The 230,686-nt window shown below is 66.2% G+C and carries 207 protein-coding genes, 5 tRNA genes and 2 riboswitches (2 of these 214 cut by a window edge); of the genes, 91 read left to right on the top strand and 121 right to left on the bottom strand.

The window, feature by feature from the left end; translation table 11 throughout:
- The 3 genes from cobN to SOM18_RS06945 form a co-directional block, all read right to left on the bottom strand.
- Nucleotides 1–1,515 carry the beginning of a cobaltochelatase subunit CobN gene (gene cobN / locus SOM18_RS06955; RefSeq protein ID WP_320481474.1) on the bottom strand. Its footprint begins 1,779 nt before the window's first position, so the window shows 1,515 of its 3,294 coding nt (coding positions 1–1,515); it begins with the start codon at nt 1,513–1,515; its stop codon lies off the left edge, out of view.
- A 5-nt stretch (nt 1,516–1,520) separates the two neighbouring features.
- Nucleotides 1,521–2,570, bottom strand: a complete 1,050-nt coding sequence (gene cobW, locus SOM18_RS06950; protein ID WP_031440654.1) for a cobalamin biosynthesis protein CobW — start codon at nt 2,568–2,570, stop codon at nt 1,521–1,523.
- Between the two features lie 138 nt (nt 2,571–2,708).
- A riboswitch (cobalamin riboswitch) is annotated at nt 2,709–2,925 on the bottom strand.
- Between the two features lie 160 nt (nt 2,926–3,085).
- A complete protein-coding gene (locus SOM18_RS06945; protein ID WP_320481521.1) occupies nt 3,086–4,075 on the bottom strand; it encodes a HoxN/HupN/NixA family nickel/cobalt transporter in 990 nt (329 codons plus the stop codon).
- 227 nt (nt 4,076–4,302) lie between these two features.
- A riboswitch (cobalamin riboswitch) is annotated at nt 4,303–4,515 on the bottom strand.
- Nucleotides 4,516–4,752: 237 nt separating this feature from the next.
- Here SOM18_RS06945 and glp point away from each other — a divergent pair.
- Both glp and lexA read left to right on the top strand, forming a co-directional pair.
- Nucleotides 4,753–5,937 (top strand): gephyrin-like molybdotransferase Glp, encoded by a 1,185-nt coding sequence (gene glp, locus SOM18_RS06940; protein WP_320481473.1) that lies wholly within the window; start codon nt 4,753–4,755, stop codon nt 5,935–5,937.
- A gap of 68 nt (nt 5,938–6,005) precedes the next feature.
- A complete protein-coding gene (gene lexA / locus SOM18_RS06935; protein ID WP_031440935.1) occupies nt 6,006–6,731 on the top strand; it encodes a transcriptional repressor LexA in 726 nt (241 codons plus the stop codon).
- A gap of 162 nt (nt 6,732–6,893) precedes the next feature.
- Here lexA and SOM18_RS06930 read toward each other — a convergent pair whose 3' ends face one another.
- A complete protein-coding gene (locus SOM18_RS06930) occupies nt 6,894–9,101 on the bottom strand; it encodes a ComEC/Rec2 family competence protein (protein WP_235188391.1) in 2,208 nt (735 codons plus the stop codon).
- A 19-nt stretch (nt 9,102–9,120) separates the two neighbouring features.
- On the opposite strand from SOM18_RS06930, the gene gltX reads away from it, so the two are divergent.
- Genes gltX through SOM18_RS06915 form a run of 3 tightly spaced genes read left to right on the top strand, consistent with a single transcriptional unit; the run spans nt 9,121 to nt 12,137 of the window.
- Complete coding sequence (gltX, locus tag SOM18_RS06925) at nt 9,121–10,626, top strand: glutamate--tRNA ligase (RefSeq protein WP_081874311.1); 1,506 nt, start codon at nt 9,121–9,123, stop codon at nt 10,624–10,626.
- Nucleotides 10,627–10,651: 25 nt separating this feature from the next.
- The gene (locus SOM18_RS06920; protein WP_031395755.1) at nt 10,652–11,935 is read left to right on the top strand and encodes a citrate synthase; all 1,284 of its coding nucleotides are present in this window, start codon (nt 10,652–10,654) and stop codon (nt 11,933–11,935) included.
- Between the two features lies 1 nt (nt 11,936).
- The gene (locus tag SOM18_RS06915; protein ID WP_031440938.1) at nt 11,937–12,137 is read left to right on the top strand and encodes a hypothetical protein; all 201 of its coding nucleotides are present in this window, start codon (nt 11,937–11,939) and stop codon (nt 12,135–12,137) included.
- On the opposite strand, the gene SOM18_RS06910 is transcribed toward SOM18_RS06915, so the two are convergent.
- The 4 genes from SOM18_RS06910 to SOM18_RS06895 form a co-directional block, all read right to left on the bottom strand.
- Nucleotides 12,093–13,499: a sensor histidine kinase gene (locus SOM18_RS06910; RefSeq protein WP_192008320.1), complete on the bottom strand. Its 1,407-nt coding sequence runs from the start codon at nt 13,497–13,499 to the stop codon at nt 12,093–12,095. The two genes, SOM18_RS06915 and SOM18_RS06910, sit on opposite strands and share 45 nt — an antisense overlap.
- A gap of 8 nt (nt 13,500–13,507) precedes the next feature.
- A complete protein-coding gene (locus SOM18_RS06905; RefSeq protein WP_031394560.1) occupies nt 13,508–14,638 on the bottom strand; it encodes a DUF2336 domain-containing protein in 1,131 nt (376 codons plus the stop codon).
- Between the two features lie 34 nt (nt 14,639–14,672).
- Nucleotides 14,673–15,854 (bottom strand): hypothetical protein, encoded by a 1,182-nt coding sequence (locus SOM18_RS06900; RefSeq protein ID WP_031440941.1) that lies wholly within the window; start codon nt 15,852–15,854, stop codon nt 14,673–14,675.
- Nucleotides 15,855–15,934: 80 nt separating this feature from the next.
- A complete protein-coding gene (locus SOM18_RS06895) occupies nt 15,935–16,228 on the bottom strand; it encodes an Hpt domain-containing protein (protein WP_031440942.1) in 294 nt (97 codons plus the stop codon).
- Between the two features lie 182 nt (nt 16,229–16,410).
- Here SOM18_RS06895 and SOM18_RS06890 point away from each other — a divergent pair, with 182 nt between their 5' ends.
- Nucleotides 16,411–18,606, top strand: a complete 2,196-nt coding sequence (locus SOM18_RS06890; RefSeq protein ID WP_320481472.1) for a hypothetical protein — start codon at nt 16,411–16,413, stop codon at nt 18,604–18,606.
- Between the two features lie 23 nt (nt 18,607–18,629).
- Here SOM18_RS06890 and SOM18_RS06885 read toward each other — a convergent pair whose 3' ends face one another.
- The 26 genes from SOM18_RS06885 to relB all read right to left on the bottom strand — a co-directional run bounded on the left by SOM18_RS06885 (nt 18,630) and on the right by relB (nt 42,744).
- Nucleotides 18,630–18,911 carry a DUF1467 family protein gene (locus SOM18_RS06885; RefSeq protein WP_031393778.1) on the bottom strand — a complete coding sequence of 94 codons (282 nt, stop codon included), beginning with the start codon at nt 18,909–18,911 and terminating at the stop codon, nt 18,630–18,632.
- A 4-nt stretch (nt 18,912–18,915) separates the two neighbouring features.
- Complete coding sequence (locus SOM18_RS06880; RefSeq protein WP_031393779.1) at nt 18,916–20,553, bottom strand: ribonuclease J; 1,638 nt, start codon at nt 20,551–20,553, stop codon at nt 18,916–18,918.
- A gap of 63 nt (nt 20,554–20,616) precedes the next feature.
- Nucleotides 20,617–21,393: a type III pantothenate kinase gene (locus SOM18_RS06875; protein WP_031440944.1), complete on the bottom strand. Its 777-nt coding sequence runs from the start codon at nt 21,391–21,393 to the stop codon at nt 20,617–20,619.
- 72 nt (nt 21,394–21,465) lie between these two features.
- Nucleotides 21,466–22,233, bottom strand: coding sequence for a biotin--[acetyl-CoA-carboxylase] ligase (locus SOM18_RS06870; RefSeq protein WP_200874039.1), 768 nt, complete (start codon nt 22,231–22,233; stop codon nt 21,466–21,468).
- Nucleotides 22,200–23,645, bottom strand: coding sequence for an NADH-quinone oxidoreductase subunit NuoN (gene nuoN / locus SOM18_RS06865; RefSeq protein WP_031440946.1), 1,446 nt, complete (start codon nt 23,643–23,645; stop codon nt 22,200–22,202). The genes SOM18_RS06870 and nuoN overlap by 34 nt, the downstream gene beginning before the upstream one ends.
- Nucleotides 23,645–25,177 (bottom strand): NADH-quinone oxidoreductase subunit M, encoded by a 1,533-nt coding sequence (locus SOM18_RS06860; RefSeq protein ID WP_031440947.1) that lies wholly within the window; start codon nt 25,175–25,177, stop codon nt 23,645–23,647. The genes nuoN and SOM18_RS06860 overlap by 1 nt, the downstream gene beginning before the upstream one ends.
- The gene (gene nuoL, locus SOM18_RS06855) at nt 25,177–27,285 is read right to left on the bottom strand and encodes an NADH-quinone oxidoreductase subunit L (RefSeq protein ID WP_031440948.1); all 2,109 of its coding nucleotides are present in this window, start codon (nt 27,283–27,285) and stop codon (nt 25,177–25,179) included. The genes SOM18_RS06860 and nuoL overlap by 1 nt, the downstream gene beginning before the upstream one ends.
- Nucleotides 27,286–27,290: 5 nt before the next feature.
- Nucleotides 27,291–27,599 (bottom strand): NADH-quinone oxidoreductase subunit NuoK, encoded by a 309-nt coding sequence (gene nuoK / locus SOM18_RS06850; protein WP_031393835.1) that lies wholly within the window; start codon nt 27,597–27,599, stop codon nt 27,291–27,293.
- Nucleotides 27,596–28,207 (bottom strand): NADH-quinone oxidoreductase subunit J, encoded by a 612-nt coding sequence (locus tag SOM18_RS06845; RefSeq protein WP_031440949.1) that lies wholly within the window; start codon nt 28,205–28,207, stop codon nt 27,596–27,598. The genes nuoK and SOM18_RS06845 overlap by 4 nt, the downstream gene beginning before the upstream one ends.
- A gap of 119 nt (nt 28,208–28,326) precedes the next feature.
- Complete coding sequence (gene nuoI / locus SOM18_RS06840; protein ID WP_031393837.1) at nt 28,327–28,812, bottom strand: NADH-quinone oxidoreductase subunit NuoI; 486 nt, start codon at nt 28,810–28,812, stop codon at nt 28,327–28,329.
- On the bottom strand, nt 28,809–29,858 hold the full coding sequence (gene nuoH, locus SOM18_RS06835; RefSeq protein ID WP_031393838.1) for an NADH-quinone oxidoreductase subunit NuoH: 1,050 nt from the start codon (nt 29,856–29,858) through the stop codon (nt 28,809–28,811). The genes nuoI and nuoH overlap by 4 nt, the downstream gene beginning before the upstream one ends.
- Nucleotides 29,855–31,849: an NADH-quinone oxidoreductase subunit NuoG gene (gene nuoG / locus SOM18_RS06830; RefSeq protein WP_031440950.1), complete on the bottom strand. Its 1,995-nt coding sequence runs from the start codon at nt 31,847–31,849 to the stop codon at nt 29,855–29,857. Before nuoG ends, nuoH begins: the two co-directional genes overlap by 4 nt.
- Nucleotides 31,849–33,150, bottom strand: a complete 1,302-nt coding sequence (gene nuoF / locus SOM18_RS06825; protein WP_031393840.1) for an NADH-quinone oxidoreductase subunit NuoF — start codon at nt 33,148–33,150, stop codon at nt 31,849–31,851. The genes nuoG and nuoF overlap by 1 nt, the downstream gene beginning before the upstream one ends.
- On the bottom strand, nt 33,150–33,818 hold the full coding sequence (locus SOM18_RS06820) for a complex I 24 kDa subunit family protein (protein WP_031393841.1): 669 nt from the start codon (nt 33,816–33,818) through the stop codon (nt 33,150–33,152). Before SOM18_RS06820 ends, nuoF begins: the two co-directional genes overlap by 1 nt.
- The gene (locus SOM18_RS06815) at nt 33,818–35,029 is read right to left on the bottom strand and encodes an NADH-quinone oxidoreductase subunit D (protein ID WP_197975229.1); all 1,212 of its coding nucleotides are present in this window, start codon (nt 35,027–35,029) and stop codon (nt 33,818–33,820) included. The genes SOM18_RS06820 and SOM18_RS06815 overlap by 1 nt, the downstream gene beginning before the upstream one ends.
- A gap of 20 nt (nt 35,030–35,049) precedes the next feature.
- Entirely contained in the window at nt 35,050–35,898 is an 849-nt protein-coding gene (locus tag SOM18_RS06810; RefSeq protein ID WP_031440951.1) for an NADH-quinone oxidoreductase subunit C, read from the bottom strand.
- On the bottom strand, nt 35,895–36,464 hold the full coding sequence (locus tag SOM18_RS06805; RefSeq protein WP_037527518.1) for a NuoB/complex I 20 kDa subunit family protein: 570 nt from the start codon (nt 36,462–36,464) through the stop codon (nt 35,895–35,897). The genes SOM18_RS06810 and SOM18_RS06805 overlap by 4 nt, the downstream gene beginning before the upstream one ends.
- Nucleotides 36,455–36,829 (bottom strand): NADH-quinone oxidoreductase subunit A, encoded by a 375-nt coding sequence (locus SOM18_RS06800; RefSeq protein WP_031393845.1) that lies wholly within the window; start codon nt 36,827–36,829, stop codon nt 36,455–36,457. The genes SOM18_RS06805 and SOM18_RS06800 overlap by 10 nt, the downstream gene beginning before the upstream one ends.
- 251 nt (nt 36,830–37,080) lie before the next feature.
- On the bottom strand, nt 37,081–37,893 hold the full coding sequence (locus tag SOM18_RS06795) for an inositol monophosphatase family protein (protein ID WP_031393846.1): 813 nt from the start codon (nt 37,891–37,893) through the stop codon (nt 37,081–37,083).
- Between the two features lie 162 nt (nt 37,894–38,055).
- Complete coding sequence (gene efp, locus SOM18_RS06790) at nt 38,056–38,619, bottom strand: elongation factor P (protein ID WP_031440952.1); 564 nt, start codon at nt 38,617–38,619, stop codon at nt 38,056–38,058.
- Nucleotides 38,620–38,692: 73 nt separating this feature from the next.
- On the bottom strand, nt 38,693–39,304 hold the full coding sequence (locus tag SOM18_RS06785; protein ID WP_031440953.1) for a M23 family metallopeptidase: 612 nt from the start codon (nt 39,302–39,304) through the stop codon (nt 38,693–38,695).
- Nucleotides 39,305–39,308: 4 nt separating this feature from the next.
- Nucleotides 39,309–40,319 carry a L,D-transpeptidase family protein gene (locus tag SOM18_RS06780; RefSeq protein WP_031440954.1) on the bottom strand — a complete coding sequence of 337 codons (1,011 nt, stop codon included), beginning with the start codon at nt 40,317–40,319 and terminating at the stop codon, nt 39,309–39,311.
- Between the two features lie 172 nt (nt 40,320–40,491).
- Nucleotides 40,492–41,178 carry a thiamine phosphate synthase gene (gene thiE, locus SOM18_RS06775; protein WP_031440955.1) on the bottom strand — a complete coding sequence of 229 codons (687 nt, stop codon included), beginning with the start codon at nt 41,176–41,178 and terminating at the stop codon, nt 40,492–40,494.
- A 75-nt stretch (nt 41,179–41,253) separates the two neighbouring features.
- Nucleotides 41,254–42,174: a class I fructose-bisphosphate aldolase gene (locus SOM18_RS06770; RefSeq protein ID WP_031440956.1), complete on the bottom strand. Its 921-nt coding sequence runs from the start codon at nt 42,172–42,174 to the stop codon at nt 41,254–41,256.
- 13 nt (nt 42,175–42,187) lie between these two features.
- Nucleotides 42,188–42,517 carry a type II toxin-antitoxin system PemK/MazF family toxin gene (locus tag SOM18_RS06765; protein WP_152555489.1) on the bottom strand — a complete coding sequence of 110 codons (330 nt, stop codon included), beginning with the start codon at nt 42,515–42,517 and terminating at the stop codon, nt 42,188–42,190.
- Nucleotides 42,514–42,744 carry a type II toxin-antitoxin system RelB family antitoxin gene (gene relB / locus SOM18_RS06760; RefSeq protein ID WP_037527511.1) on the bottom strand — a complete coding sequence of 77 codons (231 nt, stop codon included), beginning with the start codon at nt 42,742–42,744 and terminating at the stop codon, nt 42,514–42,516. Before relB ends, SOM18_RS06765 begins: the two co-directional genes overlap by 4 nt.
- A 154-nt stretch (nt 42,745–42,898) precedes the next feature.
- Here relB and SOM18_RS06755 point away from each other — a divergent pair, with 154 nt between their 5' ends.
- Nucleotides 42,899–43,408: a TlpA family protein disulfide reductase gene (locus SOM18_RS06755; RefSeq protein WP_031440958.1), complete on the top strand. Its 510-nt coding sequence runs from the start codon at nt 42,899–42,901 to the stop codon at nt 43,406–43,408.
- Here the strand turns inward: SOM18_RS06755 and SOM18_RS06750 are convergent.
- The 3 genes from SOM18_RS06750 to gap all read right to left on the bottom strand — a co-directional run bounded on the left by SOM18_RS06750 (nt 43,405) and on the right by gap (nt 46,191).
- Nucleotides 43,405–44,595, bottom strand: coding sequence for a phosphoglycerate kinase (locus tag SOM18_RS06750; protein WP_320481471.1), 1,191 nt, complete (start codon nt 44,593–44,595; stop codon nt 43,405–43,407). The genes SOM18_RS06755 and SOM18_RS06750 overlap by 4 nt on opposite strands.
- On the bottom strand, nt 44,592–45,002 hold the full coding sequence (locus SOM18_RS06745; RefSeq protein ID WP_042467217.1) for an MOSC domain-containing protein: 411 nt from the start codon (nt 45,000–45,002) through the stop codon (nt 44,592–44,594). Before SOM18_RS06745 ends, SOM18_RS06750 begins: the two co-directional genes overlap by 4 nt.
- Nucleotides 45,003–45,180: 178 nt before the next feature.
- Nucleotides 45,181–46,191 (bottom strand): type I glyceraldehyde-3-phosphate dehydrogenase, encoded by a 1,011-nt coding sequence (gene gap / locus SOM18_RS06740; RefSeq protein ID WP_320481470.1) that lies wholly within the window; start codon nt 46,189–46,191, stop codon nt 45,181–45,183.
- 144 nt (nt 46,192–46,335) lie between these two features.
- Here gap and SOM18_RS06735 point away from each other — a divergent pair, with 144 nt between their 5' ends.
- The 4 genes from SOM18_RS06735 to SOM18_RS06720 all read left to right on the top strand — a co-directional run bounded on the left by SOM18_RS06735 (nt 46,336) and on the right by SOM18_RS06720 (nt 47,815).
- The gene (locus SOM18_RS06735; RefSeq protein ID WP_031396567.1) at nt 46,336–46,560 is read left to right on the top strand and encodes a hypothetical protein; all 225 of its coding nucleotides are present in this window, start codon (nt 46,336–46,338) and stop codon (nt 46,558–46,560) included.
- Nucleotides 46,560–46,868 (top strand): cell division protein ZapA, encoded by a 309-nt coding sequence (locus SOM18_RS06730; RefSeq protein ID WP_031440961.1) that lies wholly within the window; start codon nt 46,560–46,562, stop codon nt 46,866–46,868. The genes SOM18_RS06735 and SOM18_RS06730 overlap by 1 nt, the downstream gene beginning before the upstream one ends.
- Before the next feature lie 216 nt (nt 46,869–47,084).
- A complete protein-coding gene (locus SOM18_RS06725) occupies nt 47,085–47,618 on the top strand; it encodes a 5-formyltetrahydrofolate cyclo-ligase (protein ID WP_031440962.1) in 534 nt (177 codons plus the stop codon).
- Nucleotides 47,615–47,815: a DUF2842 domain-containing protein gene (locus SOM18_RS06720; protein ID WP_031396564.1), complete on the top strand. Its 201-nt coding sequence runs from the start codon at nt 47,615–47,617 to the stop codon at nt 47,813–47,815. The genes SOM18_RS06725 and SOM18_RS06720 overlap by 4 nt, the downstream gene beginning before the upstream one ends.
- Nucleotides 47,816–47,876: 61 nt before the next feature.
- Here the strand turns inward: SOM18_RS06720 and SOM18_RS06715 are convergent.
- The 4 genes from SOM18_RS06715 to SOM18_RS06700 form a co-directional block, all read right to left on the bottom strand.
- Nucleotides 47,877–47,953, bottom strand: a tRNA-Asp gene (locus tag SOM18_RS06715).
- A gap of 89 nt (nt 47,954–48,042) precedes the next feature.
- Nucleotides 48,043–48,119 (bottom strand) — tRNA-Asp (locus SOM18_RS06710).
- 55 nt (nt 48,120–48,174) lie between these two features.
- Nucleotides 48,175–49,323: an AI-2E family transporter gene (locus tag SOM18_RS06705; protein ID WP_081874318.1), complete on the bottom strand. Its 1,149-nt coding sequence runs from the start codon at nt 49,321–49,323 to the stop codon at nt 48,175–48,177.
- Nucleotides 49,324–49,566: 243 nt separating this feature from the next.
- Nucleotides 49,567–51,276 (bottom strand): class I adenylate-forming enzyme family protein, encoded by a 1,710-nt coding sequence (locus SOM18_RS06700; RefSeq protein WP_042467219.1) that lies wholly within the window; start codon nt 51,274–51,276, stop codon nt 49,567–49,569.
- A gap of 187 nt (nt 51,277–51,463) precedes the next feature.
- Here SOM18_RS06700 and SOM18_RS06695 point away from each other — a divergent pair, with 187 nt between their 5' ends.
- The 6 genes from SOM18_RS06695 (at nt 51,464) to SOM18_RS06670 (ending at nt 58,651) form a co-directional block, all read left to right on the top strand.
- Nucleotides 51,464–52,693: a serine hydrolase domain-containing protein gene (locus SOM18_RS06695; protein ID WP_031440965.1), complete on the top strand. Its 1,230-nt coding sequence runs from the start codon at nt 51,464–51,466 to the stop codon at nt 52,691–52,693.
- A 30-nt stretch (nt 52,694–52,723) separates the two neighbouring features.
- Nucleotides 52,724–54,754, top strand: a complete 2,031-nt coding sequence (locus tag SOM18_RS06690) for a 3-hydroxyacyl-CoA dehydrogenase NAD-binding domain-containing protein (RefSeq protein WP_031440966.1) — start codon at nt 52,724–52,726, stop codon at nt 54,752–54,754.
- A gap of 46 nt (nt 54,755–54,800) precedes the next feature.
- Nucleotides 54,801–55,982: an acyl-CoA dehydrogenase family protein gene (locus SOM18_RS06685; RefSeq protein ID WP_031440967.1), complete on the top strand. Its 1,182-nt coding sequence runs from the start codon at nt 54,801–54,803 to the stop codon at nt 55,980–55,982.
- A gap of 90 nt (nt 55,983–56,072) precedes the next feature.
- The gene (locus SOM18_RS06680; RefSeq protein ID WP_192141786.1) at nt 56,073–57,200 is read left to right on the top strand and encodes an acyl-CoA dehydrogenase family protein; all 1,128 of its coding nucleotides are present in this window, start codon (nt 56,073–56,075) and stop codon (nt 57,198–57,200) included.
- A 73-nt stretch (nt 57,201–57,273) separates the two neighbouring features.
- Nucleotides 57,274–58,161, top strand: a complete 888-nt coding sequence (locus SOM18_RS06675; protein WP_031440969.1) for an acyl-CoA thioesterase — start codon at nt 57,274–57,276, stop codon at nt 58,159–58,161.
- 76 nt (nt 58,162–58,237) lie between these two features.
- Nucleotides 58,238–58,651 carry a BLUF domain-containing protein gene (locus tag SOM18_RS06670; RefSeq protein ID WP_031440970.1) on the top strand — a complete coding sequence of 138 codons (414 nt, stop codon included), beginning with the start codon at nt 58,238–58,240 and terminating at the stop codon, nt 58,649–58,651.
- 10 nt (nt 58,652–58,661) lie between these two features.
- Here the strand turns inward: SOM18_RS06670 and SOM18_RS06665 are convergent, their stop codons facing one another.
- The 5 genes from SOM18_RS06665 to SOM18_RS06645 all read right to left on the bottom strand — a co-directional run bounded on the left by SOM18_RS06665 (nt 58,662) and on the right by SOM18_RS06645 (nt 63,853).
- Nucleotides 58,662–59,474: an SDR family NAD(P)-dependent oxidoreductase gene (locus SOM18_RS06665; RefSeq protein ID WP_031440971.1), complete on the bottom strand. Its 813-nt coding sequence runs from the start codon at nt 59,472–59,474 to the stop codon at nt 58,662–58,664.
- A 13-nt stretch (nt 59,475–59,487) separates the two neighbouring features.
- On the bottom strand, nt 59,488–60,252 hold the full coding sequence (locus tag SOM18_RS06660) for an SDR family oxidoreductase (protein ID WP_031440972.1): 765 nt from the start codon (nt 60,250–60,252) through the stop codon (nt 59,488–59,490).
- A gap of 35 nt (nt 60,253–60,287) precedes the next feature.
- Complete coding sequence (locus SOM18_RS06655; RefSeq protein ID WP_320481469.1) at nt 60,288–61,367, bottom strand: phosphotransferase family protein; 1,080 nt, start codon at nt 61,365–61,367, stop codon at nt 60,288–60,290.
- Nucleotides 61,364–62,446 carry a Zn-dependent alcohol dehydrogenase gene (locus SOM18_RS06650; protein ID WP_037527369.1) on the bottom strand — a complete coding sequence of 361 codons (1,083 nt, stop codon included), beginning with the start codon at nt 62,444–62,446 and terminating at the stop codon, nt 61,364–61,366. Before SOM18_RS06650 ends, SOM18_RS06655 begins: the two co-directional genes overlap by 4 nt.
- A gap of 123 nt (nt 62,447–62,569) precedes the next feature.
- Entirely contained in the window at nt 62,570–63,853 is a 1,284-nt protein-coding gene (locus SOM18_RS06645) for an acyl-CoA dehydrogenase family protein (RefSeq protein WP_031394444.1), read from the bottom strand.
- Nucleotides 63,854–64,009: 156 nt separating this feature from the next.
- On the opposite strand from SOM18_RS06645, the gene SOM18_RS06640 reads away from it, so the two are divergent.
- Entirely contained in the window at nt 64,010–65,239 is a 1,230-nt protein-coding gene (locus SOM18_RS06640; protein WP_031440974.1) for a TetR/AcrR family transcriptional regulator, read from the top strand.
- Between the two features lie 64 nt (nt 65,240–65,303).
- On the opposite strand, the gene SOM18_RS06635 is transcribed toward SOM18_RS06640, so the two are convergent.
- The 3 genes from SOM18_RS06635 to SOM18_RS06625 form a co-directional block, all read right to left on the bottom strand.
- Nucleotides 65,304–66,626 carry a spinster family MFS transporter gene (locus SOM18_RS06635; RefSeq protein WP_243845553.1) on the bottom strand — a complete coding sequence of 441 codons (1,323 nt, stop codon included), beginning with the start codon at nt 66,624–66,626 and terminating at the stop codon, nt 65,304–65,306.
- A gap of 79 nt (nt 66,627–66,705) precedes the next feature.
- Nucleotides 66,706–69,885 carry a TonB-dependent receptor domain-containing protein gene (locus SOM18_RS06630; RefSeq protein ID WP_052380934.1) on the bottom strand — a complete coding sequence of 1,060 codons (3,180 nt, stop codon included), beginning with the start codon at nt 69,883–69,885 and terminating at the stop codon, nt 66,706–66,708.
- A 682-nt stretch (nt 69,886–70,567) separates the two neighbouring features.
- Nucleotides 70,568–71,182, bottom strand: a complete 615-nt coding sequence (locus SOM18_RS06625) for a glutathione S-transferase family protein (protein ID WP_031440977.1) — start codon at nt 71,180–71,182, stop codon at nt 70,568–70,570.
- A 76-nt stretch (nt 71,183–71,258) separates the two neighbouring features.
- On the opposite strand from SOM18_RS06625, the gene SOM18_RS06620 reads away from it, so the two are divergent.
- The 5 genes from SOM18_RS06620 to SOM18_RS06600 all read left to right on the top strand — a co-directional run bounded on the left by SOM18_RS06620 (nt 71,259) and on the right by SOM18_RS06600 (nt 76,569).
- Nucleotides 71,259–72,824, top strand: coding sequence for a class I adenylate-forming enzyme family protein (locus SOM18_RS06620; RefSeq protein ID WP_031440978.1), 1,566 nt, complete (start codon nt 71,259–71,261; stop codon nt 72,822–72,824).
- Nucleotides 72,821–73,597 carry a thioesterase family protein gene (locus tag SOM18_RS06615; RefSeq protein ID WP_031440979.1) on the top strand — a complete coding sequence of 259 codons (777 nt, stop codon included), beginning with the start codon at nt 72,821–72,823 and terminating at the stop codon, nt 73,595–73,597. Before SOM18_RS06620 ends, SOM18_RS06615 begins: the two co-directional genes overlap by 4 nt.
- 148 nt (nt 73,598–73,745) lie before the next feature.
- The gene (locus SOM18_RS06610; protein ID WP_320481468.1) at nt 73,746–74,396 is read left to right on the top strand and encodes a hypothetical protein; all 651 of its coding nucleotides are present in this window, start codon (nt 73,746–73,748) and stop codon (nt 74,394–74,396) included.
- Between the two features lie 84 nt (nt 74,397–74,480).
- A complete protein-coding gene (locus SOM18_RS06605; protein WP_031395033.1) occupies nt 74,481–75,200 on the top strand; it encodes a response regulator in 720 nt (239 codons plus the stop codon).
- Nucleotides 75,201–75,252: 52 nt separating this feature from the next.
- Entirely contained in the window at nt 75,253–76,569 is a 1,317-nt protein-coding gene (locus tag SOM18_RS06600) for a sensor histidine kinase (RefSeq protein WP_081874133.1), read from the top strand.
- Nucleotides 76,570–76,714: 145 nt separating this feature from the next.
- Here the strand turns inward: SOM18_RS06600 and SOM18_RS06595 are convergent, their stop codons facing one another.
- From SOM18_RS06595 to SOM18_RS06580, 4 genes are all read right to left on the bottom strand, one after another.
- The gene (locus SOM18_RS06595) at nt 76,715–78,004 is read right to left on the bottom strand and encodes an MFS transporter (RefSeq protein ID WP_031395035.1); all 1,290 of its coding nucleotides are present in this window, start codon (nt 78,002–78,004) and stop codon (nt 76,715–76,717) included.
- Entirely contained in the window at nt 78,004–80,091 is a 2,088-nt protein-coding gene (locus tag SOM18_RS06590) for a M3 family metallopeptidase (RefSeq protein ID WP_320481467.1), read from the bottom strand. Before SOM18_RS06590 ends, SOM18_RS06595 begins: the two co-directional genes overlap by 1 nt.
- 177 nt (nt 80,092–80,268) lie before the next feature.
- Nucleotides 80,269–80,487, bottom strand: coding sequence for a hypothetical protein (locus tag SOM18_RS06585; protein ID WP_042466584.1), 219 nt, complete (start codon nt 80,485–80,487; stop codon nt 80,269–80,271).
- A complete protein-coding gene (locus SOM18_RS06580) occupies nt 80,484–81,218 on the bottom strand; it encodes a Crp/Fnr family transcriptional regulator (RefSeq protein ID WP_031439599.1) in 735 nt (244 codons plus the stop codon). The genes SOM18_RS06585 and SOM18_RS06580 overlap by 4 nt, the downstream gene beginning before the upstream one ends.
- A gap of 122 nt (nt 81,219–81,340) precedes the next feature.
- Between SOM18_RS06580 and gntA the strand changes: the two genes are divergently transcribed.
- Nucleotides 81,341–82,039, top strand: coding sequence for a guanitoxin biosynthesis heme-dependent pre-guanitoxin N-hydroxylase GntA (gene gntA / locus SOM18_RS06575; RefSeq protein ID WP_031439600.1), 699 nt, complete (start codon nt 81,341–81,343; stop codon nt 82,037–82,039).
- Nucleotides 82,032–82,613, top strand: a complete 582-nt coding sequence (locus tag SOM18_RS06570; protein ID WP_031439601.1) for a DUF1989 domain-containing protein — start codon at nt 82,032–82,034, stop codon at nt 82,611–82,613. The genes gntA and SOM18_RS06570 overlap by 8 nt, the downstream gene beginning before the upstream one ends.
- A gap of 39 nt (nt 82,614–82,652) precedes the next feature.
- Here the strand turns inward: SOM18_RS06570 and SOM18_RS06565 are convergent, their stop codons facing one another.
- A complete protein-coding gene (locus SOM18_RS06565) occupies nt 82,653–83,063 on the bottom strand; it encodes a (deoxy)nucleoside triphosphate pyrophosphohydrolase (RefSeq protein ID WP_031439602.1) in 411 nt (136 codons plus the stop codon).
- A 31-nt stretch (nt 83,064–83,094) separates the two neighbouring features.
- Between SOM18_RS06565 and SOM18_RS06560 the strand changes: the two genes are divergently transcribed.
- Together SOM18_RS06560 and SOM18_RS06555 are read left to right on the top strand one after the other, a co-directional pair.
- Nucleotides 83,095–83,310, top strand: a complete 216-nt coding sequence (locus SOM18_RS06560) for a Flp family type IVb pilin (protein WP_081874134.1) — start codon at nt 83,095–83,097, stop codon at nt 83,308–83,310.
- Nucleotides 83,311–83,430: 120 nt separating this feature from the next.
- Nucleotides 83,431–83,604, top strand: a complete 174-nt coding sequence (locus SOM18_RS06555) for a Flp family type IVb pilin (protein WP_031396231.1) — start codon at nt 83,431–83,433, stop codon at nt 83,602–83,604.
- A 76-nt stretch (nt 83,605–83,680) separates the two neighbouring features.
- Here SOM18_RS06555 and SOM18_RS06550 read toward each other — a convergent pair whose 3' ends face one another.
- Genes SOM18_RS06550 through SOM18_RS06535 form a run of 4 tightly spaced genes read right to left on the bottom strand, consistent with a single transcriptional unit; the run spans nt 83,681 to nt 87,640 of the window.
- Nucleotides 83,681–84,628 carry an acetyl-CoA carboxylase carboxyltransferase subunit alpha gene (locus tag SOM18_RS06550; RefSeq protein WP_031396232.1) on the bottom strand — a complete coding sequence of 316 codons (948 nt, stop codon included), beginning with the start codon at nt 84,626–84,628 and terminating at the stop codon, nt 83,681–83,683.
- A gap of 31 nt (nt 84,629–84,659) precedes the next feature.
- Entirely contained in the window at nt 84,660–85,610 is a 951-nt protein-coding gene (locus SOM18_RS06545; protein ID WP_042466585.1) for a tyrosine-type recombinase/integrase, read from the bottom strand.
- A 13-nt stretch (nt 85,611–85,623) separates the two neighbouring features.
- On the bottom strand, nt 85,624–87,522 hold the full coding sequence (locus SOM18_RS06540; RefSeq protein ID WP_031439605.1) for a hypothetical protein: 1,899 nt from the start codon (nt 87,520–87,522) through the stop codon (nt 85,624–85,626).
- The gene (locus SOM18_RS06535; RefSeq protein WP_260171443.1) at nt 87,506–87,640 is read right to left on the bottom strand and encodes a hypothetical protein; all 135 of its coding nucleotides are present in this window, start codon (nt 87,638–87,640) and stop codon (nt 87,506–87,508) included. Before SOM18_RS06535 ends, SOM18_RS06540 begins: the two co-directional genes overlap by 17 nt.
- Before the next feature lie 104 nt (nt 87,641–87,744).
- On the opposite strand from SOM18_RS06535, the gene SOM18_RS06530 reads away from it, so the two are divergent.
- The 3 genes from SOM18_RS06530 to SOM18_RS06520 are packed head-to-tail and all read left to right on the top strand — an operon-like array spanning nt 87,745 to nt 89,521.
- Nucleotides 87,745–88,284, top strand: a complete 540-nt coding sequence (locus SOM18_RS06530) for a shikimate kinase (RefSeq protein WP_031395245.1) — start codon at nt 87,745–87,747, stop codon at nt 88,282–88,284.
- On the top strand, nt 88,281–89,381 hold the full coding sequence (gene aroB / locus SOM18_RS06525; protein WP_320481466.1) for a 3-dehydroquinate synthase: 1,101 nt from the start codon (nt 88,281–88,283) through the stop codon (nt 89,379–89,381). The genes SOM18_RS06530 and aroB overlap by 4 nt, the downstream gene beginning before the upstream one ends.
- Complete coding sequence (locus SOM18_RS06520) at nt 89,381–89,521, top strand: DUF2256 domain-containing protein (RefSeq protein WP_081874135.1); 141 nt, start codon at nt 89,381–89,383, stop codon at nt 89,519–89,521. The genes aroB and SOM18_RS06520 overlap by 1 nt, the downstream gene beginning before the upstream one ends.
- A gap of 13 nt (nt 89,522–89,534) precedes the next feature.
- Here the strand turns inward: SOM18_RS06520 and SOM18_RS06515 are convergent, their stop codons facing one another.
- From SOM18_RS06515 to radA, 5 genes are all read right to left on the bottom strand, one after another.
- A complete protein-coding gene (locus SOM18_RS06515; protein ID WP_031439607.1) occupies nt 89,535–89,864 on the bottom strand; it encodes a DUF423 domain-containing protein in 330 nt (109 codons plus the stop codon).
- On the bottom strand, nt 89,861–91,624 hold the full coding sequence (locus tag SOM18_RS06510; RefSeq protein ID WP_320481465.1) for a cation:proton antiporter: 1,764 nt from the start codon (nt 91,622–91,624) through the stop codon (nt 89,861–89,863). Before SOM18_RS06510 ends, SOM18_RS06515 begins: the two co-directional genes overlap by 4 nt.
- Nucleotides 91,624–92,112 carry an iron-sulfur cluster assembly scaffold protein gene (locus tag SOM18_RS06505; protein ID WP_037529006.1) on the bottom strand — a complete coding sequence of 163 codons (489 nt, stop codon included), beginning with the start codon at nt 92,110–92,112 and terminating at the stop codon, nt 91,624–91,626. The genes SOM18_RS06510 and SOM18_RS06505 overlap by 1 nt, the downstream gene beginning before the upstream one ends.
- Nucleotides 92,109–92,675: a CvpA family protein gene (locus SOM18_RS06500; RefSeq protein WP_031439610.1), complete on the bottom strand. Its 567-nt coding sequence runs from the start codon at nt 92,673–92,675 to the stop codon at nt 92,109–92,111. Before SOM18_RS06500 ends, SOM18_RS06505 begins: the two co-directional genes overlap by 4 nt.
- A gap of 110 nt (nt 92,676–92,785) precedes the next feature.
- Nucleotides 92,786–94,156, bottom strand: coding sequence for a DNA repair protein RadA (radA, locus tag SOM18_RS06495; RefSeq protein ID WP_031439611.1), 1,371 nt, complete (start codon nt 94,154–94,156; stop codon nt 92,786–92,788).
- Nucleotides 94,157–94,280: 124 nt separating this feature from the next.
- Here radA and SOM18_RS06490 point away from each other — a divergent pair, with 124 nt between their 5' ends.
- The gene (locus tag SOM18_RS06490; RefSeq protein ID WP_031439612.1) at nt 94,281–95,432 is read left to right on the top strand and encodes a glycosyltransferase family 4 protein; all 1,152 of its coding nucleotides are present in this window, start codon (nt 94,281–94,283) and stop codon (nt 95,430–95,432) included.
- A gap of 25 nt (nt 95,433–95,457) precedes the next feature.
- On the opposite strand, the gene SOM18_RS06485 is transcribed toward SOM18_RS06490, so the two are convergent.
- Nucleotides 95,458–95,748 carry a DUF2218 domain-containing protein gene (locus SOM18_RS06485; RefSeq protein WP_031439613.1) on the bottom strand — a complete coding sequence of 97 codons (291 nt, stop codon included), beginning with the start codon at nt 95,746–95,748 and terminating at the stop codon, nt 95,458–95,460.
- Nucleotides 95,745–96,356 carry a PadR family transcriptional regulator gene (locus tag SOM18_RS06480; RefSeq protein ID WP_031439614.1) on the bottom strand — a complete coding sequence of 204 codons (612 nt, stop codon included), beginning with the start codon at nt 96,354–96,356 and terminating at the stop codon, nt 95,745–95,747. Before SOM18_RS06480 ends, SOM18_RS06485 begins: the two co-directional genes overlap by 4 nt.
- A gap of 176 nt (nt 96,357–96,532) precedes the next feature.
- On the opposite strand from SOM18_RS06480, the gene SOM18_RS06475 reads away from it, so the two are divergent.
- From SOM18_RS06475 to SOM18_RS06465, 3 genes are all read left to right on the top strand, one after another.
- On the top strand, nt 96,533–97,852 hold the full coding sequence (locus SOM18_RS06475) for a replication-associated recombination protein A (protein WP_320481464.1): 1,320 nt from the start codon (nt 96,533–96,535) through the stop codon (nt 97,850–97,852).
- Nucleotides 97,853–97,926: 74 nt separating this feature from the next.
- On the top strand, nt 97,927–98,781 hold the full coding sequence (locus SOM18_RS06470) for a hypothetical protein (RefSeq protein WP_031439616.1): 855 nt from the start codon (nt 97,927–97,929) through the stop codon (nt 98,779–98,781).
- Between the two features lie 17 nt (nt 98,782–98,798).
- Nucleotides 98,799–98,874, top strand: a tRNA-Thr gene (locus SOM18_RS06465).
- A gap of 33 nt (nt 98,875–98,907) precedes the next feature.
- On the opposite strand, the gene SOM18_RS06460 is transcribed toward SOM18_RS06465, so the two are convergent.
- The gene (locus SOM18_RS06460; RefSeq protein ID WP_152555397.1) at nt 98,908–101,904 is read right to left on the bottom strand and encodes a glycosyl hydrolase family 28-related protein; all 2,997 of its coding nucleotides are present in this window, start codon (nt 101,902–101,904) and stop codon (nt 98,908–98,910) included.
- A gap of 85 nt (nt 101,905–101,989) precedes the next feature.
- On the bottom strand, nt 101,990–102,202 hold the full coding sequence (locus tag SOM18_RS06455; RefSeq protein ID WP_037529849.1) for a helix-turn-helix domain-containing protein: 213 nt from the start codon (nt 102,200–102,202) through the stop codon (nt 101,990–101,992).
- A gap of 366 nt (nt 102,203–102,568) precedes the next feature.
- Here SOM18_RS06455 and SOM18_RS06450 point away from each other — a divergent pair, with 366 nt between their 5' ends.
- From SOM18_RS06450 to SOM18_RS06440, 3 genes are all read left to right on the top strand, one after another.
- Complete coding sequence (locus SOM18_RS06450; RefSeq protein WP_031439619.1) at nt 102,569–103,915, top strand: GntP family permease; 1,347 nt, start codon at nt 102,569–102,571, stop codon at nt 103,913–103,915.
- Nucleotides 103,916–103,954: 39 nt separating this feature from the next.
- Complete coding sequence (locus tag SOM18_RS06445) at nt 103,955–104,632, top strand: FadR/GntR family transcriptional regulator (protein ID WP_037529848.1); 678 nt, start codon at nt 103,955–103,957, stop codon at nt 104,630–104,632.
- A gap of 130 nt (nt 104,633–104,762) precedes the next feature.
- A complete protein-coding gene (locus SOM18_RS06440; protein ID WP_320481463.1) occupies nt 104,763–107,762 on the top strand; it encodes a TonB-dependent receptor plug domain-containing protein in 3,000 nt (999 codons plus the stop codon).
- A 33-nt stretch (nt 107,763–107,795) separates the two neighbouring features.
- Here the strand turns inward: SOM18_RS06440 and SOM18_RS06435 are convergent, their stop codons facing one another.
- From SOM18_RS06435 to SOM18_RS06425, 3 genes are all read right to left on the bottom strand, one after another.
- A complete protein-coding gene (locus SOM18_RS06435) occupies nt 107,796–109,196 on the bottom strand; it encodes a methyl-accepting chemotaxis protein (RefSeq protein WP_081874137.1) in 1,401 nt (466 codons plus the stop codon).
- Between the two features lie 5 nt (nt 109,197–109,201).
- Nucleotides 109,202–110,581, bottom strand: a complete 1,380-nt coding sequence (locus SOM18_RS06430) for a sensor domain-containing diguanylate cyclase (protein ID WP_052380847.1) — start codon at nt 110,579–110,581, stop codon at nt 109,202–109,204.
- 122 nt (nt 110,582–110,703) lie between these two features.
- A complete protein-coding gene (locus tag SOM18_RS06425) occupies nt 110,704–111,015 on the bottom strand; it encodes a hypothetical protein (RefSeq protein ID WP_152555395.1) in 312 nt (103 codons plus the stop codon).
- 525 nt (nt 111,016–111,540) lie between these two features.
- On the opposite strand from SOM18_RS06425, the gene rplK reads away from it, so the two are divergent.
- Together rplK and rplA are read left to right on the top strand one after the other, a co-directional pair.
- Nucleotides 111,541–111,972, top strand: coding sequence for a 50S ribosomal protein L11 (gene rplK, locus SOM18_RS06420; protein ID WP_031392847.1), 432 nt, complete (start codon nt 111,541–111,543; stop codon nt 111,970–111,972).
- A 4-nt stretch (nt 111,973–111,976) separates the two neighbouring features.
- Nucleotides 111,977–112,669, top strand: coding sequence for a 50S ribosomal protein L1 (rplA, locus tag SOM18_RS06415; protein ID WP_031439626.1), 693 nt, complete (start codon nt 111,977–111,979; stop codon nt 112,667–112,669).
- Nucleotides 112,670–112,753: 84 nt separating this feature from the next.
- Here rplA and SOM18_RS06410 read toward each other — a convergent pair whose 3' ends face one another.
- Complete coding sequence (locus tag SOM18_RS06410) at nt 112,754–113,608, bottom strand: oxidoreductase (RefSeq protein WP_320481462.1); 855 nt, start codon at nt 113,606–113,608, stop codon at nt 112,754–112,756.
- 95 nt (nt 113,609–113,703) lie between these two features.
- The gene (locus tag SOM18_RS06405; RefSeq protein ID WP_320481461.1) at nt 113,704–116,208 is read right to left on the bottom strand and encodes a PhoX family protein; all 2,505 of its coding nucleotides are present in this window, start codon (nt 116,206–116,208) and stop codon (nt 113,704–113,706) included.
- Between the two features lie 401 nt (nt 116,209–116,609).
- On the opposite strand from SOM18_RS06405, the gene rplJ reads away from it, so the two are divergent.
- On the top strand, nt 116,610–117,125 hold the full coding sequence (rplJ, locus tag SOM18_RS06400) for a 50S ribosomal protein L10 (RefSeq protein WP_031392843.1): 516 nt from the start codon (nt 116,610–116,612) through the stop codon (nt 117,123–117,125).
- Between the two features lie 64 nt (nt 117,126–117,189).
- Nucleotides 117,190–117,564, top strand: a complete 375-nt coding sequence (rplL, locus tag SOM18_RS06395) for a 50S ribosomal protein L7/L12 (protein ID WP_031392842.1) — start codon at nt 117,190–117,192, stop codon at nt 117,562–117,564.
- A gap of 209 nt (nt 117,565–117,773) precedes the next feature.
- On the opposite strand, the gene SOM18_RS06390 is transcribed toward rplL, so the two are convergent.
- Together SOM18_RS06390 and SOM18_RS06385 are read right to left on the bottom strand one after the other, a co-directional pair.
- Nucleotides 117,774–119,117 carry a hypothetical protein gene (locus SOM18_RS06390; protein WP_320481460.1) on the bottom strand — a complete coding sequence of 448 codons (1,344 nt, stop codon included), beginning with the start codon at nt 119,115–119,117 and terminating at the stop codon, nt 117,774–117,776.
- A 126-nt stretch (nt 119,118–119,243) separates the two neighbouring features.
- Nucleotides 119,244–120,521, bottom strand: a complete 1,278-nt coding sequence (locus tag SOM18_RS06385; protein ID WP_152555548.1) for an EAL domain-containing protein — start codon at nt 120,519–120,521, stop codon at nt 119,244–119,246.
- Nucleotides 120,522–121,071: 550 nt separating this feature from the next.
- On the opposite strand from SOM18_RS06385, the gene rpoB reads away from it, so the two are divergent.
- Together rpoB and rpoC are read left to right on the top strand one after the other, a co-directional pair.
- Nucleotides 121,072–125,253 (top strand): DNA-directed RNA polymerase subunit beta, encoded by a 4,182-nt coding sequence (gene rpoB, locus SOM18_RS06380; protein WP_031393738.1) that lies wholly within the window; start codon nt 121,072–121,074, stop codon nt 125,251–125,253.
- 169 nt (nt 125,254–125,422) lie between these two features.
- Complete coding sequence (gene rpoC, locus SOM18_RS06375; RefSeq protein WP_031393739.1) at nt 125,423–129,709, top strand: DNA-directed RNA polymerase subunit beta'; 4,287 nt, start codon at nt 125,423–125,425, stop codon at nt 129,707–129,709.
- A gap of 112 nt (nt 129,710–129,821) precedes the next feature.
- Here the strand turns inward: rpoC and SOM18_RS06370 are convergent, their stop codons facing one another.
- Together SOM18_RS06370 and SOM18_RS06365 are read right to left on the bottom strand one after the other, a co-directional pair.
- Nucleotides 129,822–130,586, bottom strand: a complete 765-nt coding sequence (locus SOM18_RS06370; RefSeq protein ID WP_031441760.1) for a metallophosphoesterase family protein — start codon at nt 130,584–130,586, stop codon at nt 129,822–129,824.
- Between the two features lies 1 nt (nt 130,587).
- Nucleotides 130,588–131,679, bottom strand: a complete 1,092-nt coding sequence (locus SOM18_RS06365; RefSeq protein ID WP_031441759.1) for a catalase family protein — start codon at nt 131,677–131,679, stop codon at nt 130,588–130,590.
- A 141-nt stretch (nt 131,680–131,820) separates the two neighbouring features.
- Here SOM18_RS06365 and SOM18_RS06360 point away from each other — a divergent pair, with 141 nt between their 5' ends.
- Both SOM18_RS06360 and SOM18_RS06355 read left to right on the top strand, forming a co-directional pair.
- Complete coding sequence (locus tag SOM18_RS06360) at nt 131,821–132,495, top strand: fumarylacetoacetate hydrolase family protein (RefSeq protein ID WP_031441758.1); 675 nt, start codon at nt 131,821–131,823, stop codon at nt 132,493–132,495.
- Between the two features lie 123 nt (nt 132,496–132,618).
- Nucleotides 132,619–134,241: an OFA family MFS transporter gene (locus SOM18_RS06355; protein ID WP_200874058.1), complete on the top strand. Its 1,623-nt coding sequence runs from the start codon at nt 132,619–132,621 to the stop codon at nt 134,239–134,241.
- Nucleotides 134,242–134,336: 95 nt separating this feature from the next.
- Here SOM18_RS06355 and SOM18_RS06350 read toward each other — a convergent pair.
- Nucleotides 134,337–134,410, bottom strand: a tRNA-Gly gene (locus SOM18_RS06350).
- A gap of 236 nt (nt 134,411–134,646) precedes the next feature.
- Here SOM18_RS06350 and SOM18_RS06345 point away from each other — a divergent pair.
- The 5 genes from SOM18_RS06345 to SOM18_RS06325 all read left to right on the top strand — a co-directional run bounded on the left by SOM18_RS06345 (nt 134,647) and on the right by SOM18_RS06325 (nt 140,054).
- Nucleotides 134,647–137,745: a TonB-dependent receptor gene (locus SOM18_RS06345; protein ID WP_081874413.1), complete on the top strand. Its 3,099-nt coding sequence runs from the start codon at nt 134,647–134,649 to the stop codon at nt 137,743–137,745.
- Nucleotides 137,745–138,764, top strand: coding sequence for a phytase (locus tag SOM18_RS06340; RefSeq protein ID WP_031441755.1), 1,020 nt, complete (start codon nt 137,745–137,747; stop codon nt 138,762–138,764). The genes SOM18_RS06345 and SOM18_RS06340 overlap by 1 nt, the downstream gene beginning before the upstream one ends.
- A gap of 94 nt (nt 138,765–138,858) precedes the next feature.
- Nucleotides 138,859–139,107, top strand: coding sequence for a glutaredoxin domain-containing protein (locus SOM18_RS06335; protein WP_031441754.1), 249 nt, complete (start codon nt 138,859–138,861; stop codon nt 139,105–139,107).
- A gap of 3 nt (nt 139,108–139,110) precedes the next feature.
- Nucleotides 139,111–139,686, top strand: a complete 576-nt coding sequence (locus SOM18_RS06330) for a TspO/MBR family protein (protein WP_081874412.1) — start codon at nt 139,111–139,113, stop codon at nt 139,684–139,686.
- Nucleotides 139,683–140,054 carry a thiol-disulfide oxidoreductase DCC family protein gene (locus tag SOM18_RS06325; protein ID WP_107045367.1) on the top strand — a complete coding sequence of 124 codons (372 nt, stop codon included), beginning with the start codon at nt 139,683–139,685 and terminating at the stop codon, nt 140,052–140,054. Before SOM18_RS06330 ends, SOM18_RS06325 begins: the two co-directional genes overlap by 4 nt.
- Here SOM18_RS06325 and SOM18_RS06320 read toward each other — a convergent pair.
- Nucleotides 140,051–141,004 carry an NAD(P)-dependent oxidoreductase gene (locus SOM18_RS06320; RefSeq protein ID WP_327195655.1) on the bottom strand — a complete coding sequence of 318 codons (954 nt, stop codon included), beginning with the start codon at nt 141,002–141,004 and terminating at the stop codon, nt 140,051–140,053. The genes SOM18_RS06325 and SOM18_RS06320 overlap by 4 nt on opposite strands.
- Before the next feature lie 70 nt (nt 141,005–141,074).
- Here SOM18_RS06320 and SOM18_RS06315 point away from each other — a divergent pair, with 70 nt between their 5' ends.
- Nucleotides 141,075–141,689: a TetR/AcrR family transcriptional regulator gene (locus SOM18_RS06315; protein ID WP_031441750.1), complete on the top strand. Its 615-nt coding sequence runs from the start codon at nt 141,075–141,077 to the stop codon at nt 141,687–141,689.
- Between the two features lie 50 nt (nt 141,690–141,739).
- On the opposite strand, the gene SOM18_RS06310 is transcribed toward SOM18_RS06315, so the two are convergent.
- On the bottom strand, nt 141,740–144,499 hold the full coding sequence (locus SOM18_RS06310; protein ID WP_081874410.1) for a response regulator: 2,760 nt from the start codon (nt 144,497–144,499) through the stop codon (nt 141,740–141,742).
- Nucleotides 144,500–144,824: 325 nt separating this feature from the next.
- Nucleotides 144,825–145,583: a competence/damage-inducible protein A gene (locus SOM18_RS06305; RefSeq protein WP_031441748.1), complete on the bottom strand. Its 759-nt coding sequence runs from the start codon at nt 145,581–145,583 to the stop codon at nt 144,825–144,827.
- Nucleotides 145,584–145,635: 52 nt separating this feature from the next.
- Here SOM18_RS06305 and map point away from each other — a divergent pair, with 52 nt between their 5' ends.
- Nucleotides 145,636–146,463, top strand: a complete 828-nt coding sequence (map, locus tag SOM18_RS06300) for a type I methionyl aminopeptidase (protein ID WP_031441747.1) — start codon at nt 145,636–145,638, stop codon at nt 146,461–146,463.
- A gap of 131 nt (nt 146,464–146,594) precedes the next feature.
- Here the strand turns inward: map and SOM18_RS06295 are convergent, their stop codons facing one another.
- On the bottom strand, nt 146,595–147,017 hold the full coding sequence (locus tag SOM18_RS06295) for a hypothetical protein (protein ID WP_031441746.1): 423 nt from the start codon (nt 147,015–147,017) through the stop codon (nt 146,595–146,597).
- Between the two features lie 160 nt (nt 147,018–147,177).
- On the opposite strand from SOM18_RS06295, the gene purL reads away from it, so the two are divergent.
- From purL to bfr, 3 genes are all read left to right on the top strand, one after another.
- A complete protein-coding gene (gene purL, locus SOM18_RS06290) occupies nt 147,178–149,397 on the top strand; it encodes a phosphoribosylformylglycinamidine synthase subunit PurL (protein WP_031441745.1) in 2,220 nt (739 codons plus the stop codon).
- 92 nt (nt 149,398–149,489) lie between these two features.
- Nucleotides 149,490–149,660: a (2Fe-2S)-binding protein gene (locus SOM18_RS06285; RefSeq protein ID WP_037527780.1), complete on the top strand. Its 171-nt coding sequence runs from the start codon at nt 149,490–149,492 to the stop codon at nt 149,658–149,660.
- 93 nt (nt 149,661–149,753) lie between these two features.
- Complete coding sequence (gene bfr / locus SOM18_RS06280) at nt 149,754–150,269, top strand: bacterioferritin (protein ID WP_042467738.1); 516 nt, start codon at nt 149,754–149,756, stop codon at nt 150,267–150,269.
- A gap of 54 nt (nt 150,270–150,323) precedes the next feature.
- Here bfr and SOM18_RS06275 read toward each other — a convergent pair whose 3' ends face one another.
- From SOM18_RS06275 to SOM18_RS06240, 8 genes are all read right to left on the bottom strand, one after another.
- Nucleotides 150,324–150,761 carry an Hpt domain-containing protein gene (locus SOM18_RS06275; RefSeq protein ID WP_031441744.1) on the bottom strand — a complete coding sequence of 146 codons (438 nt, stop codon included), beginning with the start codon at nt 150,759–150,761 and terminating at the stop codon, nt 150,324–150,326.
- 55 nt (nt 150,762–150,816) lie between these two features.
- A complete protein-coding gene (locus SOM18_RS06270) occupies nt 150,817–151,086 on the bottom strand; it encodes a sulfurtransferase TusA family protein (protein WP_268745777.1) in 270 nt (89 codons plus the stop codon).
- 15 nt (nt 151,087–151,101) lie between these two features.
- A complete protein-coding gene (gene der, locus SOM18_RS06265) occupies nt 151,102–152,490 on the bottom strand; it encodes a ribosome biogenesis GTPase Der (RefSeq protein ID WP_031395626.1) in 1,389 nt (462 codons plus the stop codon).
- Between the two features lie 71 nt (nt 152,491–152,561).
- The gene (locus tag SOM18_RS06260; protein WP_031441742.1) at nt 152,562–153,884 is read right to left on the bottom strand and encodes a PQQ-binding-like beta-propeller repeat protein; all 1,323 of its coding nucleotides are present in this window, start codon (nt 153,882–153,884) and stop codon (nt 152,562–152,564) included.
- Nucleotides 153,881–154,618, bottom strand: coding sequence for a tetratricopeptide repeat protein (locus SOM18_RS06255; RefSeq protein WP_031441741.1), 738 nt, complete (start codon nt 154,616–154,618; stop codon nt 153,881–153,883). Before SOM18_RS06255 ends, SOM18_RS06260 begins: the two co-directional genes overlap by 4 nt.
- A gap of 92 nt (nt 154,619–154,710) precedes the next feature.
- Nucleotides 154,711–155,583, bottom strand: a complete 873-nt coding sequence (gene panB / locus SOM18_RS06250) for a 3-methyl-2-oxobutanoate hydroxymethyltransferase (protein WP_037527782.1) — start codon at nt 155,581–155,583, stop codon at nt 154,711–154,713.
- Nucleotides 155,584–155,663: 80 nt separating this feature from the next.
- Complete coding sequence (locus SOM18_RS06245) at nt 155,664–155,945, bottom strand: DUF427 domain-containing protein (protein WP_320481459.1); 282 nt, start codon at nt 155,943–155,945, stop codon at nt 155,664–155,666.
- A gap of 11 nt (nt 155,946–155,956) precedes the next feature.
- On the bottom strand, nt 155,957–156,313 hold the full coding sequence (locus SOM18_RS06240) for an ArsC family reductase (protein ID WP_031441738.1): 357 nt from the start codon (nt 156,311–156,313) through the stop codon (nt 155,957–155,959).
- Between the two features lie 257 nt (nt 156,314–156,570).
- Here SOM18_RS06240 and SOM18_RS06235 point away from each other — a divergent pair, with 257 nt between their 5' ends.
- From SOM18_RS06235 to SOM18_RS06215, 5 genes are all read left to right on the top strand, one after another.
- The gene (locus SOM18_RS06235) at nt 156,571–156,801 is read left to right on the top strand and encodes a hypothetical protein (protein WP_152555547.1); all 231 of its coding nucleotides are present in this window, start codon (nt 156,571–156,573) and stop codon (nt 156,799–156,801) included.
- 69 nt (nt 156,802–156,870) lie between these two features.
- Entirely contained in the window at nt 156,871–158,946 is a 2,076-nt protein-coding gene (locus tag SOM18_RS06230) for an NAD(+) synthase (protein ID WP_320481458.1), read from the top strand.
- A gap of 120 nt (nt 158,947–159,066) precedes the next feature.
- Nucleotides 159,067–159,837, top strand: a complete 771-nt coding sequence (locus SOM18_RS06225; RefSeq protein ID WP_235188456.1) for a CDP-alcohol phosphatidyltransferase family protein — start codon at nt 159,067–159,069, stop codon at nt 159,835–159,837.
- Nucleotides 159,838–159,852: 15 nt separating this feature from the next.
- The gene (locus tag SOM18_RS06220; protein WP_031396675.1) at nt 159,853–160,944 is read left to right on the top strand and encodes an inositol-3-phosphate synthase; all 1,092 of its coding nucleotides are present in this window, start codon (nt 159,853–159,855) and stop codon (nt 160,942–160,944) included.
- A gap of 1 nt (nt 160,945) precedes the next feature.
- Nucleotides 160,946–161,647: an NTP transferase domain-containing protein gene (locus SOM18_RS06215; protein ID WP_031441735.1), complete on the top strand. Its 702-nt coding sequence runs from the start codon at nt 160,946–160,948 to the stop codon at nt 161,645–161,647.
- Nucleotides 161,648–161,663: 16 nt separating this feature from the next.
- Here SOM18_RS06215 and SOM18_RS06210 read toward each other — a convergent pair whose 3' ends face one another.
- Nucleotides 161,664–162,932 carry a M24 family metallopeptidase gene (locus SOM18_RS06210; RefSeq protein ID WP_031441734.1) on the bottom strand — a complete coding sequence of 423 codons (1,269 nt, stop codon included), beginning with the start codon at nt 162,930–162,932 and terminating at the stop codon, nt 161,664–161,666.
- A 72-nt stretch (nt 162,933–163,004) separates the two neighbouring features.
- Here SOM18_RS06210 and SOM18_RS06205 point away from each other — a divergent pair, with 72 nt between their 5' ends.
- On the top strand, nt 163,005–164,342 hold the full coding sequence (locus tag SOM18_RS06205) for a dicarboxylate/amino acid:cation symporter (RefSeq protein WP_031441733.1): 1,338 nt from the start codon (nt 163,005–163,007) through the stop codon (nt 164,340–164,342).
- A gap of 56 nt (nt 164,343–164,398) precedes the next feature.
- Here SOM18_RS06205 and SOM18_RS06200 read toward each other — a convergent pair whose 3' ends face one another.
- From SOM18_RS06200 to SOM18_RS06175, 6 genes are all read right to left on the bottom strand, one after another.
- Nucleotides 164,399–165,034, bottom strand: a complete 636-nt coding sequence (locus tag SOM18_RS06200; RefSeq protein WP_031441732.1) for a glutathione S-transferase family protein — start codon at nt 165,032–165,034, stop codon at nt 164,399–164,401.
- A complete protein-coding gene (locus tag SOM18_RS06195) occupies nt 165,031–165,888 on the bottom strand; it encodes a class I SAM-dependent methyltransferase (protein WP_042467728.1) in 858 nt (285 codons plus the stop codon). The genes SOM18_RS06200 and SOM18_RS06195 overlap by 4 nt, the downstream gene beginning before the upstream one ends.
- A gap of 259 nt (nt 165,889–166,147) precedes the next feature.
- Nucleotides 166,148–167,221, bottom strand: a complete 1,074-nt coding sequence (gene recA, locus SOM18_RS06190) for a recombinase RecA (protein WP_031396669.1) — start codon at nt 167,219–167,221, stop codon at nt 166,148–166,150.
- Nucleotides 167,222–167,534: 313 nt separating this feature from the next.
- Entirely contained in the window at nt 167,535–168,392 is an 858-nt protein-coding gene (locus SOM18_RS06185; RefSeq protein ID WP_031441730.1) for a 4-(cytidine 5'-diphospho)-2-C-methyl-D-erythritol kinase, read from the bottom strand.
- A gap of 20 nt (nt 168,393–168,412) precedes the next feature.
- Complete coding sequence (locus tag SOM18_RS06180) at nt 168,413–169,870, bottom strand: tetratricopeptide repeat protein (RefSeq protein ID WP_320481457.1); 1,458 nt, start codon at nt 169,868–169,870, stop codon at nt 168,413–168,415.
- Nucleotides 169,842–171,503, bottom strand: a complete 1,662-nt coding sequence (locus SOM18_RS06175) for an electron transfer flavoprotein-ubiquinone oxidoreductase (RefSeq protein ID WP_031438904.1) — start codon at nt 171,501–171,503, stop codon at nt 169,842–169,844. Before SOM18_RS06175 ends, SOM18_RS06180 begins: the two co-directional genes overlap by 29 nt.
- A gap of 150 nt (nt 171,504–171,653) precedes the next feature.
- Between SOM18_RS06175 and SOM18_RS06170 the strand changes: the two genes are divergently transcribed.
- From SOM18_RS06170 to SOM18_RS06155, 4 genes are all read left to right on the top strand, one after another.
- Complete coding sequence (locus tag SOM18_RS06170) at nt 171,654–172,421, top strand: uracil-DNA glycosylase (RefSeq protein ID WP_031438903.1); 768 nt, start codon at nt 171,654–171,656, stop codon at nt 172,419–172,421.
- Nucleotides 172,418–174,289 carry a lytic transglycosylase domain-containing protein gene (locus tag SOM18_RS06165; RefSeq protein ID WP_031438902.1) on the top strand — a complete coding sequence of 624 codons (1,872 nt, stop codon included), beginning with the start codon at nt 172,418–172,420 and terminating at the stop codon, nt 174,287–174,289. Before SOM18_RS06170 ends, SOM18_RS06165 begins: the two co-directional genes overlap by 4 nt.
- Nucleotides 174,290–174,295: 6 nt before the next feature.
- Complete coding sequence (moaB, locus tag SOM18_RS06160; RefSeq protein WP_031438901.1) at nt 174,296–174,823, top strand: molybdenum cofactor biosynthesis protein B; 528 nt, start codon at nt 174,296–174,298, stop codon at nt 174,821–174,823.
- 222 nt (nt 174,824–175,045) lie between these two features.
- Entirely contained in the window at nt 175,046–175,330 is a 285-nt protein-coding gene (locus tag SOM18_RS06155) for a hypothetical protein (protein ID WP_031438900.1), read from the top strand.
- 9 nt (nt 175,331–175,339) lie between these two features.
- Here SOM18_RS06155 and SOM18_RS06150 read toward each other — a convergent pair whose 3' ends face one another.
- A complete protein-coding gene (locus SOM18_RS06150; protein ID WP_031394581.1) occupies nt 175,340–175,522 on the bottom strand; it encodes a hypothetical protein in 183 nt (60 codons plus the stop codon).
- A 153-nt stretch (nt 175,523–175,675) separates the two neighbouring features.
- Here SOM18_RS06150 and SOM18_RS06145 point away from each other — a divergent pair, with 153 nt between their 5' ends.
- Both SOM18_RS06145 and SOM18_RS06140 read left to right on the top strand, forming a co-directional pair.
- A complete protein-coding gene (locus SOM18_RS06145) occupies nt 175,676–176,398 on the top strand; it encodes an outer membrane protein (protein WP_031438899.1) in 723 nt (240 codons plus the stop codon).
- Between the two features lie 82 nt (nt 176,399–176,480).
- On the top strand, nt 176,481–177,551 hold the full coding sequence (locus tag SOM18_RS06140) for a PA0069 family radical SAM protein (protein WP_031438898.1): 1,071 nt from the start codon (nt 176,481–176,483) through the stop codon (nt 177,549–177,551).
- A 32-nt stretch (nt 177,552–177,583) separates the two neighbouring features.
- Here the strand turns inward: SOM18_RS06140 and SOM18_RS06135 are convergent, their stop codons facing one another.
- From SOM18_RS06135 to thiS, 4 genes are all read right to left on the bottom strand, one after another.
- The gene (locus SOM18_RS06135) at nt 177,584–177,739 is read right to left on the bottom strand and encodes a hypothetical protein (RefSeq protein ID WP_156360324.1); all 156 of its coding nucleotides are present in this window, start codon (nt 177,737–177,739) and stop codon (nt 177,584–177,586) included.
- Between the two features lie 115 nt (nt 177,740–177,854).
- Nucleotides 177,855–178,517, bottom strand: coding sequence for an HAD-IA family hydrolase (locus SOM18_RS06130; RefSeq protein WP_320481456.1), 663 nt, complete (start codon nt 178,515–178,517; stop codon nt 177,855–177,857).
- Between the two features lie 141 nt (nt 178,518–178,658).
- Nucleotides 178,659–178,841, bottom strand: coding sequence for a CsbD family protein (locus SOM18_RS06125; protein WP_031394577.1), 183 nt, complete (start codon nt 178,839–178,841; stop codon nt 178,659–178,661).
- A 105-nt stretch (nt 178,842–178,946) separates the two neighbouring features.
- Complete coding sequence (thiS, locus tag SOM18_RS06120; protein WP_081874033.1) at nt 178,947–179,954, bottom strand: sulfur carrier protein ThiS; 1,008 nt, start codon at nt 179,952–179,954, stop codon at nt 178,947–178,949.
- Nucleotides 179,955–180,096: 142 nt separating this feature from the next.
- On the opposite strand from thiS, the gene aroQ reads away from it, so the two are divergent.
- The 6 genes from aroQ to glnA all read left to right on the top strand — a co-directional run bounded on the left by aroQ (nt 180,097) and on the right by glnA (nt 184,876).
- Nucleotides 180,097–180,555 carry a type II 3-dehydroquinate dehydratase gene (aroQ, locus tag SOM18_RS06115; protein WP_031438895.1) on the top strand — a complete coding sequence of 153 codons (459 nt, stop codon included), beginning with the start codon at nt 180,097–180,099 and terminating at the stop codon, nt 180,553–180,555.
- 14 nt (nt 180,556–180,569) lie between these two features.
- The gene (gene accB, locus SOM18_RS06110; protein WP_320481455.1) at nt 180,570–181,058 is read left to right on the top strand and encodes an acetyl-CoA carboxylase biotin carboxyl carrier protein; all 489 of its coding nucleotides are present in this window, start codon (nt 180,570–180,572) and stop codon (nt 181,056–181,058) included.
- Complete coding sequence (gene accC / locus SOM18_RS06105; protein WP_031438893.1) at nt 181,058–182,410, top strand: acetyl-CoA carboxylase biotin carboxylase subunit; 1,353 nt, start codon at nt 181,058–181,060, stop codon at nt 182,408–182,410. Before accB ends, accC begins: the two co-directional genes overlap by 1 nt.
- Before the next feature lie 102 nt (nt 182,411–182,512).
- On the top strand, nt 182,513–182,848 hold the full coding sequence (locus tag SOM18_RS06100; protein ID WP_031438892.1) for an arsenate reductase family protein: 336 nt from the start codon (nt 182,513–182,515) through the stop codon (nt 182,846–182,848).
- A gap of 156 nt (nt 182,849–183,004) precedes the next feature.
- Complete coding sequence (locus SOM18_RS06095) at nt 183,005–183,343, top strand: P-II family nitrogen regulator (protein WP_031394505.1); 339 nt, start codon at nt 183,005–183,007, stop codon at nt 183,341–183,343.
- Nucleotides 183,344–183,463: 120 nt separating this feature from the next.
- Complete coding sequence (gene glnA / locus SOM18_RS06090) at nt 183,464–184,876, top strand: type I glutamate--ammonia ligase (RefSeq protein ID WP_031394506.1); 1,413 nt, start codon at nt 183,464–183,466, stop codon at nt 184,874–184,876.
- Between the two features lie 273 nt (nt 184,877–185,149).
- Here the strand turns inward: glnA and SOM18_RS06085 are convergent, their stop codons facing one another.
- Nucleotides 185,150–186,115, bottom strand: a complete 966-nt coding sequence (locus SOM18_RS06085; RefSeq protein WP_031438891.1) for a quinone oxidoreductase family protein — start codon at nt 186,113–186,115, stop codon at nt 185,150–185,152.
- A 104-nt stretch (nt 186,116–186,219) separates the two neighbouring features.
- Here SOM18_RS06085 and SOM18_RS06080 point away from each other — a divergent pair, with 104 nt between their 5' ends.
- Nucleotides 186,220–187,644 carry an aldehyde dehydrogenase family protein gene (locus tag SOM18_RS06080; RefSeq protein ID WP_031438890.1) on the top strand — a complete coding sequence of 475 codons (1,425 nt, stop codon included), beginning with the start codon at nt 186,220–186,222 and terminating at the stop codon, nt 187,642–187,644.
- A 34-nt stretch (nt 187,645–187,678) separates the two neighbouring features.
- Here SOM18_RS06080 and SOM18_RS06075 read toward each other — a convergent pair whose 3' ends face one another.
- From SOM18_RS06075 to SOM18_RS06065, 3 genes are all read right to left on the bottom strand, one after another.
- A complete protein-coding gene (locus tag SOM18_RS06075) occupies nt 187,679–189,454 on the bottom strand; it encodes an SLC13 family permease (protein WP_031438889.1) in 1,776 nt (591 codons plus the stop codon).
- Nucleotides 189,455–189,539: 85 nt separating this feature from the next.
- Entirely contained in the window at nt 189,540–193,703 is a 4,164-nt protein-coding gene (locus tag SOM18_RS06070; RefSeq protein WP_200873996.1) for a translocation/assembly module TamB domain-containing protein, read from the bottom strand.
- Nucleotides 193,700–195,682 carry an autotransporter assembly complex protein TamA gene (locus SOM18_RS06065; protein ID WP_031438887.1) on the bottom strand — a complete coding sequence of 661 codons (1,983 nt, stop codon included), beginning with the start codon at nt 195,680–195,682 and terminating at the stop codon, nt 193,700–193,702. The genes SOM18_RS06070 and SOM18_RS06065 overlap by 4 nt, the downstream gene beginning before the upstream one ends.
- Nucleotides 195,683–195,855: 173 nt before the next feature.
- Between SOM18_RS06065 and SOM18_RS06060 the strand changes: the two genes are divergently transcribed.
- Nucleotides 195,856–196,023: a hypothetical protein gene (locus SOM18_RS06060; RefSeq protein WP_199848933.1), complete on the top strand. Its 168-nt coding sequence runs from the start codon at nt 195,856–195,858 to the stop codon at nt 196,021–196,023.
- On the opposite strand, the gene SOM18_RS06055 is transcribed toward SOM18_RS06060, so the two are convergent.
- The gene (locus SOM18_RS06055) at nt 196,020–196,652 is read right to left on the bottom strand and encodes a S24 family peptidase (protein ID WP_031438886.1); all 633 of its coding nucleotides are present in this window, start codon (nt 196,650–196,652) and stop codon (nt 196,020–196,022) included. The genes SOM18_RS06060 and SOM18_RS06055 overlap by 4 nt on opposite strands.
- Nucleotides 196,653–196,741: 89 nt before the next feature.
- On the opposite strand from SOM18_RS06055, the gene SOM18_RS06050 reads away from it, so the two are divergent.
- The 4 genes from SOM18_RS06050 to SOM18_RS06035 all read left to right on the top strand — a co-directional run bounded on the left by SOM18_RS06050 (nt 196,742) and on the right by SOM18_RS06035 (nt 199,798).
- Complete coding sequence (locus tag SOM18_RS06050) at nt 196,742–196,930, top strand: hypothetical protein (protein WP_031438885.1); 189 nt, start codon at nt 196,742–196,744, stop codon at nt 196,928–196,930.
- Complete coding sequence (locus SOM18_RS06045) at nt 196,927–197,253, top strand: hypothetical protein (RefSeq protein ID WP_414712102.1); 327 nt, start codon at nt 196,927–196,929, stop codon at nt 197,251–197,253. The genes SOM18_RS06050 and SOM18_RS06045 overlap by 4 nt, the downstream gene beginning before the upstream one ends.
- A 66-nt stretch (nt 197,254–197,319) precedes the next feature.
- Entirely contained in the window at nt 197,320–198,516 is a 1,197-nt protein-coding gene (locus tag SOM18_RS06040) for an acyl-CoA dehydrogenase (protein WP_031438883.1), read from the top strand.
- A 136-nt stretch (nt 198,517–198,652) separates the two neighbouring features.
- The gene (locus SOM18_RS06035) at nt 198,653–199,798 is read left to right on the top strand and encodes a CaiB/BaiF CoA transferase family protein (protein ID WP_031438882.1); all 1,146 of its coding nucleotides are present in this window, start codon (nt 198,653–198,655) and stop codon (nt 199,796–199,798) included.
- Nucleotides 199,799–199,877: 79 nt separating this feature from the next.
- Here the strand turns inward: SOM18_RS06035 and SOM18_RS06030 are convergent, their stop codons facing one another.
- Complete coding sequence (locus SOM18_RS06030) at nt 199,878–201,185, bottom strand: sugar MFS transporter (protein WP_031438881.1); 1,308 nt, start codon at nt 201,183–201,185, stop codon at nt 199,878–199,880.
- 171 nt (nt 201,186–201,356) lie between these two features.
- Here SOM18_RS06030 and SOM18_RS06025 point away from each other — a divergent pair, with 171 nt between their 5' ends.
- The 7 genes from SOM18_RS06025 to SOM18_RS05995 all read left to right on the top strand — a co-directional run bounded on the left by SOM18_RS06025 (nt 201,357) and on the right by SOM18_RS05995 (nt 207,145).
- On the top strand, nt 201,357–202,118 hold the full coding sequence (locus SOM18_RS06025) for a class II aldolase/adducin family protein (RefSeq protein WP_031438880.1): 762 nt from the start codon (nt 201,357–201,359) through the stop codon (nt 202,116–202,118).
- Nucleotides 202,119–202,158: 40 nt separating this feature from the next.
- Entirely contained in the window at nt 202,159–202,704 is a 546-nt protein-coding gene (locus tag SOM18_RS06020) for a (2Fe-2S)-binding protein (RefSeq protein WP_031438879.1), read from the top strand.
- 124 nt (nt 202,705–202,828) lie between these two features.
- Nucleotides 202,829–203,719, top strand: coding sequence for an RcnB family protein (locus SOM18_RS06015; RefSeq protein WP_320481453.1), 891 nt, complete (start codon nt 202,829–202,831; stop codon nt 203,717–203,719).
- A 90-nt stretch (nt 203,720–203,809) separates the two neighbouring features.
- The gene (locus SOM18_RS06010; protein ID WP_031438877.1) at nt 203,810–204,493 is read left to right on the top strand and encodes a prolyl hydroxylase family protein; all 684 of its coding nucleotides are present in this window, start codon (nt 203,810–203,812) and stop codon (nt 204,491–204,493) included.
- 82 nt (nt 204,494–204,575) lie between these two features.
- Entirely contained in the window at nt 204,576–206,327 is a 1,752-nt protein-coding gene (recJ, locus tag SOM18_RS06005) for a single-stranded-DNA-specific exonuclease RecJ (RefSeq protein ID WP_192008406.1), read from the top strand.
- 47 nt (nt 206,328–206,374) lie between these two features.
- Nucleotides 206,375–206,449 (top strand) — tRNA-Glu (locus SOM18_RS06000).
- A 243-nt stretch (nt 206,450–206,692) separates the two neighbouring features.
- Complete coding sequence (locus SOM18_RS05995; RefSeq protein ID WP_235188223.1) at nt 206,693–207,145, top strand: hypothetical protein; 453 nt, start codon at nt 206,693–206,695, stop codon at nt 207,143–207,145.
- On the opposite strand, the gene SOM18_RS05990 is transcribed toward SOM18_RS05995, so the two are convergent.
- From SOM18_RS05990 to xrtV, 9 genes are all read right to left on the bottom strand, one after another.
- Nucleotides 207,131–207,334 carry a hypothetical protein gene (locus SOM18_RS05990; protein WP_031438875.1) on the bottom strand — a complete coding sequence of 68 codons (204 nt, stop codon included), beginning with the start codon at nt 207,332–207,334 and terminating at the stop codon, nt 207,131–207,133. The two genes, SOM18_RS05995 and SOM18_RS05990, sit on opposite strands and share 15 nt — an antisense overlap.
- Nucleotides 207,335–207,376: 42 nt before the next feature.
- Complete coding sequence (locus SOM18_RS05985; protein WP_320481452.1) at nt 207,377–209,365, bottom strand: BCCT family transporter; 1,989 nt, start codon at nt 209,363–209,365, stop codon at nt 207,377–207,379.
- Nucleotides 209,366–209,373: 8 nt separating this feature from the next.
- Nucleotides 209,374–210,084 carry a glycoside hydrolase family 97 N-terminal domain-containing protein gene (locus tag SOM18_RS19415; RefSeq protein ID WP_152555328.1) on the bottom strand — a complete coding sequence of 237 codons (711 nt, stop codon included), beginning with the start codon at nt 210,082–210,084 and terminating at the stop codon, nt 209,374–209,376.
- Nucleotides 210,085–210,234: 150 nt separating this feature from the next.
- A complete protein-coding gene (locus SOM18_RS05975) occupies nt 210,235–211,257 on the bottom strand; it encodes a potassium channel family protein (RefSeq protein WP_320481451.1) in 1,023 nt (340 codons plus the stop codon).
- Between the two features lie 212 nt (nt 211,258–211,469).
- Entirely contained in the window at nt 211,470–212,777 is a 1,308-nt protein-coding gene (locus SOM18_RS05970) for a mechanosensitive ion channel family protein (RefSeq protein WP_152555327.1), read from the bottom strand.
- A gap of 301 nt (nt 212,778–213,078) precedes the next feature.
- Nucleotides 213,079–214,095, bottom strand: coding sequence for an endonuclease/exonuclease/phosphatase family protein (locus tag SOM18_RS05965; protein ID WP_052380783.1), 1,017 nt, complete (start codon nt 214,093–214,095; stop codon nt 213,079–213,081).
- 1,402 nt (nt 214,096–215,497) lie between these two features.
- A complete protein-coding gene (locus SOM18_RS05955; protein ID WP_031438869.1) occupies nt 215,498–216,358 on the bottom strand; it encodes a hypothetical protein in 861 nt (286 codons plus the stop codon).
- Between the two features lie 258 nt (nt 216,359–216,616).
- Nucleotides 216,617–217,306, bottom strand: a complete 690-nt coding sequence (gene epsI, locus SOM18_RS05950) for an exosortase-associated protein EpsI, V-type (protein ID WP_157840487.1) — start codon at nt 217,304–217,306, stop codon at nt 216,617–216,619.
- 4 nt (nt 217,307–217,310) lie between these two features.
- Nucleotides 217,311–218,204: an exosortase V gene (gene xrtV, locus SOM18_RS05945; RefSeq protein ID WP_084215035.1), complete on the bottom strand. Its 894-nt coding sequence runs from the start codon at nt 218,202–218,204 to the stop codon at nt 217,311–217,313.
- Between the two features lie 400 nt (nt 218,205–218,604).
- Here xrtV and SOM18_RS05940 point away from each other — a divergent pair, with 400 nt between their 5' ends.
- Both SOM18_RS05940 and SOM18_RS05935 read left to right on the top strand, forming a co-directional pair.
- Nucleotides 218,605–219,156, top strand: a complete 552-nt coding sequence (locus SOM18_RS05940; RefSeq protein ID WP_152555326.1) for an FxDxF family PEP-CTERM protein — start codon at nt 218,605–218,607, stop codon at nt 219,154–219,156.
- Between the two features lie 366 nt (nt 219,157–219,522).
- Nucleotides 219,523–219,948 carry a hypothetical protein gene (locus SOM18_RS05935; RefSeq protein WP_128082073.1) on the top strand — a complete coding sequence of 142 codons (426 nt, stop codon included), beginning with the start codon at nt 219,523–219,525 and terminating at the stop codon, nt 219,946–219,948.
- A 488-nt stretch (nt 219,949–220,436) separates the two neighbouring features.
- On the opposite strand, the gene SOM18_RS05930 is transcribed toward SOM18_RS05935, so the two are convergent.
- On the bottom strand, nt 220,437–221,315 hold the full coding sequence (locus SOM18_RS05930; RefSeq protein WP_051916353.1) for a hypothetical protein: 879 nt from the start codon (nt 221,313–221,315) through the stop codon (nt 220,437–220,439).
- Nucleotides 221,312–222,583 carry a PQQ-dependent sugar dehydrogenase gene (locus tag SOM18_RS05925; RefSeq protein ID WP_031438864.1) on the bottom strand — a complete coding sequence of 424 codons (1,272 nt, stop codon included), beginning with the start codon at nt 222,581–222,583 and terminating at the stop codon, nt 221,312–221,314. Before SOM18_RS05925 ends, SOM18_RS05930 begins: the two co-directional genes overlap by 4 nt.
- Nucleotides 222,584–222,829: 246 nt before the next feature.
- On the opposite strand from SOM18_RS05925, the gene SOM18_RS05920 reads away from it, so the two are divergent.
- The 3 genes from SOM18_RS05920 to SOM18_RS05910 all read left to right on the top strand — a co-directional run bounded on the left by SOM18_RS05920 (nt 222,830) and on the right by SOM18_RS05910 (nt 226,349).
- On the top strand, nt 222,830–224,323 hold the full coding sequence (locus tag SOM18_RS05920; RefSeq protein ID WP_152555325.1) for an FAD/NAD(P)-binding protein: 1,494 nt from the start codon (nt 222,830–222,832) through the stop codon (nt 224,321–224,323).
- On the top strand, nt 224,320–225,249 hold the full coding sequence (locus SOM18_RS05915) for a hypothetical protein (RefSeq protein WP_320481450.1): 930 nt from the start codon (nt 224,320–224,322) through the stop codon (nt 225,247–225,249). Before SOM18_RS05920 ends, SOM18_RS05915 begins: the two co-directional genes overlap by 4 nt.
- A 107-nt stretch (nt 225,250–225,356) precedes the next feature.
- Complete coding sequence (locus SOM18_RS05910) at nt 225,357–226,349, top strand: SDR family oxidoreductase (protein ID WP_245336836.1); 993 nt, start codon at nt 225,357–225,359, stop codon at nt 226,347–226,349.
- 58 nt (nt 226,350–226,407) lie between these two features.
- Here SOM18_RS05910 and SOM18_RS05905 read toward each other — a convergent pair whose 3' ends face one another.
- From SOM18_RS05905 to SOM18_RS05895, 3 genes are all read right to left on the bottom strand, one after another.
- Complete coding sequence (locus SOM18_RS05905; protein ID WP_320481449.1) at nt 226,408–228,456, bottom strand: beta-galactosidase; 2,049 nt, start codon at nt 228,454–228,456, stop codon at nt 226,408–226,410.
- A gap of 133 nt (nt 228,457–228,589) precedes the next feature.
- Complete coding sequence (locus tag SOM18_RS05900; RefSeq protein WP_031440644.1) at nt 228,590–230,146, bottom strand: alpha-L-fucosidase; 1,557 nt, start codon at nt 230,144–230,146, stop codon at nt 228,590–228,592.
- Nucleotides 230,147–230,167: 21 nt separating this feature from the next.
- Nucleotides 230,168–230,686, bottom strand: the end of a protein-coding gene (locus SOM18_RS05895; RefSeq protein WP_320481448.1) for a GH39 family glycosyl hydrolase. It continues 1,032 nt past the right edge of the window; only the last 519 of its 1,551 coding nucleotides appear in the window; its start codon lies beyond the right edge, outside the window; the stop codon is at nt 230,168–230,170.

The following is a 230,686-nucleotide window of genomic DNA, read 5'->3' as shown; positions in this document are numbered from 1 at the left end:
GACCCGCGCCGCACTGCGCCCGCGTTCGGGCTGGAGCGCGATCACCACGCGCCCCCGCTCGACGCCCGCGAACTGGAACGCGCCGTCGATACAGGCCGGATCGTCCTCGGGCGCGCCCCAGCTTTCCTCGAGTGCGTCGCGCAACACGGCCGGCAAGCCCCCAAGCGCCGCACGATACGCCGCGACCGGCCATGCGAGCCGCCCCGTCTCCAGCGCCCCGGCCAGCGCTTGCGGCGCCGCCCCTCCGGTCGCATAGCCCGCCGCCGCCAGGTCCTCGACGATCGCCTCGGCGGATGCCAGCGCGTCGAGCCCGACCGCATGCGCCATCTGATAGTCCTTGCCCGGATAGGTCGACAGCACGACCGCGGGCCGCTGCTCCGCGACCGACCGCTCCGCCAGCCGCACCCACGCGGTGACGCGCGCGACGATCGCCGCGATCCGCTCGGGATCGGCCCGGTGCTCGCGCCGCGCATAGCCGAGAGCGTCGTCGCGGACGCCGTCCTCCTTGAAACTCGCGACGCCTGCGAGCAGCCGTCCGTCGACCTCGGGCAGAACGACGTGCATCGCCAGGTCGGCGGGGGACAGCCCGCGCGTCGATCCCGCCCAGGCGGCGCGGTCCGACGTCGCCAGCGCGACCTGGAACACCGGCACCCCCGCTCCGTCGAGCGGCGAGCTGTTATCGGCGCCGCGGCCGGAAAAGGCGGTGGCGTTCACGATCGCCGCCGGGCGCAGTGCGACGACCCAGCGCCCGAGCCACCCCGCGACGCCCGGCGCCTTCAACGACGGCCCGAACAGCCCAACGACGTCGAACCCCGCCGCACCCAGCCCGGCATGCAGCGCCTCGATCGGGTCCAGATCCGCGGCGGTCAGATAGGAGCGGTAGAAGATCAGCAGGATTCGCGGCCGCGTCGCGGTCATCGCGAACGCCGCCGGGCACGTCACCCCGTCGCGCGGCTGCCAGCCACCGACCTCGGGAACCGTCTTCACCCCCGCGACCGGCCCGGCATAGAGCCCCGCCGCCAGCGCCATCTGCGCCAGCGCCGCCTGCGCCGCGACCGCGCCGCCATCGTCACACAGGGCGGCGAGCCGGCGCAGCGTCGACACCGGCACCGTCGACGCCGCATCGAGCCGCGCGTCGATCCGCCCGTCGGCCGGCAGCACCGCCAGCGCGATCCCCCGCGCCCGCGCCAGCGCCTCGACCTGCTGCAACCCATAGGACCAGTAGGACCGCCCGCCGATCAGCCGGATCACGATCCCCTTCGCGCTTTCACCCCCCGCCAGCGTCCGCTCGACATAGGTATCGACCGACAGCGGATGCGCGAGCGCGGACAGGTTGGCGAGCCGGAGCGACGGCAGCGGGCTCCCGTTCGCCGCCGCACGCCGCCACCCGGCCGCGAACGCGCCGAGATCCCCGTCCGAAAAGGACAGGACGACGAGATCCGCCGGAGTCTGCGCGAGGTCCTGCGGGACCGCACTCTCCTCCAGCCCGTGGCTTTCGCGGAAGACGACGTGCATCGCCGTCAGCCCTGAAGCGCGGCCCGGATCCTTGCGGGGTCGATCCGATCATGCTCGGCGATCACCACCAGCCGCGTCTGGCGCGCCTCGTCGCCGCGCCACGGCCGGTCATATTGCGTCCGCACCCGCGCCCCGACCGCCTGCACCAGCAGCCGCATCGGCTTGCCCGTCACCGCGGCATAACCCTTCACGCGCAGGATGTCGGCGTCGCGCGCGAGCGTCTCGATCCGCGCGGCGAGCGCCGCCGGGTCCGCGATCTCGCCGAGGTCGACGATCATGCTGTCGAAATCGTCATGCTCGTGATCGTCCGCGCCATCATGGTGCGACGGTCGCGCGGCGATGTCGTCCTCCGCCGCCGCGTTCAGCCCGAGCACGACGCGCGGATCGATCACCCCGTCGGTCAGCGCGATCACCGGCAACGCACGCGCGGACTCCGCCGCGATCACCGCGCGCGCCGCGGCCACCCCCGCCTCGCCCGCCAGATCCGCCTTGGTCAGCAGCACCAGATCGGCACAGGCGAGTTGGTCCTCGAACACCTCGGCGAGCGGAGTCTCGTGATCCACGCTCGGATCCGCGCGCCGCTGCGCCTCGATCGCGGCGAGGTCGGGCGCGAACCGTCCCGCGGCGACCGCTTCCGCATCGGCCAGCGCGATCACCCCGTCGACCGTGATCCGCGACCGGATCGCGGGCCAGTCAAACGCCTTGAGCAGCGGCTTGGGCAAAGCGAGCCCCGACGTCTCGATCAGGATATGGTCGGGCCGCGGGTCGAGCGCGAGCAAAGTCTCGACGGTCGGGATGAAGTCGTCCGCGACGGTGCAGCAGATGCAGCCATTGGCGAGCTCAACGACGTTCTCGGCCGGGCAATCGGGAATCGCGCACCCCTTCAAGATGTCGCCGTCGATACCGAGCGTGCCGAATTCATTGACGATCACCGCGAGCCGCCGGCCCCCGGCGTTACGGATCAGATGGCTGATCAGCGTGGTCTTGCCCGCGCCGAGGAATCCGGTGACGATGGTGACGGGAATCTTGGCCAGGGTCGGCTGGGGTTCGGTCATGCGATACTCTCCGGGCGTCGGAACGACAGCCACGGACGGACGCACATCCGCAGCCACACGCGCGCGCGACCAAGACGGCCACACGCGTTCGTCGCTCAGACGGAGTACCGTGCCGCGACCATCCCCTGGATCAAGGCAAGAGCGACCATGACGCTGGCAGGTCTCCTGGCTCGCGGGTCGAAGCTCGATGCACGCCTTCCCAGGTCCCGTGACCCAGTGGCTGCCCCCGCATCGGGGGCCTGTGCGTCTCGCTCACCGCTTACAGTTGCAGGGACAGCCGCGGCATTGGGAGGCAAAGCTCCCGCACCGCATTCCCATTCAAGCCCCGAAGGGCACCGGCGCGATCTGTTGAGGTTCGGTAGAACCAAACCTCGGGGTTGGGTTTAGAGGAGTTTGGCGATTGTGCCAATGCACATGACCGCCGTCATCCTGACGAAAGCCAGGACCCAGGGCCACGCATGATCCGGTGCCCGGCTCCAGGTTCCGGGTCGAGCCCGGGATGACGACGCTGCTCGTTACCCCCGCACCACCTCGATCTCGTCAAACCGCTTCCACCGGTAGATCGCGAAACTCAGCACCCAGCACGCCACGAACAGCGCGATGATCGCAAAGCCCAGCCCGTTGAAATTCTCGCCCAGCGCCAAAGCGACGTCCCACACGCCCCCGCTCAGGCCCAGCTTCGACGCCAGCAGCGCGAGCGTTTCGATCCCGCCGATCGCGATCGCGACGATCGCCGAGATCAGCGTGATCGTGATGTTGTAATACAGCTTGCGGATCGGCTTCACGAACGCCCATTCATACGCGCCGAGCATCACCACCCCGTCGGCACTGTCGACCAGCGCCATGCCCGTCGCGAACAGCACCGGCAGCACCAGCACCGTACCGATCGACAACCCGTCCGCCGCCTGGCTCGCCGACAGGCCGAGGATCGCGACTTCGGTCGCGGTGTCGAACCCCAGCCCGAACAGGAAGCCGAGCGGCGCCATGTGCCAGCTGCGCGTGACCAGCCGGAACATCGGCCGGAACAGCCGCGCGAGCAGCCCGCGATTGCCGAGCAGCAGGTCGAGATCCTCCTCGACATAGCGCCCGCCGCCGCGGACATGGCCGAAGGTCCGCCACACCGATCGCAGGATGATCAGGTTCATCGTCGCGATCGTGAACAGGAACAGCGCGGATATCAGCGTCGCGATCACCCCGCCCGCCTGCTTGAACGCCTCGAACTGCGCCAGCGCGCTCGCGGTCAGCGCGATCGCCACCGCGGCGATCAGGACGATCCCCGAATGGCCGATCGCGAACCAGAAGCCGACCCCGATCGGCCGCTGCCCATCCTGCATCAGCTTGCGCGTCACATTGTCGATTGCCGCGATATGATCCGCATCGACCGCGTGGCGCAGCCCCAGCCCCCAGGCGAGCATCGCGGTGCCCAGCATCAGCGGCTGCGCCTGGAACAGCGCGAACGCCCATCCCCAGGCGGCGATATTGGCCGCCACCAGCATCGCGAACATCCAGCCGATCCGGTGTCGCGTCGAACGACCGGCGGTCCGCCCGGTCATGATCTTGGTCATTGGCACATCCCCGGCGTCCGACGAGGACGGGGGCCTGCCGCGAACGACCGGGACGCGCGCCGACCGGACGCCCTGAGCGGCCGGCATGCGTCGCCGATGCGGCCCCCGCCGCATTGTCGTCGCTCAGACGGCGTTCACCGTGCCTCGGCCACCCCCTGGACCGGGACAAGAGCGACCAGACGCCGGCAGGTCTCCTGGCTCGCGGGTCAAGGCTCGACGCACACCTTCCCAGGCCATCGGCCCAGTGGCTGCCCCCGTCGCAGGGGGCGGGTGCGTGTCGCTCGCCGCTTACAGTTGCAGGGACAGCTGCGGTCTTGGGGCGAACCCCGCACCGCATTCCCATTCAAGCCCCGAGGGGCACCGACGCGATCTGTGCGGATCCGGCTTGCGTCGGACCTGCGCCACAGGGCTAGCGCGTTTTGCCTGCGCTGACGACAGGATTTGCGCGCGACGCAACGCAGGGCATGTCGTCCCATCTCACCGCAACGTCTGCCTTACCTCGTACGTTGATCGCATAACCGACCGGTGTCCTGCCGGTCGCGGCGTTGCCCGCTTTCCGCCCCGCGGCAATCGTGCGAGCAGCGCAGACCTTCATCGCCCCGCTGAACGGAGCCCGCATGCGCCCTCTCGTCCCCGTCGCCGACGCCCAGTCCCGCCTCTTCGCCATGGCCGCGCGCGTCCCCGCCGAAACCGTGCCGCTGCGCTCGGCGATGGGCCGCTGGGCCGCGGAGGACATTCTCGCCCGCCGCACCCAGCCAGCGACCGACCTCTCGGCGATGGACGGCTATGCGATCCGCTACGCAGATCTGCCCGGGCCGTGGACGGTCATCGGCGAAAGTGCGGCGGGGCGCCCCTTCACCGGTTCGGTCGGCGCGGGACAGGCGACGCGGATCTTCACCGGCGCGGCGATGCCGGCGGGCGCCGACACGGTGCTCGTCCAGGAGGAAGCCGCGCGCGACGGCGACCGGCTGATGCTCGACGGCGAAGGCCCCGCCTTCGAAGGGCGCAACACGCGCCGCAAGGGGCTCGACTTCGCGACCGGCACGCGGCTGATCGCGGCCGGCGACCGGCTGACGCCCGCGCGCATCGCGGTCGCGGCGACCGGCGGGCACGGCGCCTTATCGGTCGGCCGCCGCCTGCGCGTCGCGGTCGCCGCGACGGGCGACGAGCTCGTTCCACCCGGCTCGACCAGCGACCCCGTCCCGCTACCGGAATCAAACGGCATCATGCTCGCCGCGATGCTCGCCGACCTGCCCGTCGACATTATCGATCTCGGAATCCTCCCCGATCGGCTCGACACGCTGCGTGACGCCTTTGCCGGGGTCGATGCCGATCTGCTCGTGACCACGGGGGGCGCGTCGGTCGGCGATCACGATCTCGTCCGCCCCGCAATCGAGGCGGCGGGCGGCAGCATCGACTTTTGGCGGATCGCGCTGCGCCCGGGCAAGCCGATGATGGCGGGCGCGCTTGGCCGGACGATGCTGCTCGGCCTACCTGGCAACCCGGTCTCCGCCTTCGTCACCGCCATCCTCTTCGTCCGCCCCGTGGTCGCGCACATGCTCGGCGCGCGCGATCCCCTGCCGCAGACGACGCACGCGCTGCTCGGCGAGGATCTTCCGCCCAACCAGTCGCGGACCGACTATATGCGCGCCGAACTGCGCAAGGGTCGCGCCTATGCCTCGACCATCCAGGACAGCTCGATGCTGCTGACGCTCGCCCGTTCGTCCTGCCTGATCATCCGCGACGGCGACGCGCCGGCGGCAAGGGCGGGCGACTCGGCGGAAATCCTCGTCATCGCGTGACGTCACCGCTTGACGAAGCTGCAAGTGTTCCATAGAAGTTCCTCGTCTGTTCCGGACGGAGAACTGTTATGCTCACGCGCAAGCAGCACGAGCTTGTCTGCTTCATCAATGACCGCCTCGCCGAGACGGGCGTGTCGCCCTCGTTCGAGGAGATGAAGGACGCGCTCGACCTGAAATCGAAATCGGGCGTGCACCGTCTGATCAGCGCGCTTGAGGAGCGCAACTTCATCCGACGCCTGCCCAACCGGGCGCGCGCGCTCGAAGTGCTGAGGATGCCCGAGCGTCCCGAGGCTGCAACAGGGCAGACGGCGGCGAAGTCGGGGCCGAAGGTGGCGGCATCGGCCGACACCGTATCTGCGCCGAACACGGCCAGCGCCACGCCCGCGTCGCCCGCCCGCATCGCGGCGAACGACGTCGTCGAGATCCCGCTGCACGGCCGGATCGCCGCCGGCGTCCCGATCGAAGCCTTCGAGGGCAGCTCGATGCTTGCCGTCCCGGCCGCGTTGCTCGGCACTGGCGAGCATTATGCGCTGGAGGTTTCGGGGGACTCGATGGTCGAAGCCGGCATCCTCGACGGCGATTACGCGCTGATCCGCCGTACCGAGATCGCCCGCGACGGCGAGATCGTCGTCGCGCTGATCGAGGACAGCGAAGCGACGTTGAAATATTTCCGCCGCGAGGGCGCGATGGTCCGGCTCGACCCGGCCAACCGCGCCTATGACCCCCAGCGTTATGCGCCCGCACAGGTCCGGGTTCAGGGCAAGCTGTCGGGTATCCTGCGCCGCTACGACTGACGAATGCCGGGTGGCGCTGGCGGTCATCACCGCCAGCGCCACCCGGCAGTGGCGTTCGTGACCAACGGCCCCAGGCACCATCGTCCGCGTTTCGGAATTGCGGCCCTCCCAATCGGAGGCCCCACCTTCGCAGGATCATGACCCGACATACCCAGTCGCGACCTATCGCTCTGACCACCCCCGAGCCGGCACCCGAAACCGGACCGACGCCGCCCCCCCGGCCAGCCCATGCTGATCGCCCGCCGCCCCGAACCGTCGCATTGGCCGCGCCAGCGTCGGTGGATCGCGCCACGGGTGCCGGTCCCCCGGATTGAGCACCGTCACCATCCGCCCCGCGGTCAACGTCAACGCGATCCCCCCGGTCCGCGCGAGCACCGATCGATCGAGCTTCAGCCATCGCGGCGTACAACCACGCGGCAGCCCGCGCTCGCTGATGACGATGTCCGCGCGCCGGCAGGCGGCAAGCATCTCGGCGATCGGCACCCGGTAAACGCTGCGCGTTGCCAGCACACGCCACGCCCGCCCCCGCGCGACGACATCCGTCAAGCACAGCTCGCGGCTGCACCGCGCGTCGGGCTGATCCGCCAGCAGCAGCGGTTCTCCGTCGACCCCGCCATTCTCCGCCAGCGTATCGCGGACATAGTCCCCCGCCCGATCGCGAAGAAGTGCAAGCCCTGCGGCGGTCCGGACCGCGACGTGGCGGCCATCGCCCGTCACAAGGATATCGGGTGACGGCGTCGTCAGCGCCCAGATCGCGCCGACCGCCAAGGGCAGGATTCCGATCCGTCGCCACCGCGTCCGCCACAGCGCGATCCACACCCCGCCGACGACCATCAGCGCAAACGCCCCGTCGGGAACCGCCGGCAGCGCGCGGACCGCGCCCGGTGCATGCGCCACGCCGCGCGCGAGCCACAGCAGCGCGTCAAGCGCATGCTGCACCAGCCACCAGGCCGGCGCGCCGAGCCCGATCGTGTCGAGCAGCAGCGCCAGCGCCTCGAACGGCATGACGACGAACGTGGTCAGCGGGATCGCGACGATATTGGCGACCGCGCCGTACAGCCCGGCCTTGTGGAAATGATAGACCGCGATCGGCATCAGCGCCGCCTCGACGACGAGCCCGGTCAGCAGCAGCGACGCGGCGCCCCGCAACAGGCGTCTGCCGCGGCCCTCGTCATGCGGCGCGAACGTGGCACGGACGACGGGATGCTCGTGCAACGCGATGATCGCGGTGATCGCGGCAAACGACAATTGAAAGCTCGGTCCGGCGAGCGATTCGGGCAGCGCGAGCATCACCGCGATCGCCCCCGTCGCGACCAGCCGCAACGTCATCGCCTCGCGCCCCATCGCCAGCGCGACCAGCACCAGCAACGCCGCGACGCAGGAGCGGATCGTCGGCACCTGGCTGCCCGTCAGCACGGTGTAGCCGATCGCCGCTGCGGCACCGGCAAGCGCGGCGATCAACGGCAGTCGCGTGTGCAGCGCGAGCCATGGGCTGAGCGCCAGCAGCCGCATCACGATCAGCATCGTCGCGGCGACCGCCGCGGTGATGTGGAGGCCGCTTACCGAAAGGAGATGCGCCAGCCCGGCGCGGCGCATCGCCTCCGCATCCGCGTCGCTGATCGCGCCGACGTCGCCGGTCGCCAGCGCCGCCGCGATCCCGCCCGCGCTCCCGTCAAGCTGCGCGACGATATGCCGCGACAGCGCCACCCGGACGCCAGCGCCGCCGCGGCCCGGCTCTGCTACCACCACAGGCGAAAAGCCCCGCCCCGTCGCGCCGATCGCGCCGAACCAAGCGACGCGCGCAAAGTCATAGGCGCCGGGCACCGCCGGCAAGGGCGGCGGCATGAGTCGCGCGCGAAGCTTTATGGTCGCGCCGATCGCGAGCGTCGCCGGCGCATCCGCCTCTGCCAGGTTGACGCGGACGCGGCCGGGCAACTCAGCCGGCGCGCCATCGGCGTCCTGCCCCGGCCCGACCGGCCGCACCGTCAACCGCACCAGCCGACGCGCGACGAGCGGTTCGATCGTCTCGACCCGCGCGGACAGCTGCACGAATGTCGGCCCCGCGAGCACCGGTGCCGCCACCCGGTCCGATCGTACCCAGATCAGCCCGATGCCGAGCGCCGCCGCAATCGCGCCGATCGCGAGCATCCGCGCCGCGCGCCCGCCGCGCCCCGCCGCAAGTCCGGCCAACCCGCCAGCGACCAGCACCAGGATCGCGGTGCCCCATGCCGCGGGATCGGGCAGCACGAACCACAGTGCGATGCCGCCGCCAAGCCCGACCGGCAACCAGGTTATGAGCTGATCGCGCTCCGCCTCCAGCCAGCGTTCGATCGCCCGGCCCGGCTCCGCCATCCAGGGCGGCACGCCCATTTGTCGCCGCCGGGGACGCATGCTAGAGGCGGCGACGGCTGATCCGGCCATCGTTTCTACAGTCTGGGAGCACCCGCGGTTGGGCGCAATATCTGATACGGATGCCGTCGTTTCGGCCGCACCCGTGGTTACTCGTTTCGCTCCGTCGCCGACGGGGTTCCTGCATCTTGGCGGCGCACGCACGGCGTTGTTCAACTGGCTGTTCGCCAAGGCGAACGGCGGCAAATTCCTGCTGCGTATCGAGGATACCGACCGCGTGCGGTCGACCCAGCCGGCGATCGACGCGATCATCGACGGCATGCGCTGGCTGGGGATCGACTGGGACGGCGACGTCGTCATGCAGTTCGCCGGCGCCGATCGCCACGCCCGCGTCGCGCACCAGATGGTCGAGGCCGGCCACGCCTATCGCTGCTACATGACCAATGACGAGATCGCGGCGATGCGCGCGGAGGCGCAGGCGGCCAAGAAGCCGCTCCGCATCCGCAGCCCGTGGCGCGACCGTCCGGCAAGCGAGGCCCCCGATCTTCCCCATGTCGTCCGCCTGCGCGCGCCGCAGGAAGGTGCGGTCACGATCGAGGATCGCGTCCAGGGATCGGTGACGGTCCGCAACGAGGAAATCGACGATCTCGTCCTCCTCCGTTCGGACGGCACGCCGACATACATGCTCGCGGTCGTCGTCGACGATCACGACATGGGCGTTACCCACGTCATCCGCGGTGACGATCATCTCAACAACGCGTTCCGGCAGCTGCCGATCTACCGCGCGATGGACGCGATCGAGGGCGGCTGGCCCGATCCGATCTATGCGCACATCCCGCTGATCCACGGCCCCGATGGTGCCAAGCTGTCCAAGCGTCACGGCGCCGTCGGCATCGAGGCGTATCGCGACGAGATGGGCATCCTGCCCGAGGCGTTCGACAATTACCTGCTGCGGCTCGGCTGGGGGCACGGTGACGACGAGATCATCAGCCGCGAACAGGCGGTCGAGTGGTTCGACCTGTCGGGCGTCGGCAAGTCGCCCTCGCGCTTCGACCTGAAGAAGCTCGAGAATCTGAACGGCCACTATATTCGCGAGGCCGATGATGCGCGTCTGGCCCAGCTCGCCGCCGATCGGCTCGGCCATGCCCTGCCCGGTGGCGGACTCGACCTTCTGACTCGCGCCATGCCGGTCCTGAAGCCACGTGCAGCGAACCTGAACGAACTCGCCGAAGGTTCGAATTTCCTGTTCAGCCAGCGACCTTTGGCGATGGATGACGCCGCAGCGAGCCTTTTGCAGGGTGAAGCGAGTGCGATTCTGACGAACGCGCATGCTGAACTTGACGCGCTCGACAAGTGGGATACGGAAGCGCTCGAAGGCGCGGTACGGCGCGTGGCCGAAGCGCGAAGCCTAAAGCTCGGGCAGGTTGCACAACCCCTTCGCGCCGCGCTGACCGGTCGCAAGACGTCGCCGGGAATATTCGATGTGCTCGACCTGCTCGGGCGTGACGAGAGCCTCGGTCGGATCGCCGACCGGATGGCAGACTGATAAGATTTCGAGGAAGGATACAAGCATGAGCGAGACCGCAAACCTCAAGGTCGACGGCAAGGAATTCGATTATCCGGTCATGTCCGGTACGGTCGGCCCCGATGTCATCGATATCCGCAAGCTGTACGCGCAGACCGACAATTTCACCTATGATCCGGGCTTCACCTCGACCGCCTCGTGCCAGTCGAAGCTGACCTATATCGACGGCGATGCGGGCACGCTGCTCCACCGCGGCTACACGATCGGCGAGCTCGCCGAACAGTCGAACTTCATGGAAGTCGCCTATCTGCTGCTGAACGGCGAACTGCCCAGCGAAGAAGAGCTGTCGACCTTCTCGAACACGATCACGCGCCACACGATGGTGCATGAGCAGCTCGCGCAGTTCTTCCGCGGGTTCCGTCGCGACGCGCATCCGATGGCGATCCTGTGCGGCGTCGTCGGCGCGCTGTCGGCCTTCTATCACGATTCGACCGACATCCACGATCCGGCACAGCGCGTCATCGCGTCGCATCGCCTGATCGCCAAGATGCCGACGATCGCCGCGATGGCGTACAAGTACAGCGTCGGCCAGCCGTTCGTCTATCCGGACAACACGCTGAGCTACACCGGCAACTTCCTGAAGATGACGTTCGCCGTGCCAGCGGAGAAGTACGTCGTGAACCCGATCGTCGAAAAGGCGATGGACCGCATCTTCATCCTCCACGCCGATCACGAGCAGAATGCGTCGACCTCGACCGTCCGTCTCGCCGGCTCGTCGGGCGCCAACCCGTTCGCGTGCATCGCGGCCGGCATCGCCTGCCTGTGGGGCCCAGCACATGGCGGCGCCAACGAAGCCGCGCTCAACATGCTGCACGAGATCGGTACGGTTGACCGGATCCCCGAGTTCATCGCCCGCGCGAAGGACAAGAACGATCCGTTCCGCCTGATGGGCTTCGGCCACCGCGTCTACAAGAACTACGATCCGCGTGCGGCCGTCATGCAGACGACCGTCAAGGAAGTGCTCGGCGAGCTGGGTGTCACCGACCCCGTGTTCGACGTCGCGATCGAGCTCGAGCGTCTGGCGCTGAGCGATCCCTACTTCATCGAGAAGAAGTTGTTCCCGAACGTCGACTTCTATTCGGGCGTCATCCTCTCGGCGATCGGCTTCCCGACCTCGATGTTCACCGTTCTCTTCGCGCTTGCCCGCACCGTCGGCTGGGTCGCGCAGTGGAACGAGATGATCACCGATCCCGACCAGAAGATCGGCCGTCCGCGCCAGCTCTACAGCGGCCCGACGCAGCGCGACTATACGCCGATGGCGTCGCGCTGAGATGAAGCTCCGGCCGATCCTGATGGTCATCGGCGTGATGTGCGCGCTGATGGGGTTCCTGTGGATCGGCCAGGGGCTTGGATATGTCCATTGGCCGCGATCGAGCTTCATGCTCGATCAGCGGCCTTGGGCGGACCGCGGCGCCGCGCTCGCGGTATTAGGCCTGGTACTGATCCTGGCCGCGCGTCGCCTGCGTCGGTAACGACAACACGAACCGAGCCCCCTCGCCGATCGCGCTGTCGATCGTCAGGTCGCCGCCCATCGCGCGTGCCAGCCGCCGCGCGATATAGAGCCCGAGGCCGTTGCCGCCCGGCTCGGACGCGTCGACCCGCTCGAACTTCTCGAAAATTCGCGCATGATCCGCGGGCGCCACGCCCTTGCCGGTATCCGCGACGACGACGGTCACCTGATCGCTCCCCGTATGCGTCGTCACCTGCACCGCGCCACCCGACTGCGAATAGCGCACCGCGTTGCCGATCAAATTGACCAGGATCTGCAACACGCGCCGGAAATCACCGCGCGCGACGACGCGGGCTTCCGCGGCGGGCCGGGTGATCGTCACGTTTGCGTTGCCCGCCCGCACCGCCAGCAGCCCGGCAGCACGCCGCGCAATATCGGCCAGATCGATCGTCTCGAGAAGCAGCGCGAAGTCGGGCCGCTCGACCGCCTGAAGATCGACCAGATCGTCGACCAGCGCCAACAGATGGCGGCCGGCATTGGCGATATCTGCCGCATAATCGGCATAATCGGGCTGCACCAGGCCATCGGTCTGCGCATGGATACTGTCGGCGTTCGCAACGATGCGCGCCAGCGGCGTCCGCAGCGCACGGTCTAGCCCGGCGGTGAAGGTCGGCGACAGCTGGTCCGCCCCCGCCGGCCGCGGCTTGGCGGGCGGCGATGGTACGTCCGCGGGATCGTCGACCAGTTGCCCGCTGCCGATGAACCCCGCAAAGGCACGTTCCGCGTCACGGCGAACCACGGCGCTCAGCATGATCGCGCGGCCCGACCCCCGCAGCCGCGCGGGCTGTGCGTCGAGCGGCTGGCGGCGCGCGACCGCGTCGAGGATCGGCAGCGCGCCGTCATCGCCGCTGTCGAGCATGACGAGGCTCGTCAGCGGCTTGCCGAGCAGCGCGAGCGGGTCGACGCCCATGCGGGGCCCTGCGTCGGGCGATACGAATGTCAGGCGAAGTGCAGCGTCGGTCTCCCAGCGCCAGTCGGCACCACTCGACAGGAAATCGACGCCTGCACCGGGGTTTGGTGCCGCTGGACGCCACGGCTGGAGTTCGCGCCAGCCGCTCACCGCAAGGCCGACCGTATCGCCCTCGGGCTGCGCACGGACCCACAGATCGAGATCGACGTCGTCATCGGCGATCACCACGCTGCGCGAAACCGCGATTCCCAGCCGGCGCGCCAGGCGTGCGATCATTGCGAGCTGCGGCACCGCGATCGGCGCGCCGATCACCCCCCCGGCGCGGCTGTTGAGCGCAAGCAGGATCGGATCCGCCGACAGCAACACGCCGTCCCCTGCCACTTCCGCCAGTGCGACCGCAGTGTCGCCTGTCATATATCCCGTCATCGTCGGTCTGCCCCGGCCAGCGCCCGCAACGCCGCGCGAAACTCGCGGTGCATCGCCAGCGGTGCGATCGCCGCGCGCGCATCGTCGACCGCGACGCTCGCGATGCTGTCGAGCGCGTCGGCGAAACTTTCGATATCACGGCGCGGATCGGCATCGGCCAGCGCCAGTCCGATCCGCGCGATCGTCTCCCGGTCGAGATCCGCCGCCCGCAGTGCCAGCCACAGTTGCTCTCCGTCGGGATCGAGTACGATCACCCGGACCTGTTCGGCATCAATCCCGATCGCATGCGCCAGCACCGCGACGAACAGGGTCAGACGCCGGTCGCCGAGCGCCTCGACCAGCAGCGCCGGCAATTCGTCGCGACGGGCATCGATCGCTGCGGCGAGGCGGATCGCGACGGCTTCGGGGCGCTCCGCGTCATCATGCGCGGCAAGGCTGCGCAGCGCCGCTTCGGTGATCGCCTGATCGCTCTGCCCGCGGCCCTGCATCGCGACCATCTCGCCAGCGTCCTTCAAGGCATCGTCAAGCCCGTCGCGCACCGCCGCGGCTACCCACCAGACGAGGCGGCGATGCAGGTCGGCGGGCACGTCGCTTCCCGCGATCATTCCCGATTCATTGGCCGCGCGACGCCGGCTTTCCGCCGCGAGCAGCGCGCCGGCCGCGGTGGCGACGGTCGTATCCGACACCCCCGTCAGGCGGATCAACAGGCTCGGCTCCTCGGGACCGGCGATCGCGGCGGGAAGGGCATCGGCGATCAGGTCATGCCGGACGCGTGCGATCAGGTCCTTCATCAGATCGCGGTCGCGCAACACCCCCGACCGCGTCAGCCGCAGCAAGGCGCCGCCCTGCGTCAGGATCGCCTCCGCCCGCGTCGTCTCCCCCAGCCCGGCAAGAACGCGGGCGGCATGACGGCGGATATCCGCCTCGATCGCCCCGATGATGCCGCGCAGGACATGTGCCAGCATCAACCGCGTACGTTCCTCCAGCCGCGCATCGGCGGTCAGGAAAAAGTCGGTGATCGTGGTTTCCAGCCGGTCGTCGGCCCGCTGACGCGCACGCGCGGCGCGCGCGATCGCACTCGCGCGTGACAGCGCGGGATCAGGCAAGGGTTCAGAGCCAACCGACATGCGCCGTGCCTACCCCCTTATTATTAAGGCGGTACTAAGGCTGAAGACGAAGATGCTCGATTGCCGCAGCCAGCGTGACCGTCGCGTACAGCCCGGCGATCGCAAGGCCCAACAGCGGAAATCCGAGGATCGCGACGATCGTGACAATCAGCAGATAGGCCGGCGCACTGCCCCACCACATGCGACGCGCCCGCTCGACGATCGCGCGTTCGCCCAGCGCTGCGATCGCGAGCAGTGCGGCCGCCATGACCAGCGCGCTGTTGTCGGCCGAATAGCCCGCCCACAGAAAGGCAAACAGCAGAACGGCGAGCGCGCTGACGACGCCGATTCCGCGCGTCTGCATCGTCGCGACCGACTCATCGTCGCGCAGGCCACTCAGCACCGAGCCGATCGCCAGACCGACACAGGCCGTGCTGGCAAGCACCAGTCCGGTCGCCAGCCAGCCGAACAGCATGGCGCCAAGCCCGGCTGCGGCGATACCCAGCGACGTCGCGCCGACGGTCGTGCCAGCAACGCTCTTATCGACCAGGAACGGCAGGCCGAGCCTGGCGATCGGCGCGAGCACGAAACGGTCGAACCAGCCGCTGCGCCCCGACACGATCGTCGCCAGCACGGCACGGCCGCGTTCTTCCAGCGTCCGCGCCTCGCGCTCGATGCCGTGCCCGCTGCGAATTGCATCGGTCGGCAGCAGGATCTGCACCGCGCGCGCCTGCACCGCGATCCGCAGCAGCGTCGATTGAAGGTCGTAATCATTGGGCAGGCCCGCGACTTCGGCGATCCATGCGGGCTCCAGCCGGGCGACACCGGCCCATGCCATCTGGCCACCGACGCGCTCGAACCCGGGTCCCGCATCGTCCTCAGGCACGACGAGCAGCGCATCGCCGCCCTCGTTCGCCATCGCCGCGACGATGCTCTCGGTCGTCACCAGCCCATCGCCGAGCATCAAGACGCGCGCCAGCGGATGGAGCTTTTCCATCGCCTCGGCCGCAGTCCGGACGGTATCGACCGCGACACCACGGCGGTTGATGCGATTGATCGCGCCCAGCAACTCAGGCGTCAGCCGCGCGACGACCACGATGACCTGACGCACGCCGGCTGCAATCAGCAACCGCGCCTGATACTCGATCAGCGTGACGCCGCTGAACGGCAAAGTGGCAGCCAGGCGATCGGGGCGATCGTCGGCATCGTGAATAGCAAAGAGAAGCCCGGCAAGCATCTGCGGCTGTTAGGCGTCGAAACGACGGATGCAAAGCCCGTGCGTCAGAAGCACGCGCAGATCACCGCCCTGCATCCGGGTCAAAGCTGCTTTACCGCGTCGCGCAGCCGACGCAGCATGTCGTCGTCGCCGGGCGGGGTGTCGGCCGCCGCGCGCGCCAGCGTCATCAGCGGCATCGCGCCAAAGCTCGCCGCCAGCCCCTTCAGCCGCCATGCCGCGGCGCGCCATGCCTCGGCGTCGGATGCGTCCACCATAGCGTCCAGCGCGTCGGCGGCGCTGTGGGTGAAGGCGAGGTGCAGGTCGGCGATCAGCAGCGGATCGTCCCCGACCGCGGCTGCCAGGGCGGCGTCGATTGCTCCGGGATCATAGGCCATGAGATGGGGCGTACACGCGACCGACTTAACGGGAGGTTGCGCTATTCGCTTTGTCAAAGCCGATTTCATGGTAAAACCCGGACATGAACGGGGGTTCTTCCATCATCGGCCTGCGCGCGGACCCTGCCCGGGATCCGGACCTTGGCGACGTCCCACCACCGCCTTTGAAGGAACGCGCACCCGTGTTTATCGACGACTATATCCTGCCGGCGGACGACGACGGCGCCGATCGCGGGCGGATCTTCGCGGGTGCGGCGATCGCCGCGGTCCTGCTCTGGCTCGCCGTCATGCTCTGGCTCGTCCGCGGCGAGATCGGTGCGATCGGACCGGTCGCGCTGGTCCAGCTCCTCGCAGCGCTGTGCGTCGTGCCGGCGCTGATCGGCATCATCTGGTTGCTCGCGATGCGGACGAGCCGGGCCGAGGCGGCGCGGTTCGGGGTCACGGCGCGCGCGATGCAGGCGGAGTCCGCCCGGCTCGAACAGGCGGTCGCCGCGACCGCGCAGACGATCGACCGCAATCGCCGTCATCTGGCGGACCAGGTCGACACGCTGATGACGATGGGCGAGACCGCGCATCAGTTTCTCGGCGCGATCGGCGAAGGCTTCGCGACCGAGATCGAACGCGCCGACGCGCACACGCGCAGCCTCGTTGCCGCGGCCGACGCGACGCAGACGTCGCTCGGTGTCCTGCTTGCCTCGCTGCCGCGCGCGCATGCCGAGACCGAAGCGATGGCGGACCAGCTCGAACGCGCCGGCCTTTCCGCCAGCGAGCATGCCGGTGCCCTCGATGCGCAGATCGGCGCGCTGGCGGCCCGTGGGCGGGAGGCCGATGCGGTGGCGAGCGGCGCGGCGCAGCGGCTGGCCGCACATATTATCCGGATGGAGGCGACCAGTGAAACCGCCGGCGCCCGGCTCGAGGCGGTTACCGAGACGATGTCCGCGGAGGTTGACGCACTGCTCGGGCGTACAGCGGATGCGGTCGACGACGCACGCAAGGGCATTGCCGCGCAGGGTGACGCGGTGCTGGCGATGGTCCGCGCCAATCAGGTGGCGCTCGACGGCGCGACGCGCGCGAGCGCCGAGGCGATTGCCGACCGGATCGCCGGCGTCGATTCGGCGATCGCCCAGGTGGCGCGCCGCCTAGAGGAGCAGCGTACAGCCGGGGAGGATATCCTCGGCTCGCTCGGTTCAGGCCTCGACCAGGTCGAGACGCGGATCGACACGCTCCACCATCATGGTGTCGAACGAACCCAGCTGCTCGCTGCGTCGATCAGCGCACTGGGCGGCTCGGCGGACGCGATGACCGAGGCGCTCCGCTCGGGCGAGGCGATGGCGGGGCGGACGATCGGCACGACCGAATCGCTGCTGATCGCCCTCGACGCCGCGGCGCGCGAGATCGACGAAACCCTGCCTGACGCGCTGTCCCGGCTCGACCGGCGCGTCGCCGACAGCAAGGCGATCGTGGTCGCGGCAAAGCCCGAATTGCTCGCGCTCGTCACCGCGGCCGAAAGTACGCACGACGCGATTGAGGCGATTGCCGGTGTCATCGCCGAACAGCGTAGCGTGCTCGATCGCCTGTCGAACACGCTGCTCGACACGCTGGCCTCGGGTCGCGCCAAGGCGGACGCACTGGGCCAGATGGTCGACGAGACGATCGATCGCACCAACAGCTTCTCCGAAGAGGCCGCACCCCGTCTCGTCGAGGCGTTGCTGCGCGTCCGCGAGACCGCGACCGCGGCGGCGGATACAGCGCGCCACACGCTCGCTCAGGTCATTCCCGACGCCGCGCAGGCGCTCGAGCTCGCCAGCAGTGCTGCGCTGCGCCGCGCGACCGGCGACACCGTCGATCGGCAGATCCAGGCGATCGGCGACGCGACCGACGCCGCGGTCGACGCGACGACGCGCGCGACCGAGCGGCTGGCGGCACAGGTCGAGGCGATCGCACAGCAGACAGCGGTCGTCGAAACCCGACTCGAAGAGGCGCGCAACGACCGCGAAACCGCCGACCGCGACACGTTCGCGCGGCGGGTCTCGCTGCTCATTGAATCGCTAAATTCGGCCTCGATCGACATCGCCAAGGCGTTCGCGCCCGAAGTCGCCGACAGCGCCTGGGCCGCCTATCTCAAGGGCGATCGCGGCGTCTTCACCCGCCGTGCGGTGCGCATCCTCGATACGAACGACGCCCGGTCGATCGCGAACCTGTATGACGACGATGCGGGCTTCCGCGAAATGGTGAACCGCTACATCCACGACTTCGAATCGATGTTGCGCGCGATCCTGGCACAGCGCGACGGCTCACCGCTCGGTGTCACCCTGCTCTCGTCGGATATGGGCAAACTCTACGTGGCGCTCGCACAGGCGATCGAACGCCTCCGCTAAAGGGGGCGCCCGCCCCGGTCGCGCTAGCGGCGGACCATGTCGCGTGTGTCGAACAGGTCGAACATCTGCGGCGTGATCCAGCCGTAAGCGTAATTCAGCTGGAACAGCACGAACAGCGTCGTTGCGACGATCGTCACGCGCCAGGCGACCCGGCCGGCGTGGAAATCATGCGGCGCACTCTCGGACTGGCCGGGGACGGTTTCGCCCCCGACCTCACGCGTCGTCCGCACACCGAATGGCAGGACCAGGAACACCGAGAACGCCCAGAACAGGACGTAGATCGCGAGTGCCGAGGTCCAGCGCATCGGCTCAGCCTTCGATCAGCAGAACGTCGACGATCGGCTTCTTGCCGGTCCAGCGCGTCGAGACCTTGCGGACCGCAAGCCGGACCTGCTCACGCATCTTGTCGATATCGCGCTTGCCGCCCCGCACGGTGTCGGCAACCGCCTGGACCGCATCCGCGACGAACGCGGCACGATCTTCCTCCACCGGCACGCCCTGAACGCGGACCTGCGGCTGGCCGAGCATCCGCCCGTCCTTGCCGATCGCTACCGCGACCGAAATCTGGCCGTTGATCGCCAGCTTGCGACGCTCATTGAGCGTAGTGCCGTCCGCCGGCAGGATCACGTCACCGTCGAGGACCAGGCGGCCGACCGTCGCATTGCCGATCTTGACCGGCCCCTTGGGCGCCAGCCGGACGATGTCGCCGTTGCTCTGCACCAGCGCACGGGGAATCCCCTGCTCCAGCCCAAAGCGCGCATGTTCCATCATGTGGCGCATCTCGCCATGCGTCGGGATCAGCGTGTCGGGACGCAGCCACTCGTACATCTGCGCGAGTTCCGGCTGGCCGGGATGGCCCGAGACGTGGACGTGCGCCTGGCGCTCGGTCACCATCCGGATGCCCTTGGCGGCCAGCGTGTTCTGGATGCGGCCGATCTGAACCTCGTTGCCGGGGATCTGCTTCGACGAGAAGATCACCGTGTCATCGGCCTCGAGCGTGATCGTATGGCTGCCATTGGCGACCCGCGCGAGCGCAGCGCGCTCCTCGCCCTGCCCGCCGGTGGCGATGATCAGGACCTTGTTCTTGGGCAGCCGCATCGCGGTGTCGGGATCGATCGTCTCGGGGAAATCCTTCAGATACCCCGTCGCACGCGCGACCTTGATGATCCGGTCGAGCGAGCGTCCAGTGACGCACAGCTTGCGCCCGGTTTCCTTCGCCACTTCGCCGAACGTGTGGAGCCGAGCAGCATTCGACGCGAAGCTGGTGATCATCACCCGGCCCTTGGCCTTGCTGACCTCTTCGAACAGGCCCTTGCGGACTGTGCTCTCGCTCCCCGACGCGGTGGTGTTGAAGATGTTCGTCGAATCGCAGACCAGGACGTCGACGCCCTTGTCGCCGATCGCCATGAAGCCTTCGGGCTTGGTCGGATTGCCGATCACCGGGTTCTTGTCGAGCTTCCAGTCGCCGGTGTGGAACACGCGACCATAGGGCGTGTCTATCAGCAGCGCGTTCGCCTCGGGAATCGAATGCGACATTTCGACGAAGGTGAAGCCGAACGGCCCGAGCTGGAAGTTGCCGCCCATCGGGATCATCTTGAGCTTCACGCGGTTGGCGATCCCCTCTTCCTCGAGCTTGCCGCGGACCAGCCCCATCGTGAACGGCGTCGCATAGATCGGCACGCCCAGGTCTTCGGCAAGATAGGGCAGCGATCCGATATGGTCTTCATGGCCGTGCGTGATCACGATGCCGAGCAGATCGTCGATCCGCTCCTCGATGAAGGACAGGTCGGGCAGGATGACGTCGACGCCGGGATATTGCGGATCGGCAAAGGTGATGCCGAGATCGACCATCACCCATTTGCCCTGGCAGCCATACAGGTTGACGTTCATGCCGATTTCGCCGGAGCCGCCAAGGCCACAGAAAAGGAGTTCGTTCTTCGGAGTCATTGATTACTTTCAGGATTACAGGGGAATGTGGCCCGCAGGCCGGTTGGCGCGAGCCCAATGGCCCTAGATATGGTGACGGTCCCACATCATCGCCAGCCCCTGGATCGTCAGGTCGGCCTCGATGACGTCGAACACGTCGGTCTGTTTTTCGAAGAGGGTCGCAAGTCCGCCGGTCGCGATGACCTTGACCGGACGCCCGACCTCGGCCTTCATCCGCGCGACCAGCCCCTCGATCATCGCGACATAGCCCCAATAGATGCCGATGTGCATCTGCGAGACCGTGTTCAGCCCGATCACGCTGGTATCGGCGGGCGCCTCGATCGCGATCCGCGGCAATTTGGCGGCAGCGGTGACCAGCGCGTCGAGCGACAGGTTGATTCCCGGCGCGATGATGCCGCCCTTGTACGCGCCGCGATAGTCGACGAGGTCGAACGTGGTCGCGGTGCCGAAATCGATGACGATCAGGTCGCCGTCGTGCAGCGCATGCGCGGCGATCGTGTTGACCGCACGGTCAGCGCCGAGCGATGCCGGCTCGTCGACATCGATTGCGATCCCCCATTCGACCGGGGCACGACCGGCGATCAGCGCCTCGGTCGCGAAATATTTCGACGCCAGCACCTGCAAATTGTGCAGCGCGCGCGGCACCACCGTTGCGATAATCACGCCCTCGACCGCGCCTCGGTCATGCCCGCCAAGCTGCATCAGCTGGCTCAGCCACACCGCATACTCGTCCGCGGTACGACGCGGATCGGTCGCGATCCGCCACCGCGCGACGATGACGCCCTTCTCGACGAGCGCGAACACGACATTGGTATTGCCGGCATCGATGGCGAGCAGCATGCGGGGACCTTCAACCTTTCCGTGCGGATAGTGCATAGTCGAGACCCGCGGCGATGGCGATGACGCGCCGCATCACAGCAGGAATATGTCGGCGGCGTGGATGACACGACGCTCGCCCGTCGCGGTGCGCAGGATCAACGCGCCATCGCTATCGAGCCCCACGAACAGCCCCTCGACCGCGTCGCCGTCGGCGAGCCGAGCGGTCAGCGGGGTGCCCGCCGGATGCGCGCAATCGATCCAGCGCGCGCGGACCGGCGCCAGCCCCTCCGTCCGCCAGCGCGCGACCCAGCGCGCAAACCCGTCGGCAAGGATGTCGAGGAACGACGCGGGCTCAACGACGACGCCGTGCACCGTGAGATCAGTCGTCTTGCGATCGGCCAACTCGGGATGGTGCGCGATATTGACGCCGAAACCAACGACGACCGCATCGTCCGCGCGCTCGAGCAGGATGCCGGACAGCTTGGCATCGGCAAGTAACAGGTCGTTCGGCCATTTGAGCAGCAGCGTCGCGCTCGAGTCCGTGGTTCCCTGTCGGATACCGGCAACGACGAAGGTCGACACGGCCTCATACAACGCGACTGCCGCGACGAGCGCGAGGCTGGCGGCGGGCGGATCGCCCAGGCGCAACCGCACCAGCGTGCTCGCATAGAGATTGCCGTCGGGGGACGACCATTCCCGCCCCTGCCGGCCGCGTCCTGCAGTCTGCCGAACCGCCCTCAGCCAGAGGCCGTCATCGGCGCCGGTGCGAGCCAGCGCCAGCAGGTCGGCATTGGTCGATCCTGTCTCCGCAACGGTACGGATAATGCTCAGAACAACGCCCGCGCTGCCGCCATCGTCCATGCGCCGAGCACGGGGATGAGCAGATAGCCGGCCGGCGAGACGAATACCGCCGCCAGCGCGATCAACCCGCCCTCGACCTTGTTCTCCATCGGCGCAAAGGCGGGTGCCGGATCGTCGAAGTACATCGTCTTGACGACGCGCAGGTAATAATAGGCGCCGATCACCGATGCCGCGATGCCGACCACGGCGAGCGGGAAGAGGCCTGCATCGACTGCCGCACTGAACACCGCGAACTTCGCATAGAAGCCGAACAGCGGCGGAATACCGGCAAGGCTGAACATGAAGATCGCGAGTGCGGCGGCAAGCCCCGGCCGCGTCCGCGACATGCCCGCCAGGCTCGCGATCGTCTCGACCGGCTGCCCGTCATCGCCGCGCATCTGCAGCACGACCAGGAACGAGCCCAAGGTCATCGCGACATAGATCGTCAGATACATCAGCACGCCCGACACACCTTCCGGCGTCCCTGCAGCGAGACCGATCAGTGCGAAGCCGACATTGTTGATCGACGAATAGGCCAGCAGGCGCTTGACGTTGGTCTGGCCGATGGCGGCGACCGCGCCGAGGATGATCGAGGCGAGCGCCGCGAAGATCACGATCTGGCGCCACTGGTCCGTTGCCGGCCCCATTGCCTCGATCGCGACGCGCACCGCCATCGCCATTGCCGCGACCTTGGGAGCCGAGGCGAAGAAGGCGGTGACCGGGGTCGGTGCGCCTTCATAGACGTCGGGCGTCCACATGTGGAACGGCACTGCGCTGATCTTGAATGCAAGCCCTGCGAAGACGAACACCAGACCGAACAGCAAGCCAAGCGACTTGGTCCCGGCATAGGCGTCGGCGATGCCCGAGAACAATGTCGTGCCGCTGAAACCGTAGACCAGCGAGATGCCGTACAACAGGATGCCGCTGGCGAGCGCGCCGAGCACGAAATACTTCAGACCCGCCTCGGCCGAGCGCCCGTCGCGCCGCATGAAGCTGGCGAGGACGTACGCCGCAAGGCTCTGCAGCTCGAGACCGACATAGAGCGTCAGCATGTCGCTGGCCGAGACCATGATGCCCATGCCACAGGCCGACAGCAGGATCAGCACGGGGTATTCGGGACGAAGATCCTCGCCCTGTGACCGCGCGAAGAAGCTCGGCGCCATCATGATAGCGACCGCGGAGGCGATATAGATCAGCACCTTGGCAAAGGCACCGAACGCATCGGCACGGTAGAGGCCGTCGAACGCATAGCCGCCCGACGATGCCGGGCCGACCAACGCGATCCCGGCGCCGACCAAGACGAACACGGAGGCGATCGACACGGCGCGCGTCGACGTGTCCCCGCCCCAGGCCGAGACGAGCATCAGCGCGATCGCGCCCAGCGCCAGCACCAGCTCGGGCAGCGTCATTGCGATGTTAGCGGCGTATTCCATCAGTGTGCCTCCCCGTGCGCGGCTTCATGCACGGTGGCGGGCTTCCCCGCAGTTGGGTTCGAATCGCTGGCCGGCTTGGCGCGGTCGACGCGCGCGAGCAGGACGCTGACATCCTTGCGCATCGGCGCGAGGAAGCTCTCGGGATAGACGCCCATCCACAGCACGACGGCTGCGATCGGCGCGAGCAACCAGAATTCGCGCGCCGACAGGTCTACCATGCCGCGAACCTCGTCCGACTTGATCTCGCCAAAGACCACGCGACGGTAGAGATACAGCATGTACGCTGCGCCGAGGATGATGCTCGTCGTGCAGAGCAGCGCCGTCCAGGTCGAGACCTGATAGGTGCCCATCAGCGACAGGAACTCGGCGACGAAGCCGCTGGTGCCCGGCAAACCGATCGACGCCATGGTGAAGAACAGGAAGAAGATCGCATAGCGCGGCATGTTGATCGCCAGACCACCATAGCGGGAGATCTCGCGCGTATGGAGCTGGTCGTAGATCACGCCGACGCACAGGAACAATGCACCCGATACCAGCCCGTGGCTCAGCATCATGATCATCGCGCCTTCGATACCCTGGCGGTTGAACGCGAAGAGACCGATCGTGACGATCGCCATATGCGCGACCGACGAATAGGCGATCAGCTTCTTCATGTCCGACTGCACGAGCGCGACCAGCGACGTGTAGATCACCGCGACCGCCGACAGACCGAAGATCAGCCAGGTCAACTGGCCCGAGGCTTCGGGGAACATCGGCAGCAGGAAGCGCAGGAAGCCGTATCCGCCAAGCTTCAGCAGCACGCCGGCCAGGATCACCGACCCTGCGGTCGGCGCCTGCACGTGCGCGTCGGGCAACCAGGTATGGACCGGCCACATCGGCATTTTGACCGCGAACGACGCGAAGAACGCCAGCCACAGCCACGTCTGCACATGCGCCGGGAAGTCGTAGTTCAGCAGCGCCGGGATGCTGGTCGTACCGGCGGTCTTCGCCATGTACAGCATCGCGATGAACATCAGGACCGAGCCGAGCAGCGTGTACAGGAAGAACTTGTACGACGCGTAGATCCGGTTTGCGCCGCCCCAGATGCCGATGATCAGGTACATCGGGATCAGGCCGGCTTCGAAGAACACGTAGAACAGGAACAGGTCCTGCGCCGCGAACGTGCCGATCATCAGCACTTCGGTGAACAGGAACGCCGCCATATATTCCGGCACGCGCGTCGTGATCGAGCGCCAGCTGGCACCGATGCAGATCGGCATCAGGAACACGCTGAGCATGATCAGCATCAGCGCGAAGCCGTCGATACCGAGCGACCAGCCGAACGGCCCGAAGATGCCGGGGGCATGTTCGACGAACTGCCACTGCGCGCCGCCGATGTCGAAGTTCATCCACAGCATAATGCCGAGTACGAAGTCGATCAGCGTCGCCGCCAGCGCGAGCATCCGGGCCGTGTTCGCCGAGACGAACAGGCACGCGATAGCCGCGATCATCGGGACCGCGATCAGGACGGAGAGGATAGGAAAGCCGGTCATCAATAGAGTCCGATCGCCCAGGTTACGGCGGCTGTCAGGCCGATCAGCATGACGAAGGCATAGGTGTAGAGATATCCCGTCTGGAAGCGGCCGGCGACGCGCGCGCCGACCTGGACCAGCCAGGCCGACCCGTCGGGGCCGAACCGGTTGATCGTCTTCTCGTCACCGCGGTGCCACAGGAAGCGGCCGATCGCGAAGGCAGGGCGGACGAAGATCAGGTCGTATAGCTCGTCGAAATACCACTTATGCAGCAGGAAGTCGTAGAGCACGCCGAACTGTTCGATCACCTTGCCCGGGAAGGACGGGTTCTTGATATAGGCGTACCAGGCGGTCAGCAGGCCGAGCAGCATCGCGATCGTCGCCGACAGCTTGATGATGAGCGGCACGCCGTGCATCTCGTGCATCAGATGTTCGCGGAACGCGAGTGCGCCCTTCCAGAACTCTTCGCCCGCGCTCGGCTCGATGAAGTAACCGTGGAACACGAAGCCCGCGAGCACCGCGCCGATCGACAGGACGATCAGCGGGATGAGCATAGGCAGCGGGCTCTCATGTGGGTGATACCCGCCATCGCCCTCGGCCACCGCATGCGCGGCATCGTGATGATCGTGCGGCGCATGGCCTGCGTCCTCGGCCTTTGCCGGGTTCGCGTGGTGATCGTCGACATGATGCGCGTCGTGCGCATGGTCGTCGTGACCATGAGCGTCGTGGAGCGCATGCTGGATATGCTCCGAAGCGGCCCAGCGCGGCTTGCCCCAGAAGGTGAGGAACATCACGCGCCACGAATAGAAGCTGGTGAGCAATGCGACGAGCACGCCGACGAACCACACGCCCGGCTGACCCGCGGCCCAGCTCGCCTCGATGATCGCATCCTTCGAATGGAAGCCTGCGAACCCGAATGCGGTGTTGCCGAAGATGCCGGGGATGCCAACGCCGGTAATCGCGAGCGTACCCGCCATCATGCCCCAGAAGGTCACCGGGATCTTCTTACGCAGGCCGCCATAATAGCGCATGTCCTGCTCGTGGTGCATCGCATGGATCACCGAGCCGGCACCCAGGAACAGCAGCGCCTTGAAGAAGGCATGCGTAAACAGGTGGAACATCGCCGCGCCGTACGCGCCGACACCGGCTGCGAAGAACATGTAGCCGAGCTGCGAACAGGTCGAATAGGCGATGACGCGCTTGATGTCGGTCTGGACGAGGCCGCAAGTGGCGGCGAACAGGCAGGTCGCGGCTCCGACCGAGGTGACCACGGTCAGCGCGACCGGGCTCATCTCGAACATCGGCGACAGGCGGCACACCATGAACACGCCCGCGGTGACCATCGTCGCCGCGTGGATCAGCGCCGACACCGGGGTCGGGCCTTCCATCGCGTCCGGCAGCCAGGTGTGCAGGCCGAGCTGTGCCGACTTGCCCATCGCGCCGACGAACAGCAGCAGGCAGAGCACCGTCATCGTATCGAAGCGGTAGCCGAGGAAGCCGATCGTCGATCCGGCCATGCCGGGCGCCGCGGCCAGGATCTCGGGGATCGAGACCGTGCCGAACACCAGGAACGTGCCGAAGATGCCGAGCATGAAGCCAAGATCGCCGACGCGGTTGACGACGAACGCCTTGATCGCGGCAGCGCTGGCCGACGGCTTGCGGAACCAGAACCCGATCAGGAGGTAAGACGCGAGGCCCACCCCTTCCCAGCCGAAGAACATCTGGACGAGATTGTTCGCGGTCACGAGCATCAGCATCGCGAAGGTGAACAGCGACAGATACGCGAAGAAGCGCGGCTGGTCGGGATCCTCATCCATATAGCCCCAGCTATACAGATGGACGAGAGCCGACACCGACGTGACGACGACGAGCATCACCGCGGTCAGCGCATCGACGCGCAGCGACCACGCGACGTTCACGTCGCCCGACTGGATGAAGTTGAGCAACGGCTCGACGGTCGCGCTGCTGGTGCCCGCCATGAAGCCGAGGAAGATCGGCCATGACAACAGGCACGACGCGAACAACGCGGCCGTGGTGACGATTTTCGCCGGCACGTTGCCGATCGCGCGATTGCCGAACCCGGCAACGATCGCGGCCAGTAACGGCAGGAAGACGATAAGCTGGATCAACCGTATTACCCCTTCATCCGGTTGACGTCGTCGACCGCAATGGTGCCGCGACCGCGGAAATAGATGACCAGGATGGCCAGGCCGATCGCGGCCTCACCCGCCGCGACCGTCAGCACGAACATCGCGAACACCTGTCCGACGAGATCGTTGAGGAAGGCCGAGAAGGCGACGAGATTGATGTTCACCGCGAGCAGGATCAGCTCGATCGCCATCAGGATGACGATAAGGTTCTTGCGGTTCAGGAAGATGCCGAGCACCCCCATGGTGAACAGGATCGCCGCGACGACGAGGTAGTGGACGAGACCGATCGTCACAGTTCGACTCCCTGCCCGACGACCGGGCGCGTGTTGCGCGTTGCGTCCTGCGGACGGCGTGCGTTCTGACGGCTGATGTTCTGCGCCTTCACGCCGCCACGCTGGCGATGCGTCAGCACGATCGCACCGATCATCGCGACGAGCAGGACGAGCCCGGCCGCCTCGAACACGAACAGATAGCGCGTGTAGAGCAGATTGCCGATCGCCTGGATGTTGGGCACCCGCGCATCGATCGGCGCCGCGCGCCGCGCGAGCTGGATCGGCCCCGTGCTCCACGCGCCGATCGCGATCATCACCTCGGCTGCGAGTGCGACCGCGAGCGCCAGCCCGATACCGAAGTACCGTGCCACGCCGGCACGCATCTCGGCAAAGTCGATGTCGAGCATCATGACAACGAACAGGAACAGCACCGCGACCGCGCCGACATAGACGATGACGAGCAGCATCGCGATGAACTCGGCCCCGACGAGGATCATCAGACCCGCCGCGTTGAAGAAGGCGAGGATCAGCCACATCACCGAATGGACCGGATTGCGCGACGCGATCGTCATGGCGCCCGACAGGACGACGACGAAAGCGAAGAGATAAAAGGCTAAGGCCTGGATCATGAGGTCCTCGTCACCCCAGCGAACGCCGGGGTCTCACGCCGCGCGGGCGCGCTCGGAAACGGGGAGATCCCAGCCTGCGCTGGGATGACGGAGTTAATCTGTGTCATCGCGGCGCTCGCTTAACGGTACGGCGCATCGGCGGCAAGGTTCGCCGCGATCGCGCTTTCCCAGCGATCGCCGTTATCGAGCAGCTTCGACTTGTCGTAGATCAGCTCTTCGCGCGTCTCGGTCGAGAATTCGTAATTCGGACCCTCGACGATCGCATCGACCGGGCACGCCTCGGCGCACAGGCCGCAATAGATGCACTTGGTCATGTCGATGTCGTAGCGCGTCGTGCGGCGCGAGCCGTCGTCGCGCGGCTCGGCCTCGATCGTGATCGCCTGGGCGGGGCACACGGCCTCGCACAGCTTGCACGCGATGCACCGCTCTTCGCCATTGGGATAACGACGCAGCGCATGCTCACCGCGGAACCGCGGGGACACCGGGTTACGCTCGTACGGATAGTTGATCGTCGCCTTTTCCTTGAAGAAATAGCGAAGCGTCAACGCGTGCGCCTTCACGAATTCCCACAGGGTGAACGACTTGATGATCTGAGCAACGCTCATGAACCCACTCCAACGCGCGTCAGCATCAACACGCCCGACACGAGGAAAACCCAGAACAGCGAGACGGGCAGGAAAATCTTCCAGCCGAGCCGCATCAGCTGATCATAGCGATAACGCGGAACGGTCGCCTTCACCCAGCTGAACAGGAAGAAGAAGAACAGGATCTTGGCGAACAGCCAGATGATCCCGGGCACGTAATACAGCGGCGCCCAGTCGACCGGCGGCAGCCACCCACCCCAGAATAGCGTCGCGTTGAGCGCGCACATCAGGATGACGTTGGCGTACTCACCCAACCAGAACAGCGCGAACGCCATCGACGAATATTCGGTCTGGTAACCGGCGACGAGCTCGCTCTCCGCCTCGGTCAGATCGAACGGTGCACGCTGCGTTTCCGCGAGGCTCGAGATGAAGAACATCACCGCCATCGGGAACAGCAGCGGATTGACGATATAGCCGTTGATGTGCAGCCCGAACATGTTCTGCTGCGCGGTCACGATGCCGGACAGGTTGAACGTGCCCGACCACAGCACGACCGAGATCAGGATGAACCCGATCGCGACTTCGTAGCTGACCATCTGCGCGGCCGCACGCAGCGCCGAGTAGAACGGATATTTCGAGTTCGACGCCCAGCCCGCGAGGATGATCCCGTACACGCCGAGCGACGACGCCGCGAGCACGTAGAGCAAGCCGACATTGATGTCCGCGAGCACGACGCCGGGCTGGAACGGGATCACCGCCCAGACGATCAGCGCGACCGTGAAGGTGATGATCGGCGCCAGCAGGAACAGCGCGCGATTGGCGGCTGCCGGGACGATCGTCTCCTGCAGGAACACCTTCAGGCCGTCGGCAAAGCTCTGCAGCAGGCCGAACGGACCCACCACGTTTGGACCACGCCGAAGCGCCATCGCCGCCCAGATCTTGCGATCGGCATAGATGATCATCGCGACCGCCAGCATCACCGGCAGCGCGATTGCGAGAATGTCGATGATCGTCGCGAGGAAGAACGCCCAGTCGTAACCGAGCGAGGATTCGAACCAGGAGATCATTCGGCTGCCTCCGCAAAGTCTTCCCCGTGGAGAAGTTCAGCCGAGCAACGCTGCATCGTCGGCGATGCGCGGCAGATCGCGTTGGTCAGGTAGAAGTCCTTGATCGGATAGCCGGCCAGAACCCCTTCGCCCGCACCGCCGAGCGACGGCGGATTCCACTCGAACGTTGCGAGCGCCTGGTGACGCAGCGCAGGAACGGCAGCGAACATTTCTTCGCGCAGCCCCTCGAAGCTGTCGAACGGCAGCGTATGGCCGAGCGTGTCGGACAGCGCGCGGAAGATCGACCAGTCGTCGCGCGCATCGCCGGGCGCGAACACCGCACGCTCGCCGCGCTGGACGCGACCCTCGAGGTTGACCCAGGTTCCCGACTTCTCGGCATAGGTCACGCCCGGCAGGATGACGTCGGCAGCTGCCGCCCCCTTGTCGCCGTGATGACCCACGAACACCTTGAAGCCCGCGAACTGGCTGAAATCGACCTCGTCCGCGCCGAGGAAGAAGCCGAGCTTCGCCCCCATCACGTCGGCGATCCCGCCCGTCTGCGCATAGCCGAGCATCAGCCCGCCCATCCGCGACGCGGCCATATGGACGACGTTGAAGCCGTTCCAGCCGTCCTTGACGAGGCCCAGCGTGTCGACGAGCTTCAGTGCGGCGCCGTGGCCACCCTTCAGCGCCGCGCCACCGACGATCACCATCGGACGCTCGGCCTTGCCGAACGCCTCGGTCACCGCGTCGGGCAGATTGCCGAGCAGCGCCAGATCGTCGCCGAGCCACTCGACCTTGTAGGTCAGCTCGGTCTCGGGCCCGATCGCGTAGACCTTCGCGCCCTTCTTGATAGCCTTGCGGACCCGCGTGTTCACCAGCGGCGCTTCCCAGCGCAGGTTGGTGCCCACCAGCAGGATCGCATCGGCACGCTCGGTGCCGGCGATCGTCGTGTTGAAATTGACCGCAGCGATGCTCGACGCGTCATAGGCCATGCCGGTCTGGCGGCCCTCGAGCATCGTCGAGCCCATCTTCGCGAGCAGCGCCTTGGCGGCGTACATCGTCTCGCAGTCGACCAGATCGCCCGCGACCGCGGCCACGCTCGACCCGGCATCAACCGCCTTGATTGCCGCGAAGGCCTCGTCCCAGGTCGCGGGCTGGAGCTTGCCGTTCACGCGGACATAGGGCTTGTCGAGGCGACGACGCACGAGACCGTCGATCGCGTGGCGCGTCTTGTCGGTCGCCCACTCCTCGTTCACGTCCTCGTTGATCCGCGGCACGCAGCGCAGCACCTGGCGGCCACGGCTGTCGAGCCGGATGTTGGTGCCGACCGCGTCCATGACGTCGATCGTCAGCGTCTTGCGGAGTTCCCACGGACGCGCCTCGAACGCGTAAGGCTTCGAGGTCAGCGCGCCGACCGGGCACAGATCGACGACGTTGCCCGACAGCTCGCTCTTGACCGCATTCTCGAGATACGAGGTGATCTGCATGTCCTCGCCGCGGAAGATCGCACCGATCTCCTCGACGCCAGACACTTCCTCGGCAAAGCGGATGCAGCGCGTGCACTGGATGCAGCGGGTCATGACCGTCTTCACGATCGGCCCCATATATTTCTCGGTGACCGCGCGCTTGTTCTCGTCATAGCGCGAATGGCCGCGGCCATAGGCGACCGACTGATCCTGCAGATCGCACTCGCCGCCCTGATCGCAGATCGGGCAATCGAGCGGATGGTTGATCAGCAGGAATTCCATAATGCCCTCGCGGGCATTCTTGACCATCGGCGAGTTGGTGAAGATCTCCTGCTTGTCCGCCGCCGGCAGCGCGCACGACGCCTGCGGCTTGGGCGGACCGGGCTTCACCTCGACCAGGCACATCCGGCAATTGCCGGCGATGCTCAGGCGCTCGTGGTAACAGAAACGCGGGATCTCCTTGCCGGCAAGCTCGCACGCCTGCAGCACGGTGGCACCCTGCGGCACCTCAATCTCTACGCCATCGACTTTGACTAAGGGCATTACTCTGCGGCTTCCATCATCGGCGCGGTGTCACCACCACGTTCGCGGATACGGCGTTCCATCTCTGGGCGGAAATGCTTGATCAGGCCCTGGATCGGCCAGGCTGCGGCGTCGCCGAGCGCGCAGATCGAGTGACCCTCGACCTGCTTGGTGACCTGCTGGAGCATGTCGATCTCGGACAGCTCGGCGTCGCCGGTGCGCATCCGCTCCATCACGCGCCACATCCAGCCGGTGCCTTCGCGGCACGGCGTGCACTGGCCGCAGCTCTCATGCTTGTAGAAGTAGGAGATGCGGCTGATCGCGCGGACGATGTCGGTCGACTTGTCCATGACGATGATCGCCGCGGTGCCGAGGCCCGAGCCGACCGCCTTCAGGCCATCGAAATCCATCGCGCAGTCCATGATCTGCGCGGCGGGCACCAATGGCACCGATGAGCCGCCCGGGATCACCGCGAGCAGATTGTCCCAGCCGCCCCGAATACCGCCGCAATGCGTCTCGATCAGGTCGCGGAACGAGATGCTCATCTCTTCCTCGACGACGCAGGGCTTGTTCACATGCCCGCTGATCTGGAACAGCTTGGTGCCGCGGTTGTTCTCTGCGCCGAAGCTCGAGAACCAGGCCGCACCGCGCCGCAGGATCGTTGGTGCGACCGCGATCGACTCAACGTTGTTGACGGTCGTCGGGCAGCCATAGAGGCCTGCGCCCGCCGGGAATGGCGGCTTGAGGCGCGGCTGGCCCTTCTTGCCCTCGAGGCTTTCGAGCATCGCGGTCTCTTCGCCGCAGATGTACGCGCCCGCACCACGGTGAACGAACACGTCGAAGTCGTAGCCCGAACCGCACGCATTCTTGCCGACGAAGCCACGATCATATGCCTCGGCGACGGCTGCGAACAGCGTCTCCGCCTCGCGGATATATTCGCCGCGGATGTAGATGTAGGCGGCGCGCGCGCGCATCGCGAACCCGGCGATCAGCGCGCCCTCGATCAGCTTGTGCGGATCGTGACGGATGATCTCGCGATCCTTGCAGCTGCCCGGCTCGGATTCATCGGCGTTGATGACGAGGAAGTTCGGCCGGTCGGGCTTTGGCTCCTTGGGCATGAACGACCATTTCGTGCCGGTCGGGAACCCTGCCCCGCCACGGCCACGCAGACCCGACGCCTTCATCACATCGATGATCGCGTCCTGGCCGAGCGCCATCAGGTCCTTGGTATTGTCCCAATCGCCGCGCATGATCGCCGCGTCGATATTCCACGGCTGAAAACCGTAGACGTTGGTGAAGATGCGGTCCTTGTCGGCGAGCATCAGGCCCACTCCCCCCGGTAATCGTGGTTCGCGTCGACCATCGCCTTGAGCGAGGTCGGGCCGCCTTCGGGGCAACTCGCGCGGCGGCCGAATTGCGGCCCCGGCGTCGGCGTGCCGCCACTGGCAAGCGCCTCGAGGATTTCGGTCGTCTTGTCGTAGTCGAGATCTTCGAAGTTATCGTCGTTGATCTGAACCATCGGCGCGTTCGCGCAGGTGCCCAGGCACTCGACCTCGGTCAGCGTGAACATGCCGTCCGGCGTCGTACCGCCCTTGACGAGGCCCCGGTTCTTGCACGCGGCCAGCACGTCGTCCGACCCGCGCAGCATGCACGGCGTCGTGCCGCAGACCTGCACGTGATAGCGACCGACCGGCGCGAGGTTGAACATCGTGTAGAAGGTCACGACCTCATAGACGCGCATGTACGGCACGCCGATCTGACGCGCGACGAACTCGATCACCGGCACCGGCAACCAGCCCTGGGTCTGCGTTTCCGCACCGACCTGGCGCTGGGCAAGATCGAGGAACGGGATCGACGCCGACTGCTCGCGGCCCTTCGGGTAGCGCCCGAGGATCTCGTTCGCCTTCACCTGGTTCTCGTCCGTCCAGGCGAACGAGCCCCAGCGTGCGCGGGTCTCTGCCTCGTCGGGAATTTTCGGAGCTTCAGCCATCAGCGGTCACATTCACCAAAAACGATATCCATCGCGCCGAGGATCGCGGTCGTATCTGCCAGCATGTGACCCTTCGCCATGAAGTCGAAGGCCTGGAGATGCGAAAACGCGGTCGGGCGGATCTTGCAGCGGTACGGCTTGTTGCTGCCGTCGGCGACCAGATACACGCCGAATTCGCCCTTGGGGCTTTCGGTCGCGACATAGACGTCGCCGGCGGGCACATGGAAGCCCTCGGTATAGAGCTTGAAGTGATGGATCAGCGCTTCCATCGACTGCTTCATCTCAGCGCGCTTGGGCGGCACGACCTTGCGGTCGAGCGACGCGATCGGACCCTCGGGCATGTCGCGCAGGCACTGCTTCATGATCCGTGCCGACTGACGCACTTCCTCGACGCGCACCATGAACCGGTCATAGCAATCGCCACGCGTGCCGACCGGCACGTCGAAGTCCATCTTGGCATAGACGTCATAGGGCTGCGACTTGCGCAGATCCCAGGCGATGCCCGAGCCGCGGATCATCGGGCCCGAAAAGCCCCATTTGATCGCATCGTCACGGCTGACGATCGCGATGTCGACGTTGCGCTGCTTGAAGATGCGGTTGTCGGCGACGAGCGAAATCGCATCCTCGAACAGCCGCGGCAGGCGCGTGTCGAGCCAGTCGCCGATATCGGCGAGCAGCTTGAGCGGTGCATCCTGATGCACGCCACCCGGACGGAAATAGTTGGAATGCATGCGCGCGCCGCTGACGCGCTCGAAGAAGTTCATGCAGTCTTCGCGGATCTCGAACAGCCACAGGTTCGGCGTCATCGCGCCGACGTCCATGACGTGGCTGCCGAGGTTGAGCATGTGGTTCGAGATGCGCGTCAGCTCGGCGAAGAACACGCGCAGATACTGCGCCCGCTCAGGCACTTCGAGGTCGAGCAGCTTCTCGACCGCGAGCACCCAGCTATGCTCCATGCACAGCGGCGAGCAGTAATCGAGACGATCGAAATAGGGCAGCGCCTGCGTGTAGGTCTTGTACTCGATCAGCTTTTCGGTGCCGCGGTGAAGCAGCCCGACATGCGGATCGACACGCTCGACGATCTCGCCGTCGAGCTCCATGACCAGGCGGAGCACGCCGTGCGCCGCCGGATGCTGCGGACCGAAGTTGATCGTGTAGTTCTGGATCGTGACGTCGCCGGTCGTGGGATCGGCCGCATCGCCCTCGCCCAGAAGCTCCTCTACATAGAGACTCACTGGTTCTGTCCTCCGCCCTTGGTCGGGATCACGTCCGACTCCACGGGCTTGTCCTGCTTCTGGTTGCCCGGATCGGGCTCGCCCGCACCGCTCTGCGTGGTGTTCTGGACGTCCTTCTTCGCATAGGGCTCGCTCGGCGCGTCGGGCGCCTTGGTCGCGCTCTGCGCCGCATCCGCCTTGACGATCGTATCGGCCGACAGCGGGGTCTGCGCCCCCTTGGCCTGCGGCAGTGCGCCCTTCTCGTCACCCGGAAGGACGTATTCGGCGCCCTCCCACGGGCTCATGAAGTCGAACGTGCGGAAATCCTGCGCCAGCTGCACCGGCTCGTACACAACGCGCTTCGCCTCTTCCGAATAGCGCAGCTCGACATAGCCCGTCAGCGGGAAGTCCTTGCGCTGCGGGTGGCCGCGAAAGCCGTAATCGGTCAGGATGCGGCGCAGGTCCGGGTTGCCGCTGAACAGCACGCCATACATGTCGTACACTTCGCGCTCGAGCCAGCCGGCGACCGGCCAGATGTCGGTCACCGACGGTACCGGCTGGTCCTCGTCGGTCGCGACATGCACGCGCAGGCGGTGGTTCCGCGTCAGCGACAGCATGCAATAGACGACCTCGAACCGCTCGGCACGATCGGGATAGTCGACGCCGGCGATCTCCATGAGCTGCTGATAGGCAAGCCCCGGCGTGTCGCGCAGCGCGATCATGACGTCGTACAGGTCCTCGCGACGGACGTGCAGAGCGACCTCGCCGACCTTGTCGACCGCGTCGAGCAGCATGCCGCCGAGCGCGGCGCGGGCCGCGTCGATCACGCCGTCATTGGCGGCATAGGCTGGTGCGGGCGCCCTCACCGTTCGATGCTCCCGGACCGCCGGATCTTCCGCTGCAACTGCATGATGCCGTACAACAGCGCTTCCGCAGTCGGCGGGCACCCGGGGACGTAGATGTCGACGGGCACGATACGGTCGCAACCGCGCACGACGCTGTAGCTATAATGATAATAGCCGCCGCCGTTCGCGCATGATCCCATCGAGATCACGTATTTCGGCTCCGACATCTGGTCGTAGACCTTGCGAAGTGCGGGCGCCATCTTGTTGCACAGCGTGCCGGCGACGATCATCACGTCCGACTGGCGGGGCGATGCGCGCGGTGCGGCACCGAAGCGCTCGAGATCATAGCGCGGCATGTTGACGTGGATCATCTCGACCGCGCAGCAGGCGAGCCCGAACGTCATCCACCACAGCGAGCCGGTACGGGCCCACTGGAACAGCTCCTCGGTCGAGGTGACCAGGAAACCCTTGTCGGTCAATTCACCGTTCAGGCCATCGAAAAAACCCTGGTCGGGCGGCACGATCGCGCCACCGCCGGCGGGTGCCAGCAGACCGGAACCGGGCTGCGATGTGAGCTCTACTCCCAATCGAGTGCTCCCTTCTTCCATGCATAGGCGAGGCCGAGGGCCAGTTCGCCGATAAAGATCATCATCGAGATCCACGCGGTCCAGCCGAGCGTGAAGACCGAGACGGCCCAGGGAAACAGAAACGCCGCCTCGAGATCGAAGATGATAAAGAGGATGGCGATCAGGTAGAAGCGCACGTCGAACTGGCTGCGCGGATCCTCGAATGCGGGGAAGCCGCACTCATATTCGCTCAGCTTCTCGGGCGTAGGCTTGTGCGACCCGGTGAGCCTGGAGACAGCCATCGGCAGGAACACGAACGTGCTCGACAATGCGATGGCGACCCCGAGGAACAGGAGGATCGGAAGATAGTGCGACAGGTCGACCAAATGGCTTCTCGCAGATGCGAACAGATGGGGAGCCTTTAGGCCGATGGGCCCCGTGGGGCAAGGCTGGCGGCCCGTGAGAATCACTCGCAAGAGCTGTATGAGCGTCGCGGGAAACCTGCGTTACCTGCATGGTTCTGCAAGCGACAGCAGCCGCCGGGCGCCGGTCGGAGCCCCCAGCGAGACCGTCACCCCAGCAAACGCTGGGGTAACGGACAATTGGAAGGCCGGCCCGGCCTACCGACCCCAATGCATCAGCGCAGCGCGCCGGCCACCAGCTTATGCAGCCGCGAATGCAGCGCATCATTCGCCGCGAGGAACTCGTTGCGCTCCATCGCGCGGTCGCCACCGCGGAAGTCGGTCACGTAGCCGCCGGCTTCCTTGACCAGCAGCATCCCGGCCGCGACGTCCCACGGCTTCAGGTTCGATTCCCAGAAGCCGTCGAACCGCCCCGCTGCCAGCCAGGCGAGATCGAGCGCCGCCGCGCCGAGACGGCGGATCCCCGCCACCTCGGGTGCGACCGCACCGAAGATCCGGCTCCACTGCGCGAAATCGCCATGACCGAGGAACGGAATACCCGTCGCGATCAGCGAATCGGCTAGATCGCGCCGCGACGACACGCGCAGACGCTGGTCGGTCAGCCACGCGCCGCGGCCTCGCTCAGCCCAGAAGCTCTCGTCGGTGAGCGGCTGATACACCAGCGCGGTGGTGACCTCGCGCTTGCCGTTCGGCATCGGCTCCTCGACCGCGATCGAGATGCAGAAATGCGGGATGCCGTGGAGGAAGTTCGACGTGCCATCGAGCGGGTCGACGATGAAGCGCGGCTTGTTGGGATCACCCGCGACCTCGCCGCGCTCCTCCATCAACATGCCCCAGTCGGGGCGTGCGTGGCTCAGCTCTTCGAAGATCGTCTGCTCGGCGCGCTGGTCGGCCTGGCTGACAAAGTCGGCGGGACCCTTGCGGCTGACCTGCAGCTGCTGGACTTCGTTGAAATCGCGGCGCAGGCGCGGCGCGGCCTTGCGGGCGGCGCGCTCGATGACGGTCATGATGCCGGAATGGCTGGGCATTTCAATCCTTTCAGCCCCTCCCCTTCAGGGGAGGGGTTGGGGTGGGGCAGTGCCGCAGACCCAGGCCGCGGGCAAAGCCCGCGTCGTCGGCCGGGCCATGCCCGCCGGCCGGGCCGGCGGGTCGTGCGGATAGCTTAAGCTATCCGTCTCGGCCGCTCGGCCTTAATCAGCACGCCTTACATAGGCCTGCTCATAGACATCGACCACGATCCGCGTGCCGGCACCGATGTGCGGCGGCACCATCACGCGCACGCCGTTCTCGAGCACCGCAGGCTTGTACGACGACGAGGCGGTCTGCCCCTTCACGACGGCATCGGCTTCGACGATCAGCGCCTCGATCGTGTCGGGCAGCTGGACCGAGATCGGCCGCTCTTCCCAGAGCTCCATCACCACATCCATGCCGTCCTGCAGGAACGCTGCGGCGTCGCCCAGGATGTCGGCATCCAGCGTGATCTGCTCGTAATTGACCTTGTCCATGAAGGTCAGCGCGTCGCCGTCGCGGAACAGATACTGGAAGTCGACGGTGTCGAGCCGGACCTTCTCGACGCTCTCGGCGGAGCGGAAGCGCGTGTTGCTCTTTCGGCCGTCGATGAGGTTCTTCATCTCGACCTGCATATAGGCGCCGCCCTTACCGGGCTGGGTGTGCTGAATCTTCACGGCGCGCCAGATGCCGCCTTCATATTCAAGGATGTTGCCGGGACGAATCTCGACCGCGTTGATCTTCATGACCGATTCCTGCTGGAAAGAGCTAGGGGCCGTCCGCCAGGCAAGGCCGTGCGGAAACCCGAAGCCGCGCGCTTTAGCGGGATGGCCGCGCGCGGGCAAGCAGCGGGTAGGGATTGACCTCCTCGCCCTGCCACCAGCGCTGGCCCGGCTGCATCCGGCTCACCCCGAAATGCAGGTGATAATTGCCTGCGCCCGCGTCACCGGTGTCGCCGACATAGCCAAGTCGGTCCCCCGCCGCGACCGCCATCCCTTCGCGCACGCCCGGCGCATAGCCCGCGAGGTGCGCATAATAATAGGTCCAGCGCCGGTCGGGTGACCGGACATAGACGGTGATCCCGCCAAGCGCGCTCTGGAACAGCTTCTCGATTCGTCCTGGCGCCGCCGCGACGACCGGCGTGCCGCCCGCCGCCATGATGTCGGTGCCATGATGCCCGCGCAGCCCGCCGCCGCGCGGATCGTTCCAGCTGTTGCCGACCGCGGTGCGTGGGACACCCAGCACCGGCATCGTCAACGAACGGGGCGCGTCCGCAACCCCGTCCTCCGCGACCGCGACGTTCGACGCCGTCGGCGACGACGCGCGCCACGCCACCGACCGTCGCCCGCCATCCCCAAAAGACAGCATCGAAGCGAACGCGCCAACCACCAGGACGATCAGCGCGAGAATAACCCAGAACGTCCGCGTCATGCGATCAGGCCTGGAAGACCGCCTTGGTCCCCGGCTTGATCATCATCGATAGCCTTGCCGCGTCCCAGTTCGTCAGGCGGATACAGCCATGGCTTTCGGCGCGCCCGATCGTCTCGGGGTTGGGCGTGCCGTGAATGCCGTAATGATCCTTCGACAGGTCCATCCACACCACGCCGACTGGACCGTTCGGCCCCGGCGGCAGCATCTCCTTCTTCTGTCCCTTCTTCGCATCCCAGAACAGCGCCGGGTTGAAGTGGAATTTGGGGTTATAGTCGGAGCCCTTGATCGTCCATGTCCCCAGCGGCAGCGGGTCGTGGCTAGACCCCATCGTCGCGGAGAATTGCGCAATCAGCTTGTTGTTCGCGTCGAGCACCCGCAGCACGCCGTCGGACTTGTCGACGACGACGTGATCCGCCTGTGGCTGCTTCGCATCGACGTTCAGCATGTTGAGCGTCGCGCGCCAGTCGGGACGGAACTTCGGATCATAGTCGCGCGACGTCGGCAGAGCGTTGGGGAACACCACCTTTGTCCCCGCCGACAGCTTGGTCGACGGCGAGTTGAGGGCCATGATCACCGCGGGCGTGGTGTGGAACATCTCACCCAGCTTCTCCATGACCGTCCGGTAGCCGATCGTCTGAAGCTCGGCCTGCTTCGCCGGGTCCTTGGGCAGCGGATTGACGAACGGCCCCGCGAGCATCTCGGGCGTCAGCGCGACCGTGACGGTCGGCCGTGCCGCACGATAGGGATACAGCGCGCGCATCGTCTGCGTGTCGGGCTTGCCCGTAATCGGCAGCCCCTTGGCCTCTTGAAACCCTTTGAGCGCGGCCACGAGCGATTGCCCGCCGCGTCCGTCGAGTACGCCCGGACCGAAACCCAGATGATCGAGGATCACCTGGACGTGCAGTACGTTGCGGTCGATCGGTACCGGCTTGGCAGGGACAGGCTGCGCCACCGCCGGCAGGGCCGCGAGCAGGCAACCTGCAAGAACCGAAGCTTTCGTCACAAATGCCGTCATGCTCGTCATCCCAACCGTTACGCTACTGCATCAAACGGTTGGAACGACGGTTGTTTCCGTGACGCCAGCCAACGCGCCTCCATCACCCCAAACCGTCATCCTGACGAAAGTCAGGATCCAGAGCCGCAAGGCGCAGCGCGACAGTTGAGGTATCCGAGGGCGACGCAGGGTCTCAGCGCTTGGCGAGCACCTCGCCGAATGCCTTGACCGCAGCGACCTCGTCACCATTCCAGACGGCGCCCGACACCGCGATGAAGTCGGCCCCCGCCGCTGCCAGCGCCGCAGCATTGTCCGGCGTGATCCCGCCGATCGCCACACATGGCATTTCGAACAGTGTCGACCACCAGGACAGGAGCACGGGCTCGGCCAGATGCTCGACGGTCTTGGTCGTGGTCGGATGAAAGGCCCCGAACGCGACATAGTCCGCGCCGGCCTCGCCCGCTTCCATCGCCAGATGCCGGCTGCCGTGACAGGTGACGCCGATCTGCGCATTGGGGCCGAGCTGCGCGCGAGCCTCGCGCGGATCGCCATCGCTCTGCCCGAGATGCACGCCGTCCGCGTCGAGCCGCTTCGCCAGCCCGATATCGTCGTTGACGATGAACGCGACGTCGCGCTCGGCACAGATCGCACGCAGCGGCGCACCGAGCGCGGCGGCGGCGTGTTGGTCGATGTCCTTCACGCGGAACTGAAACGCGGCCACCGGCCCGGCGTCGAGCGCGCGCGCAAGCCGCTCGGGAAAGTCGCCGCCGACGTCGAGCGGCGAGACGAGATAGAGCTGACATGGCGGACGCCGCATGTCGCGACGGAAATTCTCGGCGAATGTCGGGTCGAGCGGGCCCAGCGGATCTTCTTCGGTCATTCCCCGCCCCTAGCGGGTCGCGCCGCGCCCGTCACCCCGGCGCAGAGCCGGGATGACGGACGGGCGAAGCCGCGCTTATTCCTCGTTCTTGTAGATCCGGATGATCCGGTCGAGCATCGCCAGTGCCTCGTCGCGCGGACGCTGGAAGGTGTTGCGGCCGATGATCGAGCCGTTGCCACCGCCGTCACGAATATCGCGTGCATCCTGGAAGACCGCATCGGCACCCTTGGACGCGCCGCCCGAGAACACGTTGATGCGACGCCCGGCAAAGCTCGACTGGACGACGTGGCGGACGCGATCGGCCTGCTTGGACCAGTCGGTGCCGGCATAAAGCGGCTTGGCTTCCTTCTGCTCGATATGATCGGTCGGCAGCTTGGTCTTGATGATGTGCGCGCCGAGCAGCGCCGCCATGTGCGCGGCATAGGCGCCGACGTCGAGCGCGAGCTCGCCGTCCTTGGTCAGCTCGCCGCCGCGCGGATAGGACCAGATGACGGTCGCGATGCCGACCGACTTGGCCTCTTCGCTCAGCTCGCGGATTTCCTCGACCAGGTCGAAGAACTGGTCCGCGCCCGGATAGATGGTGAAGCCGATCGCCGCCGAGCCGAGCCGCACCGCGTCCGCCACGGTCGCGGTCACCGCCTGGTCGATCGACGTCGCCCAGCTGTTCGAGCTGTTGCACTTCAGAATTGTCGGGATCTGCCCGGCGAACGTGTCCGCGCCCGCTTCGAGCATGCCGAGCGGCGCTGCATAGGCGCTGAGCCCGGCGTCGATCGCGAGCTGATAATGGTAATGCGGGTCATAGGCCGCCGGATTGACCGAGAAGCTGCGTGCCGGGCCGTGCTCGAAACCCTGGTCGACGGGCAGGATCACCAGCTTGCCGGTACCGCCGAGCTTGCCCTGCATCAGGATGCGCGCAAGGTTCGCCTTTACCGCCGAACTCGTGGCCTCATACTTGTCGAGGATAGTCTTGATTTGCGGTGTGATCGTCGAGGTCATGGTCATTCCTGTCTTAGAGTTCGAGCCAGCGGCGCAGCGCGTCGTCGACCCGGGTCATGGTGGTGATGGGTATCGTACCGATAATCCTGACGATGGCGTTGCGGTCGAGCGTGTCGAGCCTGTCGACCTGAATCTCGCTGTCGCAGAGAAGACCCGTCTCGGGCGACGCCTCGAGCGACACGCGAAAGAGGCTGGTGCCGGTGATGACGCTGGTGAGTGGGCACAGCGAGACCGTGCCATGATCAGCGAACAGGTCTGACTGAACGACGAGGAACGGTCGTGGCTTCCGGGAAGACTCCCCTTTGCCAGCCCCGATCACGACCATGCCCCGTGTAATTTTCACGTCAGGGACTCCGCGAACATGGCATCCCAGTCTTCGTCCTTCGCGTGTCGATCATGTGCGGCAGCGAGGAGCGATTGCCGCTTTGCCTCCGCAAGGAACGCTTCATCGTGGCGTTCGACGTAGCGGCGCACGGCTTCACGTGCGATATCGCTCTTGCTGCGCCCTTGCGTGCGGGCGACCGCCGCGAGTCGTTCTTCGAGGTCGCTATCGAGCCTGACGCCGAGCATCCGAGTCTCCGTTTAACATGTTAAACATAGGCAAGGGGCGGCGCTTGATCAACCCCTGCTCGACTGTACTCGAACGCGCGCCAGGGACGGATTGACGCACCATCCCCGGACGCCGAGGATGACGACGGGAAAACCTCCGGGGGGAGAGCGGGCGATGACGGTTTCGACAAAGGGCGTAGTCGCGAGCGCATTGGCGTTGGCAATCGCGATGACGCCGTCCCACGCGTCAGCGACGATCAAGGTCGGCGACCGGGCGCCAAAGTTCGAAATGACGCTGATCGACGGCAGCAGGATCAGCAGCACCGACCTGCACGGACAGGTCGTCATCCTCAATTTCTGGGCGACATGGTGCGGGCCGTGCAAGGCTGAATTGCCGCTGCTCGATACCTATTACCGGCTGCGCAAGGGCAATGGCCTGCGCGTCTTCGCGGTTGCAACCGAAGAATCGCTCCCGGCGTACAAGCTGAAACCGGTCTTCGCGGCGCTGGCGATACCATCGGCGCGGCGGATCAAGGGCGCGTTCGGCGTCATGGGCGCGCTGCCGACCAACTACATCATCGATCGCGCCGGGATCGTCCGCTATGCGAAACCCGGCGCGTTCGACCTGGCCGACCTGAACACGCCGCTCGTGCCCCTGCTCAACGAGCCGGCGCCGATACCTTAACGGGTCAGCGCGGCGACGCCGGGCAGGTTCTTGCCCTCCATCCATTCCAGGAACGCACCGCCGGCCGTCGATACGAAGGTAAACGCATCCGCGACCCCGGCATGGTTGAGCGCTGCGACCGTATCGCCACCGCCTGCGACCGAGACCAGCGAACCACCCTCGGTGAGTGCCGCCGCCGTCTTGGCGAGCGCGACCGTGGCGGTATCGAACGGCGGCGTCTCGAACGCGCCGAGCGGACCGTTCCAGACCAGGGTCCGGCAATTCTTCAGGACGTCGCCAAGCGATTCGACCGCGGCCGGGCCGACGTCGAGGATCATCTCGTCCGCTGCGACCTCGTGCACGTTGATCGTGCGCGTGGCGGGGTTCGGCTTGAACTCTTTCGCAACGACCACGTCGTACGGCAGATGGACGATGCAGTTCGCCTTGTCGGCAGCCTCCATAATTTGTTCGCAGGTGGCGGCGAGCTCATGCTCGCACAGGCTCTTGCCAACATCGACGCCGCGCGCCGCGAGAAAGGTGTTGGCCATGCCGCCGCCGATGATCAGGTGATCGACGCGCGTGACCAGGTGCCGCAGCACGTCGAGCTTCGACGATACCTTCGCGCCGCCCACGACCGCCGCGACGGGATGCTCCGGCGCTCCCAGCGCCTTCTGGAGCGCGTCGAGCTCGGCCTCCATCGCGCGGCCGGCAAAGGCGGGCAGGACATGTGCCAGCCCCTCGGTCGAGGCGTGCGCGCGGTGCGCGGCAGAGAAGGCGTCGTTGACGTAGAGATCGCCGAGGCTGGCGAAGCGCGCGACCACCGCCGGATCACTCGTCTCCTCGCCGCCGAAGAAGCGCGTGTTCTCCAGAACCGCGATATTGCCGGGTTCGAGCATCGCGACCGCGTCGTCCGCGCCCTCCCAGTCGACATAGCGAACCTCGCGGCCCAGCACGTCGCTATACGGCCGGACGACCTGCGAGAGCGAGAATTCCGGGCTCGGATTGCCCTTGGGGCGGCCGAAATGGGCGAGGATCAGGACGATCGCGCCCTTGTCGGCCAGCTCGCCGACCGTCGCGACGGTCGCCCGCAAGCGCGTGTCGTCGGTGACGGCCCCTTCGGCCATCGGCACGTTGAGGTCTTCGCGGACAAGCACGCGCTTGCCCTGCACATCGCCCATGTCGTCGAGTGTCTTGAATGGCTTGCTCATGATTCTTCGATCCTGATCTCGTCACCGACGGCGATTCTGCCGCCCATCAAAACGCGGGTACACGCCCCGCCCCGCCAGTCGGGCGTGAGCGCGGCGAACAATCCTGGCGCCAGGGCTTCCATCCGTTCGCACGGATCGGTGTGGCGCGTCACCTCCAGCACGACGTCCGCGCCGATGCGAAGCCGCGTGCCGGGTATCTGGGGAAGGTCGAAGCCGTCGACGAGAAGGTTCGCGCGGCGTTCGTACCAGGGAATATCACAGCCGACCTCGGCCATCGCGGCATCCCAGTCGCCGCGTTCGAGCAACGTGACCTGACGCCGCCCCCTGCCGCCGGGCTTCACATAGCCGCGAAAGTCACCATGCAGCCCGGCGTCGATGGTGATCTCGACATGGTCGATGACCTCCATCGGGGCTTTCGCGCGGGCGTGACGCGCGATGCCGGCGATCGTGCCTGCCCTATTCAAGGTCGAGGCCACCGCCCCCTGCCCGTTCGTGTCGAGCGCAGTCGAGACACCATCTGTCACGCGAAGCGGCTTCTCGACTGCGCTCGAAGCGAACGGAAGAGGGGGTACATGGATCGCAAGTTCAGATGAACTTCGCCATCGCCGTGGCCGTGTCGACCATGCGGTTCGAGAAGCCCCATTCATTGTCGTACCAGCTGACAACGCGGACCAGCTTGCCGTCGATCACCGCGGTCTCGAGGCTGTCGATCGTCGACGAGGCCGGGGTATGCTGGAGATCGATCGAGACGAGCGGCTCGTCCGACCAGTCGAGCACGCCGACCAGCGGGCCGCTCTCGGATGCCGCCTTCAGCACCGCGTTCACTTCTTCGCGCGTCGTGTCGCGCGACGGGGTGAAGGTCAGGTCGATCAGTGAGACGTCGGGCACGGGCACGCGAATTGCCGACCCGTCGAGCTTGCCCTTCAGTTCGGGCAGCACTTCGGACACGGCGCGCGCGGCGCCCGTCGTGGTCGGGATCATCGACATCGCCGCAGCGCGTGCGCGACGCAGGTCCGGGTGGATCTGGTCCAGGATCTTCTGGTCGTTGGTATAGGCATGGATCGTCGTCATCAGCCCGCGCTCGATTCCGATCGCGTCGTTCAGCACCTTGGCGACGGGAGCCAGGCAGTTGGTCGTGCACGACGCGTTCGACACGATCGTGTGCTCGGCCGTCAGCTTGTCGTGGTTGACGCCATAGACGACCGTCAGGTCGACATTCTTGCCCGGTGCCGAGATCAGCACCTTCTTGGCGCCGGCGTCGAGATGCTTCTGGCAGCTTGCCCTGTCGGTGAAGAAGCCGGTGCATTCGAGCACGATGTCGACGCCCAGTTCGGCGTGCGGCAGGTTCGCGGGGTCGCGCTCGGCGGTGACGCGGATGCGCTTGCCTTCGACGACGAGTTCATTGCCCTCGGCCGACACGTCGCCCGGATATTTGCCGTGAACGCTGTCGCGCTTGAACAGCCAGGCGTTCGACTTGGCGTCGCCGAGATCGTTGATCGCGACGAGTTCGAGTGCGCCGTTCGACTGCTCCAGAACCGCGCGGGCAACGAGCCGGCCGATCCGCCCGAAACCGTTGATCGCAACCTTGACCGTCATTGCTGTATCTCCGCTACGCCCGTGAGTCCGTTCCGGGCGCGCTGCCTTTGCGGGGCGGTGGGGCGCCCTGTCAACACCATGGACGGTGTACGGCACGGGCGAAAGCCGCTTGCCGCGCCCCCCGGCCATGCTATCTCGCAATCTATGCCAGATACTCTTCCCGACGCGCCGACGGCCGTCGACAGGCCTCCCGACGGTCCAACCGCGGTCGACAGGATCGACGCCGCTATCGGCCGGATCGAAGCCGCGATCCACGCACGCGCCGAAAGCGGCGACGCACTCGCCAGGCGGCATGCCGCACTCAAGGCGCGCATGGCGGAGGCGGTCGCCGCGCTCGACGACGTCATCACCCGCGGGAGCCCCAACTGATGGCACAGGTCATGCTCGATATCGGTGGCCGCCCGCATGCGGTGGCGTGTCGCGACGGCGAGGAATCGCGCGTGCGTCTGCTCGGCGCGATGCTCGCCGAACGCTGGCCGGTCGCGGACCGCGCCGCCGGGGGGCTCAGTGCCGAACGCGCGATGCTGTTCGTGGCACTGATGCTCGCCGATGATCTCGACGAAGCTGCGCATCGTCCGCCCGAAGGATCGGCGGTCAGCGAGATCGCGCTGACGCGCATCGCCGATCGTCTCGAAGGACTTGCACAGGCCCTTGAGCAAAGCCCGCCGAGCGCCTAGATTGGCCTTGGCGGGTTCTGCCCGGTACGAGCCTTTATTATCCCTGAGGCTATTCATCATCCATAGGGGGCTGTCCCTGTTAGGACCCTGGTCCGAAGCATATGGTCCCCACCTGACGTACCGTGCGTCAGTGGATAACCCGGCACACGGCCATGGTGGGCCCGCCACATCACCATTCCCGTCATCGGACGATACCCGCATGATCGATCCGCACCCGTGAGCGACAAGGCCGCGCTACGTACCGCATTGCGGGCCGCCCGTGCGGCCGCCGCGCCGGTCGAGATCCGCGTCCCGGACGCGTTCCTGGCCCGGCTTTCGCCCGGCCTGACCGTCGCCTCCTATGTTCCGATGGCTGGTGAGGCGGATCCCTTGCCGTTCGCACGCGCTGCTGTCGAGGCAGGGTGCGTCATCGCGCTTCCCCACGTCGTGCGCTGCGACCAGCCGATGCGGTTTCTCGCGTGGGAGACCGAGGCGGCGCTGATCGCAGGCCCCTTCGGGCTTCACCAGCCCCCGGCCGATGCCGCTGCGCTCGCCCCTGACATCATCCTCACCCCGCTGGTGGGGTTCGATCGTCACGGCAATCGCATCGGCCAGGGCGCAGGCTATTACGACCGCGCATTTCTCGCGCATCCCGACGCATGGCGAATCGGGATCGCGCTGGCGATCCAGGAGGTCGACGCGCTGACGCCCGACGCCTGGGACGTGCCGCTTCACGCCATCGCCACAGACAAGGACTGGATCACGCCATGACACCTAGCTGGCGCAAACCCGCCGGGATGCTCGGCATCCTGTTGCTGATTACCCTGTGGTGCGTCGCGATCGTCAGCCTGTCGACGATCGTCGGCAGCTGGCACTGGCTGGGCCAGCTGGCATTCTATCTCGTCACAGGGCTGATCTGGATAGCGCCGCTGAAACCCGTGCTGCGCTGGATGGAAACGGGGCGCTGATCCCGGTCACTGTCCGGACGGCGGCTAATATTTTAAAGGGGGGCTCGGCCACCCCTTAGGGTGGCGCGAGTGACGGGACTCGAACCCGCGACCTCCGGCGTGACAGGCCGGCGCTCTAACCAACTGAGCTACACCCGCATTCCCAATGACGACCTCTGCACAGCACCCGCAAACCGGTCTGACAGTCGTCACCGTCGTAGACACTATTTCACACCATCGACGAACGATGGCGCGAGTGACGGGACTCGAACCCGCGACCTCCGGCGTGACAGGCCGGCGCTCTAACCAACTGAGCTACACCCGCTGAAACAGCGTGGAGGCGGCAACTAGGCGAGGGTTGGGATAGCGTCAACCCCCATTCAGCCGCCTGTTTCACGTTGGTCGTCGGACGCGTCCCCCCGGCGCCGATTCCGCCCGCTTTTCTGCTGCACCAGCGTGCCATGCTCGAACAGGAACCCCGCGATATCGGGCTTCCCCGCTGCGCCCAGCACGGTCTGAATGATGATCAGCAGCGGCACCGCCAGCAACGCGCCGAGCGTGCCCCAGACCCAGCCCCAGAAGCTCAGAGAGATCAGGATCAGCAGCGGGCTGATCGTCAGCCGGTGGCCGACGATGAACGGCGTGATCGCGTTCGCCTCGACGAGATGCAGCCCGTACATCAATGCCGGGGGAAGCAGCGCCATCCAGATATCCGAAAAGGTCATCAACCCGCCCAGCCCGAGCAGGAACGCGCCGATCACGGGTCCGAAATAGGGGATGTAGTTCAGCAGGGCGACGATCCCGCCCCACATCGCCGGATAGGGCATGCCGATCGCCCACAAGGCGGTGCCGGTCACGATCCCGAGCAGGACATTGATGACGGTGATCGTGCCGAGATAGGCCGAGACATCGTCGACCACGTCCTGAATCACGCGGGCGGTCGCCATCGCCCCGTCGAAGCTCGTGCGGCCCGTGATCGTCTGCCGTCGCATGCCCGTCCAGCCGGACAGGAAGAAGAACACGATCAGGATCCCGAACAGCAGCTGGACGATGACCGCCGGCGCGGATGTCGCGGCGAATTCGAGGATCGAACTCGGTGCCGCGACGCCCGCGGTTGCAGGCTGCTTGATCGGCGTCGACGCGACCTGCCGCAGCGTCTTGTTCACATATTTCTCGAGGCTCGAATAAAGATCGAGCAGCGGCGCCAGATTGCTCTGGATCCGATCGAGCCGTGTCGGCAGCAGCCGAAAAAAGTCGGTTGCCGGCACGAGGATCGCGGCGATCGCGACATTGGCCGCGACCAAGAACACCAGAATGCACGCGAGCGCCGCGATCGGCGACGGCACGCCCCGCCGTTCGAGCCATTCGAGCACCGGAATCAGTGCGACGGCGATCACCAGCGCGGTCGTCAGCGGCAGGAAGAACTCCGCCCCTGCCTTCAACGCGAACGGCAATGCGATGACCAGCCCAATTCCGGCGGTCAGCGTCAGCGCGGCGAGCAGGCGATCGCGTCGCTGCGCGATCCGCATCGCATCCTCGACACCAACGCCGATCGGGGGTTCGAACACTCCTTCCGCGCTGGTTTCCGTGGTTGCCCCGCCCCTAGCGGGCGGCGGCCCTCCCTCATGGACGTCCGCCGTACCCGCCTGGGCCGTATAATCGTCGTTCGCCATGCCGTTACCCCTCGCTTGCCCTTCCCCTTGTCACAATCGGGGCGGCATTCAAGCGGTGTTGACGCTCCGCCTGCGAGATGCAGAACGAATCGCCCTAAACTATGATGCCGTGGTCGGAATCCGATCCGCAAAAAGCGATTGCAGGTCCTTTTTCAGGATCTTGCCGTTCGCGTTGCGGGGCAAGGTCTCGGGCACGAAGCGGATGGCGACGGGCGTCTTGAACGCCGCGAGCCGTTCGCGCACCCAGGCCTGCAGTTCCGCCTCGCTCGCCTGCGCACCGGGAGCGAGGTGGACGACGGCAACCGGCTCCTCGCCCAGCGTGCGGTGAGGCAGCCCGATCAGCGCGCAGTCGGTGACCGCGGGATGCGCATAGAGGACATTCTCAACCTCCGACGAATAGATGTTTTCGCCACCCCGAATGATCATGTCCTTGGCGCGGTCGACGATGTAGCAGAACCCCTCCTCGTCGAGCCGCGCGAGATCCCCCGTCCGCACCCAGCCGTCGATGAACGTCGTCGCGGTCGCCTCCGGCTTGTTCCAATAGCCCTTCACGATCATCGGCCCGCGCGCCCAGAGCTCGCCGACCTCGCCGACCGGAAGCTCGGTGACGCCGTCCTCCGCGACGATCTTCAGGTCGACGACCGGCGCGGGGGGGCCCGCGCTGCTCGGCCGGTTGAGATAATCCTCCGCGCCGTGATGCGTGACCGTCGCCATCGTCTCGGTCATGCCCCAGCCATTGCCGGGCAGCGCACCGAGCTCGCTATGGATGCGCCTGACCAGCTCGGGTGCCGAGGGCGCGCCACCATAGGCGATCGATTCGAGCGACGAGAGATCATAGTTGCCGCGGTCGGGATGCTCGATCAGCTGCCACGCGATCGTCGGCACGCCGCCGGTCACGTTCACCTTTTCGCGTTCGATGATCTCCATCGCACGGACGGTGTCCCACTTGCGCATGAAGATCATCGTGCTCCCCGTCGCGATCACCCCCATCATGCCCGCCGAGCAGGCGGTGACGTGGAAGAGCGGGATGACGGTCAGCGTCACGCGCGGGGTCGGCTCGGGCGGCATCTCGCCGCGCCGCAGGGCCGATCGCGCGCCCGAATAGCCCCCGGTCAGGATGTTCGACATCATGTTGCGATGCGTCCCCAGCGCCCCCTTGGGGGCACCGGTCGTGCCGCTGGTATAGAAAATCGTCGCATCGTCGTCGGGCGCGATCACCGCGTCGGGCAGCGGCTGGTCGGGCAGCGTCGCCCAGTGCGACGACGCCCCGATCACGTCCTCCAGCGGCGCTGCGATACCGGTCAGCGGCGCGACCGCGCGGCTGACCAGCACCTGCTCTAGCGACGGAATCGTCGCGTAGATATCCTCGAGCCGGTGATGGCGTTCATCGTCGGTGATCAGGACCCGGGCACCCGAATCGGCGAGACCATAGGCCATCTCCGCGCCCGTCCACCACGCGTTCAACGGCACCATCACCGCGCCGATCGCGGTCGCTGCGAAGAACGCGACCGGCCATTCGGGCAGGTTGCGCATCGCCAGCGCGACACGGTCGCCCGGCCCGATGCCCAGCGTACGCAGATGCGCCGCCAGCGTCGTCACCGCGCGCCACGTCGCTTCATAGGTCACGCGCTCGTCTTCATAGATGGTGAAGACGCGCTCGCCATGACCGCGCGCGGCCTCGATCAGGTAACGCAGCGACGGCGGCGCATTCTTCCACACGCGCGTCGCGACCCCGCCGATCGTCACGGTCTCCATCTCGAACTTGCCGCCGGGCGCAGTCAGACGCCGTTCGGTTTCCGCCATCGACATGACCGGCCAGTTGGGGTCCAGGGCGATGATTGGTTCATGAGCCAAGGCCAGCCTACTCCAAATATGAATTTCGGGTTTGGCTTATCCGCCAACCAGATGCACGTTTAGAGTTGATTTGCACGCCACTCAAGGCAATAGGAGTGCCCATGTTCGAACCGGGGGTATGGTGCATGCGGGGAAGCTGGCGATGACCGCCGCGTTCGCTGGGGCGGCTGAACGGCATGGCTTCGATCCGGCACGGCTCGCCGCGATCGATAGGCTGTTGAAAGACCGCTATATCGTCACCGGCAAGCTCCCCAATGCGCAGCTGCTGATCGCGCGCGACGGCGAAACTGTGCATTTCTCGCATCAGGGCCTCGCCCGCGAAGGCGGCGCGCCGATCGACGAGACCTCGCTGTTCCGGATCGCGTCGATGACCAAACCGATCACCTCGGTCGCGTTCATGATGCTGGTCGAACAGGGCCTCGTCGCACTCGACACGCCGGTCCATCACGTCCTGCCCGCGTTCAAGGGGATCGGCGTCTATAACGGCGGCGGTGCGGGGGTCCCCTTTGCGGTGAGACCAACGGCCGAGCCGATGCGGATGATCGACCTGCTCCGCCACACCTCGGGTCTGACCTACGGCTTCCAGAACCGGTCGAACGTCGACGCCGCCTATCGCGAAGGCAAGATCGAGAACTGGCACGGCAATCTCGATCTCGACGGGTTCGTCGCCGCGCTGGGCGCGCTGCCGCTCGAATTCTCGCCGGGGACCGCGTGGAATTATTCGGTGGCAACCGACGTGCTGGGTGCCGTCGTCGAGCGCGTCTCGGGCGTCACGCTCGACACCTTCTTCACGACACGCATCTTCGTGCCGCTGAAGATGGACGACACGGGATTCCAGGTTCCTGCCGACAAGACGGATCGCCTGACCGATTGCTACACGGTCGCGCCGGGCAAGGGGCGTACGATGCTCGACCGCGGCGAGAAGAGCGCGTGGAGCCGTCCGCCGACGCTGTTGTCGGGCGGGGGCGGGCTCGTCTCGACCGCGCTCGACTATCAGCGCTTCTGCCAGATGTGCCTCAACGGCGGCGAACTCGACGGTGCGCGGATCCTCGGCCGCAAGACGCTCGAACTCATGACGCAGAACCATCTGCCCGGCGGCGCCGATCTGACGACGATGTCCCGGTCGATGTTCAGCGAGGCGACCAATGCCGGCACCGGTTTCGGTCTCGGCTTTGCGGTGACGATCGACCCGGTGCGGTCGATGATGCCGGGGTCGAAGGGCGAATATTACTGGGGCGGGATGTTCTCGACCGCCTTCTTCATCGACCCGGTCGAACGCCTGTCGATGGTCTTCATGACCCAGGTCTCGCCCAGCAGCCTCTACCCCATCCGCCGCGAACTCAAGACGATGATCTACGCCGCCATGACCTGACCCGTCGGCGGCCGTTACCAGGAGAGAATAATGACCACCCCGATCCGCACCGAACGCCATGACGACGTTCTCGTCATCATCTCGAACAACCCGCCGGTCAACGCGCTCGGCGCCGCAGTTCGCCAAGGACTCGAAGCCGCGATCAAGGACGGCGTCGCCGACGCGAGCATCACCGCGATGGTGATCCGCTGCGACGGCCGTACCTTCTTCGCGGGCGCCGACATCACCGAATTCGGCAAGCCGATGGTCGAGCCCGGCCTGCCGACCGTCGTCGACATGATCGAGGCGTCGTCCAAGCCCGTCGTCGCCGCGATCCACGGCACCGCGCTGGGCGGCGGCTGCGAAGTCACGCTCGGCTGCCATTACCGCGTCGCCGTTCCCTCGGCCAAGATCGGCACGCCCGAGGTCAAGCTCGGCCTGCTACCCGGCGCGGGCGGCACGCAGCGCATCCCGCGCATCGCCGGCGTCAAGCTTGCGCTCGAGATGACTGCCAAGGGCGATCCGATCTCGGCGAAGAGGGCGCTCGACGCCGGTCTGATCGACAAGATCGTCGGCGAGGACAGCCTCGAGGCCGACGCCATCGCGTTCGCCCGCGAGATCGCGGCGAAGCGCCCCCTGCCCCGCGCGTCCGAGAAGACCGCACAGGCCGATCCCGACGCGGTCGCCGCATTCAAGAAGGAGAACGCCCGCCGCTTCCGCAACTTCGACGCCCCCGCCGCCAACATCGCCTGCGTCGAGAAGGCCGCCGACGGGTCGAGCTTCGCCGACGGCATCGCGTTCGAGCGCGAACAGTTCATGGCGCTCATGATGGGCGTCCAGTCCGCGGCCCAGCGCCATATTTTCTTCGCCGAGCGCCAGGCCGCCAAGATCGATGACGTCCCCGCGGAGACGAAACTGCGCGAGATCAAACGCGTCGGCGTGATCGGCGCGGGCACGATGGGCGGCGGCATCGCGATGAACTTCCTGTCCGCCGGCATCCCCGTCACGATCGTCGAGATGCAGCAGGAGGCGCTCGACCGCGGCACCGGCGTCGTCCGCAAGAATTACGAGGCGACCGCCGCCAAGGGCCGGATGAAGCCCGAACAGGTCGAACAGGCGATGGGCGCGCTGAAGCCCACGCTCGACTTCGCCGATCTCGCCGAATGCGACCTGATCATCGAGGCGGTGTACGAGACGATGGAGGTGAAGAAGGACATCTTCACGCGTCTCGACGCAATCGCCAAGCCAGGCGCGATCCTCGCCTCGAACACCTCCTATCTGAACATCGACGAGATCGCGGCGTGCACGAAGCGGCCCGAGGACGTCGTGGGCATGCACTTCTTCTCGCCTGCCAACGTGATGAAACTGCTCGAGGTGGTTCGCGGTGACAAGACCGCGAACGACGTGCTCGCGACCGTCATGGCGCTTGCCAAGAAGATCAGGAAGGTCGCCGTGGTGGCGGGCGTCACCTACGGCTTCATCGGCAACCGCATGCTGATGCCGCGCCAGGTCGAGGCGACCAAGCTGCTGCTCGAAGGCGCGAGCCCCGAGCAGATCGACCGCGTCCATGTCGCGTTCGGCATGCCGATGGGCCCGTTCCAGATGAGCGACCTCGCCGGCGTCGACATCGGCTGGCACCGCGACCCGAGCCGGATCGAAAATATCCGCGACGCGCTGGCGGCAGAAAACCGCTGGGGCCAGAAGACCAAGGCGGGCTTCTACGACTATGACGAGAAGCGCACGCCGTCCAACTCCCCCCGCGTCGCCGAGATCATCGACGATTTCCGCGCCAAGTCGGGCGTCACCCCGCGCGAGATCAGCGACGAGGAGATCGTCGCGCGCACGCTCTACACGATGGTCAACGAAGGCGCGCTGATCCTCGAAGAGGGCAAGGCGCAGCGTGCGTCTGACGTCGATGTGGTGTGGATCTACGGTTACGGCTGGCCGGTCTATCGCGGCGGCCCGATGTTCTGGGCGCAGTCGGAAGGCTTGCCAAAGGTCGTAGCCGGGCTCGAGAAATACGGCTTCCCCGTTGCCAAGTCGCTGAAGGATGCCGCCGCGAGCGGTGGAAAGATCAAGTAAATTCTACGCCCTCTCCCCTCGGGGGAGAGGGAGAAAGGAAGACCCGATGACCGACCTCGACACCTTCCGCACCGAAACCCGCGCCTGGCTCGCGGAAAACTGCCCGCCCGAGATGCGCAAGCCCGTCCGCTCGGAGGACGATGTCTGCTGGGGCGGTCGCCAGTTCAAGCCATCGAGCCCCGCGCAGAAGGACTGGCTCGACAGGATGGCCGCCAGGGGATGGACTGTCCCCGACTGGCCCAAGGCCTATGGCGGCGGTGGCCTGTCGCCTGCCGAGACCAAGATCCTCCGCGAGGAGATGGCAGCGATCAAGGCGCGCAACCCGCTCAACAGCTTCGGCATCTCGATGCTCGGGCCGGCGCTGCTCAAATATGGCACCGAGGAGCAGAAGCTCGATCACCTGACCAAGATCGCGCGCGGCGAGATTCGCTGGTGCCAGGGCTATTCGGAACCCAATGCGGGCTCCGATCTCGCCGGCCTTGCCACCTCCGCGGAGGACAAGGGCGACCATTATCTCGTCAACGGCCAGAAGGTCTGGACGTCCTACGCCGACAAGGCGGACTGGATCTTCTGCCTGGTCCGCACCGACAAGACCTCGAAGCAGGGTGGGATTAGCTTCGTGCTGTTCGACATGGCCACCCCCGGCGTCTCGACCAAGCCGATCCTGCTGATCAGCGGCAATTCCCCCTTCTGCGAGACCTTCTTCGACAATGTCGAGGTCCCCAAGGTCAACCGCGTGTACGAGGAGAACAAGGGCTGGGACGTCGCCAAATATCTGCTCGGTCACGAACGCGAGATGATCTCGGGCATGGGGCTCGCCTCGTCGGGTGGCAACCCGCTGATCGACGGCGCGATCGCCACCGTCGGGCTCGGCCATGACGGCCGCCTCGCCGACCCGCTGCTCCGCGCGTCGATCGCGCTGTTCGAGGTGCGCGCCAAGGCGTTCGGGGCGATGTCCGAACGCTTCATCGATGAACTCAAGGCAGGCAAGGCCCACCCCGCGCAGCCGAGCATGATGAAATATTACGGCACCGAGCTGAACAAGTCGCGCTACGAACTGATGATGGCGGCGGGCGGCTCGGACGCGCTCGAATGGGACAGCGAGCGCTCGCGCGGCGGTGCGATCCCGCGCTCGTGGCTCCGCACCAAGGCGAACTCGATCGAGGGCGGGACGAGCGAGATCCAGCTCAACATCATCGCCAAGCGAATCCTCGAACTGCCGGCCTGAGCTCTACCGTTCTCCCGCGGAAGCGGGAGCCCAAAATCACGAACGCTGCGCGCGGGGCTCCTGGGCCCCCGCCTCCGCGGGGGAACAGAAATGCCACTCTATCTCGACGACGACCAGACCGTCCTTCAGGACACGATCCGCGACTTTGTGGCGGAACACGCCCCCGTCAGCCACATGCGCGCGCTTCGCGACGCCGATGACGCCACCGGCTTCTCGCGCGATCTGTGGAAGCAGTTCGCCGAAATGGGCTTCACCGGCATTCTGATCGGCGAGGACCAGGGCGGACTCGGCCTTGGCCATGTCGAGGCGGGTGTCGTGCTCGAACAGATCGGTCGCAACCTGTCGCCCTCCCCCTTCCTGACCACCGCCGTCGCCGCGGTCGAAGCGCTCAAGGGCACCGGCCAGGCCGAACGCTGGTTCCCCGGCATCATCGCCGGCGAAACGGTAGCAGCGCTCGCGATCGACGAGGCCGCCAAGCATCGCGACAGCATCGCGATGACCGCCGAACGCGCGGGTAACGGCTTCAAACTGACCGGCGCCAAGCGCTTCGTCGCGCACGGCCACACCGCCGACCTGATCATCGTCGCCGCGCGTACCGCAGGCGGCGCGGACGATGCCGACGGCATCACCCTGTTCGCGGTGCCGAAGGACGCCGCCGGGCTCAGCGCGAACGCCGAACGCCTCGCCGATGCGAGCCTCGCGGCACGGCTCGACTTCGACGGGGTGGAGGTCGATGCCGATGCGGTGATCGGCGAGGTCGATGCCGGCCGCGCCCCGCTCGACCGCCTGCTCCGCGCGGGCCGCACCGGCGCGTCCGCCGAGCTGCTCGGCGTCGGCGGCGGCGCGATGGACATGACGATCGGCTATATGAAGCAGCGCAAGCAGTTCGGCACGCTGATCGGCAGCTTCCAGGCGCTCCAGCACCGCGCGGCGCATCTCTATTCGGAGATGGAGGTCGCGCGCGCCGCGGTCCTGAAGGCCCAGCAGCTGCTCGATCTGGGCCACGACAAGGCCGACGAGGCCGTTTCGGTCGCCAAGGCGATGACCGCGCTCGCGACGACGCTCAGCGTGCAGGAAAGCGTGCAGATGCACGGTGGCATCGGCATGACCGACGAATATGACATCGGCTTCTACATGAAGCGCGCGCGCGTGCTGGCCGAGCTGTTCGGCGACGCCAACTTCCACGCCGACAGGCTGGCCATCGCCGCGGGCTATTGACCCGAACTTGTACCCCCGCGAAGGCGGGGGCCCAGACTGGGCTCCCGCCGTCGCGGGAGACCAAGGAGGTCAAATGCCTGACGATACTGCCGAAGTAACACCCCAAGCCCTCGCCCAGGGCCTCGTCGACCTGCTCGAGATCGACGAGGTGGACACCGACCTCTATGTCGGCAAGCGCCAGCCCGGCGGCGTCGGTCGCGTGTTCGGTGGCCAGGTGATCGCGCAGGCGCTCCAGGCCGCGCAGCGCTCGACCGAGGCGCCCAAGGCGGCGCATTCGCTTCACGCCTATTTCATGCGGCCGGGCAACGAGGATTACCCGATCGTCTACCGCGTCGTCCGCGATTTCGAGGGCCGCAGCTTTGCCACGCGTCGCGTCATTGCGATGCAGAAGGGCCAGCCGATCCTCAACATGGCGGCATCGTTCCAGACCCCCGAGGACGGCCTCCATCACCAGGACGCGATGCCCGACGTCGCGCCGCCCGAGGACCTGCGCTCCGATCGCGACCTGCGGCTGGAGAATATCGACGGCATTCCCGAAAAATTCCGCGCGCACATGCTGCGCTGGCGTCCGATCGAGGTCCGCCCGGTCAACCCGCGCAGCTGGATCGATCCGCCCGCGCAGGCGCCGAACCATGCCAACTGGTTTCGGATCGTGGCGCCGATCGGCGATGACCCGGCGATGCACCGCGCGGTCCTGTCCTATGCCTCGGACATGGCGTTGCTGGGAACCGCGCTGCTGCCGCACGGGATCAACTGGATCACGCCGGGTCTGCAGACCGCCAGCCTCGATCATTCGCTCTGGCTGCACGAGGATTTCCGCGCGGACGACTGGCTGCTCTATGCCTGCGATGCCCCCTGGTCGGGCCATGCGCGCGGCTTCAACCGCGGCAAGATCTTCTCCCGCGACGGACGGCTCGTCGCGAGCGTCGCGCAGGAGGGGCTGATCCGGATGCGAAAATAACCTTAGTTTACGCGGGTTAACCCGGTCTTCGTAAATTCCGATTAGTCCCGCGCGATCATTCTCCGGGATCATCGGCATGCAGCGCCTTCTCTATATCAGCACGTCGCGTGGCCGTGTGACACAGCCGGTCATCGACGAGATCCTGCGGGTCTCGCGGCGCAACAATGCCGCCGCGGGCGTGACCGGTCTGCTCATCGCTGGCGGCAACAGGTTCTTGCAGGTGCTCGAAGGCGATGATCTCGCCGTGTCGCGCACCTTCGATCGCATCCAGCGCGACGACCGGCATTTCGCGATGGTGCAGCTCGCGAAACAGACGATCACCGAGCGCAGCTTCGGCAGCTGGGCGATGGGATTTGCCAGCGGCGCCGCGCCTGGTGGTGGCGCGGCGTCGCCGGCCGCCACGATCGCGGCGCTGATCGCGCCAATCGAGGATCCGACGCTACGCGGCTATTTCACCGGTTTCGCCGACCTCCATCTCTCAGCCGCCTGAGCGGACCGCCTCAGGCTGCGGTCTTGCCGTAATCCTGCCGCGTCACCGGATGGCTCGACGACAATCCGCCATCGACCACGATCGCCTGACCATTGACGTAGCTTGCGTCATCGGAGGCGAGGAACACCGCGACCCGGGCAAGCTCCTCGGGCTGCGCGCCGCGGTGGAGCGGGTTTAGGCGGCCGACGCGGTCCATCTTGTTGGCCTCGCGCGCATAGTCGAACACCGGCTTGGTCATCCCCGTCTCGGTCAGCCCGGGGCAGATCGCATTGACCCGGACATTCGCACCCGACAGCTGCTGCGCCGACACCGCCGCGAGGTTGATCACCCCCGCCTTGGACGCGGAATAGGCCGGCGACCCTGCGCCCGACCGTAACCCGGCGACACTCGCGGTCAGAACGATCGCGCCGCCCCTGCCCATCTCAGCCGCGTGCGCGACGATCCGTGGTGCCGCGTGCTTGATGGCGAGGAACGGACCGATCAGATTGACCCGCAGTACTTCGGTGATCAGCACGACGTCGGTGTCGAAGAGATTGGCCATGCCGCCCGAGATGCCGGCATTGGCGAACAGCACGTCGAGCCCGCCATATGTATCACAGGCGAGCGCGACCATGCGGATCACGTCCTCCTCCTCCCCCGCGTCGACACGGATCGGGGTGGCGATGCCGCCGGCCTGGCTGATCAGATGCGCGGTCTCGTCCGCACCCTCGGTACGGTCCGCGACAACGACGTGCCCGCCCTCTGCCGCGAACAGCAATGCCGCCGCGCGGCCGATGCCGGATCCTGCGCCGGTGACGATGATCGACCTGTTCTCGAACCGCATGATGCCCTCCCCTTTAGATCGTGACGCCGCCGTCGATGACCAGCGTCTGCCCGGTCATAAAACGGCTCGCGGATGCAGCGAGAAACACCACCGCGCCCGCGATTTCCTCGGGTTCGCCGATGCGTCGCAGCGGCACGCGGGTGTTCGCCGCGGCGATCCGCTCGGGATCCTCCCACAGCACGCGCGCGAAATCGGTGCGGATCAGTCCTGGCGCGATACAGTTCACGCGGACGCCCGACGGGCCGAACTCGACCGCGAGATTGCGCGCGAGCTGCATGTCGGCGGCCTTGCTGATGCAATAGGCGCCGATGACCGGCGATCCGCGAAGCCCGCCGATCGAGGAAATGATGATGATGCTGCCGTCGCGCTGCTCCGTCATGCCGGGGGCGACCATCTGGACCAGCCAGTGGTTGGAGACGATGTTGTTGTCGAGGATCTTGCGGAACTGGTCGTCGCCGATCCCCGCCTGGGGTCCGTAATAGGGGTTGGAGGCGGCGTTGCAGACCAGCACGTCGATACGGCCGAACGCGCTGCGGGTCGTGTCGACGAGATGCTGGAGCGCCGCCTTGTCGGCGATGTTCGCCGCGACCGCGATCGCGCGGCCCTCGCCGTAGCGCGCGTTGATCTCCGCCGCGACGGCATCGCACGCCTCCTGTTTCCGGCTGGAGATCACCACCCTCGCGCCATGTGCCGCCAGCTCGAAAGCGCTCGCCTTGCCGATCCCGCGCGACGATCCGGTGATGATCGCGACCTTCCCGCTCAGGTCGAACTGCGTCATGCCCTGCCTCTTCCCTTCCGCAACCGGAACGTGCGTCACGCGCCCGCCTTCACCGCAAACCCCCACGCCGCATCCGCCAGCGCGTGCACCTTGGCGACCGTCGCCTCGGCCTGCGCGCTCGACGCGGTGCCGTCGATGATTCGCTTCTTGATCCCCTGGACGATCCCGGTGAGCCGGAAGAGGTTATAGGCGAAATACCAGTTGAGATCGGGGACGCCGTCCCGCCCGGTCGCAGCGCAATAGCGCGCGACGACCTGCTCGATCGTGGGAATCCCGGTCTCCGGACCGGTCAGGCCGAGCACCCCAGACCGGCCTTCGGGCTCGGTCACCCAGCTCATCAGCATGTAGGAAAAGTCGGCGAGCGGATCGCCGAGCGTCGACAATTCCCAGTCGAGCACCGCGATCACCTTCGCCCCCGCGCCGTCCGTAGAGTGAGCGAAGATCATGTTGTCGATACGATAGTCGCCGTGGACGATCGACGTCCGCGTCTGGTCGGGCAAGGTGCGCGGCAACCAGTCGATCAGCCGTTCGACCGATTCCATCCGCTCGGTCTCCGCCGCGCGATATTGCTTGGTCCAGCGCCCCACCTGCCGCTCGAAATAATTGCCGGGCTTGCCATAGGATGCGAGCCCCGCCGCCGCGTAATCGGTGTTGTGGAGCGCGGCCAGCGCGTCGATCATCGCGTCATAATGCGCGCGGCGCTCGGCGGGCGTCGCACCCGGCATCGCGCCGTCCCAGATCGTCCGACCCTCGACCATCTCCATGACATAGAATGGCGCGCCGATGACGTCGGGATCCTCGCACAGCCCGTACGGCCGGGGCACCGGGAAACCCGTCGGATGAAGCCCGGCGATCACCGCATATTCGCGCTCGACCGCATGTGCGGAGGGCAGGATCGGCCCGAACGGCTTGCGTCGCAGGACATAGGCGCGCGCCGGCGTGTCGAGCCGATAGGTCGGGTTCGACTGGCCGCCGGCGAACTTGGCATAGGTGAGCGGCCCGGCAAAGCCTTCGACAGCCTCCGTCATCCATGCCGTCAACCGGTCGAGATCGAGCCGGTCCCGCTCGCCGACCGGGATCGTACCGACCATCGTACTAACTGCATCGCCGCTCATGCGAAGGTGATCACGCTGCGCGTCGTGTCGCCGCGGCGCAATTCGTCGAACGCATCGTTGATCCGTTCGAGCGGCATCCGGTCCGCGATGATCGTGTCGAGATCGAGCAGCCCGCGCATGTAGAAGTCGACGAGCCGCGGGATGTCGACCGGGAACCGGTTCGACCCCATGAACCCACCCTGGAGCCGCTTGCCCGACAACAGGTCCATCGCCGACAGCCCGACTTTCTCGCCCAGCGGCATCATCCCCAGGATCGTCGCTGTCCCACCGCGCCGCAGCACCTTGACCGCGGTCGCCGCCGACTGCGTCCGGCCGACCGCCTCGATCGCATGGTGGACGCCGCCCCTGGTCAGCGCGACGACCTCGTCCGCGGCGGTCTCGGACAGCGCGTCGAAGCTGTGCGTGGCCCCCAGCTTCTCCGCCATCGCGCGCTTCTCCGGCACCGGATCGAGCGCGATGATCTTTCCCGCACCCGCGATCTTCGCAGCGTTCACCGCCGCTAGCCCGATCCCGCCGCACCCGACCACGCACACCGTCTCGCCCGGCGTCACGTCGGTCGTGTTGAACACCGCGCCCGCCCCGGTCGTGATCGCGCAGCCGAGCAGCGCCGCACGGTCCATCGGCATGTCGCGGTCGATCGCGACACAGGCATGTTCGTGCACCAGCATCATCTCGGCATAGGCGCTCAGGTTCAGCATCTGCGCGATCGGTCGGTCACCCAGCATCAGCCGCGGCGGCGCGCCCTTCGGACGCCGCACCGAGCTGTCGACGCAGAGCGCCATGCGGCCGGTCACGCAGAATTCGCAGTGGCCGCAAAACGCCGACAGGCAGGTGACGACATGGTCGCCGACCTTGACCATGGCGACCTCGTCACCGACCGCCTCAACCACGCCGCACGCCTCGTGCCCCGGAATGGTCGGCATCGCATGCGGATAGGCGCCGTCGACGAAGTGCAGGTCGGAGCGACACACCCCGACCGCGACGGTACGGATCAACACCTCGCGCGGACCCGGCTTCGAGACGGTGACGTCCTCGATGCTGAGCGGCGTATTCGCTTCGAAAAGGACTGCGGCTTTCATGGGTGGTCTGGCTCCAGATTTGGCGGGCGCGCAATCAAAAATGCCGTTCGTCCTGAGCGAAGTCGAAGGACTGGCTCGTTCGGGGCATGTCCTTCGACTGCGCTCAGGACGAACGGGACAGGGTCAGCGGCTCACGCCGACATCCCCGCTCGACACGCCGCCTTTGCGAAAATCACCGTATTTGCCGAACTCGTTGCGTGCGATCGACCGGTTGTGGACCTCGTCGGGACCATCGGCGAAGCGCAGCGTCCGCATTGCCGCCCAGTCGTGCGCAAGCCGGAAATCGTCCGACACGCCGCCGCCGCCATGCGCCTGGATTGCATCGTCGAGGATCCTCAGCGCCATGTTCGGCGCGGCGACCTTGATCATCGAGATCTCGATCTGCGCGGATTTGTTGCCGGCCTTGTCCATCATGTCCGCGGCCTTCAGGCACAGCAGCCGCGTCATCTCGATATCGATCCGCGCGGTCGCGATCCGCTCCTCCCAGACCGAGAAGTCGGCGATCCGCTTGCCGAACGCGACACGGCTCAGCAGCCGCTTCGCCATCGCCTCGATCGCGGTCTCCGCGACGCCGATCGTCCGCATGCAATGGTGGATGCGGCCCGGCCCGAGCCGCCCCTGCGCGATCTCGAACCCGCGCCCTTCGCCCAGCAGCACGTTCTCGACCGGCACGCGGACATTCTCGAGCACGACCTCGCCATGCCCGTGCGGCGCGTGGTCATAGCCATAGACGGACAGCATCCGCTTGATCGTCACGCCGGGCGTGTCCATCGGCACCAGGATCTGGCTCTGCTGCTGATGCCGCGATCCCTCGAAGCTCGTCTTGCCCATGACGATCGCGATCTTGCAGCGCGGATCGCCGACCCCCGACGACCACCATTTCGTCCCGTTGATCACATAATGATCGCCGTCGCGGACCATCGACGTCTCGATATTGGTCGCATCCGACGACGCCACCGCAGGCTCGGTCATCAAAAAGGCGGACCGGACCTCACCGCGCATCAGCGGGCCGAGCCACGCCTCCTTCTGCTCGCGCGTGCCATAGCGGTGGAATACCTCCATATTGCCTGTATCGGGCGCCGAGCAGTTGAAACATTCGCTCGCCCAGCTGACCTTGCCCATCTCCTCGGCGCATAACGCATATTCAAGATTGGTCAGCTGCGTCCCCTCGAACACGAAGCTGTCATCGACGTGAGTCTGCCCGGAATGGGGGGGCATGAAGAAATTCCACAGCCCAGCGGCCTTGGCCTTTTCCTTCATCTCCTCGATCACCGGAATCACCTTCCAGCGCTCGCCATGGTGGGCCTGCGCGTCGTAATCGGCCTGACGCGGGCGGATATTCTGATCGATGAAGTCGCGCACGCGATCTCGGAAATAGGTCTCTCGGTCGCTGAAGCTGAAATCCATGCGGGCTCTCCATCGGTCCACGGTCTGGCGGTCGATTAGACCATACCGCGTATTCGGTAAAGCATCCCGGAGCGCGCCGAAAGCCGGTTTTCCGCTCGGCCACGAAAGCGCCTAAAAAGCACTGTAACTTCAAATCGAAGCTGTTAGAGTATTTTGATGAAGGTTCCGGCAGAGGCGATCGAAGACGGCGAACAGGGCACGAAGCGCTTCCGTGCCAAGCGTGACGCCATCCTCGCCGCAGCCGCAGAGGCGATCAACGAGCAAAGCGCCAAGGGCATGACCTTCGCGGACGTCGCGCGGCGGGTCGGGCTCAACACGACGAGCGTTACCTATTACTTCAAGCGCAAGGAAGACCTTGCCGCCGCCGCGTTCGAGAACACGCTCGATTATCTGCTGCGGATGCTCGACGAGGCGATGGTCGAGCCAACCCCGCAGGCGCGCGTCGCCCGCTATCTTGCGCTCAACATGGCGCGGCTCGGCCGGATCCACCGCGGCGAGGAAAAGGCGTTCGCGGTCCTGTCTGATCTGCGCGCCACCGAAGATCCGATCCGCAGCCGGCTGATGAACGGCTGGCGCGAGGTTTTCCGCCGCACCCGCCTCCTCTGGGGCCCGTCGACCGGCCGCGCGCAGACCGACATTCAGAGCGCGCGCGCCCACGTCCTGCTCGAGAATACCTTCTGGTTGCCGATCTGGCTGACGCGATACGAGCCCGACCAATATGCCCGTGTCGAGGCGCGACTGATGGACGTGTTCGCGCACGGCATCGCAGGACCCGGTGCGCGCTGGGCACCGACGCTGCTCGACCTCAGCCATGACGATGCCGAGCCGGGGCGCGAGGCTTTCCTGCTGGCGGCGACGCGGCTGATCAACGAACTCGGCTATCGCGGCGCATCGGTGCAGAAGATCGCGTCCGAACTGAACGTCACCAAGGGCAGCTTCTATCACCATCTCGATGCCAAGGACGATCTGGTCATCGCCTGCTATCGCCGCAGCTTCGACACGATCGCCGATGCGCAGGGACGCGGTGAGGCCGAGGGCGGCAGCTATTGGCACAAGCTGTCGAGCACCGTCGCGACTTTGCTCGACGTCCAGTTCGCCGAACGCGGTCCGCTGCTCCGCACGACGGCGCTCAGCGGCCTGCCGCCGAGCGTCCGCGACGCGATGGTCGAGCGGTCGAACGGGATCGCGCGGCGCTATGCGGGGATGATGATGGACGGGATCGGCGAGGGCTCGATCCGCGCGGTCGATGCGCTGATCGCCGCGCAGGCGCTGATGGCGGTCCAGAATGCCGCCTTCGACATGCGCAAATGGGCGTCGACCATGCCGCGCGAGCGGGCTGTGGCGATGTATGCCTCGACGCTGATGTACGGCCTGTTCGACGATTGATCGGCAGAGGATCGGCGGGGACCGGCACAGGCTGACTGCCGCGCCGCTCCCCGCCCCCGACGTCTCAGGCCGCCGCGAGCGCGGCCTGATCCTCGGCGCGCTTGAGCAGCACGCCCGCACGCCAATAATGATAGAGCGCCCAGGGCGTCATCATCACGATGATGACCAGCGCATAGCGTAGTGACTCCTCGCCAAAGGTCGGCTTCAAGAGGTCGCTCAGCCACCCGACCATCGTCGGACCAAGGCCGAGGCCGACGAGGTTGATGACCAGCAACGTGATCGCCGCCCACATCGCACGGGTCTTCAGCGGCGCGAGATGCTGGATCAGTGCGAAACTCGGCCCCAGGTAGGAATTGGCGAAGATCAGGTAGACGAAATAGCTGCCGATCGCGATTGCCGGCACGTCGATCAGGTAGAAGGCCAGCGCGAAGGGCAGCGACAGCCCCTTCATGACGAGCACGACCCAGCTCTGCACGTGAAGGCCGTGGCGCTTGGCGAGCACATCGGCGATCTTGCCGCCGGCGAGCGCCGAGATTGCCCCGAACAGGGCACCCGGCAGCGCGATATAGCGCGATACGTCGAGCATCGAGATACCCAGCGATCGCTGCATGAAGCTCGGCCCCCACCCCGTCAGCGCGTACCCGATCATCGAGGTCAGGGTCACGCCGACGACGAGATGCCGCGCGGGCGCGCTCGCCCACATCGAGGCAAAGCCCTGCGCGACGCTCGGCATCGGCGCCGGCGCGGCGACCGGGCCGGCGTCGGACAGGCCGCGACGCGGCTCGACCATGAACAGCCGGACGAGCACCGCCAGCGCGATACCGGGCAGTCCGACGGTCATCATCGCCACCCGCCAGCCATAGCTGTGCGCAACGACGCCGCCGATCAGCGTCCCGAAGCCCGCCCCCAGCACCACGCCGAGCGAATAGACCGCCATCGCACCCGCGCGTTTTTCGGGTGGATAGAGATCGGCAATGATCGAATGGCTGGGCGGGCTGGATCCGGCCTCACCGATCCCGACGCCGATGCGGAACAGCATGAGTTGCGTGAAGTTTTGCGCCAGACCGCACATCGCGGTCATCGCGCTCCAGATCGTCAGGCTCACCGCGATGATGTTGCGACGGCTCGTCCGGTCCGCCAGTCGCGCCACCGGGATGCCGAGCGTGGCGTAGAAGATCGCGAACACCAGTCCCGAGAGCAGCCCGAGCTGCGTGTCGGTCAGCACCAGGTCCGCCTTGATGCGTTCGAGCAGGATCGCGAGGATCTGCCGATCCATATAACTGAAGAAATAGGTGAGCGTGAGCAGGGTGAGCGTCAGGCCGCGGCGCTTCATGGCCAGGGAATCGGCGATGTCGGAATGCGTCTTCAACGCTGTCGCCATGGTCATCCTCTCGTATCGTTGCTGGCCTTGCGACCCTGTTGGGACCGTACCCAATCATGGAAAGCAAGGCCAGCGCCGAGAGCAATCAGAATTTTTGCGACAAACCGAGTTTTGCGGTGAACCCGAGCGGCGAGGCGGTGAACGGATCGTAATTCTGATCCAGCCGTGCGAAGGGCGGTGCGCGGTCGAAGATGTTAAGCGCGGACAGCGACACCGTCGATCCGGTCGGCAACGCGATCCTCAGCGTGGCGTCCATCGTCTTGAACGCGCCGATCTCCTTGCCGCCCGTCACCGATCCACCCGCCAGCGCACCGAAGTTCGGCCCGAAGATTGCCGCGCCGCGCTGATCGGTATAGCCATCGATATAGTTGAACTGCACGCGCAGGCTGGCGACGTCGTAGTCACCCTGCACATACCAGTTGCCCTTGATTTCGGGCACCGGATAGGCGGTCGTCTGGTAGTTGAGCAGCCCGACACCGTCGAATGCGGGCTGCACGACGATCCCCTCCACCGTCACGTCCTTGGTCTTGTAGTCGATGACATAGGTGCCGGTCGCGCCCACCGTGACGGTCGCCAGCCCGAGCTCGCCGCGGAAGCTTGCCTGGACGTCGAGACCGGAGGTCGTGACATTGGCGCTGTTGACATAGACGGTGCGCAACCGCTGGACATTGCCGACGCCGCAGCCCGCACCGGTGAAGGTGAAGCGCTGCTGGAGCGCGGCAAAAGCGGCATTGCCGCAATTCGCCGCGCCGCTCGCACCGAACAATGCGTTGACGATGCCCTGTGTCGGCTCCTGCTCGATCGGGCCCTTCAGGTCGTAGCGGAAATAATCGACGCTCGCATTGAACCCGCCCGCGTCGAGGATCACGCCGCCGCTATAGGTCGTCGCCTTTTCAGGCTCGAGATCCGGATTGCCGTTGATGTCGACCGCGCGGAACGAGGTGCCGATGATCTGCAGCGCGGTCAGATTGCCTTCGAGCTGCTGCGCGGGCGGTCCGCGGAACGTCGTCCCGGCCCCGCCGCGCAGCGCCAGCCACGGCGCCACCTGGATTCGCAAGCGCCCTTGCGGATTGAAGGTCGACCCGACATTGCCACCATAATCCTCGTACCGCGCGGACAGCTGCGCATTGATCGCCTCGAGGATCGGCAATTGCAGCTCGGCGAACAGCGCCTTCACGTCGCCCACCGAGGACGCGTTCCGGTTGGTGCCGAGGAAGCCCAGCGCACCCGTCTGCGGCGTACAGGTCGCGCGCGGATTGAGCGGTGTCCCCGGGCAGGGATTGACCGCCAGATTGCTGTCGGCATTATAGTTCACGGCATAATAATTGCGCCGATACTGGCCGCCGATCGCAAAGCCGACATCGCCGCCGGGCAGTCGCAGCCCGGTCCGCCCACCGAGCACGAGGTCGCCGACGAACAATTGCGTGTTGTAGACGGTCCGCGTCGTCCGGAAGAAATTGTCGACCGTCGCAATGTCGTTGACCAACCCCGCACCGGGCACGGTGCTGAGCCCGTTGGTGCCGCGCGACCCGGCATAATTGGGGTTCACCTGACCCGTGACCGGATTGGCCGCCACCGCGGTCGAGAACGGGTTGAAGAAGGTGCAGCCATTCATTCCGGCAAGCGAAGCGACCTGCGCGGCGGTCAGCCCGGCGCGCGACGCGGTGGTCGCATAGGCGCAATTGGGGCCACCAAAACCCGCGATCGCGTTCTGCAGCAGGTCACCGAACGTGTCGGTCCCCTCATTCTCGCGGACATATTGCGAATAGGTCCCGCTCGCGGTCAGGTTGATCCGATCGGTGACCTCCCATGACAGGTCCGCGGTAAAGCGCATTTCCTCGGACTGGCGCTTGGAAAATGCCGATCCACGGTCATTGTCCCCGCCCCGCATGACCGGATTGCCACCGAGCAGTGCCGGACGGAAGAGCACGGGGAAGGCGAGCGCGGGTGCGAGCGGCGTGCCGTTTGCGGTCAGGCAGCCCGCCGCCGTACCATAGACCTGGCAATAGTCGCGTAGTGCCGGCGCATAGGTCGGCACCTGGAAGAAGCCCGCGCCGCCGCCCGCCGCATTCGCCGATGGCGGCAGCGTCGGCAGATAGGTCGGCGACGTCGTGATCCGCGTCGATGTCGCTCCATAGAGCGCGGTCGCGGTGAATTGCAGCGAGCTGGTGAGGTCGATCGCGACCTCGGCATAGGCCTGATACCGGTCCTCCGGCTCGACGAGATTGCCGAACTGGCCGTAATTGTTGAAGCATCGATCGGTCGGCACCGCGATCGTCCCGACCGCGGTCGGCGTCGGTGTCGTCGAGCCCGCGACGCTTCGGAATCCGCCAAGCGATTCACACCCCAGATCGCGAACGAAATTCACCCCGTTCGACACGCCGTTCGCGCCATAACCGGTGAACAGACGCCCGCTGACCGGGTCGAGGAAAGGAACGGTCGCGTTGAAATCGAGGTTGCCGGGGTTGCCGCCGCCGGTCCAGCCGCCCTGGGGATTGTTGGCATAGGGCTGGATGGTGAAGTCCCGATCGGTCGTACGGAGCTCCGACCGATGCTGATAGCCGAACGACGCCAGCATCCGCACGCCGTTGCCGCTGTGACCATAGCTCATGGCCGTGCCGTAATCGCCCTTCGACCCGTCGATATAACGGTAGTCGCTCGAGACCAGGAAGCCTTGCTGATCGGTACGCGTGATGAAATTGACCACGCCCGCGATCGCGTCCGAACCATAGGTGGCGGCGGCGCCGTCCTTGAGCACCTCGACACGGCCGATCGCGGCCGAGGGGATCAGGTTGATGTCGACGATGGGAATACCGCCGCCGACCGGCACCAGCCGCTTGCCGTTGAGCAGCACCAGCGTACGTTGCGGCCCCAGCCCGCGCAGATTGACCGACGCGACGCCTTCATTGCCCTGACTGCGGCTGTCGAACTGGTTCGCATCCCCGGTCACGCCGTTCGAGGTCGGCAGGTTCTTGAGCAGTTCGACCGCTGTCGGCGCGCCCTGCTTCGCGAGTTCGTCACCCGAAATCACGTCGACGGGTGCGGCGGCATCCTCGGACGACCCGCGGATCAGCGAGCCGGTGACGATGATGTCGGCATTCTCTGACTGGGCGGCGGCAGACTGCGCGGGGTTCGCTGTAACCTGCCCTGCTCCCGTCGTTCCCAATGGTTGTGGATCACCCCCGATCTGCGCTGCCGCCGGAACGGCAAGGGCCCATGCAATGACGAAAAACGCGGACGCGACGAAATAGCGCTGCTTGGCCACATCACTCTCCCCTGTTCGGCCGAAGCACTTTGGCCCGTACCGCATCATCGAATAGATTCTTCTACGCCTTACGCGTCAAGCGGGAAAATCGTAGCATATTGCTACTAATCCCTGCCAATACTGTCATGTAGACGGCTTTCGCCAGTTCCGGATCGGCCAGAACCATTTTTCGATCTTGCGATAATGTGGCCCCGGGGAGAGGGCCTTTGCCGCAGCGGTCCGACCCTAAGGATACCAGCCGCCGCCGGCCTTCAAGCGCCGAAGTCAGGTGACGCCAGAAATGACGCAAAACGGAACAGCACATGCGGCGTCAGGCCGGGTCGCACAATGCTCGCTGATGCTGGGGTTTCAGGAAGGACGGCGGAAGGTACGGCCTTGCCGTCCTTCCGCCTTATCCCCTCTCCAAACTCGTCAAGGCGGCGACCTGATGGACTGCCTGCCTGTCGATACCGAGCACTGCGAGAGTGCTTCAAGGCTCAACCACCCTAGGTCCGTCTCTTTCCGAAACTGAACATCAGGTATGGGCAGCTATTGGCATGATTCGCCGGGGGATGCAAAGGGAAGTTCGGGCGCCGTCGCGGATGCCGGACTAAAGTCGGGGATCGCTGCCGGACCGCCCTGCGCCCGCATCCGGCCGGTCCGGAGCACGAGGCCGGGGCCAGGACCCGGGACGCCAGCGGCGCTAGGCCTGTGCGCTTGGACGGGCCGACGCACGGTCGTGCCAGGCCCTGAGATGCCCCAGCTCGTCCGGGATGGGAATGCCGACGAACGCAGCGAAATCGATCGTCGTCAGCAGGACGATGTCGGCAATGGTATAGCGCACCCCGTCGAGCCATTCGATGCCCGCCACCGCAGCGTCGAACTCGGCCATGCCCGACCGGACACGCGGCCGCTGGGTTTCGCCGAATTCGGTATATTGCGGCTTCACGATCCGCGCCGTCCAGGGATGCGTATGCTGCCACACCAGCGACAGCGGCGTCATCAGCCGCAATTCGACCCGCCGCGTCCACATGTCCACCTCGGCGATATTGTGCGCGCCGTGCCCGAACAGCGGGGGCTCCGGATGCAGCGCCTCGAAATATCGACAGATCGCGACGCTCTCGGTCAGCACGCGACCATCGTCGAACGCCAGCGCGGGCGTCTGGCCATAGGGGTTCACCGCGAGGAACGGCGCCGCCTTGTGCTCCGCCTTGGGTATCGACACCTGCACCATCGGGATGCGCACCTGCTTTTCGGCGAGGAAGATCCGGACGCGGCGCGGGTTGGGCGCCGGCGAGGCACTGTCGTAGAACAACATGGCGGATCCTTTTGCGAGTCGACTTTTCGAATATCGCGTATGGCATTCGACGCGCACTTCGCCTAGCCACGCGGATATGACGATCGCCTCCGATTTGCTCGCTACCGACTTCGCGACCCTGCCGGATCTGATCCGCGCACACGCTCGGGAACGCGGGTCATCGACCGCCATCGCGGATTCGCAGGGCAGTATCGACTATGCAACGCTCGACCGGACGATGGACCGCGTCGCGGCGGCGCTGCAACGCGACGGCATCGCCGCGGGACAGGCAATCGCGATCGTCGCCGCGCCGTCGACCAGCTATCTTTCTGTTTTCCTTGGCGCGGTACGGGCCCGCTGTGTCGCGACGCCAATCGCGCCGTCGGCGACTCCAGCGGCGATCGCGGCAATGATCGCGGACAGCGGCGCGCCGATCGTCGTTCTCGACGAGGCCATGGCGCAGGCTCTGGCGGGCGAACGCATCACCGCGCGCATCCTGCTCCTGTCGGACGCCGACCTGCCGCCCGAGGGGTCCGGCGACGCCAAGCTGTTGGAGCGCTGGCTCGCGCCCGATGGTGCACACCCCACGCCCGTGGCGATCGCGCCTGGCGATGCGTTCAACATCATCTACTCGTCGGGCACGACCGGCACGCCCAAGGGGATCGTCCAGAGCCATGCGATGCGCTGGGCGCATATCGCGCGCAACAGCGCCGCGGGGTTCGACACTGCGGTCACAATGATCGCGACGCCGCTCTATTCGAACACCACGCTCGTCAGCATCCTGCCGACGCTCGGCTGGGGCGGCAGCGTCGTGCTGATGGGCAAGTTCGACGCGCGCGGCTATCTGACGCTCGCCGAGCGATACCGCGCAACGCACACGATGCTCGTTCCGGTCCAGTATCAGCGGATCATGGCGCTCCCCGATTTCGACGCATTCGACCTCTCGGCCTTCCGTTTCAAGACGAGTACCAGCGCGCCCTTCTCCGCCGCGCTGAAGGCCGACGTGGTCGCGCGCTGGCCGGGGCTGCTCGTCGAGTTCTACGGCATGACCGAAGGCGGAGCGAGCTGCGCGCTCAACGCGACCGCGCATCCGACCAAGTTGCATAGCGTGGGTCAGCCGATGCCGGGGCACGAGATCCGCCTGATCGACGATGACGGTGTCGAGGTACCGCCGGGTGAAATGGGCGAGGTCGTCGGCCGCTCGCCCGCGATGATGAATGGCTATCACGGCCGTAGCGACGCGACGCGCGACGCCGAGTGGCATGATGCCGAGGGCAACCGCTATATCCGCCACGGCGATGTCGGTCGGTTCGACGAAGACGGCTTTCTTATCTTGATGGACCGCAAGAAGGACCTGATCATCTCGGGCGGGTTCAACATCTACCCCTCCGACCTCGAGGCGGTGCTTGGGCAGCATCCCGACGTCGCCGATTGCGCGGTCATCGGCATGCCGTCCGAGGCGTGGGGCGAGACGCCGGTCGCTGTCATCGTCCCTCGCTCCCCAGCGGCGAACCCGGCGGAAATCCTGGCGTGGACCAACGCGCAGCTCGGCAAGACCCAGCGCCTGTCGGGCATCCATCCGGTGAGCGAACTCCCCCGCAGCGCGATCGGCAAGGTGCTCAAACGCGAGCTGCGCGATTCCCTGACGGGGACGGCGGCATGACCAGTCTGCGACAGGCGATCGAGGCGCTGCAGCCGATCGAGGGCGGCTGGCGCGGGACCGTGCCGGACAATTGGCTGCAGGGCCGCACCGCCTATGGCGGGTTCTCGGCCGCGCTCGCGCTGCATGCGGCGCAAATGTCGGACACCGATCTGCCACCGCTCCGCTCGGCGCAGGTCGCGTTCATCGGCCCGCTCTCGGGCGACATAACGATCCGCGCAACTCGATTGCGACGCGGCCGCAATGCCGCGTTCGTCCAGGCGGACGTCGAGAGCGCGGCGGGGCTCGGGCTGCGCGCGACCTTCGTCTTCATGGGGCCGATCGCCTCGCGCGTCGACCACCACACCGGCACCGCGCCCGCCTTCGCGGTACCCGACGCCGACACCGCGACCTATCGCGGACACAGCGCGGTCGCCTTCTCGCGCAATTTCGATCTGCTCGACCGCCGCGACGACAGCGTCGGCCCCGCCGAATGGCTGCGCTGGGTCCGGCTGGCGGAGCGCGACGGGCTCGATCCGATGGTCGAACTGATCGCGGTCGCGGACTGCCTTCCACCCTCCGCGCTCAAGCTGCTCGGCGGGCCGGCACCGCTCAGCTCGATGACCTGGCTGCTCAACATCCTCGGCCCGCAACCAGTGACACGCGATGGCTGGTGGCTGCTGCGCGCGACGACCGACTATGTCCGCGACGGCAGTTCGAGCCAGTCGATGGCGATCTGGAACGCGGAAGGCCTGCCGATCGCCGAACAGATGCAGAGCGTCGCGATCTTCGCCTGACCGCCACGTCAGGTCGGCCGCGCGCGGATGTGACGTGCACGATACAGATTGCGACAGTTTATCCGTCACCTGACAAAGCGTCGCGACAGCCGACCGTCATAACCGGGACATTCGATGGGGATCAGCCCCGTCCGACCGGAGATACGCGATGCGCAAGACCCTGCTCACGCTGGCGCTGACAGCCAGCAGCTTTGCCGCCACGGCATGCGGCGCACAGTCCGCCCCCGCCGACCGCGCCGATGCCGCCGCCACCAGCGCCGCCAATCGCGCCGCGCTGCAGACAACCATCGCCGGCCAGACGCAGGCGGCGCCCGAAGCTGCGCCCCGCGGTCCCGGCCCGCGTCACGCAGGCCGGATGCGCGGCGGGCCGATGATGCAGGCCGACACCGATCGCGACGGCGTCCTCACCCGCGCCGAAGTCGTCGCGCAGGCAGAGGCCCAGTTCGCCCGATTGGACGCCGACGGCGACGGCATCGTGACCGCCGCCGAACGCCACGCGGCGCGCGAAGCGATGCGCGACCGTCGCGAGGCCCGGATGGCGGCACGCGGCAAGACGCTCCCGCCCGAGCGCGCAGGCATGGCGGACGGCAGGAAGGGCCAGATGATGCGCGGCAGGCGCGGCGGCGATGACGGCGTGCTCACACGCGCCGAATTCATCGACCGTGCCGGGCAGCGTTTCGACCGGATGGACGCCAATCATGACGGACGGCTCGACGCGGGCGAGCGGCCCGATCGCCGTGCGATGCGCCATGGTCGCGGGCACCGGATGGACCGGCCGGGCGGCGACACCGATCAGTAATCCGCCCCCCTGCCCCTGCGTGCCGGACGGTCTGCGATCGTCCGGCGCTTCCTTTGGACACGCACCATGCTAGACGTCGCCCCCATGGGAGACATGCCGCATCTGTTGCTCGTCGATGACGAGCGTTCGATCCGCGAGCCGCTGGCCGCCTATCTGACCAAGCAGGGATTTCGCGTCACGCAGGCCGGCGACGCGGAAGCCGCGCGGACGCGGCTGACCGCCTATGCGATCGACCTCGTCATCCTCGACATCATGATGCCGGGCGAGGACGGGCTGAGCCTGTGCCGCCACATCGCCGCGACCAGCGACGTGCCGGTCATCCTGCTGACCGCGCGCGCCGAGGAAACCGACCGGATCGTCGGGCTGGAAATGGGCGCCGACGATTATGTCGTGAAGCCTTTCTCGCCGCGCGAACTCGCGACGCGGGTGAAGGTCGTCCTGCGCCGCGCCACCGCGGGCGGCGCACGTCAGCATGCGCCCGAGGCCAATTCCTACGCCTTTGCCGGCTGGGTTCTGAAATCGGGCGAACGCGCGCTGGTCGACCGCGAAGGCGTGTCGGTGCCGTTGTCGACCGGCGAGTACAACCTGCTGCTCGCGCTCGTCACGCGACCGCGCCAGGTCCTGACCCGCGACCAGCTGCTCGATCTGACCCAGGGGCGCGAGGCCGCCGCGTTCGATCGCGCGATCGACAACCAGGTCAGCCGGCTGCGTCGCAAGATCGAGGCGGATGCCAAGACGCCCGAACTGATCAAGACGGTCTGGGGCGGCGGCTATACGCTGGCGGCAGAGGTCATCCGCCTGTGATCGCGCACCCGTGACGGCGTCCCGGCCCTGGCCGCGCAGTCTGGCAGGGCAGATGGCTCTGCTGATCGCACTCGCCCTGTTCGTCGCGCAGGCGATCAATTTCGGGCTCATCCTTCGCGACCGGACCGAATTCCGTCTCGCCCAGGCGACGCGACCGGTGGCGACCCGGATTGCCGATGCGCTCGAACGCGAGGCGCATGCCGGGCGACCGCTGACCGCCGACCGCGGCCGGGTCCGTCGCCTCACCGCCAATCCGCTCGCCCCCTTCGCCTATCAGCGGCATCCGGAGGTCGCGGCGGAACTCCGTCGCCAGCTTGCCGACCAAGGGCTGACGGTGGGCCGGATCGATACCGGTCTGCGCCCGGTTTCCGACGACGATGCCGGGTCCCGGCGGCGGGAGGGTCGTCGCAACGCCGACCGGCGGGGCGACCTGCAGGGCCCCACGCTGGTGATCGCGGTCGAACAGCCGGGCCGCGGGTGGCTGGCGATCACCGCGCCGTGGCCGCAGCCGGGTTGGCGGCTGCTGTTCGCACTGTTGAGCCAGACCGCGATCCTGTACGTCATCGTGCTGTTGCCGGTGCTGTGGATCGTCCGGCGGATGTCGCGCCCGTTGCGCGATCTGCGCGCTGCGGCGGAGGCGTTCCGGCCGGGCGAGCCGGGTATCGCGCTGTCGGTTCGCGGCCCCGACGACGTCGCCGCGCTGGTCGGCGCATTCAACGCGCTGCGGCTGCGCGTCACCGCGATGCTCGACGAGAAGGATCGGATGCTCGGCGCGATCGGCCATGACCTGCGCACGCCGCTGGCAGCACTGCGTGTTCGTATCGAATCGGTCGAGGACGACACCGATCGCACGCGGATGGCGGACACGATCGCCGAGATGAACCGCACGCTCGACGACATCCTGTCGCTTGCCCGGCTCGGCCGTCCGAGCGAGCCGCCGACCGATGTCGATCTGGCGGCGCTGGTCGACGCGGTGGTCGAGGATTTCCGCGATATCGGTGACAATGTGACGTTCGTCGAGGCGGGGCGGCTGCGGATGCACTTGCGCCCCTCGCTGATCCGACGTGCAGTTCGCAACCTGATCGAGAATGCGGTCAAATATGGTGTTTCGGCGGAGGTCCGCGTCGAGGCGGATGCGCATCGCGTCGCGATCGTCGTCGCCGATCAAGGACCCGGGATCCCCGAGGATCGCATGGGCGACGTGTTCGACGCGTTCACCCGGCTGGAAACGTCGCGCAATCGTGAGACCGGTGGCATCGGACTGGGCCTCGCGCTCGCCCGCGCCATCATCCGCGAGGCCGGCGGCGAGATCCGCCTCGTCAACCGCACCGGTGGCGGCCTGGACGCGATCATCGAACTCCCGCGCTGAGGCGTAGCCGGGCGCACACGTCCACCCAAAACCCGTCATCCTGGGCTCGACCCAGGATCCAGAGCCACGCATGCTGCGACATTGGGCTCTGGATCCTGACTTTCGTCAGGATGACGGAGGTTGTGAAGCCAGCGGGCCGAAGCCCCTAGTCCTCGACGATCTGGCTGTTCGTCCGCGTATCCTTCATCCGCAGATACACGATCAGCGACACCGCGATCATGCCGGTTACATACCAGTAGAAGCCGCGCTCGAACCCGGAATCCTTGAACTTGAGTGCGACATATTCGGCGGTCCCGCCGAACAGCGTGTTGGCGAGCGCGTAGGGCAACGCCACGCCCAGCGCACGGATATGCGCGGGAAACAGCTCGGCCTTCACGACCGCATTGATCGAGGTGTAGCCCGTCACGATCAGCAGCGCCGCCATCACGAGCAACCCGGCATAGACCGGGTTGGTCGCCGTCTCGAGCGCAGTGAAGATCGGATAGGTGAACAGCACGCCTGCAATGCCGAACGCGATCATCAGCGGCTTGCGGCCGACCCGATCCGACAGCCCGCCCGCGATCGGCTGGAGCAGCATGAACACGAACAGCGTCGCGGCATTGATCTGGCTCGCCACCTCACGGCTGAAGCCGCTCGTGTTCACCAGGAACTTCTGCATGTAGATGGAGTAGGCATAGAAGGCGAGCGTGCCGCCTGCCGTCAGCAGCATCACCGTCATCGTCTCGCGCGGATGCTTGGTGATCAGCTGGAGGAAGCCCGACTTGGGCTTGCCGTCGCCCGCCTCGGACTTGGCATTCTCGAAGCTCTGCGTTTCGGCCAGCCCGCGACGAATGTAGAACACCACCACGGCCAGGACCGCACCGATCGCGAACGGAATGCGCCAGCCCCAGGAATCGAGTGCCGCCTCGCTCATCGTCGACTGGAGCACCAGCAGCACGCAGATCGCGAGCAGCTGTCCCGAGATCAGCGTGACATACTGAAACGACGAGAAGAACCCGCGGCGATCCTTGCCCGCCATCTCGGTCAGATACGTCGCCGACGCGCCATATTCACCGCCGACCGACAGCCCCTGCATCAGGCGTGCGATCACCAGCATGATCGGCGCGAACACGCCGATCGTCTCGTATCCCGGCGTGCAGGCGATGATCAGCGACCCCGCGCACATCAGCGTCACCGCAACGGTCAGCCCCGCCTTGCGGCCGTGGCGATCCGAATAGACCCCCATGATCCACGCGCCGATCGGTCGCATCAAAAAGCCGACGGCAAAGATCGCCGCCGCGCTCAGCAGCTGCGCCGTGCGGTCGGTTGAGGGGAAGAAGTGCGGCGCGAAGTAGAGCGTGAAGGCCGAATAGACGTACCAGTCGAACCATTCGACGAGATTGCCGGTCGATCCGCCGATGATCGCTTTCAGGCGTGTCTTCTGATCGGGGGCCATTAGTTCGCGTCCTGTGCGGCTTGGGTTGGGGCGAAGCCGCGCTTCTTGAGCAACGCGTTCACATCCGGGTCGCGACCGCGAAAGGCGCGATACGCCTCGGCACGATCGGTCTCGTTACCCGTCGACAGCAGGAGCCTTGCGAACTTGTCCGCGGTCGGCTTGTCCCAGGGGCTGCCCGCCTCCTCGAACGCAGCGAACGTGTCCGCGTCCATCGTCTCGGACCAGAGATAGCTGTAATAGCCCGCCGAATAGCTGTCGGACGAGAACAGATGCTGGAACTGCGGCACGCGGTGCCGCATCACCAGCTGCTTGGGCATGCCGATCTCGGCGAGCGTCGCCGCCTCGAACTTGTCCGGGTCGATCACGCCATTGGCCACGGTGTGGATCTTCATGTCGACGATCGCCGACGACAGATATTCCGCGGTGGCAAAGCCTTGGTTGAACGTCCGTGACTTCTCGATCTTGTCGAGCAGATCCTGCGGCATCGCCGCCTTGGTCTGGTAATGCCGCGCATATTTGTCGAGCACGTCGCGAGTGAGCAGCCAATGCTCGTTCACCTGGCTCGGATATTCGACGAAGTCGCGCGGCGTCCCTGCAAGGCCCGGATACTGGACGTTCTGCAGCATCGCGTGGATCGCATGGCCGAATTCGTGGAACAGCGTCTGCGCATCGTCGAGGCTGATCAGGATCGGCTCGCCAGGTGCGCCCTTGGCGAAATTGTTGTTGTTCGACGACAGCACCAGCTGCGCCGGGGCCAGCCCGCGCTGCCCGCGATAGGTGTTCGCCCAGGCGCCCGACCGCTTGCCCGTCCGCGCGAAATCGTCGCGATAGAACAGCCCGACATCCTTGCCGGCCTTGTCCGTCACGCTCCACACACGCATGTTCGGCTCGAACACCGGCACCGTGCCGGTGATCTCCTTGAAGTTCACCCCGTACAGCCGGTTGGCGGCGTAGAGCGATCCCTGGATGATGTTGCCGAGCTCGAAATACGGCTTGAGCTGCGCCTGGTCGAGATCGTAGCGGCTCTTGCGGACCTTCTCCTGGTAGAAGCGGTAATCCCAGGGCTCGATCGTCAGCGACGTGCCGGCGATCTTCTGCATGTCGGCGACTTCCTCGGCGACGCGTCCCTTGGCGGCGGGCCAGACACGCATCATCAGGTCCATCGCCGCGGCGGGCGTCTTGGCCATCGTGTCCTGCATCCGCCAGTCGGCGTGCGTCTTGAACCCGAGCAGATGCGCGCGGTCGGCACGCAGCTTGACGATCTGCGCGATCGTCGCGTTCGTGTCGTTGGCATCGCCGTTATCGCCGCGATCGACGAACGCGCGCCACACCTTCTCACGCAGGGCGCGGTCGGTCGCGTAGGTCAGCACCGGATCGACCGCCGAGCGCGTGTTGACGATCGCGAAGCCCGGCAGCTTGCGCTCGGCCGCCGCGGCCTTGGCGACGGCCTTCACGCTGTCGGGAAGCCCGGCCAGCTGCGCCTCGTCGGTGACCGAGATCGCCTTGCTCTCGTCGGCGAGCAGCTTCTCGCCAAAGGTCGAGAACTGCGTCGCCAGCTGCTGGTTATACTGGGACAGCTGCGCCTTCTGCGCATCGTTCAGTTTCGCGCCCTGGCGCACATAGCTGTCATAGATCCGCGTCACGAGCCGGATCTGCTGCGCGTCCAGCCCACTCGAGTTGCGCGCGTCGTAGATCGCCTGGATCCGCGCAAACAGCGGCTTGTCGAACGTGATGGCATCCGACGCGGCGGAGAATTTGGGCGACCATTCGCGGTCGAGCTTCTGATAGGCGGGCGTGTTCATGTTGCCCGTCATCACGCCGAACAGCGTCATCACCTGCCCGTAGCGCTTGCCCGCAAGCTGCATCGGCACGATCGTGTTCGCGAAGGTCGGCTTGGCCGGGTTGTCTGCGATCTTGCGATATTCGGCGGTGCGCTCCGCCAGCGTCGTCTCGAACGCCTGCGGGAACAGTTCGGGGCGGACCTTGTCCCAGGGCGGCACCCCGCCTGCGGGGCCGGTCCAGTCGGCAAGCAGCGGATTGGCGGAGGGCGCGACCGCGGTCTGCGCCATGGTAGATGCTGACGCCATCAATGCGGCTGCACTGATTGCGAAGGGTAGAAAATGCACATGGTTCTCCCGGACGATGTTGACGCCATCATAGAGACAATGTGCAGATGCGGAACCCCGCGTACCGCGGCAGCACCCCCCGGCCCGCGCTGGCAGGCCGTGTCCATGGTGCCAAAGGACCGGTCAGGCTGCCCGGGACTAGACGTCGTCAGACGCCTCTGAATGCCCATCCATAGCGTTTAAAGGCGGGGTCTGCTGTTCAGCCAAACGTGCCGCCTCGATCAGCCGGCGGCCCGTTTCGGCCGCCGCCGCGGGCGTCATCGCGATCGCCAGGCCATTGGGACCATCGAGCGTCACCTGCCCCTGCTCGGCCGCCGCTACGCCCGGCTCGTCCTCCGGCTTCAACCTGTCGTTCATGCAAAGGCTCCGGCGGGGGTGGCGCTCGTCCCGTAAAGATAGTCGGGATGAAATTCCCCAACACTCGCCAGCCCGGCTGGATCCATGATCTCGACGGTATTTGCCCGGAATGTCACCAGCTTGCGCTCTCGCAGCAGGCGCAGCACGCGATTGACGTGGACGCCGGTGATGCCGCAGGCCTCCGCTAGATCGGGCTGGGTCATCGGCAGCGCGTAGCGGCCGTCCTTCGCCAAGCCGACCATCGCCAGTCGTGCGTAAATCTCGCAGAACAGATGCGCCACGCGGCCCTCGGCGCCGAGCCGCCCCATCCGGAAAATCCATTCGCGGTGCATCGCCGCATCGAGCAAAGTGCTGAACCAGAGCCGCTGCGTCAGATGCGGATGCCGTTCCGTAATCGTCTTCAGCGTCGCATGGTCGAACGTCGCGACCTTTACTGGCCCCAAAGTCGCGACGTCATGATCCAGCCGCTTCATCGGGAAGGCGTGAAGATCGACAAAATCCCCCGGGATATGGACGGCGACGAGCTGCCGCAGACCATCCCGATCATCCATGTAACGGCAGATGAACCCTTCGAGCAGCAGTGTGCTCGTCTGGACGGGCTGGCCGGCACGCACGAGGCGATGGCGCGGCGGCAGCGACCTTACCTCGGCGACGCTGTCCTCCAGGATCTGCTTTTCCTGTGCGCTCAGGTCCTCGCGGCCTCGGCCCAGCAAGAATTTTTCCGTCAGCATGCCTGTTTCCCCACCGCAATACCGCGCACGTGACGCGCTCATCAGCGGATTCATATTGATCGAGATGAGTCAATCGCGTCGAAGGCGAAACAAAGCCGCCGGCCATCTGTTCCTCGTCGACTATGTATCAGCCGCAATCCCAAAACGACCATCCGCTCGCACGCGCGTTCATCGCGACGATCAAGGACACTGCCTTCCCGTGTGTCGGCGCCAAGTCGGCGCTGGCGAAGGGGCAGATGGACATCATCGTTGCGCGCGACCTTCGATCGGCATGGGACGACCTGCGCATCCTGCCCATGTTGGGCGACACGGTCCGCAAATATCACCAGGATCGCGCGATCTTCCGTACGCTCGTGGTGTTGTTCGAAGGCCCGGCCGACAGTGCCACGCACCTGAGCGAAGAGGAATTCGAATCGCACCTCTGGGCGCGGGCCCAGTCGCTGAGCGACAAGGACGCGTGGCTAGGCCATCGTCCCGATCCCTCGGTCAGCGCCGATCCCGACGATCCGCATTTTTCGCTGAGCTTTTCCGGCGAGGCGTTTTTCGTCGTCGGCCTGCACCCGCAGGCGAGCCGTCCCGCACGGCGTTTCGAGGCGCCGGCGATGGTGTTCAACCTCCACGACCAGTTTGAGGTGCTGCGGACGCAACAGCGCTACGACAAGCTGCGGACGTCGATCCTGGCGCGCGATCTCGAGCTGGCGGGGTCGATGAACCCGATGCTTGCGCGCCACGGCGAATCGAGCGAGGCACGCCAGTATAGCGGGCGGGTCGTCGACGATTCCTGGAAATGCCCGTTCAAGCGGAGCAGTGCACATGGTTGAGACGATCAGTCCCCGGTCGGGGACAGCCTTCACGCTCGATCGCGGCCAGACGCTGACCGTGATCGATCCCGAGGGCCGGCAGGTCGCCGATCTGCTGGCCTATAGCCGCGCCGACACGCGCGAGGTGATTTCGTCCGGGCGAACGCTGGACTATGCCAGCCGGCTGTACTTGACCACCGGCGACCGGCTCTATTCGAACCGCAGCACCGTGATGCTCGACATCATCGCCGACGATGTCGGCCGGCATGATTTCCTGCTGACGCCGTGTTCGAAGGAAACCTTCGCGATCATCTACGGCGACACCGATCCGCACCGGGGCTGCTTCGGCAATCTCGCGGCCGCGCTCGCGCCTTATGGTATCGAGCCGGACGCGATCCCGGTCGCGTTCAACTGCTTTATGAACGTGCCGATCGATGGCACGACCGGGGCGTTCACGGTCGAACCACCGCTCAGCCGCGCCGGCGACACCGTCACGTTCCGCGCAGAGATGGACCTGATCATCGGCCTGACCGCTTGTTCTGCGCTCCAGTCCAATGGCGGCGCGTTCAAGCCGATCCAGTACCGGATCGACTGACGCAATGTGCCCTTTGGCGCCGAAACGCCGAGGGTACGCTTACAGCAAGGCGTCGAGTAGTCCGATCAACGGCCGGTCGGCAGGTGGCATCGGCAGGTCGTGCATGTCCATCGGGCGGACCCAGCGTAACGCGGTCGCTTCGAGCGCGCGAGGCACGCCGGTCCATTTGCGCGTGATGTACAGCAGCAGAAGCAGATGCCGGTCGTCGAGCGGCGCACTGGCAAACGCGGCGGGGGCAAGGCAGGCCTGCGGCACGGTGATCGCCAGTTCCTCTTCAAGCTCGCGGATTAAGGCGGCTTCGGGCGTCTCGCCCGGCTCGACCTTGCCGCCCGGAAACTCCCACAGCCCGGCCAGCGAGCGGCCCTCGGGGCGCTGCTGCAGCAGGACGCGGCCGTCCGCATCGACCAGCGCTGCGGCGACGACCGGCAATAAGTAAGCGGCTTTGGTCATTCATTAATCTCCGCGCTGTATAGGGCACGCAATGAGGCCGAAGCTGATCGTCGTAAAGACCATGCGTCGCAAGATCCGCGCCGCTGCGACCGCGCTCATCACGGACCGGCGCGGCGCTACTGCAGTTGAATACGGGCTTATTCTTGCGCTCGTCGTTCTCGGCATGATCGCCGGACTCGTCTATCTTGCTGATGGCATCACGGCGCTCTGGGGCATGCTGCACAACCGAGTCGCTAACGCGCGCTAACCATAGCAAAAATCTGCCCGTTTAAGCTTTTCTCAATGGGTCACGTCTAGTCACCAAATTGCTGATCCGGTGTAGCCCCGGGCGGCCGGGTGACTGATGCTTTTAACGATGGAGACCGGAATGCAGACGCTTCGGAAGATTTTCAAGAATACCAAGGGCGCAACCGCAATCGAGTACGGCCTGATCGCCGCGCTGATCGCCGTCGCAGCCATCGCCGCGATGCAGGGCCTGGGTGGCAGCCTGAACAAGACGTTCAACAACGTCTCGACCAAGCTGAACGGCTCGACGACCTGATCTGCTCGGTCCCAGGATCGAAACGAAACGCATAGGGCGGCGGATCTTCGGATCCGCCGCCCTTTCGTTGTCGGGCTCAGAGACGGCCCATCTTGAGGAACTTGGCCTGGCGCTCCTTGCGCAGCTCGACCGGCGACAAAGGAACGAGCGAGTCGAGTGCATCCGTCAGCGCGCTGCCCAGCGCGTCGATCGCCACCGCGCGGTCACGGTGCGCGCCACCCAGCGGTTCGGGGACGATCGTGTCGATCACGCCGAACGCCTTTAGATCCTGCGCCGTGATGCGCATCGCCTCCGCGGCCTCGGCCGCCTTGTCCGCGGTACGCCACAGGATCGACGCACAGCCTTCGGGGCTGATCACCGAATAAATGGCATGTTCGAACATCAGCACGCGGTTGCCCGCCGCCAGCGCGACCGCGCCACCTGATCCGCCCTCGCCGACGATCGCCGAGACGATCGGCACGCCTGCGTTCAAGCAGGCTTCGGTCGACCGGGCGATCGCCTCCGCCTGTCCGCGCTCTTCCGCCTGGATGCCGGGAAACGCCCCCGACGTGTCGACCAGCGTCACGATCGGCAGGCCGAAACGGTCCGCGAGTTCAACGAGGCGGATCGCCTTGCGATAGCCCTCGGGCTTGCCCATGCCGAAATTGTGCCGCAACCGGCTCGCGGTATCGTCGCCCTTCTCATGGCCGAGCACCATGATCTTGCGGCCGCGGAACGTCGCAAAGCCTCCCAGGATCGCCTGGTCGTCGCCGAACGCCCGGTCACCGGCGAGCGGCACGAATTCCTCGAACAGCGCGGCCGCATAATCCTTGAAGTGCGGCCGCTCGGGATGGCGCGCGACCTGCGTCTTCTGCCACGGCGTCAACCGGGCGAATGTGTCCTTCAGCAGCTTGTCGGATTTCGCCTGCAACCGCATGATATCGGCGGACAGATCGAGATTGCCATCGCTGGCGGTCTCACGAAGTTCGTCGATCCGCCCCTGCAGTTCGGCGATGGGTTTCTCAAAGTCGAGGAAGCTTGGCATCCGCGTCGGTTACGGGGCGCGCGCCGGAACGTCAACGTGAGGTCGCGTGCTCAGGATCGGTCAGGGGGTGGCGGGTGTTGACGAGCTCGATGAGTTTGCTCGCCTCGACATGCGTATAGATCTCCGTGGTCGCGATATCGGCATGCCCGAGCATCGCCTGCAACGCCCTCAGATCGGCGCCCCCCGCGAGCAGATGCGTCGCGAAGGCGTGGCGCAGGACATGCGGGCTGACGCGGTCGGGGGGCACCCCCGCCTCTGCCGCCAGCGCCTTGACGATCTGGTACAGGCGAATTCGTGACAAATGCCCCTTGCCTGAGGGGAACAGCCAGGGCTGATCCGCCGCGACGTGCGTGCGCCACAGCGCGACGGCGGCACGCGCCCGGTCCGAGATCGGCACGAGCCGCTCGCGTCCGCCCTTGCCGCGCAGGATCAGGAACGGCCGGTCGGGGTGCACCGCGGCGCGTGGCAGGCTGACGAGCTCGGTCGCACGCAGCCCCGATCCGTAAAGAAGTTCGATCAGCGCGGAGAGCCGCAGGTCGACCGGATCCATCGGATCGCGCGCCACGCGCTCGACGATCGCGGCGAACAACCGGTCGACATCGCCGTGGCTGAGGATCTTCGGCAAGGGGCGTGCCGTCCCTGGCCGCGGCAGTGCCTTGCCCGGATCGTCACTGCGATGCCCTTCGTCCGCGAGAAATCCGAAGAACCGGCGCAAGGCTGCAGACTTGCGGCCGACCGTCGCGCGCGACAGGCTGCTCCAGCTGTCCGCCAGCCGCCCCAGCGCATCGCCGTCCGCGCCCGCCAGCGCACCCTCGGCAACGCGTGATGCGAGCATGAGATCGCTGCGATACGCCGCAATCGTGTTCGGCGCAGCGCCCGATTCCGCCGCCATCATCTCGAGGAACCGCTCGATCAGCGCCCGGTCGCTCGCCGCCGGCGGCGCGCGCTCGACCGCATCCGCCCCGGCGACCGCATCGGTCATGATCGGGCCCGCGTCACGCGCGCGCGATTGCCTCAGCCGCGATCATACGCGCCTCGCCCTCAAGACCCACAGCGCGCAACGCGGCGACGATCCGGTACAAGGCCTCGGGCGGCATGCCGTGCCAGCTGGCGGTCTGCATGCCCGTCGCCGCGAGCAGCGCGACCGTCCCCGGCTGGCCCGCTCGCGCTGCCGTGTCGAGCGCACGCGTCCAGCCATTTTCGGTGCCGATCGGAACCGCCAGCGCCTGCGCAGCCCGTTCGATATCGCCCGCGCTCAGACGGCCGAGCCCGGCCAGTCCGGCGAACAGCAGACGCTGCTTCAGGGCCGAATCGCCCCGACCACCGCTATAGGCCGCAAGATCGCCATAGCTCAGGCGACCGGTCGCATCGGGATCCGCCAGCGCGATCATCGCCCAGCCATCGCCCCCCTTGGCGACCGTGCCGCGCCAGCGCGCCGCAGTCCGGTCGAGCCCCGCGGACAGCATCGCAGCGACCATCCGGTCCGCATCGCGTTCGCCATTTGCGGGCGGGATCCGTGCCGCCGCCCGCGCGGTCAGCACCATACGGGCATAGGACGGCCACGCGTCCTCCGCCTTGCCCCAGATCGATCGCAGCGCGGTCATCCGGCCTTCGGCATTGCGGTCGGCATAGGCGGTGCGCAGGTCCTGCACGGTCGCGGCCACCGCGCTCTGCACGCTGTCGTCCGCCTCCGCTGCGGCGTAGAGATCGACCAGCGCCGCGCTCGACAGCACCCCTTGCGCCGCGGCGGCGTCCGCGGCAGGCAGGCGGTCGGCGATCGTCATCGCAGGCGACAGCGCGCGCCAATAGGTCGCCTGCACACCCACGGTCCGGTACAGCGCATCGGGAACGGCGACCCCGGTCGCCATCGCCAGGCCGAACCGCCACGAGGTCAGCTGGTCGACCGAATCCCATTCGATCGTGACCGCCTGACGCCCCTGCCCCCCTGCGCCGACGACCTTCTGCGCGAGCAGCATGTCGACGCCCGACGCGACGTTGCGGCGCCGTGCCGCGGTGATCAGCGTGCCGGCCTGGGTCGGCGATCCCGACAGCCCCGCGCACATCGCCTGCGCCATCGTCCAGCCGCGTGCCGGCGCGCGTAGCATCGCGCCCTCGACGAGCGGGCACAACGCCCCCGGATCGCCCGCGGCGAGACCGGCATTCATCGCCACCTGATAGAGTTTGGGTGTGTAATTGCCGGTATCGACGCCCTGCACCACCGCACGCGCGGCGACGGACTCGCCCATGCGCAGCAACAGCCAGGCGCGCTCGGCGGCGAAATCCGCGCCGTTGACGCCGACCGGGGTCTCGACCCGCGACACGAGCGCTCGCCGCAACAGGATCGACATCCAGCGCGACGGGAGCGGCGCACTCAACCGCCGCATCAGCGTTTCGAGATAGGGGCCCTCGGCATCGCCGAACGCGTCGGCCGCAAGGCCGCCCTCGCCGGGACCGATCGGCCCCACACGGTCGAGCGAACGGCGGGCCGAGGCCGGCATCTCATATTGCGCGAGCACCGCCGGATCGATCGGTGGCGGCGTGTCAGCGGCAGGCGTCGTCGTCAGCGGCGCAACGCTGCCATCAGGTGCGGGCAGCGGCTGGATCGTCGCCATCCCGGCCGGCGGCGCTGGAACGGGAGCGCCGGGGGACGCGGTCGGGCCCGAAGACGGGGTCGTCGGTGCGGACCGGGCTGGTGCCTGTCCGGGCGGCTGGGACTGCGTCGGGTTGGCGGACGGGGGAGTCCGCCGCGGTGCAGGCGCCGGTGTTGGCGTCGTGTCACCGAAACCGGGCGGCAGAAGTGATTCCGGTCGGTCCTGCCCGATCGCCGGCGCGAGCGCGGCAAGGCTGCAGGCGGCGGCGAGCGCCGCCAGCGTGACCTTAGGACAGGTTCGCAAGCGTCACGGCCTTCTCGACTTGCGTCTGCGGGCGCTCCGTGGCGCGTCCGGCGAGCAGGAACAACCCACCGACGACGACGACCAGGATAACGACGACCGAGACTATCAGGCGGGACATACGCAAAACCTTGTAAAAGACTGATAGGACATTGGTGACGGATGCGAATAGGCATGCGGATGCCGTTTCCCCCCGCGCAGTGCCGCTGTATAGCGCGGACCGCGATGTTGCAAAGCCACAACCCGATTGCCCCCTGGAGCGGCCCCCCGATCGTGCTCGTCGGCCTGATGGGCGTGGGCAAGACCACCGTCGGCCGCCGCCTCGCGCACCGCTTGCGGCTGCCCTTCGTCGACGCCGATCACGAGATCGAGGCCGCGTCCGGCATGAGCGTGAGCGAGATCTTCGCCAAATATGGCGAAGCCTATTTCCGTGACGGCGAGCGCCGCGTGATCGCGCGGCTGATCGACGGCACACCGAAGGTCATCGCGACCGGCGGCGGCGCGTTCATCAATGACGAGACTCGCAGCCTCATCCTCGCCGAAGCCACCGCGATCTGGCTCAGCGCGCCGCCCGAGATCCTCGTCGAACGCGTCGGGCGTCGCAACACCCGCCCGCTGCTGCGCAACCGCGACGCGGGTCAGGTGCTTGCCGAGCTCGCTCGCGTCCGCAACCCGATCTACGCCAAGGCGCATATCCATATCGCGAGCAACAAGGCGCCGCACGAGGCGACCGTCGCCTCCATCCTGAAAGCCATCGGCCTATGACCGTCATCACCGTGAACCTGGGCGCACGGACCTATCCGATCCACATCCAGGCAGGGTTGCTCGAGGATGCCGGCGATCATCTGGCGCCGCTCGCGCGCGGTCGGACGATGGCGATCGTCACCGACGAGAATCTGAGCGGCCATCTGGCGACGCTGCAGGCGTCACTCACGGCGCACGGCGTCGCGAGCGAGGCGATCGTGCTTTCGCCCGGCGAGGGATCGAAGAGCTGGGCGACGCTGGAACGGCTGTGCGACCGCCTGCTCGACATCGGCATCGAGCGCGGCGATCACGTCGTCGCGCTTGGCGGCGGGGTGATCGGCGATCTCGTCGGCTTTGCCTGCGCCATCCTCAAGCGCGGCTGCCGCTTCGTCCAGATCCCGACCACGCTGCTCGCGCAGGTCGACAGTTCGGTCGGCGGCAAGACCGCGATCAACACGCGTGCGGGCAAGAACCTGATCGGCGCCTTCCACCAGCCGGCGATGGTCCTGATCGATCCGCAGGTGCTCGACACGCTGCCGATCCGCGAGCTGCGCGCGGGCTATGCCGAGGTGGTGAAATACGGGCTGATCGACGACCCCGCCTTCTTCGCCTGGTGCGAGACGAACGGCGCGGCATTGCTCGCCGGCGACATCGCACTCCGCGAATACGCCATCATCCACAGCGTGTCGGCAAAGGCGCGCATCGTCGCGGCCGACGAGCATGAGACGACCGGCACGCGCGCGCTGCTCAATCTGGGTCACACCTTCGGCCATGCGCTCGAGGCCGAGACGGGCTTCTCGCAGACGCTGATCCACGGCGAGGGCGTCGCGGCAGGCTGCGCATTGGCATTCCGCTATTCGGCGGCCCACGGAATGTGCCCGCGCGACGAGGCCGATCGGGTGGCGGCGCATTGGCGCGCGGTTCAGCTGCCCGACGGATTGGCCGGCGCGCATGTCGCCGCGGATGGCGCGACGCTCGTCGATCACATGCGCCACGACAAGAAGATGGCGGCGGGCACCCTGCCCTTCCTGCTCGCCCGCGGGATCGGCCGGACCTATCTCGACACGACCGTCGACCTCGCCGACGTCGCCGCCTTCCTCGACGCGGAGCCCCGCTGATGCCCAATGGCGTCGCCAAGCAGAACCTGCCGACGAAGATTTGCCCAGCCTGCGAACGGCCGTTCACCTGGCGCAAGAAATGGGCGCGAGACTGGGATTCGGTGATCTACTGCTCGGATGCCTGCCGCAAGAAGCGATAGCACAGCAGCACCGTCAGCTGCGCGCTGCGCTCCACGCCAGCCACAGCCAGCCGCCAATCAGCAACGCGCCGCCGATCGGCGTAATCGCACCCAACCAGCGCGGCGCCCCCAGCGCCATGGCGTAGAGCGTCAGCGCAAAGATCGCCGCACCGATGACGAACAGCCATGCCGGCCCCCGCGCCTCCGTTCGCACCGCGACCAGCGCCGCGACGACATGGATCAGCTGATACTGCGCGCCCGTCTTCAACCACTCCACCGCGGGACCGCTTGCACCGTGCGCACCGAACGCGCCCGCCGCGACCGCGATGGCGCCCGACAGCGCCGCCAGAACTGCGAGCATCATTGTGGATCATTCCCCCATGGAAAGCGCTGCGCGGTCTCGGTGCGCGCCGCACGAATGTCGCCGGCGGCGATCTGGATGCGCAACCGCTCCTTGTCGCGCGCCCGGTACGCTTCCTCCGCGCGATCGATCTCGGCCGGCGCAACGCCGAGCCCACGTAGCGCCAGCCGCGCCATCTTGACCGCCGATTCGAGAACCTCGCGAACGACATAGGTCGCCGGGCCGTTCTTCAGCTTGACGAGCGTGCGGCGATCGAACGCGCGGACATAGATCTCGGCCTTGGGAAACGCCTCGTGAATCGCCGCTATCGTCTCCGGCTCGATCTGATCGCCGTCGATGCACATGCAGATGAGTTCGGCGTCCGCCGCCCCCGCCTGGCGCAACAGGTCGAGCCGGGTGCCGTCGCCGTAATAGACCTTGGCGCCGAACTCGCCTGCAATGTCGATCATCTCGATATCGGTATCGATCAGCGTGACCGGGATGCCCTGTGCCAGCAGCATCTGACCGACCGTCTGCCCGAACCGGCCATAGCCGACGATGATCGCATTGGCGCCATCGGCGACCGGACCCTCCCGATCGGTGCCCGGTGCAATCGGCTCGGTCCGGAACCGGCGGGTAATCCCCATCAGGAACGGGGTCGTCGCCATCGACAGCGTGATGATCGCGCCGAACAGGCTCGCTGCTTCCGGATCGATCAGCAGCCCCGCCTGGGCCTGTGCGAACAGCACGAAGCCGAATTCGCCGCCCTGGCTCAGCAACAGGCCGAGCGCGAAGGCCTGCCGCCAGGTCATCTTGAACGCCATGCCGATCGCCATGATCACGCCGGTCTTCGTCGCGATCAGCGCCGCGGCCATCGCCAGCACGAACAGCGGCCGCTCGGCGATCGCGCCGAGATCGAGCAGCATGCCGACCGCGAGGAAGAACAGTCCGAGCAGAATCGATCGGAACGGCTCGACATCGGCCTCAAGCTCATGCCGGTACGGACTGTCCGCGAGCATCACGCCGGCGATGAACGCGCCGAGCGCGGTCGACAGGCCGAGCCATTCCATCACTGCGGCGCTGGCGATGACCGTGAACAGGCCGGCGAACACGAACATCTCGCGCTCGCCCATATTGCCGATCAGCCGGAAGGACGGCCGCAACAGGAACCGCCCGGCGATGATCAGCCCGACGACCGCGGCGACCGTGTAGAGCGCTAGCAGCCATCCAGGCGGCGCATTCGCATCGGCGGGATTGCGGCTCATCGCCGCAACGATCGTGATCAGCGGGACGATCGACAGATCCTGAAACAGCAGGATCGAGAAGGCGCGCTCGCCAAAGGGCGTCCGCATCCGCCCCGAGGATTGCAGCATCGGCAACACCTGCGCGGTCGACGACAGCGCGAGCGGCAGTCCTAAGGCGAGCGCGGCGGGCAGCGAGAAGCGCGCGCCGAGCCACACGATCGCGGTGATCGCCAGACCGCAGGCAACCACCTGCATCAGGCCCAGACCGAAGATTTCATGCTTCATCCGCCACAGCCGGCTCGGGTTGAGCTCGAGCCCGACGATGAACAGCAGCAACGTGATACCGAGTTCGGCAAACCCGAGCTTGGCCTCCGCGTCACCCACCAGCCCCAGGACATGCGGCCCGACGACCGCCCCCGCGACGAGATAGCCCAGCGTCGCGCCGAGGCCGATCCTTCGGAACAGCAGTACGAACACCAGCCCGAAGCCGAGCAGGACCACCCCGTCGCGCAAGAGCGACGTCGGCGTGCCGTCATGCATCAGACATCGGTCCCGGCAGACGCGCTCGCAGGGGCCGTGACCGACACCTCCGCATGACCCGACGCATTGTTAGCCGCGGCCTCGGCCGCCTCCGCCGCCGCTTCGAAAGCGAGGCGGATCGACGGATGCCGCGCGGTATAGTCGAGTGCGGGTGCGAAGACATCCATCCCGGGCCAGTCGGGCGCATCGCCGGTGCGCGCGAGCCAAGCGGTGATCGCATCGCGTGCCGCCGCCAGCTCCGCAGGCGTCCGCCCGACGATGCTCGAGGCGAGCAACGACGAGGACGCCTGACCCAACGCACAGGCGCGCACCAGCAACCCAACCGCGGCGACGCGCCCATCCGCGCCCATATCAACGTCCACCGTCACGCGGCTGCCACAGATCGGCGAGCGGCGTTCCGCAGTCGCCATCGGCGCGGTCAGGCGCTCATGATACGGAATCGACGCGGCAAGACGCAGGATCTCGGCATTGTAGAGTGGGGCGTTCATGGGGTCGGCTCACTTGCGGTATCGGATCGGGAAACGTTCGGCTTCGTGCCGAACACCGGTTTGCCGCGACGGCGGCGATCGACGAAATCGGCAATGCTCGCGCTCGTCGCATTGAGCAGCGGATAGGTGCGCGAGCGGGTCATCCATTCGGGCCGCCGCGCCGCACCGCCACTCATCGTGTCGATCACCAGCGTCGCCAGCAGGAAGACGAGGCTTGCGAGGATCAGTCCCTTCAGCGCCCCGAACCCGAATCCGAGCGCGCGATCGACCGGTCCCAGGATCGAAGTCCGCGTCCGCGCGCCGATCGCGTTGGCGACGAGCCGCCCGCCGATATAGGTCAGCCCGGTGATAAGCGCGAAGGCGAGGACCGCTGCGCCGCTGACCGTCCCGATGACCGGCGTCAGCGCGGCCGCGACGGGGATGTGGAACAGCTTGAGCATCGCCACCATCGCGACCCAGGCGAACATCGAAAGCACCTCGGTCACGAACCCGCGAATCAGGCCGAGTACGGCGGCGCCGGCAACCGCGAGCAGGACGATGACATCGAGGGCGGTGAGGTTCATGATCTCTGGAATAGGGACGAGCGCCCCGAACCGCTAGTGCAGCCGCACGAACCGCCCGTTCATCGCCACCCCGCGGTCGCCCGCCCCGACGCCGGACGCCTCGCCCCGCCTCATCCCCGCCCGAGCATGTGGTCGACGAACGCGGCGAGCGTCTTGAACCCCGATAGCCGCATGCCGCTCTTCTCGTCGCTCATCGACGCGGGGACCAGCGCGCGCTCGAACCCAAGTTTGCTCGCTTCCTTCAGCCGCAGCGGACCGTGCGCGACCGGCCGGATCTCGCCCGACAAGGCCACCTCGCCGAACGCGACCGCATCGACCGGTACGGGACGCTCCGCCATCGCCGATATCAGCGCCGCGGCGACCGCGAGATCGGCGGCGGGATCCTGCACGCGGTACCCACCGGCAATGTTGAGATAGACCTCGGCCGACGAGAAGCTCAGCCCGCACCGCGCCTCGAGCACCGCGAGGATCATCGCCAGCCGCCCCGAATCCCATCCGACCACCGCGCGCCTGGGCGTCGCGCCGCTCGCCAGCCGCACCGTCAACGCCTGGATCTCGACCAGCACGGGTCGCGTCCCCTCCAGCGCCGGGAACACCGTCGCGCCGGTCATCGCGTCGTCGCGCGTCGTCAGGAACAGCGACGATGGGTTGCCGACCTCGGCCAGCCCCTCGGTCTGCATCGAGAAGACGCCGATCTCGTCGGTGCCGCCGAAGCGGTTCTTGATCGCGCGCAGGATCCGGTACTGGTGACTGCGCTCGCCTTCGAAGCTCAGCACCGTGTCAACCATATGCTCGAGCACGCGCGGCCCCGCGATGCTGCCGTCCTTGGTCACATGGCCGACCAGCACGACCGCGGTCCCGCGCTCCTTGGCGAACCGGATCAGCTCCTGCGCCGATGCCCGCACCTGGCTGACCGTACCGGGTGCGCCTTCGATCAGGTCGGAATGCATCGTCTGAATCGAATCGATCACCAGCATCGCCGGCGGTCTTGTCTGCAATGTCGTCAGGATGTCGCGCGTCGAGGTCGCCGCCGCGAGTTGCACGGGCGCATTGCCGAGCCCGAGACGCCGCGCGCGCAGCCGGACCTGGTCCGCCGCCTCCTCGCCCGAGACATAGGCCACCGACTGGCCGGCAAGCGCCATCTTCGCTGCCGCCTGCAACAGCAAGGTCGACTTGCCGATCCCGGGATCGCCGCCGATCAGCGTCGCCGATCCTTCGACAAAGCCCCCGCCCAGTGCGCGGTCGAGCTCGGCGATACCGGTCGCCATCCGGTCCGGCAGCTTGATCTCCGCATCCAGCCCGACAAGCTGGATCGCACGGCCGCCGGTCTGCAGATTGTGCTTCGAATGAAACGGCGTCGCGGCGGTATTAGCCTCCTCGACCAGCGTGTTCCACTCGTGGCAGTCGGCGCATTGCCCGGCCCAGCGCGATGCGACCGAACCGCACGCCTGACACACATACCGTTTCTGAATTTTCGCCATCGCCGCGGTGTAGCCAGATAGGAACGATAAGGGAACAGCGATCACCCGCGCCGCGAAACGCCACCGCCTCGGCGACAGAGGATTGTCTGGCGCTAACCGACGGGCAACGCTATCCGCCCGAGCGATGCAGCCGACCGACCTCCGCGTGGCCCTGTTTAGCGGCAACTATAATTACGTCCGCGATGGTGCGAACCAGTCGCTGAACCTGCTCGTCGGCCATTTGCTGTCGCGTGGCGTCAAGGTGCGGGTCTATTCGCCGACGGTCGCGGAGCCCGCCTTCCCCGCGATCGGCGATCTGGTCGACGTGCCCGCGATCCCGCTGGTCGGCGGACGCGGCGAATATCGCGCCGCACTCGGGATCACGCCGCGCGTCCGCCACGACATCGACGCGTTCGCCCCCAATATCGTTCATGTCTCGGCGCCAGAGTTTCTCGGCCATGCCGCGGTCGCCTATGCGCGCAAACGCGACATCGCGACCGTCGCCTCCTTCCACACCCGGTTCGAGACCTATTTCCGCTATTACCGGCTCGGCTTCCTCGAGCCGATCGCGAAGAAGCGGCTGACGCGCTTCTACAATCGCGTGGAAGAGGTCCTGGTGCCCGGACCCAGCATGGCCGAGCTGCTCCGCGGCTGGGGCGTGAAGTCGTCGATCGGCATCTGGTCACGCGGTATCGATCACGCGCGGTTCGACCCGGCGCGCCGCGACACGGCCTGGCGCCGGTCGCTCGGCATCGCCGACGACGAGATGGTGGTCGGGTTTCTCGGCCGGCTGGTCAAGGAAAAGGGCCTCGACGTCTTTGCGGACGTGGTCACTGAACTGCGCCGCCGCGGCGTGCCGCACCGTGTCGTCGTCGTCGGCCAGGGTCCTGCGCGCGACTGGTTCGCGGGCCATGTCCCCGAGGCCGTGTTCGCCGGCTTCCAGTCGGGCGACGCGCTCGGACGCGCAGTCGCGTCGATGGACGTGTTCTTCAACCCGAGCATCACCGAGACCTTTGGCAACGTGACGCTCGAGGCGATGGCGGCGGGCGTCCCCGTGGTCGCCGCGCGCGCGACCGGCGCGGTCGACCTGATCGAGGACGGCACGACCGGCTTCCTCGTACCACCCACCGATATCGGCGCCTATGCGGATGCGATCGGCCGGATCGTGTCGGATCCCGCGCTCCGGCAGTCGATGGGCGAAGCCGGGCACGCCAAGGCCGCGGGCTATCGCTGGGACACGATCAACCAGACGGTGCTCGACACCTATCTCGCGGTGATGGCGCGCCGGCACCGGTGATTGAATGCGACGCGCGACCGTCCGGTTACGCGTCTACCCAATCGAACGTCAGCGGCGCCTCGCGAAACGCGAACCGGTCGAGATGGCTCGACACCACGTCGCGCATCCGTTCGACATCCCCGCCCTCGGGCACCGACAGCGCGACGTCGAGCGTCTGGCTGTCCGCGCGCATCTCGAGCACCGCACCACCCGGAAACGCGATACGCCCCTCCTGTTCGGTGAAGCGCACCTCCATCTTGTGGCTCCAGTGTTTGGCAAGCTGCTGAAGATACCGGCTCGCCGACTGCGTCGGCACGCGTGCGATCGACACGCTCACTTCACGCGCTCGATCTTCTGGACGACCTCGTCGATCAGCGCCGCCACCTGGTGCGCCGCCTCTTCCGAAAAGCCGTCGCCGAGCAGCCGGTCCTGCACCGCATGGCGCAGATTGCCCATCGCGCGCCGGATGGGGGCCCGATCCGCGCGTTCCCGGTGCTCGCCGACCGCCGCCAGCCGCGCCATCAACGCCGCGACCTGCTCTGCATTCTCGTCGAGATGCGTGGTGCCGGCCGGCGTGATCGCAAAGCGCTTCTTGGCGCCCTCGGACTGCTGCTCCTCGATCAGCCCCATTTCGTCGAGCAGCGTTATCGTCGGATAGACCACGCCCGGACTCGGCGCATAGGCGCCCCCGGTAAGCTCCTCGATCGCGCGGATCAGGTCATAGCCGTGGCGCGGCGAATCCGCGATCAGGCTGAGCAGGACGAGGCGCAGTTCGCCCCCGTCGAACATCCGCCGCTGCCGCCCGCCACCCGGCCGCTCACCCTCACCCGGCCCCCAGGCGAAGGCGAAGCGCCCGCCGCCCCGGCCGCCGCCATAGCCGCCGCCCATCGCGGCATGGTGTCCGTCACGATGACCGCATCCGCGGCCGTGCATGTGCATGAACATTCGAATCTCCTGTCGAGCGCATCCCGATACGTGCAAGATATATCTTCAGCTGCGCTTCGCAAGATCTCTCAAGATATATCTTTTGCATGTCTTGGGCAGGAGACGCGTCATCAGACAGCGGAACGCGAGGCTAGGCCCAGGGTGGCACAGTCGTCCGTATCGACTACATTGCGAGCATGGCCGACCTTTTCGCGGGTTTCGAACCCGCCCCCCCGCCCGACGCGCATCCTGAAAACGCACCGCTTGCCGATCGCCTGCGCCCGCGGACGCTCGACGAGGTCGTCGGGCAGGATCACATCACCGGCGCAGGCGGCGCGATCGGGCGGATGGTGGCGGCGGGACGGCTGTCGTCGATCATCCTCTGGGGACCGCCCGGCACCGGCAAGACGACGATCGCGCGCCTCCTCGCCGACGCGGTCGATCTGCGGTTCGTCGCGATCTCCGCGGTGTTTTCGGGCGTGGCCGATCTGAAGAAGGCGTTTGCCGAAGCCCGCGACCATGCGCGGCTGGGCAAGCGTACGCTGCTGTTCGTCGACGAGATCCACCGCTTCAATCGCGCGCAGCAGGACGGGTTTCTTCCCTATGTGGAAGACGGCACGGTGACGCTGGTCGGCGCGACGACGGAAAACCCGTCCTTCGAGCTCAACGCGGCACTGCTCAGCCGTGCGCAGGTACTGATCCTCGAGCGACTGGGCCGCGGCGCGCTCGAGCTGCTGCTGACCCGCGCGGCGACGCTGATGGACCGCCCGCTCCCGCTCACGCCCGAGGCGACCGATGCGCTGATCGCCAGTGCCGATGGCGACGGACGGTTCCTGCTCAACCAGGCCGAGACGCTGTTCTCGGTCGAGCTGCCCGAACCGCTCGATCCGGCGGGGTTGTCGAACTTCCTCCAGCGCCGCGTCGCGGTGTACGACAAGGATCGCGAAGGGCATTACAACCTCATCAGCGCGCTGCACAAATCGATCCGCGGCAGCGATCCACAGGCGGCGCTCTATTATCTTGGGCGGATGCTCACCGCGGGCGAGGAACCGCTATTCCTGCTGCGCCGCCTGACGCGCGCCGCGGTCGAGGATATCGGCCTCGCCGACCCCCAGGCGCTCGTGCAGTGTATCGCCGCCAAGGACACCTATGATTTCCTCGGCAGTCCGGAAGGCGAACTCGCGATCGCCCAGGCCTGCGTCTATCTCGCCACCGCACCCAAATCGAACGCGGTCTACAAGGCGCAGAAGGCTGCCTGGAAATCGGCCCGCGAGACGGGGTCGCTGATGCCGCCGGCCGCGATCCGCAACGCCCCCACCAAGCTCATGCGCGATATCGGCTATGGCAAGGGCTATGCCTATGACCATGATGCCGAGAACGCCTTTTCGGGGTCGAACTATTGGCCCGACGAGATGACGCCGCAGACCTTCTACGCGCCGACCGACCGCGGGTTCGAGAAGCGTATTGCCGAACGCCTCGCCTGGTGGGACGAACGCCGGCAGGCCAAGGACGCCTAGCCGCGCATGAACGCGTGTGAGACGATCGGATTTCCCGCGCCCCGCCGGGTCGATCTGCCCTGCGTGCGTCCTCGATGACTCCCGATCACTTCGCGCAGTTCGTCGCGATCGACTGGTCCGGCGCGAAAGGACAGCGGCACAAGGGGATCGCCGTTGCGATCTGCGGCCCTGATCACGCTGCCCCGACGCTTGTCTCCGCACCGGACGGGATCTGGTCACGCCAGGCGGTGCTCGACTGGCTGGTCGCCCGCCGCGACCTGCCGTTGCTTGCCGGGTTCGACTTCAGCTTTTCCGCCCCCTTCGTGACCCGTGGTGCGCATCTGCCCGGCGAACCGCCGACCGCCGATGCCCGCGCGCTCTGGGCAATGGTCGACGCGCAAAGCGACGATCCCGATCTCGGCGCCGCATCGTTCATCGAGCGCCGCCGCGGCACGCATTTCTATCTCGGCGCGGCGGATGGGACCAAGGCGGATTTCCTGCACTGGCGTCGGTGCGAGATGCCGGACGACGGCAGCCGCAAACCCTCGACCGTGTATGACGCGATCGGCGCGGCGCAGGTCGCCAAGGCGAGCTTTGCCGGGATGCGCCTGCTGCACCGTCTCGACGGACGGATCCCGGTCTGGCCGTTCGATGCGCCGCCGCGATCAGGCGCCGCGATCGTCGAAATCTATACCAGCATCGCCGCGCGCGCCGCGGGGCGCCCCGTCGGTCGCAGCAAGATGCGCGACGGCGCGACCCTCGACGACGCGCTCGCCGCGCTCGGCTCCGCACCGCACCACCCCCTCGCGCGCTATGACGACCATGCGACCGACGCGATCCTGACCGCGGCCTGGCTCCGCGCCAATGCGAGGAACGCCGATTTCTGGTGTCCTCGGGCGATGACTTCGCTTATTGCTGCAACCGAAGGCTGGACGTTCGGCGTCACCTGACGCATGAGGCGCCCGCTGCCGGTTTAGCTCAGTTGGTAGAGCGCCAGTTTTGTAAACTGGATGTCGCGGGTTCGATTCCTGCAACCGGCACCATTCCTCCACCCGACCGCACCACCGCGCGCGCCCTCAGATAGCTGTGGCGTAGAGCGCATGGTGGGTGAGGATGAAGAGCGTGTGGTTGTCGGGGCCGCCGATCACCAACTGCAGCGGACGGTCGGGCACGTCGATCCGCCGGACCAGCGCGCCGCCGGCGTCATAGACGAACACCTGCCCATTGGCGACGTAGAGCCGGCCCGCGGCATCGCGCGCGACGCTTTCGCCACCGCGATCGGCCACCGGCTTCAGGTCGGTGACCCTGCCCTGCGCCCCGACCAGACCGCTATAGGTGCGGTTCTCCGACGCATTGGTCAGGACGACGCGCTCGCCGGGCCGCGCGGCGACGAAGCCGTTCGCGTTGAGCGTATCCGACCAGCGCCATCCCTGATGATCGTCCGGCCCCTGATTCCACACGCGAAAGGCAGGCAGCGCGAGCGAACCGTCGGGCGACACATAGTGCGCCGCCTTGGCCTCGCCCATCTTCGCCGCGAACAGGTCCGCCATCGTCGGATACTGATAGCTGACGGGATCGATCCGGTCCGCGAATTCGCCGTTTTCCCAGACGTTGACCGGCAGCACGGTGGCGGCATCCCTGTTCGCCGGGCCGGACTCGGCGATCGCGGTCGGCGCGATGACCTGGACGTCGGCGGACTTTGCCGGATCGATGCTGTAGACCGTGGCATCGCGTCCTGCCGACGACAGGACCAGCAGCCGCCCCGATCGATCTACCATCAGATTGACCGGATCGAGTGGTGCCTCCGCGACGATCGACAGACCTTCGCGCTTCGACCAGCCGTGAATGCGCTGGAAATGGCGGTCGATAAAGTAGAGCTTGCCGTTCGCGTCGACCGCACCGCCGGCGATCGAATAAAAGCCGTCGGCGAGCTTCTCGACCGCCGCCGGAGCCGGAGCCTTGGGCGCGGGAGTCGCAGGAACGTCGAGCCGGGCGAACTCGCGCTCGCGGACCTCCTGCCCGCCGGTGATGTCCTTGATCGCGTTCTCGAAGGGATATTTGCTCGCCCGCAGGAAGGTGCCGCAGCCCTTGGCATCGCAGCTCGCAAACCCGCTCTCCGCGTTCACATGGACGTTGCGGAAGCGGATATCGCCCGACTCGTAGAGCTTGATCGCCGCATCCATCGGCTTGATCGAGCGGGTGACGCGGTAGCCGTGATAATTGGCGAACAGGATGTTGCGCGAATGGCGGATCTCGGTCGAGATCGCGTCGACGCCGTCCCGAACCTCCTGCTCGGTCTGCGGCGCGAGGAATTCCCAGTTCGCGACATGATCGAGCACGATTTCGGCGCGATAATGATGCTCGGCCGACAGCTGGTAGACATGGCCCGGCGTGCTGGTGTTCGACACGTGAAACCCCGCCGATGCCAGCGTGTTGGGGGACCACAAGGCGGCAAAGGTGCCGCCACCGCCGTCCGTCACCCATATGCTGGGATATTGCCCGTCGAAGCGCGCACGCGGGTCGCCGAAGCCGATCGGGCTTCCCTTGGTCAGCGCGGTGCCGCCGCCGCCCTGGATCTTGACGTCGTTGACCATCGACGCCTCGCCCGCCTTCCACAGCAATGCGGTCGCGCGCGGGTTGACCCCACCGGTCCACAGCCCCAGCCCGGACACGATCGCATCGCCCCCCTTGGCGCTTTCGATCAGCGCCTTGGGGCCCCCGACCCCCATGAAGGCCGGTGTCGCATCGGCGAGATAGAGATGCGTGAGCCCGGGATGCAGCGCGATCAGCACGGTGTCGGGCCGGAGGCGGATCGTGTCGGTGACGCGGTAGCGCCCGGTCGGGAAATACAGCACGCGGTGCGTGTCGACCGCGCGCTGCAGCGCGGCGGTATCGTCGGTCTCGTCGTCGCCTTTGACGCCGAGATCATGGACATTGGCCCAGTCCTGAACCGGCGGCATTGCCCGGATTGCGCGCGCGGGCCGAGCGGGCGAGCGAGCGAGCGGCGTCATCGCGATGTCGGTCGCATAGTCGCCGATCGCACCCAGCGCCGGCAGCTTCAGGCCATAGGAGAAGTCGCTGACCCGGTAGCGCGCGCCCGATCCCGCCACCGTCTTGCCGCTGTCGCGAAACCGCACGAAGACCGGGGTGTCGACCGCCACCGCATTGTCGAACCCGATCTGCGTGAAGACGCTGCCCTCGTTCGAGACGACGACGCCCGCACGCGTCACTTTTTCGAACCGGACGTCCTTCCCCCACAGCGAATCCGAATAGCCGCGATCGATCTCGATACCGACCGGCGTGTCGCGGATGACGACGTTGACCAAAGTCAGATCGACCTCATGCTCGCGGATCGCAGCATCGCGCTGCCCGGAAAACTCCGAATCGAGCAGCGTGAACTGCCAGGCGGGCGACGTCTTTTCCGACATGATGCCATAGCGCCCACCGAAGAAGCGCAGGTTCTCGAAGGCATTGCCTGCCTGATAGACGCCCGCCAGCCCCGATCCGATATGAAAGTCGGCATGCCGCAGATAGCCATGCTGCGCGACGCGGAAGCGCACCGCGACCGCGCCTGCATTCCCCGCGCCGATCCGGAAGTCGACGTTCGACAGCGCCGAATAGAAGGTGCTCGACGTCGCGTCGAAGATGCTCGGATCGAACGGCACGCTGGTCCGCGGCGGCACCGGTGCCTTGCCGACCCGGTATTGATCCTCGCCGGTGAAGCTGACCATCGCGGCCACGCCGGATGCGAAGCCCGCACTGTTATCGGCGAGCAGGATCTCGGGCCGGGTCGCTCCCACCCCGAACAGGCGAACCGCCGAGCGGACGAAGATCGTCCGGCTGATCCGGTACCGGCCCGATGGCAGGAAGACGACGCCGCCCTTGCCGCCCGCCGCCGCCGCGTCGATCGCCTGCTGGATCGCCGCGCTGTCATCGGCACGGCCATCGCCGACGCCGCGGACCGTGATCGCCCGCGGATCGGCCGGCGCGGTACGATAGACCGACGTCGTCCCGGCGAACGCCGGGGTCGCGAGCAGCAGCAGCGCCGTGCCCGCCAGCCATTTCACGTCCATCATTCATCTCTCCGTGAGTGCCGCCCGGGTACCGGCCTAATGCAAGCCGCTGATCGCTTCAGGCGCGACAAAGGTCGTAGCCGGGTCAGGCCGCCTGCAGCATCAGCGTATGCGCGAGCACCGCGACCTGCGTGCGGTTGCGCACGTTGAGCTTGCGCATCAACGCGGTCATGTGCGCCTTCACGGTCGCTTCCGCGATGCCGAGATCGAAGGCGATCTGCTTGTTGAGCAATCCCGAATGCACCCCGCGCAGGACCTTGATCTGCGTCGGCGTCAGCCGCGGCAGCGGCGCGCGCATGGCAAGCGCCTGGCCCGCGTTCGAGATCGCGTTCGAGGTCGTGGGGGCGTGCTGGATTTGCCGTGCGGTCTGGGCAGTCCCGTCCATGGTCATCCTCCTCTGCTGTCGGCTTTTCACGCCCCGGTCGATCGCCGCGGTCAAAGGCTTTTCAGTGCCGGCCCATCGATCTCTCTTGCGGAGTCGGTTGGACAGGTCCTCACTATGCCTCCGCATTTTCACGGTGATCAAGCCTTTTCGGTGTCGTCAGACAGAAACCTGTCCTACAGCTGTTATCAAACCGGCAGGCGAACGCGTCGTCGGATCATTGGGAGTGATGTCGATGATGCAGTCACAGCGCGGTCGCACGCGAACGAACGGCACCCATCCGTGATCGGCGGCGACCTGAGGCTCGTGATCGCGGCGCTGGCGGGCATCGCGCTGGCCGTCGTGATGATCGTCCGCGGCCGGCTGCATCCCTTTATCGGCCTGTTGTGCGGCGCGTTCACCGTCGGGCTGCTGGCCGGCCTGCCGCTGCCCGACGTCGCCAAGGCGGTGCAGAAGGGGGTCGGCGACATCATCGGCGGGACCGGTCTCGTCGTCGCGCTCGGCCTGTCGCTCGGCGCGATGCTGCATTTGTCGGGGGCCGCGGCGTCGCTCGCCCGCGGCGCGCTGCAGATGACCGGCGCACGCGCCGCCCCCTGGGCCACGCTGGGCATCGCGATCGTCGTCGGCCTGCCGCTGTTCTTCGAAACCGGGCTCGTCCTGCTGCTGCCGATCGTCGTCGCCGCCGCGGAGGAAATGACGGGCGAGGACGGCCCGGTACGGGATGCCGCCAAGCTCCGGCTGATCATGCCCGCGCTGGCCGGGCTCGGCGTCGTCCATGCGCTCGTCCCGCCGCATCCGGGTCCATTGCTCGCGGTCGAGGCGCTGGGCGCGGATCTGGGGCGGACGATGCTGTACGGCATCCTGATCGCGATCCCCACCGCGGTGATCGCGGGTCCGCTGCTGGCGAAGATCACGACGCGCGGCGTCCGGCTGGCGTCACCGGTCGCGACCGACGCCGGGCTCGCCATAGCACCGCCGCCGCGGCTCTGGTCGCTGCTGATCGTGCTGCTGCCGGTGCTGATGATCGCGACGGGCGAGCTGGGCCAGATGATGCCCGCGCTGAAGGGGGCGGGCTGGCTCGTCGCGGCGAGCAACCCGGTCGTCGCGCTGCTGCTGACCAACCTCGTCGCGCTGCCGCTGCTGTTCGGGCGACGGCTGCGCGAGGCGGCGATCCAGGACGCGGTGTGGCATGAAACGATGGGCGCGGCGGGGGCAATCCTGCTGGCGATCGGCGCGGGCGGCGCGCTGAAACAGGTGCTGGTGACCGCCGGGCTGTCCGACCTGCTCGCCCGGACGGTGTTGATGTACGCGATCTCCCCGCTGCTGCTGGGCTGGCTTGTCGCGGTCGCGATCCGGCTCGCGGCGGGGTCGGCGACGGTCGCGACGATCACCGCGGTCGGGATCATGCCCGGCGTCGTCGCGAATTCGGGCGTATCCCCCGAACTCGTCGTGCTCGCGATCGGCGCGGGCTCGGTCTTCTTCAGCCATGTCAACGATCCCGGCTTCTGGCTGGTCAAGAGCTATGTCGGCACGAGTACTGCCGACACCTTCCGCACCTGGTCGCTACTCGAGACCGCGATCTCGGTGGTCGGCCTCGTCCTCGTCCTGGCGCTGAGCTATGTCGTCTGAGATGGGACAGGATGCGGTGACGAGAGGGGGCGGGTGCCCGTGAGCGAGGGGCGGCTGGCGGATCGCGCCTATACCGCGATCGTGCGGATCATCACCGACGAGGAACTCGCGATCGGCGACCGGCTGCCATCGGAGGCGAAGCTCGCGGCGATGTTCGGCATGTCGCGGACGATCGTCCGCGAGGCGCTGGCCCGGCTCGCCTCGGACGGCATTACCCAGGCGCGGCTCGGCGCCGGCTCCTATGTCAAGCGGCGGCCGTCCGCACGGCTCGGCACGCACATGCCGATGGACGCGCTCGCCGCAACGCTGGGCACCTATGAGGTCCGCTTCGTGCTCGAGGCGGAGGCGGCGCGGCTGGCGGCGCAGCGACGCTCGGACGAACAGCTCGCGGCGATCGAGCAGGCGCTGGAGGCGTTGCGCGCGGCGCTGCTGTCGAACGCCCCGGCGCATGACGAGGACTGGCTGCTCCACCGCGCGATCGTCGAGGCGACCGCCAACGCGGCGTTCCTGCCGGTGTTCGAGCATCTCCAGGATGCCGTGATGCGGATCCTGCGCGCCGGCGTGGACATATCGCGGTCGCGCGCGCCAGAGGTGATCGGCGCGATGATGGACGAGCATGACGCGATCGTCGAGGCGATCCGGGCGCAGGATGCCGACGGTGCCGCGCTGGCGATGCGGTGGCATTTGTCGCAGGGCCGCAAGCGTCTCATGCCCTGATTGCACTCCGAACGTTGCGACGATGGTCGTAGATGTTCCCCCCGCCGGTCCACGATAGGATCGCCGCATAACGGATTGCGGACCCGGACCGGACAGACGGCCTGGGCCATGACCGAAAGGGGATGGGATCATGGCGAAGGCCAGGCACGACCGAGATTTTGCCGCACGCATCAGCGGCACCGCGACCGGGATGATGGTGTCGGCGATCGCGCTGATCGGGACACCCGTTCTCGCCCAGACCGCCCCCCCGGCCCCGCCCCCGACCGTGACGCCGGCGACGCCGCTTGCCGAGGACAGCCCGCCGCCGGCGTCCGCGGCCGACATCGTCGTCACCGGCACGCGCATCACCACCAGCGGGTTCAACGCGCCGACGCCGACGACCGTGATCGGCGAGGAGCAGATCCTCAAAAATGCCCAGCCGAATATCTTCAACGCGATCGCGCAGTTGCCGTCGCTGCAAGGCTCGACCGGTGCGGCGACCGGCACGTTCAGCACGTCAAGCGGGACGCAGGGGCTCAGCTCGTTTTCGCTGCGGGGTCTCGGACCGATCCGGACGCTGACGCTGCTCGACGGGCAACGCGTCGTCGGCGCGAACGTGACGGGCGTTCCGGACATCAGCATGTTCCCGCAACTGCTCGTCAAGCGCGTCGACGTGGTCACAGGCGGTGCGTCCGCTTCTTACGGCTCGGACGCGGTCGGCGGCGTGGTCAACTTCATCACCGACACGCGGTTCACCGGGTTCAAGGGCAATATCCAGGGCGGCATCACCAATTACGGCGACGATCAGCAGGCGCTGGTCCAGGCGGCGTTCGGCAAATCGCTGTTCAATGACCGGCTGCACCTGATCGTCAGCGCCGAATATGATCATGAGGACGGCGTCGGGCCCGGCGATTTCGGCACCGATCTCGCCAAGGGGCGCGACTGGTACCGCGCGACGACGCTGGTCAATACGGGCCAGGCGAATAACGGCCTGCCGCAGTTCAACTATCGCGACTATGCGCAGCCCTATCAATATGCGCGGTTCGGGCTGATCAACAACGGCCCGCTACAGGGGATCGCGTTCGACCAGAACGGTTCGCCGTTCAACTTCAACTATGGATCGAACGGACGCCCGACCGGGACGGGTGGCGTGACCGGCTGCTTCCCAGGCAACAGCTTCTGCGTCGGCGGCGACCTGTCGGGTGCACCCGGCTCGGGCGCATCGCTCAAATCCTCGCTCGAACGCCTCAACGGCTTTACCCGCGTCGGTTTCGACTTTGCCGAGAACAACGAAGCCTATGTCACCGTCAACCTCGCGCAGGTGAAGACCAGCAACCAGCCGAGCCCGGGCTATAATCGCCCCAGTCTGACCGTGCAGTGCGCCAATCCGTATCTGCCGCAGCTGATCCGCGATCGCTGTGCGACCGCCGGGATCACGCAGTTCGGCTTCGGCACCAGCAACGGCAATTTCCCCGATCCGCTGGTGCAGACCGACCGCCGCCAATACCGGTTCGTGGGAGGGCTTAAGGGGCGGTTCGATCTGGCCGGCACCGACTGGAATTATGACGGCTATTACGAACATGGCATCACGATCGCGCATATCGATGTCGAGAACACCGTGTTGCAGAACCGCTATGTCGCGGCTGCCAACGCGATCACGCTGAACGGCGCGATCGTCTGCGCCGACGCCGCCGCTCGCGCTGCCGGGTGTCAGCCGATCAACATCTTCGGCGGGTCGCCGCCCTCCGCCGCAGCGCTCGCCTATGTCACGCCGGTCAACGGACCGATGCAGCGGACCAAGCTGACGCAGGACGTCGCCAGCCTGAACTTTTCAGGCGAGCCGCTCGGCCTGTGGGCGGGGCCGCTCGCGGTCGCGTTCGGCGGCGAATATCGGCGGGAATATTACCGCGTCCACGGCGATCCCTATGGCGCCGGCGTCACTGCGCTCAGCCCCAACAGCGCCGACTATCCCGCGGACCCGCTGCTCAACTCGACTTTGGGCAGCAACTGGGCGGCGGGCAACTACAAGAACGGTGGCGGCAAATACGAGGTCTATGAAGGCTTTCTCGAGCTGAACCTGCCGCTGTTCAAGGGCGATGCAATCGGTCGCGCGAACCTGAACGGTGCGGGTCGCGTCACGCATTACAGCACGTCGGGGACGATCTGGGCGTGGAAGATCGGCGGCACCTGGGAGACGCCGCTCGACGGCATCCGCCTGCGCGCGGTGACGTCGCGCGACGTCCGCGCACCCAATTTGTCCGAACTGTTCGCCGCGCCGACCGTCACGACGCTGCCCAACTTCACCAACCCCTTCCCCCCCGGCGGCGGCGTCCAGGCGTTCCAGAACACCATCGGCAATCCGGACCTGAAGCCCGAGATCGCGCGCAATACCGAGGCCGGCATCGTCCTGTCGCACCCGTCCTGGCTGCCCGGGCTCGGCCTGTCGTTCGACTATTACAGCATCAAGCTCGACGGCGTGATCTCGACGCTGTCGGCCGACCAGATCGTGCGCTTCTGCTTCGAGGGCAATCAGGCGTTCTGCGGCGGCTTCGTGCTGAACAGCCCGACCCAGGGCGGCAATTTCATCAACGTCCAGCCATTCAACCTCGCCTCGTGGAAGACCAGCGGGTTCGACATCGAAGCGAGCTACCAGTGGAAGCGGCCGCTCGGCCTGCCGGGCAATTTCACCCTCCGCGCGCTCGGCACCAATGTCCGCGAGTTCCTTGTGAAGGCGGGCATCGCCGGCGTCGCGACGGTCGACCAGGCGGGCGCCAACAATGGGGCGACGCCCGACTGGAAATGGCTCGCCACGCAGAGCTACGACAATGACCTCTTCAGCCTGACGTTGCAGGAACGCTGGCTCTCCGACGGCAATTTCGGCAGCCAGTATGTCGTGTGCACGACCGCCTGCCCCGCTTCGACCGCCAATAACCCGACGATCGATTACAACACGATGAAGGGCGCCTTCTATGTCGATCTCGGCGGGTCGGTGAACCTGTCCAAGCAGGTCAGCCTGTTCTTCAAGGTCGACAACCTGTTCGATCACGATCCCGAACCCGCGCCGCAGACCAATACCGGCCTCGACGTGAACCCCGCGCTCTACGACACGCTCGGCCGCATCTACCGGCTCGGCATGCGCGCCCGCTTCTAGACCAGGACCCGCACCCGACCCGGCTGGTCAGTCCTACCAGCTCGGCCGGGTCAGCGCGGTGATCGCGGAGGCGGGCAGCCGCCGGGTATCGCTCGCCAGCGTATAATGGTCGCGTTCGCCCGTTGCCGGCTGCGCCGCCGAGGCCGGTGCCGCCTGCCGGACCCCGCCGCCATCGACGACGAAGCGTTGCGCGTGCTGTGCGAGCAGCTGGACCTCCTGCGCGAGCTGCCGCGCCGCGGCGGACGTCTGCTCGACCATTGCCGCGTTCTTCTGCGTCGCCTGGTCCATGCTGCCGACCGCGGCGCTCACCTCGGTGATCGCGAGGGCCTGCGCCTGGTTGTCGGTCGCGATCTGCCGCGAAATATCCGCCGCTTCACGCCCCGAGGCGACGATCCCCGACAGCGCCTGATCGACCAGTTGCACCGCGTCGACCGCCGCACCGATATCGACCTGCGTCACGGTCAGCTGGTTGCGCGCGCGCTTGGCCTCTTCCTCCGCGCGCATCGCCAGCGCGGACACCAGATCGGCGACCACCGCAAAGCCACGTCCGGCATCGCCCGCGCGTCCCGCCTCGACCGCCGCGTTCATCGCCAGGACGCGGGTCTGGAACGCGATCTTGTCGAGTCCCTCGATGACGCTGTCGATCCCCTTTGCGCTATCGCTGACGCGCTCCATCGCCTGGACCGCCGTGTCGGTCTTGTGGCGTCCATGATCGAGCGCGCTCAGCGCCTGCTCGGACGTCGCCACCGACCGCGTCGCGCCCTGCGCGGTATCCTTCAGGCGATTGTCCATCTGATGGATCGCCGCCGACGTCTCCTCCAGGCTCGCCGCGGTGCTCTCGGTTCGCCGCGCCAGATCCTCGGACGCCTGCGCAATCTCGCCCGAGCCGATCTGGATCCTGGAGGCGCCCTGCGCGACCGAGCGGATCAGGTCGCGCAAGCTGGCAAGCGCGATATTGAAGTTCGCTTTCAGGTCCTCGTAGATCGCCGGATAGTCCTCGGTGATGTCGACAGTCAGATTGCCCTCGGCCACCTGCTTGAAATTCTGCGCCATGCGGTTGACCACATCGGCGTTGCGTGACGCCTCGACGTTCAGCGCAATCTGCACCCGCGCATTCTCCTGGAACGTTCCCATCGCCTTGGTCATGCGGCCGACGCAGTCGCGAAAGTTCGTGAACTCGATCGGGCTTTCGAGATCACCCGCGGCCAGCGCCTCCATGCGAACGACGGTGGTGACATAGGGCACCGCGATCATTTCGCGATACGTATAGCCAAGCCCAACCGCAATCAGCGTTGCCGCGACGCCCGCGCCGATCAGCGCGGTGCCCTTAAGGACCAATCCCGCAATTGCGGTGCAGGCGACCAGAATGACGAAACTGGAAAAGGCGATCAACAGTTTCAGGCGGATAGGCGCGTCGGCTTTGAACCATAGCATTCGGGTTATCCTTTGGGAGAGATCGAGCGGGAAAATGGCGCGCGGGACGGCGGCGTCACGGAGCCCCTGGGATGGATGGCGCGGTCGTCGCACACGGTGTTGCGGCCGGCTTCCTTGGCCCGGTAGAGCGCACGGTCCGCGCGCTCGACGAGATCATCGGCGAGGACGTCGGTGCTGCGGTGATCCCGGCTAAGCGATGCGTGACCCACGCTGACGGTCAGCACCGGGCGTGTTCCGTCCTGATGGTCGACGCGCAACGTCTCGACCGCCGCACGGATCGTTTCCGCCGCGGTCGCCGCAACATCGGCACCGGCACTGGGCAGCAGCACCGCGAATTCCTCGCCGCCGAAACGCGCGACCAGATCATTGGCGCGCCGCACCGCTGACCGGATGGCGGTCGCGACGATCCGCAGGCACGCATCGCCCTGCTGATGACCATGATTATCGTTGAACCGCTTGAAATGATCGATGTCGATGAGGATCAGCGACAGGTCGTCACCCGACCGGATCGCGCGGCGTACCTCCTCCGCCAGCGTCCGGTTGAACCGTCGCCGATTGGCGAGCTGGGTCAGCGCGTCGCTGAACGCGTGATGCGCGTTTTCGAGGCGCAGCTCGACCGATTCGGTGATGTCGGTCGCGATCTTGACGATCCGTGTCGGCTTGCCGCACGCGTCAAGGATGGGGTTGTAGCTGGCCTGCAGCCAGATCGGCCGCCCGTCCCGCCCGATCCGGCGGAATTCGGAGCGTATGAACTCCCCCTCGCGCAGCCGTTCCCAGAACCGCTCATAACTGGGATCACAGGCGTCCTCGGGGGTCACGAACATGCGGTGATGCCGACCGCGAATGTCGGTCTCGGTATAGCCGGTAATTGCGAGATAGAGCGGATTGGCGGACAGGATCGTCCCGTCGAGCGCGAATTCGATCATCGCGGTCGATCGCGAGATCGCCTCGAGCATCTTGATTTTGTCCGCGGCGTGCTGATGCTCATGCGTGATATCGTTGGCGAGCTTGAACACGCGCTGCGGGACGCCGTTGCTGTCCAGCACGGGCATATAGGTCGCCTGCAACCAGACTTCGCGACCATCCTTGGCGACGCTGCCGAACTCGGTCTGGATCAGACGCCCCTTGCGCAGCGTGTTCCAGACGGTCGCATAGTCCGCCGTCCCCGCCGCGGTCAGCCGGACGAAGCTGCTGTGATGGCCGCCGATCAGGTCCTGCGCCTCGCGACCGAAGATGCGCAGATAGCGATCATTGACCGCCAGCACCTCGCCTTCCATCGAGAATTGCACCGTCGGGATCGACCGCGCCAGCGCGTCGACGACGAACGGGGCGTTCGCCATATCCCATCTGCCGCCGTCGTCCGCGACGTTGATCATCGTATCCATGCCGAAACTCTCGGAGTGACGGGCGTGCAACGACACGTCCGGCCTCCATTATAGGCCGGCACCATAGTGCCCCGGGCGCATCGGCGCTTTTTTGGCGCGGTCCGGACGACGAACCGCGCGGCCTAGCGCGAGACGGCGCGCCCGGCGATCAGGTACAGGATACAGCCAGACCCGACGAGCATGCCGGGCAGGAACAGCATCGCCGCGGCGATATGCGGCATATCCCGGTAGAGAAGATAATGCGGCCGGTCGGACACATAGATGCTCAACCCGCAGACGATCAGCGCGGTCGCGAGGCAGATCATGGCAAGCGAAACCTTGGGACCAGCGTCCCCGACATGCTCCTCGTCATGCTTCGACGGCCGCATCAGGATCACTGACAGGGCATAGGTTGCGGATATTCCAACGATAATTCCGACGACAAGTATCGTCACCTGTCGGTCAAGTATAAGCGAGCATGCCAATATGAATCCAAGCGGGATCATTAGACCAAGCGCAAGCCCGAGCGCCATTGTAAGGAATCTCAATGTTCCGCTTTCATGATCAAAGGCCGCTCTCATGGCTGTCCTAATCTCTCCTTGCGCAGGACTTGCCACATTTGCCGTATTTTCGCTCATGATTTAGATCATCTTGTACGAATAACTTGAAATTTGCTGATCTGGATCATTGCGGTGAAGGTGAAGACTTTCGGACTGCAATCGGTTGCATACTCAGCGCCAGCCGTTGCTGTGACCGGTCGGGCGATCCCGACGCCGGGACATGGCCGGCGCCTGCGCCGCGATCGCCAATGGTCAGTGCACAGGCTTGCACCAGCGGCACGCCTCGGCTATGCGCGCCAGCTTCCAACATCTGATGATGGAACCTGCGGGAGACGCGCGTCGAGCGTGCGTCGTTCGTACCGCTAGACTCGAAACCGGGCCGTACGCGCTTATGCGGGCGGCCCCTATCAAGAGAGTGACATGGCTAAAAAGATTACCGGATACATCAAGCTGCAGGTCCCTGCAGGCGAGGCAAAGCCCGCGCCGCCGATCGGGCCTGCGCTGGGTCAGCGCGGCGTGAACATCATGGAGTTCTGCAAGGCGTTCAACGCCGGCACGAGCGAACTGAAGAAGGGCATGCCGATCCCGACCGTCATCACGGTCTATGCGGATCGCTCGTTCTCGTTCGAGACGAAGACCCCGCCGGCATCGTACCTGATCAAGGAGGCCGCCGGTCTCAAGTCGGGTTCGAAGGAGCCGGGCAAGGTCGTCGCTGGCAAGATCAAGCGCTCGCAGCTGAGCGAGATCGCCACGACGAAGATGAAGGACCTCAACGCCAACGATATCGACGCTGCGACGAAGATCATCGAAGGCAGCGCCCGCGCAATGGGCCTCGAAGTGGTGGAGGGCTGATATCATGGCAAAGCTGACCAAGAAGCAGAAGGCCGTCACGGTCGACACCGTCAAGCTTCACGCAATTGACGAAGCGATCGCGCTCGCACGCTCGGGCGCCACGTCGAAGTTCGACGAGACGATCGAAGTCGCGCTGAACCTGGGCGTCGATCCGCGTCACGCAGACCAGATGGTCCGCGGCGTGGTGACGCTGCCCAAGGGCACCGGCAAGACCGTCCGCGTCGGCGTGTTCGCCCGCGGCGCGAAGGCTGAAGAGGCTCTCGCAGCAGGCGCAGACGTCGTCGGCGCGGAAGACCTGATGGAGACCATCCAGGGTGGCACGATCGATTTCGATCGCTGCATCGCGACCCCGGACATGATGGGCATCGTCGGTCGTCTCGGTAAGGTGCTGGGCCCCAAGGGCCTGATGCCGAACCCGAAGCTCGGCACGGTGACGATGAACGTCGCGCAGGCGGTCAAGGACGCCAAGGGCGGCCAGATCGAATATCGCGTCGAGAAGGCCGGCATCATCCACTCGGGCATCGGCAAGGCGTCGTTCCCGGCAGAAGACCTGCGCGCGAACTTCGATGCGCTGGTCGACGCCGTGGTCAAGGCCAAGCCGTCGGGCGCGAAGGGCAAGTATGTCCGCAAGATTGCGGTTTCGAGCACCATGGGTGCCGGGATCAAGGTCGACACGACGGAAGTCGCCGGCGCCTGATCGGCGTTCGCGCTTTTGAGTGTTAGGAAAGGGGCCGGGAGAGCGATCTCCCGGCCCTTTCTGCGTCAGGGCCGCCTGATGCGCTCAGGTCGCATCGGCTGGAAAGTCCGCACCCAGGCTGATGTCGCGCGCCGCTTCAATCGCGGCCAGCCGTTCGCGCAGCTTTGCGGTCACGGCCTCATAGCCGAATGCGCCGAGCACCAGATGGCGCGGCGGCACGTCCTGGCTGACCGCGGCGATGATCGCCTCGCCTGCCCGGACCGGATCCCCGGCCTGCGTCCCGCTGACGTCCTTCGTTCCCGCCATCCGCGCGCCCGCGGTATCGGCATAATCGGCAATCTGGCTTGGCGTCTGGCGGAGTGATCGCCCCGCCCAGTCGGTGCGGAACGGCCCCGGCTCGACACAGGTCACGCCGATGCCGAGTGGCCCGACCTCGGCAAGCAGCGCGTCGGACCAGCCCTCGACCGCATGTTTCGATGCTGCATAATAACCCGATCCCGGAAACCCGATGAGCCCGGCGACCGAGGTGAAGTTGACGATGTTGCCGCTGCCCTGCGCGCGCATGATCGGCAGGACCGCGCGGGTGATCGCGAACAGCCCGAACACATTGGTGTCGAACTGGGCACGGATCTCGGCCTCGTCCCCCTCTTCGGCGGTCGCCTGATAGCCATAGCCCGCATTGTTCACGAGCACGTCGATCTGGCCGAACTTGGCCTTGGCCGCTGCGACCGCCGCCTCGACCTGCGCCTGATCGTTGACGTCGAGCGCGAGGGCGAGCGCGATGTCGTCATGGCCCTCGACAAGGTCGGCGACCCGGTCTGCATCGCGCGCGGTGACGACGGCGCGCCACCCGCGATCGAGCACCAGCCTCGCGAGATCGCGGCCGAAGCCGGTGGAGCAGCCCGTGATGAACCAGACGGGCGATGCGGGGAGAGTCATGGACGAACCTTTCCGGATACGCTGGATATGCGTTCGCAGGAGGTAACGCCGAAAGCCGGGGACGGGTCCGTTATGCGACCCGCCCCCTGCCCTGCTTACAGCCCGATGATACCGCCATCGTTCTTGGTGATGACGATCGTCGACGAACGCGGACGCGACGGGGTCGCGACCGCGCCGGCCTGGTTCGCGGGCCAGCTGCTGGTGATGTTGGTGGGACCACCATTCTCGCCGGGATGCTGGATGTTGACGAACAGCGAGCGGCCATCCGGGGTCGAGTGGATGCCGGTGATCTCGCATTCCTTCGGCCCGACCAGGAAGCGCCGCAGCGTCGTGGCCGGTGCCTTGCCGATCCGCGTCGTGACCGTGTTGCTGGTCCCGCCGAGCGTGCTCGTCACGGCGCGCGTACCTCCGTCGCCGACGCGGCCCGGGATTGCCGCGAGCAGCATGCAGTTGGTGACGTCGGTATAGGCGCCGTCATCGGTCTCGATCCACATCACCGGGGTGACATTGCCGGTCGGATTGCTCGGCAGGCCGAACCACAGGCCATCGGGCGACGAGAAGTCGTTGGTCGCGTCGAGCCCCGACAGGTTGATGTTGGTCGCATCGAGATCGCTGCCCGCACCGAATGCGTAGATGTCCCACGTAAAGGCGGTCGCCTCCGACGTGTCGCCGGTCTCGCGCAGACGGATGACATGGCCGTTGGCGTTGCCCGTGGTCTGGCCACCGGTGGTCTTGGGATCGGTATAGGCGCGCGGGTTCGACGCATCGACATTCGCCGCGGTGCGCGACGAGTTGTTGGTCAGCGTGCAGTACATCTCGCCCGTCGCCGGGTTCACCGCGGTCCATTCGGGTCGATCCATCTTGGTCGCGCCCAGGACATCGCCCGCCAGACGCGCATTGATCAGCACATCGGCCTGATCCGCAAAGGGATAGGTCGTATTGGCGCTGGTCAGCGGCCCCTGCCCGAACACGAGCGGCAGCCACTGGCCCGAACCGTCGGCGTTGAGCTTGGCGACATAGAGCGTGCCCGAGTCGAGATATTTGTCGCCGATCGCGAGCCGGTTGGTCGCGGTCGCGTCTGCCGCCGACCAGGGCGTGGCGGACACGAACTTGTAGATATATTCGTTCTGCGCATCGTCGCCCATGTAGAAGGCCGGCTTGACGCCCGCGATCGTCCGGCCGATCTCGCAACCCTCATGGTTCATGCGGCCGAGCGCGGTGCGCTTGCGCGGGGTTGAGGCGGGATCGAACGGATCGATCTCGACCACCCAGCCATATTGGAACGCCTCGTTGCGGAAATCGCCGGTGGCATCGGTCGCGGCGGTCGTGGTGACGTTCCAGCGCGCATAGAGCGTGTTGGCGGAATCGGCCGGCACGACCGAGGCCCAGCCGTAATTGCCGTTGAAGGTGGTGGCGTTGGCGGTCTCGCGGATGCCGTAGCGGGCGAGCGAGACATTCTGCTTGGCGGTCGACCCGCCCCGCGCGGCGACGTCACCGAACTGGCGACGGAAATAGCCCGCCCAATTCTCCTCGTTGGTCAGATAGGTGTGCCACGGCATCGTGCCGTTCGCGCAATTGTTGATCGTCCCGCGGCCCGCTGTGCCGTCGGTCGAATAGCGCGTCCTGAGCAGCGCATTGCCGCGGACCGGACCACTGAAGCTCATCGGCGTCAGCGGCGTGATACGGCGGTTGAGCGCCGAGGCCGGGACATAGCTCCAGGCGGTGGCCGACCGGCTGATCTCGATCACTGAGACGCCGTGGCATTCCATCTCCTTCAGCGCCTCGGACTCGGGGCGGACACCGCCCGCACCGATCGCGCCGCCAGTGCTGGTCGCGCCATTGGGGTGCAGATAGGCCTGGGTGATATTCTCGTGATTGAGCACGAGCAGGCCGCGCGTGTTGCCGTTGGCGTCGGGGGTGCTGCCGGTCGCGGCCAGCCCGAAATAGCTCATGCCGTCATGATGGTCGCCCGCACGGCGTGCGAAGTTCGTGTCGCTGCCGTCATTGGCATAGGCGCCGACGCCGCTCGCGATCGGGTCGCCCAGGCGGTAGAGCACGGTGACGCTGTAGCCGGCCGGCACCGAGACGACGTCGGCAAGGCTCTTGGGAACCGCGGTGAAGTCGAGCCGCGCCGGGCTGACGGTGACGCTGGTCGAGGTCTCGCTGCGGATGCCGTCGGTGCTGGTGCCGGTGAAGGTGAAGGTGAGCGTGGTGTCGGCAGCGACGCTGGGTGCGGTGAAGGTTGCGGTTGCGGTGTTCGCGTTGGCGAGCGTCACGGCCGGGCCGCCGGTCTGGGCCCAGGCGACACCCGTCGCGCTGCCCGACGCTACCGTGCCCGTCAGCGTGACCGTCTTGCCTGCCGAGGTCGCGCCCGATGCACCAGCCTGCACGGTGACCGCACGCCGCGGGTCATCCTCGTCGCAACCCGCGAGCAGCATGCCGCCGAACACCGCGGCGGTCGCGGCGGACAGGCCCCCCATCAGCGTCTGGCGACGCGAATAGCGCACCGCGATCAGATCGTTCAGATGCGGATTGGCGCTGGTGTTCGTGTCGATATCGCCATCGTGATAGGCCATCGTCATGTTCGTCGGAATTTTCATACGTCCCCCCGGATCGGCCGATCTGACCGCTGCGGGGAGCTTTGGCCGGGTAAAGCGGCAGTGCGGTGAAGGAACGGAGACACCTTCGCGTCAGTCGCGTGACGGTTCCGCGACAGGCACCGGACCGCATCTGGGCGATTGACTTCGCGACCGATTCCGCTATGCGGCGGCTTCGTTCGGCGGGTCCGCCTGCCGAACTCCGTCCGAGACAGTGGGTGCACCGGGTTTGCCGGCGCTTAATCTCCCACCTAGACGGGGAATGAGATTTTGCGGAGCGCTCCGGCGCCTGCCCTCTCCCATGCCCCATCGACGAGACACCCGGAAGCGCGGGCTTGTCTGCGCCTCCGGTTAGTAACCGGGTCCACCGTGCAAATGGTGAACCTGAAAACGTGGAGAATGGCATGGATCGTGATCAAAAGACCGCGGCCGTAGCCGAGCTGAACCGCACCTTCTCCGAGGTCGGCGTCGTCGTTGTGACGCGCAACCTCGGCCTGACCGTCGCACAGTCCACTGTGCTGCGGAACAAGATGCGCGACGCCGGCGCGACCTACAAGGTCTCGAAGAACAAGCTTGCCAAGATCGCAATGGACGGCACCGACTACAGCTCGCTGGGCGACATGCTCACGGGTCCGGTCGGTCTGGCCAGCTCCATCGATCCCGTCGCGGCCGCCAAGGTGGCCGTGGAATTCGCGAAGACGAACGACAAGTTCGAAATCGTGGGTGGGGCGATGGGCGCGACGACCCTCGACGTCGACGGTGTGAAGGCGCTCGCAACGCTGCCCTCGCTGGATGAACTGCGTGCCAAGATCCTCGGCCTCATCGTGGCACCTGCCACGAAGCTGGCGACGATCACGCAGGCTCCGGCAGCGCAGCTCGCGCGCGTGCTTTCCGCCTACGCGGAGAAGGAAGCCGCCTGATCTTGCAGGCTCTTTCGTTACTTTTTGAACTGATGGGGCACATGCCCCGAGATGGAGATTTATCATGGCAGACCTGAACGCGCTCGTTGAGAGCCTGAGCGAACTGACCGTTCTCGAAGCAGCTGAGCTTTCGAAGCTGCTCGAAGAGAAGTGGGGCGTTTCGGCCGCAGCAGCGGTCGCAGCACCGGCAGCTGGCGGCGGCGCAGCCGCACCGGCCGCTGAAGAGCAGACCGAATTCGACGTCATCCTGACCGGCGACGGTGGCAAGAAGATCAACGTCATCAAGGAAGTCCGCGCGATCACGTCGCTCGGCCTGACCGAAGCCAAGACGCTGGTCGAGTCGGCTCCCAAGGCCGTCAAGGAAGGCGTGTCGAAGGACGAAGCCGCCAAGATCAAGGCACAGCTCGAAGCAGCTGGCGCGACCGTCGAGGTCAAGTAAGCCGCAGCGGGAGAGACGCTTCAGCCACGCTGAAGCGCACTCCCCGCAAGGCCGGCCGGCGGCATTCATGCCGACCGACGAAGCAGGGGCCCTGCCCCTGCTGGCCGCAGCAAAAAAAGGGCGGCCCCAGCGATGGGGTCGCCCTTTTTTCGTGCCTGATAGAACGCAACCGGGCCGGGTCGATGCAACCCGGCCCGTCGTCTGAGCGGCTAGACTTCGATCGCAGGCGCATGGGGCCGCGCGGCGATCCCGTCATACATGCGCGCGGGGATATCGAGCCAGAACGGCGCAAGCTTGGCCGAGTCGACCCGCTCCACACCGATTGCCCAGGCGCGCGCGGTCTGACCGGCGATCGTCCCGCTGGCATAGCGGATGTTGACCGCGACGATCGGCACGAACATCGGCCGGTCGGCCGCGGTCATGCTGTGGATCGCCTCACGCGACATGGCCGAGACCGTGCGGATCGTGCGCGACTCTCCCGACGCGAGCGTGAACGGCGCAGTCGCCGGACGCGGGACCTGACCCGCATTCACCGCCGTCAGATCGGCGTCCTGGCCGGCATGCGCGCTCAGCAGGACCGCCTGGACGCGGATTGCCTCCGCGATGCCCGCACCGACATTCGTCACCACGAGCTCACACTCGGCCGTCGCGCTGAGCAGGTTCAACCCAGCACGAAGCGGGCGCAGCTCGACCGACAGACGCGCCCGCTCCGGCTCGCGCGCGCGCCGGTCGAGAAATTGCGGGGTTGCCGCCGTCGCGAGCTCAGGCGGGGACGGCGGTGCGATCGCCGGGGTCGGCGTCACCACCCGCGCGGGGCTCGGCGGGACCGGCGCCGGCGTGGGTAGCGGGGGAAGCGGCCTTGCTGGCGGTGCCTCGGCTTCCGTCAGCGGTTCGGGCTCGTGATAGTCCAGCCGATCATGCCGTTTACGCGGCCCCCTGCGCAGCAACCACAGCGCGATGACGACGATCGGGATGACCGCCAGCCAGAGCCAGAACGGCATCGCCCTGCCCTGCTCCGGCGCAGCGATCGTGCGCTCGACGGGGGCGGAGGACGGCGCGACGGCGGGGGCGACTTCGGGGCTCGCGGTGGTTGCCGGAATGGCTGGGGCCGGTGTGGTCAGCGCCGGGGTGACGGTCGATGGGGGTGCCGGATCTGTCCGAACGTCCGCCGCGTCGCGCGGTGCGGCGGACGGCACGGCCTCCGCTGCACGTCGGGACGTCGTATCGGCATCGACCCGCGCGGCTCGCGGCGTATCGGGCTCTGCACTGCGTGTCGCCGGCGCCCGCGCGGGGGTACGGCTGCGCGGCGCAGCCTCTGCAGTGGTCGCAGCCGGCAGAACCAGTCGCGGCGTATCGGGTACGGGAACCGCTGCCGTCCCCGTGTCGCGGGCCTGAAGCGGCTCGAGCCCGCGAACCGCCCCGGCGGGCGCCGGTGGGGTCGACTGCTGCGACGCGGCGTCCGACGTCTGGCCCGCCTCCTGCGCGACCGCGGGCGGCGCCAGCGCCAGGCCAGCCGGCACGATCAGAAGCGCGCGGCGCCATTGTATGCTCATCGTCGAAAATTCCCTCCTGCAACGCTAGCGCGGGGAGGCCGAACGAACCGCGGCGGCAAGCCGCCATGCGATGAGCCGCGCCGCGAGGGCGACCAGATGATCGTCCGCATCGCGAACCGCTGGCCTTCAGATCACGCGGACGTGCGCGAAGCTCCCCGCCGCCATCGGCCGACCCCAGTAGAAGCCCTGTGCACAGCGAGCGCCCAGGTCGCGGGCGATCGCGAGATGCTCTTCGGTCTCGACCCCCTCGACGACCGTGCTCAGCCCTCGCGCGTGGCAGGACCGGACGACCTCGCGCAGTATGCCGAGTTCGTGCACGTGGCGTGCGCAATGGCCGAAAAAGTCCTTGTCGATCTTCAGCTCGGCGATCGGCAGCGTGAAGACGCGATCGAAATTCGTCGCCCCCTTGCCGAAATCGTCGAGCGAGAACACCACGCCCAGATCGCGCAACCCGTTCATGTCGCGGACCAGCCGCTGGGTATCGACCGGCCGGGCATCCTCGGTGATCTCGATGATCAGGACGCCCCGTCCCGGCCCGTTCGACGCGACGCCGCGCCGGCGCAATTCATCGCCCAGCGCCGCCTGGAACAGCGGATCGGCCAGCACCGCCTGGCTGCAGTTGATCGCGACCGGCGCGGACCGTTGCTCGACGCTCAGCGCAAGCCAGAGGTCGAGCGCGGCGGTGACCGCCTTCATCGTCGCTGCCGCCTCGATCCCCGCATCGGTCATCGCGGCGAACAGCCATTCGGGGTTCACCCCCGGGATGTTGCGCAGCCGGGCGAGCGCTTCATAGCCGGCAACCTGATCGGTCGTCAGGTCGATCTTGGGCAGGAACTCGTAATGCAGGTTAGGCAGCAGCCGCGATCCTGCAAGCAGCGCCGAGATCATGCGCCGATCGCCCGCAGCGTCATCCGAACGGCCCGTCCCGGTCGCGAGCGACGCGAGGATCGCGGTGAGGGCGCCGATCTTGTAGGTCCGTTCGAGCGACCCGACGAGCGGATGCTCGCCGATCGTCGCCTCGCCGAGGACGGCGGACGGATATTCGCCCGGCGGCCGCAACTCGATCACCGGGCAGATCCGGCCCTCGTGCCCGATCTGATCGAGCACGGTGATCAGATCGTCGCCACGCGATTGCGCGTCGGCAATCACGACGTCAGGCGCGAACGCCGTTCCCGCCGCGATCTCCGCCGCATGACCGATCCAGGCGACGGCATAGCCACGGGACCGCAGTTCCGCGTGCGCCTGGCACGATGCCGCGTCGGCGGCATGGACGAACAGCAGTCGCGGCAGAACCGCGCTCCCGTCCCCCGCCACAGGCAGACAAGCGGAGGCCGGGCTTGCCAGCCCCGGGCCGAAACCTGCTGCCGCACCCGGTGGGGGCGCCAGACTGGGATCGGCGCTCACGCGGACGGGTCCGACCGGGCGGCTATCGACATGGGCGTGAACTCGGCAATAGGGTGGACGCTGACGAATGACGGCTGAACGCCACCGGCAAGGCCCGCCGTGCGGCGGATTCAATCCCGGTAGCCAATTGGTATCTACTAATCCTGATCAGCACTGTCATCCCCGCGAACAGCGCCGCACCCGCACCAGGTCGCTCGTCGCCCAATAAGCCGTTGCGTGGCATTGTGATTTTATTACAAATATTTTTCCACGGGCCGTTGCGCCGCGCTCGCCTGGCCGCGAGGGCATCCCGTCTTCGACATTTACCACGCGCGACCGGACCGCTTTGACAAGCGCCGGCCACCGTCCTATATGAGCCTCTCACCACAGCATCCGGGAAATGACAGGCCGTCGCGCAGCATGTCGATCGTATTGGATGCCGGGGTTTCATTCGCCGAAAGCCGCCGCAGGTGATTGCGCGCGGCCTTTTTGCGTTACTGCACGCCCCGTCCGGGGGTTCCCGGGCACGAAATTACGGCTGACCCGTCAGTTTATTGAGGGCAAATAACCTATGGCTTCCAAGGCGATCAACGAGGGCGCTGCCAAGCAGCGTCGCGACGGCGGCACCGCAAAGCGTCGCATCCGCAAGGTCTTCGGCAACATCCACGAAGTCGTGCAGATGCCGAACCTGATCGAGGTCCAACGCGAGAGCTACGAGCAGTTCCTGCGCTCCGACAAGTCGATCGGCCATGTCTCGGGCCTCGAGAAGACGCTGCGTAGCGTGTTCCCGATCCAGGATTTCGCTGGCACCGCCTATCTTGATTTCGACGACTACGTCCTTGAACCGCCAAAGTTCGACGTCGAGGAATGCCGCCAGCGCGGGATCACCTATGCCGCGCCGATGCGCGTCACGCTGCGCCTGACCGCGTTCGAGGTCGATCCCGATACCGAGGCCAAGTCGGTCATCGATATCAAGGAGCAGGACGTGTACATGGGCGACATGCCGCTCATGACCGAGAACGGCACCTTTTTCATCAACGGCACCGAGCGCGTCATCGTCAGCCAGATGCACCGTTCGCCGGGCGTCCTGTTCGACCACGATCGCGGCAAGACGCACGCATCGGGCAAGTATCTGTTCGCGGCCCGCGTGATCCCGTATCGCGGCTCGTGGCTCGATTTCGAGTTCGACGCGAAGGACATCGTCAACGTCCGCATCGATCGCAAGCGCAAGCTGCCGGTCACGGCGCTGCTCTACGCGCTCGGCATGACGTCGGAAGAGATCCTCAACTACTTCTACAACCGCGTGACGTTCGTCCGCGGCCAGGGTGGCTGGATCGTTCCGTTCCAGGTCGAGAACTGGCGTGGCCAGAAGCCGATGTTCGACATCGTCGATGCGAAGACCGGCGAAGTCGTGTTCCCGAACGGCCAGAAGATTTCCCCACGCGCCGCAAACAAGGCGTTCAAGGACGGTCTGACCGACCTGCTGATCCCGACCGAGGAAATCTTCGGCCGCTATTCGGCCTACGATCTGATCGACGAGTCGACCGGCCGCATCTACATCGAAGCCGGTGACGAAGTGACCGCCGAGAACCTCGAATTGCTCGACCAGGCAGGCATCGAGCGTCTCGACCTGCTCGACATCGATCACGTCGCGACCGGCCCGTGGATCCGCAACACGCTCAAGGTCGACAAGGCCGAGGAGCGCGAGCAGGCGCTGTCCGACATCTACCGCGTGATGCGCCCCGGCGAGCCGCCGACGCTGGAGACCGCCGAGGCGCTGTTTTCGGGTCTGTTCTTCGATCCGGATCGCTACGACCTGTCGGCCGTGGGCCGCGTGAAGCTCAACATGCGTCTCGACCTCGACGTCGAGGACACCGTCACGACGCTGCGTACCGAGGACATTCTCGAGGTCATCAAGACGCTCGTGAACCTCAAGGACGGCAAGGGCGAGATCGACGATATCGACAACCTCGGTAACCGTCGTGTCCGTTCGGTCGGCGAGCTGCTCGAGAACCAGTATCGCGTCGGCCTGCTCCGCATGGAGCGCGCCGTGAAGGAGCGCATGTCGTCGGTCGACGTCTCGACCGTCATGCCGAACGACCTGATCAACGCGAAGCCGGCGGTTGCCGCGGTCCGCGAATTCTTCGGCTCGTCGCAGCTGTCGCAGTTCATGGATCAGACCAACCCGCTGTCGGAAGTCACCCACAAGCGTCGCGTGTCGGCACTTGGACCAGGTGGTCTGACGCGTGAGCGCGCCGGCTTCGAAGTTCGCGACGTTCACCCGACGCACTATGGCCGCATCTGCCCGATTGAGACGCCGGAAGGCCCGAACATCGGTCTGATCAACAGCCTTGCGTCGTTCAGCCGCGTCAACAAGTACGGCTTCATCGAGACCCCGTACCGCAAGGTCGTCGACCACAAGGTGACCGACGACGTCGTGTACCTGTCGGCGATGGAAGAGGCCAAGCACACGATCGCGCAGGCCAACGCCGATCTGACCGGTGACGGCGGCTTCACCGAGGAACTCGTCTCGTCGCGTCAGGCGGGCGAATTCCTGATGGCGCTGCCCGACAACATCACGCTGATGGACGTCAGCCCCAAGCAGCTCGTCTCGGTCGCCGCATCGCTCATTCCGTTCCTGGAAAACGATGACGCCAACCGCGCGCTGATGGGCTCGAACATGCAGCGTCAGGCCGTGCCGCTCGTCCAGGCCGAGGCGCCGTTCGTCGGCACCGGCATGGAAGAGACGGTCGCACGTGACTCGGGCGCCGCCATCTCGGCCAAGCGTGCGGGCATCGTCGACCAGGTCGACGCGGCGCGTATCGTGATCCGTGCAACCGGCGAAATCGATGCCGGCAAGTCGGGCGTCGACATCTACACGCTGATGAAGTTCCAGCGCTCGAACCAGTCGACCTGCATCAACCAGCGTCCGCTGGTGAAGGTGGGCGATGTGGTCCGTGCCGGCGACGTGCTCGCCGACGGTCCGTCGACCGAATTCGGCGAGCTGGCGCTGGGTCGCAACAGCCTCGTCGCGTTCATGCCGTGGAACGGCTACAACTACGAGGATTCGATCCTGATCTCCGAGCGGATCGTGAAGGACGACGTGTTCACGTCGATTCATATCGACGAGTTCGAGGTGATGGCCCGCGACACGAAGCTCGGGCCTGAGGACATCACGCGCGACATCCCGAACGTCGGCGAGGAAGCGCTTCGCAACCTCGACGAAGCGGGCATCGTTTACATCGGCGCAGAGGTCGAGCCGGGCGATATTCTCGCGGGCAAGATAACGCCCAAGGGTGAATCGCCGATGACGCCGGAGGAGAAGCTTCTCCGCGCGATCTTCGGCGAGAAGGCTAGCGACGTGCGCGACACCTCGCTTCGCCTGCCGCCGGGTGTGTCGGGTACGGTCGTCGATGTTCGCGTCTTCAACCGCCACGGCATCGACAAGGACGAGCGCGCGATGGCGATCGAGCGCGAGGAGATCGAGCGCCTGAAGAAGGATTCGGACGACGAGCGTTCGATCCTGAACCGTGCGACCTGGTCGCGTCTTCGCGAGATGCTGCTCGACCAGACGGCCACTTCGGCGCCCAAGGGCGTCAAGAAGGGCGTCGTGATCGACATGGATCTGCTCGACAGCGTCGACCGCCACGAGTGGTGGAAGTTCGCGGTCGCCGACGACAAGATCCAGAGCGATCTGGAAGCGGTCAAGATCCAGTATGACGATGCCGCCAAGCTGATCACGGACAAGTTCCACGATCGTCGCGAGAAGCTGGAGCGTGGTGACGAGCTGTCGCCGGGCGTGCTGAAGATGGTCAAGGTGTTCGTCGCGGTGAAGCGCAAGCTGCAGCCGGGCGACAAGATGGCTGGCCGTCACGGGAACAAGGGCGTCATCAGCCGCATCCTGCCGGCGGAGGACATGCCGTTCCTCGCCGACGGGACGCCGGTCGATATCGTGCTCAACCCGCTGGGCGTGCCGTCGCGCATGAACGTCGGGCAGATCTTCGAGACGCATCTCGGCTGGGCCGCACGCGGTCTGGGTCAGCAGATCACCCACGCGCTCGAAACTTGGCGCGAGGAGAATCCGGAGGCCAAGGCCGGCGCGATGCCGGAAGCGGTCCGCGATCGTCTCAAGACGGTATATGGCGAGCAGTATCACGAAGAGATCGACGCCCGTTCGGGTGACGAGATCATCGAGCTGGCCAAGAACCTGAAGGGCGGCGTGCCGATGGCGACGCCGGTGTTCGATGGTGCGCGCGAGGCGGACGTGTCGGCGATGCTGGAACTGGCGGGTCTCGACCCGTCGGGCCAGTCGGACCTGTTCGACGGACGTACCGGCGACAAGTTCGATCGCAAGGTGACGGTTGGGTACATCTACATGCTCAAGCTCCACCATCTGGTCGACGACAAGATCCACGCACGGTCGATCGGGCCATACTCGCTCGTCACGCAGCAGCCGCTGGGTGGTAAGGCGCAGTTCGGTGGTCAGCGCTTCGGCGAGATGGAGGTCTGGGCGCTCCAGGCCTACGGCGCGGCGTACACGTTGCAGGAAATGCTCACGGTGAAGTCGGACGACGTGGTCGGCCGCACCAAGGTCTACGAGGCGATCGTCAAGGGTGACGACACGTTCGAGGCGGGCATTCCGGAGAGCTTCAACGTGCTCGTCAAGGAAATGCGCTCGCTGGGCCTGAATGTGGACCTGAAGCAGTCGGAGCCCGGCTTCGACAGCGACGGCATCCAGATCGCGGCGGAGTAACCCCTGTGCCCTCCCCTCCCGCTCGCGGGAGGGGACCGAGGGGTGGGCTCCCGGCCGGCAGCGAAACGCGACGCCGATGCCGGGCGCCCACCCCCTCCCAGCCTGAAGAGGCTGGGCCCCTCCCCCTCCCGCAAGCGGTAGGGGGGAAGATTTTTCCTAAGGACAGCTCATGAACGAGATGACCCCCTTCGCCAATCCGGTCGCCAAGGCCGAGACGTTCGACCAGATCCAGATCGGCATCGCATCGCCCGACAAGATCCGCAGCTGGTCGTTCGGCGAGATCAAGAAGCCCGAGACCATCAACTATCGCACGTTCAAGCCCGAGCGTGACGGCCTGTTCTGCGCGCGCATCTTCGGTCCGATCAAGGATTACGAGTGCCTGTGCGGCAAGTACAAGCGCATGAAGTACAAGGGCATCGTCTGCGAGAAGTGCGGCGTCGAGGTCACCGTCTCGAAGGTCCGCCGCGAGCGGATGGGCCATATCGAGCTCGCCGCCCCGGTCGCGCACATCTGGTTCCTGAAGTCGCTGCCGTCGCGCATCGGCCTGCTGCTCGACATGCAGCTCAAGCAGCTCGAGCGCGTGCTGTACTTCGAGGCGTACATCGTCATCGAGCCGGGCCTGACCCCGCTCGAGAAGTACCAGCTGATGACCGAGGACGAGCTCCTCGACGCGCAGGACCAGTATGGCGAGGACGCGTTCTCGGCCGGCATCGGTGCCGAGGCGGTCCGCATCATGCTGGAGTCGCTCGACCTCGAAGGTGAGCGTACCACGCTGCTCGAAGAGCTCGCGGTCACCAAGTCGGAGCTGAAGCCCAAGAAGATCATCAAGCGCCTGAAGGTCGTCGAGAGCTTCATCGATTCGGGCAACCGCCCCGAATGGATGATCCTCGAGGTCGTTCCGGTCATCCCGCCCGAGCTGCGCCCGCTGGTGCCGCTGGACGGCGGTCGTTTCGCGACGTCGGATCTGAACGATCTGTATCGCCGCGTGATCAACCGCAACAACCGCCTGAAGCGCCTGATGGAGCTCCGCGCGCCGGACATCATCGTCCGCAACGAGAAGCGCATGCTGCAGGAGGCCGTCGACGCATTGTTCGACAATGGTCGCCGCGGTCGCACGATCACGGGCGCCAACAAGCGTCCGCTCAAGTCGCTGTCCGACATGCTCAAGGGCAAGCAGGGCCGCTTCCGCCAGAATCTTCTGGGCAAGCGCGTCGATTACTCGGGTCGTTCGGTCATCGTGACCGGGCCTGAGCTGAAACTGCACCAGTGCGGCCTGCCGAAGAAGATGGCGCTCGAGCTGTTCAAGCCGTTCATCTACGCACGCCTCGACGCCAAGGGCCTCAGCATGACGCTGAAGCAGGCGAAGAAGTGGGTCGAGAAGGAGCGCAAGGAAGTCTGGGACATCCTGGACGAGGTGATCCGCGAGCATCCGGTCATGCTGAACCGTGCGCCGACGCTTCACCGTCTGGGCATCCAGGCGTTCGAGCCGGTGCTGATCGAGGGCAAGGCGATCCAGCTTCACCCGCTGGTCTGCTCCGCGTTCAACGCCGATTTCGATGGCGATCAGATGGCCGTCCACGTCCCGCTGTCGCTCGAAGCGCAGCTGGAAGCGCGCGTCCTGATGATGTCGACGAACAACATCCTGTCGCCCGCCAACGGCAAGCCGATCATCGTGCCCTCGCAGGACATGGTTCTCGGTCTCTATTATCTGTCGATGATGAAGGAGAACGAGCCGGGCCAGGGCATGCTGCTCGGTGACATGGCCGAAGTGCATCAGGCGCTGAACGCCCAGGCCGTGACGCTGCACAGCAAGATCATCAGCCGCGTTCCGCAGACCGATGAGAACGGCAAGCAGTATCTCAAGCGCTACGAGACGACGCCGGGCCGCATGCTGCTCGGCGAGTGCCTGCCGCACAGCCACAAGGTGCCGTTCGACACCGTCAACCGCCTGCTCACCAAGAAGGACGTGGGCGACGTGATCGACGAGGTCTATCGTCACACCGGCCAGAAGGAGACCGTGCTGTTCGCCGATGCGATCATGACGCTCGGCTTCCGCCACGCCTTCCGCGCCGGCATCTCGTTCGGCAAGGACGACATGATCATTCCGGACGCGAAGGTCGGTCTGGTCGATGATACCAAGGCGCTCGTGAAGGACTTCGAGCAGCAATATCAGGACGGTCTGATCACGCAGCAGGAGAAGTACAACAAGGTGATCGACGCCTGGAGCCGTTGCGGCGACCAGGTCGCGAACGCCATGATGGACGAGATCCGTGCGGTGAAGGTCGATACGGAGACCGGCCGTGAAAAGCCGATCAACTCGATCTACATGATGGCCCACTCGGGTGCTCGTGGTTCGCAGGCGCAGATCAAGCAGCTTGCCGGTATGCGTGGCCTGATGGCCAAGCCGTCGGGCGAGATCATCGAGACGCCGATCATCTCGAACTTCAAGGAAGGCCTGACCGTCCTTGAGTACTTCAACTCGACCCACGGCGCTCGTAAGGGCCTCGCGGATACGGCGTTGAAGACGGCGAACTCGGGGTACCTCACGCGTCGTCTGGTCGACGTGTCGCAGGATTGCGTCATCATCGAACCTGATTGCGGCACGACGCGCGCACTCGAAATGAAGGCAATCCTTCAGGGTGGTTCGACGATCGCAAGCCTCGGCGAGCGCATCCTCGGTCGTACGACCGCGGAGGACATCACCGATCCGAAGACCGGCAAGGTCATCATCCCGTCGGGCACGCTGCTCGACGAGCCGATGATCACGACGATCGAAGGCCTCGGCACGCAGTCGTGCAAGATCCGCAGCCCGCTGGTCTGCGAGTCCAAGATCGGCGTCTGCGGCAAGTGCTACGGGCGTGATCTCGCCCGCGGTACGCCGGTGAACATCGGTGAAGCTGTCGGCGTCATCGCCGCGCAGTCGATCGGTGAGCCGGGCACGCAGCTGACGATGCGTACGTTCCACATCGGTGGTGCAGCGCAGCTCAACGAAACGTCGAACCTCGAGGCGCATGCCGACGGTACGGTGCAGTTCCGCGATCTGCGTATCATCGTCGACCAGCGTGGCCGTCGCGTGGTGCTCAGCCGCTCGGGTGAAATCGCGATCGTCGACATGGACGGCCGCGAGCTCTCGGTCGATCGTATCCCCTACGGTGCGTATGTGCTGTTCGACGATGGCCACATCGTGTCGCGTGGCGACCGGATGGCCGAGTGGGATCCGTTCACCATGCCGGTGATCACGGAGAACCCGGGCACGATCAAGTATGTCGACCTGATCGAGGGCAAGACACTCACCGAGCAGACCGACGAAGCCACGGGTATCGCCCAGCGCGTCGTGATCGAATATCGTGCGGCGACCAAGTCGAAGGAGGATCTGCGTCCGCGCATGACCCTGCTCGACGAGACGTCGGGCGAGACCGGCCGCTACATGCTGGCGATCGGTGCGACCTTGTCGGTCGAGGATGGCGCACAGGTGTTCGGCGGCGACGTCGTGGCCCGCGTCAGCCGCGAGAGCGCCAAGACGCGCGACATCACCGGTGGTCTGCCGCGCGTTGCCGAGCTGTTCGAGGCGCGTATCCCCAAGGACTCGGCGATCATCGCCAAGATCTCGGGCCGCGTCGTGTTCGGCAAGGATTACAAGGCGAAGCGCAAGATCGGCATCCAGCCCGAGGATGGCGGCGACGTCGTCGAGTATCTGGTGCCGAAGTCGAAGGTCATCGACGTGCAGGAAGGCGATTACGTCAAGCGCGGCGACAACCTGATCGGCGGCTCGCCCGATCCGCACGACATCCTCGAGACGATGGGTATCGAGCCCCTCGCCGAGTATCTCGTGTCGGAAATCCAGGAGGTCTATCGTCTCCAGGGCGTGAAGATCAACGACAAGCACATCGAGACGATCGTTCGTCAGATGCTGCAGAAGGTCGAGATCACCGACGGCGGCGACACCACGCTGCTGAAGGGCGAGCAGGTCGATCGCGAGGAGATGGACGCGACGAACGAGAAGCTCGACAAGAAGCAGACCCGTGCACAGGGCAAGCCCATCCTGCTCGGTATCACCAAGGCGTCGCTGCAGACCCGCAGCTTCATCTCGGCGGCATCGTTCCAGGAGACCACCCGCGTTCTCACCGAGGCCGCGGTTCAGGGTAAGCAGGACATGCTGATGGGTCTGAAGGAGAACGTGATCGTCGGCCGGCTCATCCCGGCAGGCACCGGCGCAGGTCTCAACCGCCTGCGGGTCGTGGCGAACAGCCGCGACGCCTCGATGCGCGTCGCCCAGCGCAAGATGGCCGAAGCCTCGATCATCGCGCCGAAGTCGGCGAAGGAAGAGCATGACGCCGAACTCGCCCGCTCACCGCGCGATTCCGGCGGCACGGGGGACGACGCGCTTGGCGAAGTCGTGACCTCGGGCACCGGCACCGATGCGGATGCCGGCGAGTATCTGAACAAGCCCGAGTAATCGGGCCCATCAGACGCGAATAAAAAGGCCGCCGTCCGAATATCCGGGCGGCGGCCTTTGTCGTTTCAGGTTACTGGCGGGGCGGACGGGTCGAACCGCGCGCCCTGGCGGGTCAGCCGGTGTCGTCACCCATGGTTCGCGGGATCGTCCGGAGCTGCTGGCCGGTGACCCGCAGCTCGTTGAATGCGGGCGGACTGCCGCGCGTCCGCTTTGACAGGGTGCCGGCACCGATCATGCGGATCTCCCGGCCGCTGCGTTGGACGGGAATGTCGAAGGGGTCGTGGACATGACCTGACAGCACGGCATGCGCTCCTGCATCGGCCAGTGCGGTCAATGCGCTGTCGCCATGGCGGGTCTTTGCTGTCCCGGTCGTGCCGCCTTCGATCAGCGGATGATGCGCCGCGACGAAGACCAGGTGATCCTTCGGTACATCCTCGATCATCGCCAGCGCGCGCGTCAGCGACCCCGGGCTGACCCTCCCCTTCGACCAGTTCCAGCGCCACTGCGCGCGGGCCGTCGTCTTGAGCGGGACGATCGTGATCCCGGGCAGTTCCAGGGGTTTCTCGATCATCGACTCGACCGCGGCATAACGCTGATAGGGCGAGAAGAACCGGCGGAACGGGTCCCAGTAATAGGGGATGTCGTGATTGCCGACCTCGAGCGTGACGGGCACGCCGAGGCTGCGCAGCCAGTCGCCGCCACGCTGGAACTCCTCCTTCGTGGCACGCATCGTCAGATCGCCGGTCATGATCACCGCGTCGGGCCGCTCCGCCTCGACACAGGCGGAGAACCAGGCGAGCGCTGCCGGATCCTCCGCCCCGAAATGAACGTCGCTGACGTGAAACAGCGTGTGCGAACGTCCTGAAACATCTGCCATGTCAGGCAAGTTCGGCCAGCGTCTTGGGCTGGTGCATCGGACACCCGTTGAACGTCCCGCGGAATCCCGCCGAGAGCTCATAGGTTTCCTTGCGGACGCGATTGACGCCGCCCAGCGGCTGATGGTCGACCACGCCGTGCCACACGCTGTAGGACAGCGCATCATCGGTATGATCGGTCACGCCGTGCTCCCAGGAGATTTGCGGCGCCACCTCGAGCGTGGCGACCGTGACGAACGGGCTCGCCTGCTGATCCCATTCCACCGTCGCATCTTCTATCGGCATCGCGTCGAGGTCGGTGTTCAACTGGACGCGCAATTCCCAGACACCGCCATGCTCGATCAGCTCCTCGCGCACGACCTCCCGCAGCGCATCGGGGCGTGCGGTGATGTCGACCGTGTCGCCGGTCAGGCGCGTCAGCGCGGGCGAGACCGGGAACAGCGCGACCTTGGCAATATAGTCGCCGTAGCGCAGCGGCGTCTGCGAGAAATAGGTCTCGCCCAACGGGTGTACGGGCTTCGCGCCGCCGAGGGTCTTGAGCGTCGCGGACTCCGCCCCGACCGCTTCCAGTGCGGATTCGACGACGCGGAAGGTCGCCGACATCGCCTTCTTCACACCGTCGAACCGGTCGGTCGTCTTGGCGAGCAGCTTGAGGTTCTTCGAAAAGGCCTTGGGATCGGGGGCTGCGAAGACCGGCGCGTTGACCATGATGAAGTCCTGCGTCGTCTCGCCTTCAGAGCCCGGCAGGCGATCGCCCTGCACGTCGAGGATCTTCAGCGCGACACCGCGCGGCAGGCTGACACTGTCATCGAGAATGTCGCCCGCGTTCGTTGATATGCGCAGCACCGCCTCATGACGCCCCGGCTGTGCGAAAATGCCCTGCGCGAGTGTTTCGGGCAGGCCGTCAGCGATCGTGAGTGTGCCGCGCGCGATGCCATGTGCCTTGGCATGGACCGCGCGCACGGCATGCGCATAGTCCTGCGACGTGGTCTCTAGAATCTCGCGAAAGCTGTCCTTGAGCGACGCCAGCGTCTCGGCCTCGTCGTCGGCGATGGTTTCGACCGAGGGGGCGAATCGTACGGGCTGGGTGGACATGCGGATCTCCTGTCGTTTCCGATCCAAACCCGCCGAACTCCGCGACGTTCCCGCTGCACGGGCGATCGGTACGATCCCGCACGCTGTTGCAAAGCACCGCGCCCCGGTCCACGCGGTCGGCGCCCATCGAAGGAGAAACCGATGCAGATTCCCGTCGTCACCGCCCCCACGATCGCGATCGTCGGATCCGCGGCACGGTTTCCGGTCCGCAGGATCTTCTGCGTCGGGCAGAACTACGCCGACCACGCGCGCGAGATGGGGTCGGATCCCGATCGGCAGCAGCCCTTCTTCTTCACCAAGCCGGCCGATGCCGTCGTGCCCGGTGGCGGCACCCTGCCCTATCCGAGCATGACGCAGGATCTGCATCACGAGGTCGAACTGGTCGTCGCGCTGGGCGCAGGCGGACGGGACATCGATGCGACGGAGGCGACGGCGAAGATCTTCGGTCATGCGGTGGGGATCGACCTGACGCGGCGCGACCTGCAGGCGGCGGCCAAGGCGGCCGGGCGGCCATGGGACATGGCCAAGGGGTTCGACCGGTCCGCCCCGATCGGCGCGCTCACGCCCGGCGCGCCGCCCGAAACGGGTGCGGTTGGGCTGACGATCGACGGCGAACCCCGTCAGTCGGGCGACCTGTCGATGATGATCTGGTCGGTTGCCGAAGTGATCGCCGCGCTGTCGCGTCAGGTCGAACTCGCACCCGGCGATCTGATCTTCACCGGCACCCCCGCGGGCGTCGGGCCGATCCTGCCCGGGGCACAGGTCCGCGCGACGATCACCGATCTCGAGCCGCTCGAGATCCTGTTCGACGCCTGATCGCCCCCTGATCGACGTGGCGGGGGCGATGTTTTTGTATAAATATAGTCGTCCCCGACCTTAGTCGGCTTTCCTTTGTCGCCGCCCGCCCGCATGCATCCCCTTCATAAAAAGGGGATGATGATGGCGGATGGATCAACCGGCGGGCTGCTCGACCGGGCACGGACGGTAGCAGGGCCGGGCTTTGATCGCTGGCTGGTGCCGCCCTGCGCGCTCGCCATCCATCTGTGCATCGGCATGGCCTATGGCTTCAGCGTGTTCTGGCTGCCGCTGTCGCGCGCGATCGGGATCACCGATCCGGTGGTCTGCGAAAGCATGACGCTGGCCCAGGCGCTGACGACCACGACCTGCGACTGGCGGGTCAGCGACCTCGTCTGGACCTACACGCTCTTCTTCGTTGTGCTCGGCGCCGCGGCCGCGATCTGGGGCGGCTGGCTCGAACGCGCCGGTCCGCGCAAGGCCGGCGTCGTCGCCGCCTTCTGCTGGTGCGGCGGGATGGGGATCGGCGCGATCGGCGTGTCGATGCACCAGCTGTGGCTTATCTGGCTCGGTTCGGGCGTGATCGGCGGCATCGGTCTGGGTCTCGGCTATATCTCGCCCGTCTCGACGCTCATCAAATGGTTTCCCGACCGGCGCGGCATGGCGACGGGCATGGCGATCATGGGCTTTGGCGGCGGCGCGATGATCGGCAGCCCGCTCGCCAACTCTTTGATGAAGCACTTCTCCGGCCCCACCGGCGTCGGCGTCTGGCAGACGTTCCTCGTCCTTGCGGTCATCTATTTCGTGTTCATGATGGCTGGCGCACTCGGCTACCGCGTCCCCGCCGAGGGCTGGAAGCCCGCCGGCTGGACCCCGCCGACCGATGCCAAGGCAACGATCAGCCGGTTCAACGTCGATCTGAAGGATGCGCACAAGACGCCGCAATTCTGGCTCATCTGGATCGTCCTGCTGCTCAACGTGTCCGCGTCGATCGGCATCATCGGTGTCGCCTCGCCGATGCTCCAGGAGATTTTCGGCGGTCGCCTGATCGACGCGCCGGGCGTGCTCTTCACCGCATTCAGCGACAGTCAGAAGGTCGCCGCGGCGGCGGTCGGCGCCGGGTTCGTCGGCGCGATCAGCCTGTTCAACATCGGTGGCCGCTTCTTCTGGGCGTGGTTCTCCGATCGTCTGGGTCGCAAGCCGCTCTACGCGGTGATCCTGGCGATCAGCGCTGTGCTCTACGGTATCGCCGCCCCGGCACTCGCCGGCAGCAGCCTCGGTCTCTTCATCCTCGTCTTCTGCATCCTCGCCTCGACCTATGGCGGCGGCTTCGCGACCGTGCCCGCCTATCTGGCGGACATATTCGGGACGAAGTTCGTCGGTGCGATCCACGGCCGGCTGCTGACCGCCTGGTCGACCGCGGGCGTTGTCGGGCCGCTGCTCGTCGCCAACATGCGCGACGGCCGGATCGCCGCAGGGATCCCGCGCGATCAGGTCTATCAGCCGATCTTCCTGATGCTCGCGGCGATGCTCGTGGTCGGCTTCGTCGCCAACCTGTTCGTCAAGCCGGTGGCAAGTCGCTTCCACATGCCGGTTACCGAGGGCGTGGCCTCGACGACTGCCGTCGACGCCACGACGGCCACCACCAGCGCACAGCATGGCGGTGGATCGCGGTCGACCGTCATCCTCGCCTGGCTGGCGGTCGGCGTGCCGATCCTCTGGGGGATCTACATGACGCTGTCGAAGGCGGTCATCCTGATCAAGTGACCGAACGCGACACCGCGGTCGCATCGCCGGACAGGCGATCGCGACCCGGTGGTCGGCGTGAAAAGGGATTTGCGTTGGCACCGACGGTGTCGGCGTGGAGCGGGTGAAGGGAATCGAACCCTCGTCACTTGCTTGGGAAGCAAAAGCTCTACCATTGAGCTACACCCGCATATCGACCGTGCGTCCGCGCGGCGGATAAGCGCCGGCGGTCGCGATGCGATGGCGAGCGTCTATCGGCTCGGCGTTAGCGACGCAAGATGCTTCTCGACGCGGAATGGCGCGCTGTGTCGAGGGACGCGGGGCACGACGTAACGAAACTGTCACCCCCGTGTCACCACGCTGCCATTGGTCTGCAATAGGCACCCCGGCAAGCCAGCCCATAGCTGGACCAATCGGGGGACCATCATGATCATCGGCCTGTCACACCGCGCACGCGGCCCTGCTGTCTTGCGCGCGCTTCTTATCGGCAGCGCGATGATCCCGCTCGCGATCGGGATCGCCCGCGCCGAACCGGTCGATGGCCCTGCCGCAGCCGCAGCCCCCGCCCCGCGTGGCAATGCCAGCATCACCGGGACGATCTCGCAGGCGGGCAGTGGCGATTATCTCGACGGCGCGTCGGTCTCGATCCCCGCTCTGGGGCTGGCGACCGCGGCGGATCGCGCGGGCCGGTTCACGCTGGCCGGGATCCCCGCCGGGACGCATGACGTCGTCGTCCGCTATGTCGGCTTTCCCGATGCCCGGCGCAGCGTCACGGTCACCGACGCGGCGGTCGTGCTCGATGTCGCGATGACGATCGAGACCAGTGCCGACGGCGACGAGATCGTCGTTTCGGGATCGCGCCCCATCGCCGAGTCCGAAGCGGCAGCGCTGCAGATCCAGCGGACCAGCCCCTCGCTGGTCTCGGTAATCGCGTCGGATTCGATCGGGCGTCTGCCCGACCAGAATATCGCGCAGGCGGTCAGCCGCCTGCCCGGCGTCGGCGTCCAGCGCGACCAGGGCCAGGCCCGCTACATCACGCTGCGTGGCAGCCCGATCAACTGGACGACGCTGTCGTTCGACGGGATCAACGTGGTCAGCCCGGAAGGTCGCGACGCGCGGTTCGATTCGATCCCCTCGGCGATCGCGTCGCAGATCATCGTACGGAAAGCGGTGACCCCCGACATGACCGGCGAGACGATCGCGGGCAATGTCGACATCATCACCCGCTCGGCGTTCGACTATCCGGGGCTCAAGGTTCAGGCCAAGGGCGGCCTCGGCCATGTCGAGCTCGGCAAGAAGACCGAATATGAAGGCTCGCTCGTCGTGTCCGACCGGTTCGACACGGAGATCGGCGAATTCGGCATCGTCTCGTCCGCCAGCCTCTATCGCCGCGGCATGGTCACCGACAATTTCGAGACCGACTTCGAAGCGGTCGACCGCGACCTGCGCCCCGGTTACGAGACCCGCAACTGGGCGCGCGAGACCGAGAACAAGCTCTACCGGCTGACGCGCAAGAACTATTCGCTGTCGAGCCGTCTCGACTGGCGCCCCGCCCCTGGCCACAAGCTGTTCGCCGAGACGATCTACTCCGCGTTCGAAGATGACGAGCAGCGCAACAATTACATCTTCGATCTGGACGACCAGCAGTCGCGCACCCCGAACGGCACCGCCGCCTGCGCGGTCAATGCGCGACCCGCCTCGGGCACCACGGGCTATGCGGATGTCTGCACCGGCAACACGCCCCTGCTCGGCACGGTGTACGGGATCGATCTCAATTCGAACTTCACGGTGCGCAAGTACAAGCAGTCGGTGTTCACCAACACGCTGGGCGGCGATCACGAACTCGGCGACTGGAAGGTCGCGTGGCGCGGCAACTACACCCGCTCGATCGACGACCGGTCGCAGCCTGCACAGCTCAACTATGACAGCCCCTCGTTCGGCACCAATGGCGCGAATGCCGCCAACCGCCTGACCGTCGGCTATGACCTGACCGATCCGCAGCTCGCCAAGGTGCAGCTGTACCGGACGATCCGCAACGCCGATGGCAGCTTTTCGCGCGGCGACCGGGTCACGGCGATCGAGGATTTCCCGCGCACCCTGTCGCGCCTGCGCTCGCTGAAGGCGCAGGACGTGACCGAGGCCTATACCGCCAAGCTCGACATCAGCCGCGAGGCTTCGGTGTTCGGCGCCTCGACGATCCTCGCCGCCGGCGTGCGCTATGACGACCGCACCAAGACGTCGAATGAATATCTCCTCGACCTGTCGACGCCCGCGCAGTTCGCCGCGGCGGGTATCGCGACGAACTATTCGGCGATCGCCAAGCCCGGCGGGTTCCAGGGCGAGATCCCGCTCGGCTACACCTTCCAGTATTTTGACCGCGACAAGGTTCTCGGACTGGTCGATCAGGCCAAGGCGGTCGGCAGCTATGTCCGCAGCGACGCCAATTTCTACGACGTCGGCGAGAAGGTCTATTCGGCCTATGCGATGGCGACCGCGACGACCGGTTGGGGCAGCATCATCGGCGGCGCCCGCGTCGAGCATATCCGCAACGACGCACGCGCCTTCTCGATCGGCACGGTCGGCACCGGCGCCGCGGCGACCACGGTCACCACCCCGATCGACGTGAAGTCGAGCCAGACGCTGGTCTATCCGAGCCTCCACCTCAACTGGGACGTCGATGACCGGATGAAGGCACGGCTGTCGTTCAACACCGGCGCCGCGCGTCCCGATTATGATCAGCTGCGCCCCAATCTCAGCTATAACGACGCGAACGCCACCATCTCCGGCGGCAATCCCGATGCGAAGCCCGAAAAGGCGAAGGGCGTCGATCTCTACGTCGAATATTACACGATGCCGCGCGGCTTCCTGTCGATCGGTGCCTATTACAAGGACGTCACCGACGTCCTGTTCGATTCGACGCAGACGTTCGGGCGGACGACGCTGAACACCGGCGGCGTCGATCGCTCGGGCTATCTCTATTCGACGATCGTCAACGGCGGCAGCGGCTATATCATGGGCATCGAGGGTGCGATCCAGCAGCAGCTCGAGCCCTTCACCGCCGATCTCGGGCTGCCCGAATGGATGGGTGGCTTCGGCGTCCAGCTCAACGCGACGATCAACAAGAGCCGCGCCGAGACGCCGGGGACCGCTGCCCTGCCCTCGCGCAAGGTGCCGCTGCCCGGCGCGTCGGACGCGATCTACAATCTGATCGCATATTACGAGAAATACGGTTTTTCGGCGCGGGTATCCTACCAGAACCGGTCGGCATGGCTCGATGCGATCGGCGGCACCGACACGATCGGCGGCGTCGTCCGCGGGATCGACGGCGGCGATTTCTACTGGGCGAAGGACAATGAGCTCGACGCCAGCGTGCGCTACGCGATCAACAACAATGTCGAAATCTATGGCGATTTCGCCAACCTCCTGAACGGCCCGGGCCGCCGCTATGCCGGCTCGTCTGCCTATACGATCGAGCATGAAACGTTCGGGCGGCGCTATACCGGCGGCGTGCGGGTGACCTTCTGATGCGCGGACTGCCGCTCCTCGCGCTGATCCTCGCCGGGTGCGCGACCACGAGCGTGCCCCAGACGGCCACCGCGCCGCTGGTCGCGGCGACCGCGGAAACCGATCCGGTCGATACCGCGGCGGATGCGGCGGACGATCCCGCGATCTGGCGCAACCCCGCGGATTCGGCGAAGAGCCTGGTCATCGGGACGGACAAGAAGGCGGGCATCCACGTCTACAGCCTGGCAGGCAAGCGGCTGAGCTTCACGCCCGCCGACCGGCTGAACAATGTCGACCTGCGCACCGTTGGCACGCGCGTGATCGCGGCGGCGAGCGACCGCGCCGATGTCGACACCGCGCATGTGTCGCTGTTCACGCTCGACACCGCGGCGGCGAGGCTCGTGCCGCTCGGCCGCTTCCCGGTCGGCCCGGGCGAGGCTTATGGCATGTGCCTGTGGACGCGCGCGCGCGATCACGCGCTGTTCGGCTTCGTCGTGCTGAAGGACGGGCGGATCGATCAGCTCGCGATCGACGTCTCGGGCACGGTCCCCAAGGTCACGACAGTCCGCTCGATGAAGCTCGCGAGCCAGGCCGAGGGCTGCGTCGTCGACGACCGGACCGGGCTGCTCTACGTCGCGGAAGAAGATGTCGGGCTCTGGCGGTTCGACGCGGATCCGGCGGCACCGGCGACCGCGACGTCGATCGCGCGGGTCGACGGCAAGACGCTCGTCGCCGATGCGGAAGGCCTCGCGCTCGCGCCCTCGGGCCGACGCGGCGGCTATCTGGTTGTCTCAAGCCAAGGCGACAACGCCTATACGCTCTACCGCCTGCCCGGCGTCACCTATGCGGGGCGGTTCCGGATCGGCGGCGGGGCGATCGACGGGACCAGCGATACCGACGGCATCGACCTGATGCTCGGCGATTTCGGCCCGGCCTATCCGGGCGGCCTGTTCGTCGCGCAGGACGGCGACAACGCCCCCGACACGCAGAACTTCAAGTTCGTCAGCTGGACCGCCGTGCGTCGCGCCCTGCGGCACTAGCCTGCGACAGCCGCAGGGAACGTCTGGGGCCATCCCGCGCTATAGGATCTGGCATCGATCGGCGTATCGAGAGGCCGCAGATCCGAGGACGATGATGACCCAGACCCGTACCGCGACGCTGCACCGGATGGTGCTGCCCGATCACACCTGCCCGTTCGGCGTCCGCGCCAAGCAGCTGCTTCAGGCCGAAGGCTATGACGTCGACGACCAGATTCTGCGCGACCGGGATGCGGTCGAGGCGTTCAAGACCGAGCACGGCATCGCGACAACCCCGCTGATCGTGATCGATGGCGAAACGATCGGTGGTTGCGACGATCTCGAACGCTATCTGGCGGAGCGCTGAGCGATGGCCCATCCTGATCACCATCCGGTCGCGTCGCCCGTTCCGGCGCATGCGCCACCGCCACCGCCAGTGCTGTCGCGGACCGCTGCCGCACTGATCGTCGTGTCGGTCCTCGGCGTCAGCGCCGCGATCGGTCGCCGCAATGCGCCCGACCCCTCCCACCCGCGGACCCGCCGCTGGTACAAGCGGCTCGACAAGCCCAGTTATACGCCGCCCGACGCCGTGTTCGGCGCGGTGTGGCCGGTGCTCGAGACCGGGCTCGCCGTCGGTGGATATCGTCTCCTCCGCCAGCCCGCCGGGCCACGTCGCACGAGTGCGGTCGGGTTGTGGCTGCTTAACACCTCGATGGTCGGCGGCTGGACCGAGCTCTTTTTTCGCAAGCGGGCGCTGCGATCCGGCGCGGTCGTCGCAGGCACGATGGTCGCAACCGGCGGCGCGTATGTTGCGGCGGCGGCGAAGGTCGATCGTCCCGCGGCGCTGCTGGGCGTGCCGTTCGTGGGCTGGCTCGGCTTTGCGACGTTGCTCGCCACGCGCATCAGCGCGCGCAATCCCGACTCCGACGCGGCGGACGCCCGGTGACCGATCTGGTCGTCTGGCATGATGGCAACTGCCCGCTATGCCGGCGCGAGATCGCGCTCATGCGGCGGCTCGACCGGCGCGGTGCGATCACGTTCGTCGATGCCACCGATCCCGATGCGAGTTGCCCGATCGACCGCCGGGACCTACTCGCGCGGTTTCATGCCCGTGAGGACGGGACGATGCTGTCGGGCGCGGCGGCGTTCGCTGCGATGTGGCGCGCAATCCCGGTCCTGCGGCCGCTCGGCCTGCTCGCGCGCAATCGCACCGCGCTCCGCCTGCTCGAGCGCGCCTATCTCGGCTTTCTCGTGGTGCGACCCCGCCTGCAGGCCGCACTGCACGGCCGACAGGCGGGCGAGCGGCGGCGTTAAAGCCCGGCGTTGCGCCGGACGGCGGCGCCCACCGCCGACCAGTCGACATCTTCCCCCTCCTGCGCGATCGCGGCGCGCAGATGATCGCGCACCACGCCGAGCAGCGGCATCGGCGTACGCAGTCGGCCCGCCGCGGTGTCGACGAGGTTCATGTCCTTCAGCCCCAGCGGTGCGGCAAAGCCCGCGGGTGTAAACCGCTGTTCGACCAGCATCTCGCCGTACGTCTTGTAGACCGGCGCGTTGAACAGCGTACCCGTCAGCACCTCGAGCAGCAGCGCCGGTTCGACCCCGCCCTTTTCCGCCAGCGTCATCGCCTCCGCCATCGCCTCGACCGCCGCCATGATCATGAAATTGCCGCTGAGCTTCACCAGATTGGCGGCGGACGGCATCTCGCCGACACGGAACACGCGCTGGCTGATCGCATCCAGTGCGGGCTCGCACCGGGCGATCAGATCGTCGCGTCCCGCCGCGACGACGAACAGCATCGCCGCCGCCGCCGCGGGCGGACGACCGAAGACGGGGGCCGCGACATAGCCACCGGCCCCGTCCTGATCCGCCGTCAGCCGCTCCGCCAGCGCAACGCTGATCGTGCTGTGCGATACATGGACCGCCGGCGCGCCAAGGATCCCGCCATCGCCGTAGACTACCGCCTCCAGCGCGGCATCGTCCGCCAGCATCGTCATCACCACGTCGCCCTGCGCCGCTTCGGCGGGCGTCGCGGCCCGAGTCGCGCCACGTTCGACCAGCGCATCGGCCTTGTCCGGCGAGCGGTTCCACACCGTCACCTCATGACCCGCCTCAACCAGATTGGTGGCCATCGCATGCCCCATCTGGCCCAGACCGATAAACCCGATTCTCATGATCATAATCCCTTGTCCGACCGCAGCAGGATCACCCGCCGGTCCTGCCCCGCCCAACGCGCGGGCGGCGCGGATGTTCGACGCGCGCACGCCGGCCGATCGGTCCCGGAACGTCCGGGATACTGGACGTTTTTCCACTTGTGCCTATATACCGACTGGTATGAATAGCTTGTGCACGCTCACCGCCCCCAAGGGCCGCCCCCGCGAGTTCGATCTCGAGGAGGCGCTTGCGGCCGCGCTGCGCGTTTTCTGGCGAAACGGGTATGAGGCGGCGTCGATGGCCGAGCTCACGGCCGAGATGAAGATCACCAAGCCGAGCCTCTATGCCGCGTTCGGCAACAAGGAAGCGTTGTTTCACAAGGCGCTCGACCTCTACGAACGCGAAAAGCTCGCTTATATGACGTCCGCGCTCGATGCGCCGACCGCCAAGGCCGTGGCTGAGCGGCTGCTGCGCGGGGCGCTCCAGATGCAGACGAGCACCTGCGATCCCAAGGGGTGCCTGAGCATCATCAGCAGCGTCGCCTGCGGCGTCGAGGCCGAACCGATCAAGGCCGAGGTCGCCAAACGCCGCGAGTCGTCGCAGGCTGCGCTGATCCGCCGGTTCGACGAGGCCAAGGCTGCGGGCGAGTTCCCCGACGGTCTCGAGTCGCCCGCTCTTGCGCGCTATCTGTTCGCGGTCATGCAGGGGCTGGCGATCCAGGGCGGATCGGGCGCCACCTGTGGTGAGCTCAATCAGCTTGTCGACACCTGCATGATGGTCTGGCCGACGCGTTAGCCGCCGGGGCACGCACGCCTCCGTCGCGCGTTACCCTGCCCCCGTCACGGTTACTGCCGGTCAGGATTTCCGTCTGAGGCGATCTGCATCAGCACAGGTCCTTCGGCCGCAGTATCAGCCGGCGCTGGCCTGTCGATCGCCGACTTCGACGCCGCCCTGACGACAGCCGAGCGAAGTGCCTCGACGCCATAGGGCTTCGGCAGCAGGATCGCCTGCGGATCCCACGGCACGAGCGCGACCTCGCTGTCGCCGGTTGCGAACACGACCCCGATGCCCGGCCGACGCATGCGGACCGCTTCGGCAAGCTCAGGGCCCGACAGCCCCGGCAGGTTGACGTCGCTGACCAGCACATCGACCGGGCGGGCCTGCAGCGTCGTGAGCGCCGCTTCGGCGCTGGCCGCCTCGATCACAGCCATGCCCAGATCGCGCAGCATCTCGGCCGCGCCCGCACGGACCGCCGCATCGTCCTCGACGAGCAGGACGCGGATCGGGACGTCTCCGTCCGACCGCGGCGCATCTTCGTGACCCTCCGCCGCGCGCCGCCGCGCGCGCTGGCCGGCGAGAACCTGTTCAAACTTCCGCGCGAGCGCCTCGCGCGTATAGGGCTTGGACAACAGCTCGACGCCGACGTCGAGCCGGCCGCCATGGACGATCGAATTCTCCGTATAGCCCGACGTGAACAGCACTGCGAGATCGGGGATCCGCTCGCGCGCGCGGCGGGCGAGTTCGGGGCTCTTCAGCGTCCCCGGCATCACCACGTCGGTAAAGAGCATGTCGATCGGCACACCGCTTTCGATGACGTTCAGCGCACTGCCCGCGTCGACCGCTTTCAGCACGCCATAGCCAAAGTCGCCGAGCATCTCGACGACGGTCGCACGGACCTCGTCATCATCCTCGACCACCAGCACGGTCTCGGTCCCGCCGATGATCGGCCCACCGCTGGTCGCGACCTCGACGTCTTCGGGGCCCATCGCGCGCGGCAAATAGAGCTTGATCGTCGTGCCTTCGCCGACCTCGCTGTAGATCTTCACATGGCCGCCCGATTGCTTGACGAAGCCATAGACCATCGACAGCCCGAGCCCGGATCCCTTGCCCTCGCTCTTGGTCGAGAAGAACGGCTCGAACACCTTGTCGATGATGTCGGGCGCCATGCCGCTGCCCGTGTCGGTGACCGCCAGCATGACATATTGCCCCGCCGCGACCTCCAGATGGCCGCGTGCATAGGCGTCGTCGAGGCTCGCATTGCCGAGCTCGATCGTCAGCTTGCCGCGCCCCTCCATCGCGTCGCGCGCATTGATCGCGAGGTTGAGCAACGCGTTCTCGATCTGCGTCGGGTCGATGAACGTGTTCCACAGCCCACCACCGACGACCGTCTCCACTTCGATCGCCTCGCCGATCGCACGCCGCAGCATGTCGTCCATCCCGCGTACGAACCGCGTGACGTTGACCACCTTGGGTTCGAGCGCCTGACGTCGGCCGAAGGCGAGCAACTGCGCCGCAAGCTTGGCGCCGCGTTCGATCCCCGCCATCGCGTTGCTGACCCGCCGCTCGGCACGCGCATTCCCGGCAATGTCCTTGCCGAGCAACTGCAGATTGCCCGAGACGACCTGGAGCAAATTGTTGAAGTCGTGCGCGACACCGCCGGTCAGCTTGCCGATCGTCTCCATCTTCTGCGCCTGGGCGAGCCCCGCTTCGGCAAGCCGACGCTCCTCGATCTCGCGGATGACGCGCGCTTCGAGCGTCTCGTTGAGGACGCGCAGCTGACGCTCGGCGCGTTCACGGTGGCTGATCTGTCGTTCGAGCTGCAGCGTGCGATTGACGCGCTCCTCGACGTCGAAGACCAGCACGTAGAAGCCGTTGATCGCCCCATCGGGCTCGATCCGCGGGATGTAACGCAGCTCGGACGCGCGGTCGCCGCCGTCGCGGTGCGGCAGCCGCGCATCGGCGGTCACCGTCTCGCCGGCCAGAGCCCGGTCCATCATCGGCTGGCGTACGGCAAAGGCGGGCTGACCGATGACGTCGCGGACATGCCGTCCGACGACCTGCGCGGGTGTCAGCCCGACCCATTCCTCGTAAAAGCTGTTGGCGAACCGATAGATATAATCACGATCGATATAGGAAATCAGCACGGGCAGCGCGTCGGTGACGATCCGCAGCTCCGATTCGCTCCGCGCCAGCTGCCGTTCCGCTGCCACCCGCTCGCTATTGTCGATCACGGTGCCCAGCACGCCGCCGACGCTGCCGTCGAAATCATGCACCGGGGTGTAGAAGAGGTCGAGCGTCACCGCGTGCGCCGCGCCGTCATGATGGAGCGTCATCGGCTGGTCGCGAAACAGCATGACCTCGCCGCGCATCACCTCGCCCAGCACGTGGCGGTTGAAGTCCGCCTGCTCGGGCCAGACGTCGACGGCGCGCGCACCGATCGCGGCCGGATGCTTGCCGCCCGCGATCCTGGCATAGCCGTCATTATACAGCATAAGGCCGTCGGCGCCCCACATCAGCACCTTGGCGACGGGCGAGTTGACCACCGTATTGACGGTCGAGCGAAGCTGCGGGGACCAGGTGTCGATCGCGCCGAGCGGCGTCGCGCTCCAGTCGTGCGCTCGTATCGCTGCGCCACACGCCCCGCCGGCGATCGGCCAGGCCACCGGGGTGGCGGCGCCGGATCGCCCCAGCCGGTCGCGCAGCAGCGTCAGGGTCTCAGCGGCAACCGCATCGGCGCTGGTGCCGGTGCCGGCAATTACCTGGGCATCGATGAAGCGGTCGAGTTCGGACGCGAGCACCGGGTTGCGGGTCTGTCGGGTAACCATGCCACCGGGGTAGCTCTCCGACCGCGCCTGTCAATCACGCTTGGCATCGGCACCGGACTTGGCAGACGGAGCGAGCCGCGCGCACGACCGACGTGCACGCGGCGCAACGCCCCTCAGTCGAGGGGCTTGGTCACCGGCCGCCACATCACGAAGGCGAGCGCCACGAGTGGCAACACCGCCATACAGCCCACGATCATCAGCATCAGATTGCTTGCAGTCATCCAGCCTCTCCTTCGTATTTTTACGAAGGCTGACGGGTATTGCCGTGCTTTGCAAGCGGCTTGGCCCAATGGCCCGTCCACCAGCGTGGAGTACGCCCGCGGCGTCAGATGCCTTCGGGTGTCACCACGCGCCCGGTCGCCTCGAGCGCGCCGACCAGATCGGCGATGCAGCGATCGACCAGCGCGGCATCCGCACTGCGCACGACGAAATTCGCGCCCGTCCGGCCGTCGCGGAAAAACGGGTAGCTGCCGACCGCGACGCCGTCATGCGCCTTCTCGGCATCGCGCAGCAGGTCGGCGACTTCGCTCTCCGCCACCCAGCAGCCGATCGTCTTCGACACGACCGGGCGTCCGCCCTCGAGCGTGCCGGTGAGCGCGTCGAGCATGCCGGCGGTGATGTGCGGCACGCCCGCCATGATGAAGATGTTTCCGATCCGGATCCCCGGCGCGCCCGATACCTTGTTGTCGATCAGGTCCGCACCGACCGGCACGCGCGCCATCCGCGCACGCGCTTCGGTGAGCCCGCCGCGGGTCGCATAATAGGCCTCCAGCACCGCCATCGCGCGCGGATGATGCTCGACCGCGACACCCAGCGCCTCGGCGATCGAGTCGACGGTGATGTCGTCATGCGTCGGGCCGATCCCGCCCGTGGTGAACAGATAGTCGTTGCGTGCGCGCAGGGTGTTCACCGCCTCGACGATCGCCTCGGTCCGGTCGGCGACGACGCGCACCTCGGCCAGCCGGATGCCCTGCACATTGAGCCAGGCCGCGATCTGCGCGACGTTCTTGTCCTGCGTGCGGCCCGACAGGATCTCGTCGCCGATGATCGTCAGTGCGGCCGTCCAGATGCGTTCCTGTGTCATGGCCCTTCGCATAGCCTCGCAAAAGTTGCGCCGCCACGCTATATCGCTCGCCATGACCGAATATGTAACCGTCACGTCCGACGCGCCGGACGCGCGCACCGGCGCCATCAAGCTCCACGGCCCCGCTGCCTTTGAAGGCATGATGAAGGCCGGGCGGCTCGCCGCCGAAACGCTCGACATGATCGTGCCGCACATGGTGCCGGGCGTGACCACTGCCGAGATCGATCGGCTGATCTACGACTTCGTCACGGCCGCCGGCGCGGTGCCGGCGACGCTCGGCTATCGCGGCTATACGCATAGCGTCTGCATCTCGATCAACCATGTCGTCTGCCACGGCATCCCGAGTGAGAAGGCGCTGAAATCGGGCGATATCGTCAATGTCGACGTCACGCCGCTGCTCGACGGCTGGCACGGCGACACGAGCCGGATGTACCTGATCGGCGACGTGCCGATCAAGGCGCGGCGCCTCGTCGAGGTGACCTATGAATGCCTGATGCTCGGCATCGAGCAGGCGAAGCCCGGCAACCGCATGGGCGACGTCGCGCATGCGATCCAGCGCCATGCGGAAAAGCACCGCTACGGCGTGGTCCGCGATTTCTGCGGGCACGGCGTCGGCCGGCTGTTCCACGATGCGCCCGAGGTCGTCCATGTCGGCAAGCCCGGCACCGGCCCCGAACTGCGTCCCGGCATGATCTTCACGATCGAACCGATGATCAACATCGGCCGCCCCGACGTTAAACTACTCGACGACGGCTGGACCGCGGTGACACGCGACCGTTCGCTGTCGGCGCAGTTCGAGCACTCGATCGGCATCACCGAGACCGGCTGCGACATCTTCACGCTCAGCCCCAAAGGTTACACGCAGCCGCCCTACGGGTGATACGCACGGGAGGGGGGCGCGATCGCCCCCCGTCATCCTGACAAAAGTCAGGACCCAGAGCCGCAAGGCGCGTACCTCGTTACCCTAGATCCTGACGTCCGTCAGGATGACGACGCAAAGTGGGATGACGACTACAGGTCGCGGCAGAGGATCGCAGCCTTCCGCAACTCCACCTCGGCGCTTTCACCGGCGGCCGCATCGCCCTTCGCTTCGCCACCCTTGGTCTGCACCGTCAGCTCGACCGGCCCCTCGATCCGGCACAGGATACCCTTGGGCGACTGGCTGCAGGCCTTCGTCGCCTTGTCATAGGCCGCCTGGGTCTGCTCGCCCGACGGCCGGACCATGAACGACACCATCGACGACCCGCCGAACAGATGCGATCCGAGACCCATCGTATTGACGCGCCATTCGGTGGCCCGCGCGGGCTTTGATCCGGCCTGTTTCATGTTGAGTTTGGGAGCAAGCCGCTCGCAGAAACTCGCCGGTGCCTGCGCGGGCAGTTGCGTCGCCGTGCTCCCCAGCGCCGCAATCGCCAGTATCGACGCGATCTTCATTTACACCCCCCGAATGACGACCGCCCTGCCATATACCGGGCGGTATCGACGGGAAGTCTGACGCCGTTTCATGACATGGCAATTGCACGTCGCCAGTCGCTCGCGCTTCGAGCAGGATCGACGCTGGCAAGTCGCCCCCCACCCCGCTAAAGCCCGCCCCATGACCGAGATCACACCGCAGATCGTCGCCGACCACGGCCTGTCCCCCGAAGAATATGAGCGCGTGCTCCACGCGATCGGCCGCGAGCCCAATCTCGTCGAGCTTGGCATCTTCTCGGTGATGTGGTCCGAGCATTGCAGCTACAAGTCGAGCAAGATCCACCTGATGAAGCTGCCCACCAAGGGCGAACGCGTCATCTGCGGCCCGGGCGAGAATGCCGGCGTCGTCGATATAGGTGACAACCAGGCGGCGATCTTCAAGATGGAGAGCCACAACCACCCGTCCTACATCGAACCCTATCAGGGCGCGGCCACCGGCGTCGGCGGCATCCTGCGCGACGTCTTCACGATGGGCGCGCGGCCGATCGCCAACATGAACGCGCTGCGCTTCGGCCGGCCCGATCACCCCAAGATGCGGCACCTGATCTCGGGCGTGGTCCACGGCATCGGCGGCTATGGCAATTGCGTCGGCGTGCCGACGGTCGGCGGCGAGGTGAATTTCCACAGCGCGTATGACGGCAACATCCTGGTCAACGCGATGACCGTCGGGATCGCCGATCAGGACAAGATCTTCTATTCGGCCGCCAGCGGCATCGGCAATCCGATCGTCTATGTCGGCTCCAAGACCGGTCGCGACGGCATCCACGGCGCGACGATGGCGAGCGCGGACTTCGGCGAGGATTCGGACGCCAAGCGCCCGACAGTCCAAGTCGGCGATCCCTTTACCGAAAAGCTGCTGATCGAGGCCTGCCTCGAACTCATGGCGACCGACGTCATCGTCGCGATCCAGGACATGGGCGCCGCCGGCCTCACCTCCTCGTCGGTCGAGATGGCGTCGAAGGGCGGAGTCGGTATCGAACTCGTCATGGACGACGTGCCGCAGCGCGAAACGGGCATGACGCCGTACGAGATGATGCTGAGCGAAAGCCAGGAGCGGATGCTCATGGTTCTGAAGCCCGGCCGCGAGGCCGAGGCCGAGGCGATCTTCAAGAAATGGGAGCTCGATTTCGCGGTCATCGGCCGCGTGACCGACACCGGCCGCATGGTGCTGACGTTCAGGGGCGAGACCGTCTGCGACATTCCGCTCGGGCCGCTTGCCGACGAGGCACCGCTCTACGATCGCCCGCACGTGCCGACGCCCAAGCCCTCACCGCTCGAAAACGTGCCGCACAGCAACGACATCGCCGCCGATCTGGTGACGCTGATGGGCTCGCCCGACATCGCCTCGCGCCGCTGGATCTGGGAGCAGTATGACCACATGGTCGGCGCCGACACCGTCCAGCGCCCCGGTGGCGACGCTGCCGTCGTCCGCGTCCACGGCACGCAGAAGGCGCTGGCGATGACCACCGACTGCACGCCGCGCTATTGCTTTGCCGATCCCGTCGAGGGCGGCAAGCAGGCGGTCGCCGAGGCGTGGCGCAACCTCACCGCGGTCGGCGCGCTGCCGTTGGCAGTCACCAACTGCCTCAACTTCGCCAACCCGCAGCGGCCTGAGATCATGGGCCAGATCGTCGGCTGCCTCGAGGGGATGAGCGACGCGTGCATCGCGCTCGACTTCCCGATCGTCTCGGGCAACGTATCGCTGTACAATGAATCCAAGGCGACCGGCGGCGGCTCGGCGATCCTGCCGACGCCCGCGATCGGCGCAATCGGCCTGCTCGCCGACTGGCAGAAGAATGCGACGATCGCCTTCAAGGGCTCGGGCGACATCATCCTCGCGGTCGGCACGCGGCACGGCCATCTCGGCCAGTCGCTGTGGCTGCGCGAATGCCATGGCCGCGAGGAAGGCCCCCCGCCTGCGGTCGATCTGGCAGCGGAGCGCCGCGTCGGCGACCTCATCCGCAACGCGATCGCCGAGGGCCAGCTGTCGGCGGTCCATGACGTCTCGGACGGCGGCATCGCCGTGACCCTGGCCGAAATGGCGCTCGCAGGCGGCATCGGCGCGATGATCGACCGCAAGCAGCCCTTCGACTGCGCGCGTGCGTTCTTCGCGGAAGACCAGGGCGTCTATATCGTCACCGTCGAGGATCACGCGCTGCTCGACTTCCTCGGCGCCGCGCATGCGGCCGATGTCGAGGCCGAACCGCTCGGCCGCACCGGCGGCAAGCGCCTGATCTTCGAACGCCCCGACCGCGACGACGTGATCGCACTCGACACGCTGCGCGCCGCGCATGAGGGCTTCTTCCCAACGCTGATGGGGGCAGACGCCGCGCTGGCCTGACCCGCCATGCAGCGTTAGTTGCGAATCACACGCAAAAGCGCTTGCGACTGTTTCGCATTATCGCTAATTGGAGCTCTCACGAGGGAGCTTCCATGGTCGTCTGCGTCTGCAATGCCATTCGAGAATCCGACGTCCGCAGCTGCGCGCGGGGCGGGTGCACGACGCCCTGCCAGGCGTTCCGTTCGCTGGGTCGTCAGCCGAAATGCGGTCAGTGCACGTCGGTCGCCCGGGCGATCATCAACGAGGAACGCGCCGCAGCCTGACCTGGCGCGGCGCCACACGGCGCGATCCCGTCGCCCTTGCCGCCACGAACGTAAAACCGCTACATGCCGCTCAGAGGTGACGGAGTTATGGCAATGCGCGGCGATCCCACGGTAATTGATTTCCTGAACGAGGCGCTCAAGAACGAGTTGACCGCGGTCAACCAATATTGGCTCCATTATCGGATGCTCGAGCATTGGGGCGTCTACAAGCTCGCCCAGTATGAGCGCATGGAGTCGATCGACGAGATGAAGCATGCCGACTGGTTGTCGGAGCGCATCCTGTTTCTCGATGGCCTGCCCAATTTCCAGCTGCTCGGCCGCCTGCGCATCGGCGAGACCGTCGAGGAGGTTCTGAAGTCGGACCTCGCGCTTGAGGTCGAGGCGACTATCCAGCTGAAGAGCGCGATCGCCTATTGCGAAGAGGTGAAGGACTATATCAGCCGCGACCTGTTCGCGCGCATCCTCGCCAGCGAGGAAGAGCATGTCGACACGATCGAACGCCAGTTCGAGATGATCGCGCGGATGGGCATCCACAACTACATCCAGCTCAACTCGATCTCCGAGCATGATTCGCCCAAGGCCGGCGCAGCACCCTATCTGAAGGGCTGAACCCGTCTGCCGGTCGTCGTCCGCGGCGACCGGCAACGCGCGCCGGCAGTGTGCTTATTCGGCGCCGAACCCCGATGGGACGGCACGCCGCCCGAACCCGCCCGCGGCGGGACGGCGAGGGACCAGCGGATTGGCCTCGCGCTCGAGCAGCGTCAGGGTCTCGCCGAACAGCGGCCGCAACCGTGCGACATGCTCGAGCGCGGCATCCGGGGTATCGTGAAGCTCGACACAGTCGCGTGCGATCGTTTCGATCGTCTCGGCGAGATCGGCCAGCGGCTCGGCGCCGAACTGGCGCGCCTCGCCCTTAAGGGTGTGGGCTGGAATGATCAGCGCCGCCGCGCTACCGGCGCGCATCGCCGCCTCGATCGCGGCGACCGACTTCACCCCGTCTTCGCGGAAATAGCCGAGGATGCGGATGAACCCGCCGCCAAGCTCGCTGCGGGCCTGTTGAAACGCCGGCCAGTCGACCAGGGTGTTTCCTTCGAATGACACTGACGCCTACTCCCGTTTGGCCGGCCCGCCATGAACGTCGACGGTCAGCCTATCGCTATTCCGTAAAGACATTGTTGCTGTCGGACCCGCGTGTCACGACAAATATTGGCGCGACTGGATCGGAAATGATCGCCATGTCCGCGCCCGCCGCCGCGGCGACCGCCGCCAGCTCGGCAGGCGCACGCGGATCATCGGCGCGGACCTCGATCCGAACACTGGCCGACATCCCGTCCGAGCCTGATCCCTCGCCCGCCTGACGCAGCGTTCTGGCCAGCCGCATCGCGGGCCAGGGGCACCGCATGCCCCGCGCGTCGATCCGGACCACCCCGGACGCCACCGTTTAGTAGCCGCCGCCGCCGCCGCGATTATCGTCGTACGGGTTCTTCGGCGCGCGGAACATCAGCCGGACCGGCACCGCGCCGAAGCCCAGATCCTTGCGCATCGAATTGACCAGATAGCGCTCATAGCTCGCCGGCAGCTGGTCGACGCGCGTGCCGAAGATCACGAAGCTCGGCGGACGCGTCTTGACCTGCGTGACATAGCGCATCTTGATCCGCTTGCCGCCCGGGGCCGGTGGCGGCGTCGCCTCGATCGCGCGTTCGAACCAGCGGTTGAGCTCGCCGGTGCCGACGCGCTTCGACCAGGCGTCGCGCGTGTCGAAACACGCCTGGAGAAGCTGGTCGATGCCCTTTCCGGTCGCGCCTGACACGGTCATCACGGTGACGCCCTTGACCTGGCTGAGGCCGTCCTCGAGCGCGCGCTTGACGCCGTTGAACAGCGACGACGCGCTTTCCGCGATATCCCATTTGTTCAACGCGATGACGAGCGCACGACCCTCCTGCAGCACCTTGTCGGCGATCCGCAGGTCCTGCGCCTCGAGCCCCAGCGTCGCGTCGAGCAGCAGCACGACGACCTCGGCGAAGTCGACCGCGTGCAGCGCGTCCTCGACCGACATCTTCTCGAGCTTGTCCTGGACCTTGGCACGCTTGCGCATGCCCGCCGTATCGATCAGCCGCACCTTGCGCGATTCGCCGCCGGTCGGATGCCAGTCGTAATCCACGCTGATCGAGTCGCGCGTGATGCCGGCCTCGGGACCGGTGATCATCCGGTCTTCGCCGAGGATGCGGTTGACCAGCGTCGACTTGCCCGCGTTTGGACGTCCGACGATCGCGAGCTTCAGCGGCCCCTCATATTCATTGTCGGGCTGTTCCTCCGGAACCTCGTCCTTGCCTTCGAGCAGCGGGAGCAATGCCTCGAACAGGTCGCCCATGCCCTCGCCATGCTCGGCGGACAGTTCGACAGGATCGCCGAAGCCGAGCGCCAGCGACTCGAGCACGCCGTCATTGCCCGCGCGGCCCTCGGCCTTGTTGGCGACGAGCACGACCGGCACGTCGGCGGTGCGCAGCCAGCGGGCGATCTCCTCGTCGAGCGGCACGATGCCTGCGCGTGCGTCGAACAGGAACAATGCGACATCGGCCTGGCCGACCGCAGCCTCGGTCTGCTGACGCATCCGCCCGGGCAGCGTCTGCGCGTCGTGATCCTCGTATCCGGCGGTATCGATGATGCGGAAATCGAGCCCGATCAGCGACGCATCGCCCTCGCGGCGATCGCGCGTGACGCCGGGCCGGTCGTCGACCAGCGCGAGCTTCTTGCCGACGAGGCGGTTGAACAGGGTCGACTTGCCGACATTGGGGCGGCCGACGATTGCGACCACAGGGAGTTTGGACATGCCGTGCCCTTAGCGCGGGAACGCTCCGTCGTCACCTGTTACCCCTCTCCCGCCGGGAGAGGGGTGATGGCTCACCGATAGGCGGTGATCTTGCCCTTCTGGTCGAGCGTGTAGAGCGTCGAGTTTGCGACGATCGGCGGCAGCGTGAAGGTCGTCTTGGTCTCGATCGTGCTGCCGACCGCGCCATCGCCCGGATTGACCGAAACGATCTCACCGCGCGAATTGGTCAGGATCAGGCGACCGCCCGCCAGGATCGGGCCATACCAGGTCACCGGCCCCTTCTTCTTCTTCTCGTTATCGAACCGCTGCAGCTGCGCGATCCAGCGTGCCTTGCCGTTCGACCGCGACAGGCAGACCAGCCGCGCATCGTCGGTGACCACGAACAGCCATTCGCCCGCGATCCAGGGGGTCGAGATGCCCGCAAAATTCTGTTCCCAAAGACGCTGGCCGGTCGAAAGTTCGAGTGCGACCATGCGCCCGCCCTGCCCGACCGCATAGACACGGCCGCCATCGATGACCGGGGCGGCGTCGATATCCGACAGGCTCGACACCGATGTGGTGATCGACGTGCGCGACAAGGCGTCCTGCCACAGGATACGGCCATTCTCGTAGCGATAGGCGCTGAGCTCGCCGCTCGAGAAGCCCGAGACGACGGTGCCCTGGCTGACCGCCGGTGCCGCGACGCCGAACACGCCCTGCGTCTCGAGCGTGCCCGACTGGACCCACTGGACCTTGCCGTCACCCTGGTTGAGCGAGAAGATCTGGTTGTCCTGCGTCAGGACATAGACCGCACCGTTCGACACGGTCGGCGAGCCGCGCAGCGGGCCGCCGGGCTTGGCCCGCCACAGGATCGCGCCATCCGACGCGTTCATCGCGACCACGTCGCCGACGCCGTCGGTCGCATAGACCTTGCCGTCGTCATAGCTCACGCCACCGCCGAAACGCGCGGACTGGTTGATCTTGCCCTCGGTGATCGGCGTCGTCCACAGGGCTGCGCCGGTGTCCGCCTTGAAGGCATGCGCGACGCCGTGCACGTCCATCACGAACAGCTTGTTCTCGCCAACGACGGGCGGCGCGGCCATGCGTTCGCGGTTGGAGCCACCGTCGATCGACGCCTGCCAAGCCTTGGTTGGCTGCGCGGCGAGCGCAAGCTGGCCCATCGACTTGGCGGGATTGCCGCCCGGCTGTGCCCAGGCGTCGTTGACCGAGGGGGCCGGCAGGAGGACCTGGACATCGGCGATCGTCGCGTCGGTCTCGACCCCGTTTTCGGAGGTCAGGATCGATACCCGGTTTCCGACCGTCGGGGTCTTCTTGACGCCACCCTTGAAAATGCCGCAGCCGCTCAAGGCCATGAGCGCAGCCACCGCGACCGTCACCCGATAAGACTTCGTCATTGCGCGTTGGTATCCTCGTTTGATGCAGCAGCAGCGGCGGTCCCGGCCGTCCCGGTGCTGGCAACGGCGTCGACGCCCAGTACACCGGCCATCTGAACAGCGCGTTGACGAATCGTCTCGGGCACGCCGGGATCGGCCGCGATCTGGCCGAAAAGCGTCCCCGCCTGCTTGGTCTGGTTCATCCGGACATAGGCGACCGCGACCATCTCGCCTGCGCTGCCGAGCCAAGGGTTGCCCGTGACCGCAAGCGGACGCAGCCGCTCGACCACGACCTGCGGCTTGAGCGTGTCATATTCCGCCGACGTCTGCCGAACCAGCGCAAGGTCGCGGAACGGCTTGGCGACCGACGTGTCCGCAGCGATCGCTGCCAGCTTGGCCGCGGCGCCCTTCATATCCTCTTTCTGGAGAAGGATATCCGCTTCCGTGAACCGCGCCAGCGCGCTGTACCCGGCACGGTCGGACGCAGCGAGCTTGGTCAGCGTCGTGTTCGCCTCGGCGACCTTGTCCGCGGCCAGCGCGTCATAAGCGGCCTGGAGCTGCTCGCCCTCGACACCCGCCTGGGTTTCCGTGCGGTGCTGATAATAGAGGAATCCGGCCAGCGCGACGAGTGCTGCGACCACCCCGAGCGCCACCCATTTGCCCCAGGTCGTCCAGAAACCCGCGAGCTGATCGCGGCGCAGTTCTTCGTCGACCTCGCGGAGGAACGCTTCATCGGTTTTCGGCGGCAGGGCCAAGGGTGACTCCGGAGACAAAGGGAGGAAAGGATATCGGGGGATGGTGGAATGGCGCGGACCTTAGCCGCCACGCGTCCGAAACAAAAGCCGGATCAATCCACCGTGCCGGCGCGCGGCGCATAGCTCTGGTCGGGTCCCGGAAAGGCACGACTGCGAACCTCGTCGGCATAGGTCTCCGCCGCGCCCGAGATCTTGCCGGCGAGATCCTCGAACCGCTTCACGAACTTGGCGGTACGGTCGAACAGGCCGAGCATGTCCTCGGCAACAAGCACTTGGCCGTCGCACTCGACCGATGCGCCGATGCCGATCGTCGGACAGGCGACCGCGCGCGTGATCTCGATCGCGATCGGCTCGACCACGCCCTCGATCACCAGCGCGAATGCGCCCGCCTCAGCGACCGCCTTGGCATCCGCGACGATCTTCGCCGCCTCCTCGGGCGTACGGCCGCGCGCGCCATAGCCGCCCAGGACGTTGACCGCCTGCGGGGTGAGGCCGACATGCCCCATCACCGGAATCCCGCGCTCGACCAGGAACCGTACGGTCGGCGCCATCGCGGTGCCGCCCTCGAGCTTCACCGCCGCCGCACTGGTCTGCTTCAGCAGCCACGCGGCGCTTTCGAACGCCTTTTCGGGTGATGCCTCATAACTGCCGAACGGCATGTCGATCACGACCACCGCATGATAGCTGCCGCGCACCACCGCCGCGCCGTGCGCCGCCATCATCTCGAGCGTGACCGGCACGGTCGAGGGCAGGCCGTAGATCACCTGCCCCAGGCTGTCGCCGACCAGCAGCATGTCGCAGTGTGGATCGAGCAGCTGCGCATTGCGCACCGTATAGGCGGTGAGCATGACGAGCGGCACCTGCCCCTTTTGCCGGCGGATCGCGGGGATCGTGAGGCGCTTGAGCGGGGCGGGCGTCGGGTTGGCGCGACTCGTCGCGGTGTCGAGCGTGTAGGTCGTGGACATGGGCGCGCGTTCTAGCGAAGCCGATGCCGCTCGCCCAGCCCGTCCCGTCGCGCCCGCCCGACACCGGCGACGGCCGCGGCTCAGCCGACCGTCACGCCCTTCCAGAAGGCATAGCGATCCTTGATCTCGGCCGCGGCGGATTTGGGATCGGGATAGTACCAGACCGCATCGAAGTTGCGCTTGCCGTCGACGACCAGCGTCTTGTAGCGCGCGGTACCCTTCCACGGGCAGTTCGACTGCGTCGCGCTGTCTTCGAGCAGCGCCGGATCGACGCTGTCCGCGGGGAAATAGTGATTGCCCTCGACGACGACGGTATCGTCGGACCGGGCGATCTCTTGGCCGTTCCATGTAGCGACAGGCATGCTCGTCTCCTTCAGGCGTTCCCCAGCCCCGCCGCCTCATACCGCTCGGCGCTGAAGCCGACCAGCAGCGTCGCACCGGTATCGAGCACGGGACGCTTGATCATCGACGGCTGTGCCAGCATCAGCGCGACCGCCTTGTCCGCGTCCAGGTCGACGCGGTCAGACTCGGGCAGTTTCCGGAACGTGGTGCCGGCGCGGTTGAGCAACGGCTCCCACCCGACCCGGCCGATCCAGTCGCGCAGCCGTGCGTCCTCGATTCCGGCGGTCTTGTAGTCATGAAACACATAGGCGACGTCATGCGCATCAAGCCACGCACGCGCCTTCTTCATCGTGTCGCAGTTCCTGATCCCGAACAGCGTGATCGTCAAAATCGCTTCCCCATAAAACACCCTGCCACGCACCCCGCGCGCCATCGCCTGTCAGTCCCGATAGCAGATCTGCCTGCCGATCGCGCAATGGCGGCCACGGTGCTGATTTTTGCCAGGGACGGTGGAACCTCGACGCCGCGAAATGGCTGTACGATGTACGGAATGACCAAGACAAGTTGCGGACATAGAAGGCTTTTCGGCGGGTTGCTGTGAAAGACCCGTCGGGTCCGATGACGGCAGGCGATGGGAGCGGGATGATGACGGACAAGGCTGCAGAAGCGCGACAACTGAACCTCCTCACCCTGTTATTCGCGATCCTCGCATTTGTCGGCATTCTCGCGCTGGGGAGTGTCGACGCGAAGACGAAGCAGCAGCGGTACCGGATTGCGAAGACCTATCAGATCTCCGAACGGCAGAAGCTCGAACGCCGGCGCGCCCGTGCCGTGCAGGGGGTCATTGCCTCCACGTCTGCGCAGAGCGCCCCCTGAGGCAGCCTCAGCATATCCGGCCGGTGAAGCCGGTAGCATGAACTGCCCCGCGCGTTTAACGATGGGGGCATGACGCACCCATTCTACGCGATCCACACGCACGGCCTGATCCGGGTTGCCGCAGCGACCCCGCGGGCATCGGTCGGGGACACCGCCGCCAATGCCGCGGCAACGATCGCACTGGCGACGCAGGCGGATGCGCAGCATGTCGACCTCGTCGTCTTTCCCGAACTCAACCTCACCTCCTACGCACTCGACGACCTGCATCTGCAGACCGCGCAGCAGCGTGCGACGCTGGCGGCGATCGATAGCGTCGTCGCGGCGAGTGCGACGCTGCGGCCGGTGCTGCTGGTCGGCGCGGCGCTGGTGCGCGCGGGGCGGCTGTATAATTGCGCGGTGGCGATCGCGCGCGGTCGCGTGCTCGGGGTCGTGCCCAAGACCTTTTTGCCCAATTACCGCGAATTCTACGAAAAGCGCTGGTTCGCGAGCGGAGCGGGACTGACGGGGCTGTCGATCGAACTCGGCGGCGAGTCCGTGCCGTTCGGCAACGACCTGATCTTTGCGGCGCGCGACCTGCCCGGCTTCGTGGTCCATGCGGAGATCTGCGAGGATTACTGGGCCCCCACCCCGCCATCGACCGCGGGTGCGCTGGCCGGTGCTCTGATCTGCTGCAACCTGTCCGCGTCGAACATCGTCATCGGCAAGGCGCGCGAGCGCGAGATGCTGGCGGCGGCGCAGTCGGCGCGCGCGGTATGCGCCTATGTCTATTCCGCGGCGGGCCCGGGCGAGAGCACGACCGAGGTCGCATGGGACGGCCAGGGGCTGATCCACGAGCTCGGCGAACAGCTTGCCCAATCACGCCGCTTCGCGACCGAGCCGGATCTGGTCGTCGCGGACGTCGATTGCGAGCGGATCGCGCAGGAACGGCTGCGGACCGGCACGTTCAACGACGCGGCGACGTTTGCGGGGCATCCCGAGACGCGCGTCCGGCGGATCGCGTTCGATCACCTGCCCGATCCTGCCGTCGCGGACGTCGGGCTCGAACGCGTCGTCCCCCGCTTCCCGTTCGTCCCCAATGATCCCGCCCGCCGCGACGAGGATTGTTACGAAGCGTTCAACATCCAGGTGGAGGCGCTGGCGAAGCGGCTCGAGGCGGCGCACGCCCGCACGCTGGTGATCGGCGTGTCGGGCGGGCTCGACTCGACGCATGCGCTGATCGTCGCGGCCAAGGCGATGGACCGGCTTGGCCGCCCGCGTGCCGACATCCTCGGCTTCACCATGCCCGGCTTCGCGACGGGCGAGGGCACGAAGGCGAATGCCTGGGCGCTGATGCGCGCGCTGGGCATCACCGCGGAGGAAATCGACATCCGCCCCGCGGCGCGGCGCATGCTCGAGGACATGCGGCATCCCTTTGCCGATGGCGCCCCGGCATATGACATCACCTTCGAGAACGTCCAGGCGGGGTTGCGGACCGATTATCTGTTCCGTCTCGCCAACCAGCGCGGCGGGATCGTGGTCGGCACGGGCGACCTGAGTGAGATGGCGCTGGGCTGGTGCACCTACGGCGTCGGCGACCAGATGAGCCATTATGCGGTCAACGCGGGCGTGCCCAAGACGCTGATACAGTTCCTGATCCGCTGGTGCATCCGGACCGGCCAATATGATGCGGCAACCGATGCGATCCTGTCGACGATCGTCGCGCAGGAAATCTCTCCCGAACTCGTCCCCGCGGGTACGGACGGCGCGCTGCAAAGCACCGAATCGATGATCGGGCCTTATGCGCTGAACGATTTCTTCGCGCACTACGTGATCCGCTATGGCCTCGCGCCGTCGAAGATCGCGTTTCTCGCCTGGCATGCCTGGCGCGATGCGGAGAGCGGGGCATGGCCCGCGGACCTGCCGGCGACTGGGCGCGTCGCCTATGACCTGCCGACGATAACCGCATGGCTCGAAAGGTTTCTTCAGCGCTTTTTCGCGACGAGCCAGTTCAAGCGCTCCGCGCTGCCGAACGGGCCAAAGGTCTCGGCGGGCGGCGCATTGTCGCCGCGCGGCGACTGGCGCGCACCGTCGGATGGAACCGCGCAGGTCTGGATCGACGAATTGCGCTCAGCCGTTCCGCGGGCCGAGCCGGGCGACCTTGCATAAATCGCGTGCCGCGCGCATTATGAAAATCCTATGACAGTGGCTCCACCGGATGGATCGCGCGATCGCCGGATCGAGATCCCATCTAACCTTTGGCTGATTCACCCGGCAGGCCGCGCGCTTTTGCCCCTCGCACTCGCGCGTCGCATCTCGGCGAACACGGTGTCGGTGGCGGGACTGGTCCTGGGGGGCGCTGCTGCGCTGGCCTATACGCATTGGGGCAATCCCGCTTTGGCACTGGTCGGCCTGGCCCTGTCGATCGGGTGGCTGATCGCCGATGGTCTGGACGGCATGGTCGCCCGCGCGACCAAGACCGCGAGCCCGCTCGGGCGGATGCTCGACGGTCTGTGCGATCACGGTGTGTTCGCGCTGATCTACATCTCGCTCGCCCTCACCATCGACACGCCAGAGGCCTGGATGCTCGCGGTTGCGGCCGGTGGCGCGCACGCGGTGCAGTCGAACATGTACGAGGGTGAGCGCTCGCGCTTCCATCGCCGGATCCGCGGTGTCGCACTCGACGCGCCGCCCGTGCCGACCGGCAACGCGCTTGTCCGCTTTTATGACGGGGTGGCCGGCAGCATCGACCGGATCGCGATGCCGTTCGAACGCACGCTCGGTCAGGCCAGCGATCCTGTCGCGCTTGGCCAGAGCTATGCCGCGCGCGCAGTGGCGCCATTGCGCTTCATGGCCTTGCTAACCGCGAATGTCAGAGTATGGGCGATCTTCGTCGCCTGCTTTGCGGGCAACCCGCGCATCTTCTGGTGGTTCGAGATCGTCCCTCTGACGCTCGTCGCCATCGTCGGGCTCGTCTGGCACCGTCGTGTCGAACGGGCTTTCGTCCGTAATACCACACCGCCGCGATCGAAGACCGCGTCGCGCATGCATCTTTCGTAAGGAACAGGGTCAGTAATGAATAGCATTCGGATCGCCGTGGTCGGCATCGGCAACTGCGCGAGCTCGCTCGTCCAGGGTCTCGAGCATTATCGCGAGGGGGCAAACGACCAGGTCGGCCTGATGCATTTCGATATGGGTGGCTACAAGCCAAGCGACATCAAGGTCGTCGCGGCGTGGGACGTCGATCGTCGCAAGGTCGGCAAGGACGTCGCCGAGGCCATCTTCGCCAAGCCCAACTGCACCGCAGTGTTCGCCCCCAATGTCGGCAACACCGGCACCATCGTGAAGATGGGCAAGACGCTCGACGGCGTCGCCGACCACATGTCGGACTTCAAGGACGACCGCACCTTCCTCCTCGCCGACGCCGCAGAGCCGACGCGTGAGCAGGTCATCGCGGATCTGAAGGCGTCGGGCGCCGACGTCCTGATGAACTACCTGCCGGTCGGTTCGCAGGAAGCGACCGAATTCTATGCCGACTGCGCGATCGAAGCGGGCGTGGCGTTCGTCAACAACATCCCCGTCTTCATCGCATCGAACCCCGTCTGGGCGAAGAAGTTCGAAGACGCCGGCGTCGCGATCATCGGCGACGACATCAAGGCACAGCTCGGCGCGACGATCGTCCACCGCGTGCTGACCGACCTGTTCGCCAAGCGCGGCGTGAAGCTGGATCGCACCTACCAGCTCAACACCGGCGGCAACACCGACTTCCTCAACATGTCGAACCATCGCCGTCTCGAGTCGAAGAAGATCTCGAAGACCGAAGCCGTCCAGTCGGTCGCGGCCGAGCGGATGGATGACGACAACGTCCATATCGGCCCGTCGGACTATGTCCCCTGGCAGAACGACAACAAGGTCTGCTTCCTTCGCATGGAAGGCCAGCTGTTCGGCGGCGTGCCGATGAACCTCGAGCTGCGCCTGTCGGTCGAGGATTCGCCCAACTCTGCGGGTGTCGCGATCGACATGATCCGCTGCGCGAAGATCGCCAAGGATCGCGGCATCGCGGGCGTGATCGACCCTGCATCGGCCTATTTCTGCAAGCATCCCCGCACGCAGATGACCGACGATCTCGCGCAGATCGAGGTCGAGCGGTTCATCAAGGCCGCCTGACATGATCGAGACGGCTGTCATCCTCGCCGCCGGGGAGGGCAGCCGTCTACGCGCCTCGGCGCCTTATAAACCCCTCTGCCCGGTCGCTGGCCGCCCCCTCATCGCGCATGCGCTCGAGGGTCTTGCGGAGGCCGGCCTCAAGCGTGCGATCGTCACGCTGAGTTACGGCCGCGATGCGATCGAGGCCTATCTCGCCAGCCGCGCCTGGCCGCTCCATGTCGAAACCGTCCTGGCGGACCACCGCGAGCCCAATGGCGTATCGGTGCTTGCCGCGACAGACGCGTTGGCCGGTAAGGACGCGGTTCTCGCAATGTGCGACCACCTCGTCCTCCCCGCGCTGTATCGCCGCATGGCCACCGCCGGATCGGGCAACGGGCTTAGGCTCGGCATCGACCGCCGGCTCGGCCATCCCTGGGTCGACCCCGAAGACGTCACGTGTGTCGCGACCAACGGGTCGGCGATCGTCGCGATCGGCAAGGGCCTCGAACCGCATGACGCCTATGATACGGGCGTTTTCGCGATCTCGCCGCGCCTCGGCGCCGCACTCGCCACGCTGGCGAGTCCCTCGCTGACCGAAGGCGTCCGCATGCTCGCCACGGAGAACCGTGCCGAGACCGTCGACTGCAGCGACATCGACTGGATCGACGTCGACGACGCAGCCGCCCTTGCACATGCCGAGCGCTGGATGAGCCAGGCCGCCTGAGCAGACCCCGGGCTCGTCAGCCCAGCGGTCGGTCGAGCGACGTGGGAGGCACGCTGAACCAGCTCGGCCCCGCTTCGGTCATGTGGAAGCAATCCTCGATCCGGATGCCATAGCGCCCGGGGATGTAGATGCCGGGCTCGTCGCTGAAACACATGCCCGCCGCGAGTTTCGTCGTCTCGCCCCGTACCAGATTGACCGGTTCGTGCCCGTCCATGCCGATCCCGTGCCCCGTCCGATGCGACAGCCCGGGCAGCTTATAGCCCGGACCATAGCCCAGCGCCTGGTAATGCTCCCGCACCGCATCGTCGACGCTGCCCGCGGTCGCGCCGATCCGCGCGGCGGCAAACGCGATCTGCTGACCGCGTATCGCCTGGTCCCAGGTCTTGCGCTGGTCGGCGGTAGCCGATCCGTGAACCCAGGTGCGCGAGACGTCGGACTGATAGCCCTGCACGGTGCACCCGCAATCCATCAGCACGACCTGCCCGTTCGCGACGCGGTGGATCTCGCGGCTGCCATGCGGATAGGCCGAGGCTTCGCCGATCAGCGCCATCGAGAATTCGGGCGCCCCGCCGAGCTTCCGCGTCGCGGCCGTCATCAGCGCGCCGATCTCGGGACCGGTCATGCCCGTCTCGACCCGCGCATGGGTCCATCGATAGGCGGCGAGCGTGACGTCCGTGGCCGTCTGCATCAAAGCGATCTCGGCAGGCGTCTTGATCATCCGACAGCCGCGCACGACCGGATTGGCCGACACGATCCGTGCCTCCGGTACCAGCCGACGGAGCGCGTCGATGGCGAAGAATCGCATCGTCTCCTCGATCGCGATCGGCCGCGCAATCAACCGGCGATCGCGCAGGAAGCCCGCCACCACCGCGAGCGGGTTTTGGTCCTCCTGCCAGACGCGAACCTCCGCCGGCACCGCGAGTGTCTCGCGCACCGACGGCTCCTCGAAGAACGGCGTGACGATACAGAGCTGCCCCTCGACCGGCAGGATCGCGGCGGTCAGCCGCTCGCTCCGGCTCCAGCGGACACCGGTGAAGTAGAGCATCGACGACCCCGGCTCGATCAGTACCGCGCCGATCCCTGCCGCCTTCATCAGCGCCTGGGCGCGCGAGAGCCGGGCGGCGCGCTCGTCCGCATCGATCGGCTTGGCACCCCCGGTGAGATCGGACAGTGCCGACAGGTCGGGTTCTGCCGCGCGCAGGACCGCGCCGATCGACAGCAGCGGGAGCGCGGCGGCGGCACCGAGGAGCGTGCGCCTGGTGGGTAATTCGGGAGAGATTGCCATGTCGGGACGATAGGGTCCTTGACCCGGGCGCCGCAATCCCCTTCCCTCGTGCGCGAGTTTCGGGAGCGTTTAATGGCCAAGCGGCTAACCTATTATATCCTGTTCGGGCTGGTCGCGGGCATGGCCGTCGGCTGGATCCTCAACGCGTCGATCGACGACGGCAGCGCGCAATCCGCCGCGCAGTTGAAGGACATTGCCGGCTATTTCTCGATCGTCACGTCACTGTTCCTGCGGCTGATCAAGATGATCATCGCGCCCTTGGTCTTCTCGACGCTGGTCGTCGGCATCGCGCATATGGGCGATACCGGCGCGCTCGGCCGCGTCGGCCTGCGCAGCCTCGGCTGGTTCATTTGTGCGAGCCTGTTGTCGCTGACGCTCGGCATGATCCTGGTGAACGTGCTGCAGCCAGGCGTCGGCCTCGCGCTCGCCATCCCGCCGGCGACCGCGTCGAGCGGCGTCGACCGAGCCGCATTCGATCTCGCCAAGTTCATCACCCATATCGTTCCCGACTCGATGATCTCGGCGATGGCGAGCAACGAGATTCTTCAGATCGTCGTCTTCTCTGTGTTCGTCGGCGTCGCGATAACCGCGGTCGGCGAAAAGGCCGCCCCGCTCGTCAAGGCGATCGAGGCGCTCGTCGCGGTGATGCTGCAGATCACGAATTACGTGATGCGGTTCGCGCCGTTCGCGGTGTTCGCCGCGGTGACCGCGACGCTCGCCGAACGGGGCCCGAGCATTCTCGGCGATCTCGGCTATTTCATGCTGACCTTCTATCTCGGGCTGGCGCTGCTCTGGCTGATGCTGATCGGCATCGCCTTCCTGCTCATCGGTCCGCGGACGCGGCTGCTGGTGCGCTATATTCGCGACCCGCTGATCCTCGCCTTCTCGGCCGCGTCATCGGAGGCGGCCTATCCGCGCACGCTCGAGGCGCTCGACCGGTTCGGCGTGCCGCCGCGGATCGCCAGCTTCGTGTTGCCGCTCGGCTATTCGTTCAATCTCGACGGGTCGATGATGTACATGACGTTCGCGTCGCTGTTCATCGCCCAGGCCTACGGCATCGACATGCCGATCGGGCAGCAGATCGCCATGCTGCTCGTCCTGATGGTCACGTCGAAGGGCATTGCCGGCGTGCCACGTGCCTCGCTGGTGGTGATCGCCGGGACGCTGTCGATGTTCAAGATCCCGGAGGCCGGCATCCTGCTCATCCTCGCAGTCGATCACTTCCTCGACATGGGCCGATCGGCGACCAACGTCATCGGCAATGCGGTCGCCGCGACCGTGGTCGCAAAATGGGAGGGCGGGCTCGACGAGCGCGAACCCGCCGACCGCGACCCGCCGCACGCACCGACCGGGCATGGCCCGAAGGTGAATGTCGACAGCTATGAGAAGATCAAGCCCGGCCAGGCCTGAGCGGCACGGGACGTCAGGAGGCGGTCGGCCCGCCCGCCTCTTGGCGTGTGCCCGGGTCAGGCATAGGCATAGGGGCCGCCCTTTTGCAGGCCCGCCTGATAGGCCGGTCGCGCATGAACCTTGCCGAGCCAGGCGATCGTCGCGGGGCGTGATTCGTCGAGCCCCGCACGGCTGCGCGCCGCTTCGAGCGGAAAGCTCATCATGATGTCCGCCGCGGTCATCTGATCGCCGGCAAACCAGGGGCGTTGCGAGAGCTCTGCCTCGACGTAATCGAGATGGACATCGATCATCGGCTGGATGCGCTTCAGCGCGATCTTCCCCATCACCGGAATCTTCGCGAGCACCAGCTTGAGCAGCAGCGGCGGCATCATCGAGCCTTCGGCATAATGCAGCCAGAACCGATAGCGCAGCGCATCCGCGCGCTTGGCGGGGGCCCCGAGCCGACCGTCCGCCTTGTCGACGAGATACTCGACGATCGCGCCGGTTTCCGCCACGACCCGGCCACCTTCGACGTCGCGATCCTCGATCACCGGCGACTTGCCGAGCGGATGGACCGCCTTCAGTTCCGGGGGTGCGAGCATCGTCTTCGGATCGCGCGCATAGCGCTTGATCTCATAGGGCAGCCCAAGTTCCTCGAGCATCCACAGGATCCGCTGCGATCGCGAGTTTTCGAGATGGTGGACGGTGATCATGGCAGGCTCCCTTGGCTGTCGCGCGCCGGGTGCGCCGTCCATATCCAGGCGGCGGCCGGAAATTCGACCGCATCCCCGGTCAGACGATCGACGCACGCGCTGGTCAGACGCGCCAGCGCCCGTTCGCGTTCCGCGCCGTGCGTGTCGCGGATCCGCGACGCCGCGGGGCCGATCCGGCGGAGATAGTCGACCGCGTCCGCCACCGGATCCGCGCCGCCTCCCGCGCGATAGCCGAAGTCGACACGCTGTGGTGTCGTCGCGCGCCACCCGGCCTGCTTCAGCAGCTCCGCGACATAGGCGGGATCGGCAAAGGCAAAGGGCCCCGGCGCGGTCATGGCCCCCGTCGGTCCGGATGCGTCATCCGCACCCGCAACGGTTTCCACCGCCCAGCGATTGGCTGCACGCTCGGCAAAGCACGAGAAGACGAGCGCGGCGCCGGGGGCGGCGGCCTTAGCGAGCAGGGCAAAGGCGGCCACCGGATCGGCGAAAAACATGACCCCATGCCGCGAGACATAGAGGTCGATCGGCGCATGCGTCTCGACGCTCGCCGCGACGTCGGCGCAGCGGAACACGACATTGGTCAGGTGCCCCGCGCGGTGGTTCGCCACTGCGATCAGCGTCGGCGAAAGATCGATGCCGATCACTTGCCCGTCCGGCAGCGCCTGCGCGCTGGCCAGCGACGTGGCGCCGGCGCCGCAACCGATATCGACAACAGTACGAGTCTGCGGGCCTGCCGCCGCAAGGATCGCGGCGTTTAGTACGGGCGCAAGCCCCTCGAAGCTGCGGTCGGTACGGCGCCATTCCGTGGCCCAGGTGTCGCCGACGCGTCCGGTCCAGTCTCGATCACTGGTCATGATTGGCCATATCGCATGGTCGAACTCCCGTCTGTGCGCACAAGATCAGCTCTTGTGGCGCGTTTGACGCAAGTCGTGAAGCATATGCCCGCTAGGGCTCACTGGATTTCCGGACGATCGCCCAACACGCGTCCCGCTGCGGCCCATCAGCTCAACCAGGCGAGACGAGACCCGCCCGAACCATCAGCCCTGGACGCTGCCTCGCCCTGTCACAGGACGCGGAGCCCTTCCCCGCGAGGAAAAGGGCTCCGACTCTCACTCAGGCGTCGTCTTCGGCGTCGGGACCGACCATCATTTCCTCGGCGACCTTGTCGGTGCGCGCGCGGATCTGCTTTTCAAGACGATCGGCGGTCTCGGGATTGTCCTTGAGGAAGGTCTTCGAATTCTCGCGACCCTGACCAAGCCGGACGCTGTCATAGCTGAACCACGCACCCGATTTCTCGACCAGCCCGGCCTTCACGCCGAGATCAAGGATCTCGCCGAGCTTGGACACGCCCTGCCCGTACATGATGTCGAATTCGACCTGCTTGAACGGCGGCGCGACCTTGTTCTTGACGACCTTCACGCGTGTCTGGTTGCCGGTGACCTCGTCGCCCGCCTTGACCGCACCGATGCGGCGAATGTCGAGACGGACCGAGGCGTAGAACTTCAGCGCGTTGCCGCCCGTCGTCGTCTCCGGGTTGCCGTACATGACGCCGATCTTCATGCGGAGCTGGTTGATGAAGATCACCATGCAACGCGACCGGCTGATCGAACCGGTCAGCTTGCGAAGGCTCTGCGACATCAGGCGCGCCTGAAGCCCGACATGGCTGTCGCCCATCTCGCCCTCGATTTCGGCGCGCGGCACGAGTGCTGCGACCGAATCGACGACGAGTACGTCGATCGCGTTCGAGCGGACCAGCGTGTCGACGATCTCGAGTGCCTGCTCGCCGGTGTCCGGCTGCGACACGATCAACTCGTCGATGTTGACGCCGAGCTTCTTGGCATAGACCGGGTCAAGCGCATGCTCGGCGTCGACGAACGCGGCGGTGCCGCCATTCTTCTGCGCTTCGGCAATGACGTGGAGCGCGAGCGTGGTCTTGCCCGAGCTTTCCGGACCGTAGATCTCGATCACGCGGCCACGCGGCAGGCCGCCGACACCGAGCGCGATGTCGAGCCCGAGCGAGCCGGTCGAGATCACCTCGACCTGCATCGTCTCCTTCGAGCCCAGACGCATCGCCGAGCCCTTGCCGAACGCGCGGTCGATCTGCGCGAGTGCGGCATCGAGCGCCTTTTGCCGGTCGTTGGTTGCTGTTGCCATGCCGGTGTCGATCACTTTCAGATTAGCGGCCATCGATAAGCTCCCATCGCTAAAGCAAGCGCGCGTGCCATTCAACGCGTCAAACGCCATGTATTGCTTTTGTTCTCACGGAACAAGTGCGGAACATCCGGGAATGTGAAAAAGGGCGGCCGCCTTTCGGTGACCGCCCTCCCATCATGGGTCCGCTTCGGCGTCTTGGGAGAAACCTTGGGCCGGTCGGCAAACCGTGGCGCCGATCCGGTAGTGGACATCCCGATTTGACGCTTCCGACTGGTGCGATGCAATCGATTTTATAGCGTCCGGAGTCCCAAAGCCGAACAGTTTCGAAGCGGCAGTTGAACTGTGTTCAGCGCAGCGTGCACGCCAGCGTCCACCAGCCTTGCGCAGCGGCATCCGTCGCCGCGGAATCACGGGCCGCGATGCTGTCGAACAGCGCAAAGCAGGTCGCCCCCGATCCCGACATGCGCGCGAGCAGCACGCCCGGCGCTGCGTCGAGGAGCGCGCGCACCCGGGCAATCTCCGGCGCGATCGCGCAGGCCGGCGCCTCGAGGTCGTTCCGCCCGGCAATCGCGCGTTCGAGCAGCGGCCCCTTGCCGAGCGGCCCGCGGTCGATCCCGTCCCACGCGCCAAATACCGCCGCGGTCGACACCGCCACGCGCGGATTGACGCACAGCAACGGCGTTCCCGCCAGCCCGTCGACCTCGACGAGCGTGTCGCCGCGCCCGGTCCCGAACGTCGTCCGGTTGACGAGGCACGCGGGCACGTCCGCACCCAGTCGGGCGGCAATGTCGTGGAGAGCCGGATCCTGCACCGCGACGCCGTGCAACCGCGCCAGCGCGCGCAGCGTCGCCGCGGCATCGGCGGAGCCGCCACCGATCCCCGATGCGATCGGCAGTCGCTTGTCGAGCGTGATCGCGTGGTGCGCGGCGATCCCGAACGTCGCGACGAACGCGTCCGCTGCGGCCGTCACGAGGTTGCCGTCCCATGGCGCGGCGTCGGTGCCCCCCGCCGCCGGACGCAATGCCGCGGCGAACGGCCCGATGATGGCAAAGCTGTCCGCGTCCGCCGTGCGCACCGTGACGACGTCGCCATGCTCGGCAAAGGCAAACAGCGTCTCGAGCTCGTGATAGCCGTCCGCGCGGCGGTGACGCACATGCAGCGCGAGATTGATCTTGGCAGGTGCGGTTTCGGTCGTCGTCGGCATCGGGGTCTCGGGATCAGGGGTCAGCGGCGCGCAGCGATCGGCAGGCCGGTGTCGATCTTCGCGGCGATGCGCGCGCGCTCCTCGGCATCGCCGGTGACGATCGCGGCCTGCCACGCATAGCGCGCCTCGTACCGTCGGCCCATGCTCCAATAGGCATCACCGAGATGATCGCCGATTTCGGCATTGGTCGGCTCCGCCTGCGCGGCACGCTCGAGCAAGGGCAGTGCGCGTCGCGTATCGCCGGCGCGGTGATAGGCCCAGCCGAGCGAGTCGGTGACGGACGGATTGGCGGGATCGAGCCGGCTCGCCCGCTCGAGCAGCCGGATCGAGCCCGCGATGTCGTCGCCATGCTCGACCTGCGCGAATCCCAGATAATTCAGCGCGAGCGGTTGCGTCGGGGCGAGGGCAACCGCCTTGCGGAGCGCGACGCGCGCCTCGGGCCAGCGCCCCGCCTGATCGAGCGCCCCGCCATATTGCAGCCACGCCCCCCAGCCGCCGCGCGCGGCCGCCGGCGCGCCGTGATCCGCCGCCAGAACCCGGCCATACCACTGCGCCGCCGCCGCCGCATCGCCGGTCGTCAGCAACAGGTCAGCGTAACGCTGCCAGTCACCGGCGACCGCCTCCTGCCGCTCGGCGCGTGTCTTCGCGATGGCCAGCGCCGCCTCGTCACGGCCGGCGACCGACAGGATTTCGAGACGCTTGGCGATCGCCGCCTCTGCGGACGGCGACGTGCCATCGACCCTGTCGAGCACCACCAGCGCGCGGTCGACCCGGTCGCTATGCGCAAGCGCGTCGGCAAGGACGATTCGCGCGGGGGCATAAGCGGGATCGGCCTCCACCGCAGCCTGGGCGAGCGCGATTGCCAGCGGCGACGGCGCCCCTGCAATAAGGTCTCCCGCCAGCCCCGCGAACGTTTGCGCGACGGCAAGGCCGAGTGGCTGGCGCGCGGGGGCGGCAGCGATGCGCTTACGCGTCTCGGCGGCGAAGCGGCGTGCAACCGGGTCATTGCCTGCGGTCGCCAGCGCCGCGCTCGGATCGCGGTGCTCGGCGCGCGAGACCCATGCGTTCAATGATGGTGCGAGGACGACCAGCGGGCCCTTGCCGAGCGTGGCGATCGCCGTCCGGGTCGCCCGGGTGTCGCCCTTGCGCGCGGCGGCGGCGAGCGGGAACAGTGCGGCGTCCGCAGGCGCGACTCCGGCTCTCGCCAGCACCCCCGCCGCGCGCGCGACGAGCGGCATGTCACCCGCCTCGATCCCCTCCCGGTAGGCGCGGATCGCAACGACCGGATCGTCGGGCGCCGCCGCCAGTGCCAGGGCATACTGGTCCGCGGCAATCGTCACCCGCCCGTCCGCATCCGCGGCGCGCGCCTTGAGATAGGCGGAGAGACCGCCGGTGTCGGCCAGCGCCGCCGTCGGGGCGGTCAGCAGGCCGATCGCCAGCAGGACAGACTTACATGTTGGGATAGTTGGGGCCTCCACCGCCCTCGGGCACGACCCAGTTGATGTTCTGCGTCGGGTCCTTGATGTCGCAGGTCTTGCAGTGGACGCAGTTCTGCGCGTTGATCACGAACTTCGGATCGCCCGTCTCTTCGCCCACCACCTCGTAAACGCCGGCCGGGCAATAGCGTTGAGCGGGTTCGTCGTACATCGGCAGGTTGTAGGCGATCGGCACCGCCGGGTCCTTCAGCGTCAGGTGGACCGGCTGGTCCTCCTCGTGATTGGTGTTCGAGATGAACACCGACGACAGCCGGTCGAACGTCAGCACGCCGTCCGCCTTGGGATAGACGATCGGCTTGACCAGATCCTTGCGCCACAGGCTTTCGTGATCGGGATGATGGTGCATCGTGAACGGCACCTTCAGCCCCCAATGCTCGAGCCACATCGTCACACCGGCAAGCCCGGACCCTAGCATGTCGCCGAATTTCTTGACGAGGGGCACGACGTTGCGGACGACCGACAGCTCCTTCTTGACCCAGCTGCGTTCGAACGCTTCGGGATAGGCGGCGAGTTCGTCATGCCCGCGCTGCGACACGATCGCGTCGACTGCAGCCTCGGCCGCCATCATGCCCGACTTCATCGCAGTGTGCGTGCCCTTGATCCGCGGCACGTTCAGGAAGCCGGCGCTGTCGCCGATCAGTGCGGCACCCGGCATCACGAGCTTCGGAATCGACTGCAGCCCGCCGTCGCTGATCGCGCGTGCGCCATAGCTGACCCGCTTGGCGCCCTTGAGCAGCGCCGCGATCTCGGGATGCGTCTTCCAGCGCTGCATCTCGTGGAACGGCGAGAGATGCGGATTGGTGTAGTTCAGCCAGGTGACGAAGCCGATCGAGACCTGGCCATTGGCCTGGTGATAGATCCAGCCGCCGCCGTTCGACCCGTCGGTTTCGCTGAGCGGCCAGCCCTGCGTATGGATGACGCGGCCGGGCGAATGGAGCGCGGGATCGATGTCCCACAATTCCTTGATGCCAAGACCATAGACCTGCGGGTCGCTGTCCTTGGCGAGATCGAACTTCGCGATCAGCTGCTTGGTCAGGTGACCGCGACAGCCTTCGGAAAAGAAGGTGTATTTGGCGTGGAGTTCGAGCCCCGGGGTATAATCGCCCTTGTGCGTGCCGTCGCGCGCGACGCCCATGTCGCCGGTCGCGACGCCCTTCACCGATCCGTCGTCGTTGAACAGGATCTCGGCGGCCGCGAAGCCGGGGAATATCTCGACGCCGAGCTCCTCCGCCTTGCCCGCCATCCAGCGGCACAGATTGCCGAGGCTGCCGGTATAGGTGCCCTTGTTGTGCATGAACGACGGCGTGACGAAGTGCGGCATCTCGCTCTTCTTCGTCTTGCTGAGGATCCAGTGATGATTCTCCGTCACCGGCACTTCTGCCAGCGGACAGCCATCCTCGCGCCAGTCGGGCAGCAGCTCGTCGAGGCTCTTGGGATCGATGACCGCGCCCGACAGGATGTGCGCGCCGACCTCGGATCCCTTTTCGAGCACGCAGACCGAGATGTCCGCGTCCTTCTCGGCCGCCAGCTGTTTCAGCCGGATCGCTGCCGAAAGCCCCGCCGGACCTGCGCCGACGATCACTACGTCGTAGGGCATCGATTCACGTGTCGTCATCATCGTCTCCCGGGGGATGGTCCCTGTCTGCCCGGCTTCCCGCCCCTCCCGTTCGTTCGGGCTCGGGCCGGCACCGTCTTGTCCGTGTCGCGTCTATTTAGGCGATTGCGCGAGTTGACCGCCACGTCAACCACGCAGCATAGGAGACATATGGGGGCGGATCAGACCATCGACTGGCGCAACGCCGCGGTCAGCGTGCTCGACTGGTGGCACGATGCCGGTGTCGACATGCTCGTCGACGACGCCCCGCGCGACTGGTTCGCGGCACCCGAACCGCTGGTTATCGCGCCGCCGGCGCCCGCCGGCGTGTCCGTCGCACCGCCGGTGGCGGTCGCCACGATGCCGCTGTCGCTGACCGAATTCCTGGCCTGGCGGACCGGCGCGGATGTGCCCGAGGCGGGATGGAACGGCATTTCGCTGGCGGCCGAAGGGCCGGCTGACGCTACGGTCATGGTGCTTGCCGACTGCCCCGATCGTGACGACGGCACGGACAATGGCGGCGCCGGTCAATTGCTGAGCGGCGCATCGGGTCGTCTGCTCGACCGCATGCTCGCGGCGATCGGACTGACCCGGTCGGAGGTCCATGTCGCGGCGGTCTGCGCCAAGCGCCCGACCGCGGGCCGCATCCAGCGCGAGGTCGAGGACCGGCTGGCGGAGATCGCCAAGCATCACATCGAACTTGTTGCGCCCAAGCGGTTGCTTCTGCTCGGCAATGCGGCGAGCCGTGCCATCCTCGGGATGGAATTACAGGCGGCGCGGGGACGTTTACATGGAATTAGCCATAAGGTCGGAGAAGCAGGCGTGGTCGCCAGCTTTCACCCGCGCTTTCTGATCGAGAAGCCGGCGGCCAAGGCAGAAGCCTGGAAGGATTTGCAGATGTTGATGGGGGGCCAGATGTCTCAGGAGACGCGGGCATGACCCGCACGCTCGCAATCCTGCTCGGTTGTGCGGCATTGCCGCTGCCCGCTCTGGCGGCACCGATCGCCGACAGCGGTACGGGCGATGCCCGACTCGTTGCCGGTGCACCCACCGCCGAACAGATTCCCGATCAGCTCGATCCGGCGCAGCGCGACGCCTATCGCGCGGTCTTCGGCGCGATCCGCGACGGCAAATGGACCGATGCGCAGATCCAGCTCGATACCATGAAGCCCGGCCCGCTCCATGCGATCGCGCGCGCCGAGATGTACATCGCCAAGGGATCGCCGAGGATCGAGATGGCGCCGCTCGTCGCGCTGCTGAATGAAGCCCCCGAGCTCCCCGAGGCGGAACAGATTGCACGCCTCGCCACGGTCCGTGGCGCGGTCGATCTGCCCCCCCTGCCCGTCGCGCAGCGTTTGATCTGGCAGGACGGCGCACCGCGTCGGGTGCGCGCGAAGAGCCTCAAAGGCGATATGATCGCCGCCGACCTCGCGCTGAAGATGCAGCCTTACGTCAAGGCGGACATGGGCCGCGAGGCGCAGTCACTGCTCGACAGCACGCCCGGTCTCACGCCCGAGACGCTGACCGAATGGCAGCAGAAGATCGCGTGGATCTATTTCCTCCAGGGTGACGACGCCAATGCGCGCGTCATGGCCGCCAAGGGCCAGGACGGCGTCGGCGAATGGGCAGTCCAGGCGCGCTGGGTTGGGGCGCTGGCCGCGTGGCGACAGAATGACTGTGCCAACGCCGGCACGGGGTTCGAAGGCGTCGCGGCACGCGCGGGCGATGTCGACCTGCGCGCAGCGGCGCTCTACTGGGCGTCGCGTGCCGACATGGTCTGCGCACGTCCCGACAAGATCCAGGGCCGGCTGAAGGCCGCGGCGCAGTTCGGCGAAAGCTTCTACGGCCAGCTCGCACGACAGCAGCTCGCGATGGCCGATCCCGCGCGGGTCGGCGGCAGCGGTCCCGGCGGCGTGGTCGCGCGCGACTGGAAGGTCGTCGAGAAGCGCCCCAATGTCCGCGTCGCAGCTGCGCTCGTCGAGGTCGGCGAGACCGAACTGGCCGATACCGTCATCCGCCAGCAGGCGAAGATCGGCGATCCCCGCGAATTCCGCAATCTCGTCCGGGTCGCAGAGGCACTCAGCCTGCCCGCCACGACCGTCTGGCTCGCGCACAACTGTCCGCAAGGGATCACCACCGCGGCCGAGGCGCGCTATCCGACGCCGAACTGGACGCCTGACAGCGGCTGGCACATCGACAAGGCGCTGGTCTACGCGCACACGCTCGAGGAATCGCGCTTCCGCAACACGGTGCGCAGCCCCGCAGGCGCGTACGGCCTGATGCAGATCATGCCCGCAGCGGCGACCGACTTTGCGCGCGAACGCGGCACGTCGATCGACCTCAAGGCGCTGACCAAGCCGTCGACCAACATGGACATCGGCCAGCGGCATCTCGAACGGCTGCGCGACATGGCCGGCGTTACCGGCGGGCTGCTGCCCAAGGTGATCGCAGCCTATAATGCGGGCCCGCGCCCGGTCGGCGACTGGAACGCGATCGTCCACGATAATGGCGATCCGCTGCTGTATATCGAAAGCATTCCCTATTGGGAGACGCGCGGCTACGTCACCACCGTGCTGCGCAACTACTGGATGTACGAAGCGCAGGGTGGGCGGAAGGCCTCGACCAGCCGCAACGCACTGGCGCAGGGCATGTGGCCGCGGTTCCCCGGCCTGCCCGGCGCGACCGCGATCCGCATGAACGCCCGGCCGAATGCGCGCGCGAGCGCGAGCCTCACCGCGCATCAGCCGATGATCGCGGTCAACGCCAGCGTCGGCGCGCAATCCTCCACCGTCACACGCGCGGACTGATCTTTTATGCCAATCGACGAAAGCCGGACCTTTCTGCCGGTCCGGATCGCCGTGCTGACGGTGTCCGACACGCGCGGACTGGCCGAGGATCGCTCGGGTGATACGCTCGTCGCACGACTGGCAGAGGCAGGGCATGTGCTCGCCGATCGCCGAATCGAGAAGGATGACGTCGAGACGATCGTCGCCCGCCTCCACGCCTGGATCGATGATCCGGCGGTCGACTGCGTCATCACCACGGGCGGTACCGGCGTCACCGGCCGTGACGTGACGCCCGAGGCGGTCGAGCGCGTTGCCGAAAAGATGATCCCCGGGTTCGGCGAACTGTTCCGGATGCTCAGCTACAGGACGATCGGCACGTCGACGGTGCAATCGCGGGCCTGTGCCTGTGTCGCGCACGGCACCTATATCTTCGCGCTGCCGGGTTCGACCGGCGCGGTGAAGGACGGGTGGGACGGGATCCTGCGCGACCAGCTCGACAGCCGTCACCGGCCCTGCAACTTCGTCGAACTGATGCCGCGCCTGCTCGAGCGCTGACCGCGCACGTCGACGGGCCATGTTTCGGCATCGATTCCCAACTGATGGCGCGATTTCCGCTGGGCATGGATCGCGCTGATCGCCGCTGCGGGCAAAAAAGACGAGGTTTCAGAGCGCAGAAGCGAAGTGTCTTAGTGTAGTAGGCAACTGGCACGCCAGATGCATTGGTCTTCACGCTGCCCCCGGGCGGCTCGACCTCATCTTCTGGAAGGACACACCATCATGCCCGCTCTGCCAACCACGCGTACGCTCGGCCGCACCGCCACCCTCATCACGATCGCTATTGCCACGGCCGTCAGCCCGACGATCGCGAACGCCGCACCGCGGGGAAGCGCGACACAGGCCCAGATGACGACGCTGAAATATGATGCGAAGTCGCGCAAATACTGCCTGACCGAACCCGCAGTCACCGGCACCCGCATCGACCGGATCACCTGCCGCACCGCATCCGCCTGGGCCGCGTCGGGCCTCGACATGCCGAAGGAGTTGATCCTCGCCCAGAAATGATCGTGGCGTTCAGCCTCTCGCGGCGTGGATCAGATCGACGAGCTGCTTGTTGATCGCCGCGCCGTGGAGGTGGAGATGCACCGCGTCATACCCCTCGCGGCGCAATCGCTGGCGCAGACCGTTGACCGAATCGCACTCGCCGGACCGCGCAAGTTCGAAGGCCCGCTCCACCGTCGTCAGATTCTCTGCCATACCCCGTTCTACGCGCAAAACCGCCGCGCGACCATCCGCGGCACCTTACCCGGCCTGCCGCGCTTCCGGTTAACGTCCTGTCAGCATTCCCGCGCGATACCAGGCAGGTACCGGCCCGTCGACGACGACGGGCGGCAAGGGGGAAGTATCAGTATGCGTAAAATCTACCTGCTCGCGCTCGTCGCAGCCGGGGCCGCCGCCACGCCGGTCGTGGCGCAGTCCTCTGACAGCCGGACCTATGACGGTCGCGCCTATGACCGATTCGACCGCGATTCGCGCGGCAATCCGGCAAGCCAGGTCTCGGGCCTGCGGGTCGAACCCCGGATCGGCTATGAACGCGTCATTTCCGAGCTGAACGTCGACACGGCGAACGACTCGGCAAGCGTCCGCGTCGGCAAGAGCGGCGTCACCTATGGCGGCGAGGTCGGCTATGACGCGCAGGTCAATGTCAGCGCGGTGCTCGGCGTCTATGCCGGTCTCGAAGGGTCAAGCGCGAAGCAGTGCGAGTACGACATCGTGAGCGTGGGCGATCGCACCTGCATCGCCGCCAACCGCAACATCACCGTCGGCGCCCGCGGCGGCTATCTCCTGTCCCCGACGACGCTTCTGTATGTGAAGGGCGGCTTTTCGAGTGGCCGGTTGCGCCTGAGCAACCGCAACGCGACGGTTGAGGAAAACAACGTCGCGGGGTCCGACTCGCTGAGCGGCTTCCACGCGGGGGCCGGTATCCAGACCGCGTTCTCGTCGCGCTTCTACGGCAAGCTCGAGTACGTCTACACCGATTATAACGGCTATGAGGTGAACGACGGCACGACCAAGACCAGCCTCGATTTCAGCCGCCACCAGGCGATCGCGGGGTTCGGCGTCAGGTTCTGAACGCGCATGACGACACCGGGCGGCGTCGGGGACGCTGCCCGTTTGTTCTTTCTTCGTTCCTCGCCCGATGCTAGGATCGGGGATGACCAGACCCCGCCCGGTACGCGGTGCGACGCTGAACGGCGAAAGCACGCGCTTCAACCTTCCGCAGACCGAAGCGGACGGCGACTGGCTTGATGCGCGCGATGCGATCGACGGCGCGGCACCCCGGCTGCGGACGACCGTCACGGTCGAGCGGGCCAGGACGATTATCAGTCGCAATGCATCGCCTGACATCCCCTTCGACCGTTCGATCAATCCCTACCGCGGCTGCGAGCATGGCTGCATCTATTGCTTTGCCAGGCCGAGCCACGCGTTTCACGATCTATCGCCCGGCCTCGATTTCGAAAGCCGGCTCTTCGCCAAGCCCGACGCCGCCGCGCTGCTCCGGGCCGAGCTGGCGAAACCGGGGTACAGCGCGCGGCCGATGGCGCTGGGGACCAACACCGATCCCTATCAGCCGATCGAAGCCGACTGGCGGATCACTCGCGGCATCATCGAGGTGCTGGCCGAGACCAACCACCCGCTGACGATCACGACCAAGTCGGATCGCGTCATCCGCGATCTCGATCTGCTCGCCCCGATGGCGGCAAAGGGTCTGGCCGCGGTCGCGATGTCGATCACGTCGCTCGATCCGAAGATCGCGGCAACGCTCGAACCCCGCGCGCCGCATCCCGAGCGACGGCTTGCGGCGGTCAGCGCGCTCGCGGCGGCGGGCGTGCCGGTCTATGTCTCGATCGCGCCGGTAATCCCCGCGATCACGGATCACGAGATCGAACATCTGATCGCGCGCGCCGCACAGGCCGGTGCGCGTTTTGCGTTCTTCATCCCGGTCCGCCTGCCCTGGGAAGTCGCGCCGCTGTTCCGTGCGTGGCTGGACGCGCATTTTCCCGATCGCGCCGGCAAAGTCATGGCGACGATCCAGTCGATCCGCGGCGGACGCGACAATGATCCGGGGTTCGGCAGCCGGATGAAGGGGCAAGACCCCTGGGCGGACCTGCTCAAGACGAGGTTCGATATTGCCGTGCGGAAGCACGGACTTAACGCGGAACGGGTCGGATTGCGGTGTGACCTGTTCCGCGCGCCACAGGGGCCGCAGGGGGAGTTATTCTGATCCAGGCCCCGGCTTGATTGCGGCCCCCGTGATCAGATCAGGCGCAGCGCCTGATCCAGTTGCTCGCGATAATATCGTTCGAGGTCGCGGTGCATCTGCGCGACCGCGGGGTTCGGTGCGATGCGCGCGAGTACGGCCTGGTCGTCCATGAAGCGTTCGAGCTTGGCTGGTCGCACCGGAAATTCCATCCGCCGATCCTGCGCTCAACTCATTACCAGTGTATATCCATAATGCGTCGAAAACAGATCAATCTCGGATAGTTACCCGTCATGCGGCCGGATCGACGATGTCATGATCCAGCCCTTATTCGCGGCCAAGCCGCCAGCGACCAGGACCGTCGGCCGTAAGCTCAACACCGTCATAATCCACAATCGCATGCCGCGCTGCGTCCACGCGGTGGTCGGGGCCATGCGTTGCCGTGATGACGACGACATCGGATCCCGCGGCATCGGCTGCCGCAATACCTGCCGGTGCATCCTCGAAGACAAGACAGTCGGATGCCGGTACACCCAGACGCTCGGCGGCCAGCAGGAAACAGTCGGGCGCGGGCTTGCCGTTTGCGACGTCCTCGGCCGCGATGAACTGCGCCGGGATCGCCAGACCCGCGGCGGCAAGACGCCGCTCGGCCAGCGCGCGCGGTGCCGAGGTCACGATCGTCCAGCGCCCGGCCGGCAGTGTCGCGAGGAAATCAGCCGCACCACGGATCGGGGTAATGTCCCCGACATCCTCCATCTCGGCGGCGGTGATCGCAGCCGCTTCGACGACCGGGTCGACGCCAGGCAGACCCAGTCGCCGAACCGTCTCGACCGACTGGACGCCGTGAATCGTGGGCAGGAAGGTCGCGACATCCAGGCCGTGCGCAATCGCCCATGCCGTCCAGGTCCGCTCGGCAGATGCGATCGACGTCAGGATCGTTCCGTCCATGTCGAACAGGAAGGCGGCGTAGCTGCGGGTCGGCAGGGTCATGGAGTATCTCGCTTAATCATTTAGCTGTCCTGGTCGGCGGCAACACCATTACCAGGTCCCGCGCAGCGCGCGACGGCGACGCCAAAGAAAAGGCCACTCCGGTTTCCCGAAGCGGCCATATTTCTGTCATCAAGCCTAAGCTTAGATGTCGTCGCCGAGCGCGCCCTTGACGCTGCCCTTGACGTTCTGCGCAGTACCCTTGGCCTGCTGTGCTTCGCCTTCTGCGACCATACGATCGTTATCGGTTGCCTTGCCTACGGCTTCCTTGACGTTGCCTGCGACCTTGTTGCCTGCGGCTGCGACCTTATCGGTGAATTCGCCCATGAGAGCCTCCACTATGTTGTGCGATACGCCAATCGTACCGCTCTGAACTTGTGAGACTATAACGGCCGTCTTTATCGAGGGTTCCGTGACGTTTGCGTCATGGTGTCAGATCAGGCCGGCAAGCGGGCTCGAGGGATCGGCATAACGTCGCTGCCCCATCCGCCCCGCGCGATAGGCAAGCCGCCCCGATTCGACCGCGGATTTCATCGCCGCCGCCATCATCAGCGGATCCTTCGCCTCGGCGATCGCGGTGTTCATCAGCACGCCGTCGCAACCGAGTTCCATCGCCACCGCCGCATCCGATGCCGTGCCGACGCCTGCATCGACAAGCACGGGCACCCCTGCCCCCTCGACGATCAGCCGGATCGTCACGCGGTTCTGGATACCCAGACCCGAGCCGATCGGCGCGCCCAGCGGCATGATTGCAACCGCGCCCGCATTCTCCAGCCGCTTGGTCGCGATCGGATCGTCGACGCAATAGACCATCGGCTTGAAGCCCTCGTTCGCCAGGATTTCCGTCGCGCGCAGCGTCTCGACCATGTCGGGATAAAGCGTCTTCGCCTCGCCGAGCACCTCGAGCTTCACCAGCTCCCAGCCGCCCGCCTCGCGCGCCAGCCGCAGCGTCCGGATCGCCGATTCGGCGTCGAAGCAGCCCGCGGTATTGGGGAGGTAGGTAATCTTCTTCGGGTCGATGAAGTCGGTCAGCATCGGCGCATTGCGATCCGAGACGTTGACGCGGCGCACGGCGACGGTGACGATCTCCGCCCCCGACGCCTCGACCGCGGCGGCGTTCTGCGCGAAATCCTTGTACTTGCCGGTGCCGACGATCAGCCGCGAGCGGAAGGTGCGGCCGGCAACCGTCCAGCTGTCGGTGTTGATCGCCGCGGCATGATCGCCGCCGCCGACGAAGTGCACGATCTCGAGGTCGTCGCCATCCTCGACCATCACGTCCGCCAGCGTCGAACGCGGCACCACCTCCATATTGCGTTCGACCGCGATCTTTTCGGGGATGAGGCCCAGCTCGGTCGCGAGCCCTGCAAGGCTGAGGCCGGTGGAGACACGCTTGTGCTCGCCGTTCACGGTGATCGAGACGGTGCCGTCGGAGTGGGGCATGCAGAGTTTTCCGTTCGTTTCGACCGAAGTCGGGAAACCACCCGTCCGCTGCCGGTCTCATGTCTCGACTTCGCTCGACACGAACGGGTAAGGGGGGTGCATATAGAGGGTGGTTTGCCGCCCCTGCAACCAGGAGCAGCCTTTGACCGCGACAGTCCCTGCCACCGTCCCTGCGACAATCTTCGTCCTGAACGGCCCCAACCTCAACCTGCTGGGGACGCGCGAGCCGGAGATTTACGGCGACGAGACGCTCGACGATATCGCCGGCCAGCTCGAGGACCGCGCGCGCGAACTCGACCTGACGATCGACATGCGCCAGTCGAATCATGAAGGGCACCTCGTCGACTGGATCCAGGAGGCGCAGGCGCGCGGCGCGAAGGCCGTCATCCTCAATGCCGGCGCATTCACGCATACCTCGGTCGCGGTCCATGACGCGATCAAGGGCGTGAAGACACCGGTGATCGAGGTCCATCTTTCCAATCCCCACGCCCGCGAATCGTTCAGGCACGTCAGCCTGGTCGGACAGGCGGCGAAGGGAACGATCGCGGGTTTCGGCGCGCTTTCGTATCTGCTCGCGCTTGAAGCCGTCGCACGGTTCTGACAGGAGGCCCCGCCATGACCGATACACCAGAAACAACAGGCGCAATGCAGGTCGATGTGACCCTGGTGCGCCAGCTCGCCGAACTGCTCGACACCACGCAGCTGACCGAGATCGAAGTCGAGGACGGCTCGCGCCGGATCCGCGTCGCACGCAAGGCAGCGCAGGCCGCACCCGTCGCGCACTATGCCCCCTCCCCTGCGGCGCCCACCGTCTCCGCACCGCTGGCGATCCCGCAGGCCGAGGTCGGCGCGTCCGCCCCGGCGATCAGCGCGAGCGCGGTCAAGTCGCCGATGGTCGGCACGGTCTATCTGGCCGCCAACCCCGAGGCGAAGCCGTTCTCGACCGTCGGCCAGAAGGTCAATGCGGGCGACACGCTGCTGATCATCGAGGCGATGAAGGTGATGAACACGATCGTCGCGCCCTCGGCCGGCACCGTCACCGCGATTCTTGTCGAGAACGGCCAGCCGGTCGAATTCGACCAGCCGCTGGTCGTGGTCGAATAATGAAGCAAATCAAGAAGCTGCTCATTGCGAACCGCGGCGAGATCGCGCTGCGGATCCACCGTGCCTGCCATGAGATGGGCATCAAGACGGTGGCGGTCCATTCGACCGCCGACGCCGACGCGATGCACGTACGGCTCGCGGACGAGGCGATCTGCATCGGACCGCCGTCGGCGACCGACAGCTATCTGAACATCCCCAACATCATCTCCGCCGCCGAGATCAGCGGCGCGGATGCGATCCATCCGGGCTACGGCTTTCTCAGCGAGAACGCGCAGTTCGCCGAGATCGTCGAGCTGCACAACATCCTGTTCGTCGGGCCCAAGCCCGAGCACATCCGCACGATGGGCGACAAGGTCCAGGCCAAGCGCACCGCGGGCGCGCTCGGACTGCCGCTCGTCCCCGGCTCGGACGGCGCGATCAGCGACATCGCCGAGGCCAAGCGGATCGCCGACGAGATCGGCTATCCGGTGATCATCAAGGCGGCCTCCGGCGGCGGCGGTCGCGGGATGAAGGTCGTCACCGATGCCGAAGACCTCGAAACGCAGATGCAGCAGGCCGGCAGCGAGGCAAAGGCCGCGTTCGGCGACGCCACCGTCTACATGGAAAAATACCTCGGCAATCCGCGGCATATCGAATTCCAGATCTTCGGTGACGGCGAGGGCAACGCGATCCATCTCGGCGAGCGCGACTGCTCGCTCCAGCGCCGCCACCAGAAGGTGCTCGAGGAAGCCCCCTCACCGATCATCACCGCCGAAGAGCGCGAGCGGATGGGCGGCATCGTCGCCAAGGCGATGGCCGACATGGGCTATCGCGGCGCGGGGACGATCGAGTTCCTGTGGGAAGCGGGTGAGTTCTACTTCATCGAGATGAACACCCGACTCCAGGTCGAGCATCCGGTGACCGAGATGATCACCGGCCTCGATCTCGTGCGCGAACAGATCCGCATCGCCGAGGGGCATCCGCTAACGCTGCGCCAGGAAGATGTGCAGTTCCGCGGCCATGCGATCGAATGCCGCATCAATGCCGAGGATCCGCGCACCTTCGCGCCGTCGCCGGGGCTGGTGAAGCTCTATCATGCACCCGGCGGAATGCATGTCCGCGTCGATAGCGGGCTCTATGCCGGCTACCGCGTGCCGCCCTATTACGACTCGATGGTCGCCAAGCTGATCGTCTACGGCGCGACGCGTCAGGGCGCGTTGCGACGGTTGCGGCGTGCGCTCGAGGAGATGGTGATCGAGGGCGTCACGACGACGATTCCCCTGCATCGCGCGCTGCTCGACGATCCCGAATTCCAGGAGGGCGCGTACACGATCAAGTGGCTGGAAGAGTGGCTCGCCAAGCAGGGGGCGTAAGCGCTCCTGCCACTTAGAATGTTCTCCCGCGAAGGCGGGAGAACAAGAACCGGGCGGGACACATGGTCTGGCCGAGGTCAGTCCAATGACGACGGAGCATTCGTGAAGGCGACGATCTACCACAATCCGAAATGCTCCAAGTCTCGCGAGGCGCTCGCGCTGTTGCAAGAGGTCGGTGCGGACGTCACAATCATCGAATATCTGAAGACTCCCCCGTCGCGCGCCGAACTCGTCCGTCTCTACGACAGCGCGGGCATGACGCCGCGCCAGGGCCTGCGCATGGCCGAAGACGGCGCGAAGGCGGTCAAGCACGGCGACGCCGAAGCGATCCTCGACGCGATGATGATCGATCCGCTGCTGATCGAGCGCCCGCTGGTCGAGACCGACAAGGGCGTACGCCTCGGACGGCCCATCGCGCGGCTGCACGAAATTCTGTGATCGCTGCCCCCGCATCGTGCACATCCCTTCCGGATGCTGTATTTTCGAGCAGGGTTTACGGGTGAATCGGTCGTTGCCCGAGGTGGCGACAACTGGCACGTTTGGTGCAAGGCGCCCTGTAGGGCGTTGGTTTCAACGACAATCGGGGGCGTACCTGTGAAAAAGATCGAGGCCATCATCAAGCCGTTCAAGCTTGATGAGGTGAAGGAAGCGCTGCACGAGATCGGCGTAAGCGGCATCACCGTGACCGAGGCCAAGGGCTTTGGCCGGCAGAAGGGCCATACCGAACTGTATCGTGGCGCCGAATATGTCGTCGACTTCCTGCCCAAGGTGAAACTCGAGGTCGTCGTCGCGGATGGTCTGGCACAACGCGTCGTCGAGGCGATCGCCGCAGCCGCGCAGACCGGCCGGATCGGCGACGGCAAGATCTTCGTCATTCCCGTCGAAAGCGCGCTGCGTATCCGCACCGGCGAGCGCGACGACGACGCGATTTAACGGCTTTACTGACACCGACTTCATTTGACGCGGCGCAACAATCTGTGGAATTAGCGCGCTGCGCCGCACTATCATTTCCGGCATATCTGCCGACCTATCGAGCAAAGAGGGCTTAGCATCATGGCAAATTCGGCCAACGACGTCCTGAAGATGATCAAGGACCAGGAGATCGAGTGGGTCGATCTGCGCTTCACCGATCCCAAGGGAAAGTGGCAGCATCTGACGATGGTCGCCAGCCTGATCGGTGAAGACGAGCTGACCGACGGCCTGATGTTCGACGGCTCGTCGATCGAGGGCTGGAAGGCGATCAACGAGAGCGACATGACGCTCAAGCCCGATCTCGACGCGGTCTATGTCGATCCGTTCTCAGCGACGCCGATGATGATCCTGATCTGCGACATCGCCGATCCGTCGACCGGCGAGCTCTACGCCCGCGATCCACGCTCGACCGCCAAGCGCGCCGAGGCGTATCTGCTGACGACCGGCGTCGGCGATACCGTCTATGTCGGCCCCGAGGCCGAATTCTTCATGTTCGACGACGTCCGGTTCGAGAACAGCTATTCGACCAGCTATTACAAGATCGACGACATCGAGCTGCCGGGCAATTCGGGCCGCGAATATGAGGGCGGCAATCTCGGCCACCGTCCGCGCGCCAAGGGTGGCTATTTCCCGGTCGCGCCGGTCGACAGCGCCGTCGACATCCGCGGCGAGATGGTCTCGACGATGATCGAGATGGGCCTTCCTTGCGACAAGCATCACCACGAGGTCGCGGCCGCACAGCATGAGCTGGGCCTGACCTTCGGCACGCTGACGCAGACCGCGGATCGCATGCAGATCTACAAGTACGTCGTCCACCAGGTCGCGCACGCATACGGCAAGACGGCGACGTTCATGCCCAAGCCGATCAAGGAAGATAACGGCTCGGGGATGCACACGCACTTCTCGATCTGGGATGGCAAGACCCCGCTGTTCGCCGGTAACGGCTATGCGGGCCTGTCTGACATGTGCCTGTATTTCATCGGCGGCATCATCAAGCATGCCAAGGCGGTCAATGCGTTCACCAACCCGACGACCAACAGCTACAAGCGCCTCGTCCCCGGCTACGAAGCGCCCGTGCTGCTTGCCTATTCGGCGCGCAACCGCTCGGCCTCGTGCCGCATTCCGTACGGCACCGGCCCCAAGGCGAAGCGCGTCGAAGTGCGCTTCCCCGATGCGCTCGCCAACCCGTATCTCGCTTATGCGGCGCTGATGATGGCGGGCATGGACGGCATCCTGAACAAGATCCATCCGGGCGAAGCGATGGACAAGAACCTGTACGACCTGCCGCCCGCAGAACTCGCCCAGGTTCCGACCGTCGCGGGTTCGCTCCGCGAGGCGCTCGACTGCCTGCTCGCCGATCACGACTTCCTGCTCAAGGGCGACGTGTTCTCGAAGGATCAGATCGAGAGCTATGTCGAGATCAAGCGTGCCGAAGTCGCGCGTTGGGAAATGACGCCGAGCCCGGTCGAGTATGACATGTACTACAGCGGCTGAGCCGTGCGGGCCGCACGGCGGTGCGCGAAAGCGCACAGCCGCTGTCGGCCGGCGTCGCCTATGGCGACGACCGACGACGTGGCTTCGCCACGGCGCTGACAGAAAAAGGGCGTCCGGAGCAATCCGGGCGCCCTTTCTTCGTTCGAGCATCCCGCGATTTTTGCCCTGCACGGGAAGATCAAATTAGGTTCTGCTCTATGCCCATGTGTCCCCGCGAAGGCGGGGACCCAGTCTGGCCTCCCGCCTTCGCGGGAGAACATGGCTGCGGCGCGCTCAGGCCAGCAGCACGCTACTCCCGAACGTCTCCCCTGCCTCGAGCGCCCGGTGCGCATCCGCCGCATCCTCCAGCGCGAAGGTCTGGCCGATCTCCGGCTTGAACGCGCCCTGCGCGAGCATCGCGAAGACCCGGTCGACCATCGCCTGCCGGTGCTCGGCATAATCGAACAGCGTCGGGCGCGTCACGAACAGTGATCCCTTGGCCGCGAGCACGCCGAGATTGACGCCATCGACCACGCCGCCTGCATTGCCGAAGCTGACGATAAGACCCCGCTTGGCCGCACTGTCGAGTGACGCCTGCCAAGTTGCGCCGCCGACGCCGTCGAGCGCCACGGGCACGCCCTTCCCGCCGGTGATCTCGCGCACCCGCGCGGCGATGTCCTCGGACCGGTGGAGAATGACGTGATCGGCCCCCGCCTTGCGCGTCCGCTCGGCCTTTGCCTCGCTGCCGACGCTCGCGATCACGGTCGCGCCGATCGCCTTCAGCCAGCCGACCAGGATATGCCCAACCCCGCCCGCGGCGGCATGGACGAGCACCGTCTGCCCCGCCTCGACGCGCGCGCAGCGTTCGATGAGGAACTCCGCGGTGCAGCCCTTAAGCAGGATCGCCGCGGCGGTGCGGTCGTCGAGCATGTCAGGCAAATGGAAGAGCTCACCCGCGGGCACGTTGCGCTCGGTGGCGTAGGCCCCGCGAGTCGGGCCGAAGGTGCCGACGCGGTCGCCCGAGGCAAAGCCCGTGACCCCCTCGCCCACCGCCATCACCACGCCGACCGCCTCGCTGCCGAGCCCGGAGGGCAATGCTACCGGATAGACGCCGCTGCGGTGATAGGTGTCGATATAGTTCAGCCCGACCGCGGTGTTGCGCATCCACACCTCGCCCTTGCCCGGCGCGGGCAGGTCGACGTCGTCCCACTGGATCACCTCGGGGCCACCGGTCGTCCTGATTGTCGCTACGCGTGCCATGCCCGTCTCCTGTTGGTCATGACCCTAACTAGGCTCCGCGTTTCGGGTTGCAACCGATCCGCCCGACGCCCATTCCTCTGCAAAACACGATGCGGAGAGGCATGATGAAGAGCTATCTGAAGCAGTATATCGACGGCGCCTGGGTCGACAGCGACGGCGGCCGAATCCACCAGGTCATCGACCCCTCGACCGAACAGCCCTGTACCGAGATCACGCTCGGCACCGCGGCCGATGTCGACAAGGCGGTCGCCGCCGCCCGCGCCGCGTTCGAAAGCTGGAGCCAGACGAGCGTGCAGGAGCGGCTCGACGTGCTCGGCCGAATCATGACCGAGTACAAGGCACGCATGCCCGATCTGGCCAAGGCGATGTCGCAGGAAATGGGCGCGCCGATGGCGCTCGCATCGGTGGCACAGGCGCCGACCGGCCTCGCGCATTTCTCCGCGACCGCCAAGGCGCTGGCGGCGTTCGAATTCTCCGAAGTCATCGGCAAGGCGACCGTCGTGCACGAACCGCTCGGCGTCGTCGCGATGATCACGCCGTGGAACTGGCCGCTCAACCAGATCTGCGCCAAGGTCGCGCCAGCGCTGGCGGCGGGCGACACGATGATCCTGAAGCCGTCCGAGGAGGCGCCCTCCTGCGCAATCATCCTCGCCGAGATCATGGATGCCGCGGGCGTCCCGGCGGGAGTGTTCAACCTCGTCAACGGCGACGGCCCCGGCGTCGGCGCGGCGCTGTCGAGCCACCGCGACGTCGACATGGTCAGCTTCACCGGGTCGACCCGCGCGGGCATCGCAGTCGCGCAGGCCGCCGCTCCGACCGTCAAGCGCGTTCATCAGGAGTTGGGCGGCAAGGCGGCCAACCTCGTGCTCGAGGGGGCGGACCTTTCCAAAGTCCTGCCGCCGACGGTGGCGGGCGTGCTCGCCAATTCGGGACAGAGCTGCATCGCGCCGACCCGGCTGCTGGTCCATGCCAGCCAAGTCGCCGAAGCCACCGCGATCGTGAAGTCGATGATGGAGCAGACCAAGGTCGGCGACCCTGCCGAAATGGGCCAGCATATCGGCCCCGTCGTCAACAAGGCGCAGTTCGACAAGATCCAGGGGCTGATCCAGTCGGCAATCGACGAGGGTGCGACGCTGGTCACCGGCGGCGTGGGGCGTCCCGACGGGCGCAACGCGGGCTATTACATCCAGCCGACCTTGTTCACCGATGTCCGCCCCGACATGCGGATCGCGCAGGAGGAGACGTTCGGCCCGGTCGCGACAATCACCGCCTATGCAAACCAGGACGAGGGTATTCGCATCGCCAACGCGACCGAATACGGGCTGTCCGCGACGATCTCGGGTGACCCCGCCGCCGCCGCCAAAGTCGCGCCAAAGCTGCGTGCGGGGCTGGTTACGATCAATTCGTGGAGCCCCGACATCGGCGCGCCGTTCGGCGGCTACAAGCAATCGGGCAATGGCCGCGAGAATGGCCGCTACGGGCTGACCGACTTCATGGAAGTGAAGACGGTGGTGGGCCTGCCCGGCTGATGCCGCCGACGCCCCCTCCCCTGCGGGAGGGGGCTCAGTGCATCGGCCAGACAGCAACGATCAGCGGCGTGCCGACCAGCAGCACCAGCAGCGACAGTGGCGCGCCGAGCCGGGCGTAATCGCTGAACTTGTAGCCGCCCGGCCCCATCACCAGCGTGTTGCACTGATGGCCGATCGGCGTGAGGAAGTCGCACCCCGCGCCGACCGCGGTCGCCATCAGAAACGCCTCGGGCCGATAGCCCAGATCGCCCGCAAACGTCGCGGCGATCGGCGCCATCACCAGCACGGTCGCGGCATTGTTCAGGAACGGCGTCACCGCCATCGCTGCTGCCAGGATCAGCGCGACCGCCCCCCAGGGCGGCAGCGTCGATGCGGTCGCGGACAGCCAGGTCGCGATGACGTCCGACGCGCCGGTGGTGCGAAGCGAGTCGCTGACCGGGATCAACGCTCCAAGCATGATCAGGATCGGCCATTCGACATGGTCATAGGCCTCGCGCACCGGCAGCACGCCGGTCGCCATGATCAGACCCGCCGCCGCGAAGAAGGCCACCGCCACGGGCACGAACCCCATCGCCGTTGCCCCCATCGCGACGCCGAGGATCCCGATCGGCAGCCAGCTGCGCTTCGAGACGCCAAGCCGCATCTCGCGCTGTGCCAGCGGCAGGCAACCCAGATCGCGCAGCTTGCCGGGCAGTTGTTCGAGCGGCCCCTGCAGCACCAGCACGTCGCCCGCGCGTAGCTCGATATTCGCCAGTCTGCGCGACAGATGCTCGCCCTGTCGCGATATGGCGATCAGATTGACCCCGAACCGCGCCTGCAGCGCAAGCCGCGCCGCGGTCCGGCCCGCCAGCGGCGAACCGACACTGACGACCGCCTCGATCACGCCGACTTCATCGTCGTCCGCCTGATCCGCCTTTTCGCGGTCCTCGCCTTCGAGCTTCAGCCGGTCGCGCGCGATTACGCGTTCGAGCGCATCGGGTTCGCCGCCGAGGATCAGTACGTCGCCCGCCCTCAGGTGCGTATGCTCGTTCGGCGCGCTGCGCATGCCCGCGCGCAGGATCCGCGTGATCGACACCTCGCCGTCGTGCCGTGCGAGAAAATCCTCGACCGACTCGTCGACCGCGGGGGACGTCTCGGGGATTGCGGCTTCGGTGATATATCCTTTGATATCGAGCGCTTCGCCCATCGTTGGCGCAGCCCGCCGGTCGCGCGGCAGCAGGCGATAGGCGAAGCGCAGATAGATCAGCCCCATCACCGTCAGCCCGAGCCCGACCGGGGTATAATCGAACATCCCGAACGGCTGCCCGGTCATCTGCTCGCGGACGCGGCTGACGATGATGTTGGGCGAGGTACCGACAAGCGTGATGAGACCGCCGAGCAGCGACGCGGTCGCCATCGGCATCAGGAACACCGATGGCGAGGTGTTGTTCTTCTTCGCCATCTGGAACGCGGCAGGCATCAGCATCGCCAGCGCGCCGATATTCTTGACGAGCGCGGACGAGAACCCCACCGACGCCGTCAGCACGACGAGCTGCGATCGTACCCGCGTGACCCGCTTTGCAAGCTTCGCCAGCGCGAGTTCGATCACCCCCGAGCGCTGGACCGCCGCCGAGATGACGAGCGCCGAACCGACGATGATGACGATGTCGTCGGAAAAGCCCTTGAAGGCATCCTTCGGGCTGACAATCCCCAGCGCAATGCTCGCGAGCAGGGCCAGGATCGCGGTGACGTCATAGCGAAACCGTCCCCAGATGAAGAGCATCATCATGCCGATGAGCGTGGCGATCGAAAGGGATTGGGGAAGGGTCATCTGGCCTCGATATGTGACTGCCGATCAACCATGGCCGAAAGCGCTGGTTCCCACGACAAGGGGTCCTCCGGCGTTTGCCGCCGGTTCAATAGTCCTTCGAAATGCGGACGTTCGCACTCTGCCTGCCAAGCGTGGAGATGCTCGACAGCAGCGACAGCCAGCGAGTGACCTGGAACTCGACCTGCGTCGCGCTATAGCCCTGGCCGTCGGTGACGATCTCCGCATAGAGCCGCCGCGTCACATATTTGCCCGCGGCGATCGAGGTGCCCTGCCCCGTCTGCGGATCGGCAGGCAGGATGCGCAGCCGGTCGAGACCCGCCGCACGCCGCACCGCGTTGATCGGGTTGATACCGTTGCCGCCGTCCTGCAACGCCGCCACCGCCGCCGCGAGTTGCAGGGCCTCGGGCGCGGACAGGTTGGTGATCGACGTCCCGAACAGCAGGCGCGAGAGCAGCTCGTCCTGCGGCAGCGCAGGCGTGCTGGTGAACCCGATCTCGGGCTTGAGCGCATAGCCCGTGACGCGGATCGAGGCGTTGAGCCCGGTCGAGTCCGCATTCGCCTCGATGTCGAGCGCGGGATTAGCGGGGACGCCGCCATCGAACCGGATGACGCCGCGCGCCAGTTCGAATTCGCGCCCGGCAAATTCGTAATCGCCACGGATCAGCGTCGCACGGCCCGTGATCGCGGGATTCTGCGGCTCACCGGCGATCTGGAGATTGGCGGACCATTCGCTCGTCAGCCCCAGCCCGCTGACCATGACCTGGTTCGGTGCGCGGGCCTTGATCGCCAGCGTCCAGGGGCGCGTCGGCGCGGCCTTTTCCTCGCCGCCCTCGGGCAGGTTGATCTCCCGGATGTTGAGCTGCGGCACCGCGCTCGCCGCAGTCGCCTGGCCTAGCCGATAGCGACTCTTGTTCATCACCACGTCGCCCGCGATCACGCCGCCTATCCCGTCCGATGTGAACGTCAGCGGCCCCGTCACGGTCGCGCCGATATCGTCGCGATTGATCATCACCGCGCTTGCAGCCTGAAGCCGCAGGTCGATGCCGAGCCCGTTCCTGGCCGCGAAATCAAACTGGCCAACCCCCGTCACCCGGCCGCCCTTGCCCGCGTCCGCGGCGAAACGGTCGATCACCAGACGCGAGCCGCCGAACCGGCCGCTGGCCTGGACGTTCGACAGAATCGTGCCCGTCGTCCCGCTTTCGATGCGAGCGTTGGTCGCACGGACGACACCGCGGATTACCGGCGCTTCGAGCGTACCGACGACGTCCGCCCCGATCGCCACCGGTCCCGACAGGTCGAACAGCTCGACCCCCGTCAGCCGCCACAGCGTGTCCGCGGGCCCGCTGTAGCGAAGCTGTCCGAACAGCCGCGCGCGTGCGATCCGCGTGGCGAGGTCGCCCTCACCGAGCGGTGCGAGCTGCGCCTGTGCGCGCCCGATTGTCTTGCCACCCGAGGCGATCACCGCACGCACGCCGAGCTTGTCGGGCGACAGAAGCGCCGCGACCCCGACATCGATCGGCCGCGACGACAGCACGAGCCCCGCACGGCTGAGGCCACGGATCGTCACGTCCGCCTTGCCCGTCGGCGGGTTGCCGCCGCTCGTCGCGACACTGAACGTACCCGATGCCAGACCGCCAAGACCGAGTCCCGGATAGCCGATATCGAGGATGGCCAGCGGCATCCGCGTCATGCTCGCATCGATCGCGCTGGTCGAACCGGTGAAGCGTCCGCCGATCTGCGCCTCGCCCCCCGAGAAGCTCAGCCGCGTCGGTGCGAGGCGCCAGCCATCGCCGTCGCGGGTCACGATCGCCGGGCTCAACAGTCGGAGCGGTCGCCGGTCGAGCGTCCCTTGCGCGGCGATGCGATAACTGTCGGCGGTCACGTCGGTCACGCTCTCGATATCAAATGCGCGTCCGCGCGACCCGGCAATCGACGCCTTGATCTGCCCCACCCCGCCGCGCAGCGACGCGCTGCCCGCCAGCCGCCCGATGCTGAGCGCGCCGCGTTGCAAGCCTGCGCCGGTCGCGGTCGCCTCGATCGAGGTGCCCGCGGGGTCGAGAATCGTGACGAGGTCCATATGGCCACGCCGCAACGTCCAGCCGGCAAGCGTTCCCGCGCGCGCATCGACATGCGCCTCGACGCGCTGATTCTCGCCCACCGGCCGGAAGAGCAGTTCACCCGAAAGACCGCCGCCCGCCACCGCGAGCCGCCCGTTGAAGCCGCCATCGACGATCGCGAGCGTCCCCGTCGCGCGGGTCCCGCTGACGTTCAGCGCGGCGATCGCGATCGTGGCACCCGCGCCGCGCGGCAGGAGCAGCGTTCCGGCCGCGGTAAAGGGGCCAAGCCGCGAGCCACCCGCAGCGGCAAAGGCATAGCCCTGCGCGGTCGGATCGAGATGCGCCCGCACGTTGGTCAGCCCCAGCGCCGGACTGGGGCTGGCGAGGACGAGGTCGAGCGTCGGCCGCTCGATCCTGCCGTCCAGCGTCAGCGTGACCGGCCCGTAGTTTTGCTGACGGCCACCGCCCTCGAACCGGAAACTGCCGTCGCGCCGTCTGTAGCCGTTGCCGCTCAACCGGATCTGCGGCGCGACGAGGACGAGATTGTTGAAATGCAGGACTCCGTCCGTCGTCCGTTCGAGATTGGCGGTGAGCCGCGGCAGACCGCCTGCGAGACTGCGGAAGAAGGCGTTGTCGAGACGCAGCACCTGTGCCGCGCCCTGCCCAATCACGCGCGTCCCCTTGCCGTTCGGCCCCGGAACGACGCGCAGCGTCGACGTGACGTCGACGATTCCCAGCCCCGGGATCAGATAGCGACCGAGCCGGCCATTCACCCCGACGTCGAACCGTCCGGTGCGCAGATCGACCCGGATGCCGATCCGTCCGTTAAGCTTGTCGGAGCGCAGCACGAGGTCGTCACCGGTCAACAGCGCAGGCGTGATCCGCAGCCGCCCATCGACCGACAGGTTGCGCAGGATCCCCCCGGCGACATCGCCGACCCCGGTCACGCGGGCGGCGGTGACGCGGATCGGGACGGTGACCGGCGCCGCCGACAGACGCCCCTTGCCGGCGATCCGCACGCGATCGAAGCCGGTCTTGTCGAAGGTCAGTCGTGCCGCGTCGAGGCGGTAGTCGAAGCTTGCGGTCGCGAAGGCACCGTCGAGAATGGCGCGCAGTTCGATGCCGCTGCCCCCCATCGTCCCGATCAGCGCCGTCGGCCGCAGCAGCCGCGCCTTCACGCGAAGATCACGAAACGCGTTCGCGCCGAGATCGACGATACCCGTCGTGTCGAGCGAGAGCGCCGGCGACCGCAGCGACAGCCGCCCGTCGAGCCGGCGTTCGACGAACGTCGCGGCGCCATTGACCAGCACCCGCGGCGTCGTGAGCGCTGCGAGCCGTCCGCTGAGCAGCCCCGAGGGGGCGAGCGTTCCCGACAGCGTATAGCGTCCGCTTGCCTGTGAAAGCGCGAGATCGACCGCGCGTGCCGTGCCGACAATACCCTGTGCGCGGCCCGTCCAGCGTGCCCAGCGGCCGTCACCGGTGACGACGAGCGCGACGTTGCTCCGGGCGCCGATCATCCGGGCGAGCACCCCGTTCGCCGCCCCGCGCGCCGCTACGTCCAGATCGAACCGGTCTCGCGCTGGCTCCGCATCGATCCGCAGCTTGAGCCGGTCGCTGCCCGCGACCAGCGCGTTCACGTCGACGAGCGCGCGTCCCGAGCGGATATCGGCACGGCCGTCGAGCCGCGCGACGCGTGCGGTGCCGAGCACGCGCGTGTCGAGCAGCAGGCGTCCGACCGTGAGCCGCCCGATCCGGATGTCGAAATCGGGGAGGATCGGCGTGCGCCTCTTCGACGGTCGCGTGCGCGGGACGTGGAACAGCGTCGCGCGATCGATCGCGAGCCGGCGGATCTCGAGCCGGTTCGAAAACCAGCGGATGGGCGACCAGTCGAGTTCGACGCGCGGCGCCTGGAACACGAGCCCGTCGAGATCATAGACGCGCAGATCAGTCAGCCGCGTATCACCATAGAGAGACCCGTCGATCCGCCCGATCGTGAAGCGCAGCCCGTTGGCCGCGCGGATCGCGCCGACCCGATTGGCGACATAGCGGTGGCCGATATCGGTATCGACGATCAGCAGCGCGGCGCCGAGGATCGCCACCAGGGCAAGGAACGCCGCCGCAAGCCAGCGCCACCAGCGGCGCCGTGGCACAGGCCGGCCCGGCTCTGTCGTCTCGGTCGCGGCGTCGGTCAAAACGCCTGTCCCAGCGATACATAGACCGCGATCCGGCTGTCGCCCGGTTGCGGGTTGATCGGCGTCCCGACATCGAATCGGATCGGGCCGAAGTTCGAATAATAGCGCACCCCGATCCCCGTGCCATATTGCAGGCCGGTGAATTTGGGCAGCGGCGACGTGTAGATGTTGCCCGCATCGAGGAACGGCACGACCCCGAAATTGCCGAACGCCTTGATCCGCGCCTCGATCGAGAATTCGGTCAGGCTGCGGCCGCCGATCGGGTCGTTGTTCGGATCGCGCGGACCGATCGACTGATAGCCATAGCCGCGTATCGACGCGCCGCCGCCGGCATAGAAACGCCGCGACGGTGCCACCTGATCGCGCGGCGCGCCGACGATCGTGCCGAGCCGGGTCCGCCCCGCCAGCACGATCCCGTCGCTGACCGTCCGGTACACGCTCGCGTCGATCTGCGTCCGCGCATAGCCGAACACCGATCCCTGGAACGATGCCTCCGGGCTCAGCCGCCCGCCGAGCCGGAACCCGCGCGTCGGGTTGAGCAGGTCGTCCGATCCGTCATAATTCAGCGTGGTCGGCAGCGCGCCGATGAAGAAGGTCCGGCGTCGAGGATCGCCGGTCGACACGATCACGTCGCGTTCGTCCGACGCGATCAGCTCCGCGCCGAGCGACCAGGTCCAGGTCTTCTGGAAGAAGATGTTCGTCTGGCGTTCGATGCTGCCGGCCAGCGTGAAGGTCTTGGCCTCATACGCATCGCGGTTGATATGCACCGCGGAGACCTGCGCGGTCAGCACGCGGTCGCGCGCATGAAAGTTGTTGCGGCGATAGACGATCGCGCCGAGCTGCTCCTGCGTCCCGATAACGCTGCGCAGCGTGAGCGCGCCCTCGGGCGGAAACAGGTTGCGATGCGTCCAGCTGACCTCGGCGCGTGCGCCCTCGCCCGTGCCATACCCAAGCTCGCCCGCGACCGTGCGCGGCGGCGCGCGGTCGAGCTTCACACCGATATCGACGCTGTCGGCGGTGCTGCCCGGGATCGGCCTGACCTCGACCGACGACACCAGGCTGGTCTGGACGAGCGCCCGGCGCAGATCGTCCAGCTCGCCCGCATCATAGGGCTGACCGGGCGTGAACCGCGCGATCTCCTGCACATGCTCCGCATCGAACACGCGGTTGCCGGGCAGCGCGACGATCCGGCCAAAGCGCTTCTGGCCGCCCGGGACGATCGACAGGTCGAGCGTCGCGGTGCGCGTCGCATGGTCCACCACGATCGCCGGATCGCCGACCTTGGCGAACGGAAAGCCCTCGCGCCCGATCTGAGTTGTCAGCTTGGCCTCGCCCGCGACGATCGCATCCGAGTTGACCGGGTCGGCAGGCTTGATGCCGAAGGCCTGGGCCAGCGCGGGCGCCTTGTCCCCCGCCGCCGCCAGACCATCGATCGTCACGCCCGTGAAGGTGTAGCGCGTGCCCGGATCGGCCGAGACGATCACCAGCGGCTTCTGCCCGGGCTCGACCCGGGTGGTGACGCGCGCGTCATAATAGCCCTCGGCGCGCAAAAGGCTGTTGAGCAGGTCGCCGTCCTCGCGCGCACGGCGATCGAGCTGCGCGGCATTGGCAACCTCGCCGTCGTTCGCGTTGAGCGTCGAGAGCTGGTCAAACCGCTGTTTCAGCAGCGCGTTTCCAACCGAGTCGATCCCTTCCAGCCGCCACGAATAGCGCGTCTCGGTCGTCGCATCGGTGTTGGTCGCGACGGTGACTGGATCATCGGTGGCGGCGGCAAGATCGGGCCAGGCGACGCCGATATCCGGCAGCGGCGCGAGCGGGGACATGGGATCGAGCGACACCGGCGCGTCCGCGGCCGCAGCGCCCTCCTGCGGCGTGGACACGCGTGTCTGGGCGGCGGCGCGGGGGGGCGCCGTCAGCATCGGCACGACAAGGACGGCGGTGGCCGTACCGATCCCGACCCACCCGAAGCGATACACCATGCTCGCCTCCTAGCCGGGCTTGGCCCCCCGCAACAGTCGTTCGTGACGCATTTTCGCCACGTTTCGTCATGACATCGAAATACTCTGCCGGACAATCAGCGCGTTGCGCGGTGCATCGTCCGCGCCGACGGCGGGCACTGGCGTCCGCGCGCGCGACGTGGCAGGTGCGGGACATGGCTGACAAACGTCCGACCGCCGCCGGCGGCTTCCTGATCGCGATGGGCATTCTTGGCGGCGCGGGGGTCGGATTTGCGATCGGCCAGGCCACGCCCGGTCTCCTGATCGGCACCGCGATCGGCGTCGCCGCAGCGCTCCTCGTCTGGATCCGTGACCGCCGCTAGGCGGGTTCGCGCATCTGCCAGACGACGCGGCCGACAATGTCGACCGGGCCGTCGGGTACAGGCGGCGCGGCAGGATTGTCGCTCGACACGGCGAGCGTCCCATCGCGCAACGCGACCCGCTTGACCATCGTCAGGCCATCGACCCGGATGACGTGAAGCCGTCCGCGCGCGCCCGGCACCGTGGTCGCCATATCGACGATGATGTGATCGCCATCCTGCAGGCCGGGCTCCATCGATGTTCCCCGGACCCGGATGATCGCCGCCTGCCCGTCGCGCAGCCCGAGCCGCCGCGCCAGCGCGGGGTCGATCACGTCGGTGCCCAGCAGCACCTCGTCATCGACCAGCGCGCCCGGCCCGGCCGACGCCTGCACCGCCAGGCGGGCGATCCGAAACCCGGTTCGCCTTTCGCTGCCCTTCGTTCCGCTCCCGCCGAGCACATGATCCTCGACGCCGAGATACTGAGCGAGCAGCCGGCGATCGTCCTCCGCCAACCGTCGTGGCGACCCGCGCTTCACATACTGCTGCAGATAGGCCGCGTTGCGTCCCAGCATCGCCGACAGGGCCGCCATACTGTCCCCGCGCGCAGCCGCAAGCCGTGCCAGCGCTGCTCGGGGATCGGGATCGGACATGGCGAGACCATAGCGCAGGAAAAATCCTAGACAAGTTGGATTTCAGGGAACAGATCGTGAACGGAGACGGGAATCACGAGGAGCAAACGATGTCCGTACTGGTCAAGATCAACCGATATCTGCGGCAGACCGACATGGGGGCGGCCACCTTCGGACGGCGTGCGGTGAATGATTCCCGGCTCGTCGCGGATCTCAGACGCGGTCGCCAGCCACGCGCGGGACTGGTCGCGCGGATCGAGGCGTTCATCGCGAACACGTCCGGGCGCGGCCGGTCGTGATGATGGACCCCCTGCGCGGCCCCGATGTCGCGACGCGGTTGATCCGCGCACTTCACGCCAGTGCCGCAGCATCGGGCACGTCATTCGAGCTGATCGAGACGGTTTCGCGCCCATGGGCGAGCGCGACCTTCTCGGGCGAGCAACATCATCTGGTCATCCTGGCGGATCCCATACCCGGTTTTCGATCCTGGCTTGCCGCCCTGCCCGATGCCGAGCTGCCGCTGCGGGGGCACATCCTCGCCGATCTCGCGATCGACGCAGTGGAGCTGGTCGGGTCGCGGCTGCGTGTCACCATCGCGGCGTTGACGCTGATCGACGCATAGCCATGCCTTGGGGCTGGACTTTCGGCCTTGGAAACACGAAGTCGGCGGCCAATGAAGGAGATGACGATGGCAGGCACCGGCGCCGGAATGGGCAAGTTCGAATGGGCGGATCCGTTCCTGCTCGACGACCAGCTGAGCGAAGACGAACGCATGATCCGCGATACCGCGCGCGCCTATGCCGAGGACAAGCTCGCGCCGCGGATCATCGACGCGTTCCAGCACGAACATACCGATCCCGCGATTTTCCGCGAGATGGGTGATCTCGGCCTGCTCGGACCGACTATCCCAGAGGAATATGGCGGCGTCGGCGCCTCCTATGTCGCGTACGGCCTAGTCGCGCGCGAGGTCGAGCGGATCGACTCGGGTTATCGCTCGATGATGTCGGTCCAGTCGAGCCTGGTGATGTACCCGATCAATGCGTTCGGTTCCGAAGCACAGAAGCGCAAATATCTGCCGAAGCTCGCGACTGGCGAGTTCATTGGTTGCTTCGGACTGACCGAGCCCGATGCGGGGTCGGACCCCGGCGGCATGACGACGCGCGCGAAGAAGACCGCGAACGGCTATGTCATCTCGGGCGCCAAGACCTGGATCTCCAACTCGCCGATCGCCGACGTGTTCGTGGTCTGGGCCAAGTCCGACGAGCATGGCGGTGGCATCCGCGGCTTCATCCTGGAACGCGGGATGAAGGGGCTCGAGACGCCCAAGATCGAGGGCAAGCTGTCGCTGCGGGCGTCGATCACCGGCATGATCCTGATGGACGAGGTCGAGGTCGGCGAGGACGCGTTGCTCCCCGACGTCCAGGGGCTGAAGGGGCCGTTCGGCTGTCTCAACCGCGCGCGCTACGGGATCTCGTGGGGTGCGCTCGGTGCCGCCGAATTCTGCTTCCACGCCGCGCGGCAATATGGCCTCGATCGCAACCAGTTCGGCACCCCGCTCGCCGGGCGGCAGCTCTATCAGAAGAAGCTCGCCGACATGGAGACCGAGATCGCGCTCGGGCTCCAGGCGTCACTGCGCGTCGGGCGGCTGATGGACGAGGGGCGGTTCGCGCCCGAGATGGTCTCGATCGTCAAGCGCAACAATGTCGGCAAGGCGCTCGACATCGCGCGGATGAGTCGGGACATGCACGGCGGCAACGGCATTTCGGGGGAATATCAGGTAATGCGTCACATGATGAACCTCGAGACGGTCAACACCTATGAGGGCGCACACGACGTCCACGCGCTGATCCTCGGCCGCGCGATCACGGGTATTGCAGCGTTCTAGTGATAGGCCACGTGCTTGCTTGCCACCCCGGCGAAGGCCGGGGCCCAGTTGGGGAACGCGCCTTGGCTGATGCTGCGTGTCGTTACTACAACCTTTCCAACTGGGCCCCGGCCTCCGCCGGGGTGGTGATTTAATCGTGGAAGGCAAACCTACACCCCTCGCCGGCCTAAAGGTCGTCGAACTCGCCCGCATCCTCGCCGGCCCCTGGGCTGGCCAGGTGCTCGCCGATCTCGGTGCCGACGTCACCAAGGTCGAGAGCCCCGCCGGCGACGACACCCGGACCTGGGGCCCGCCGTTCATCGACAACCCCGACGGCACCCGCGACGCGGCCTATTTCCACGCCGCCAACCGCGGCAAGCGCTCGGTCGTCGCGGACTTCACGACGCCCGAGGGACAGGCTGCGGTTCGTGCGCTGATCGCCGACGCCGATGTCGTGATCGAGAATTTCAAGGTCGGCGGGCTTGCCAGATACGGGCTCGACTATTCGACGCTCGCCGCAATCAATCCGCGGCTCGTCTATTGCTCGATCACCGGCTTCGGACAGGACGGACCCTACGCACCGCGCGCGGGCTATGACTTCATCGTCCAGGGCATGAGCGGGATCATGGATCTCACCGGCGAGCCCGATGGGGCGCCGCAGAAGATCGGGGTCGCGTTCGCCGACATCATGACCGGGCTGTATTCGGTGATCGCGATCCAGGCGGCGCTCGCGATGCGCGAGCGGACCGGTCGGGGGCAGCAGATCGACATGGCGCTGCTCGACACGATGACCGGCGTCCTCGCCAATCAGGCGATGAACTGGTTCGCGAGCGGCGTCTCGCCGACGCGGGTCGGCAACGCCCACATGAACGTATGCCCCTATGCCGTATTCCCGACCAGCGACGGGTGGTTCATCCTCGCGGTCGGCAATGACGGGCAGTTCCGGCGGTTCTGCGATGCGATGGGCTTACCTGAAATGCGCGACGATCCGCGGTTCGCGACCAATGCCGGGCGGCTCGCCTTCAAGGACATCTTGTTTGCAGGGATCGAGGCGGCGACCTCGCTGGTGCCTAAACTCGAGCTGCTCGCGCGGCTGGAGGCGGTCGGTGTCCCCGCCGGGCCGATCAACACCGTCGCGCAGGCATTCGACGATCCACAGGTGATCGCGCGCGGCATGGCGATCGACGTCGTGCGTCCGGATGGATCGACCGTCCCGGGTCTCCGCACGCCGATCCGCTTCTCGGATGCCGATCTCGCGACCGGGCGCGCGGCACCAATGCTACCAAAACACCCGTCATCCTGACGAAAGTCAGGATCCAGAGCCACGGACGGTAGCGGTCGTGGCTCTGGATCCTGGGTCTAGCCCAGGATGACGACGGGGATTAGGCGACGGCCGTCACCGGCTTGCGCGCATACACCCCGTACGCAAGGATCAGCGCGTAGCAGATCGCCGGGAGCAGCAACGCGAAGTGCAGGCTGCCCGACGAGTCCGCGAGCACGCCCGTGAAATAGGGAATGATCGCGCCGCCGACGATCGCCGTGGCGATCACGCCCGACCCCTCGGCCGCACGCTTGCCAAGGCCTTCAGATGCCAAGGCGAAGATCGTCGGGAACATCACCGAATTCATGAGCCCGATCGACAGCAAGGCCCAACCCGACACGGCACCCTCGGTATTCGCCGAGATCAGGATCAGCGCCAGCGTCCCGGTCGCGACACCGGCCAGAACCTTGCCTGGCGACACCTTGTTGAGGACATAGGCCCCGATGAACCGCCCGATCAGCGCGCCGCCCCAGTAGAAGGGCACGTGCTGACCGGCAGCGACATCGCTCAGGCCCATCACGCTCGGCTGCATCAGGTAGTTGACGATCAGCGAGCCGACCGCGACCTCGGCGCCGACATAAAGGAAGATGCACGCCGTCCCCATCGCGAAGCGCGGGCGCTTGAGCAGCGTGAAGGCGTGGAGGATGCTGCCCGTCTGCTCCTGCTCCTCGTTCAGCCGGTTCCGCCGCGTCCAGACGACGGCGGCGACGATCAGCAGCGCGATCGCGAGGCCGATATAGGTGTGCACGACGGTCCGCGACGATTCGGTCCGGTAGGCGTCAAGCGCGGCGCCGGTCAGCGTCGAGGAATCCACCGTCGCGAGACCACCAAGGATGACCGCGGAACCGACATAAGGGAAGATCGTCGTGCCGAGCGAGTTGAACGCCTGCGCGAAGGTCAGCCGGCTCGATGCCGATTTCGGCGCGCCGAGCGCCGAGATCAGCGGGTTGGCGACGACCTGAACGACCGTGATGCCCGCGCCCAGCACGAAAAGCGCGAACAGGAACATCTCGAAGCTGGCCTTGCCCGCCGCCGGGATGAACAACAGGCACCCGACGGTCATCGTCACCAGCCCGATCGAGGCGGTGCGCATATAACCGGCCTTGCGCACGATCGCCGCGGCAGGAATCGAGAACAGCGCATAGGCGAGGAAGAAGGCCGACTGGACCAGCATCGCGGTCGCATGGTCGAGCGTGAACAGCTCCTTCATCTTCGGAATGATGATGTCGTTCAGCGAGGTGATGCCACCGAAGATGAAGAACAGGGCGAAGACGAAGACGCGCAGGTCGGGGGCGTCGTAACCGTGATTGGCATCGCCCTCTGCGGCGGCGCCTCCCGCGGCGGCGGTGTGATGGGTGTCGACATGCATGATAAATTGCGCCCTCTCGCGGTCTTGTTGGGCGGCGGCATAAGCCGGGGCGACCGCGCGTGGCAATGGTTAGAGGCGCGTTCGCGTCCGGCCGCGGCGTGGCACCCGTCGATTGCCGCGCTTTCGGGCATCGGGTATGCCGTTTGCAAACGCGACAAGGGAGAGCATGAGATGGCGACCGCAGCGCTGCGCAATTCGACGGTTTCACCCGCGGAATGGGAGGCCCGCCAACAGCTTGCCGCCTGCTACCGGGTCTTCGACATGCTCGGCTGGTCCGAGATGATCTACAACCACATCACGTTGAAGATCCCCGGCGAGGACGGCGCGTTCCTGATCAACCCGTTCGGGCTGCATTTCAGCGAGGTGACTGCGTCGAGCCTCGTCAAGATCGACATCGACGGCAACAAGCTCGACCAGAACCCCTATCCGGTCAATCTCGCGGGCTTCACGCAGCACGCGCTGTTCCACAAGCACCTGCCCGACGCGCATTGCATCATGCACACGCACACCACCGCGGGCATGGCGGTCAGCGCGGTCGAGGGCGGGCTTCAGCCGACCAATTTCTATGCGTGCAACTTCATCGGCCAGATCGCCTATCATGATTTCGAGGGCGTCACCGTCCGGTCGGAAGAGGGCGAACGGCTGATCGAGCATCTCGGCGACAAGCGCGTGATGCTGCTGCGCAATCACGGCATCCTGGTCATGGGCCGGACGCTGCCCGAGGCGTTCATCAAGCACTGGTCGCTGCAGCGCGCCTGCGAGATCCAGGTCGCGACGGCGTCGATGGGCACGCCGATCCTGATCCCCGACGATGTCGTCAAGGTCCACCAGCGCGATCTCGGCAAGGTCTCGCTGCCCGGTGGCGCGGGCAAGGCGGATTTCGAGGCGATGGTTCGGCTGGTTGACAAGCGTGACACGAGCTGGCGGCAATAGCCCCCTCCCCTCCGCCCAGGGGATCGGCTAGCGCGCGGGGATGACCCGCTTCACCGTCAACAACCAGGCGATCGAATATCGGCTCGATCCCGCGACGCCGCTGCTCTGGGCGCTGCGCGACGCGTCGAACCTGACGGGGACCAAATATGGCTGCGGCACCGGCCATTGCGGCGCCTGCACGGTCGATATCGACGGTCGTGCGGTGCGCAGCTGCCGTGTGCCGATCGGGTCGATCGAGGGGCGCTACGTCACCACGATCGAGGGGCTGTCGCACGAACGCAACCACCCGCTGCAGCTCGCCTTCATCGCCGAAGCGGTGCCGCAATGCGGCTTCTGCATCCCCGGCATGATCATGGCCGCCGCCGCGCTGCTGAAACGCGATGCAAACCCGAGCGAAGCGCTGATCCGCGAACAGATCACCAATCTGTGCCGCTGCGGCGTCTATCCGCGCGTCGTCGAGGCGATCCAGCGCGCGGGCCGCGCGACCCGGGGTGAGGAGGTCCTGCCCGCTGGCCCGCGCCCCGGGATCGACCCGGCGGATTCCGCACGGCTCGTTCCCGCGCTCGTCCCGCCGCCCGCGCGCTAAGCCGCACGCGCACGAATCCTGTCGGATCGCTGACCAAGCCATTCAGCGTCGCCTCACGCCCGTAAGGCTAGAAGGGGTGCACCATAGGAGCCGGCTCGTGCGCCGGCAGTCGAGGACGACGGCAATGACGCGGAGTTTCCTGAAGATCTTGCTCGTGGCATCCGCACTGGTGCCGGTTGCCGCACAGGCGCAGCGGTTCGGTGCCGAGGCGCCGGGGAATGGCGAGATGCGCGGTGATTGGAGCGATCGCGGCGATCGGGGCGATCGTCCGCAACGTGCGGACCAGGGCACGGTCGTGCAGGGCCAGGCACGCGGTGACGGTGGCTATGGGCGTAACGGCCGCCCGGACGCGCCCCGCCAGGACTGGAATGCACGTGTGGGGTCGGACCGGCAGGCCGACCAGGTTCGCGAGAACTGGGTCCGCGGCAATGCGCAGCGCGATGCCGCCCGCCAGGACGTCCGAAACGACCGCCGCGGTCAGCCCGATCGCGCGCGCTTTGACGGCCGCCCAGGCGAGGACCGCGGCTATCGTGACGTTCCACGCGGGCGCGACGACCTCCGCGGCCGCCCGGATGGGCGTGGACGCGACGACTGGCGCGGCCGTGACGGCGATCGGGACCGCGGCGGCTATCGCAGCGGCCAGCATTTTGGCGGCTACGGCACCGTCCAGGGCTATGGCCGCGGCGGATATGGCCAGCGCGGCGCATGGAACCGCGGCTGGCGCAGCGACAATCGCTATGGCTGGAGCGACTATCGCGCGAGCAACCGCGGCGCCTACCGCCTGCCGCGCTATTATGCGCCGAACGGATGGGGCTCGGGCTATCGCCGCTTCGGCATCGGCTTTTCGCTGAACAGCATCCTGTACAACCAGAATTACTGGATCCAGGATCCCTACACCTATCGCCTGCCCGAGGCCTATGGGCCGTATCGCTGGGTCCGCTATTACAACGACGCGTTGCTCGTCGATCTCGACAGCGGGCGGGTCGTCGACACGGTCTACGACATCTTCTGGTAGGCGCATCGCGGCACGACGAGCGACCGCGCCCGTCGTGCCGCACGCGTTCGCCCCCTTGCGTTTCGCGGACGGCTGCGCAAATTCGGATCCATGGGTTTATTCACCAAAGCCAAGCCGCAGGATCCGATGGCGCCGACGCGGCAGGCGGCGGGCGCCAGCGTCGCCGCGCGGCTCGACGCCAATCCGAAGGTCCAGCGGATCGCGATCGACGGCGTGCAATTCTATCACCACGCCAATTTCCTCGACGCCGCAACCTGTCGCGCGCTCATCGCGCTGATTGATTCGAAGCGGCGACCGTCGACGCTGCTGTCCGACCGCCCGAACAGCAGTTTCCGCACGTCGGAGAGCTGCGACATGGATCGCTGGTCCCCCGATGTGCAACCCACCGACGAGGCGATCGCCGCGCTGCTCGGCATTGACCTGCCGCATGGCGAAACGATGCAGGGGCAGCGTTACGCCCCCGGCCAGCAATTTCGCGCGCATCACGATTATTTCCATGCGAGCGAAAGCTATTGGGACAAGATGCAGGAACAGGGCGGCCAGCGCACCTGGACCGCGATGGTCTATCTGAACGACGTGCCCGAGGGTGGCGCCACGTGGTTCCCGCAGGCGGGCGTCAAGGTCGCGCCCAAGCGCGGGCTGCTGCTCGCGTGGAACAACATGAGCCCCGACGGCAGCCCCAATGGCCTGACGCTCCACGAAGGCATGCCGGTGGTTGAGGGCGTCAAATACATCGTCACGAAATGGTTTCGCGAACGCCCCTGGATCAAGTGACGCCCCCCCCGCCGGGGGAGGGTGGCCTGGCCGCGTCGGTGAACCCGCTCGACAATCCCCCCGCAGCCACTACCTCCGGCGCATGACAGTTCTCGGCGTAACCTCCTCGATCCTCGGCCAGCCCTGGCGCTGGCGCTCGCTCGCCGCAGACGCGCGCGACGGGTTTGGCGGCGACGATCTGGTGACCCAGCTCCTTCTCGCACGCGGCTGCCCGCGCGAGGCGCTCGACGCGCACCGCACGCCGTCGATCCGCGCGTTCATGCCCGACCCGTCGATCTTCCGCGACATGGACCGCGCAGCCGATCGGCTCGCCGATGCGGTGCAGGCGGGCGAACAGGTCGCGATCTTCGGCGATTACGACGTCGACGGCGCGACTTCCGCCGCGCTGATGATCCTCGTGCTGCGCGATCTGGGGATCGAGGCGCGCGCCTATATCCCCGACCGCCTGCTCGAAGGCTATGGCCCGTCGGGCGAGGCCATGGTCCGGCTCGCGGGCGAAGGCGCCTCGCTGATCGTCACCGTCGACTGCGGCGCGCAGGCGTTCGACGCGCTCGATGCCGCGCGCGATGCGAAGGTCGATGTGATCGTGATCGATCACCACAAATGCTCGACTGCGCTCCCGCACGCATTGGCACTCGTCAATCCCAACCGGCTCGACGAGGATGAGGGCGCCGCACACGGCCATCTCGCTGCGGTCGGCATGTGCTTCCTCGCCGCCGCCGCGCTCGTCCGCACGCTGCGCACGCGTGGCTTCTTTGAGAACCGCGCCGAGCCCAAGCTCATCGACCTGCTCGACATCGTCGCGCTCGGCACGGTCGCCGACGTCGCGCAGTTGCGCGGGCTCAACCGTGCGTTCGTCGCACAGGGGCTGAAGGTCATGGGCGCGCGCCGCAACATCGGCGTCGCGGCGTTGATCGCGGCGTCGCGACTGACGCGCAACCCGACCTGCACCGATCTCGGCTTCGCGCTCGGCCCGCGGATCAACGCCGGCGGGCGCATCGGCCGCGCCGATCTCGGCGTCCGCCTGCTGACCACGCAGGACCCCGACGAGGCGCGCGGGATCGCCGAGGAGCTCGACCGTCTCAACGAGGAACGCCGCGCGATCGAGACCGCGGTGCAGGAGGCCGCCGACCTGCTCGCCAGCCGCGAGCGCAGCGTCTCGGTCGTCGCCGGACAGGGCTGGCATCCCGGCGTCATCGGCATCGTCGCAGGCCGGCTGAAGGAAAAGCTCGGTCGGCCCGCGATCGTCATCGCGATCGACGAACACGGCATCGGCAAGGGATCGGGCCGGTCGATCCCGGGCGTGGACCTCGGCGCGGCGGTGATGGCGGCGCGTGAGCAGGGCCTGCTCGTTTCAGGGGGCGGCCACGCGATGGCGGCCGGACTGACGATTGCCGAAGCGGCGATCCCGGCTTTCGCCGACTTCCTCGAGGACCGGCTCGCCGCAGCGGTCTCGCAGTCCAATGACGGCCGTGCGCTTTTGCTCGATGCGGTCCTGGCCGCGGGCGGGGTCAATCCTGCGCTGGTCGAGTCGATGGACGCAGGGGGACCTTATGGGATGGGCTGGCCCGCACCGCGCGTCGCGATGGGGCCGGTCCGCGTGATCAAGGCGGATGTGGTGGGCAATGGCCATGTCCGCACGATCGTCGCGGGCGACGACGGCCGCAGCGTCAAGGCGATGGCGTTCCGCGCCGCCGAGACGCCGCTCGGTCAGGCGCTGCTCGGCGCGGCCCCGCACCGCAAGCTCTGGCTCGCCGGTCGCGCCAAGATCGACGACTGGGCATCGCGCCCCGCAGCAGAATTGCACGTCGAAGATGCCGCTTGGGCCGATTGAAGGGTTGACGGGCCAGCCACTTGGCCTTAGGCGCCTCCAACCACGCAGGCCCCTTCGTCTAGCGGTTAGGACGCGGCCCTTTCACGGCTGAAGCACGGGTTCGATTCCCGTAGGGGTCACCATCTCATCGCCAAGCGGTTGAGATTGGCGAAATTCAATAGAATCAACGCCTCGCGAGGCGCCCAGTGCTACAGATGGCGTCGCATACTGCATTCCATCGAGCGCGGCAGATCGCGTTTCTCGCAGTTTCGAATGATCGTTGCGGAGGGTGTCCGAGGGGTCATCGGCAATCCGGCGTCGACAGGGTGTCTGAGAACAACCGACCCGTTCCTGGCGCGTAGGAAGCGCGCCGTGCTGGTTATCGCATGCTTGCCGAGATCAGGCAGCGCGAGACGGGATCACCGCCTGATAAATGGTCGCTGAGCGCACCAAGGCCATATTGCATTGAGACGGCTGTTCCGCGACTGCGGCGCATGCCTCACGCCAGCAACATCGTCTATTGCGACGGTCCAGACAGCCCCCACGCCTTCGACATCGTTCCGATCCAGCCCCGTAAGGGGAGCTTGGATGCGATGTGCCCATTGTGCAAAGGCCGCGGCCAATGGAATACCGAGATTGATCTCGTAAGCTTCCGCTGCAAGCGCACTGCCTGCGATCGGTGCCATGGCGCTGGATGGGTAGAAACCGGCTCGGACCCGGTCGGCCTGCCCGACATCGAGATTTCACCGGAAGGCTACCCCCGGTGGACGCTACGCTTCGAACCTGCCGACGAAGTCACGCTGATTGACCCGGAAAAACCAGGCCTATCGCAGACCTAGGAAGTTATTGGTTGGGTCAGGCGCACCGCGCTTGGCCGCGATCCGTGCAACGTCCTCGTCACTTGGCTCCTCCGGCAGGTCCTCGGCAGGCGAGAGCCCGCCATCGGGGAGGCCTGGCGCGGTGCCGGCAATCGACTCGTCGATGGCGCGCTCGTTGGCACTGTCCGTGATCTTCTCTCTGTTCGGCATGTTATTCTCGGCGGCGGCTCCTGGTCGGCGAACAGCCCCTGCTCAGGTCATCCGCCGGGCGTGGCGGAAGCGCGCATACCGATTGAGGAGATCGTTGATCAGCTGTTCGTCGCTCAGGCCGGTCACATCATGCGCGGGCTCTCCCTCCGAGGAATGCGCCACCGCCCGGTAGTGGAGACGCTCCTGCTCGTTCGCCTTGCGCGATGCCGCCCAGGCGAAGCTTGCCTGGCGGAAGCCGCGTGCCCGAACCCCGTAGCGGAACTCGCCACGCTCGCCGTGCGGGATGCGAAGCTCGACCTGGTTTTCGTCCTGAACGAGGGTTGGCGAGAGGCCGCTGTCGCGCATCTGTGCCGCTACCGCGTCGAGCGCCGGGCTTGCCGTATCGGTGAGGAACGCCGCAACCTCACGCTTGTCGTGGAAGCGCGTGATGGTCGCGAGGCGCTGCTGCCAACTCAACGGCGTTTCGGCGATCGGATCGGAACCCGCGGCGGACAGGTCCAACGCTTCCTGGCCCTCGGTCTGCAGGGCGCGCAGCAGCCCATAGCAAATGAACACCATCACCACCGCGAATGGCAATGCACTGGCGATCGCGGCAGTCTGAAGGGCCTGGAGCCCACCGGCGACCAGCAGCACCGCACCGACGGCGCCCGCGGATACCGCCCAGAATACACGCTGCCACACCGGCGGGTTCTCCGCCGCGCCCGATGTGATCATGTCGATGACCAATGCCCCGGAATCCGCCGACGTGACGAAGAAGGTGATGATCAAGAGTGTCGCGATACCCGAGACGATCGTTGCGAAGGGCAGCTGCTCCAGTGTCTCGAACAACGCCACCGGCAGATTGTTGGCGACGGTGTCGGCGATGGCGGCCGTACCGGCCATGTCCAGCGCGATCGCGGTGTTGCCGAACACCGTCATCCAGAGGAAGGTGAATAGGGTCGGCACCAGCAGCACGCCGCCGATGAATTCGCGGATCGTGCGCCCACGCGAGATGCGGGCGATGAACATGCCGACGAAGGGCGACCAGGCGATCCACCAACCCCAATAGAACAAGGTCCAATTGCCCAGCCACGGGTTGGGTTCGTAGGCGTAGAGGCGGAAGGTACGCGGCACGACTTCGCCGAGATAGGTGCCGATGTTCTGCAGAAAGGCCTGAAGCAGGAACACCGTCGACCCTGTGATCAGGACGAAGGCGAGCAGCAGTCCGGCCAGGATGATGTTCAGCTCGGACAGACGCTTCACGCCCTTGTCCAGTCCGGCGACGACAGACAGCGTGGCCATGCCGGTGATGGCGGCGATCAGGACGAGCTGAACGGGGATGCTCGTCGGCAGGCCGAACAGGTGATTGAACCCGGCATTCACCTGCAGCACGCCGAGACCAAGCGACGTCGCAACACCGAACATCGTGCCCAGCACCGCGAAGATGTCGACGGCGTGGCCGATCGGGCCATAGATCCGCTTGCCGATCAGCGGGTAGAGTGCCGCGCGGATGGTGAGCGGTAGTCCACGGCGAAACGCGAAATAGGCGAGCGCCAGTCCGACCACGATGTAGATCGCCCAGGCGTGCAGGCCCCAGTGGAAGAAGGTGAGGACCATCGCTTCGCGCGCGGCCGCGATCGTCTTGCCCTCGCCCACGGGCGGCGATGCGTAATGCTGGATCGGCTCGGCCACCCCGAAGAAGATCAGGCCGATGCCCATCCCCGCACTGAACAGCATCGCGAACCAGGACGGGTAGCTGTAATCCGGTTCGCTGTCGTCGGGCCCGAGCTTCACATCGCCATAACGACTGAACATCAGGAAGATGGCGAAGATCAGGAACCCCGCGACCGCGGCGATGTAGAACCAGCCGAAATCCGCGACGATCAGCGCCTGCACGGTCGTGAACACCCGGTTCGCGGTCTCCGGGGCGAGTGCGCCGAAGAGGGCGAAGGCCAGGATCAGGCCTGCCGAAACGAAGAATACAGGTGGATTGATCTCCGCCTTGCGTCCCGCTGCTGGCTGTCCCGCATCATTCGGTACCGGCTCGGTCAATGTACCTCCTATTCATGGTTAATGTCGTGTCCAGTGAAAGGAACGACGCTGAGCCTTGTCAGTTGCGAACGAGTGTTACGATGGGGAAACGATTGGCCCGGCCTCGCTTGCGGCCTCGCCCTGTCGGTAGTGCTGTCGTCGGGGGCAACAGCGCAGGACGCCCGGTTAAGCAAAGCGATGAGCGTCCGACCGAGACGATGCTGCCGGCTGAGAAGAAGGCCAGTGTGCTTGCCGGAACATGGAACAGTATCCAGGGGTCGAAGCCCGGGCTCGGCCAGCCGAACGATGGCGCCCTGCCGGGCTGGTACGAAACCGACCTCTATGCCGGCGCGTCGATCGAGCTCGACAAGCGATGGACGGTGTCGGGAACCTATTATCGATACGTCTCGCCCTCGGCATGCGTAATCGAGCGGGAAGCGAAGCGCGGTCGTCTCGGACGAAAGCCGTATTTCTCCCTGTCTTGGCTCGGCAGGAATCTCGAGCCTGAACGCTGCGCCCTGATTATAGGCCCGCAGGTGCAGCGGGAACGCCCGTTTACCGCCATTGAGCTCACGCCCCCTGACCAGCAATTCTCCGTGTCGCGCTTCATCGTCGTTGACCGACGCAACAGCCTCTGAGCCTTCGATGATCATGGGGCCGTACGCATCGCCCTCTGGCCGCAAACCGACGTCCGAGGGAACAAGGACATCTCGATCATCATGCCGGATTCGAACGGCCAATCCGCCATTTTCAGCCGGCCGGCGACGATTTCGGTTCGGCCGTCAGGCGATCGAAACGAGGCCTCGCCTAATCTTGATGAAGAACGCCATGGATCCGGTAGACGAGGTGCCCCCGCAAAAAACGGCGCTGGCCGGACATTTGGTGGTAATTTAGCGCCGGGGGACAACCTCAACGATGATATCGCCCGCTTCCAGACGGGCGGCCTCGGGTTCCCAGAAGCAGAAGTCCTGATGCCCACGATAGATGCGGTGGCCGAGTCCGGTGGCGATGGCGGCAAGCGGTTTGCCGACCTCGTCGGCAGCGACCTCGCGTTCCCGCAGGACTACACGCCCGCCCGACGCGGCAAGATCGGCCATGTATTCGGCGGTGTGAGCGCCGTGCGTGGACCCGGCGAGCAGAAGGCCGGCGAAGCTGGCCGGGTTGATGACGACGTTTGCGCCTGCCTGATGCGCAATCGCTTCATTGTCCTCCGACCGGATTACCACGCTGATCGGCAGATCGGGCGCGATCCGCCGCGCCGTCAGCACGATAAGGATCGAGGTATCGTCGCGGCCGGCGGAAACGATGAGCGCGCGGGCCTTGCAGAGTCGGGCGGCCTCCAGCGCGGCGTTGCGCGTGGCGTTTCCCTCCATCACCGTCGTGCCGCAACTCTCCGCCGTGCGTAACGCCGCGGCGCGCTCGTCGACGACGACGATCATGCCTGGATCGGCGCCGCGACGGATGAGTTCGCTGACGGCCTCAGACCCGCTCGTACCGAACCCGGCGACCACGACATGGTCTTCGAGGTGTCGCTGGATCACCGACATGCGCCATTTCTCCCAGACGCCCTTGAGCAGAAAATCATATGCGGTACCTAAAAAGATGAGCCATACGAAGAGCCGGATGGGCGTCACGACGAAGGTATCGAACATCCGCGCCTGCTGGGTCACAGGCACGATGTCGCCGTAGCCGACCGTCGTGACGGTAATCATCGTGAAATACAGGATGTCGGCGAAGGTCACGGGCTCGCCCGAGTTCTGCCGCAGGCCCTCGCGATCGAACCAGTGCACCGCGAGCGCGATGCCGATCAGCGCCAACGCGACCAGCGCCCGCCAGGACAGGGCCAGCCACGCCGGGGTTCGGCTCTGGCGGCGCAGGCGATAGTGCACCGTGTCTGCATCGTCAGTGTGCATGCCGTCTCTTGCCCATCCGCAGTGCCACTGTGAAGTCTTTCGGTGATCCGCTTGATTGGTTGGCATTTGGGGAGGATACAAACCCTCGATAGCGCCTGTCTGCAATCGCTTACGGTGGATCGACATGAGGATCCCGAGCAGGATCCGGGCCGTACGCCGCGGAGCAGTGCCCCGCTTTATCGAACGGGCGCCCTGATCACTGCGGCGGTGGCCTAGGCCGGGGGCGTTTGCTCGCCCGATGGAGAATGAAAACGGAGATCGCGCTGAGGCACCGGGATGGTGACGCCGTGTTCCTTGAACAGGTCCCAAATGCCAAAGAACACGTCGCTTGTGACGTTCCCGACCCCCGCCTCGGGGCTGTCGATCCAGATCCGCAGGTCGAATTCCACCCCATTGTCGCCGAATTCCTTGATCCAGCAGACAGGGGCGGGTTCGGTCAGCACACGGGGCGAGACGGACGCGGCCTCGACGGCGAGCCTTTGCGCCAGTCGCAGATCGCAATCGAATGACACCCGAAATCCGACATGAACCCTGACGTCCCGGCTTGAGAAAGACCAGTTTTCGACTTCGTCGGTCATCAGCCGTTCGTTCGGGATCAGATGCTCCTTGCCATCGCGGGTCAGGACCGAGACCGCACGAACGCCGATCTTGTTGACCCAGCCGAAGGTGTCGCCGACCGCGATGACGTCGCCGGGCTTGATCGATCGGTCGAGCAGCAGGATGAGGCCGGCGATCAGATTGCCGAGCGTTTTCTGCAAGCCGAACCCAATCGCGAGCCCGAACGCGCCGGAGAACACGGCCAGCGCCGTGAGATCGATGCCCAGAAGATCGATACCGACGAAGATCGCGACGGTGACGACCGCAATCTGCGCGAGTTTCTGGAACAGCACGCGTTGCGCCGCGTCGAGCAGCCGCGCCTGTCCGATCCAGCGCAGGATCAGCCCGAGCAGCGCGCGCGCGGCGAGGAACAGAAGCAGCGACAAGCCGACCGCGTTGACGATGTCGAGCAGCGAAATGCGCCGGGTGCCGACCCCCATGCTCGCGCGATCCAGCCCCGCGATCAACGGGGTCAGGCCGCCCAGTCGGCTTGCCAGCACGATGAGAAACAGGGCGGCGGCAATCAGCGACGCCGGTCGGCTTCGAAGACCGAGCGCACGGCCGAACTGATAGGCCAGCGCCGCGACCGCGATGCCGAGACCCGCCGCAAGCAGAAGATCGGCGCCGGGGTTGAGCCCCCGAACGCCAAGAAACGCCGTCAGGACCAGCGCCGTCACGCCGGCGCGCGTAATCGCCATCAGGCGCGGCGCGACCACGTCGGCGTGGCGCGGCGCCAAGGCCGGCAGGAGGTATCTACAGGCAAGGCGCGCTGCAACGATACCCAGGAGAAGGGCCGTGCTCAGGATTGCGACAGCCGCGATCAGGTCATGAAACGGGAACGCCGTCCATTGATCCAGATAGGTCTGCCACCAGGCATCATGTTCCAACCGGTTCTCCAATGCCATCTCGTCGGCGTCGGTCACCCGACAATCACAGCGTCATTCCCATCTGGTCGCCGGATCCCTGTTAAACGGAGTTGGCACCCCGGTCAGCCCATGTACGTCATGCGCATTACCGCCGTGCCGTTTGCGCCATTCTGGACAAGGGACCGCTGGTGAAGCAGCGCGAAGCACGGGCGAGTTGCTCGGCGATTGATCGGCACCATCTCTGTGCCCCCTACCCTGTCATGCGATGCCAAAGCCGTTCGTCAGATCCCAATGTCTTGAGTTGGTCGTACTGCAACCGCTCTGCCCCAATCACGTACGTCAAATCGGTGAGCGTGGCTTACCGCTCGCGCCGGTCCTCGTGATACTCCTCAAGGACCTCCTTCACGTCCTTGCGGTCTTCGTTCGACACTGCATCAGGCGCCTTGTTGGCGCCTGACCGGCCGGTCAGGCAAAGACGCGAATGTATCGGGAGATGGTCTGAACCCACATCTTCCAGCACCTCCAGGCTATGCACCTTGAACTCGGGTGTGACGAACATGTGGTCGAGCGGCCAACCGAGCAGCGGCGTGCGCGCGGGGAAGGTCGCGAACGTGCCCCGACCGATCCGAGCGTCGAGATAGCCTCCGACGCGTTTGAACAGCTGCGAGGTGTGGGACCATGCGACATCGTTGAAGTCGCCGATGGCCAATACCGGCAACTTCGTACGGGCGGCGCGACTCGCCGCGATCGCGATCTCGGCGTCGCGTGCCTCGGTATCCTGCCCGGGAACGGGCGGGCGCGGGTGAAGTGCTATCACGCGAAATCGATCACCGGCCGTCAGCTCGGCATGGACCGACGGCGTATCCTTTTGGGCGATCGTTTCGATCCGCCCATCGTGCATCGGCAGCCGCGTGGCGAAGATCATGCCGTAGGTATTGCCGATCGGTTGTTCGAGCCGGTGTGGATAGCGCGCAAGCTGCTTGGCCAATGCATCGGCCCAGCGCTGGTCGGTTTCCATCAATAGCAGGATATCGGGCCGAACCCGGTCGATCAGCCGCGCCGTTCGCCCATAGTCTCGATTGGACTCCAACACGTTCAGCGAAAGGACGCCGAAACACCGGCTCTGTGCAGTTGAGGCATCATCCGCAAAGGCCAGCTCCGTCTTCGCAAGCGGCGTATACGGATAGATGCGATAGAGTTGCCACCCGGCTGCAACGGCGCACCCCAACGCGATCCATCGTCCTGCCTGCCGATCCAGCCACAGCGCCAAGCCTCCGCCCAAGAGCAGGAGGCCAAGTATCTGGACCCGGGGAAAGTCCCAGATCCTGATCCACCATTCATTGGACTCGATGATGCTGAGCCCGGTTACGAGCATCAATACGCCTGTGAGGGCACGGATCGGAAATGTAGCTAGCCGCATTGCTGATGCCTAAGAGCGGCCTTGCCTTGGACCAAGCCCTATGACCTTCAGGCCGAGATATCACCGGCGCCGCTGCCGAAGCCGGAGCCGTATCGAGGCCATGTTCGGTCGTTTTAGAGACGGGCGCGGCGTCGTCAGTCGCGACGATCGATGCCCGAAGGCCTTCCTCTCCGCAATCGACCTCGCCACCACGGGCCTGGTGTAACACTGATTAACGAGTCGTCACCCTAGTAACGGGAGTTCCACCGATTCGTCGGCCAAAACGCTCTGTTCAACGAATATTGGATCCCGACTCGGTTTTAGTAGATTGCCATATTAACCACGACCGGGCAGGACGGTCTTGCCGCGGGGCGGCAGCATAATCCATTTAACTCAAAGGAAATTTTATGCGTTATTGGCAGAACGGCAAGCCTTTCAAGGGTTAAGTCGAACATAAAGGACGACTCGCTATCTGATAGTGGGTCGTCCTTTGTTTTTGCATGCTATGGCATTGATAAAATTGTTACAGTTTTTTTACGTTATGATGAATCGATTGGAAAAGATTCATTCTTGCGACAAGCGACGGCTTCTGAGTTCTTATCCCGGATAACTTTTGGATCGGAATAGCCTGTCTGACGGTTTTCAGCCGCCTTAGGGTTGCTGTGATGATACCGAAGATGTTGGCGCCAGGCATGAGACATGCTCTGCCGACCATAATCTAAATCATCTTTACCTCCTGCTACCCACATTGCGCGGTAACCGGTAATTTAGCGCCGAATGACGGCGCCGATGGCTCTTCAGGGCCCTTTCACCCAGCGCTAATTCGCGGATCTTATCAGGTGGCTGACGCTGCTCGACAGAGTGAACGCCGTACTTGAACTCAGCTTGCTACACACCGAGAATAAGTACTCGCTGCTTTCCAGCGCGTAGGCAGGATCGCACGCAAAGGCGGCGAGGCACTCTTGGTCTGCATCGGCGCGACCTTACCGAACCGCAAAGCGGTCAGTTCACCAGACTTCGGGCGATACAAGTTCATCATGGTACGCATTACGATCGCGCCGCGGGTCGGTGCGGCGGCGTGAACGACGGCCTGATCGCACCGGGACGTCCGCTGGCAAACGGTGCAACCCGCGATACATCTGCCGGTCCTATCCAAGCCGGCGACGCTTGCCTGACATAGAGTCGACACGGCATCATCGCGGCCGCGCCCGCATGCGTCCGCGACGCTGCCGCCCTCAGACGAAACTTCACCCAGCGGCATGTCAGATCCGCAGAGTCCCCTCTGTCGCGGACGTCAGCGGCACGTCCTTGCCCGTTGTAGCGGAGGCTGACGCACTCCGCGCCAACGGGCGCCGATCGAAAGAGCCTTCAATCGGAATTACTGAGAAGCCTTCGCCTTGGGATCGAGGGGTTTGGCATACTCGATCTTCGCCGCGTTCCGCAGCGCCGCCTGATGCTGAACGATGCCTGCCTGGATGCGATCACGTGCGATCCCCTGCTTGGCGAGTTCATTGATAGCAGCGGAGCTCGCTTCGGCTGGACGGACGCTTATAACATGATTGGCGATCGCCGTTGCACCTTCGAGAATAACCAGAGGCTCACCGTTCACCGTCGTCATCAATCGACCGAGTGCGTTACGATCCAGACTTGCGCTGTCGAGCTCCACCGTTGCCCGCTGATAGCTCACGCCCCGGCTATCCAGAACTGCTGTCAATTCCGCCAGTGTCTTTGCCGGCTTCATAGCCGCGATCAGGCTCGGGTTATTTGGTGCTGGAAAACGAATCTGTTCCACCGACAGTGTCCGGCGCTCCCTACTCAGTTCGGGATGCTTCGCCAGATACGTCTCGACGTCGCGCGTCGTGACCGGTTGAGGCACGCCTGCTGCGACCGATTGCAGCGCAAGGTTCGCCATCACGATATTTTTGGCACGCTCCACAGCAAGAACAGCGTTCGGCTTCTTGTATAGACCATCGCGCTCGCCGGCCTGGATGACCAGCTTTCGATCGATAAGGGCCTGCAACGCCTTTGGCTGAAGGTCTTTCGAGTTTTGCGCGTTGGCCCCGCTCAACCCCAGCTCGAAATTGAGCTCGCTTTGCGTGATGGCTTCGCCATTGACCGTAGCAACCGTCTGGCCGCTCGGTCCGGCTTTATTACAGGCCGCTGCCGCCAGCGTGAGTGCGAGGGCTGCGGCAGACAGTGTTTGCCGCTTGGTGATGAGGAACCTGGAGGATGCTGACATAAGCAATTACCTTAGACATAATGCAGAAGGAAACGAGATGGGAACCGTATAGAACTGGCTAAGCGTCGTGATTTTTGCGGGGCTTGCGCGTTTTATACCTGCGGCGATCGATGGATGAAAAGCCGGTTGATACGGTGTGGTGCTATTTGCTGTGCGCGCTGAGCAAGTGACGTGACAATGAGGGCGCTGCCGCTCCCACCATATTCATGGTCGCGGCGAGATTTGACGATATATTCAGTGGCTTGCGACCCTCATCGCCTAGGCGTTGATCGGGCCAGCGAGAAGTGCGCGGCCAGAGGCGCCGCAGGACTCGAACAATGTTTTCGCAAAGCCCATCATGGTTGCCTCTGCCGCCTTGGCATCCGGATCGATGATCGAAAATCGTATCAACGCCCCATCGGGGACAAGGCCGGCAAGGTTCTGCATTGCGATGGACCGCCGCTGATCATCCCACGACACCGGGAAACGATTCCCCAGTCGAGTCCAATAAAGAACCTGCTCTGTACGGGTATCGCGCACTGTCGTTAGGAAGCGCCCTGGTGCACTGATGCCTTTGCCCAGTGGAATATCCACGTCTCGTATATCGGTGATGGTAAAACCGGATCCGGGGTAGCAGGACTCAGGACGATGCACCATCAACATGCCGCTCTGCCGATACGCATAGGCGATCAGAAGCATGATGGGCGGAGCGCCATCGGCACCGTAACTGCGCATCAGCTGCTTCTCATAGACGGCTGCCGCTTTTGCTTCATCCTCGGGGGGTAGAACAAAGCTGACATCCGGCACCATCGCCCAAGGGGCTGCTTGCTTTGGAATGGCGTCGTTCAGGTTTCCGGAAGGAATGGCAACGACGAGCTCGGTAGGACGTCGAGCATAGGTGACGCCTGCGGTTATGCCGAAGGCGAGACCCAGGGCAGCTTCTCGTCGGGTAAATCGAGCGATGGTCATGTCGTTACTTTCGGCCCCAACGTGAAACAATAGGATGCAGCACCGCATCCAGTCCCAGCAGCATAAGCAATGCCAGGATAAACATGCCCATGCCAACCAGCTCGTGCGCCAAGCCCTGCGCGGCCTCCTCGGATATGTAATAGGTCATGAGAACCAGTATGATGATCCGTAAAAAGTTTGCCGCGATGGCAAGCGGTATCATCAACGATATCAGCAATATCGCGTAGCGTGGTGCATTGCCATGCCGAAGATAGACGTAGAAAACACCCAACGCACAAATGCCGATCAGGGAGTTTATCCCGGAGCACGCCGTTGCGACCAGCAACTGATATCCGCCAATCTGGATAACCGTTCCGGTACTCCCGATGGGGAGACCGAATGCGGCCAGCAAGTTTACGGAAGCATCGGAAATCAAGTCCTTGATGGGACGCGTAGCGACGAAAACCCAGTTTTCCGGCGGCGTGATGATGAACAGCAGGTACACCAAGGGGAACCACAGCCTCTTGAGTGCCTCCTTACCGAGATAAGTCCATAATAATACTACGATCACGGTGTAGAGGGACAGGGCCTCGATCGCCAAGATGCTGGTAATACGCCCTACGGAATAGAGCAGCAGCGCGGGGACCAGCAGCAAGCCGACAGGAAGGAAGGATTGGCGCTTGCTGACCTCCCACGGCCGCGCACGCCAGATCAGCCACAGCGCGGAAATGAAGATAATGGGCCCGTGCGCGCCCTGTTCGGTGGACCAGCTGACGGTCGCCAGCCGGCTCACTGTCGGCAGGATGAGGCACGCCAATCCTATCAGAAGCGGCCACCACCGCGCTGTCCAGCGCGCCAGGCCGCTACCGACGTCAGTCCACGACCCGCTTGGCTGCGGCCGCGCCTCTACCCGTATCACGTATTTCTCCCGACGAACTATCAGCGGTAAAGCTAGCGTCTTTTACCTAATTTTCAAAGCCATCGGCACGATCGCCGAGAATGCCATCGCCCGCACCATTGATAGGCCACCCGTATCGCCCCGGGACACGGCGAGGCCATGCCATCCCTATGAAGCGGCGCGCGCCCATGCGCCGAAATCGCGCTTTCCGGCCTCCTTGGGGCCGGTTCCCAGGAGGGCATAAGGCCTAGCGGCGCGTGAAGCGGAACGTGCCTTCCGGCCCCGTCTGCGACGAAGGAAGGCCGATTGTCCCAAACTTGGACATTATTGAGATCATGGGGAAATCTCAGCGTTATATCGGTTTGCGAATCGCCATGCCCGTCGGTAACAGCTTGTTAAGTATCAAATAGAGGGAACCATCATGAAGCGTCTACTACTCTCGACCATGGCATTCGCATCGGCTTTCGCGATGGCCCCTGCAGCTCACGCAATCGATTTCGTTCCGGGCAACCCCGAGTTCACCGTCAGCGGTGATATCACGGACGGTACCGTTTCGGCAGATTTCGGTCGTTCGGGCATCGCGTCGGGTTCGTTCACGGATACCTTCAACTTCATCATCGATCAGACTGGTCTGGCTAGCGGCACGCTGAGCACGAACACCACGCGTCTGACGAGCTCGACCGATCTCGACATCCTGTCGGTGTTCATCAACGGCTTCGCAGCCACGAAGACCATCGTCGGCAATGCCGAGTTCTTCGAGATCAACAACATCGCGATCACGTCGGGTGCGACGAACCAGATCGTCGTGAACGGCATGTCGCGTGGCAACGGCTCCTATGCCGGCACCGCAACCTTCGAGCCGACGGCAGCAGTTCCCGAGGCTGGCACCTGGGCAATCATGCTGTTCGGTATCGGCGGCATCGGCGCATCGATGCGCGTTCGTCGTCGCCAGGCGAAGATCGCATTCGCCTAAGCGCATTTCACAGCTGGTCCCAGCGCCCATCTGTGTGAAGGCAGCCGTCAACCTTTCGAGGTTGGCGGCTGTTTTTGTTTAGTCTACGGCGCGGACGGGTCGACGAAAGGATCCATGCGGCGCGACCAGCGCCGTTGATCGATACTTGGGCAAGCGGGATGGTCCATGCTGCGCCCAAAGGCACAAACCCCGAGATCGCGAACGCGCCTGAATGGATGCCGCCAGTAACTAAGCACAAGGCCTGGTATCGGCACCCATCGGTCGACAACCGCTCCCAGCCAGGTAGGCGGCTGCGAGTGGCAATGAGCACCCGTGTGCGCCGTTCTGCGATCTCTAGATCCTCAAGTACAGGCGGAGAGCTGTAACATGAGTTTACGGTTGGAGCATGTTACCAAACTTGCACACAGCAAAGAAGGCCTGAGAGCGGCCTACGCCGCGGGTGTTGATCATCAGCAGAATGGCTGGCTGAGATATCCCCCATGCAAATGGGATCATCCCGCAATTCTGGCTTTTGACGAAAGCGGAACGTGCGTTGGCGGTATCAATTGGGGCGAGGACCATGATGATCGAACGCTCACAATCACGTTTGCCTGGGGTTCGCCTACCGCTCCCGCAGCCTTTGCTGCCGTGCTATCGCGATTTCGGAAAACTCATCTGAACGGTTGGTTCACCGAAATCCACTTCACGATATCGACGCATAACGAAGCCATGCAAAAGGCTGTAAAAGTACTTGGGCTTGTTCCTCGGGCCTTCACCTTTGAGATGCCGGTAAAGGCCATGGCCAGGTCTTGATGGCAAAAAAATGCCCGGCTTGGAAAGCCGGGCATTTTCGAGTTCAGCCGTTATCGGGCTTCACGGTATTCAATATCGCAAATTGGCTCATGATTTTATTCATGACAATATTTGCCAGTCATCACTCCTGTGCGCCTTACTATTTCTCTAGTAACACATTGCATTATGCCGTGCAGGATGCGTTAATTAAAGAATATAAGAGCACAGGCTGTTGACTGTTTAGCCCCTGATGGGCTTGCCGATTGGCCAGTAGCGCATGTGAATCCCCCTCATTAAAAAAGTGTCTGTCTTTCGACAAGGAGGCATATGCAGCAAATTCATTTCGTAATTGCGACTGCAAGCGGTTTAAAGTGCATTAACCGCAAATTGTGAATTCCAATTTGCTGCGCGTATGATGATGCACTGACGCTCTCGGAGCCTTCACCCGTGAACAGGGCGCCCGAGCCTCGCCGCCAAAATGGGAGGCTGCAACCGCTTGCGCGCGGAAGTCACCAGGCCATGGTGATCGACAGGGTCGCCAAGGGCACGACATCGGCGGTCGTGCCACCGGGAGCGTCGAGCCGGGCCAGCTGATGGTCACGGACCACGGCAAGGATTTCGCCCTGCAACGATGCCGCCGCACCAGCGATCTTGACGGGCTGCGCGACCGCCACCCCGGCGCTGCCATATACCCTGTCGCCGCTGTCCGCTGCATAGAAGCCCCGCCAGCCGACGCCGGCCGAGACCGGCATCGTGAGCGTCGGACCGTCTTTTGCGCGTGTCAGCGCAAAGGCGGGGGCGATGCCGGCGATCGTGTAGAAGCCCCCCTCGCCTTTGGTCCGCTTCGTCGCGGCGAAACGCGGCGCGAGAAATCCCACTGCGTTATCGCCGGTGTAGAGGATCGTCAGGCTGGCCTCGTGAGTCGTGTTCGCCACCCCGTTGGGGCTGGCCTTAATGGCATAGGCCGCCGCGGCGGAGAGCCCATCGACAGGCCGCCATGCAAGAGCGACGATCGTGTTGCTTTCATACCAACTGCGCGGGCGCGACCGCTCGTCGGCGCGCGGTGCGTGAAAGCCGTTCGAACTTTGCCCAACCAGAAACAAGGTCCCCTGCCCGTCCGCGCGGCGCGTCAGCACGGCGGCACCACCGACCGAGAGATGGACCGGGACCCTGGCGAGGCCGGCATCATCGTCGTCATAGGCGCCGCGCGCATAATCGCCGTTGCGGACGTCGACCGTGACGATCGGATGGACCGTCCCGTCGCCGACATCGACCTCCGACAGCGTCGCGTCTTCGGTATCGATGAACGGCACGGTCTGCGCCGACACCCGGGACGCGTCGAAACACCCACACATCGCCGCCAGAACGATCAGCGCCTTGGCGGTCACGCGGTGCGTCGCACCAGCCAGACGGTATCCCCGGCATCGTCGACGACGAAGATCGCGCCATCATCGCGCGTCTGCACGCTCACCGGTCGACCATAGACTTCGCCCGTCTTCTCGTTCGCAACGAACCCCGTCAGGAACGGCTGCGGCGCGGCGGTCGGCCTGCCATTGGCAAAGGGGACCGCGAGGACGTCATAGCCGATGAACGCGGACCGGTTCCACGATCCGTGCCGCGCAACATAGGCGACCTGTTGCGCGGCGGACGTTCCCTTGGCGAACGCCACGCCCAGCGCCGCGGCATGGGGCCCGACGGCAACATCGGGAAGCAACGTCGTCGCCAGCAACTCGCGCTTGGTATTGGCGTGACGCGGATCCTGCTTGCCGTAATAGCTGTAAGGCCATCCATAGAACCCGCCGTCGCGAACGCCGACGAGATAGTCGGGCGCGATATCGTCGCCGAGCTGATCGCGTTCGTTGACCGCAGCCCATAAAGTGTTCGTACCAGGCGCCCAGGCCATGCCGACCGGGTTTCGGAGCCCCGACGCGTAGAGACGCTCGCGCCCGGTACGCAGATCGATCGCGAGGATGGCCGCTCGTCGCTTCTCCTCGTCCATGCCATGCTCGCCGACATTCGAGGCGGAACCGACCGATACGTACAGCGTCCGCGCATCGGGGCTCAGCAACAGGTTGCGCGTCCAATGATTGTTGTAGCCCCCCGCGGGCAGCGACACGAGCGGCTGCGGCGCTGCGGTCACCCGCGTCTGGCCGGGCGAGAACGGAACGCTGACGACGCCGTCGGTATTGGCGACGTAAAGCCGCCCGTTCGCATATTGCATCCCGAACGGCTGATTGAGCCCCTCGATCAGCACGAAACGCTGTTCCGCGACTCCGTCGCGGTCCGCGTCGCGCAACAGGGTGATACGGTTGGCGCTGAAGCCCGTCGTCTTCGACAGCGCCTGGCCACGCTCGACGTCGGGCTCGGCATCCAGTTTGGGCTTCGTGCGCGCCTCCGCGACCAGCATGTCGCCATTGGGCAGCAGCAGCGCTTGGCGCGGATAGTCCAGACCACCCGCGAACTTGATGACCTCATACCCCCGCGGCGCCACGGGTTTGCGCCCGTCGGGCCAGCCGATCGTCTTCGGGTGGTTGACCACGGACGCGGTCGCATAGGGCTCGGCCTGCGTCTTCAGACCTAGCACCGGCGGTGAGGTCTGGGCCATCGCGCCAGCTGCCAAACCCAATGCGCTGACGGCGGCAAGGATCGTCCTCATAATGTCTCCCGGAACATGACAAGAGTGTAACCCTCTCACAATCAACGATATCCATGAGGCTGCCAGCGCCGCGGATTAATTTGGCGATGTCGCGACCAATCCCCTCGGCAACAGCCTTGGTGACCACCACAAAACCACCGAACCACCGCCGGAACGAGGCGCCGCCGACATGACAAAATTTTCATCTCGGCCGTGGCACCATATAGCGCCCGCGCGTTGTCGCCGTTCGTCAGCGAATGGGATATCATGCCGAAAACATTGACTATTATCGGCATGGGGGCCTGTGGCGTCGCCGCCTTCGCCGAAGCCGTCACGCGACTATGCTATGATCCGGGCGACGGATGGGTCATCCATCTGGTCGAGCGGGACGACGAGCTTGCGCGCGGCCTGGCGTTCGGCACGGAACAGCCGGGGCATCGTCTGAATACCGAATCCCGTCTCATGGGGCTCTATGACCGCGAGCCGGGTCATTTCCGGACCTGGCTCGAGGCGCGGCGCGCGGCAGCCGGGACTCCGCTCGACCCCGATGGCGTCGAATATCCCGAGCGCCGGGAATATCGCCTCTATATGCAGGAGGTCCTCGACCAGGCGCTCGACCAGGCCCGGCGCGCGAGGATCGACGTTCGTATCCACCATCAGGAAGCCGTCAGCATCGAGGGCGACCATGATGCGGCGACCATCACGTTCTCGGACGGATCGACGATCGCGACGGACGTCGTTCTCCTGACGATCGGCACCCCCGATCCCGACCGGTTCGCCACCCTGAACGGCAAACCCGGCTATTTCGATTCGCCCTACCCCGCGGACCGCATGACCAGGGGGATCGACAGCGATCAGTCCGTTGTCATCCTCGGAAGCGGTCTCAGCGCGATCGACGCGGTGATGACGCTGCTCGACGAAGGGCACCGCGGACATATCCATCTGATTTCGAAGGAAGGCCTGCTGCCGCGGGTCGAAATTCCCGCACCCGAGACGGGGTATGACCGTCAGCATCTCACGCTGGAAAACGTCCACCGGCATATCCGCGAACGCGGCGCCGCTTTCTCGGTCGTGGACCTGTTCCGCCTCTTCCGCATCGAGGCCGAGACTGCCGCAGGACGCGCGATCGACTGGCAGGCCGAGGATCGCGCCGACGGCGACGCCCAAGCCGCCCTGCTCCACGACATCGCCGCGGCTGACGCCGGCGACGAACCGTTCCAGCGCATATTGACCGCCGCCCGCCATGATTCCACCGCGATCTGGAACCTGTTGCGACCCGCCGACCAGAAACGGTTCGGGCAATGGCTGGCGCCGCATTTCGCCGGGGCGCGCTTCGTCACACCGATGGTGAACGCGCGGCGCCTCGCCGAGGCGATGACGCGCGGGCAGCTCAGCGTCCGCGGACGAGTCGATGAAACCATTGCCAACCCGACCGGCACCGGCTTCATCGTCCGGTTCACGACGAGCGACACGCTCGAGACGCCGGTCGTCGTCAACGCCACCGGCCAGGCGACCACCCTCGCCGAGATGAAGGAAACGCTCGTCAAGGATCTGCTCGCCAAGGACTGGCTGCAACCACACCCGGTCGGTGGTGCCATCGCACACCGCGCGACCTGCCGGATCATATCGGCCAGCCGAGACGCACCACGCATCTACGCACTCGGCCAGTTGCTCAACGGCGAGTTGCGCGACACCAACGCGGTCTGGTTCAATGTCGAGTGCGCGGGCCGCGCCATCGACGATATCCTGCGCCAGCAATGAGCGCGCTCGGCAACATCGCGGCGGCACTGCTGCCGCTTTATGGCGTGATCCTGCTCGCCTGGGGCGTCGGGGCGCGTGTGCCCTGGGCGGCGAAGCTGTTCTCGACCATCCTCGTCTTCGGCCTCATCCCGTTGCTGGTCATCGACAAGGTGCTCGGCGCGGAAACGCAGCAGTTGCTGGTGATCCCCCCGCTGATGTTCGCGGTCGCGGCGCTGATGAGCATTCCTGCCCACCGGTTGGCCAAGCGGCTCGGCGACGATTTCGATCCCAAATTGCTGTCGGCCTCCTTCTCGTTCTTCAACGTCGCATTCTTCGGCGTGCCCGTCAGCCAGGCGCTCTTCGGCGAGGTCGGCGTCTCGACGGTGATCTGCGCCTATATCGGCAGCGCGCTGTACGGCGACACGATCGGCTATTTCCTGATCGCGCGGACCAAGGAGGGTACGCGCAAGGCCGCAACCAAGGCGCTGCGCGTGCCCGTCGTCTATGTGATCGTCGGCGCGATCATCGCGAAGGCGGCGGGTGTCACGATGCCCGAGGCGGCGTCGCCGATCCTGTCGGTCGCCGGTACACTGGTGTCGGTTCTCGGCATGGCGGTCATCGGCCTCAACCTCGCCGAGACTGGCCGCGACGACTGGCGGCCCCGGCTGATGACCCGGATCCTCGGCGTCAGGCAGGTCAGCGGGCTCGTTTTGATCGCCACCGCACTTGCGCTCGAAGCCGCGTTCATCGGCATCCTCGCACCCCGCGACCGCGTCATCGTCGGGCTGATCGCACTGTTTCCGATCGCGAGCAACGTCACGCTGTTCGCGACCCTCCTCGACACGAACCGCAAGGCCGCGGCCGTCCTCGTCGCACTGTCGAGCGCGGTCTCGCTCGTGCTTGTCCTGCTGGTCGTCGGCGTGTTTCACTCGGCGATACCGAGTTAGGGATTGCGCAAAGCACCGCGGTGCGCGCCCTGAAACAATCTCGGTAAGATCCGGAACAGACACAGTCACTTGGCGCTTTGGATGTCACGCATCCCGGGAGCTGAACCATGACCGATCCAACACGCCGCACCTTCGTGTCGGGCGCCGCCGTCACCGCGAGCGCGCTCGCCGCGACCACCGTTGCCGCTGCGGCTCAGGGTGGGGGCAAGCCCGCCGCCGCACCGACGCCGGCCGCTGCCGCCTATCCCAAGCCGCCCTACCCCGTCCAGCGTCAGCCCTGGCCGGGTCTCGCGTCGAAGATGACGCCGCGGCCCGATCATGGCGAGACGAGCTACAAGGGGTCGGGAAAGCTGACCGGCAAGCGAGCGCTGATCACCGGCGGCGATAGCGGGATCGGGCGCGCTGCGGCGATCGCCTATGCACGCGAGGGCGCGGACGTCGCGATCAACTACCTGCCGGCCGAAGAACCTGACGCGCGCGAAGTCGTCGCGCTGATCCGGGCCGAGGGACGCAAGGCCGTCGCGATTCCTGGCGACCTGCGCGACGAACGCTTCTGCCGCAAGCTGGTTCAGCAGGCCGCCGAACAGCTTGGCGGGCTCGACATCCTCGTCAACAATGCCGCGCGCCAGCAGACCCGCCCGGGCATCGCCGATATCTCGAGCCAGGATTTCGACGATACGATGAAGACCAACGTCTATGCGCCGTTCTGGCTGACCAAGGCCGCGCTCGAGCGGATGGGTGCAGGCGCGGTGATCGTGAACACCTCGTCGGAACAGGCTGGCAACCCGTCGCCCGACATCGTCGATTATGCACTCACCCGCGCGGCGGTGCTTAACTTCACCAAGAGCATGGCCAAGCAGGTCGCGAGCCGCGGTATCCGCGTCAATGCGGTCGCGCCGGGCCCGTTCTGGACCCCGTTGCAGGTCAGCGGCGGCGCGACGCCTGAAAAGCTGCGCAGTTTCGGCGGCGATTCGCCGATGGCGCGTGCGGGCCAGCCGGCCGAAATCGCCGCGCTCTATGTCGCGGCGGCTGATCCGTCGCTCAGCTATTCGACCGGGCAGATCTTCGGGTCGACCGGCGGCAATGGACAGCCCGCCTGACGAGTGTTGTCGCGCTGGGGCTCGAAGCATCAGCCTCGAGCCCCCAGCGCGACGCTCCTTACTCGACCAAGGCGACGCCATAGCCCGCGAGGTCGAGCGCGCCGGGCAGCTTCCGCCCCGTCAAGACGTCGCGGGCCGTACCCGACTTTGCGCCGGACATCGCCACGCTCAGCGCACCGGGCGTCGTATTGACGTAGAGCGTCCGCCCTTCGACCGTCCGTGCGACCACCCCTTCGGGAGTTGCCGGTCCCGTCCGGATCTTTAGCCGGGCGTAAAGCGACCGGATCAGCGGGTCGCTTAACCCCGGTTGCGCCGCGGTCGCGAGATAGATCGCCTGCCCCTTGCCGAATGTGTTGACGGTGATCGCCGGGCTCTTGTCGGGCGTGTTCTCGAACCGCGCGAGGACCTTTGCCGTGCTCGGCTCGAGCACCTCGTAATAGGGATCCGTGCCGCTGAGTTCGCGGCCCTCGAAGCGGACGCGGAGCGGCTGTTCGGATCGGTAGAAGGCGTTGGTCCGCAGCCCGAACACGTCGGTCATGCCGCCCGGCAACGGCGTGCCGAACCATTTCCCGGTCGCGTCCACCTTCGCCGAATAGCCCGTCGTGACCACCGTACCGCCCCGCTCGACGTAACCGCGAAGCGCCGCCGCGATCTTCGTATCGACCAGATACGCGCTCGACACGATGACGAGCTTATAGGCGTCGATCGGGTCGTGGCCGATGTCGATCACCGCCGCATCGATATTGTCGCGGTAGAGCGGTGCAAACGCCGCCTTCACCGCCGTCGTGTAGTCGGTCTTGAAATATTCGGGCGTGGTGTTCGGCCCGGGCGGCGGGCTGGTCAGCCACATCGTGTCGAACGAATAATGCACCGCGACCTGCGGCGGGTCGTAGCGGGGGAAACCCATCGTCTGGAGCTGGCGGAACTCGCGTGCGATCTTCGCGAATTCGCCCACCTTCCACGACGGCCGGTCGTCATGGTCGACCAGCCCGAACAAGGCCTGCTCCTCTCCGCCGAGATGCGAATTGAAGGTCCAGGCGAGGACCGTCTGCGCGTAATGCAGCAGCCCGAAATACGCCCACATCCGCGACCGCCCGGGCGTGCCGTAATAGCCGCCGCCTCCGGCAGTGAACTCGTTGAACCAGACCGGCGTCTGGTGCCCGGCCCGGTTCATCATGACCTCGAACCCCGCACCGAGCGGGTCGCCGGGATAAAATCCCTGCGCGCCATAGGTCGAGACATCTTCCCAGGACCGGAGATAATCGAACCCCTTGGTCCCTGCCGTCGGCCAGAAGTTCGACGCGACAGGCAGGTTCGGGGCAAAGCGCTTGCGGATGGATTCGAGGTCCTTCAGCGCGCCGATCGTGTCGTCCGACCAGAAGCGGCGCAGGTCGAGATAGCGCTCATTGGGCCCCGGACCCCGGCCATAGGGAAGGTCGACCTGATCCCAGTCGCCGATCCGGCGGGACCAGCGCTGCGTCGCCCATGCGGTGTTGAGCGCGTCGACCGTCCCGTATTTCTGCTTCAGCCAGACGACGAACCGATCCCGGTCCGCCGCCGAATAGGACATCTGGCCATTGCCGATCTCATTGTCATAGCCCAGCGCGATCACCGCGGGATGCTTGGCATAACGCTGCATCATCCGCTCGGCGAGACGACCGGCGAGGCGGCGATAATCGGGGTCGCTGATATTGTCCCAGTAGCGCGAGGCGGCGTTGACCCGCACCCCGTCCTGCGTGACGATGTCGACGCCCGGATAGCGCTTGTGCAGCCAGATCGGTGCCGGCTGGCCCGGAATGTCGACGATGACCCGGATGCCCGCCGCCTGCATCTGACGCAGCACATCGTCGAAGCGCTCGAAGGTGAACCGCCCCTCTTCGGGTTCGAAATAGTCCCAGGCCAGATCCCCCATCCGGACCATGTTGAACCCGGCCGCTTTCATCACCGCGATATCGCTGGTGATCTGCGCCGGGCTGCGGTCGACGGGCTGATAACAGGTGCCGACGAACAGCTGCCCCTTGCCGGGCCAGCCGGGATGGCCGGCGGCGCTCTGCGCGCCCGCAGGAGCCGCGAGCAGCGCCGGCGCGGCCGTTGCAAGGGTCAACATCAGGGCAATGGATTGCGCGCGGCGACGTAACATGGAGATGGTCGTCCTTATCGAAGCGATGCCCCCCGTCGGGGGGCGCCGGTACTGCGCCAAGCTGGCGAATGGGTGGATCGGTGACGCGGGGACCTGACGCTCAGGCAAAGTCGATCCGGAACGCGCTGGCGTGGCGGGTCGGGAGCGTCGCGGGCACGTCGATCACCAGCGCCTGCCCGGTCTGACGAAAGCGGATCGGCCCGCGATGGCCGAGCAGGCGGACCGCCCGCACCGCGCGCGGCTCGTGCGGGTTGCCAAGCGCCAGCGCGGTGATCGCCACGGTCCCGGCAGGCTCGCCGAGCGTGATCGCGAACAGCTGGTCCTTCTTGGTCGTGAACCGGATATCGCGCGGCGTGTAATCCGCTTTTTCCGAGAACATGCCCGCGGCGGTTTCGGTCGGCCCCTCGCCAAAGATCTTCCAGGGCCGCGTGCCGTGGATCGCCGGCGCGTTGACCGCCATCCACGGCGCCAGTTCCGCCAGAAGCGTCTCGGACTCGGGTGGCAGGCTGCCATCGGGATACATCACGACGTTGAGCAGCATGTTGCCGTTCTTGCTCACGATATCGGCGAGCATCGTCACGATCTGGCTGGTCGTCTTGTAGGGGTGGCGGTCGTTGAAGAACCAGTCGCCATTCGACGTATCGGTCTGCCACGGCAGCGCATTGATGCCCTTGAGCACCCCGCGCTCGACATCCTCGACCGACGCCTCGCGGTGGAACTCCCCCGACCCCGAATTCTTGCAGGTATAGACCGCTTCGAGCCGGCCGCGCCGCGCGATGCTGCCATTGTAGAGATGCGCGACAAGGGCGCGGCCTACGGCCCCGAACGGCAGCCCGCCATCCGAATAGAGCAGGTCGGGCTGATAGCTGTCGACCAGGTCGACGATCCGGTCGAACCAGTGCCGCTGATAGGCGGCGTTCGTGGTGTACCAGGAGGCCGGCGTGTTGCGGTAGGGTTCGTCGCGATTGCCGTGATAGAGATCCGCGTTGGCGGGATCGACACCGTCATAGTCCTGCCCGAGCTTCGGCCAGAACTGATCGTACATCTGGTTCGGATACCACCAGGTATAGCTCGCAGCGAGATGCTCGGACACGCCGAAGCGCAGCCCGCGCCGCGTGGCCGCGGCCTTCCATTCCCCCACGACGTCGCGCTTCGGCCCCATCGCCACCGCGTTCCACCGCTGATGCTTGGAACGCCAGAGGTCGAAATTGTCGTGATGCACCGCCATCGAGACGAAGTATTTGGCGCCCGCGGCGGCATATTTGTCCATCAGCGCGTCCGGATCGAACCGGTCCGCGGTCCATAACGGAAGCAGGTCCTTATAGCCGTGCTCCGACGGATGGCCGTAGGTCTTGAGATGATGCTCGTAATGCGGGTGGCCGGGGACATACATGAAGCGGGCGTACCAGTCGCCCTGACGCGGTACCGCCTGCGGGCCCCAATGCGCCCAGATCCCGAACTTCGCGTCACGAAACCAGTCGGGCGTCTGATAGGTCTTGAGCGAGGCCACCGACGCATCGAAGCGTCCCGCGGGGATTGCCGGGCCGCCGCGTGCTGCGCCTGCCGGAGCCGCCGCAGCCCCCAGCCGCGCCGCGCCGACCCCCAAGGCGCCGAGCAGCGGTGCGGCCAGCACGTCGCGCTTGCTAAATCCCGCCATGTCTTCTCCCCTTTTGCCCGATTATTGTTCGATGCCCGCGGTGCCTGCGGGTTCCAGCGTGACGAGCGCGATGTCGTTGCTGCGCATCGGTACCGTGACGCGCGTCGATCCGCTGCGACCGACCCGGACAGTCCGCGCCTGTTCGGGCAGGTCCTGCGTGGCCTGCTCGAGCCCCTTGCGCTGCGCGGCATCGAGCGACGCGGGCATGCCCATGTCGATATAGAGCGAGAGCGGGTCGTTCCGGCGATAACCGGTCCGGCGGATGGTCAGCCGGTACGTCCCCGCGGGCACGTGATCGAAGGTCAGCGCGATCGGCCGGGCCGCGACCGCGGGCACCTGCCGGGTGTAGAAGGGCTTGTTGCTCAGCGTCTGGACCGGCTGTTGCCAGTCCCAGACCACGGCCGCGATCCGCTGACCATCGGCGGCGGCGAGCACCGTGTCATCCGCCACGGGTATCGCGCGGCCCTTCAACGCGTTCAGATATTTATACGCGAACCAGGCCGGCTTGCGGATACCTTCGCGGTTCATCAACCCGAACCC

This window comes from Sphingomonas sp. CFBP9019, from assembly GCF_034045155.1.
GTDB lineage: Bacteria > Pseudomonadota > Alphaproteobacteria > Sphingomonadales > Sphingomonadaceae > Sphingomonas > Sphingomonas aerolata.
Note: the sequence above shows the minus strand (reverse complement) of the source record. Positions and strands in the feature narration are given on the sequence as shown.

Coding starts and splice junctions, on each gene's coding strand:
- SOM18_RS06665 (WP_031440971.1), bottom strand. CDS start 59,474: ATGCGGTTCGAGAACAGGTCGATCATCGTCACCGGCGCAGGATCCGGC.
- SOM18_RS06565 (WP_031439602.1), bottom strand. CDS start 83,063: ATGACCAAAGCCGCTTACTTATTGCCGGTCGTCGCCGCAGCGCTGGTC.
- SOM18_RS06885 (WP_031393778.1), bottom strand. CDS start 18,911: ATGCGCTGGACCTCGGCACTCGCGATCTACGTCCTGTTCTGGGCGTTC.
- SOM18_RS06440 (WP_320481463.1), top strand. CDS start 104,763: ATGGCGAAGGCCAGGCACGACCGAGATTTTGCCGCACGCATCAGCGGC.
- SOM18_RS05995 (WP_235188223.1), top strand. CDS start 206,693: ATGCTTGCCGAGATCAGGCAGCGCGAGACGGGATCACCGCCTGATAAA.
- SOM18_RS06675 (WP_031440969.1), top strand. CDS start 57,274: ATGCCTGACGATACTGCCGAAGTAACACCCCAAGCCCTCGCCCAGGGC.
- rplA (WP_031439626.1), top strand. CDS start 111,977: ATGGCAAAGCTGACCAAGAAGCAGAAGGCCGTCACGGTCGACACCGTC.
- panB (WP_037527782.1), bottom strand. CDS start 155,583: ATGTCCACGACCTACACGCTCGACACCGCGACGAGTCGCGCCAACCCG.
- SOM18_RS06305 (WP_031441748.1), bottom strand. CDS start 145,583: ATGACACAGGAACGCATCTGGACGGCCGCACTGACGATCATCGGCGAC.
- SOM18_RS06230 (WP_320481458.1), top strand. CDS start 156,871: ATGACGCACCCATTCTACGCGATCCACACGCACGGCCTGATCCGGGTT.
- glp (WP_320481473.1), top strand. CDS start 4,753: ATGCGCCCTCTCGTCCCCGTCGCCGACGCCCAGTCCCGCCTCTTCGCC.
- bfr (WP_042467738.1), top strand. CDS start 149,754: ATGCGCGGCGATCCCACGGTAATTGATTTCCTGAACGAGGCGCTCAAG.
- SOM18_RS06580 (WP_031439599.1), bottom strand. CDS start 81,218: ATGCTGACGGAAAAATTCTTGCTGGGCCGAGGCCGCGAGGACCTGAGC.
- SOM18_RS05920 (WP_152555325.1), top strand. CDS start 222,830: ATGCCGAAAACATTGACTATTATCGGCATGGGGGCCTGTGGCGTCGCC.
- rplL (WP_031392842.1), top strand. CDS start 117,190: ATGGCAGACCTGAACGCGCTCGTTGAGAGCCTGAGCGAACTGACCGTT.
- SOM18_RS06560 (WP_081874134.1), top strand. CDS start 83,095: ATGAGGCCGAAGCTGATCGTCGTAAAGACCATGCGTCGCAAGATCCGC.
- SOM18_RS06360 (WP_031441758.1), top strand. CDS start 131,821: ATGCAGATTCCCGTCGTCACCGCCCCCACGATCGCGATCGTCGGATCC.
- SOM18_RS06785 (WP_031440953.1), bottom strand. CDS start 39,304: ATGACGCGGACGTTCTGGGTTATTCTCGCGCTGATCGTCCTGGTGGTT.
- SOM18_RS06405 (WP_320481461.1), bottom strand. CDS start 116,208: ATGAAAATTCCGACGAACATGACGATGGCCTATCACGATGGCGATATC.
- SOM18_RS06490 (WP_031439612.1), top strand. CDS start 94,281: ATGCAGCCGACCGACCTCCGCGTGGCCCTGTTTAGCGGCAACTATAAT.
- SOM18_RS06210 (WP_031441734.1), bottom strand. CDS start 162,932: ATGGCAATCTCTCCCGAATTACCCACCAGGCGCACGCTCCTCGGTGCC.
- SOM18_RS06900 (WP_031440941.1), bottom strand. CDS start 15,854: ATGCTTGCCGGGCTTCTCTTTGCTATTCACGATGCCGACGATCGCCCC.
- SOM18_RS06620 (WP_031440978.1), top strand. CDS start 71,259: ATGACGATCGCCTCCGATTTGCTCGCTACCGACTTCGCGACCCTGCCG.
- SOM18_RS05905 (WP_320481449.1), bottom strand. CDS start 228,456: ATGTTGACCCTTGCAACGGCCGCGCCGGCGCTGCTCGCGGCTCCTGCG.
- SOM18_RS06315 (WP_031441750.1), top strand. CDS start 141,075: ATGAATAGCTTGTGCACGCTCACCGCCCCCAAGGGCCGCCCCCGCGAG.
- SOM18_RS06655 (WP_320481469.1), bottom strand. CDS start 61,367: ATGAGCGGCGATGCAGTTAGTACGATGGTCGGTACGATCCCGGTCGGC.
- SOM18_RS06915 (WP_031440938.1), top strand. CDS start 11,937: ATGAAGCTCCGGCCGATCCTGATGGTCATCGGCGTGATGTGCGCGCTG.
- nuoF (WP_031393840.1), bottom strand. CDS start 33,150: ATGCTCGCCGACAAGGACCGCATCTTCACCAACGTCTACGGTTTTCAG.
- SOM18_RS06545 (WP_042466585.1), bottom strand. CDS start 85,610: ATGACCGATGCGGTCGCCGGGGCGGATGCGGTCGAGCGCGCGCCGCCG.
- SOM18_RS06795 (WP_031393846.1), bottom strand. CDS start 37,893: ATGCCCAGCCATTCCGGCATCATGACCGTCATCGAGCGCGCCGCCCGC.
- SOM18_RS06930 (WP_235188391.1), bottom strand. CDS start 9,101: ATGGGCGTGCCGCCCTGGATGGCGGAGCCGGGCCGGGCGATCGAACGC.
- SOM18_RS06460 (WP_152555397.1), bottom strand. CDS start 101,904: ATGGACGTGAAATGGCTGGCGGGCACGGCGCTGCTGCTGCTCGCGACC.
- SOM18_RS06680 (WP_192141786.1), top strand. CDS start 56,073: ATGCCACTCTATCTCGACGACGACCAGACCGTCCTTCAGGACACGATC.
- nuoI (WP_031393837.1), bottom strand. CDS start 28,812: ATGAGCGTTGCTCAGATCATCAAGTCGTTCACCCTGTGGGAATTCGTG.
- SOM18_RS06020 (WP_031438879.1), top strand. CDS start 202,159: ATGACCCGCTTCACCGTCAACAACCAGGCGATCGAATATCGGCTCGAT.
- SOM18_RS05965 (WP_052380783.1), bottom strand. CDS start 214,095: ATGCTCGTAACCGGGCTCAGCATCATCGAGTCCAATGAATGGTGGATC.
- SOM18_RS06690 (WP_031440966.1), top strand. CDS start 52,724: ATGACCACCCCGATCCGCACCGAACGCCATGACGACGTTCTCGTCATC.
- SOM18_RS06845 (WP_031440949.1), bottom strand. CDS start 28,207: ATGATCCAGGCCTTAGCCTTTTATCTCTTCGCTTTCGTCGTCGTCCTG.
- SOM18_RS06470 (WP_031439616.1), top strand. CDS start 97,927: ATGACTCCCGATCACTTCGCGCAGTTCGTCGCGATCGACTGGTCCGGC.
- SOM18_RS06370 (WP_031441760.1), bottom strand. CDS start 130,586: ATGGCAGATGTTTCAGGACGTTCGCACACGCTGTTTCACGTCAGCGAC.
- SOM18_RS06555 (WP_031396231.1), top strand. CDS start 83,431: ATGCAGACGCTTCGGAAGATTTTCAAGAATACCAAGGGCGCAACCGCA.
- SOM18_RS06260 (WP_031441742.1), bottom strand. CDS start 153,884: ATGACGAAGTCTTATCGGGTGACGGTCGCGGTGGCTGCGCTCATGGCC.
- moaB (WP_031438901.1), top strand. CDS start 174,296: ATGCCAATCGACGAAAGCCGGACCTTTCTGCCGGTCCGGATCGCCGTG.
- nuoG (WP_031440950.1), bottom strand. CDS start 31,849: ATGCCCTTAGTCAAAGTCGATGGCGTAGAGATTGAGGTGCCGCAGGGT.
- SOM18_RS06625 (WP_031440977.1), bottom strand. CDS start 71,182: ATGTTGTTCTACGACAGTGCCTCGCCGGCGCCCAACCCGCGCCGCGTC.
- SOM18_RS06860 (WP_031440947.1), bottom strand. CDS start 25,177: ATGACCGGCTTTCCTATCCTCTCCGTCCTGATCGCGGTCCCGATGATC.
- lexA (WP_031440935.1), top strand. CDS start 6,006: ATGCTCACGCGCAAGCAGCACGAGCTTGTCTGCTTCATCAATGACCGC.
- efp (WP_031440952.1), bottom strand. CDS start 38,619: ATGAAGATCAACGCGGTCGAGATTCGTCCCGGCAACATCCTTGAATAT.
- SOM18_RS06905 (WP_031394560.1), bottom strand. CDS start 14,638: ATGTCGGTTGGCTCTGAACCCTTGCCTGATCCCGCGCTGTCACGCGCG.
- SOM18_RS06515 (WP_031439607.1), bottom strand. CDS start 89,864: ATGATGCTCGCAGTTCTGGCGGCGCTGTCGGGCGCCATCGCGGTCGCG.
- gap (WP_320481470.1), bottom strand. CDS start 46,191: ATGACGGTCAAGGTTGCGATCAACGGTTTCGGGCGGATCGGCCGGCTC.
- SOM18_RS06410 (WP_320481462.1), bottom strand. CDS start 113,608: ATGACTCTCCCCGCATCGCCCGTCTGGTTCATCACGGGCTGCTCCACC.
- SOM18_RS06550 (WP_031396232.1), bottom strand. CDS start 84,628: ATGCCAAGCTTCCTCGACTTTGAGAAACCCATCGCCGAACTGCAGGGG.
- rplJ (WP_031392843.1), top strand. CDS start 116,610: ATGGATCGTGATCAAAAGACCGCGGCCGTAGCCGAGCTGAACCGCACC.
- SOM18_RS06590 (WP_320481467.1), bottom strand. CDS start 80,091: ATGGCGTCAGCATCTACCATGGCGCAGACCGCGGTCGCGCCCTCCGCC.
- SOM18_RS06205 (WP_031441733.1), top strand. CDS start 163,005: ATGGCCAAGCGGCTAACCTATTATATCCTGTTCGGGCTGGTCGCGGGC.
- recA (WP_031396669.1), bottom strand. CDS start 167,221: ATGGCCGCTAATCTGAAAGTGATCGACACCGGCATGGCAACAGCAACC.
- SOM18_RS06430 (WP_052380847.1), bottom strand. CDS start 110,581: ATGGATACGATGATCAACGTCGCGGACGACGGCGGCAGATGGGATATG.
- thiS (WP_081874033.1), bottom strand. CDS start 179,954: ATGCCCCACTCCGACGGCACCGTCTCGATCACCGTGAACGGCGAGCAC.
- SOM18_RS06195 (WP_042467728.1), bottom strand. CDS start 165,888: ATGACCAGTGATCGAGACTGGACCGGACGCGTCGGCGACACCTGGGCC.
- SOM18_RS06475 (WP_320481464.1), top strand. CDS start 96,533: ATGGCCGACCTTTTCGCGGGTTTCGAACCCGCCCCCCCGCCCGACGCG.
- SOM18_RS06330 (WP_081874412.1), top strand. CDS start 139,111: ATGGCCCATCCTGATCACCATCCGGTCGCGTCGCCCGTTCCGGCGCAT.
- SOM18_RS06165 (WP_031438902.1), top strand. CDS start 172,418: ATGACCCGCACGCTCGCAATCCTGCTCGGTTGTGCGGCATTGCCGCTG.
- SOM18_RS05925 (WP_031438864.1), bottom strand. CDS start 222,583: ATGAGGACGATCCTTGCCGCCGTCAGCGCATTGGGTTTGGCAGCTGGC.
- nuoH (WP_031393838.1), bottom strand. CDS start 29,858: ATGATCTCCTGGTTCGAATCCTCGCTCGGTTACGACTGGGCGTTCTTC.
- SOM18_RS06150 (WP_031394581.1), bottom strand. CDS start 175,522: ATGGCAGAGAATCTGACGACGGTGGAGCGGGCCTTCGAACTTGCGCGG.
- SOM18_RS06505 (WP_037529006.1), bottom strand. CDS start 92,112: ATGAACGCCCCACTCTACAATGCCGAGATCCTGCGTCTTGCCGCGTCG.
- SOM18_RS05940 (WP_152555326.1), top strand. CDS start 218,605: ATGAAGCGTCTACTACTCTCGACCATGGCATTCGCATCGGCTTTCGCG.
- SOM18_RS06175 (WP_031438904.1), bottom strand. CDS start 171,503: ATGACGACACGTGAATCGATGCCCTACGACGTAGTGATCGTCGGCGCA.
- SOM18_RS06220 (WP_031396675.1), top strand. CDS start 159,853: ATGAATAGCATTCGGATCGCCGTGGTCGGCATCGGCAACTGCGCGAGC.
- rpoC (WP_031393739.1), top strand. CDS start 125,423: ATGAACGAGATGACCCCCTTCGCCAATCCGGTCGCCAAGGCCGAGACG.
- SOM18_RS06605 (WP_031395033.1), top strand. CDS start 74,481: ATGGGAGACATGCCGCATCTGTTGCTCGTCGATGACGAGCGTTCGATC.
- SOM18_RS06615 (WP_031440979.1), top strand. CDS start 72,821: ATGACCAGTCTGCGACAGGCGATCGAGGCGCTGCAGCCGATCGAGGGC.
- SOM18_RS06050 (WP_031438885.1), top strand. CDS start 196,742: ATGTCCGTACTGGTCAAGATCAACCGATATCTGCGGCAGACCGACATG.
- SOM18_RS06880 (WP_031393779.1), bottom strand. CDS start 20,553: ATGACTCCGAAGAACGAACTCCTTTTCTGTGGCCTTGGCGGCTCCGGC.
- SOM18_RS05955 (WP_031438869.1), bottom strand. CDS start 216,358: ATGTCAGCATCCTCCAGGTTCCTCATCACCAAGCGGCAAACACTGTCT.
- purL (WP_031441745.1), top strand. CDS start 147,178: ATGACCGAGATCACACCGCAGATCGTCGCCGACCACGGCCTGTCCCCC.
- SOM18_RS05990 (WP_031438875.1), bottom strand. CDS start 207,334: ATGCCGAACAGAGAGAAGATCACGGACAGTGCCAACGAGCGCGCCATC.
- map (WP_031441747.1), top strand. CDS start 145,636: ATGACCGAATATGTAACCGTCACGTCCGACGCGCCGGACGCGCGCACC.
- SOM18_RS06010 (WP_031438877.1), top strand. CDS start 203,810: ATGGGTTTATTCACCAAAGCCAAGCCGCAGGATCCGATGGCGCCGACG.
- SOM18_RS06480 (WP_031439614.1), bottom strand. CDS start 96,356: ATGTTCATGCACATGCACGGCCGCGGATGCGGTCATCGTGACGGACAC.
- radA (WP_031439611.1), bottom strand. CDS start 94,156: ATGGCGAAAATTCAGAAACGGTATGTGTGTCAGGCGTGCGGTTCGGTC.
- accC (WP_031438893.1), top strand. CDS start 181,058: ATGAAGCAAATCAAGAAGCTGCTCATTGCGAACCGCGGCGAGATCGCG.
- SOM18_RS06510 (WP_320481465.1), bottom strand. CDS start 91,624: ATGCATGACGGCACGCCGACGTCGCTCTTGCGCGACGGGGTGGTCCTG.
- glnA (WP_031394506.1), top strand. CDS start 183,464: ATGGCAAATTCGGCCAACGACGTCCTGAAGATGATCAAGGACCAGGAG.
- SOM18_RS06570 (WP_031439601.1), top strand. CDS start 82,032: ATGGTTGAGACGATCAGTCCCCGGTCGGGGACAGCCTTCACGCTCGAT.
- aroB (WP_320481466.1), top strand. CDS start 88,281: ATGACCGTCATCACCGTGAACCTGGGCGCACGGACCTATCCGATCCAC.
- SOM18_RS06635 (WP_243845553.1), bottom strand. CDS start 66,626: ATGACCATGGCGACAGCGTTGAAGACGCATTCCGACATCGCCGATTCC.
- accB (WP_320481455.1), top strand. CDS start 180,570: ATGACCGATACACCAGAAACAACAGGCGCAATGCAGGTCGATGTGACC.
- SOM18_RS06650 (WP_037527369.1), bottom strand. CDS start 62,446: ATGAAAGCCGCAGTCCTTTTCGAAGCGAATACGCCGCTCAGCATCGAG.
- SOM18_RS05915 (WP_320481450.1), top strand. CDS start 224,320: ATGAGCGCGCTCGGCAACATCGCGGCGGCACTGCTGCCGCTTTATGGC.
- recJ (WP_192008406.1), top strand. CDS start 204,576: ATGACAGTTCTCGGCGTAACCTCCTCGATCCTCGGCCAGCCCTGGCGC.
- rpoB (WP_031393738.1), top strand. CDS start 121,072: ATGGCTTCCAAGGCGATCAACGAGGGCGCTGCCAAGCAGCGTCGCGAC.
- SOM18_RS06755 (WP_031440958.1), top strand. CDS start 42,899: ATGACGGTTTCGACAAAGGGCGTAGTCGCGAGCGCATTGGCGTTGGCA.
- SOM18_RS06365 (WP_031441759.1), bottom strand. CDS start 131,679: ATGTCCACCCAGCCCGTACGATTCGCCCCCTCGGTCGAAACCATCGCC.
- SOM18_RS05935 (WP_128082073.1), top strand. CDS start 219,523: ATGAGTTTACGGTTGGAGCATGTTACCAAACTTGCACACAGCAAAGAA.
- SOM18_RS06895 (WP_031440942.1), bottom strand. CDS start 16,228: ATGGCCTATGATCCCGGAGCAATCGACGCCGCCCTGGCAGCCGCGGTC.
- SOM18_RS06340 (WP_031441755.1), top strand. CDS start 137,745: ATGCGCGGACTGCCGCTCCTCGCGCTGATCCTCGCCGGGTGCGCGACC.
- SOM18_RS06600 (WP_081874133.1), top strand. CDS start 75,253: ATGGCTCTGCTGATCGCACTCGCCCTGTTCGTCGCGCAGGCGATCAAT.
- SOM18_RS06155 (WP_031438900.1), top strand. CDS start 175,046: ATGCCCGCTCTGCCAACCACGCGTACGCTCGGCCGCACCGCCACCCTC.
- SOM18_RS06345 (WP_081874413.1), top strand. CDS start 134,647: ATGATCATCGGCCTGTCACACCGCGCACGCGGCCCTGCTGTCTTGCGC.
- SOM18_RS06235 (WP_152555547.1), top strand. CDS start 156,571: ATGACGGACAAGGCTGCAGAAGCGCGACAACTGAACCTCCTCACCCTG.
- SOM18_RS06065 (WP_031438887.1), bottom strand. CDS start 195,682: ATGGTGTATCGCTTCGGGTGGGTCGGGATCGGTACGGCCACCGCCGTC.
- SOM18_RS06080 (WP_031438890.1), top strand. CDS start 186,220: ATGAAGAGCTATCTGAAGCAGTATATCGACGGCGCCTGGGTCGACAGC.
- epsI (WP_157840487.1), bottom strand. CDS start 217,306: ATGACCATCGCTCGATTTACCCGACGAGAAGCTGCCCTGGGTCTCGCC.
- SOM18_RS06055 (WP_031438886.1), bottom strand. CDS start 196,652: ATGTCCGATCCCGATCCCCGAGCAGCGCTGGCACGGCTTGCGGCTGCG.
- SOM18_RS06215 (WP_031441735.1), top strand. CDS start 160,946: ATGATCGAGACGGCTGTCATCCTCGCCGCCGGGGAGGGCAGCCGTCTA.
- gntA (WP_031439600.1), top strand. CDS start 81,341: ATGTATCAGCCGCAATCCCAAAACGACCATCCGCTCGCACGCGCGTTC.
- SOM18_RS06735 (WP_031396567.1), top strand. CDS start 46,336: ATGCCAGATACTCTTCCCGACGCGCCGACGGCCGTCGACAGGCCTCCC.
- SOM18_RS06200 (WP_031441732.1), bottom strand. CDS start 165,034: ATGATCACCGTCCACCATCTCGAAAACTCGCGATCGCAGCGGATCCTG.
- SOM18_RS06780 (WP_031440954.1), bottom strand. CDS start 40,319: ATGACGGCATTTGTGACGAAAGCTTCGGTTCTTGCAGGTTGCCTGCTC.
- gltX (WP_081874311.1), top strand. CDS start 9,121: ATGCTAGAGGCGGCGACGGCTGATCCGGCCATCGTTTCTACAGTCTGG.
- SOM18_RS06700 (WP_042467219.1), bottom strand. CDS start 51,276: ATGTCGATGGCGGAAACCGAACGGCGTCTGACTGCGCCCGGCGGCAAG.
- SOM18_RS06310 (WP_081874410.1), bottom strand. CDS start 144,499: ATGGTTACCCGACAGACCCGCAACCCGGTGCTCGCGTCCGAACTCGAC.
- SOM18_RS06820 (WP_031393841.1), bottom strand. CDS start 33,818: ATGGCTGAAGCTCCGAAAATTCCCGACGAGGCAGAGACCCGCGCACGC.
- SOM18_RS06640 (WP_031440974.1), top strand. CDS start 64,010: ATGAAGGTTCCGGCAGAGGCGATCGAAGACGGCGAACAGGGCACGAAG.
- SOM18_RS06285 (WP_037527780.1), top strand. CDS start 149,490: ATGGTCGTCTGCGTCTGCAATGCCATTCGAGAATCCGACGTCCGCAGC.
- rplK (WP_031392847.1), top strand. CDS start 111,541: ATGGCTAAAAAGATTACCGGATACATCAAGCTGCAGGTCCCTGCAGGC.
- der (WP_031395626.1), bottom strand. CDS start 152,490: ATGTCCAAACTCCCTGTGGTCGCAATCGTCGGCCGCCCCAATGTCGGC.
- SOM18_RS06500 (WP_031439610.1), bottom strand. CDS start 92,675: ATGAACCTCACCGCCCTCGATGTCATCGTCCTGCTCGCGGTTGCCGGC.
- SOM18_RS06295 (WP_031441746.1), bottom strand. CDS start 147,017: ATGAAGATCGCGTCGATACTGGCGATTGCGGCGCTGGGGAGCACGGCG.
- SOM18_RS06595 (WP_031395035.1), bottom strand. CDS start 78,004: ATGGCCCCCGATCAGAAGACACGCCTGAAAGCGATCATCGGCGGATCG.
- SOM18_RS06660 (WP_031440972.1), bottom strand. CDS start 60,252: ATGACGCAGTTCGACCTGAGCGGGAAGGTCGCGATCATCACCGGATCG.
- SOM18_RS06185 (WP_031441730.1), bottom strand. CDS start 168,392: ATGCCGACGACGACCGAAACCGCACCTGCCAAGATCAATCTCGCGCTG.
- SOM18_RS06585 (WP_042466584.1), bottom strand. CDS start 80,487: ATGAACGACAGGTTGAAGCCGGAGGACGAGCCGGGCGTAGCGGCGGCC.
- SOM18_RS06875 (WP_031440944.1), bottom strand. CDS start 21,393: ATGCTGCTCGCCATCGATGCCGGCAATACCAATGTCGTGTTCGCGCTC.
- cobW (WP_031440654.1), bottom strand. CDS start 2,570: ATGACCGAACCCCAGCCGACCCTGGCCAAGATTCCCGTCACCATCGTC.
- thiE (WP_031440955.1), bottom strand. CDS start 41,178: ATGACCGAAGAAGATCCGCTGGGCCCGCTCGACCCGACATTCGCCGAG.
- SOM18_RS06390 (WP_320481460.1), bottom strand. CDS start 119,117: ATGAGCATACAATGGCGCCGCGCGCTTCTGATCGTGCCGGCTGGCCTG.
- SOM18_RS06910 (WP_192008320.1), bottom strand. CDS start 13,499: ATGACAGGCGACACTGCGGTCGCACTGGCGGAAGTGGCAGGGGACGGC.
- relB (WP_037527511.1), bottom strand. CDS start 42,744: ATGCTCGGCGTCAGGCTCGATAGCGACCTCGAAGAACGACTCGCGGCG.
- SOM18_RS06015 (WP_320481453.1), top strand. CDS start 202,829: ATGACGCGGAGTTTCCTGAAGATCTTGCTCGTGGCATCCGCACTGGTG.
- SOM18_RS05975 (WP_320481451.1), bottom strand. CDS start 211,257: ATGCACACTGACGATGCAGACACGGTGCACTATCGCCTGCGCCGCCAG.
- SOM18_RS06435 (WP_081874137.1), bottom strand. CDS start 109,196: ATGCTATGGTTCAAAGCCGACGCGCCTATCCGCCTGAAACTGTTGATC.
- SOM18_RS06085 (WP_031438891.1), bottom strand. CDS start 186,115: ATGGCACGCGTAGCGACAATCAGGACGACCGGTGGCCCCGAGGTGATC.
- SOM18_RS06355 (WP_200874058.1), top strand. CDS start 132,619: ATGGCGGATGGATCAACCGGCGGGCTGCTCGACCGGGCACGGACGGTA.
- SOM18_RS06685 (WP_031440967.1), top strand. CDS start 54,801: ATGACCGACCTCGACACCTTCCGCACCGAAACCCGCGCCTGGCTCGCG.
- SOM18_RS06705 (WP_081874318.1), bottom strand. CDS start 49,323: ATGCGGATCGCGCAGCGACGCGATCGCCTGCTCGCCGCGCTGACGCTG.
- SOM18_RS06455 (WP_037529849.1), bottom strand. CDS start 102,202: ATGCGCGCGCCGCTGCCGCGGCTGACGCCGACGCAGATCAAGGTCCTG.
- SOM18_RS06745 (WP_042467217.1), bottom strand. CDS start 45,002: ATGGAGGTCATCGACCATGTCGAGATCACCATCGACGCCGGGCTGCAT.
- SOM18_RS06535 (WP_260171443.1), bottom strand. CDS start 87,640: ATGTCCCGCCTGATAGTCTCGGTCGTCGTTATCCTGGTCGTCGTCGTC.
- SOM18_RS06130 (WP_320481456.1), bottom strand. CDS start 178,517: ATGACCCTGCCGACCCGCAGCTACGCCGCCTTCCTGTTCGACATGGAC.
- SOM18_RS06245 (WP_320481459.1), bottom strand. CDS start 155,945: ATGCCTGTCGCTACATGGAACGGCCAAGAGATCGCCCGGTCCGACGAT.
- SOM18_RS06870 (WP_200874039.1), bottom strand. CDS start 22,233: ATGGACGATGGCGGCAGCGCGGGCGTTGTTCTGAGCATTATCCGTACC.
- SOM18_RS06040 (WP_031438883.1), top strand. CDS start 197,320: ATGGCAGGCACCGGCGCCGGAATGGGCAAGTTCGAATGGGCGGATCCG.
- SOM18_RS06645 (WP_031394444.1), bottom strand. CDS start 63,853: ATGGATTTCAGCTTCAGCGACCGAGAGACCTATTTCCGAGATCGCGTG.
- SOM18_RS06670 (WP_031440970.1), top strand. CDS start 58,238: ATGCAGCGCCTTCTCTATATCAGCACGTCGCGTGGCCGTGTGACACAG.
- SOM18_RS06030 (WP_031438881.1), bottom strand. CDS start 201,185: ATGCATGTCGACACCCATCACACCGCCGCCGCGGGAGGCGCCGCCGCA.
- nuoN (WP_031440946.1), bottom strand. CDS start 23,645: ATGGAATACGCCGCTAACATCGCAATGACGCTGCCCGAGCTGGTGCTG.
- SOM18_RS06125 (WP_031394577.1), bottom strand. CDS start 178,841: ATGGGCGAATTCACCGATAAGGTCGCAGCCGCAGGCAACAAGGTCGCA.
- SOM18_RS06140 (WP_031438898.1), top strand. CDS start 176,481: ATGACCAGACCCCGCCCGGTACGCGGTGCGACGCTGAACGGCGAAAGC.
- SOM18_RS05900 (WP_031440644.1), bottom strand. CDS start 230,146: ATGGCGGGATTTAGCAAGCGCGACGTGCTGGCCGCACCGCTGCTCGGC.
- SOM18_RS06920 (WP_031395755.1), top strand. CDS start 10,652: ATGAGCGAGACCGCAAACCTCAAGGTCGACGGCAAGGAATTCGATTAT.
- SOM18_RS06135 (WP_156360324.1), bottom strand. CDS start 177,739: ATGGAATTTCCGGTGCGACCAGCCAAGCTCGAACGCTTCATGGACGAC.
- SOM18_RS06750 (WP_320481471.1), bottom strand. CDS start 44,595: ATGAGCAAGCCATTCAAGACACTCGACGACATGGGCGATGTGCAGGGC.
- SOM18_RS06530 (WP_031395245.1), top strand. CDS start 87,745: ATGTTGCAAAGCCACAACCCGATTGCCCCCTGGAGCGGCCCCCCGATC.
- SOM18_RS06720 (WP_031396564.1), top strand. CDS start 47,615: ATGACACCTAGCTGGCGCAAACCCGCCGGGATGCTCGGCATCCTGTTG.
- SOM18_RS06145 (WP_031438899.1), top strand. CDS start 175,676: ATGCGTAAAATCTACCTGCTCGCGCTCGTCGCAGCCGGGGCCGCCGCC.
- SOM18_RS06170 (WP_031438903.1), top strand. CDS start 171,654: ATGGGGGCGGATCAGACCATCGACTGGCGCAACGCCGCGGTCAGCGTG.
- SOM18_RS06610 (WP_320481468.1), top strand. CDS start 73,746: ATGCGCAAGACCCTGCTCACGCTGGCGCTGACAGCCAGCAGCTTTGCC.
- SOM18_RS06335 (WP_031441754.1), top strand. CDS start 138,859: ATGACCCAGACCCGTACCGCGACGCTGCACCGGATGGTGCTGCCCGAT.
- SOM18_RS06075 (WP_031438889.1), bottom strand. CDS start 189,454: ATGACCCTTCCCCAATCCCTTTCGATCGCCACGCTCATCGGCATGATG.
- SOM18_RS05910 (WP_245336836.1), top strand. CDS start 225,357: ATGACCGATCCAACACGCCGCACCTTCGTGTCGGGCGCCGCCGTCACC.
- SOM18_RS06945 (WP_320481521.1), bottom strand. CDS start 4,075: ATGTTCGCGATGCTGGTGGCGGCCAATATCGCCGCCTGGGGATGGGCG.
- SOM18_RS06695 (WP_031440965.1), top strand. CDS start 51,464: ATGACCGCCGCGTTCGCTGGGGCGGCTGAACGGCATGGCTTCGATCCG.
- SOM18_RS06520 (WP_081874135.1), top strand. CDS start 89,381: ATGCCCAATGGCGTCGCCAAGCAGAACCTGCCGACGAAGATTTGCCCA.
- SOM18_RS06730 (WP_031440961.1), top strand. CDS start 46,560: ATGGCACAGGTCATGCTCGATATCGGTGGCCGCCCGCATGCGGTGGCG.
- SOM18_RS06060 (WP_199848933.1), top strand. CDS start 195,856: ATGGCTGACAAACGTCCGACCGCCGCCGGCGGCTTCCTGATCGCGATG.
- SOM18_RS06770 (WP_031440956.1), bottom strand. CDS start 42,174: ATGACCTCGACGATCACACCGCAAATCAAGACTATCCTCGACAAGTAT.
- SOM18_RS06025 (WP_031438880.1), top strand. CDS start 201,357: ATGGCGACCGCAGCGCTGCGCAATTCGACGGTTTCACCCGCGGAATGG.